The sequence below is a fragment of the Paenibacillus sp. FSL H8-0048 genome (assembly GCF_038002825.1).
In the GTDB taxonomy this organism is placed as follows: domain Bacteria; phylum Bacillota; class Bacilli; order Paenibacillales; family Paenibacillaceae; genus Paenibacillus_AQ.
This window is the reverse complement of record NZ_JBBODF010000001.1, coordinates 2,362,803-2,593,488: the sequence shown is the minus strand read 5'-3', so window position 1 is coordinate 2,593,488 and position 230,686 is coordinate 2,362,803. Positions and strand designations below refer to the sequence as shown.

The following is a 230,686-nucleotide window of genomic DNA, read 5'->3' as shown; positions in this document are numbered from 1 at the left end:
TATCTGGTTACCCTCTCCGGTAAGCTGGAGAATGCTTCCTCCAGACTCCGGGAACGATTATCGAAGTTCAACGTGTGAGCCTAACTTAGTTATACCGCCTTTCTATAATGGAGGGCGGTTTTTTTGTATGCGAAAAACCGATCACATTGGGCGGGTCGGGAGTGTGCGGGCTGAATGTAATCGGAAAACCGACTACATTGCGCCGGATGGTGGCGTACGGGCCCAATGTAATCGGAAAACCGACTACATTGCGCCGGATGGTGGCGTATGGGCCGAATGTAATCGAAAAACCGATCACATTGGGCTGGGTGGTGGCGTGCGGGCCAGATGTAATCGAAAAACCGATTACATTGGGCAGTTGCGGGGCGTGTGATATCCACGTTCCGCTGGTTAACGCTGACGCCCGCCAGGATGAAAGCAGACGAAGGAACGCGAAGCGCTGCCAGTACGTGGCATGAGGCATCAGCATCGTTCACCCGTTAAGGTTATTTTGCTGCCTGAGGTGGGTATAATATTAGCCAAGGTTTTTCAGCCCACTTGATGGAGGAATAGCAATTGCACAAGCTGATTCATAAACGTATATTCTGGGGATGCCTGATCCTGTGTATGCTGCTGGCAGGCTTGATAATCAGGCTCGCCTGGGTACAATTGCTGCTCAAGGATAGTGTAGTAAGCGGCACCCGTTACACGGTAGCTCAGATGGCCGAGCTGCAAAGTGAGCGGGAGACCGTGCTGGATAGCGGAAGAGGGCGGCTGTATGCGAAGAACGGGGAGGCGCTGGCCGGAGAGACGGTCTGGACCGCTGCGCTGTTCCCGCCGGAGGAGGAGCTTCACCGGCATCATGGTGCCGGTGAATATAACGATGACCAGCAGCTTCACCGGCTGGCGGAGATTCTTGGCGTCAGCTACAGTCAGCTGCAAGAAAGACGGCTGGGGCTGAAGGAGCCGCTGCTCTGGCCTTCCGGCCAAGGCACCGGTCCGCTGGCTCTGACGCTACCGCAGGCTAGAGAGGTAGAGGCGCTTGCCATCGAAGGCGTCAGGGCGCTGCCTTTTGCCCGCAGATATAACGGGTCTGCCTCCGGCCGCCAGTGGCTCGGTTATCTGTCTGAAGCTTCGGGTGCAGCTATCGCCCAATCCCCCACAGGGCTGAGAATTCCAAGAACCGGCACAGACGGGCTGGAGAAGACGCTGGAGCCGCTCTTGCAGGGTGTGGGGCATACGGAAGCCGTCGCCCAGGTTGATGCACGCGGCAACCGGGTTCCGGGCAGCCCGATCACCATCAAAGCGCCGGGCAACCCCTATTACCCGCTGTCTCTATATACCACCATTAATTTGAAGCTTCAGGAGAGCCTTGAGCAGTTGGCGGCGGAAGCGGGGGTGAAGGAAGGGGCGATTGTGGTTATGGACAGCCGGAGCGGTGATATTGCAGCGATGGTCTCTTTGCCGTTCTACAATCCGGAGCAGGTCTCACCGCAAGGGGGAGAATGGAATAACCGTGCACTGCAAGCGGCAGCTCCAGGCTCTATCTTCAAAATTGTTACAGCTGCTGCCGCACTTGAAGCCGGGCTGACCGCACCGGAGGAGCCCTTCTTTTGTGCAGGAGCGTATGGGAAATACGGATTGTCCTGTCCGCACGGCAAAGAACACGGCGCCCTTTCGCTGAAGCAAGGGTTCGCCGTGTCCTGTAATACTGTATTTGCTACGCTGGCCGAGCGGCTGAGCGGTGTGAAGCTCCAGGCTACCGCGCTTGCCCTGGGACTGGGCCGCAGTATCGGGTGGCAGGCGGAGAATACGCTCGGCCTGCCACTTCTCCGGCCGCTGGCCGGGGAGCAGCCGGGAACCATCTTCAGCACGCTCCTGCCGGATGACGGCGGGGCGAGAGTCCAGACGGCAATCGGCCAGCGCGATGTGCGGATCACTCCGCTGCAGGCGGCGAATCTGGTCGTCACGCTGCTGCATGGCGGCGAGGTGAGAGCGCCGCGTATTCTGGAGCGGGTTGCTTTTGCCAATGGGCAGACGCTTAAGGAGCTTCCGGGACATCTGGCGCCAGCGCCGGAGGGCCGGATCTCTCCGGCTACTGCCCGGGTGCTGCTGGGCATGCTGCGCAGCGTAGTCACAGAGGGCACAGGCCGTATGTTGAATTCTTCTGCTTGGCCGCTCGCCGGCAAATCAGGCACGGCCCAGACGCTGGTTCACGGCACGCCGCGCAATAACCAATGGTTCATCGGCTATGGTCCGGTGGACCAGCCGAAATATGCGGTGTCTGTAGCAATAGAGAATGTGGCTCCAGACAGTCCGCAGGCCGCCACCCGCCTGTTCGGTCAGGTGTTCGAGCTGTTGTCGGGTCTGGAAGGCGGATCAACCGGAGCCTGAGGATTTGGACCGGCAGGCTGCGTATCAGGCTCTGCATTCCCGGCCGGACCATTTCCGCTGTTTACGGGAGCACCTGCCGTAGATGTCCCCGAGGCCGCGAAGGGCGAGACGACGAATTCCTCCTGCGGCAGATAGATCCACTGCTGGAGATATCCCTGCTGGAGCAGCTCCTTAAGCAAAATCAGCAGAATCGGCGAGAGAATGAGGCCTGCAATCCCAAACAGGGAAGAGGACAGAATCACGAAGGAGAGCATCAGGAAGGCAGAGGAGACACCGATTGAATTCCCTGTGATTTTGGGCTCCAGCAGCTGTCTTACCACCATTACCACTGCCAGCAAAACGATGAGTCCGATAGCAAGCGACGTATTGCCGACAATGAACAGATAGATGATCCAAGGGATCAGCACCGCAGGTACGCCGAGCAGCGGCAGCAGATCGACCAGTGCGCAGACCAGTGCTATGGTCAGGACATTGCCCGTGCGGAGAATCAGCAGACCGGCAAGAATGATGACGAAGGTGATGCTGATCAGGATCATCTGTGCTTTGATATAAGAACCGATCGCCTTGAACACATTCCCCTGCAGGAAGGCGTAGGCCGTCTTGAACGTCTTCGGCAGCTTCTCGTGGGCAATCCGGCGCCAGTCCTTAATCTCCATACTGAGGAAAAAGGCGAGAATGATCGCAATCCCGAAGTTAGCCATAAAGGAGGAGAAAGAGCCAAGCACCCCGACCATATACTTGAAGAAGGCGACCATCCACTTCGAGAGAATATTGGTGGCATCTGTGAAATAGCCATTTAGCTTATCCGTCACATCGGATGGAAGCGAATCGATTTTGTGCTGAAGATAGGTCGTAGTCTCTGTGAAATGCTGCTGGACCACGTATGTATATTTGGGCAGATTATTCTGGAGGTGAATCGCCTGGGTCGTAATCAGTAGCCCGGCACCGAACAAGACGCCCAGCAGGATGACCAGGAAGAGCACCACTGAGATCGCGGAGGCGAAGGGCTTGGCCATTCCTTTGCGGTTCAGGAAGCGGGCCAGCGGCTCAATCAGCAGAAAGACAAAAAAGGACAGGAACACCGGCGCAGCCAGCTGGTACAATTTGCTGAAGCCGAGCATCACTAAATATACGGTTAGAACAACCAGCCCAATGTCGAAAAAGGTGCGCCAATATTTTTTGTACAGCGGCAGCATAGATTTAAACGACCCCTTTGTGAAGATAATTTTATAACCGGCACTTCAACTCATTGTACACGATTTTAATAAAAAACGTCTATTTCTTTGGCAGCTGTGTTAAACTAGGAGGTGATGTTTTTTAAAGCTGTCGCTTCTACTTACTCTACTTGGCCGTATGAAATCTATCTTCTATACAGACGTAAGGCGAGCCAAAGTCAACTCTGGAAAAGCGGTGATTGTACATGCAGACTTTGCTGCTCTGGCTATTTTACATCTCGACCTTTTATGCCTTTATACCCGGTATGATCAGCCGTTTATTTGGTTATCGTGTGTTCCGCAGAGGGATTGGGCGTACGGATTACGGCCTGACCTTCGATGACGGGCCTGACCCGCATTATACACCGCTGCTGCTGGATCTGCTTAAACGCTACAATGCGAAGGCGACATTTTTTGTCGTTGGCTCACACGCGGAGCAGCATCCCGAGATCATCAAGCGTATGCACGATGAAGGGCATTTGATCGGTATTCATAATTATGTGCACAAGACGAACTGGCTGATGCGTCCCGCTACGGTGAGGAAGCAGATTGACAAGACGGACGAGATCATCTTCTCCATTACCGGCGAGCGCAGCACTTATTACCGTCCTCCCTGGGGAATCGTGAACCTGTTCGACTTCTCCAAGCGCCGTCAGGTGCAGATTGTACTGTGGTCGGCGATGTTCGGCGACTGGAAGGAGAAGCTTGGAGCGGAAAAGCTGACCGAGAAGCTCATTGCGAAGCTCGGTCCGGGTGAGGTGCTGCTGCTGCATGACTGCGGGACGACGATCGGCGCCGATCCGAATGCGCCGGAGCATATGCTGATTGCGCTGGAACGGATGCTCGCCGAAGCTGAGCGGCGCGGACTGCGCAGCGTCCGGATTGACGAGATGATCAAGGCGGTGCAGCGCTCCCCGATCACGCATTTATCCTTCGGCAAACGGCTGCTTGTCGGATTGTGGCTGGCGTGGGAGAAGCTGTTCCAGCTAATGTTCCAGCTTAAGACGATCACTCCGGCAGATCCGTTCCTGCATTACCGCCTGCGCAAGTATCAGGGCAATACGGTGCTGATGGACAACGGCGAGACCTTGAGCAAAGGCGACAAGGTCATTGAACTCCACATCGACAACAGGCAGCTGTTCGAGCTGGGGGTTCATTCCCGTTCTCCGGCTCAGCTGGCGATCCGCATGATCCGCCGGATGGAGAAGGATCTGCCGCTGCTCGCCGTGCATATTGCCGGTGATCTCGAGCTGGCCGAAGCGAAGGCGCTCTACGGCGTGAGTATGATCAACCGCGGGCCGGAGAAATTCGGTTTCATGGTGGTGGACCTGCCCAGCGGTCTGTTCGCCCGCTCGACCAAATTCTATCTAAGTGTTCTGCTTAGGGTCATCCATCCCTCAGGCGGGGCAAGGCTCAAGGTACGCAGTGAGGTACTGGTGCCCAAGATGATGCTGATGCCGGTATCGCAGCTGCTCAACCAGATGAACCAGCGGCGTCCGCAGAAGCCGGTGGAGCGGGTACACGAAGAGGAACTGACGCTTGAAGCTGAGCTGCCCGGAGCAACGGTGGTTCATTGAAGACGAAGCAGTGTTCACAGCACTTATATTATTGATCCTCCGCTGGCCTATCAGGCCGGCGTTTTTTTGTTCCTGCACAATATGCAACAAAAAAGAGCAGCCCCGGCCGCATATGCGGTTGGAACTGCTCTTATCCTCATTACATTTGCTCAGGCTCAGGCTGTCGCTGACGATTAGATCTTCAGCACGCCGCCCTTGCTTGCATTGGTAACCAGCTTGGAGTAACGGGCCAGATAACCCGTCTTCACCTTCGGCTCGAATTCTTTCCAGCCCTGACGGCGGACCGCCAGCACTTCCTCGTCAACCAGCAGCTCGATCTTGCGGTTATTGAGGTCCAGCTCGATGATATCGCCATTCTCTACAAAAGCGATCGGGCCGCCCTCTGCCGCTTCCGGCGAGATGTGGCCGATGCTGATCCCGCGGGACGCACCGGAGAAGCGTCCGTCCGTGATCAGGCCGACCTTGGCACCCAGACCCATGCCGACGATCTGCGAAGTCGGAGCCAGCATTTCCGGCATGCCCGGTCCGCCCTTCGGACCTTCATAACGGATAACGACTACATGGCCTTCTTTGACCTTGCCGTTAGCGATACCTTCCAGTGCTTCCTCCTGGGAGTCGAAGCAGATGGCAGGTCCTTTGTGATAGCCGCCAACGGAAGCATCCACGGCACCCACCTTGATGATGGAGCCTTCAGGCGCCAGGTTGCCGTAGAGTACGGCCAGTCCGCCAACTTGGGAATAGGGGTTATCGATGGTATGAATAACGGAAGTATCCTGGATCTCATGCCCGGTTACATTCTCGGCCAGTGTCTTGCCGGTAACCGTCATGCAATCACCGAAGATGGCGCCCGGCTTCTTCAGCAATTCGTTCAGCACGGCGCTGACGCCGCCCGCCCGGTCCACATCTTCGATGAAGATATCGGAGGCCGGAGCCAGCTTGGCCAGGTAAGGAACCCGGTTAGCTACTTCGTTGATGCGTTCCAGCGGATAGTCGATTTCGGCTTCTTGAGCCAGTGCCAGCGTATGCAGTACAGTATTGGTCGATCCGCCCATCGCCATATCCAGCGCGAAGGCATTGTCCAGCGATTCCTGGGTTACGATATCACGCGGCTTCAGGTCCAGCTTGATCAGCTCCATAAGCTGGGTTGCCGACTTGCGGACGAAGTCTCTGCGTTCTTCGGCTACGGCCAGGATCGTACCGTTGCCTGGAAGCGCAAGGCCCATAGCTTCGGCCAGACAGTTCATGGAGTTCGCGGTAAACATACCGGAGCATGATCCGCAGGTAGGACAGCCGTATTGTTCGAGTTCGAGCAGCTCAGCATCGTTGATCTTGCCGACCTGATGCGCACCGACGCCTTCGAATACAGAGGTCAGTGAGAGCTTCTTGCCTTTGCTGTCAACGCCGGCCTTCATCGGCCCGCCGCTGACGAAGATTGTCGGAATGTTGACGCGCAGCGCGCCCATCATCATGCCCGGGGTAATTTTATCACAGTTGGGAATGCACACCATACCGTCGAACCAGTGCGCGGATACTACCGTTTCCAGAGAGTCGGCAATGATCTCGCGGCTTGGCAGCGAATAACGCATACCGATATGACCCATGGCAATACCGTCATCTACGCCGATTGTATTGAATTCAAACGGAACCCCGCCGGCTTCACGGATGGCTTCCTTCACGATCTTGCCGAATTCCTGCAGATGTACATGACCCGGAACAATATCGATATAGGAATTGCAGACCGCGATGAACGGTTTGCCGAAATCCTCTTCTTTAACGCCTGCTGCCCGCAAAAGGCTGCGGTGAGGAGCGCGGTCGAAGCCTTTTTTGATCATATCTGATCGCATTTTCTTGTTTGCCATGATGACTTTTTCCCCCTAACAGTATTGGTGAAGCGAATATAGTGCCGCATTAACGCATTGCAATCCCGAAATATACGTACCCTGCGGTGATTGGTTACGAACGTTAATAGTGAGTCTATCACAAAAAGCCTGTTTTTTCTACCGGACAATGTGAAGTTTGTCGGCGGGTCACGCATGTAAAGTCTGGGCTAATATACAGAAAGAAGCCTATTCCGTAAAGGATAGACTTCAGCAAATTGATATAACGTGGCAGCTTCATTCTAAAGAGAGCGCCGGATGGCGGCACGCTGCAGGGAGATCATCCAGTCTACGGACGGCTCCACGAGCGGGTTCAGCAGACGTCTGACCGCAGGCTGGCCGAGCAGCACCGTACATCCCATTGCACCGGCGAGCAGAAGAGCTGCTCCGGCAGGATTGCCGATATGGGCATACAGGCCGGAAATCACCGCCGTGCGGACCACAAAGCCATGCAGCAGAAAAACATAGAGGGTCCGGCGTCCCAGACCGGTCATGCGGCTTAACCCGTAAGGCACGAGGCCCAGAAATGACAGGGAGGCGATGAATTGCAGGCCATAGACCGCCAGCCGGAACAGACCCGCATACCATTCATGAGCACCAAGCTGCATATAAGTCATACTGCCGTATAGCCAGCCCATGGGGAGATCACCTCCGAGCAGGCCGATAGCAAGGAGCAGCAGGAGCGAAGCGGCGGCGGCAATGCTTTTGACATAGCGCTGATACAGCTTCACGAAAGCTCCGAAGGAGAAATGGTACCCGATCACAAAAAAGGGCAAATAGACAAAGGTGCGGCTGAGGCTAAACCAGATCCCGTCCAGTTGCAGATAACCTACGGCCACTCCTGCCGTAACAGCGAAGGCCAGTTGGGCGCTGCGGGTCCAGCGGCTCATGCCCAGCATCAGCAGGCGCCAGCAGATGTGGCTGGCCAGGAACCAGAGCAGCAGATAAGGAGCGAAGAACGAATGCTGTATATTATTGACGTGAAACAGGGAGGCGTCAAGTAGGGAGTAGAGGCTCTGAAAAATCACATATTGCAAAGCAATCTGCAGCAGCACCTTGCGTCCAGGCGCTCCAAGTAAGCTTGAACGGGCAAAGTATCCGGTCACCAGCACAAACAGCGGCATATGAAAACTGAAGATCCACTGGTAAAGCGTGTGAAGTCCGCTCATTTCTTGAATCAGGGGTTCAATCGCATTGGCCACAAAGACAGTTACAATAAGCATGAAGCGCAGATTAAGAAAAAAGGTCTCTCCGCGCGCGTCAAGCGGGCTTTCCCGGGTCATGATGTAACCTCCAATGAAATTAGGGTTTGCGTAGGGGGCGATACTTTAATTTTAAAATACATGATTTCCTGACAATAAATTGTGAAATACATCACAATAGTAAGCGCTATCATTGGAAATGGCTGGGGCCAGATGTGGCGAAGTCTTGAAGGTTGTTTGAATTCACCGATTCCCTTATAATTTTCAGTATGCAGTAACCGGGAGTGAACACTAATGAAAAAGAATATAATCAGACGCCGTGTGCTTATAGGAGTGGTGTTGGTTCTACTGACGGCTGGGGTGTTTATATGGAGGTATCTGACCCCGTATAAGCCGGAGGCACAGGCTGAAACTGCTCTGATCTCTGCCGGAGGAGTCACTGTTGAACAGAATGACAATTGGATCTCGTTCGACCCCTCAGTGGTGCTCGGCACCGCCGTAATCTTCTATCCGGGCGCACTGGTCAAGGCGGAAGCATATGCGCCGCTGGCCCGTAAAGTCGCTGCTGCCGGTCACCCGTTCTACATTGCCAGAATGCCGCTTAATCTGGCTGTAATCAAAGGCGATGCCGCCGAAGAGATTATTCGCGTGCATCCGAAGCAGTCCTTCGTCCTGGGCGGACATTCACTCGGCGGCGTAATGGCTTCACGCTTTGCTGCCGGTCATGCCGGCCAGCTGGAAGGCGTTTTTTTTCTGGCCTCGTATCCCGATGAGAAAGGCAGTCTGAAGGACACCACGTTGTCCGTCTTGTCTGTGCTTGGCACGCAGGATGAAGTCGTAGACCAGAAGAGCTATAACAAAGGGCGTTCCTATCTGCCGGGCAATACCGTATATGTGTCGGTTGACGGTGGCAACCATGCCCAATTCGGCAGCTATGGCGTGCAAAAGGGTGACGGAACCGCTACGATTACCGAAGAAGAACAGCAGTCACGGACCGTCCGGGCGATGCTGGATTGGCTGGGGAATCTGCGCCAGAGCAAATGAACAACAAATACCTGAATGAATATATCGTATGCAGAGGAGCGCTGGAATGCCTGTATTGCACATCAATGAACTCTCCGTTCCCGTAAGCGGCATCCTCTTCGATAAGGACGGAACGCTGCTTGATCTTCTGGCCACCTGGGGCAGCTGGGCCGAACTGGTGCTTGAGGGGCTGGGCAGCCAGCTGACTCTGATTGGCAGCAGACCTGTAACGGGAGCCGATCTGGCCCCGGTGCTGGGGACGACGCATGATGCTTCCGGACGAATTACCGGTTATGATCCCGCAGGTCCGCTGTCCATGGCAACGGCTGAGGAATCCACCGGGATTCTAGCCTGGCAGCTCTATACGGCGGGTGTCCCCTGGAATGAAGCGGTGACGAGCGTGAATGCCATCTCCAAGGAGGCCATGAATGAGCTTCGCCGCCGCCGTACGGTTGTGCCCATGCCGGGATTATTGCCATTTCTGGAGCAGTGTGCCGCCGCTTCCCTGAAGCTTGGCGTTGTAACCTCAGACAATCTGTCCGCTACCCGTGAGCATCTGGAATGGCTTGGCATCTCAGAATACTTCGGGGCAGTGGTTACCCGCGACCGGGTAAAATACGGCAAGCCTGCACCGGAGATGGCCGAGAAGGCCTGCCGGGAGCTCGGGCTGCTGCCCGAAGAGGCGGTTATTATCGGTGACAGCAATGCGGATATGCAGCTGGGCCGGGGGGCGGGACTGCGGCTTGCGGTTGGAATCTCACCGGACAGAAGGGCAGACCATCTGCTGGATGCGGATATTGTGGTATCCGGTTATCCCGCGCTACGCTTAACGATCTGAATGCATGACGAATAGGTACAGAGAGGACAGGTGTAGATCATGGAACAATTACAGCTACTGGCTTCCTGGATTCAAAAAAGCAAAAATATCGTCTTTTTCGGCGGTGCCGGAACATCGACGGAGAGCGGTATCCCGGACTTCCGTTCGGCAGCAGGTCTGTACCAGACCCAGCACAACTCTCCTTACCCGCCTGAGGTGATGCTTAGCCGCAGCTTTTTTATGTCCTCGCCGGACATTTTTTTTGATTTCTACCGCAGCAAGATGATTCATCCCGAAGCGAAGCCGAACGGGGCCCACCGGCTGCTTGCGGAGCTGGAGGAGAGCGGCAGGCTGAAGGCGGTCATTACACAAAATATAGACGGCCTTCATCAGATTGCCGGCAGCCGCAGGGTTCTGGAGCTGCACGGCTCTATCCACCGTAATTACTGCATGGGCTGCCAGCGCTATTACGGCCTGGAGGAATGGCTGGAGCAGGAAGGCTCTGTGCCGCGCTGTGAGGACTGCGGGGGCATCATCAAGCCGGATGTGGTGCTCTATGAGGAAGCGCTCGATCAAGAAGTGCTGATTGAAGCCGTGGATGCCATTGCAGCGGCGGATCTGCTGCTCATCGGCGGTACCTCGCTTACCGTTCAGCCTGCTGCAAGCCTGGTCACTTACTTCAGGGGGCAGCATACTGTATTGCTTAACGGTGAGCCTACACCATATGACGATCAGGCAGATCTGATTATTACAGAGCGGATCGGAGAGGTGCTGGGCAGAGTGCAGAGACTGCTGGGCTAACGCCCAGTCTTTTTTTGCAGAACAAGATTACTTACGAAGCCGTGTGTTTAAAGAAGAATATTCACACAAGAGTTATGAGAGGCAGGGATATAACATGGTATATGTGGCTAGTGATGAACGGTATGAAGGCATGCGTTACAACCGCACCGGCAGGTCCGGCCTCAAGCTTCCGGCCATCTCACTGGGCTTGTGGCATAATTTCGGCGGCATCGATGCCTATGAGAACGGCCGTGCAATGATTACCCGCGCTTTTGATCTCGGCGTGACCCATTTCGACCTGGCGAATAACTACGGGCCTCCGGCCGGATCGGCGGAAGAGCTGTTCGGCAAGGTGCTTGCCCGGGATCTCGCGCCGTACCGTGACGAGCTGGTAATCTCGACCAAGGCGGGATATACGATGTGGCCCGGCCCATACGGCGACTGGGGTTCACGTAAATATATCCTGTCAAGTCTGGACCAGAGCCTGAAGCGGCTGGGGCTGGACTATGTGGATATCTTCTATTCCCACCGCCCGGACCCGGACACACCTATGGAAGAAACGATGGGAGCGCTGGATCATGCGGTACGTTCAGGTAAGGCACTGTATATCGGCTTGTCCAACTACTCGGCGGAGCAGACCCGGCAGGCGATTGCCATTCTGAAGGAGCTGGGCACCCCGCTGCTGATTCACCAGCCGAGGTATTCCATGCTGGACCGCTGGATTGAAGGCGGGCTTCAGGAGGTGCTGGAGGAGCATGGGGTGGGCAGTATTGCCTTCACTCCGCTGGCACAGGGTCTGCTGACGAATAAATATCTGAACGGCATCCCTGAAGACTCGCGGGCAGCCGGGCCTTCAGCTGCGCTGAATGAGAGCCGGATTACGCCGGAGGTGCTGCGCAGAATCCATGCGCTGAACCAGATGGCGGTAGCGCGCGGCCAGAGTCTGGCCCAGTTTGCCCTGCTCTGGACGCTGCGCGGCGGCCGGGTCACCTCGGCGCTGATCGGCGCCAGCCGGGTCAGCCAGATCGAGGAGAATATCGCCGCGCTGTCCCATAGCGACTTCACGCAGGAAGAGCTGGACCGGATCGAAACGATCCTTAAGACAGAGGAGTGAAGCGTAAGACGTTCAGCCATAACTAACAACGCAAGCAGCCCGCTTCCTGTTCTGGAGACGGGCTGTTGGTTTAGTAGAGCATCAGCTTTATATTAGTGAAAATCGCTTTGGTCAATCGCTTACGGTGGGTTTGCAGTGCCCCGATTACCGTGCCTGCTCGTCGGCGATAGGTTTAAATGTATTTTGTACAACTAAAACGTCTGTTTTACTTCTTCTTCTCACCCTAGTTGTATTTCGTACAATTAAAATCCCTGCTTTCCCTGGTTTCCGCCCTTTGGGGCAGATTTAGTTGTACAGACTACAATTAGAAGAAGAAGGACTTCCGTTTCACTATTTCTAGTTGCACAGAATACACTTATCTCTGTTTTTTCGCTACGAACGCAGCTTCATCCCTTACCGATATTGGGCTGATCCTTGATCCAGCACCCGTTACCGATTTCTGCTCTTACATTCAAGTAGTGGATTGTATTTCCTGCAATAGAAAACGCGTAGATGACCATAAAATGAGATTCTATTGTATTTCATACAGTAGAATGTTGTGTTTTGGGTGATAAAATGGCTTTTGTCAACATTCCATTGTACGGAATACAATAGATACTATTTCGAAGCCTTTTTTTCAGCATTCCATTGTACAAAATGCAGTTACTATCGTTCCAGCTTCTCGTTAAGGTCCGGTAATGGTCATATTCACCATATTAAATCTGATGTGCTGTACTAGTCAGTAGGGCTATTTCTCCCCAGGATTCGCTGTAGCCTGGCGGTAAGCGGTGGGAGATTGGCGGTAGAAGCGCTTAAACTGCCGGGAGAAATACAGGGCATCGGTCAGTCCGACTGATGCTGCTACCTGCTCCACGGACAGCTCGGGGCGTTCACGCAGCAGCTGGCGCGACTTCTCCACCCGCAGCTTGAGCAGGTAGGTGACCGGAGAGAGCCCCGTCTCCTGCTTGAAGATGCGGGAGAGATAAGCGCGGTTATACCCCAGACTGCCGCACATCTGTTCAATCGAGACCGGATGGGCATACTGAGAAGCCATGTAGTGAATCATCTGCTTCACCGTCCGCTTGATCTGTGATTCCGCACCCGGCAGCCGGGTGGAGGAGACCAGCAGCTCCGCTGCCTCCCCTGCGATGAGGTATAGATATCCCAGAGAGGTCAGGGCGGCGCTCTCCTTATTGGCATAGAAGGCGGACATCATCCCGGCAAGCGCTCCGGGAATTACGCTGCCGCCAGCGGTAGACAGCACCGGGGCGAGCGGCGTGAAGCCCGCCTGCTGCGCAAGCTGTCCGGCATCCCCGCCGGTGAAGGCAGCCCAGCGGTAGCGCCAGGGCTCCTGCTGATCCGAGATGTAGCTGACCAGCTGGCCCGGGTGGATCAGGAAGCAGTCTCCGGCTCCCAGCTCATACGTGTGCTGCTCTGTCCGGAAGACCCCGGAGCCTGATTCAATATAATGGAGCAGATAGTAATCGTAGATCTTGGGGCCCGCCTGATGCAGCGGGAGGGTCTGGCTCTCTCCCGCAAAGAGTACATGCAGCAGCTGCTCATCGTAATATACAGGATTTGATCCTACTGAATAGGTATGTTGCACGGCAAGCCGCCTTTCTGGAGCAGAACGCTTCCATAGCTAAGTGTATAGGGAGCGCCCGTTCACTTTTCTTCTTACCGAGTATAGTCTCTTCAGAGACGAAAGTCACATTTGTCCATATATTGCACACATGATTGCATTATCAGGGCAAGTCTGATTTTATTATAATGTAAGCATGAAGGACGCAAGCTATAATCCACAGTCCCAGCACAAGCAGCGAAAGGATGGAGTGTCAATAATGAGCATACAGGAACTGAACAGCACATTTATCAAAAAGTACGGGGAGAGCGGGGAAGCCGCGCGGGTATTCTACGCACCGGGCCGCGTGAATCTGATTGGAGAGCATCTGGATTACAACGGAGGTTATGTTTTCCCGGCAGCCCTGGACTTCGGAACCACCCTGATCGTGCGCCCGCGTACAGACGGCAAGGTTCAATTCGCATCCACGAATTTCCCTTATGAAGCTTCCATCGACTTCAGCGACATCGGCGCAGCCAAGACCGGCGAATGGGTGGACTATCCGGTCGGCGTAATGGTGGAGCTGGCTAAGAAGGGTCACCCGGTATCCGGGGGCTACGATCTTTTGTTCCATGGTGAGATTCCTAACGGCTCGGGCTTGTCCTCTTCCGCTTCGATCGAGGTAGTGACCGGCTTCGCCTTCCTGACGCTGCTTGGCGGTGACACCGATACGGTGGAGATCGCCCTGCTGTCCCAGCGCGCGGAGAACCAGTATGTCGGCGTGAACTCCGGGATCATGGACCAGTTCGCTGTGGCCAACGGCAAGCGCGACCAGGCCATCCTGCTCATGTGCGATACGCTGGAATACAGCCTCGTACCTTTCGTGACGGGCAGCTATAAGCTGGTCATCGGCAACACGAACAAGAAGCGCGGTCTGGTGGACTCGAAGTATAATGAGCGCCGCAGCCAATGTGAGGAGGCGCTCGCTATTCTGAAGCAGGAGGTTCCCTCCCTGTCCTATCTGGCTGAGGTGAAGCCTGAGCAGTTCGAGCTTCTGCAGGACAAAATTACGGATGAAACTGTAAAGCGCCGGGCCCGCCATGTAGTGGAGGAGAATCAGCGTGTGCTTGACTCGGTGGAGGTGCTGAAGAACAATGATCTGAAGCAGTTCGGCCTGTACATGAATGACTCCCATGTCTCCCTCCGCGACCTCTATGAAGTCAGCTGCGAGGAGCTGGACGTGATGGTGGAAGAAGCGCAGCGCATTCCGGGCACACTGGGCTCACGGATGACCGGCGCAGGATTCGGGGGATGTACAGTATCGCTGGTACATGAGGATGATGTGCAGCGGTTCATCACGGAAGTTGGAGAAGCCTACAAGAACAGAACCGGCCTGACCGGCGAATTCTATGTATGCGGTATCGGCAACGGCGTGGAAGAATTGAAAGGAGTGAAATAAGATGGCGATTCTGGTAACGGGCGGCGCAGGATACATCGGTTCACACACAGTAGCAGAGCTGCTGGACCGCGGGGAAGAGGTTGTGGTGATTGACAATCTGCTGACAGGGCACCGCGAGGCGCTGCTGGGCGGCAAGCTGTATGAGGGCGACCTGCGCGACAAGGCGCTGCTGGCGAAGCTGTTCTCCGAGAATGAGATCGAAGCGGTAATTCACTTCGCAGCCAGCTCCCTGGTGGGCGAGAGCATGAAGGACCCGGTTAAATACTACGACAACAATGTTTATGGAACGCAGTGTCTTCTCGAAGCCATGCAGCAGGCCGGTGTGGATAAAATCGTCTTCTCCTCCACAGCCGCCACCTACGGCGAACCGGAAAAGGTGCCTATCGAAGAGACCGACCGCACGGAGCCTGCGAATGTCTACGGCGAGACCAAGCTGACCATGGAACGCATGATGGCCTGGTTCGACAAAGTGCTCGGCATCAAATACGTAGCGCTACGCTACTTCAATGCAGCAGGCGCACACGCCAGCGGCAAAATCGGTGAAGACCACCGTCCGGAGAGCCACCTGATTCCGCTGGTGCTCCAGGCTGCACTGAAGCAGCGCGAGAATATCGCAGTGTTCGGGGAAGACTACCCGACAGAGGACGGAACCTGCGTACGCGACTACATCCATGTCAGCGATCTGGCGGATGCGCATGTCCGTGCAGTCACTTATCTGCGCAGCGGCAGTGCGAGCAACATCTTCAACCTTGGCAACGGCCTGGGCTTCTCTGTGAAGCAGGTGATTGAGACCGCGAAGAAGGTGACTGGCCTGGACATTCCAGTTGTGGTTCAGGAGCGCCGCGCGGGAGATCCGGCAGTGCTCGTCGCTTCTTCTGACAAAGCCCGGAAGGTTCTGGGCTGGGACCCGCAGCATGCTGACCTTGAAGACATCATTCAGAGCGCCTGGAGCTGGCACTCCGCTAATCCGCAAGGGTATGGGGAGTAAGCAGCGGAGCTGATTATTGCCGAAGCTGAAATACACAGAATGCCAGAGCGCCGCATAAGGCACCATAGAAGGAGAAATGAAATGCAGAACGATAATAGTATGGCTGCTGCCGCTGAAAAGGCGCTGTATGCCATTGAACAGCTGGTTCTGTTTGCCGGACACACGGGACTGATCCAGCCCGCAGATGTGGATTACAGCCGCAATGAACTCCTGGACCAGTTCGGCTTCAGTGAGCCGTATCCCGGTGAGTTCACTGAAGCTCCGCTGGACAGCCCGCAGAGTCCGCTGGACCAGCTGATTGATTACGGGTTCAGTCTCGGGCTGATCCCGGAGAATACGGATACGTACCGCGACCTGCTGGATGCGAAGATTATGGGCCTGCTCATGGCCCGTCCGTCCGAGGTGAATGCGGAGTTCGCCGCGCTCCGGGCGGAGCAGGGCATTCAGGCGGCAACGGACCGCTTTTATAAGCTGAGCATTGATTCCAACTATATCCGTATGGACCGGGTAGCGAAGAATGTGTATTGGCTCCAGGAGTCACCGTACGGGGATATTGAGATGACGATCAACCTCTCCAAGCCGGAGAAAAGTCCGAAGGAAATCGCCATGGCCCGGCTGCTTCCGCCTCCGGTCTATCCGAAGTGCCAGCTCTGCCGCGAGAATGTCGGCTATGCCGGCCGGGTCAATCACCCGCCGCGTCAGAACCTGCGCGTGATCCCGCTCTCGATGAACAGCGAGAAGTGGTTCTTCCAGTACTCGCCTTATGTCTACTATAACGAGCACTGCATCGTGTTCCACCACGATCATGTGCCGATGAAGCTGACGAAGGATACGCTGAAGCGTCTGCTTAGCTTCACGGAAGCCTTCCCGCATTATTTCATCGGCTCGAATGCCGACCTGCCGATTGTCGGCGGCTCCATTCTGACGCATGACCACTTCCAAGGCGGACGGCATACGTTCCCTATCCAGAAGGCACCCAAAGAGGATACCTTCACACATGCCTCATATCCCGGTGTCAGCTTAAGCACCGTGAAGTGGCCGATGTCCGTGCTGCGGATGCATGCAGAAGATCCGGCGGTGCTGCTGGAGGCAGGCAACCATATCTACGAGTCTTGGAAGACGTATAGCGATCCGGCTGCCGACGTGCTGGCGTTCAGTGAAGAGGAGGGCGAGAGTGTTCCGCATAACACTGTTACCCCTATCGTGCGCCGCGCAGAGGACGGCGGCTATGAGATGGATCTGGTGCTGCGCAACAACCGGACCAGCGAGGAATATCCCGAAGGGATTTTCCACCCGCACCGGGAGATGCACCATATCAAGAAGGAGAACATCGGCCTGATTGAGGTGATGGGCCTGGCGATTCTGCCGGGACGGCTCAAGGAAGAGCTTGACGCCATCGCCGGCATACTGGCGGGCGACACGGCGCTTCTCGGAGATGTCCAGAGCCAGGGCCAGGAGCATCCGCTGGCGCTGCACACTGCCTGGATTACCGAACTGGTAAGCCGCTTCGGCACCTCCCTCAGCCGCGAAGCAGCGGTGAAGACCATCCAGAATGAGGTGGGTACGAAGTTCACTCACATTCTGGAGCATGCCGGAGTCTACAAACGCACGCCGGAAGGGCAGGCGGCCTTCCGCCGGTTCCTGAACAGCAGCGGCTTTAACTGAGACCGAACTTAAGTAATGTTTGCAAAATGTACTGTCCCTGCCGGATCCGGCGGGGGCATTTTTCATTGGGAAATGATGATATGCGCCTCGATTTGAATGCGCCAGGCAGGAGGACTATAATAGACAGGTGCTTCACATTCACATACTCATGGAGGTTTACCCATATGCGCAAGTTTGAATTTTATAACCCTACCAAGCTTATTTTCGGACAGGGGACATTGCAGGCACTCCGTACCGAGGTGCCGAAATACGGTAAGAACGTACTGCTGATGTACGGCGGCGGAAGTATTAAACGCAGCGGCCTGTACGATAACGTCATTGCCGAGCTGGCTGCGGTTGGTGCCGTAGTAACCGAGCTTGCGGGAGTGGAGCCGAATCCGCGTCTCTCAACGGTACATAAGGGTGTAGCGTTGTGCCGTGAGCATCACATTGACCTGATTCTTGCCGTCGGCGGCGGCAGCGTGCTGGATTGTGCCAAGGCTGTGGCGGTCGGAGCGAAATATGAAGGGGATATGTGGGACTTCGTAGAACGCAAGGCAGCTCCTCAAGGAGCGCTTCCGCTGGGAACCGTGCTGACGATGGCAGCTACCGGCTCGGAAATGAACAACGGCTCGGTGATCACCAACGAAGTGACCCAGGAGAAAATGGGCTGGGGCAGCATCCATGCCTATCCGGCCTTCTCGATCCTTGACCCGGAGAACACCTTCACCCTGCCGCGCGACCAGACGGTGTACGGTATGGTGGACATCATGTCCCATACGCTGGAGCATTATTTCCATACAGACAGCAATACGCCTTTGCAGGACGGCTTCCTGGAGAGTCTGCTTCGCACCGTGATTGAGACGGCTCCTAAGCTGATTGAGGATCTGAACAATTACGAGCTGCGCGAGACCATTATGTACTGCGGGACGATGGCGCTGAACGGAATGGTCAGCATGGGCTTTGCCGGTGACTGGGCTACGCACAACATTGAGCATGCCGTATCCGCTGTGTACGATATTCCCCACGGCGGTGGCCTGGCGATTCTCTTCCCGCAGTGGATGAGATATAACCTCAGCACGAATCCTGCCCGCTTCCGCCAGCTGGCAGTGAACGTGTTCGGTATCGACCCTTCAGGCAAGACCGATGAGCAGACCGGCCTCGAAGGCATTGAAGCGCTCCGCAGCTTCTGGGATTCCATTGGTGCTCCGAAGACGCTCGGTGATTACGATATCGACGACAGCGAAATTGGCAGTATGGCCGACAAGGCGGTCCGCTTCGGCCCGTTCGGCAACTTCCGCAAGCTGGAGCGTCAGGATGTTGTTGAAATTTATAAGATGGCTTTGTAAGTTAGCCTTCGATAGTACAGCCGCCTTCCATTTATGGGGGCGGCTTCTTTTATCTGTTAATTTTTCCGCTCCCGGCATACATTAATGAGAGCAATCTCCAACTTTGTGAAACCAAGGGCAGGTTTGTTGCGTTTAACCTAGTATGACAGTCCGGAAGTAATGACGGGAGGAGACTAACATGCAAACGCTGTATTTGGGCTGTTTGGTGCTGGGCATTCTTTTTGCTGTAGTCAGTGTAGTGGTAGGCGACCTGATTGGGAGTGCACTGGACGGGATTTTTGACATCGTATCCTTTGATTTCCTGAATCCTACCCTGTTGGCAGGAGGAATCACTGTATTTGGCGGAGCAGGCATGCTGCTTAATCGCTACAGCGGACTGGAAGATGGTGTGATTCTTGCCTTGTCCCTGCTGGTTGCGGCATTCATGGGCGTTGTTATGCATTTGGTTGTCGTGAAGCCCATGAGGAACAGCGAGATGTCGAACGGCTTCTCCATGAGTGAACTGCCGGGGAGAATCGGTGAGGTTACCGTCCCGGTCCCCGGCGTAGGCTACGGTGAGATTATGGTGAAGTTCGGTGCAGGCAACAGCCTGCATACGGCGGCCAGCTTCGAGCAGCGTGCACTGCCGGCTGGAATCAAGGTTGTTGTAGTTGAGGTACGTGAAGGTGTAGCGCTTGTGTCTGAATTCGAAGAGAGAAAAGGAGTGGACTTATGATGCTAGAAAATATTCCAGAATCCCTATTTATACCTGCGATAGTAATCGCTGTACTGCTTGTCCTCGGACTCGCCTTCTGGGCCCGTTACAAGACGGTTGGCCCGGATGAAGGCATGATCGTCACCGGTTCCTTCTTAGGCAACAATCATATATCGGATGACGGCTCCGGCCGCAAAATCAAAATCGTCCGCGGCGGCGGTGCGTTCATTCTCCCCGTCTTCCAGAAGGCGGAGTTCATGTCCCTGCTCTCCCATAAGCTCGATGTGACCACCCCGGAGGTCTATACGGAGCAAGGCGTGCCGGTCATTGCCGACGGGGTCGCCATCATCAAGGTAGGCAGCTCTACGGAAGATGTGGCAACGGCCGCCGAGCAGTTCATGGGCAAGCCGATTGAATCCCTGAAGAGTGAAGCGCAGGAAGTGCTGGAAGGACATCTGCGGGCGATCCTCGGTACGATGACCGTAGAAGAGGTCTACCGTAACCGCGACCGTTTCGCCCAGGAGGTTCAGGGCGTGGCTGCCCGTGACCTTAAGAAGATGGGACTCCAGATTGTCTCGTTCACCATCAAGGATGTACGCGATAAGCACGGATACCTGGAAGCGCTGGGTAAACCGCGGATTGCCGCAGTGAAGCGGGATGCGGAGATTGCCGAAGCGGAAGCTGTCCGCGATGCGCGGATTCAGAAGGCCAACGCCGAAGAACAGGGGCAGAAGGCAGAGCTGCTGCGTGATACCAACATTGCCGAAGCTTCGAAGGAGAACCAGCTCAAGGTCGCCGCGTTCAAGCGTGACCAGGATACTGCCAAGGCGGAAGCCGACCAGGCGTACCACATTCAGGAGGCGCGTGCCAAGCAGACTGTGGTGGAAGAGCAGATGAAGGTTGAGCTGGTCCGCAAGGAACGCGAAATCGATATCCAGGCTAAGGAAATTCAGGTACGAGAGAAGCAGTATGACGCCGAAGTGAAGAAGAAAGCGGAAGCAGACCGTTATGCAGTGGAGCAGGCGGCGGAAGCCGACAAGGCCAAGCGCATGCGTGAAGCAGACGCCCTGCAGTATAGCATCGAGAAGCAGGCACAGGCAACTTCCGAGCAGAAAAGGTTGGAAGGTCAGGCGGTTGCCGATGCTGAGCTGGCTAAGGGTAAAGCGGAAGCAGAGGTTATCCGCCTGCGGGGTCTTGCCGAAGCGGAAGCCAAACAGAAGCTGGCAGAAGCCTTCGAGAAATTCGGCGAAGCTGCCGTACTCGATATTATTGTCAAAATGCTGCCGGATCTGGCAGGACGGATCGCCGAGCCGCTGGCATCTATCGATAAGCTTACCGTTGTAGATACCGGTAACGGCGAAGGCGCCGCCCGGGTCAGCAATTATGTTACCCAACTGATGGCGACAGCCCCTGAGATGCTGAAGAGCGTCTCCGGCATTGACGTCGAGTCCCTGATCAAAGGATTGACTTCGGGCAAGTCGGGACAGAAGGATGCTGTCAGACACACAGCAGCACCCCTCTCCACTGTGGTAACCAGACCGGCCCCGTCTGCGCCGGTTACTCCCGCGCAACCGGCGGAACCTTCAGAACACCCTGAAGGATAAGAGCAAGTCACCAAGGTATGGCAGGCAGCAGTAACCGCCGGCCATACCTTTTTTATAATGAGCTGCGCAGCAGAGATTCCTTATCTTTGGCGCTGAAACGGAGGCACAGGCATGGAGCTTATACTGGATAATATACGCAAGAGCTTTGACGGCAGGGAGGTGCTGAAGGGGATCGACTTTACCTTTGAGCAGGGCAAAATATACGGCTTGCTAGGCCGCAACGGCGCGGGAAAGACCTCGTTGTTCAACTGCCTGAGCGGGGAGATCCAAATGGATAGCGGAGGGGCTTTTCTGCGCAGAAATGAGGTGAGTCTTCCGCTGCTTGAGGAGGAGATCGGCTACGTATTCTCCTTGCCGATTCTGCCTGACTTCCTGACCGGTTATGAGTTTGTGAAGTTCTACATGGACATCAATAAGGGGAAGATACAAGCGGAGCGGACCATCGAGGAGTATTTCGATATCATCCGTTTCGAGGAGGCGGACAGGCACCGTCTGATCAAGGGCTACTCCCACGGGATGAAGAACAAAATTCAGATGCTGTGCTTTATCATTTCCCGCCCCCCGCTGATCCTGCTCGATGAGCCTTTAACCTCGTTCGACGTGGTAGTGGCGCTGGAGATTAAGAAGCTGCTGCGGGAGATGAAGCGGGATCATATCATTATTTTCTCCACGCATATTCTGCAGCTGGCGGCCGATCTCTGCGATGAGCTGGTGATTCTGAATAACGGCACGCTGCGCGAGATTCCGGCGGAGACCCTGCACAGTCCGGAATTTGAAGAGCAGATTATTGCGCTGTTGAAGGATGAGGATCATGATTAGGACGCTGAAGGCGATTCTGGAAGTGCGTGGGATGTCGGGCGCCAACCGGCTGATGTTCTATATCCGTAAGCTCCCGGTGCTGGGCAAGCTGATCCCGGCCACGGTCTATTCGGAGACCACGCTGAAGCGGACCCTATCTGTTATCGTGCATATTTTGAAGGTCCTTATGGCCTTTGTGACGAAGTTCGCTTATCTGGGCATAATGATCTTTCTTCCGGTGAAGCTGATAGGACAAGATATATCCTTAACCCTGCCAGTGCAATACCAGCTCTATTTGCAGATGCTGTTGTGTATTAGCTTCTTCACCGCCGGGGTTTCCAGCGCGGTTATTCTGGAGCCGAAGCGGGATAAATACATATTCGTGAAGCTGATGAGGCTGCCGGCTGAGCGATATATGCGGACCACACTTACGCTGCGCGGGATCAGCTTTCTGGTTACTTATATTCCGGCGATGCTGGTCTTCGGGAGTCTTCTCGGTGCTCCGCTGTGGCATGGGGCGGTTCTTACACTGCTGCTGACGTTCTGGCGTACGGCTTGCGAGGCGCTGCATCTGCGGGTGTTTGACCGCTACGGCATTGTGATTGTCAAAAAAACAAGCTGGATCTGGACTGCCATCGGCGCTGGCTATCTGCTGGCCTATCTTCCGCTGCTCCCGGGGTTTGCGGTAGTAGAGAGCCGAATGCTGTTCAATCTGCCTGTGGTACTAAGCGTATTGGTGCTGGGGACCTTAAGCGCGGTCTATATCGCCCGTTATAAGGACTATACGAATGCCGTCGATGCCGTCACCAAAATCGATGATCCGCTGCTCGACATGGGCCGGATGATGAAAGAAGCAAGGGTGAAGGATGTGGCTACCCAAGATCAACACTACTCGGCAGAACAACTGAATCATGGCCAGTTCGAGGGGAAAAGCGGGTACGCCTACCTGAATGCAATCTTTTTCTCGCGTCACCGGCGGCTGATCACCAGTCCGATAGTGCGCAGGCTGGTGATCATTGGCTCGCTCTTTGTAGCAGCGTTGCTGACGATGCTGTTGTCCCAGAACGCTTTTACCAAGCTGACTCATTATCTGATCACCGCATTGCCGACCTTCCTGATCATCATGAACTATACCTCCATTGGCGAACGCCTCTGCAAGGCGATGTTCTACAACTGTGATCTCAGCCTGCTGCGCTACGGATTCTACCGTGAACAATCGGCGATTCTAAGCAACTTCCGCATCCGGCTGCTGCGTATCAGTATGCTTAATCTGATCCCGGCTGCCGCGATCTGCCTGGCGGTGAACCTGCTGCTGCTGCTGTCAACGGAGAGCTGGGGCGCGGGGGATGCTGTACTCTTTTGCGTGACGATTGTGGCGCTGTCCCTGTTCTTCTCGGTGCATCATCTGTTCATGTACTATATCTTTCAGCCCTATAGCACAGAGCTCAATGTGAAAAATCCGTTCTTCACGATTGTGAATAGTGTGGTGCTCGGGGTAGGATTCATCGCGATGCAGTTCAAGAGTGAGCCTGGTATGTTTGCCGTGATCGTAGCGCTCTCCGCTGTGGTGTATATGCTGGCTGCGCTGATTATGGTATACAGGTTCTCAGGCCGGACGTTTCGGGTCAAATGAAGAGAGACTGCGGGCGGCTTGCGGCACACTTCTAATTTGAGATTCTTGATGTTATGATAGGAGCTTAAGGCAACGAATCACACACGAGTGAACCATGTATCGTGCTGCTGGAATAGATCAGGATTCAGAAGTAAAAGAGGTGTCGCAAGTGAGCAGCATTACCGTGGGCAAGGTGCTTAATAATAACGTGATCATTGCCGAGCATCCCCAGTATGCCGAGGTTGTGGTGATCGGCAAGGGGATCGGCTTCAACCGCAAAACGCGGGACCGGATCAACCTGTCCTCCGTAGAGAAAATGTTTATCCTGCGAAGCCAGGAGGAGCAGGAGCAATACAAGCAGCTGGTACCGCAGGTAGACGAGAAGCTGATTGAGGTGGTCCAGGAGATTGTGCTGCATATTATGCAGAGCAGCCGCCAGACGCTGAATGAGCATATCCATATTGCTCTTACCGACCATATTTCCTTCGCGATCCGCAGAAGCGAGCAGCATATGGCTATTCATAATCCGTTTCTGTACGAGACCCGGGAGATTTATCCGGACGAATACAGTCTGGCGGAATATGCGGTGGAGCGGATCAATGAGGCGATGAAGGTGACGCTGCCGCCGGATGAGATCGGCTTCGTGGCTCTGCATATTGTCAGTGCGCTTAGCAACCGCCATATCTCCGAGGTGAAGCAGCATTCCCAGCTGATCGGGGATATGGTGGGGCTGGTGGAGGATAACCTGGAATACCGCATTCCGCGGGATTCGCTGGATTATTCAAGGCTGGTGACCCATTTGCGGTTCGTTCTGGAACGTCTGCGCCGGGGAGAGACTGTGCGCGAGACCTCGTCCCTGGATGGACTCATGAAGCGGGAGTACCCCGAGATGTACATGCTTGCCTGGAAGCTCACGAAGGTGATTGAGCAGCGGGTGCGCATTCCGGTATATCCGGCCGAGGTCAGCTATCTGACGATTCATCTGCAGCGTATCGCCCAGAAGAAGGAAGATGAGGCTGAGCTGGAGCCGCCGGAGATCCTTTAGCGATTTTAGGGGTTGCAACTTCAAATCAATGATGCTACAATGATCCCTGTTATGAAACAGAAGCAGAATACAAACGTGTAACTGATACGATCAGGCATGAGTGATTTACAGTATTATGGTTGTCCAGCCCCATCTCGGGGTACTCTAACGTTAGCGTTAGCCGGGCAATCTGCGTACTGTATTGCTCATGCCTTTTTTGGCTTCTGTTGACAGAAACTAAGGATTAGGAAGTGACCCGAATGTTTAAAAAATTATTTGGCGTTCTGCAGAGAGTCGGTAAGGCGCTTATGCTGCCGGTTGCCATTCTGCCTGCGGCGGGCCTGCTGCTTGGAATCGGGAATATGCTGGTTAACCCGGACTTCCTGCAATATGTCCCTGCATTGGAGAACCATACTGTTCAGGCGATAGCCACCGTACTTATGAACTCCGGGCAAATCGTATTTGATAACCTCTCTCTGCTCTTTGCAGTCGGCGTAGCCATCGGGCTGGCCGGAGGAGAAGGTGTAGCCGGGCTTGCAGCGATTATCGGCTTCCTGGTAATGAACGTAACCATGGGTACGGTAGTAGGTGTTAATGCTTATGTGCTGACCTGGAAGGATTTCTCGTATTCCAGCGTGCTGGGGATACCTACCTTGCAGACTGGGGTGTTCGGTGGTATCCTGGTCGGGATACTGGCTGCGTCGATGTACAAAAGGTTCTTCCGTATAGAATTGCCGTCGTACTTAGGCTTCTTCGCGGGTAAACGGTTCGTACCGATTATGACGGCAGTGACCTCTCTGATCCTTGGTCTTGCGCTCACGATTGTGTGGCCGCCGATCCAGCACGGTCTGAACTATGTGTCACAGAGTATGATTAATACCAACCTGACGCTGTCGGCCTTTATCTTCGGGGTCATCGAGCGTTCTCTGATTCCGTTCGGCCTGCACCATATCTTCTATTCACCGTTCTGGTATGAATTCGGAAGCTATATTGACAAGGCAGGCGATCTGGTCCGCGGTGACCAGCGGATCTTCATGCAGCAGCTTCGTGACGGCGTAGAGTTCACAGCGGGTACATTTACAACCGGTAAATATCCGTTCATGATGTTCGGCCTTCCGGCAGCGGCTCTTGCAATCTACCATGAGTCGAAGCCTGAGAACAGACGGATTGTCGGAAGCTTGATGATCTCAGCTGCGCTGACCTCGTTCCTGACGGGGATCACCGAGCCGCTGGAATTCTCCTTCCTGTTCGTGGCTCCGCTGCTGTTCGCCGTCCATGCTGTATTCGCAGGACTCTCCTTCATGACCATGCATCTCTTGAATGTCAAAATCGGTATGACCTTCTCCGGCGGGTTCATCGACTATGTGCTGTTCGGCGTCATTCCGAACCGTACCGCCTGGTGGCTGGTTATCCCGGTAGGTCTGGTATTGGCCGTAATTTATTACTTCGGGTTCCGCTTCGTCATCCGTAAGTTCAACCTGAAGACGCCTGGCCGTGAGGATGCCTCCGAGGATGAGGATGAAGCAAGCCTGGAGAGTGTGTCCAAGACTGGCGACGATCTTCCGCGCAATATTCTGTCCGCCCTGGGCGGCAAAGAGAACATCACCCATCTGGATGCTTGCATCACGCGTCTGCGGGTTGAAGTGAAGGACAAAGCAGGCGTAGACAAGAACCGTCTGAAGAAGCTTGGTGCTTCTGGTGTTCTTGAAGTGGGTAACAACGTACAAGCGATCTTCGGCACACGTTCGGACACGATCAAGTCACAGATTCAGGATGTCATGAACGGAAGAACACCGGCTGCAGCCCCTGCGGCTCCGAAGCCGGAGCTTGAACAACAGGCCGGCGAGCAGGGTGATGCTATTATCCCTGAGGATATCGTATCCCCGGTAAACGGCGAGCTGATGGATATTACAGAGGTTCCCGATGCGGTCTTCTCCCAGAAAATGACCGGTGACGGCTTCGCCTTCCTCTCAGAGGACGGTAAGATTGCTTCGCCGGTATACGGCAAGGTATTCAACGTGTTCCCAAGTAAGCATGCCATTGGCATCATGTCAGACGGCGGCAAGGAAGTCCTTGTGCATATCGGGGTCAACACCGTTAAGCTTAAGGGCCAGGGCTTCACGGTTCTGGTGGAGGAAGGCGATCTGGTAGCTGCCGGACAGCCGATTATGGAAGTGGATCTGGAGTATGTGAAGGCGAATGCACCTTCTGTCATCTCTCCAGTTATTTTCTCCAACCTGCCGGAAGGCTCCTCCGTGACCTTGAAAAAGCCGGGCAGAGTTGTCATCGGCGACAAGGATATCATCACCATTCAGTAAAATGTGCAATGGCGAAGCGCTTCCATTATAATGAAGGGGAGCGCAAGCCTTCACTATAATTCACCATCCCAAATTAACAGAAAGCGAGTTGGATTATATTATGCAAACAACTTTCAGAATTATTGACGAAGACGGAATTCACGCACGCCCGGCAACAGCGCTGGTAAATACAGCTACAAAATTCAAAGGCACTGAAGCTTTTGCAGAAGCTAAAGGCAAAAAAGTTACCCTTAAATCCATCCTGGGCGTTCTGTCCCTGGGCCTTGAAGCAGGAGATACCCTGACCCTTATTACTGAAGGCAGTGAAGAAGCAGAAGCACTGAACGCGCTGCAGGAGGTTATGGTTAAAGAAGGGCTGGGAGAAGTTCATGAATAAGATTTCAGGAATCGCGGCTTCCGCAGGTATTGCAGTAGCCCGTGCCTTTATCCTGGAACACCCGGACTATACCATTACCAAAACAGCGGTCACAGATGTGGACGCTGAGCTTGCGAAGCTGCAGGATGCCCTGGACAAATCCAGAGGCGAACTTCAGACCATCAAAGAGCGTACCTTGGCTGAGCTTGGCGAGAAGAAGGCGGAGATTTTCGAATCCCATCTGCTGATCCTTGATGACCCTGAGCTCATTACCCCTGTAATGGACAAAATCCGTGAGGAATCGGTAAATGCGGACTACGCGCTGAATGAAGTAGCTAATCAATTCGTGGAAATGTTCCAGAACATGAAGAGCGCATACCTGCAGGAACGTGCAGCGGATATGCGTGACGTAACCAAACGTGTGCTGAACCACCTGCTTGGCATTCACTATGTGAGCCCGGCTGAGATTAGTGAAGAGGTTATCGTTATTGCCCTGGATCTGACCCCATCGGATACAGCACAGCTGAACCGCAACTTCGTCAAAGGCTTCACCACCAACATTGGCGGACGGACTTCCCATTCGGCCATTATGGCCCGTTCTCTGGAGATTCCGGCGGTTGTGGGAACGAAGAATGTGATGTCGCTGGTTAAAGCAGGCGATCTGGTCATCGTGGATGGTCTGAGCGGCGATGTGCTGATCAACCCTTCGGAAGCTGAGGTTGCCGAGTATAGAGCGAAGCAGGAAGCTTACGATCTTCAGATTGCTGAATGGAAAAAGCTCCGCGACGAGCCGACGGTATCTGCCGACGGCAAGCATGTAGAGCTGGCAGCCAACATCGGGACTCCGAATGATGTGACTGGCGTTATTGAGAACGGCGGCGAAGGTGTAGGTCTGTACCGCACTGAGTTCCTCTATATGGGCCGCGATAAGCTGCCTTCCGAAGAGATCCAGTATAATGCTTACAAGACCGTGCTTGAGAATATGCAAGGCAAGCCGGTTGTAGTGCGTACGCTGGATATCGGCGGAGATAAGGAGCTGCCTTATCTGGAGCTGCCGAAGGAAATGAACCCGTTCCTCGGCTACCGTGCGATCCGCCTCTGTCTCGACCGTCAGGATATCTTCCGCACCCAGCTGCGTGCCTTGCTCAGAGCAAGTGCCCACGGCGACCTGCGTATTATGTTCCCGATGATCGCTACACTTGGTGAATTCCGTGCAGCCCGTGATTTGTTGCTGGAAGAGAAGGCCAAGCTGCGTGAAGAAGGCAAAGAAGTATCGGACAGCATCCAGCTGGGCATCATGGTAGAGATTCCTTCAACGGCAGTTCTGGCGGATCAGTTCGCCAAGGAAGTGGATTTCTTCAGTATCGGAACCAACGACCTTATCCAATATACAATGGCTGCGGACCGTATGAATGAACAGGTATCCTACCTGTATCAGCCATACAACCCGGCGATTCTGCGGCTGGTCAAAATCGTCATCGATGCTGCACACGCCGAAGGCAAATGGACCGGGATGTGCGGAGAAATGGCGGGGGATGCCACGGCTATTCCTCTCCTGCTCGGTCTTGGGCTCGATGAATTCAGCATGAGTGCCACCTCCATTCTGCCGGCACGCAGCCAGATCTCGAAGCTGTCTGCGGCCGACATGAAGGAAATGGCTGCCCAGGCCCTGCAGCTCGGCACAGCCGAGGAAGTAGCAGCACTGGTGCAATCGCGCGTGAATTAATTCTTTACTCAAGCATTGGTTATAACTCCAACTACTTTCCGGCCCCCTTTACAGGGGGCCTTTTTTTCGTGATGTGATTTGAATTTCAGCAAATCTGGAACCGCCCGCCCGGGCGTTATTTTATATAATGAGTCCATTACTTTCGGAGGGTGGAACCATTTTGCAGAGATTCGGTGCTTCACAGATTTATTTGTTCCATGTGTTTATGTTGTCGCTTGCGGCCAGTACGATATTTACAACCTACAGTATTTATTATGTAGTTGACCTTAAGCTGAATCCGCTTCAGCTGGTGCTGATTGGAACGGTGCTGGAGATAACGGTGCTTGTGTTCGAGGGGATTACCGGAGTGGTCGCTGATACCTATAGCCGCAAGCTGTCCGTCATCATTGCTGTGTTCGTTGTGGGGAGTGCTTTTGTCCTGGAAGGGAGCATTGTCTGGATCATGCACCCGGCTTCTCTGTTGCCTGCCTTCGGCTGGCTGCTGATCTCCCAGATGCTGTACGGGATCGGCTGGACCTTCCTGAGCGGAGCGGATACCGCATGGATCGTGGACGAGCTTGGTGAAGAGCAGACGGGAAGAATCTTCATGCGCTCCAAAATATTCGGCTTAAGCGCTTCCCTGCTGGGCATTGCGGTCAGCGTAGGATTATCCCATGTTGCGTCTAATCTTCCTTTTCTGGCGGGTGGAGTCATCTATTTCGTCCTGGGGTTCATCTTGATCCGGTACATGAAGGAGACGGGGTTCGTACGCCGGAAGCGTGAGCCGCACTCCTCCGCTATCCGTGAGATGGGCAAGACCTGGGTCAGCGGCGCCTCTATCCTGAGGCATCATCCGCTGCTCCTGCTGCTGACGGTTGTAACTTTATTTAGCGGTGCTGCGTCTGAAGGATATGACCGTCTGTGGCCAGTCTTTCTTATGAACGAGGTCGGGTTCCCGGAGACTGGTATCTCAATGGCGGCTTGCTTTGGGCTGATCAGTGCGGCGACTACTCTGCTGGGTGTGCTGGCTGTGTACATAGCCGGGAAAGTCATTGATTTGCAAAAGGAACGTCAAGTAGCGGCCGCGTTGTTCCTTCTGACATCCGTCCGTGCCGGCTGCATTATCATGGTGGCACTTGCGCCTAATTTCTACTGGGCTATCGGGGCAGTACTGCTCCTGGGGGTGGTCGGTTCGGTCAGCGACCCGATCTATACCACCTGGCTGAACACGAAGCTGCCATCCCGGAACCGGGCTACGCTCTTGTCGATGATCAGCCAGTCCGATGCCCTGGGCCAGAGCGCAGGCGGTCCGGTTGTAGGGTATATCGGCAGCCGGATCTCTATCAGAGCTTCGCTGCTGTCGGCGGGCTTCCTGCTGGTACCTGTCATTGCGTTATACGGCAGGGTGCTGCGGAAGCGGTCCTGATGTTTTGGATTATTTTACAATTGTCAAGGAGCCGCTGGACAAGTATACTTTCGGTTAACTAGCACCTATAATTTAAATAGCTTAAATCCCCGGCTATCCATGCCGATATAGGATATATCCGGTGACACAATTCACCCTTAACCCAGACCTGTGAACATACTGTTACATATTATATAAAGAACCCTATGTAGCAATTCCGGCGTCATCCGCTTGCAGAGCTGTGCAAGTACAAAGTATTAGTTAAGGAGAATGTGGACATAGCTTGATAGTAATAGAATGATAGTTATCCGGAAGTATTACGGATGAGCGTAGGGATGGTGAATAACAATGAGCAGCAAATATATACAAGCAGAACAAGAAATCGATACCTATCAAGGCAATGACCTCGGGTTGACCTACACAGCGGAATATTGTGTATTCAAAGTCTGGGCGCCAACAGCCTTCACAGTGTCGCTCGTATTATATGCAACAGGCGGAAACGGGCTGACTCCGCAGACCGCTGATTTCAAGGACAGCGGCAAAATTCTCAGTATGGAGCGCGCTGAGGGCGGGGTGTGGACGATCCAGGTTCCCGGTAACCTCAAGGGAAAATATTATATGTACCGCGCCGTATTTGCCGACGGGTCGATTAATGAAGCGGCCGATCCTTATGCAGTAGCTGTGTCGGCCAATGGAACGCGGACAGCCATCGTGGATTTATCCGAGACAAACCCGGACAGCTGGGAGAACGATGCTTCTCCGGTGCTGCCGCATCCGGCAGATGCTGTAATTTATGAGCTGCATGTCCGTGATTTCTCATCAGACCCTGGCTCCTGTCTGACGTATAAGGGGAAATTCAAGGCCTTCACCGAGACCGGCCTGCGGGATGAGGCAGGTCATCTGCTGGGCATTGATCATCTGGCTGAGCTGGGCATCACGCATGTTCATCTGCTGCCGGTGTTCGACTACCAGACGGTAGATGAGCTGGGCAAGCCAGGGGAAGAGCCTGCGTCCTCCATCTTCACAGACTATAACTGGGGCTACGATCCCCAGCACTATAATGTGCCGGAAGGCTCCTATAGCACAGACCCGGCTAACCCCCTTAGCCGTATCCGGGAATTCAAGGAGCTAGTCCAGGCACTGCACAGCCGCGGTATCTCGGTGATTATGGATGTAGTCTACAATCATACCTATGGCTTCCAGAAGGGACCCTTCCAGCCGCTGGTGCCGGACTACTACTACCGTCATGATCAGAGCGGCCGGCTCTCTAACGGCTCAGGCGTCGGCAATGAGCTGGCTACAGAACGGCCGATGGTCCGCAAGTATATCAAGGATTCCCTGTCCTACTGGGCTAAGGAGTACCATATTGACGGGTTCCGTTTCGATCTGATGGGGCTGATGGACAGTGTGACCATGCGCGAGATTACCGAGGAGCTGCGGCTGGAGATTAATCCGGCGCTGCTGATCTATGGTGAGCCGTGGACAGGCGGCGACTCGCCGCTTGCCGCCAAGACGCTGAAGGGCGTGCAGCGCGGCAAAGGCTACGCTGTCTTCAACGACAACTTCCGCGCGGCCATCAAGGGAGACAGTGACGGCTGGGGCAAAGGCTTCGTGACCGGGGAATACGGCAAAGAAGGCGCGATCGCGTCCGGGGTGAGCGGGGCGATTCATGAATTCACCGATGCGCCCACAGAGACCGTGAACTATGTAACCGCACATGATAATCTCAACCTGTGGGACAAAATTCTGGCTACCCGGGGACTGCGCGGGGAAGCCGGACTGCCGGAGCTTGAAGGCGGCAAGCTGCGGGGCGGCGGGGATCTCAAGGCCGCAGTAGAGCAGGCGAATCCGTATGTGGGAGTAGATCCCGAGAATGTGCTGGATAATGAGACGGTACGCCGTTCGTTGCTGGCTAACGGAATCATTCTGACCTCGCAGGGAATTCCGTTCCTCCATGCCGGGGATGAGCTGCTCCGCAGCAAATACGGAGATCATAACAGCTACCGCAGCCCGGACTGCATCAATGCGATCCGCTGGGAGAACAAGAGCAAATTCATTGCAGTCTTTCAATATTACAAAGGTCTGATTGAGCTGCGCCGGACACATCCGGCCTTCCGCCTGCACGGGCGTCAGGAGATTGAACGCAGTCTGGAGTTCCTGCGCTGTGACAGCGGAGTCGTTGCTTACAGACTGAAGGATCACGCCGGCGGAGATACATGGAATAATATCGTGGTGATCTATAATGCCAATATGGAACCGGTCACCCAGTGCCTCCCGGAGACCTCCGGCTGCTGGAACATCGTAGTTGATCATACCCATGCCGGACCGGAGGCCTTCCGGCAGACGGATAACGGCAGTATAGAGGTCGCAGGACTGTCGATGATGGTACTCTATGATAAATACGGGGAGCCTGAGCCGAGATCGAAGATTGTAGAAGTTCATTATGACCGCCCGGACGGCGATTACCGGGGCTGGAATCTCTGGGTGTGGGGTACAGGCATTCAGGATGGGCAACGGGACTTCCAGCACATGGAGGAGGGGCATGCCGTAGCACGGATTGAAGTGCTGCCGGGGACCTCAAGGGTGGGCTACATCCTCCGGCTGAATGACTGGGAGGAGAAGGACGGCACCGCTGACCGCTTCATCGACTGCTCGGGCAGCGGGGAGCAGGTCATCAAGGTGACCGTCCGGGAGCGTAGTCCAGAGCATAGGACAGAGCTGGCTGATCCGCTGCACCAGACCAGCTGAAGTAGTATAAGAGCTGATTAGCTCCATCCCCTGGGGGAGGGGGCTAATCAGCTCTTTTTGGCTGTTTAAGAAATTATGATTTTCTTCTATTTATAGAGAAATCCTGCAAGAAATGCAACAAATTCTCTATACAAGCGGCTGGTGAGAGAAGGCATCAGCATCCTTCACCCGTAGGGGATGATTTTGTACATTAAAGTAGCCCTGCTATAGGGATTTAACATCTGCTGGTGCTAGTTCCGTTGATCACTGTACTTCTTATCCACATGCTCACTGTACAGGTTAGCCTCATTGCCGCCATGGTTCTTGGAGCGGTACATCGCAAGATCGGCGGCACGGAGCAGCTCATTGATGCTGCTGCCGTGCTGCGGGTACAGAGCCACGCCAATGCTGGCAGAGGTGTGGAAGCTGGAGCCCTGGTTGACGGACCAGGATTTGTTGAACAGCTGGAGCAGACGGTTCAGCAGCTCGTCCAGCATTTGCGGGCTGCTGAACCGGTGCAGCACCACGGCGAATTCATCCCCGCCGATCCGGAAGGCCTGGCCGGAGCCCTTCACAGTCTGCTGCAGCTCCCGGGAGAGCAGCTGCAGGAATTCATCTCCGGCCAGATGGCCGAGCGTATCATTCAACTGCTTGAACCGGTCGCAGTCCAGCAGCGCCACAGCGATTTCCTGCCGGCGGTCCTCGGGCTGGTTGATCAGGTTCTCCATGTACATTTTGAAATGGGCACGGTTGGGAATCGCCGTCAGATGATCATAGAAGGCCAGCTTGTGCAGCCGCTCCTCATATTGCTTGCGCTGGGTAATCTCACGCGAGACCAGCATGAACTGTGCCGGGAAATTACGGCTGCCCGCAATCGGGGTAACCTTGGTCTCCAGCCATACCCAATGACCTTCGGCCGAACGCATGCGCAGCTCGGATATTCTCGGTGAAGACTGCACCACGCTCTTGAGCTTGGCCCAGGAGATCTCGGCTTCACGGATATAGTTGGAGAGCGGTGCTCCTTTGCTTGGCACATAGCCCAGTGCAGCTGCATGGGAAGGCGAGGCATACAGGATCAGACCGTTCGGATCTGTCAGCACAATGAAGTCGGACATCGTCTCACCAATCAGCTGGTAGAGCGATTGCTCGTCCTGCATTTCGTTCTGCAGGGAGATCAGCCTGCGGCTGAGATAGATGATAACCAGAACAAGCAGGAACAGGAATACGGAGTAGACGGCGAACAGGGAGCTTTTGAGATTATTGAACTCTGTCATTACCTGGCTTGCATAGGTATCAATCTTGTCCTCTGCCTGATTCAGACCTTCACGTACTTCATTCAGCTCCGTATGTATGGCGAGGGAAGAATAGGAAGCAGGATTCCAGCTGCTCTGAACCCGCTGCGAGATCAGCTCACGGCCGTTATCTCTCCATGCGGTAAGCGTAGTTCCGAAGTGATCCAGCTCATTCCTCAGCTCGTCCAGCAGCAGCTCGCTCTGCTTCATTCCATTGAACGGGCTCTTCACCGCATCCAGATTGTAGCGGGCGGTATTGACACGCTGCAGCGCCTGGGCATTATTGTCCTCGAATTCCTGCGACAGTGTACTGCGCTGCGCACTGGTCAGCGTCCCGCCGACTGTGGTCTGAAGCGCTAGGGCTGCCTGATACAAATCGCGGTCGGCATTCAGAATGAGCTCGGAATTCTGGTAGACATCACTGTATAAGGAATCGGATAATTTGTTCATCGTATGATTCAGAATCAGCAGGGAGGCCACACTGATCCCAACCAGAAGAACGGTGATGGACGTGAATAATATAATCAGTCTGCGTGTACTTGTGTTTTCCGAAAAAACGGCCACTGTCATCCTCTCCCCGCACAGAACTTTTGCAAATCTCATGGGTGTAGCTTTGGTGCATGCGAAACTTATCCTTATGCGGAATATGGCTTCATGCAGGCATGTAAGAGAGTATACGTTAGCGAGTCCTAGAGAGCAGGGGAAGAAAGAGGCAATAGACAGAATAACTTCCGGTTAGATCGCGGTTTCTTTTCACCAGTATATAGGACATCCCTTAAGCAGAGCAATCGCTGAAAAAATAATAAGCCCCGTCAGCCTCCACTGCGGATGCACAGGCCGTAAAGCAGACCCTGGAGCCGGAGTGGAAACAGTGGAGACATATCCGTTACAGCCGATACCAAGAACTAGTATGTATACTTAACTACTATGTAAAGATATTCTGACCTTTGAGTCCTATTACCCACTTTTACTGCAAACGATACCCCTGTGGTATCAATTGTGCATTAAAAATATAACAGAAAAATCCGCCAGCCCAGGGATCTGAGACTGGCGGATGGAACAGCAGATTATAAACTGCAGGGTATAGGAGGATGCTACTCGTTGCGCAATGCATAGATAGGGCGCATTCTTGCAGCCTTGCTTGCAGGAATCATTCCGAAGACGACACCGATAATCAAGGAGAAGGAAAAGGAGATCAGCACCATATTCCAGGAGTGTGCCACATTCAAGGCGGTATAATGACCGACAGCCCAGCTGGCACCAAGTCCCAGTGCGACTCCGATCAGCCCCCCGGTTCCGCTTAAGACTACGGATTCGATCATGAACTGCATCATAATGTTCTTTTTTTTGGCACCGATGGCCTTGCGGATGCCGATCTCTCTGGTTCGCTCATTGACCGAGACGATCATAATGTTCATAATCCCTATCCCGCCTACAAATAACGAAATACCGGCGATACCGCCAAGGGCCATGGACAGAGTGGAGCTGGTCTCATTCACCGTTTCCAGCATCTGCCGCGAATCAAAGACAGAGTAAGCATTCTCGGCTGCACTGAATTTGGCAGTAAGGCTGGCCTCCAGCTTGGCTTTGACCTCATCCACATTGTCATTGGAAGTGGTGGTGAGCGTAATGGAGCGGACTCCCTTGCTCTGCAGGAACCGTTCGGCTGTAGAGATGGGGATCAGCAGCTTCTCGTCGCTTGAACCGATGCTGGTGGAGCCTTTACTCTCCAGCAGCCCGACGATTTTGAAGCTGCTTCCGTTGATCTGTACCTTTTGGCCTACAGGATTATCTGTACCGAATAGATCCTCCGCTGTATCTGATCCGATTAACGCAACCTTCTGCCGGTATTCTGTATCCATCTCAAGCAGGAATCTTCCGGATTGCACATGGAAATCCTGGACCTCTTCGTACGCAGGTGTAATGCCTTCTACGGATACGGAAACGTTCTCGGTACTGTGCTTGGCGGTTACGTTCCCGGAGATGATCGGGGATACATTATCCACCCCCTCAATCTCACCCAGCGCCAAGGCCTCCTCGTAGGTTAGCGAAGTGGTGGCACCGCGGCCCATAATGTTGACGGTCAGCTGGTTGGTTCCCAGGGAGCTTAGGGATTCTGTAATCTGTGAGGTAGTGCCCTGACCCACAGCGACAAGTGCAATGACGGAGGAGACCCCGATAATGATGCCCAGCATGGTAAGAAAGGCTCTTATTTTGCTGCTGAGGATACTCTTGAAGGCCATTTTCATACTCTGGTACAGCATCATGAGTGCATCACCTTCCGATCCTCTACAAGATCCCCGTCCTGAATCCGGATCACCCGTTTGGCCTGCTCGGCAATCTCCAGGTCATGCGTGATCAGAATAATGGTATGCCCCTGCCCGTTAAGCTCCTTAATCATCTGCAGAACCTCCTTGCCTGTCTTGGAGTCCAGTGCTCCAGTCGGTTCGTCGGCAAGAAGAATAGGAGGGGTTCCGGCAAGCGCGCGGGCAATGGCCACACGCTGCTGCTGGCCTCCGGACAGCTCGGAGGGACGGTGATTCATTCTGCTCTCCAGGCCTACCCGGACCAGGGCATTGCAGGCAATTTCTCTGCGCTCCCTATGGGACATTCCACGGTAGATCAAGGGCAGCTCCACATTCTCTACCGCTGATAATTTCGGCAGCAGATTGAAGTTCTGAAAGATGAAGCCGATCTTCTCGTTGCGGATCTGGGCCAGCTTGTTGTCAGACAGCCTGCGGATCTCCTGGCCGTCCAGGAAATAATCGCCTTCATTGGCGACATCCAGGCAGCCCAGCATGTTCATCAGGGTGGACTTGCCAGACCCTGACGGGCCGATGATCGCCACGAATTCACCGTGATGAATGGTGAAGCTCAGGCTCTTCAGAACTGTCATCGATTCTCCGGCCATCGTGAAGCTGTGCTGCATATTCTCAACCCGGATCAGCGGTTCTGGTGAGGTCATCGTCCGCCACCGCCCCCGGAGAAACCGCCCCTGCTGCCCCCGCTCCCGCCGGGAAAGCCTCCGCTCCCTCCGGTCATTCCTCCGCCGCCGAAGCCGCCCATACCACCCATACCACCCATGCCGCCTTGCTGCGGGGAGGTGGTATTGCCTGAGGAAATCACGGTGGGGAGGATCACTTCATCCCCTTCGCTTAAGCCGCTGACGATTTCGATGCTGCTCTCATTGTGGATACCAGTCTCCACAGCCACCCGCTGCGTGCCGGTGGCATTGCCCGAAGCACTCCGGCTTCCGGCCTCCCTGCCGGAGAAACCGGCGCCAGCCGGAAATTCACCGCCGGGAAACGCTCCGCCCCCGGCTTCTCCGCCGCCCTGAGGGTATCCGCCGCCTTGACCGCTTCCGCGGGCAGCTCTGCCGCCGGTCTGGCCTGCTTCTCCTTCCGGCCGGCTTTCGCCTTGGCCGCCGGGAGCCTGTCCGTCTGCCGCGCCACTCTCAGCAGACTTGGAGCCAGCCGCCCCGTTACCAGAAGTTTTAGTGCCTGATTCATTTCCTTCGGTCACCGGTACACTGACGAAGGATTTCCCGTTTATCTTCGTTACAGCTTCGATGGGAACGGTCAGAATATCCTTCTTCTCTTCAATCGTAACCGCTACCTCCGCAGACATGCCGATAAGCACACCCTCCGGGTTATTTAATCCTACAGTGACGTTGAACAGGGAGACACCATTAGAAGAGGTTCCTTCTTTGGCGATATCTATAACTTTACCGGTAAAAGACTTATCCTCAATAGCATCCAGTGTAATGGTGGAGGCTTGATTGAGCTTGATTTTGGGGATATCCAGCTCGTCTACCTGAACGGTTACGCTTAGGTTCACGTAGTCGGTCATGGTGAACAGCTCTGTACCATTCTGGGCCTGTTCACCGGCCGTAATATTCACGGCAGTGATCGTTCCATCGATCGGAGCGGTCAGCGGATCAGGCGGAGCCATATCTTCATGGATGTCAGCGATGGATTCCTGCTGGTCTGCGATATCGCTTTTGGCCTTATCGATGGCCTTTTTTGCCGATTCCAGCTCTTCCTCTGTCGCATTATTCATAGCCAGCGTCTTGTAGCTCTCCTGTTTATTCTCAAGCTCTGTCTTGAGATTCTCCAGTGACTTCGTGGCTTCCTTCAGCTTATCATCCAGATCGGCTGCGGCAAATGTGATCAGCACATCGCCTTTTTTAACGACATCGCCTTTCTTAACCCTGACCGTATCGACCTTCCCGGCTTCTTTGGTGCGGATGCTCTCGCTGTTGATCGCCGATACTGCACCTGAACCCGAGACATCCACCAGGATATCTCCCTTACTGGCAACTGCCGTATTCAGCGGAGCGGCATTGATCTGCTGATTCTGATCGGGCCAGAGCCGATAGCCCGCAATCCCTGCAATAGCAACGAGGACTAGGGCTGAAGCGATAATGATGATCTTCTTTTTGTTCATTTTACGGCTCCTTCAGTGGAAGATGTAGCTGCTTTGGCGGTAACCTCAAGGGAATAGGCCTGGCTGGCGAGCTCCGTCCGCATTCCCTGGAATTCATCATAGAATTTAAGGGCGTAGGTGCCGGAGGTGAGATTTTTGAACAGGGCGCTGGTAAGTGTTGTGGAATAAGAGTTGTTTGTTCCCAGGGGCAAGTCGGTTCCGAGCGTCAGAGTTTTCTCATGAGACTGTCCATAAGGATCGATAACCTGAAGGATGAGCTTATGCTGGAAAGCGCCTGTCTGGAAGGTAGTATCCTGATTGAGATTATAATTGAACGCCACAGCAATGCTGCTTTCGCCTTTGGTGAGTTCGCCGGTAGAGCTGGTAACTGCCAGTGTATAAGGGAAGATAGGGACGGAAGTCAGATTGGTCAAAGGCGTAACCTCTGCCGGAGCCAGGGTCAGCGCTGCAGTATTCACATACCCCGTTGCAGCCGTTCCTGCGGCAGTCAGCTTGCCGTCCGCAATCGACTGGCTGATATACAGCTGAAGACCTGCCGTGTCCAGAGCGGCCGGAACTTTTGCCCAGAAGGTGACGAGTGTGTTGCCCTCAGGGCTGGTTGGAAGCTCGGACTGGCTTACGGTTGCTTCAAAATATTGCCCGTCAGCGGTCCTGAACTGTGCGTACAGACGGGCCAGATTGGCCTGCCGGACTTCGTCGCTGTTCATTTCCACTTCGCTGTACACCAGGTTCGAGCCGGTTCCTGTATACAGGAGGGTGGAACGTTCCTTCACGGTGGCTTGTTTGCCGGTGGCCGTAATCTTGAAGGCTTCCCCTGCAGCCAGCGGAGCTACACTCTTAACGGCACTGTCGCTTGTGCTGAGAGAGAGGAACTGCGACACTTCTGTACCCTTGGTCTCCTGGAGGATGAGCTTGACTTGTCTGAAATCCAGGGTGTATGGAATATGGCCTTGAACAGATATCTGTGTGCTGGCACCAGGGGCAAGGACTGAAGAGCTGTTGCCTGTATAAGTCTGTGAAGAGGAAGTGAGATCCATCTGATCCACCAGGAGTATTCCGGTAAAAGCAGGCAAAGTAATGGTCTTGGACGTTGCATTGCGTATCGTTAGTACAGCCTGCACCAGATCCTCGCTGCCCCAAGGCAGACGCAGCAGGGAGTCCAGAGAGACAGCGAACGTGCCGTAGGTATTGGTTACGCTGGTCTCGGCGGCGAGATGAATCTGGCTCTCCGGCGTATAAGGGATGCGGAAATAGGCCACAGGCAGTGTTACCTTATCCGCGCTGGCTGCAGGAGCAATCATGCGCAGCTCCAGCGAATTCTGAGCCAGCTCCAGCGGAACACTGGCGCTCAGCTCAATCAGCTTGTCTTCCAGCGGCTTCAGGGTCAGGCTGCTCAAGGCTGTGGACGTCACCGGGAAGCTATAGCCTTCCGCCGACTGGACGTTAAGCTCATAAGCAGGCAAAGTAACCGCTGTGCTGCCGGTATTCTTCACCCGGAGCTGATAGCTCCACACACCGTTCCCGTTATCCGCATGCACAGCTGCCTTCAGCAGCTGCATGTCCACGATATTGCTGTCGATGGAGACCTTTTTGGTATAGCCCGCCGCTACAGTGAAATCTGCGGTTACCGCAGCCGGGAGTGCGTAGGAAGAGACAGGCAGGTACAGCTTGAGTCCTTCATCCAGCTTGGCGATCTGCAGCGTCATCTTGCTGAGATTCATGTAGGAGGGGATCTCGGTCATATAATAGAGCGTCTTCTTCTCCTGAGGCTGCAGCTTGAATTCGGAGCTGCTGTCATCCAGTGTAAGTGTGAAGACAGAGCCGCCTGAGGATTTCAGGTACAAGGTATAGCCCGGATCTGTAAGCACTTTGGTACCCAGATTGGTTAGGCTAAGCCCGACCTTGGCATAGACTTTGCCGTTATATTTGTAGATTTGCACGGATTCGGCTTTGGTGGCGGCTGTAATGCCGCCAAGTTCCACCTTCCGGGTCTCCCCTGTAAGCGAGGACAGAGAATAATTGGCTGGGACCGTGAACGTGCCTATACGCTGTTCATAATTAGCGGCGCTGAAATTCCAGCCGTATATGTTGATTTTAAGTCCTTTCACGGAGGCGGCAGTTCCAATATTCGCATAGTATGTAAGGCTGGTGCTTTGCTTTGCGGGGATTTTCTTGACTGTACTGTCTGCGCTGACCGGTATTCCCTTGATGACGCTGCCGCCCGCAGTTACAATTTTGGAGAAATAGTCCGCCAGATTGACGCTGCTGCCGGCAGTATTGGTGTAGGTAAGCGTGTAGGTGAGAATATTACCGCCGGTTTGGCTCTGAATTCCTACATGGCTCAGCTTCACCTGAAGCGCGGTGCCGAGCTTGAGCGCACTTAGACCGGTGAGTGTGGAGACTTCCGTGACCGTACTTGCTGCTGAGGCAGCCGTTGAACCGGAAGAAGCAGCATAGGCCGTGGTTCCCGGGCTTCCTGCGGTTTGAATTGCGGCAAATGTGCTGAGCAGCAGCAGAACAAATGCTTTTTTTCGTGTAAGCATGTAATTTCCTCCTTGAATGATCTCATAAGGCAAAATATCAACATTGACTGAATGCCCGCTGAAAAAAGAGCCTTCAAACCGCGCTGAAGCTTAAAGGAAGCTTAAAAGAAGATAAAAAATAAGCGGAATTTGCGCGGCTTGTCAAACGGGCTGTTTTTGCATATAATAGATGGGCATATAATCCGCATACATGCAATGATGGAGAAGAGTACGCAGTGCCTGGCTTACAGGGAGGAAGCGCCGCAGATTGAGAGCGTTTCTAAGAGAGCAGAGCTGCCGAAGTTCACTCCGGAGCAGTTCCCTGAATGTGCCTCAAGGCTTCCTTGGAGAGCGCTAGTAGGGGGGACCGGCCGCAGACCGTTATTTCTGTATAAAGTGAGACAGGTCTTTGCCGCACCGAAAGAGGGAATATTGCTCTTAAGGGAAGCGTACGGCCGTCTAACAAGGGTGGTACCACGGTCTTTTCGTCCCTTTACCGGGAGGAAAGGCCTTTTTTTGTTGAACAATACGAGATTTGAGGGGGCAGTACAAGCCATGAAAGACAAATTGGAAGCACTGAAGGCCGAGGCACTGACGAAGCTGCAGGCGGTATCCGATCCGCAGATTCTGAATGACCTGCGCGTCAAATACCTTGGCAAAAAAGGCGAGCTGACAGAGGTTCTGCGCGGTATGGGCGGACTAAGCGCGGAGGAGCGTCCGGTGATCGGTCAGGTGGCCAATCTGGTGCGCAGCGCCATTGAAGAGGTGATCGGCGCCAAGCAGGAGCTGTTCCAGCAGCAGGAGACGCAGAACCGTCTCAATGCAGAGAAGGTCGATGTAACTCTGCCGGGCCGCGGCATGCCGCAGGGCGGGATTCATCCGCTTAGCCGGGTGATTCAGGAGATCGAGGATATTTTCATCGGCATGGGCTACAAGGTGGCGGAAGGACCGGAAGTGGAGACCGATTATTACAACTTCGAGGCGCTTAACCTTCCGAAGAACCATCCGGCCCGCGATATGCAGGATTCCTTCTATATTACGGAAGATATTCTGATGCGCACACAGACCTCGCCGGTTCAGATCCGTACCATGCAGGCGATGAACGGGGAGACTCCGGTTAAGGTCATCTGTCCCGGCAAGGTGTTCCGCCGTGACGACGACGATGCGACTCACTCCTTCCAGTTCCATCAGATTGAAGGTCTGGTGATCGGACGCAATATCCGCATGAGCGACCTGAAGGGTACCCTGCAGCAGTTCATGAAGGAGATGTTCGGTCCTAGCGCGGGCATCCGGCTGCGCCCAAGCTTCTTCCCGTTCACCGAGCCTAGCGTTGAGGTGGATGTAAGCTGCTTCAAATGCGGCGGCGAAGGCTGCCGGCTCTGCAAGCAGAGCGGCTGGCTGGAGATTCTCGGCGCGGGTATGGTACACCCGAATGTGCTGCGGATGGGCGGCTACGACCCTGAGGTCTACAGCGGCTTCGCGTTCGGCATGGGCGCTGAACGGATTGCGATGCTGAAGTACGGCATCGATGACATCCGTTATTTCTACACGAATGATATGGGCTTTGTGAAGCAGTTCAAGGGTATTTAGGGATTTGGCGGGTGTGCGCTGGGGCGTGTTGGACGGATATTGTTAAGCCGGAGGGATGACGGCAGTGCTACTTAAATGACTGCGATTGAAGGACCGGAGGGGAATTTTGGAACTGGAGGAGCGATAGCGACCGCCTTTGTCTGCGGATTTCAACCGTATTAACGGGATGAATTCAAGAAATCTGCAGACAACAGCGGCCGGAAGTCCAAAACTTCTCTGGAGGAACACTGCAATGCAGAATTTTTTTGCGCGAAGTTGACGTGGGCTTGTTTATATCCGCTTCCGCACCCCGGAACAACCGGCATGGAGATCAATACATCTGAAACAAAAAGGAAGTGTGCGATTATGAAAGTATCAACCGCCTGGCTGGCCGATTATATATCGCTGGAAGGGGTGACCGCAGTTAGCTTGGCGGACAAAATCACTACCGCCGGCATCGAGATTGACGGAGTAGAACGCCGCAACAAAGGGATTTCCGGGATTGTGACCGGCTACGTGAAATCCAAAGAAAAGCACCCCGACGCCGATAAGCTGAATATCTGCATCGTCGATGCCGGGCAGGGCGAGGATCTGCAGATCGTCTGCGGAGCGAAGAACGTCGCAGCGGGCCAGAAGGTTCCGGTCGCGCTGGTGGGCGCCAAGCTGCCGGGCCTGGAGATCAAAAAAGCCAAGCTGCGCGGCGTGCTGTCGCAGGGGATGATCTGCTCGGCCAAAGAGCTGGGCCTGAACGACAAGCTGCTGCCCAAAGAGCTGCAGGAGGGCATTCTGGTGCTGCCGGAGCAGACCGAGGTGGGCCAGGATATTCTCAACGTGCTCGGACTGAATGACGAAATCCTTGATTTCGATCTGACACCGAACCGTTCTGACTGTCTGAGCATGATTGGTGCCGCTTATGAGGTAAGCGCGGTGCTGGGCCGTGAGCTGAAGCTGGCTGATCCGGCGGCAGAGCTCGTGGAAACGGGCGGCAAGGCTGCGGACTCCATTACGGTTACGATTGAGGATGAGGCGTTCTGCAGCCATTATGCCGTGCGTTATATTGCCGGAGTGAAAACCGCGCCGTCCCCGCTGTGGATTCAGAACCGCCTGATGGCGGCCGGGGTACGTCCGATTAACAATATCGTGGACATCACCAACTACGTGATGCTGGAATACGGACAGCCGCTGCATGCATTTGACGGCGGGCAGGTCCAGGGCGGAACCATCGGTGTACGGTTTGCCCGTGAAGGGGAACGACTGGTAACCCTTGACGGCCAAGAGCGCAAGCTTGAGCCGCAGATGCTGGTCATTGCCGACGGTTCAGGCGCAATTGGCCTGGCTGGAGTGATGGGCGGACTGTCTACAGAGGTTACGGCAGACACCGTTAATATCGTACTGGAATCAGCCAAATTCGATGGCGGAACGGTACGCAAGACCTCGCGTCAGCTCGGTCTGCGCTCAGAAGCGTCCCAACGGTTCGAGAAGGAAGTCGACCCGAATGCGGTAATCCCTGCGCTTAACCGCGCGGCTGCACTGATTGCCCGGTATGCCGGAGGAACGGTGCATGAAGGGATTGTCCAGGCCGGAAGTGTCGCTGGTCAGGAGAAAGTGCTGCAATTATCGCTGGAGAAGCTGAACCGCTATCTCGGGACAGATCTGTCATTGCTGGAAGTAAAAACCCTGTTCGGACATCTGCATTTCAAGTGCGGTGATGCGGCTCAGGGAATCGTCGAGGTCGAGGTGCCGACACGGCGCGGAGACATTACGCAGGATGTGGATCTGATTGAAGAGATCGCCCGCTTATACGGCTATGACAACATTCCGACCACCCTGATCGAAGGCACAACAACACCGGGTGCGCTTACCAGACAGCAGTCTCTGCGCCGCGAGCTGCGCCGCCTGCTCTCACTGGGCGGATATCAGGAGGTTATGGGCTATTCCTTCATCCAGCCGGAGCAGAGCAAGCTCTTCCCTATGCTGGCGGAAGGCAAGCAGTCAGTGAAGCTGGCGATGCCGATGAGCGAGGAGCGCAGCGTGCTGCGTACCAGCCTGCTGCCGCAGCTGCTGGACATTGCCCTCTACAACACGAACCGCCGCCAAGGCGATCTGGCGTTGTTCGAAATAGGCAATGTGTTCTTCACGGAAGAAGAAGTCCTTACCCGCCAGCCGAGCGAGCTGCCGGTGCTGGGGCTGCTGCTGAGCGGTACGCGTGCAGCCAAGCAGTGGAACGTGGCTGCTGAGCCAGTGGATTTCTTCGACCTCAAGGGGGTGCTGGAGACTGTATTTGCGCATCTGGGCCTTACGGATCGCGTAGTCTACGAAGGGGACGCGCCTGAAGGCTATCATCCGGGACGCTCTGCTTCCATCTATCTGCTTCAGGCAGAGGGCCGGGTGAAGATCGGTTCGATGGGGCAGCTTCATCCCGAGCTGCAGCGCCGGATGGATCTGGAGGATACCTACGTATCCGAAGTCCTGCTCCAGCCGCTCTATGATGCGGCGCGCGCCCAATTGCAGTATAGCGAGCTTCACCGCTTCCCGGGCATGGAACGGGATATTGCGGTGGTAGTGAATGAGGCAGTACCGGCAGGCGACCTGATCGCGGCGATCCGTGAGCACGGAGGTACTCTGCTGCAAAATGTGCAGGTATTTGATATCTACACAGGAGGCAAGATGGAGGCGGGTAAGAAGAGCGTTGCCCTGTCGCTCTTGTACCGCCACACCGAGCATACGCTGACTGACGAAGAGGTTGTGGAAGTGCATGATAAAGTGGTCTCTGCGCTTGAACAAACTTTTGGTGCAGAATTAAGAAAATAGCAGGAATTGTGCAAAGCCGCAGCGAATCCATTTAGAAACAGAGATTCGCTGCGGCTTTTCTGTACCCATCTGAAGTGCGGAGGAACATGCAAATAAATGCAATGGACGCGTGCTTTTGCCAAAGGTCAGGAAATCACGCTACAATAGGAGTAAGAGCAAAGAAACCAACTTAGAATCCGCACACATACAAAGGAGGGCACAACTGTGGCTATGGACCGGACCCGTGTCGCCGTGGAGATATACGGAACTTCCTACAAGCTTGTCGGAAGCAGCACAGAATATATGAAACAGGTCGCCCGTCATGTCGATGAGCATATGCGTGCAATATCGAAATCACATTCCAGACTGGATACGCCGCGGATTGCGGTGCTTACAGCTGTACATATGGCAGAGCAGGCAATCCAGGTTCAGGATTTCAAGAATGAGCTGAATATGCTGACCGGTGAACGCACTGAGCTTCGCGTGGAGGTGTCACGCCTTCAGGAAGCGCAGCGTGAACAGCAGGAAGAATATGAGAAGCTGGAAGCCGCTGCGAAGGAAGAGGCTGCGCGGCTGGTTGCCGCCGCCGAAGAAGAACGCTCCAGGCATCTGGAGCAGCAGGAGCAGGAGAGGCAGCTGCATGCCCAGTTGCTGGAGGAAGAGAAGCAGGCTGCGGCCGCTGCCCGCGAGCAGCTGGTGCAGGAGCTGAAGGCGCGCGAGGATGAGCTGAAGGCGCTGCGTGAGGGTCATGAAGAGGAGCAGGCTGCAAGCCGCGAGGCAGCGCGTCAGGAGCTGCAAGCCGCAGAAGCCATCCGGCTGCAGCAGCTGGAAGAGCTGAAGTCTGCCCATCTGCAGGAACTGGAGCAGCTGCGCGAGACGCTGACCCTCGAGAAGACAGAGACGTTGTCTGCCTTGGAGCAGGAGCTGCACGAGACGCGGGAGACGATGGGCAGCGAGATCGTGGAGATCCGCTCCGCGCTTAGCAAGGAGCTGGCTGATACCAAGGCTGCGCTCACAAGTGAGCTTACCGGGGAACGGGAAGCGCTTGAGAAGGAGCTGGCCAAGAACAAGGAGCTGCGGCAGTCCCAGGGGACGCAGGAGCACCGGCACAAGCAGCAGCTTCAGGAGCTGGAGAAGCAGCTTGGTGAGCTGCGCGGCGGAACCGGGCAGCTCCAGTCCCGGCTGCGGGCGGCGGAGGCCGGGCTGAAGGGCGAACGCGATGCACGGCTGACGCTGCTGGCGCAGTACGAAGCTGTGCTGAAGCGGGAGGAGCAGCTTGGCGAGGAGCTTAAGCTTGCCGCTGAGCAAGGAGAGCAGCAGAGCGCGGCGCTGGAGGAAGTGCGCAAGCAGGCTGCGGCTTCGCAGAGCAAGGCGGAAGCGCTCCGCAGTGAGCTGCGGGACGCAGAGGACAAGCTAAGCGTTGCATTGAAAGAGCTGCACACGGCGAACGAGCTTGGCACCCTGCTGAACGAAGAGGTGGAAGGGCTGCGCCAGCAGGTTGTAACTGCGCAGAGCGAGGCGGAAACGCTCCGCAGCGAGCTGCGGGACACAGAAGGCAAGCTAAGCGCTGCGTTGGAGGAACTGCACACGGCGAGCGAGCTCGGCACCCTGTTGAACGAAGAGCTGGATGAGCTGCATAAGCAAGTTGCGGCATCGCAGAGCGAGGCAGTGGAGATTCGCAGCGAATTGCGGGACGCAGAGGGCAAACTAAGCGAAGCGCAGGAGGAGCTGCACACCGCTAAGGAGCTGGGCAATCAGCTGAACGATGAGCTGGAAGGGCTGCGCCAGCGTTATGAGCTGACACAGGAAGAAGCGGCAGCACTGCGCACATCGCTGCAGGAGACGGCAGATCAGCTCAGCCGGACGCAGGTGGAATTCGACCGTACGGCAGAGGAAGCGGCGTCCTGGCAGGAGCGTGCGAACAAGCACATGGAGGATATCAGCGAGCTGGAGATGAACCTTCTGGAAGAAGGGGAGAAGTCGGCAGCATTGCAGCGCGAAGTGGAGACTCTTCGCGGACAGGCAGACGGCATGGTTCAGCAGCTTGATCAGGAAGCGCGGCTGCGTGCCGAAGCGGAACAGGAGCTTGCCGCTCAGCAGAGGGCGGCTGAAGCAGCCCTTAAGGAACTGGCTGCGCTTCGCGGCCGTTACGAGGAGCTGATCGCCCAGTACGATGAGATTCTGCAGGACGGGGAGCAGCTGAAGGAACGCTGCGAGCTGCTGGAAGCCGAAGGCGAGGAAGCTGCGCGGCGTCTGGAAGAGCTGTATGAGGCAGGCCGTGAAGCTGCGGCTACGGCGGCGGAGCAGCAGGAAGCCCTCCGCGAGACCCGGGAGTATGAAGCTACCTGGAAGCAGAGATATGAGGAGCTTCAGCAGCGCGAGCAGCAGTGGAACGAGCAGGAAGCACAGCTGCGGGAGGAGATAGAGATCTGGCAGCAGGAAGCCGGGGAAGCCGAGGCCCAGGCGGAATCAGTCAGCCGCTCGCGCACCGAGGCGGCGCAGCGGCTGGATGAGATCGGCGAGAGCTATGAGCTGGTCCAAGGCCAGCTGCGGCTGGTTCAGGCGCAGTTCGAGCTGCAGCAGGGGGAGCTGGAGAAGCTATCTCAGGAGCATCGTAGCCTGCAGGCGGAATATGCCAAGCTACAGAGTGAATATAATGAATGGATTCAACTGATCGAACAGGACAGTTGAATGGCGGATGCATCACAGGAAGAGCTGTTATAAGCAGGAATGCTTAGAACGGCTTTTTCTGCTGTGCAGGGACGGGAGACGGCTTCCTCCTTAAGGGGACTGCACGGGAGGGCTGCTGCTCTAAAGTTGGCTGAAGTGAAGTAATGGATAGAAGTAATTTCAAATGGAAGGAAAGTTGGCGATGGGAAGGGTTGAGTGGAGAAGATAGCTAGGCTACCATCTTGCACTAAATACAACATTCGTACCTCTGAAGCAGCAAATTGAGGGAAATCCTGCCTAGAATGCAACATCTCAATGCCAATGACCCGCTCCACCAGTAACATTCCTGCATAATGTGCAACATTTGGCGTTCTCAAGCTGCAATCCGTTAGAAATCCTGCAAAAGGTGCAACTTCGGCGTTCTCAGGTCACATTGAAGAGCACAAGTGCTTTTGACATAATAAGTATTGCAACCGGTTACAACCCGGGGTAGGATGTTGGGTGAGGTGAACGGGATGGATAAGAAATGGGTCAGCGGCGCTGGGGTTGTTGTGCTGTTTATACTGCTGTCATATTTGTTTATAGGCTTCGCACATCATTCTGCCCGGATGGGAAATATCGTTAAGGAATTAAGCGGCCAGCCGGTTCAGGACAAGCCCGGATATCATATTGTGCTGATCGAGCAGGAACGGTACCACCCGTACTGGGAGATGGTCGAGAAGGGGGCGGCGGAGGCTGCAGCAAAGTACGGGATAGAGATCGAATTCACGGGACCGGTGCGCAATAACATGGAGGAGCAGATCAGTCTGCTGGAAAAAGCGATTGCCGCCCAGGCGGATGCGATCATCGTGCAGGGGCTCAACGACGAGAAGTTCACGCCGGTGATTGATAAGGCCGTGAACCGTGGGATTCCTGTGATCACGATTGACACGGATGCTCCGGCCAGCCGGAGACTGGCCTATGTGGGGACTGACAATGTAGCTGCCGGAGAGGCACTGGGGCGCATGGTTGTGAAGACGACCGGCGGAAAAGGCAAAATAGGCGTCATCATCGGCAGCGAGCTGGCCAAGAACCAGCTTCAGCGTCTGGACGGGCTGAAGAACATCGTAAAGGACTACAGCGGCATGGAGATTGTCGATGTGCGCAGCTCCAATATCTCGCATATGGAAGCCATCCAGCAGGCGGCGGATATGCTGCGGTATCATCCGGAGATCGATGTGATGGTCGGCACCAGTTCAACGGATGCGCTCGGGGTTCTGCAGGCATCGAGGAGCCTGAAGCGCGGGCCGCTGACCATCATCGGCTTCGATAACCAGGCGGAGACGCTGGATGCCATCAGCCGGGGAGCGATCACAGCGACTGTCGCACAACAACCCTACCTGATGGGGAATATGGCGGTAAGGCTGCTCCATGAGCATTTTAATGGTGCTGAGTTACAGCCCCGGTACTATACCGGTGTGAAGGTGCTGGATAAGACCAATGTGCAGGAGGGAGAGAGCCTATGAGTATCCGCCTGAAGCTGCTGATCTGCATTCCGCTGCTGGTGCTGCTGATGAGCTCGGTCTCCTTCGTATTGTTTCAGAGCGGGAAGAATGTGCAGGAGAGCTACCACCTGATGATGAACCGGATCATGCTGTATAAGGAGGTATCCTATGAGGTCGGCGAGAATATGCGCTCCTTGAACCGCTTCATTATGCAGGTGGATACAGAGAGCTTCCCGGAGGTGGAGAAGCATCTCAGTGCAGTACTGGAGCTGCGCAGCAGGCTCGACGGAATGGCAACCATCGGGGGCAGCGGCCTTCCGCTGATGAATTACAGCCACCTTATTGATACGTTTGTGGAGCAGGCGGGCCAGATGATCACGGAGATTGACGGCCAGGATGCCAATTCGCTGGCAGGGGCCTATATCGAGGCGGAGCAGACCCAGCGGTTCATCCGCGAGGAGGCCCAGGAGCTGGTCGATCTGGAGCTGGACCAATATAAGCCGATCTACGCGGAGATTATGTCCACGACAGCGAAGCTGAACCGGATGGGCAGCCTGCTGGTGATTGCTGCGGCGCTGCTTAGCATCTGTATGGCGGTCTGGCTGTCCAGCAGCATTACCGGACCGATCCGCCGCCTGGTGGCAACGGCCAAGCAAATCTCGAAGGGACGGATGGATACCAAGGCGCCGGAGAGCGTGAACAACGATGAGATCAGCATCCTGTGCCGTGCTTTTAACGGGATGATCGATAATATCCAGGAGCTGATGAAGGAGAGCATCAAGAGTGCAGAGAAGGACCGGCTGGTCAAGGAGCTGGAGCTGAAAATGCTGCAGAGTCAGATCAATCCGCATTTCCTGTTCAATACACTGAATTCTATCGCCAAGCTTGCGTATCTGGAAGGGGCGGCGAGAACCAGCGATCTGACCGTGTCTGTCTCGCGTCTGCTCCGCTATAATCTGCAAAAGCTGGACCAGGCCGTTCCGCTGCGCGAGGAGGTCGAGCATGTGAACGAGTATATCAACATTCAGCGGGCCCGCTTCCGGGACCGGATTGCTTTTGAGATGGAGATTGATGAGGCGGCGATGGACGGGATGGTGCCGTGTCTGACGCTGCAACCGATCTTCGAGAATGCCTTCGTTCACGGTCTGGAGCAGATGGAGGAGGGGGCTATACTTACGCTATCGATCCGCTACCGCAGCGGGCAGGTGGAGATTGTGATCAGCGATAACGGAGCGGGCATGAGCCGCGAGACGGTAGCCCGGCTGATGGGCTCGACTCAGCAGGAGGCGCCGCATTCCAGCGGCAAGGGCCAGTCTACCGGGCTTGGGACACATAATGTTTTTAAAAGACTGCATTTATTCTTCGACGGCCAGCAGCTCATCGAGATCAACAGCAGTGAAGGGCAGGGAACGGCTGTGCTGTTCCGGCTGCCCTTCCGGACCTCGGCCTAGAGGCATTCACCTGAAGTGAAGGGGGAAAAGATAACGATGTACAAGCTGCTGATCGCAGATGATGAAGCGCTGGAGCGGGAGGGGCTGGAGCTGATGATCCGGCATCTGATCCCGGACACGTTAGAATTCCTGCATGCCGGGAACGGACGGAAGGCGATTCAGCTGGCGGAGGAGCACCGGCCGGATATGATTTTTATGGATATTAAGATGCCTGGTATCCAGGGGCTGGAGGCGGTGCGGCAGATCCGGGAGAAGCTTCCGGCGGCGCAGATTGTGATGATTACGGCCCATGACTACTTCGCGTATGCCAAGGAGGGGCTGCTGCTGGGCGTGCGCGACTATCTGCTGAAGCCGGCCCGGCGGGAAGAGGTGGCGGAGGTGCTGAGGAAGCTGATGGCGGTCATTGAGGAGGAGCGGAGGCGCAGGAATGAACAGCTGGAGCTGCAGGAGAAGCTGGCCCACCTGCTGCCGCTGGCCGAGAATGAGCTGACCCTGATACTGATGCTGGAGCATGTGCAGGATCTGGAGCCGGAGCAGCTGGCCGGGCTGCTGGAGCTGCACTTCAGCAAGGGCTACGCGATGGTCCTGTCCTTCCCCCGGCACGGGGAGACCGGCTGGGAGTCGTTCCGGCAGTCCAAGAGGGAGATCTATGAGGCGCTCAAGCACTTTGCCAAAACAGGACTAGGCTGCCTCGCCGGACCGCTGGCCGGGCATCAGCTGGCGCTGTTCATTCCCTTGCCGCCGGGGAGGACCGGATATTCCCAGCGGGTCAGCTCGCTGGACTGGGGGGAGCGGCTCCGCACCTATGCCGGGGAGCGCTTCGGCCTGCCGCTTGGCATCGGTATCGGCTCGATCCGCGAAGGCTGGGACGGGCTTAGCCGCTCTTACCGCGAAGCCGTCCGGGTATGTGCGGATCACCTGCATTCATCCGGTGTGCATCATTACGATGATATGATTCAGAGCTCAGGGCAGACGGCGGTCTCACTGGATGAAGAGAAGAAGCTGCTTACCGCCTTGCTCCAGCGCAGCAAGCAGGAGGCTGCCCAGCGCTTCAGCCTGCTGTATGACTCCTTCGAGCAGGGAGGGGAGCAGCCGCTGTCCGCTGTGCGGGGGGAGGTAACCGGCCTGCTGCTGTTCCTGGCCAGAGGCGTGCACTCCACGGCCGGCGCGGAGCTGCTGGCTTCGCTGAACGCAGCGGAAGATCCGCGCGCTCTGCGGTTAAGCGCGGAGTCCTGGCTGGAGCGGCTGATCGATGGCCTCGAAGAGGAGCAGGAGCATCACCGGTCCCATGTGCATCAGCGGGCGCTTCTCTATATCAGCCAGAAGTATAAAGAGGATATCTCCATGGAGCAGACGGCTGAATACGTGAACCTGAGCCCGCATTACTTCAGCAAATTGTTCCGGCAGCATGAGGGGGAGACCTTCATCGACTACATCACTCGGCTGCGGATCAATGAAGCGAAACGACTGATCGCTGAGGATCAGCTGAACTTGAAGGAAATCTGCTATGAAGTAGGCTATAAAGACCCGAATTATTTCAGCAGGGTCTTCAAAAAGGCTGCGGGGATGACGCCAAGCGAATTCCGCCAGCAGCAGTAGAAATCCGGTCCTTGCTGAGTGAGCAAGGACTTTTTTGTGCTGTTGCCCCCGATTATCCTATGAAAGCCGGGGCGGAGAATTACATTACAGCAGGCAAGACCAAGAATGCGGGTGGAAGGCAAATAAGTGCAGGGAATCGCTGCTCCCGGGGCTATTTTTCCATGCTACACTTTTTTTGTAAGCGTAATCAAATATAGGGCTGACGAAAAGGGGCGTAGCAATCGTGAGAAAATACGGAAGAGCCATTTCCCTCGGGCTGGCGGCAATGGTGCTGGCTGCATCGATGGCGGGCTGCGGTGTGGTCTCAAGCGGTGACAATGAGAAGAAGGAGTCTGCAGGAGCGGCCAAGGACGGGGACAAAATTGTCATCGGCATGTCCATGGATACCTTGAAGGAGGAGCGCTGGCAGAAGGACCGGGATATTTTCACAGCAAAGGTACAGGAGCTTGGCGGTGAAGTGAAGGTACTGGCCGCGAACGGGGATGATGCTACCCAGCTAAGTCAGGCGGAGCAGCTGATCTCCCAGGGTGTGGATGTGCTCGTGGTCATTGCCCATAATGCGGAGGCTACGGCTCCCATCGTGGATAAGGCCCATAAGGAAGGCATCAAGGTCATTGCCTATGACCGGCTGATTAACAATTCCGAGGTGGATTATTACATCTCCTTCGATAATGTGCGTGTCGGTGAATTCCAGGCTCAGGCGGTCATCGACAAGGCTCCCAAGGGCAATATCGTCTACATCGGCGGCGCGGATACCGATAACAATGCCCACATGTTCAAGGAAGGCGCGATGAATATTCTGAAGCCGCTGGCAGAAAAGGGTGATATCAAAATCGTCTACGACCAGTTCTCCAAGGACTGGAAGCCCGAGGAAGCTCTGAAGAACATGGAGAATGCGCTGACCGCGAACAATAACGATGTACAGGGCGTGGTAGCGGCGAACGACGGGACAGCGGGCGGCTCGATCCAGGCGCTTACGGCGCAGGGCATGGCGGGCAAAATTCCGGTATCCGGCCAGGATGCGGACCTCGCCGCTGTACAGCGCATCGCCGAAGGCACGCAGCTGATGACGGTCTACAAGCCGATCAACGCGATTGCCACGAAGGCGGCGGAAATGGCGGTGGCGGCTGCCAAGGGCGAGGCTATTTCGACAGATAAGACTGTTAACAACGGTAAAATTGATGTTCCATCCGTGCTGCTTGATCCGATTGCCGTCAATAAGGATAACCTGGATGTGCTGATCAAGGACGGATTCCACAAGCTGGAGGATGTGTACAAGAACGTTCCTAAGGACCAGTGGCCGAAACAATAAGGGCAGCCTGTACGGCAAGCAGATGCGGCGCCAGTGGCGAACCCGCATCTGCTTGCTGCTTGAGGGCGGGAAGGAGGAACGGCAGGCATGGATGTACTTGAAATGGTAGAGATCAGCAAGAGCTTCCCCGGCGTGAAGGCGCTGGACCATGTGAACTTCAAGGTGAAGCAAGGGGAGATTCACGCTTTATGCGGGGAGAACGGCGCAGGCAAATCCACGCTGATGAAGGTGCTGAGCGGACTGTATCCTGCGGGGACCTATGAAGGCGAGATCCGTATCGGCGGGGAGAAGAAGGCATTCCACCAAATTACTGATGCCGAGCAGGCCGGGATTGCGATTATTCATCAGGAGCTGGCGCTCGTGAAGGAGATGACGGTCGGCGAGAATATTTTCCTTGGGGCAGAGCCGGTGAAGCGCGGGGCGATTCAGTGGAATGAGCTGTATCATCAGGCTTCGCAGTGGCTGAAGAAGGTCGGGCTGAACCTGTCGCCGGATACGAAGATCGGCAATCTGGGCATCGGCCAGCAGCAGCTCGTGGAGATCGCCAAGGCGCTCTCCAAGCATACCCGGATTCTCATTCTGGATGAACCGACAGCGGCGCTGACGGAGAGCGAGGTGTCCATCCTGATGGGCATCCTGAATCAGCTGCGGCGCGAAGGAGTGACCTGTGTCTATATCTCCCACAAAATGCCCGAGGTGTTCGCGCTGGCCGATTCCATCACTGTGCTGCGGGACGGGAAGACGGTGGCAACCCTGAACCGCCAGGAGACGAACGACGATCAGGTGGTGTCGCTGATGGTCGGCCGTGAGCTGACGGAGCGCTATCCGCGCGTCCCGCATTCACCCGGGGACAAGGTGCTAGAGGTCGCAGACTACAATGTCTGGCACCCGGAGAAGCGTCAGCAGAAGGTGCTCCGGGATATTGGCTTCACGCTCCGTCAAGGAGAGATTCTGGGCATTGCCGGGCTGATGGGGGCCGGACGGACAGAGCTGGTCAGCAGCCTGTTCGGCGCGTATGGCGGAAGAAGGGAAGGCACAGTGCTGATCGAAGGCAAGGCGGTCAAGATCCGTTCGGTTGCCGGAGCGATCAAGGCCGGGATTGCTCTGGTCACCGAAGACCGCAAGCGCCAGGGGCTGGTGATGGGGATGGACGTCAAGCGCAATACGACGCTGGCCACACTCGGCAAGGTCTCAAGGCTCGGAGTGATCAATGAGAATGAGGAGATCAAATGGTCCGAGCAATACGTGAAGGATCTGAAGACGAAGACAGCTTCGCTGGAGACACTCGTCGGTACTCTCTCCGGGGGCAATCAGCAAAAGGTGGTTATCGGCAAATGGCTGATGACGGGTCCCAAGATTCTGATTATGGACGAACCCACCCGGGGCATCGATGTCGGGGCAAAGTACGAAATTTATAACCTGATGAACAAGCTGGTAGAACAGGGAGTAGCCATTATTATGATCTCCTCCGAGCTTCCCGAGGTACTGGGGATGAGTGACCGGATTCTGGTGATGTGCGAAGGACAACTGGTACGGGAATATGACTGGCGCGAAGCAACGCAGGAGAAGATTATGCTGGCCGCCACAGGAGGCAAATAGAGATGCAGCTGCAAAAAGAGCTTAAGGAACCTGAAGCGGTTCCGGCCGCCGGAGGATCGCGCTTGCGTACCCTGTTCGGCAAAATGGATATGCGTGCCTATACGATGATTGGCGCATTAATTCTGATCTGGGTGTTGTTCGGTGTGCTGAATCCGACCTTCCTGACCTCGCGGAACCTGTCCAATCTGTTCACGCAGATGTCGGTGACTTCTATTCTGGCCATCGGCATGGTGCTGGTTATCGTGGCGGGCCATATCGATCTGTCCGTCGGCTCCATCGTCGGCTTGACCGGCGGGATGGCGGCGATTCTCAGCAATTGGCTGGAGCTGCCCGCAATTGTGGTCATTCTCGGTACCGTGACCGCCGGTGCGGTGCTGGGTCTGCTTCAGGGCTGGTTGGTCGCCTATAAAATGATCCCCGCCTTCATCGTCACCCTGGGCGGGATGATGGTGTTCCGGGGGGTGCTGATGGGCGTGACAGAATCGATGACCATTCCGGTGTCCGATCCGGTGCTGGCGCTGCTCGGCAATGCCTATTTTGCCTCAGGCTTCGGCATTATTCTGGGCGTACTCGCGGTGGTCCTGCTGCTCTGGAGCGCATTCACGAAGCGCCGCTCGCGCAAAAAATACGGGTTCGCCGTGGCCCCGCTGGGCATGGACATCTTCAAGGTAGCAGGGCTGTCGCTACTAGTGGTTGTCTTCGTAGCCTTGATGAACAATTACAAAGGAATTCCGTTCCCGATCATCTTCGTCATTGTGCTGGCGGCCATCTTCTACTTCCTGTCCACCAAGACGACCTTCGGCCGCCATATCTACGCCATAGGTGGCAATATCGAGGCTGCGCGGCTCTCGGGCATCAACATCAAACGAAAGACGATGCTGGTCTTCATCCTCAGCGGCCTGCTCGGCTCCATCGCCGCCATCGTGCTGACCTCCCGCCTGGCCTCGGCGACCATTACCGCAGGCAATATGGCCGAGATGGACGCCATTGCCGCCTGTGTGATCGGCGGTACCTCGCTGATGGGCGGAGCCGGAACGGTCATTGGCGCGCTCATCGGGGCGCTGGTTATGACCTCGCTCGATAACGGCATGTCGCTGATGGGACTGGAATCGTTCTGGCAGTATGTAGTCAAAGGCTCAATCCTGGTCATCGCCGTCTGGCTGGACATTTCAGGCCGCAGCAAGGGTGTGAAGTAAGAGTAATTAACAGGAATAAACCGGCCGGGACATCGTCCTTGCCGGTTTATTTGTTGTAGTAGAAAACTATAGTATGTGACTGCGAAAAACCGAACACAATGTGCCAGTGCGGAGGTGAGTGGGCCGGATGTATGCGAAAAACCGAACACAATGTTCACGTTCGAGGGTGAGTGGGCCGGATGTATGCGAAAAACCGAACACAATGTTCACGTTCGAGGGTGAGTAGGCCAGATGTATGCGGAAAACCGAATATAATATACCAGTGCACCTGAATTCCTCGGATGAGCGCCAAATGAGTCAATGAGGAGCACAAGTGCACCTGAATTCCTCAGATGAGGGCCAAACAAGCCCAACGAGGAGCACAAGTGCACCTGAATTCCTCGGATGAGGGCCAAACGAGCCAATGAGGTGTACTAGTGCACCTGAATTCCTTGGATGAGGGCCAAACGAGCCAATGAGCTGCACTAGTGCTGCACAATTGCCCCTGAGTCACTGGAAAGTTGACCAACTGAGCAAATGAAGGAAATGAAAGGGATAAATCCCTCTGATTCCGCCGAAAGTGGACGGACGGATCAAATGAAAGGGATAAATCCCTCTGATTCCGCCGAAAGTGGACGGACGGATCAAATGAAAGGGATAAATCCCTCTGATTCCGCCGAATGCGGGCGGACGGATCAAATGAAAGGGATAAATCCCTCTGATTCCGCCGAATGCGGGCGGACGGATCAAATGAAAGGGATAAATCCCTCTGATTCCGCCGAATGCGGGCGGACGGATCAAATGAAAGGGATAAATCCCTCTGATTCCGCCGAATGCGGGCGGACGGATCAAATGAAAGGGATAAATCCCTCTGATTCCGCCGAATGCGGGCGGACGGATCAAATGAAAGGGATAAATCCCTCTGATTCCGCCGGACGCCGCTTACTCCACAATAATCTTGGCAGTCATTCCACTATGGCCGGAGCCACACATGATGGCACAGGTCATCTCGTAGGTTCCGGCTTCCTCGGGAAGGACCACCTCAGAGGAATTCTTGGCGTCCAGGCGCAGCTTCATCTCCGGGATCAGTATGCCGTGATTGCCGCTCTCATTTTCGAAAATGATTTTGACAGGGACGCCCTTTTTCAAATGGTATTCCGGCTGGTCAAAGCTATAGTTGGTCGCCGTGATGACGAGTTCTTCCTCCGCCGTCAGATTGCTCCCGGCAGCAGCATTGTTAGCGCTGTCAGAATTGCTCGTGTTACCTCCGCAGGCCGTTAGCAGAAGCGCAAATATAATAGAACACAGAATAGCCGACTTCCTGATCATATCCATCCTCCTCATCTACTTGGGCACTTGACCTTAGCATAGCCTAAATTGGTCAAGTTGTCTTGATCAATCTATGGATAAGACTTCAACCGCCGCCGTCACCGCCGCTGCAAACTTTGTCGAATTTTGCAAAAATATGATGCAAAAGAGTTTAAAATTAATTATAATTAAGCTTAATATAATTAAAGCTTCATATTATTCGGCTAGAAGCAGGGGAGTCAGATCATTATAGATTACGCGTTGCAAAGTGTAGAGAGATGGCACCGGAGAATACTATATGGCTACTGGATCATCGTACTCTGTCTGCTGCTCCCCCAGTTCCTGTATATGCTGTACTCCCGTTCTGATAAGATGCAGACGATATTCAGTCCCGGCAACGGGCATCTATTCATAGTCTGCAATGTGATGATTATCCTGACTATGGCTTCTGCCGAGGTCTGGCTGCGCCGCTCGCTCCGTTATCATAAGCAGTCGGTTGTGGTCTGCAGCTTCATGGTTTCCTATCTGATGTATTTTGTGCTGGAGCCTTATGTAGACGGTGCGCAGATGACGCTGATGATGCCGATTATGCTGGCCCTCATCTATTTCGACCAGCGGCTGCTGTATTCGCTTGGGGCATTCAGTATTGCATTCTACGCAGGGGTCTATTTTGGGCTTGAGCGGCCGCTGCTTGGCAAACCGCTGCTGGAGTTTGTGCTGGTGGAGTGTGTGTATGTTGTCTTTGCCCTGACGGCGCAGGCCGTGATCCTCCGTGGCCGCGAGACGCGCGATTATCTGGAGCAGCTGACCAAGTCGGAGCAGGAGCTGATGGTGGAGCGGGCGATCTCGGACAAGCTGCTGAAGATAGATGCGCTTACCGGCCTGTACAACCACAAGACGTTCCATGAATACCTGGATTCGCTGCTGGAGCAGTGTGAGAGCAACGGACTGAGGCTGCAGCTGGCGTTAATGGACATCGATAATTTCAAGCAGGTCAATGACAGATATGGACACTGGGTGGGCGATCTTGTGCTCAAAGAGGTGGCGGCCAAGATGGGCAGCCTGATCGGGTTGAATGACTTCGCGGCAAGGTATGGCGGGGAAGAATTCGCAGTGATTTTTACGGATAAAAGCTTGCAGGAAGCCTATGCTGCCGTCGAGCAAATGCGTATCAGCATTGCTGCCATGTGCCATCCGTATGCCGGGAACAAACCCATTACGGTCAGCATCGGACTGTGTCACTACCAGCTTGGAGACGGCAAGGAGCTGCTGTTCCGCAAGACAGACGATTCGCTGTATACGGCCAAGCGCAGCGGGAAAAATGCAGTAGTGACCTCTGTGGTCTCTTCCGTTAAAGAGCATAAACTTACAGAAAACCCCCAAATTCCGATATAGACCGGGACTGGGGGTTTCACTTTCTGCACGTGCCTTGGGCCGTTATTTGCCTGCTTCAAACGGAGTGGAGACCGGCAGGAAGAGGTCGATGATCCCGATGACCAGTGCGGCAAGCAGGGCACCAAGCACCGAGACACTGACTCCGCTGACGACGAACTGGGCAATCCAGATGACCAGGGCGCTGACCAGGAAGCCGACGATACCGCGTCCGAAGGGCGTTGTTTTTTTGCCGAAAATACCTTCAACGACCCAGCCGAGCAGAGCGATCACCAGAGCAAGCATGAATGCGCTCCAGAATCCCCCGACCGTGAACTGCGGAACAATCCAGCCGACCACCATCAGCACGATTGCTGCGACTATGAACCGTACTACATGACCTAAGAATCTCAATGAACTAACCTCCTTTGGCGTTCGCTTAAGGATATGTGCGTTGTTATTGTGGCCCGAAGCCGGTTTTCTATGCCCAGAAATCATACCCAAATAGCGAAAATGGGCTAAATTAGGTATAATGGTTCCATCTATGAAGGGAGCTGTGACAGTAATTGGACGACAAAATTTTGCATACGCTTGAATATCGCAAGATTTTAAATAAATTGATGCAGTATACGCAGACGCCGATGGGACGGCTGACCGCCGAGCTCCTGAAGCCTTCCGGTGATTTCGAAGGGGTGAAGAAGCTCCTGCAGGCTACGGATGAGGCGGTAAATGTTGACCGGTTGAAGGGAATTCCTTCATTCGGCGGCGTGACCGATATCCGGCCTGCGCTGAAGCGTGCATCAATTGGCGGAATGCTGGGTACGGCAGAGCTGCTTGCGGTAGGTAACACGATTGGCGGGGCCCGCAGGGTGAAGCGGTTCATTCATGCCATGCATGACGATGAGAGCGTTCCTACCCTCTTTGCACAGAGTGATCTGCTGTCGGAGCAGAAGCCTGTTGAAGATGCCATCCGCATGTGTATTGACGAGAACGCCGATGTAATGGATTCGGCGAGCACGGAGCTTGCCGCCCTCCGCCGCGAGCTGCGCGGGGGAGAGACACGTATCCGTGAGAAGCTGGATTCGATGATCCGCTCGTCTTCGGTCTCGAAGATGCTCCAGGATCAGCTTGTGACGATCCGTGGTGACCGGTTCGTCATTCCGGTCAAGGCTGAGTACCGGGCCCACTTCGGCGGTATTGTGCACGACCAGTCGGGCTCAGGGGCAACACTGTTCATTGAGCCGGAATCCATTGTGGCGATGAATAACAAGCTGCGGGAGACGCGGCTGCGCGAAGAACGCGAGATCGAGATCATCCTGCACCGGCTCACTGCGCTGGTCGGTGATATTGCCGAGGAGATGGCGTATGATATCGACATTCTCGGCGGGCTGGACTTCATCTTCGCCAAAGCGCGTCTGGCACGCGACCTGAAGGCTACCCAGCCGCGGATGAATGACCGCGGATACCTGCGCCTGCGCAAGGGCCGCCATCCGCTCATTCCGGCGGAGCAGGTTGTGCCGCTGGATGTGGAGCTGGGTAATGATTACCGCTCCATCATCGTGACCGGACCGAATACGGGCGGGAAGACCGTGACCCTGAAGACGATTGGCCTGCTCAGCCTGATGGCGATGTCGGGTCTCTTCATACCGGCCGAGGAAGGCAGCCAGCTGTGTGTCTTCGATGCGATCTACGCCGATATTGGCGATGAGCAGAGCATTGAGCAGAGCCTCAGTACCTTCTCCAGCCATATGACGAATATTATATCCATTCTCAAGCGGATGACACCGAAGAGCCTGATACTGCTCGATGAGGTCGGTGCAGGAACAGATCCGGCCGAAGGCTCCGCACTGGCGATAGCAATTCTGGAGAATATTCACCGGACGGAATCCCGGATGGTTGCCACTACACATTATAGTGAACTCAAGGCATACGCTTATGAACGGGCAGGCGTTATTAATGCCAGCATGGAATTCGATGTGCAGAGCCTGAGTCCTACTTACCGGCTGCTGGTCGGTGTTCCTGGACGAAGCAATGCGTTCGCCATTGCTGAACGCCTCGGGATGCCAAGTGCGATCCTTGAGCATGCGCGCGGTGAAGTGAAGGAAGAAGATATGCGTGTTGAGCATATGATTGCCTCCCTTGAGGAGAACCGGCTTACCGCAGAGAACGAACGCATACGGGCGGAAGAGATCCGCCGCGAAGCGGAGGAATTCCGCAAGCGGCAGCAGCAGGAGCTGGAGAAGCTGGAGGGCTCACGCGACAAGCGTCTCGAGAAGGCAGAGAAGGATGCCAGCGAACTTCTGGCCAAGGCACGGAAGGAAGCCGAGGAGATTATCGTTGGCCTCCGCCGCCTGGCGCTGGAGGAAGGCGCATCCGTCAAGGAGCATAAGCTGATTGAAGCCCGCCGCCGGCTGGATGAAGCTGAGCCTGCACCGCGCAAGAAGGCTGTGCCGCGCAGCACGGTCAAGGCGCCGCGCAAGATTCAGCCGGGGGATGAAGTTAAGGTAGCGAATGTGAATCAGAAGGGCCTTGTGGTTGAGCTGAGCGGTACCAAGGAGGCTGTTGTTCAGTTCGGCATCATGAAGATGAAGGTCAATCTGAGTGATCTGGAATTCCTGGCCTCCGCACCGGATGCTCCTCCGCCGGCTCTGCGCAGGGCGACAACGGTCAAGCGTACACGCGATGAGAATATCCGTAATGAGCTTGATTTGCGCGGTGCGAACCTGGAGGAAGCCATCATGGAGACCGACCGCTTCATCGACGAAGCTTTTCTCGGCAATCTGGGGCAGATCTCCATTATCCACGGCAAGGGGACGGGAGTCCTGCGGACAGGAATTCAGGAATATCTCCGCAAGCATAAGCATGTCAAAAGCTATCGGCTCGGGAACTATAATGAAGGCGGCGCGGGTGTGACGGTAGCTGAACTGGAGTAGCGCCCATAGTCCGGCAGGGAAGAGGGAAAAGTGTGCAGGATAATATTGATCTTTTGCTGGAACATCCGCTGGGGGCGCTGCTAGGCTACTTCACTGTCGCCATATTGGGGCTGGTCGTCTTTCTGTCCTTCTTTGAAATGGTGACGAAATACAACTGCTGGGAAGAAATTCGCAAGGGGAATGTAGCCGTAGCTATGGCAACCGGAGGCAAAATCTTCGGAATCTGCAACATCTTACGCTTCAGCATTGAAGCAGGGGCATCGATCTATGAGACGATGAAATGGTCTCTTGTAGGCTTTTTGCTGCTGCTTCTGGCTTACTTCCTGTTCGAGTTTTTTACTCCGGTCTTTTCAATTGATGAAGAGATTGCTGCGGATAACCGGGCCGTAGGACTGACAGCCATGCTGCTCTCCATATCCTTGTCCTATGTTATCGGCGCGGCCATATTCTGAATTAGGGGGCAGGGAGATGAAGCTGCTGATTCGGATTCTGTTTTTTTCAGCCCTGGCTTTTGTAGCGGCCGGCATTATATATTTAACGGTGAATTGAACCGAATGTGAGTAAGCGAAGGAGATTATACAGATGGAGACAACAGTTTGCCCATGGTGCCACACCGAGATTGTATGGGATGAGGAGTTTGGACCCGAGGATACCTGTCCTCATTGCAATAACGAGCTTAGCGGTTACCGCACAGTAACGATAGGTGCAGAGGATCTTGAGGATGACGAGCCGGTTGCGGAAGAAGCTTCCGGGGAGGAAGAGATTAGCGATGATAATTTGTGGGATGACGACGACAAGGATAGCGTGGTGCCTGTATGGGGTACGCTGGGCCAGTTCGGCGATGACTATGATCTGAAGCGTTATGAGGACAAGGTCTCCGCAATTCTGGCTGCCCAGCTGGAAGCGCCGGAATGTCCGCAATGCCATGAGCTGATGCTTCACTTCGGTACGCAGCAGGTGGACGGGTTCACCCCGGCAACGCCGGAAGCGCTTAGCGGCGCAGCCGTGCTGAAGCCTCCTTTCGCGCTGAATCTGTACGTCTGCCCTTCCTGCTTCCATGTACAGCATAGTCTGGCACAGGAAGACCGCATCCAGCTTGTCCGCAATCTCAGCACCGCAGGCGAATAAAGATCGGATTCATGCTTTCCCTGCCATCTGGACATGTTATGGATAGATGAAGTGTCCAAGGATGAGCAGGGAGGCTAAGCATGAGAGATTCAGAACGGGGACAGGCGGCGCTGCTGCTAGCTGTAGGCGGGCTATACCTTCTGGCTACAGTGCTTGCAGGGACGTTCCTCAACGTATATCTGTGGAAAAGCCGGCAGAACTTCGCCATGATCGGCTGGTTCACCGTGGCCCAGCAGCTTGCCGTAGGTCTCAGCTTTTGGCTGGGCGGCAAGTGGGTGAAAGAGCATAACAAAATGAATGCCCTGCGGCTGGGAATTGCCGTATCGGGCTTTTTTTATTTGCTGGTGCTGTGGCTGCAAGGAGAAGCAGTGCATTTCATTTGGCCGCTGGGCGGGGTCCTCGGGCTATCCATCGGGCTGTATTGGCTGGCGTTCAATATTGTGTTCTTCGAGATTACGGACGCTGCAAACCGCGATTTCTATAACGGGTGGATGGGTCTGCTGGGTTCCCTGACGGGAATAGCCGGCCCCTGGGTGTCCGGCTGGATGATCTCCCGCTGGCAAGGCGGACAAGGCTACCGCATGGTATTCATACTGTCGCTCTCTATCTATGGGGTGGCTGCTGTGCTCAGCTTCGGGCTGCGCAAACGGCCGCGCGGCGAAGCCTATCTCTGGCTGGAGTCCTGGCGCGAGCTTGCGTGCAGGCGCAGTCCTTGGCGGCCAGTTGCGGCGGCGCTAGTGTTCCAGGGCATCCGGGAAGGCGTATTCTCCTTCCTGATCGGTCTGCTCGTCTACATTGCAGCACAGGAGGAGAGCAAGCTGGGGCAGTTCGCCCTGCTGACCTCGGCCGTCTCTCTGATCAGTTATTATGCGGCCGGCAGATGGTTTAAGCCCCGTGCCCGCCTCGGCGGTATGCTGGCAGGCAGTCTGCTGCTCATCGCCTTCCTTCTTCCGCTGCTGTGGAAGGTGAACTTTACCACCCTCCTAATCATGGGAATCGGGACCTCACTCTGCCTGCCGCTCTACATGCTGCCGATGCTGTCCACCAGCTTCGACCTTATGGGAGTGTCCGAGGAGAGCGCCGGCAAACGCGTGGAATGGGTAGTGCTGAGGGAGCTTAGCCTGATGAGCGGCCGCCTCCTCGGCCTGCTGATCTTCATCGCCGTACTGTCACTGGACCAGTCCCCGCAGACCCTAACTCTGCTCATGCTGCTGTTGGGTGCCGCGCCGCTGGGAAGTTGGGTGGTGGTGCGGAGGGTGCTGGGTTAAAACGTTCACAGAAATAACAATATTATATGATTCAAATATAGGGTATTATTGCCAAGGTAAGTACAGATTGGATTTGAAGTGAATTCAAAATGATTTCGCATGAATTTAACCATTAGAACTAAAAAGGCAAACCTGTACGAAAGTCAGGGACGCAAAGCCACGGGCCTTACCACAGGGCGGGAGATACCCACCCTGTGAATGGCAGCCGGGCCGCTCTTTCCGGTGGTTTTTTTGCGCCCTTTTTTTGATTGAAGTGTTAAATGAGCGGAGGTCTTTTATGACAAATAGGAAAAGCTTTATATGTAAGGTACTGTGTTTTATCATTCTGGCTCAATTTCTTGCACCTTTTGTAGAATTCTCAGGGATGAAGATTTCCGCACAGGACAGTATTCTCAGGATCCGGTTTCAGCCCGAAGATGCTCCTGTACAGGACGGAGAGCTTGCAGATTCCGGAGCCGTTTTTAGCGTCAAAAACCAATACTCCTACGGCTGGAATATGGATCATACCGATGCAACAGTCGTAAGAGATACATACGATGACTCCGGCATAAGCAGCCTGACACGAATCCATCCGGATGGAAAGTGGGAAATTGCACTAGACAATGGGACTTATGAAGTCTCAGTAACCGTAGGTGACTCTGTATATAGCAGCAACAACTCGCTTTCAGTTGAGAATATCAAAGTGATGGAGGGACTCACTCTTGAAGCAGGGCAGCATAGAACGGTTAAGAAGAAGGTTGCTGTCGAAGATGGAAGACTGACGTTAAGTCAAATCCATGCTGCCGGAATTGAGACGGCTCTCAATAGCATAGAACTTTCATTGGTTAATACATACACTCCCGCCTTGATCCCGCCTCAAATCCGCCAGCCTTTTGAACCAAATAAGGTTGCTGGTGACAAAGTTCTTCTATCGGGAAGCATGACCAACATACACAACGCTCCGCCTTTTATCAGGGTGAACGGCCTGCTGGCAGAAATCTCCCGCCATATCCGCGAACAAATAGAATCTATTGAACAACAAATACAGCAGTTTAGCCAACATGCAGTGGCAATAGGAAATTCGGATATTGAAGCTATACAAAGCTCTATCCGCTCCAGCGGCAAGAAGCCTGCAATTATTGCAGTCGGACAATTGAATTTAGAATCAAGCGTGACGTTCGGAAGCGCAGAACAGCCTGTCATTGTAATCGTCGACGGTATGAATACGAACCGGAATCTGAATGTAACGGTGTACGGGTCGTTAATTCTCCGTGGAGGATTAAATGCCAATACAGCGTTGGATGTTAATGTTATCAACCCTGCACCAGATGAGAATCTAGGTAACCTATGGGTACAGGGGACGGTGCATTTAAATAATAATTCCAATGTACATGTAGATAATGAATTGTTTGCAGGTTCTCTGGTTTATAACAATGGTTCGCTCGATCTATCCGCGAAACGGATAGTAGTACAAGGCAATATGAATATCAATACTTTGGTAACTATGAATGTAGACGAAGAAATGTCTATTGGAGAAGTGGTGTCCAATAATTCAAAAGCAGAACTGAATGTAACCAAGGGTGATCTGTTCGTCCGGGACAATGTCAGTGTGAATAATCATCTGAATATCACCACGGGCGGATTATTTGCAGTAGGCGGTAATGTCATCTCGAACCAAAGACCTATAATACATACGGGAAATGAGCATGCTGGACGTACATTGTTGAAGTATGTTCTATCGGGCCTTAAGGCCGAGTATTACAGCGGCAATGATTTTACGGGCAAGAAGGCCGTGAAGGTGGATGAATCTATTTCTTTGGCTGGCCAACCTGTTCTGGGTGTGCCGGGAATAGCAGACCAGCATTTCTCAGTAAGATGGACAGGGCAAATTCAACCTAACTATACAGATCAATATACCTTTTCCGCCAGAACGTCAGGTGGAGTCAGACTCTGGGTGAATGATCAGCTTCTGGTGGATGCCTGGACAACGAAGCAGCATGTGGAGCAAGGCACCATACAGCTTGAAGCCGGTAAAAAATATGACCTGAAGATGGAATACGCTAATGATATGGGCAACCCTCAGGCCAGCTTATTGTGGGAGAGCGAGCAACAGACTCGTGAAGTGGTTCCCTCTGTATCTTTAAGACCTTTTTCTATACCTGCAGTAAATGCGAGTGCAACAGACACATCGATTACCCTCAGCTGGCCTTCTTTGTTTAATGCGGACGGCTATGAGATCGAATTTGATAAGGAAGTTACCGTCCTTGGCAGTGAACCTGGGTTTACCAAGGGGGGGCTTAGTCCGGGAACTGAGCATTTCTACCGTATCCGGGCAATCAGCGGAGACATCAAAGGGGAGTGGTCGATAGCTTCATCTTATTGGACCTTACCAGCTGCACCGCTGAATATTCAAATGAAGGCAACAAGCCATACCATTACTCTCGAATGGGAGCCGGTGATTGGAGCCACAAGTTATGAAATAGAGGTTAATAACAGCACGAAGAATATAGGAGCCGTGCTAACTTACCAGGAGACTGATCTGAATCCGAACATGCCCAAAGTATTCCGTATCCGGGCGGTGAACAGCAGCGGAGCAGGAGCATGGAGCGAAGTAGTTACGAAGACCACTCTGGTTGGAGTGCCTTCCAAGCTGCAGGGGACGGCAGATGAGCAGTCTGTTCATCTGCACTGGGATGCTGTATCAGGAGCCGCCTCCTATGATTTGGAGGTAGACGGAGTTGTTAGTAATAACATCATGGATAATTCGTATATACATGACAACCTGCAATCTAACAGCAAGCACAGCTATCGTGTACGAGCTAAGAACAATGATGGAATCAGTGAATGGAGCAATACCATCACCGTGCATACTCTGCCTGGAGTTCCGCAGAATCTTACAGCACAAGTGGAAGGAAGCTCTGTACATGTGGCTTGGGACCCGGTTACCGGAGCAACGGGGTATGACATCGAGGTAGATGGAGACGTTCTTGATAATGAATTGAAGTTAGAATTCACACATTCACAGCTAGCATTGAATTCAGAGCATACCTACAGAGTGCGGGCGAGGAATGAAGAGAGAGTCGGAAGCTGGACCCAAACGATGGTTTACTCCACTCATGCAGGTGTTCCTGCTAATATTCAGACTTCGGCGAAAAGCAACGAAATTACAATAACTTGGGACATAGTTGCAGGTGCGTTAAGTTACGATATTGAATTGGATGGGGCAACGATACGTAATATTTCGGATAACCTCTACATCCACAAGAAGCTGGAACCCTTCTCCACCCATAAATATAGGGTAAGAGCTGTAAATGCGGCGGGAGCTGCCGAGTGGAGCAAATACGTATCTGCAACCACTACCTTCGGCAAACCCTCTAATCTGAAGGCCTTAGCCAAGAATACAAGTATTGAACTTACGTGGGATAAGGTAGAGAGTGCGACTGGCTATGATCTCCTGGTAGATGGCGAAGTTCTGAATAATGAAGAATCGTTATCCTATAAGCATACTGGATTAGAACCCTATTCCTGGCATAATTATCGGGTCAGAGCGAAGCAGGGAAGCTTCCTTGGAGAATGGAGCGAACCGCTGACGATTTCAACCGTGCTCGGGATTCCGGGAAACGTAAAGACAGAGACCAAGAGCAATCAAATCCGATTATCCTGGGATTCTGTTAAGGGAGCCACCGGTTATGAAATTGAAGCTGACGGTACAATGATTGACAATGGCAGCAAGATTGCTTTCACACATACCGGTTTGTTGCCTAACACCAAGCACAATTACCGGATACGTGCCAAGAACACTCAGGTCGTCAGTGATTGGAGTGAATGGACTACGATTATCACTGGGGTCACAGCACCGGAGGTACCTAAGAACCTTAGAGGCGATGTTACTGTGAATTCAGTCCAGCTTGTCTGGGATTCAGTGAATGGTGCATCCGGCTATGATTTGGAAGTAGATGGGCAAATAATTTCGAATTTCAATCTGCTGGAATATACACACAGTGGCCTTGAACCCAATACAATGCACGCTTATCGTGTCCGGGCTAAGAATGCAGGAGCCACCAGCGACTGGTCAGAGCTTTTGAAGAAAACAACCACTCCTGCAGTAACGATCAAGCCGGAAAAGGACTCTCCGCTTAATTTTGTAATGATCATCCCTTATAAAAGTGACAAATCCGAGCGCAGAGTTACAGTCACCTATAATGCCAAGGATCTTGAGGTCATGGATCTGCGTGCAGAGACTCCGGAAATGGAGCTTGGGACTGGCAATATTGCAGGGACACCAATCCATGTAATCCAGTTTGAACCGGGAAAAATAGTCTTCAACGTACAAATGAGCAATAAGGCGGCGATGAACACTATTATCTTCACTGCCCTGACTAATCAATTTACTAAAGTAACCTATACCATAGAGTAGATTTAATAGCGGTAGGAGAGGAACTATGAAGGATATGCTGAAAAGATGGATATCTATTTTATGTGTTTTTGTAATGGTTACGTTGATTCTATTCCCAGGGGGATCACAGGTTAAAGCAGCAGGAGAGTCTAATATTATCAGCTTTGCCGATCTTCACTTTGATGGTTTCACAAAAACGGCTGAATGGGTTCCTGCCATGGGTGATATTGCCGAAATTACATTGGACATGCCGGGAATTACGGTCAAAAACATACGCTTTGATTTATCTTCAAGAAAAATGAGTTACGATATTGCTTTGGATAAGGCGGCCATTATGACCTCAGGTTCCAGAACCTATTGGTTTCGTGAGAATCAACGTACTAGATATCTGGACATAGCTGTTTATATGAGTAACTCGAGCAGCAGTTCAAGAGCAGGGTCCTATACGCATAAACGCGTAGAAAACTTGACTACGGGTGAGTCAAATAACAAATTCATAACTAATCAAGATGATTTAGTTGCCTATCCTAGCTATCCTTGGGAGGAGCCGCTGACTGGTGAAATTCCATCAGAGGTGAGTGTTTTGGTAAGTGCAGGAGATAATCATCACATAGTGAATGACCCCCCTAATGGCTGGAGAAACTCACTATCTGAATATCTCCCAGCGCAGAATTTAACCTCCAATGCAGCCCCTACAATTACCATACCCACACCCAACGGTCAGCAAATTGGCCCAAGCTCCCTGTTCATTCCTGTAATAGGGGTATCAGATTCGAACGGTGATGCGCTGGAGCTGAAATATTATATAGATTCAGAGGCAGCTGCAAGGGAAAGTAAGACGATAACCAATACAGCTACAACCCAAAATGTATCTTTTAGTCCATTGAACATAGCAGCTTTATCTGAAGGCAGCCATACCATCCGCTTTACAGCCAATGACGGAAAAGTCACCACCCAGAATTCGGTAACCATCTTTATAGATAAATCCCCTCCGGTAATTGGAAATATCAATATTATTTCTTCCGACTCACAGGTTCAGATATCGGGAACAGCCACAGATTCCATATCAGGATTGGATAACGTTCCATATCATTACACAGTCGGAAGCCAGTCGAGCGGCTGGACTACACAGCCAAGCTTTACTGCAACAGGATTAATGCCAAATACTGCATTTTATACCAGGATTGAAGCCAGAGATAAAGTAGGGAATAGTGCGGTCCATGAGCAGAATATTTATACGAAAGCACAAGCTCCGGCCATATCTGTTCAGCAAAATGGTGAAACATCCTTAATCATGCAGCTTCATGATCAGAATGCAGCTTCAACCCAATATTTGATTCAATTGGGTACTGCATATGTTACTCCTGCCGGCACTCTCAGTTCTTCGCCTGTATGGTTTACCCCGTCTAATAAGACAGTAGTAATTAACGGTTTAACAGCGAATACCTCTTACTCCGTCCAGGTAAAAGCAAGAAATAACGAAGGGATAGAGACAGGGTTCGGAGGGCCGGCAAGCGGAACAACACTAGCCGCTGCACCGGGCGGAATTACTGCAGAAGCTTCACAGCAATGGATTAAGCTTGCATGGCCTTCATCAGCAGGTGCCTTAGGTTATGAGGTAGAGGCAGGTGGAGCGATTATCAATAATGGAACTTCTACTTCCTATACGCATAATGGATTATTACCCAATACTCAACACACCTATAGAGTTAGGATTATCAATCCGGGAGGTACGAGTAGCTGGAGTCAGGCTTTTACTCAAATGACACTGCCTGAACCGCCGGTTTCTCCTGTCAATTTATTGACAGTCCCATCGCAGAAGTTCGTTTCATTAACCTGGGATTTGGTTCCTCATGCTACGCGGTATGAAGTGGAAGCCGATGGAGTTGTGACGGATAACGGCACCCTTAACTCCTTCACACACAAAGATCTGGAAGCTTCAACGGATCATACCTATCGTGTAAGAGCCGGTAATACAGGAGGGGTGAGTGAATGGAGCGCGCCCGCCATACAACAGACCTGGCCTAATCCGCCAGAGACCCCCACGAAGATATCTGCAGTGCAGGATATTCATACGGTAACTGTGAAGTGGGAGGAGATGGAACGGGCCAGCGGCTACGAGATTGAAGTGGACGGGCTAATTATTGACAACAAGCAATTGACCAGCTATACACATGAAGGATTAGGTGCACTTAGCGGTCATACCTATAGAATTCGCGCAGTTAATATAGGAGGCAAAAGTAAGTGGAGCTCTCCTCTGGATGTAACCACTCATCCGGAAATACCGGATGTACCCGCGAACATCATGACAACAGCGGATGAAGGACAGATTACAGCATCCTGGCACAATGTTCCTCATACAGATACTTACGACATTGAAGTGGATGGCGGGACTATAACCACTGTGAAGGAGAACCTGTTCGTGCATGACCAGCTCGCTGCAGATTCCAAACATACCTATAGAATCAGAGCCGCTAATATTAGCGGAACAAGTGAATGGTCCAAACCGATAGCCATGACTACCATGCCTGTTGGAATGAATACAGATTCCTTAACTAATGTGGTAGCGGTAGTGACGAATAAGTCTATTACCCTGTCCTGGGATACGGTTGCCGCGAATGCAAGATATGAAATAGAAGTAGACGGCAAATTATTGGATAACGCTGCGGATACGATTTACAATCATACCGGACTGCAAGCAGAAGAATACCATCTCTATAAAATTAGAGTGAAGCAAGGAAATGAACGTGGAGACTGGGTGGCAGTATTAGCACTCTCTACACTTCCCAACCTGCCTGACTCCCCTTCCAAAATAGATGGATTTGCCCAAAACAACTCGATTGAATTGCGCTGGGAGAAGATGGACGGGGCGAATGGCTACCAGCTTGAAGTAGATGGAAAGACGATTGATGTCGGTAACAATATAACCTATCAGCATAACGAGCTTACTTCGGGAACCACTCATACGTACCGTGTAAGAGCAAAAAATACATCAGGAGTGACGGCCTGGAGCCCTTCTCTACAGAAGAGTACTACCAGTCCGGATTACGTGCTTAAAGTCAAGAAGGATAAGGAAGCAAGTCTGACTCTGCTGGCTCAGAATGTACAGGATTTCAGTGAACTGGAATTTGTGGTGACCTATAATCCGGATGAGCTTGAATTAATCGACTTATATGATTTCACTCCAGCCAGAGATCTTTCTGGCGGAAGGATTGCCGGTTCTAATTTAACTGCTTCATATACCCCTGGGAAAATTACTTATTCTGTCGATCAGAATATTGTCCCCGGAACCTCTTGGTCTGGAGAGATTGCTACGCTCACCTTCAAGTCGAAAATAACGGGCGATAGCAGCGTAAAAGTTACGGTAGATTGAATGATATTGAAGGAGAATGTTCATGATCCGCAAGCGAAAATACAGATATATATCCATAGCAATCATAGTGGCGTTGCTGGCTGAAGCAGCCATTGTGACCTTTCCAAGACTTAACCGGGATTCAGCCGTACAAGAGTCCTCCCGGCAACAAGATGAACAGACAGCGGCTGAGCTCTCTAACCTGAGCGGAGTTGCGGCAGTAAAGATTATGGAAATGAAAAAATCAGGTTCGTCATGGAATGAAATTACGGAGACTCTGAAGCAGCAGCTTCCGGCGAACAATGCGGAAGACAAGCAGGGGCGTTCAAATCTGCTTCATGAGGCTGGTCTGGGTGAGGAATTACTTAAGGAACTTCATCAGAAGGGCTTCCAGGATGACGAGATCATGGAAGCTAAAATGCTCACGGAGAGAACGATGCAGCAGTTAAAAGAAGTTGTCAGCAGTGCAGCATCGATTGTGGAAAAGCCGGAAGCATCTTTAGAACGATCCGGCTCGGCTGAAGAGGATTTAGAGTCTGCGTACGTAACAATTAACGAGCAATTTAATGAGGGTGAGGCGGTTACTCTCCTGCTTACCTTGCAACAGGAGTTCGGTTCCATGGAGACCGTAATGAATGAATACTTACTGTCGCTTCAGATTGGGCTGAATCTCAAGGACTACATTACTGATCCCAAAACGTATCAGGAAACTAAAGAACAACAAACCATCACACTCAAAGAGAGCGAGATGGTAACATTGGACGCTCTGGAGAAGCGGATGCTGGAGCAATTACAGCAGGGGAAGGCAGCACCCGATCTTGAAGCTGCAGAGAGGAACTCTGACCCCAATAATATTGTAACCGAAGATAAGGAGTCACTGATTCCGGATATTAACCCGCCTACGGTGCAGGACGTGAGGCCGGAAAATCCGGGTGAAGTGCTCAGACAAGAAATTCAGGCAATGAATCCTAATTACAAATAGAGGAGCTAAGAGGAATGAACAAACGCAAGGTACTTCGGATTTCCGCTTTTATAATCATTCTGGTATTGGTGTTCCAGGCAGGGGTATTGGCCTATGCCAAAGTGGCTGTTACTCCTAAAGCGGAGACCGGGGACAATCATGGAATGAACGCTGGACCTGTGCAGTCTGAAGTGGTTCAAAGTTCATATGATCAGTTCCTGAAAGAATTCAGTGTTCAAGAGACATACCGTAAGCAGATTGAAGAGTTGGTTGCTGATGGTTATAGCCGTGCTGCGGTATTAACCGCTTATGATTTCTTATACCACAATTTCGGTAATGTGAATGATTGGAACGCAATGCTTGCGGCCAGAAGCGCAGGCAAGTCCTGGGAGACGCTTTTCACAGAATATCGTGAGACTCATAAAGAGTTTATTCCCAGATCCTTCGAATCAGAAGAACTAGAGCTGCTAATGCAGGTGCAAGGAGCAACCTCTGACGATATTATGATCGCGGACAGGCTATCTTTCGTAACCGGCAAGCTGTTTGGAGATTTATTGAATGAGAAGCTGAAAAGTGGTAAATGGAGTAGCGTTTTTGAACGGGAAAAGGTATTGTACAGCGGAAATCCATTTCCAAGGGTTCAGATAACAGCGGAAGAAGTTCGTGAATATACTGGGGATGATAAGCTTTCCGAGCAGCAGGTTACACATGCTTTTGTACTGGCACAGAAGCTTGGAGAGTCTGCCAAAGTTGTAGTTACTAGAGTTGCGCAAGGTTTTTCAGATGAAATGATCATGGCCCAGACCTATACGGAAAAGTACGGGCAATAACTAACAGGCAGACGGGGGTAGCTTTGTGAAGAAAGCATGTATCCGAATATCATTGGCTTCTTTTATCTTGATGATGTTTTTCTTACCGGCAGCAAGTGCCGAGACCTTACAGGATCAATTGAACAATCTGGTTGGTCCCAAACAAAAGTACAATACTATGCTCTCACCGGCATATTTAAGAACCAATGAAACGATTGACGAAATTAGCCCTCAGAGTGGTTCACTAACCATCACTCAGACAGATTATGTCCTGCCTGGCAAGAACGGATTAGATCTTGAATTCAAACGAATCTATAAGAATGAAACAGCGAATGTGCAAGAGATGGAAGTGAATTATGTAGACGGAGCCTGGGTAGACAGGGCCTTCTCTTATGCCAAAACCTCCTCCTTCTATGAAGACAGATATAACCTCGGCATGGGTATGCGCTTCTCCTTCCCGAGTATTGAAGTGAAGGTGAATTCGGACGGCTCCAGCCATAGGTTTTTGCATACGGACAGCGGGGATGTATACCGTCTTAAGCCTGCGAATCTGGACGGAGCCTATGTATTTTTGCCAGAGGGCCAGACTGTGAAAGATGTAGTAGTCCGTGAGACTGCCGCTTATCAGAATGGACAAGCAGACGGAACCTCCAAGTATGTAATGACAGGCAAGGATGGGAAGAATACCTATTTTGCCGAAGACGGCCGGATCTTGGGAATCGTGGACCGGTATGGCAACACTATTAATTTTCAGTATGAGTCATTGAATTACTATATGGATGGTCATTCCATAAACAAAAAGCTGATCTCCAAAATTACGGATTCGGTGGGCCGCGATACAACGATTGAATACAAAGAGGACATCAATTACACAGTAGGCCCGATCAGCATTGATTCTCCTGTAAATGCGAACAACTATTATAACGCATCGCAAAGCCCCAATAATACGGATTCCGGAGATCTAAAGGGTAAGTTCCAAGTGATTGTCCATCTTCCGGGCGATAAAAGTATTGTGTACGACAAGTCAGCGGCGCTCGTTAATGATTCCAAGCATGTTATACGGACCCGGCTGCAAAGAGTATATGACACGGATGCGAAACCGAAATTCATGTTCTGGTATGAGCAGCCTGATCTGGGCTTCACCTACTTCAATAAAGATAAATATTCTGCGTATTCACGTTACGAGAATCTTGTACTGGTAGATGAAGTGAAGAGCAACAAGGCGAAGAGCTATGTATATAACACCTACACCAAACGGCTGAACGAAGGCAGTATGCAGTACAGAAAGATTTTTGAGAGTAAGGATCTGATCAAGAAAGGCTTCGATCCTGCCAAACCCAACTTTCTGGATAAACTCTTAACCGATACCTATAACAAGCAGACCTACACCTATACCAATGAAGCTGACGGGTACGGCACGGCAGACTATAAGCAGGATGATAAGGCCTACCTAAAAGATACATACCGTTATTACACAACCATCACAGATGTTAACGGCAGCACGGTCAAATATACATACAACGGTAATCAGGAAATGATTCTCACTGAGAAGCTGGGCAAAAATCACAAGGAGATCGTTACCAGTGAGCATGATGAACTGAAGCTGGTCAAGAAACAGGAGACGCTTATCTATCAAGTGACTGGCGGGCAGGCTACAGGTGAGCCGGTTCATAGCATTGAGAACTACCGTTATGATGAGTACGGCAATATGACCAGTCATACCGGACCCATTGCTGAACGTGACAGCAAGGGTTATCCGGTGAACAATGAACACACCGAACTATTTACCTATGATATTAATAAATATCATATTCTGACCCAGAAGACCTGGAAGCTGGATCAGAATACATCTGCTCAGACCAACTATGAGCTTGACAGTAAAGGCAATGTAATTAAAGAGAGCAAAGCAACGAATGATCCGGCGAATCCCTGGCTAGTCACAGAGTACGCCTATGATTCCTATGGCAATCTGATCCGTAAAACGGCACATGACCGTTCCCAGGATTTCACCACTCACTATGAATATGGTATCGACGCCAATGGTACAAATACCAAAGGGGCTTACCTGACCAAGCAATATCAGCAGGCGGATGGCAAGACTTCTGCCAAAACCTATGCCTATGATATGCAGACCGGCAATATCCTTAGTGAAATCGATGCGAATGGCAACAAGACATCGTATCAATACGATGCAGTGGGCCGTGTACTCAAGAACATCAGACCAGATAATAAGGCACTCCAGTACGATTATCAGGAGAGTCCGTATGCTAACTTCAAGATTCAGTATACGGATGCGGGGAATTACAAGTATCTGAATGAGTATGATATTCAGGGGAATTTGTTGAGCCATAGCATCAATAGCCAAGGTACATGGAAGAGGTTATCCTCCCTGCAATATGATGCTTTTGGCAATCTGACTAAAGAAATTGATAGTAATGGACATAGCACACGCTATGCCTACGACAGTAATCAGCAGATTGTAGAGAAATCCTTCTATGACAATGATAAGGCGCTTAAGGCAGCAGTGAAAATTGATTATCAGATCAACTCTTCTCCCCAGTTTCCTATGCGTATGACGATTACGAATGAAGAAGGTTATGGTAAAAGGTACTACTATGACCTGGAGAGCCAATTGATTAAGCAAGAGGTTACGCCGGATCGTCAGACGTATTACGCCTCAACCTTCACTTATGACTATGTCGGCAACCTCATAACAGACACTGACGAAGGCAAGCATACTACCCGTTACACTTACGACGCCTTGGGAAGAAAGATTAGCGCCACTGATGCGCTGGGTAACACGACAGAATATGGCTATAACGCGATGGAACAACCTGTCTCCGAGAAGGCTCCCGGCGGGAAAACCACAGAGTGGATCTACGATGGATTGGGTAGAAACACCATTCAAAAAATCTATCAGGCGGGAAGTTCGGATTATTTCTATACAAATAGCCAATATGATGCGGTGAATAACAGGATTAAACTTACGCAAGGGCTGTATTCAGCAGGAGCTAACAAGGATTCTTCAGTAACCTCCTTTTCATATGATTCGCTCAACCAAGTGACAGATCAATATGTCAGCCTGGACGCTGCTACCCGTTCTCACACATCTAACGAATATGATGCAAACGGGAACAAAACTAAAACTGTAGAATACGCAGATTCAACTGGGACAAAACAGATTGTACAGAATTATCAATATGATTTTGCCGGAAACATAACGTCAGAGACAGGATCATCCAAAGAAAAAGGGGAGGACGGATCACTTGTAGAAAGAGGGGCCTATGAGACATTAAATGAATATGACCTCGAAGGAAACCTTCTGAAGATGAGGCGATTCAATGGTACGGGTTATGATACTGAGGAGAATACGTACAACTATAGAAATCTTAAGGTATCTACCTCCAAGCCTTTTAATGACAAGGGGCCTAGAATCAGCCGTTATCAATACGACAAGTCCGGCAATCTGATTGCTGAGACGTCAGTAATTGATGGAACAGAGCGGACAACCTCTTATACTTACGATGGATTAGGTTTTGCAATAGGGACAACTGATCCTTTGGGGAATTCAAGCCGTTATCAGTATGATACGATGGGCAATTTGTTAAAAACTGTGGATTCAAGATATTCTGCTCTTGCTATGGAACAGGCTCCTGGCATTGAGAATATGTATGATGCAGAGAACCGGTTAATAAAGACTATTGCCTTTGACGGAACCAATCGTGAGGTCATTGCTTACAAGGAATATGATGGTAGGGACAACCTTGTTAAGGATGTCGATGGAGAAGGGTATAATGCTACTCATCCAGAGCAGTCTATAGGTCTGTTATATCAATATAATGTTATTGATAAGCCTGTTGAGATTATCTCAGCCCAGGCTGCGTATGATAACAAACAACAGGGCATCCGAAAAATCAGCAAACAGCTTATCTATGATGGTTCTGGTAATGTAGTGAGCGAGACTGACGGGCTTGTTCATACTACTTCATATCTCTATGATCTTGGAGGCCGTTTGAAGCAAACAACCTATGCTGACGGCTCACGTACGACAGTTGACTATGATCTTACAGGTAAATGGGTCACTATAAACACAGATAAGTCAGGCCAACAGACCAAAAGCTACAATACTATTTTTGGCTCTCCTTATCTAATAGAATATCCAGACGGCACTTCTGAGTCCTTCCGTTATTCATCGCAAGGCGAATTGCTGGAAAGCACAGACCAGAATGGGAAGTCTATTTACTACGGTTACGATTTAGCGGGTAATCAAATATCCAAAAAAGAATATATTCGTGCGGATCAAACCAATACGTATTACCGGTTTACCCTAATGAAGTATGATGAAGCTGCTAAATTACTCTCGACAGAAACCTTTCAACTCATTGTCTCTAATAAAAATGGAGCCGTAACTCAGACCAGCATGGGGGATCTTACTCAGCAGATCTATGATAAGGGCGGAAGAGTTATTCAGATTACAGGACCGTTTGGCAGAGAGAGTAAACAGGATTACGACCGTGCCGGGAATGTGATTACGACTTATCAAAAGAGTAGCGATAATAACTATGATATTACACGGAACAGCTATGACTCCAGATCACGGCTTACCAAAAGTGCTTTACTGGTTAAGACTGCAGATATCAGTGCAGGTTTTTTACCGGGGGCTGTTTTTGACAATGAATATGTGGATCGTCTGGAGGCAGCAACAACCTATACCTATTCTAAGAATGATCAATTGTTAAGCCAGAGCGATGCCAAGGGGAACACAACTTCATTCGAATATAATTATGATAAGCAGCTGCTGAAGAAGACGGATGCTATGAAAGGTTCAACACTATATCAATATGATGCTGCGGGCAATGTACTAACCGAGACCAATTCCATTGGAATGCAAACCCGCTATGAATATGATGCACTTGATCGTGTGCTGCGTAAAAGTCTGCCCGCTGCAGACGGCGGATTGGCTGTAACACGATACATCTATGACTTAAGTGGTAATCTGATTCGGGAAATCTCACCTAATCAATACAAGAAAGAGCTGGATAGTACCAATCAGGTCTTGAGTATGAAGGGGATGTCGTATACGTACGACAAGATGAACCGCAGACTATCCACAGTATCTCCTGAAGGGACGGTCGTGGAATACCTCGAATATGATGCTAAGGGACAGATGTCCAAAAAAGTGGATGGTCTCAGGTACTCAGGCAATATTGGCTCTTCCAAAGGTACAACCTATTTATATGATGGGCTTGGCCGGCTGATTAAAGAAACCAATGTTCTGGGCGACAGTAAACGGTATGAATATGATGTGCTTGATCATTTGCTGGCTCGAACGGATGAACGGGGCAACACGACTTCATATGAAGTCAATCCTGACGGAACACCTGCTAAAATTATTTATGCAGATGGCGGGTTTTTCGAGTATACCTTTGATAAGCAGGGCAGAAAGACTTCCGAGACCAATCCGCTTGGAGCAGTAACTACTACCAGCTACACTTCATTTGGCAAAGAAAAAGTTGTAAAAGACCCCTATGGGTATACAGTTGAAAACAAATATGATCTTAACGGGAATCTGGTGTCGGTAAAAGATCAAGCAGACAGCATAACCCTGTTCAACTATGATGCCGGAAACAGGCTCATCGAAAAGAAATCACCTCTTGCACTCGATGAGAGCAGAAACGTGATTTACGCTGTAGAGAGCTTCCATTATGATGCAGCAGGAAATATGACTAAGAAGATTGTATCGGGATCCAAAGAAGATTCTGCTAACCGGGAAACTACTTATATCTATTTCGATAACAATCTGCTTAAAGGCGTCATTGACAACAGCGGTGCCAGCTCATCCATGGAGTATGACAAGAATGGTAATCTCATCAAATCAGAAAAGTTGAGAGATTCCGATCTCAAGGATGTGGAGCAGTATGAGTATGATTCCCAGAACCGCATGGTGAAACGGATCGGGTGGCTGGATAAGGCCAGTGTTGAAGGTTATTCAACTCTGCCTAATCTAGCTAATCTAATGGATTCAACCTATCCGGATAGAATCATGCAGATTACAACTTACAGCTATGATGTGCTAGGCAACAAAATTCAAGAAGCAGATCCTAGAGCGAACGGATTTTTGTCCACTGATTCAGCTAACCGCAAGGCATACACTGTAAATTATACCTATGATGCTATGAACCGTGTGGAAAAGGTGATTCGTGCTCAAGGTTCAACAGAGCTCGTAAGACAGTTCGCCTATGATACAGCAGGGAATAGAGTTTCGGATAAGAATGAGAGGGGATTCGTAACACAGTATGCGTATGATCCTGTTAACCGGGTTACTGTAGTTACTGACCCGGAAGGCAACAAATTTACAACAGCTTATGATCTGGCAGGGAATAAAATCGCGGATACCAATGCCAAGGGCTACAGTATGTCATACACCTATGACAAATTAAATAGAGTATCTCTTACCATTGACCCATATGGTACAGTAGTCGGCAAGAAGATTTATGATGCGAAGGGCAATATGGTCAAGAGCATTGATGCTAAAGGCTATGCGGCAGGAGAGACCGATGGCTCCCGGTATGGAATTATTTATCATTATGATTTAGGCAATCGTGTGACTGCTGTTATTGATCCGGTATTAGCAAGTAAAAATGGCACAAGTAACTTCACTACTGTTTATCAGTACAATATTTACGGTAACCTTATTCAAAAAACGGATGCTCTTGGCAACTCTATTCGTTATGAATATGATAATGCTGGACGTTTAACTCAGGTTACTGATGCGCTGGATGTGGAGATCAGCTATAGCTATGACCGTATGGGCAACAAGCAGTCCATGAAAGACGGAAGAGGTAAAGTTACCCAGTACCGCTATGGATCTTTTGGGGTACTGCAATCCGTCACGGATGCTGGCAATGCAACCATCAGTTACACCTATGATCTGGCACTGAACAAGCAGCGTATGATCGACCGTCAGGGAAATAGTACACTATATTTATATAGTAATCAGAATCTGTTAACTGAGATGAGAGTAGCAGAGACTGGGGATAAAATTAACTATAGCTATGACGAAGCTGGAAATCGGACGGGCATGAATGATGAGAGCGGAACGTATAGCTACACTTATAATTCCCAGAATCAGCTGCTCCAGATTAGTAAAGACAGTAAGGTTCAGATCAAATACACTTACGATGTAATTGGAAATGTAGAATCGGTGACAGACACCTTGGGCTACACCACAACTTACCAGTATGACAAGTCCAGCCGGATGGCCTTTGTAGACTATGATGGTAAAGAGACTGCCTATTCCTATGATAAGAATGGCAACCGTACGATGGTACAGTATGAAGATGGTCTCAAGGAGGTCTATACATACGATCTGAACAATCGTCTGCTAACCTTAACAAACAAACGGAACAATGGTTCTGAGATCTCCAGTTACCGTTATACCTATGATGATGCTGGCCGGCAGATTACCAAGACAGATAGTTTTGGATCAACGGCATACAGCTACGATGATGCTGGCCGTATTAAGCAGGTAGAAGCACCGGGAAAGACGACTGTCTATGCCTATGACAGGGCAGGAAACCGGCAGTCTATGCTGGAGACCTATACCTCGCTGCAGCCTAGCAGCTATATCTTCCCGGATACCAAGCAAGCACTTCAGTATAAATTGAAGAAGAGTGACTACCTGTATTCTTCAAGTAATCAGTTGATGAAGCTTGAAGAGCGGATGAGCGATACATCAGGGAAGGAGTTGCTGCTCAAAACTGTAGATTATCTTTTTGATAAGAACGGGAATGAGCTTAGCCAACGGACAGCCTATACCCAGCCCCATACAACAGCAATGCACCAGTCTACCGGGGGAGACACTTACGAGGCACAGACTAAAGAAATTAATAGTCTTATCGAAAAAGTAACTCAAGTCTATGACGGGTTCAACCGTTTAACGAAAGCTGTCAAGGTGAAGGCGGGAGATCGCACAACTGTAGATTATGTTTATAATGGAGACGGCTTACGGGTAAAGAAAACGGTAAGCAGTGCTAAAGCAGGGAATATAGCAAAGGAAACGAATTATGTATATGACCGTCAGCATGTGATTCTGGAGATGGACGGAAGCAGTAAACTCAATGTCCGTTACATCCGGGGCATTAACTACATTGCCAGAATGAATCAGGCTAAGGCATATACCTACTATTTGTTCAATGGACACGGAGATGTTGTGCAAACTGTATCATCTGCAGGAGAAGTACAGAACCAATATGACTACGACGTCTTTGGTAATCCTGTGCTAAGCATCGAGTCCTATTCGGAATCCATCCGTTATGCAGGAGAGTATTATGATGGGGAGACAGGGCTGTACTACCTTCGGGCACGTTATTACGATCCGTACATCGGGCGTTTCCTGTCAGAAGACAGCTACTGGGGGGAAGACAATAACCCGCTCAGTCTCAATCTCTACACTTATGCCAATAATGATCCGATTCAGTATATCGATCCGACTGGCCACAAAGCAACGGCAAGCTCCATTCAAAGCCAGATCAACCGAAACGACGCTGCTGCGGACCGCCAAGAGCATCTGTTTCTGGCTAAGCAGAAGGCGTCCACACCGCCTCCAAAACAAGAGCCGCCAGCACCAACGAAGCCTGCACAGAATTTGAAGAAGTCTGCTTCGTCAGCGCCAGCAAATAATAATAAAGCAACTCCACCAGCCACGGTAACAAAGCCGCCGGCAACATCAAACAGTGGCTCAACTAGTAGCTCACGTCCATCAGCAGCAGGAAGTGCAGCCGCCGCTGCAATATCAAAGTTGCAGCAGCAAAATACAGTTTTGGCAGCAGATCTAAAAAAAGCAAAGAAAGAAGAACAAGTTGTCCAGGCAGCTAAAACATCTGTTAAGAAAGATCCTGTACCTGTTAAGTCTGCTGCAAAGAGCTCGGGCAGCGGCTCTGTATTTAATTCGATTAAAAATGGAGCGAAGAACTTAGTTGTTAATACGTTTAACCTAATGATAGGCGACGATGCTAAGCTTGCTTTCGGGAAGGACAAAACGTTCCTGCAAAGAAGTGCAGGTTCTGCCAACTTGCTCCTTAACGTTGCTACGTTTGGTGAAGCCGCATTTGTTAAGTCTAGCGTTAAAGGTGCTATCCAAGTAACCGAAAAAATAACAGCAAAAATTGCAGGGAAAGCTGCCACAGCAGCTGTAGTAAAGGATGCAGTTGAAATAGCCGGAAGTAAAGCGATCCAAAAAACAGCACAGCAAACTAGTGCAGCAGTAGGGAATCAGACTGTTCAGGAGATGTTGTCGAATAGCCCGAGTGGGCTGTATAGTAAACTGAGACAACAAGGTATTCCGACCACTCTGACGAATGATGAGGTTAAGGCGGCTAACTCGGTTAATCTTAGGATGCAGGCTGAGGGGACGGGTAGTTCTTCATCGAGAAATCCAATTTTTGCTGATAATAATTTCTTGATTGCCGCAGCTGAAAAAAGTGATACAAAAGCCTTGGATATTATCCGTGACGGGAAGACTTATATTACACCTAATCAACAAAATGAATTCCTTAATGTTAGTACTACCGCCCAAAGGAATTCACGTAAAGCATTTTTACAACAAGAAGGTGTTGAAGTCTTTGGAGGGTCACAAGCAAAAGCGATTTCAGAAACCCATGAGTTTCAGCAAGTCTTTAGTCTAGTTAAATCATCTCATGGACGTGGTGATGCTGCCCTAGGGGCATTTGCAAAGACGACAGGTTATGAGGCATTTACTTATGAAAGAAGGTTATTCAACCTTTATAAAGAAACTCTATCTAAGTTAGAAGTGCCAATACGTAATCCTTTAAGAGAATAGGGGAGTGAACATGTATAACTTACTATTAATTAAAGAAAAATGCCCTAGATGTGGAGAAATCGTTAATACAGAAGCCGAATTTAAAATGGGCATGATGAATCTTGATACCTACAAATTGGGGGATACATTAACATGGGCGACAGGGCAGAGTAAGCCTCCGCATCAGAAAAGACCACTGGATGGAAGTTCAAAAGGTGAAGGATATGTCTGTTGTACTAATTGTGATAAAGATTTTTGGGTAGTCATACGTGTTGAACATGATATTATTGTCGATGTAAAAGTGGATAATACTAAGACAGGTTATATAAAATAATTTTCAAAAGTTTCTACCTTGATTGGCTCCGTGCCTTTCAAGGTTTCTTTTTTTGTGAGGCTACCCAGTGAGTCGGCAGAAGTTGAAGTCGCCTGGTAATGGCATGGCAAATTCAGCTCTCAAGTTTTTTAAGATACAATTCAACAACTGAGAGAATACAGGGAAATGTGGAGACAGTATGAAGGTGGCCTTAAAGAAGCGTACACGTATGATCTGAACAATCGCTTGCTAACCTTAATTATCTTTTTGATAAGAATGGGAATGAGCTTAGCCAACGGACAGCCTATACCCAGCCGCATACAACAGGAATGCACCAGTCTACCGGGGGAGATACTTACGATGCACAGACTAAAGAAATTAATAGTCTTATCGAAAAAGTAACTCAAGCCTATGACGGGTTCAACCGTTTAACGAAAGCTGTCAAGGTGAAGGCGGGAGACCGGACAACTGTAGATTATGTTTATAATGGAGACGGCTTACGGGTAAAGAAAACGGTAAGCAGTGCTAAAGCAGGGAATATAGCAAAGGAAACGAATTATGTATATGACCGTCAGCATGTGATTCTGGAGATGGACGGAAGCAGTAAACTCAATGTCCGTTACATCCGGGGCATTAACTACATTGCCAGAATGAATCAGGCTAAGGCATATACCTACTATTTGTTCAATGGACACGGAGATGTTGTGCAAACTGTATCATCTGCAGGAGAAGTACAGAACCAATATGACTACGATGTCTTTGGTAATCCTACTTTAAGCATCGAGTCCTATTCGGAATCTATCCGTTATGCAGGAGAGTATTATGATGGGGAGACAGGGCTGTACTACCTTCGGGCACGTTATTACGATTTGTACATCGGACGTTTCCTGTCAGAAGACAGCTACTGGGGTGAAGACAATAACCCGCTCAGTCTCAATCGCTACACTTATGCCAATAATGATCCGATTCAGTATATCGATCCGACTGGCCACAAAGCAACGGCAAGCTCCATTCAAAGCCAGATCAACCGAAACGACGCTGCTGCGGACCGCCAAGAGCATCTGTTTCTGGCTAAGCAGAAGGCGTCCACACCGCCTCCAAAACAAGAGCCGCCAGCACCAACGAAGCCTGCACAGAATTCGAAGAAGTCTGCTTCGTCAGCGCCAGCAAATAATAATAAAGCAACTCCACCAGCCACGGTAACAAAGCCGCCGGCAACATCAAACAGTGGCTCAACTAGTAGCTCACGTCCGTCAGCAGCAGGAAGTGCAGCGGTGGCTGCAATATCAAAGTTGCAGCAAAAAAATACAGTTTTGGCAGTGGATCTGAAAAAAGCAAAGAAAGAAGAACAAGTTGTCCAGGCAACTAAAGCAGCCGTGAAGAAAGATCCTGTACCTGTTAAGTCTGCTGCAAAGAGCTCGGGCAGCGGCTCTGTGTTTAATTCGATTAAAAATGGAACGAAGAACCTAATAGTTAATACCGCAAACCTAATAATTCTCGATGATGCTAAGATGGCTTTCGGTAAGGACAAATCTTTCCTGCAAAGAAGTGCAGGTTCTGCTAACTTGCTCTTCAATGTTGCTACTTTTGGTGAAGCCGCAGTAATAAAATCTGGCGTTAAAAGTACTATCCGATTAGCCGATAAAATAACGGAAAAAATAACAGCAAAATTTTTTGCTTCAGCTACGATAAAGGATGCAGCTGAAATAGCTGGAACCAAGGCAATCCAGAAAGCAGCGCAGCAAACTAGTGCAGCAGTAGGGAATCAGACTGTTCAGGAGATGTTGTCGAACAGCCCGAGTGGGCTGTATAGTAAACTGAGAAAACAAGGTATTCCGACCACTCTGACGGATGATGAGGTTAAAGCGGCTAATTCGGTTAATCTTAGGATGCAGGCTGAGGGAGCTGGTAAAGCAGGTCGCTACTCAGGGGATTTGGTGGTTGTAAATAAACCTGATGCAGCGGCAGATGCATTAGCTGAAAGAATTGGTGGTCAATCCCGAGTTAAGTTCTCCAACGATCCCGCTAGTAGAGAGTTTGATGCTATTAATGACCAATATGTTGCTCAATCTAAACCTGCACTCCATACCGTAAATAAAAGTGTTCGGGACCAAATGAAAGCGACATTCGAGGCTGCTCAGGAAACTGGTAGAAGGGTTTATTACCATTTTGAAGGGCAACCTGCTCAATCGGTAATTGATAAACTGAATGAGTACAGCAGTAGATATGGAATAAAAGTTTTAATTGATACAAAACCTTTGAAGTAGGTGAGAATAATGTATGAATTTCACGGTTGGGCAACAATCCATGAGACAACTACAGAAGCTGATGCAGGCAATTTAGAAATGATTGTAAAAAAAATACAAAAATTTATTTTAGAGTTAAATTGGAGTGCTGGGCTTCTGGAGGTTTACCCTTCTAATGGTAATTATTATCTTTCTGTGGGCGGCTTCTTGAATCGTAAAACTACAGAGGCAGAGGAAATAATTAAGCTATATCAATTCATCGCAGACCATTCATCAGGTTCTTACGGAGTACTATATACAAGGGACGATGAAGATATTGAAGGGTACGATAATAACTTTAGAATACTCGTTTTAGCCCGTGGTAATATTCAACTAAAAGAAGATTTATTTTTATCTCCTTTTGTTCCAGTAGTTGAAGATAACGAATAATGTTCCTCTTCATACCTTGATCGGCTTCGTGCCTTTCAAGGTTTTTTCATAGTGAAGTGTGGTTGAAGAACGAAATAATTATTAAATCGACAGCAGATTTAATCCATGTAATAGCTGTAAAAAGATGAATTCCTTTGATTCACCGTGATACCAAAATGGACTGCATCAACTAGTGGTTTCAGGAATATCAGCAGCAGGAAGTGCAGCCGCCGCTGCAATATCAAAGTTGCAGCAGAAAAATACAGTTTTGGCAGCAGATCTGAAAAAAGCAAAGAAAGAAGAACAAGTTGTCTAGGCAACTAAAGCAGCCGTGAAGAAAGATCCTGTACCTGTTAAGTCTGCTGCAAAGAGCTCGGGCAGCGGCTCTGTGTTTAATTCGATTAAAATGGAACGAAGAACCTAGTTGTAAATACCTATAACTTAATGATTGGTGACGACGCTAAACTGGCTTTCGGGAAGGATAAGTCGTTCCTGGAAAGAAGCGTAGGTTCTGCTAACTTGCTGCTTAGTGCCGCTACTTTTGGTGGGTCTGCAATTGTTAAATCTAGCGTTAAAGGTACTATCCAGTTAACGGAAAAAGTAACAGAAAAAATAGCAGCAAAGATATCAGGAAAAGCGGTCACATCAGCTGTGGTAAAGGATGCAGCAGAAATAGCTGGAAGTAAAGCGATCCAGAAAGCAGCACAGCAAACTAGTGCAGCAGTAGGGAATCAGACTGTTCAGGAGATGTTGTCGAACAGCTCGAGTGGGCTGTATAGTAAACTGAGAAAACAAGGTATTCCGACCACTCTGACGAATGATGAGGTTAAGGCGGCTAATTCAGCTGGCCTGAAGATGCAGGCTGAGGGGACGGGGGGAACTGGGACTGTCTGGGATAATATCAAAAGAACACAACCTAATAACCCAGGTACAAGCATTCCTAAATCATTTGAAGTAACAGTGAATGAGGAAAAGTATTGGGTGAATCCAAATGCTACTAAACATATGGTAGAGTATTCAACCAGAACTCTATCACATGGTCAAAAGTTAAATGAACAACAATTATTAAGCAGTTTTCAATCAGCTGTAAAAGAAGCTACGGAAAAGGGGTATAAGTTTAATGAACCGAAAGTAGTTAGCAATTGGGAATTAATATTTAGTCCATCTAGGGAAGCTGGGCAATTACCAGTCATTAAACATGCCCTTTATATTCCTTAAACAGGGAGGAAGACGATGCTAAAATTACAAAGGATATCACAAGATGAGATAAAATCTTATTTGGAGACAGACTTTTATGTACCTATAACCGTTGAGTTTCCTTTAAATGATATTCCATCAAAGGAGTTTTTTTATTACAGGATATTTAATAACAAATCATCTTTCATTGAAGTCAAAGTAAACAGTGAGTCAAAGAAAATATTTAGTATTACAATAGTATCTATCAACGACATTGCATATTCTTCAAAAGAACTAACAAATTTTAGTAATATACCTAAATGTATAGGGAATCCAATAGTTGATATTGATGTATGGAACGGTAAAAAGATCATAGATTCAAAAGATGATTTTACAGTCATGTATAGTGATAATAAACTATTCTTTCTGCTAGAACGCGTCGAAAAAATTACACAAATACTAATTTTACCAAATATTGAGTTGTTACTAAATAAGAGCGATGAAATTGTGGGATATATATTCTATGATATTCCGGTTGATAAAAGGAGGGACTTAGAAGAAGGGATTGTTGCTTCAACAAATACAGCCATTTTCACTACATTGAGCAGGTCAGAGTGACTATCCAATGCCGAATGAATTTATCATTCAATCAACAACACCTTTAACCTATTTAATACTCGTATAAAGATTTCTCCATATCGGTTGTACGCACATCAAATGCTTTAGTTTTATTACTTAAATAACGCTATTCCATTGCATTTAACAGGTTGATTATGGTCAGATACTTCCGTAATCGATCTGTTTTATGATATCTTCGTTTCCTTGCGGTTTTTCCGAATTTACTCGCAACTTTACAATATGCCGCTCAGATAGGAAGGCTATCTAAACCATTGCATCTACTTTAATCAATGAGGAGAACGCTGTTAAATATTTTAAAAGTAAATGTATGGTGAATAATATTTAACTAGTTGAGTTATATGCCCAAAATGATGTGTAGTTGTGGAAACATTCTGAATCTACAAGAAATCCAAAATTAAATACAATATAACTTTATTTCGGACGTGGATTACGACAATTATCACGGAAGCATTGATGCAGAAGATTTATATCAAGAAATGAACATGTTTTTTAAATGTTCTGATTGTGGAGGGATATGGGTATTTTGGGGCGGTTTTGGTGAAAACCAAGTGAGTATATCCCAGTGGTAGATTGAAGTAAGATACAATCTTCAAAGAAACCTTGATTAGCTACATGCTAATCAAGGTTCTTTTTCAATATAGAACCATCTCTAATATCATCCAAACAGAATTGGAAACACGAAGAAATCACCCACAGCCACTTCCCTTACATAAGCAAAGAAATCAGCCCTGCCTTCCGTTAGCGAAAATCCTTTTCTACTGCTTGTTGCAACAGCTTAAATTCGTTTCTATAAAACTCAATCAAGCCGTCCTGCTTCATCCATGCCAGCTCTCCGGATAGGGCACTGCGGTCTACAACCAGTTATTCGGCCATCGCTTCCCGGTCAAAAGGGATCGTAAAAGTTTCCGTTCCAGCTTCACGTCTAACTCTTGTTAAATAAGTTAAAACCTTATCTCGAATAGTCTAAATAATCAGACAATCGTTCCGGTCATGCAGTTCTAACGCCCGTTTGGCGACACTATCGAAAAAATTGTTCGTGTGTCTTACCGAACTTTGTGCAAGGGCTCAATATGTTTTGAATAGGAATAAACAGCACCTCAAGCGGTTCTATGGCCTGTACTTTCACAGGGAATTTATGTTATTCATGAGAGGCTTCACGTTGCGTGTGCAACATCATTTTGCTTTTTACTATACTATATTAATGAATCAACTTTTTTCGCTTGGGACATTTCAAGAAATAAACTCATCAGGCATGAAAGTCCGTAGAATAGCATTTCACCACCCCTATAGCCAGAGAGAACTTGAACCATTTGTATCCTGAAATTATTAGGAGAGTGACAAGTATGAATAAGGATAAACTTTTTCAAATATTAGTAGACCCATCGGCATCAGATGCGGAAAAAGATGATGCAGTGATTGAATTAGGAGAAAACTTTCAAGATGATGAGACTGTGGAGTTTTTAATCAATGTGTCAAACGAAAGTGACTGTAATGAAATGATTGCAGGAAGTTGCGGCGAGTCAATCGGTCAAATTTGGCTTACGATACAAAGGATAAATTATGACATGTTGTCTCAGTTAAAAGGTATTGCCTTAAAAGAGGTGCTATCCTTAATTAAAGCACAGCGCCCGGAGTGGTACAGAATATATTTGGAATTGTTTCCTCAATAAATTATAGCTAAAGCACTTTGGGGGGCCACAGCCATTTCATGGTTTATGGGACACCCTCTATTTTTTATAAATAGAAAGTCATTCCCAATATCATCCAATCAAAGTTAAAAACGCTGAAATCCCCCATAACGACTAGCCCACATAAGCGAAGACATCAGCCCTGCTTTCCGTTAGCGAAATTCCTTTTCTATTGCTTTTCACAACAGCCTAAATTCATTCCTATAAAACTCAATCAACCCGTCCCGCTTCATCCATGCCAGCTCTCGGGATAGGGCGCTGCGGTCTACGTCCAGATATTCGGCCATGGCTTCCCGGTCAAAGGGAATCGTAAAGGTCTCAGTTCCCGTTTCGCGCATTACTCTTGTTAAATAAGTCAGGACCTTATCCCGGATCGTCGGCATAATCAGACAATCGTTCCGGTCATGCAGTTCTAACGCACGTTCTGCAATACTATCGAAAAGATTACCAAGTATTTGTTCGTGTGCCCTACCTAACTTTGTGCAAGGGCTCAATATGTTTTGGATAGGAATAAGCAGCACTTCAAGCGGTTCTATTGCCTTTACTGACATTGGGCATCTTCGTCCACGGCTGGCTGCTGTGAGAACAGCGGTATATCCGCCCGGGTAATGGAGGGATACAATAATTTGTTTTCCTGTGGGGCTTAATTTCGTACTTTGAGCAGTACCTTGCAATATGATGCCGATGTCATCAACGAAATCGCCCTCCCGGACTACCATCTCATCTTTTGTATATTCTTTCTGTGTGGCTGACAGACAATTAAGCATTTGGGGAATATCATCTGGAGCAATCCCTGAAAATAAACGTGATTGACATAGGGAATCTAAGTTATTCATGATAAGCTTCGCGTTGCATGTGCAACATCCTTTTTCTTTTTACTATACTATATTAATCATACATACACACGAAGTTAGCCACCTTGCCTAACGTCAGAACGGAGGAAGACCCATGCAAGCGAAAGAAGATTCAATCAAAGCGAGAAACCGGTTGTTAGCCACCAAGGTCATTAAAAATCTGCAAAGCAGAAAATTTGAAGCTTATTATTGTGACAACGCCATTGAAGCTGCAGAAAAGGCACTATCCTTAATTCCGGAACAGTCTTCGGTATCTTGGGGCGGGTCCGTCACGCTTGAGGAAATCGGGCTGCTTGATCGGGTACGTCAAGTCAGTTATACAGTCACTGACCGTGATACAGCGCAGACGATGGAGGAACGTTATGACCTCATGCGCCAATCTCTTTTGTGCGACACTTATTTAACCAGCTTCAACGCCGTTAGTGAAGATGGGATACTGGTCAATATCGACAGTGTGGGCAACCGGGCGGCAGCGATTACTTTTGGACCGAGAAGTGTGGTTGCTGTCGTTGGGATGAATAAGGTGTGCAAGACCGCTGCAGACGCAGTGATCAGAGCCAGAACCTATGCCGCCCCCATTAACGCAAGCCGTTGTTCGAGTTCGTCCAGCCCCTTCTTGCATTCACCGCAAAAAACGCCCTGCCTGATCAATGGTGCTTGCGCAGATTGTAAATCAGAGGATTGTATCTGTTCTTACATCGTCGAAACCAGAATGTGTAAGACAGCGGGGAGAATTAAGGTTATCCTTGTGGGCGAATCATTGGGATTTTGAATAATTATATTAAAGAGACAATTTCATAATTCAAAACCCTTGCTATACCTGGTTTTTTTGAGCATAGAAAAAGGAGTACCTCCCCAAATTCTCGAAGTTATAGGTGACGAAACCAACACCCGAGAAGAAAAGAGGTAATCCCTATCTATTCTATTCGACAAGAAGAACTGTTTTCCTTTGAGGAATTGCTCCAGATGGCTCCGGAAGATAAATATAGCCAAATCTTTGAACACTTACATTTAGCTCCAGTTCTGTTCGCACTGCGGAAAAAGAGCCACCGTGGACGGCCTGAAAAACTAAACGTACCTGCCATGATCTACTCGCTGCTGATTGCCAAAATGGAGAACATCGAGTTTGTCTCTGCCTTGGTCCGGCGATTGAATCATAGCCACGAATTTCGAGTCCAGTGCCGGTTTACGGGCTCGGACAATATTCCCAGTCAGGCCTCCTATTCTCGTTTGATTCATGCCCTAGCGCAAACGGGAATGCTGGAACAACTTCAGGATCGCCTAGTCACCTCTGCCCTAGAAGAAGGTTTTGTGAGCGGCACCCATCTGGCTGTGGATTCCTCGATGGTTGAGGCATGGGATTGCCAATTTAGCGAATCAGCCTCCAAGCGTCGTGCGGCTCGCCGGGAGCAAAAGAAAGGCGAAGCTCCGGGGGCCGAACAACTTCAGCTCGAACATCAAGAGCCTGAGCCGAAGGCGGTGAACGCGCCGCTGAAGAAACCCAGGTACAGCAAGCCAGGTCGTCCATCCCAGGCCGAAAAGGAACGTCGGCGCGAGGAAATGGAAGCCTATGAACAAAGTCTCGGACCGTTCCAGAAAACCATTGAAGCGATGTTGCCGTACACGTACGATGAACTGCTGACCGAGTTGCCCCGGCATGCTGCGCGTTGTGACAAGAAAAATACGAAGGGCCGAATGACCAGCTATTACGGGTTCAAGGCGAATCTGCTGGTCGACACGGACAGCCAGTATATCCTCAGTGGGCTCTTTAGTTCGGCCAATCCGAATGACCAGCGTATGGCGGTCGTCCTTCTCAAAGGCCTGCTCCTAAAGTTTCCGATGCTAAAGGTCAAGCATATCTTGGGCGACAAAGGCTACGACTGCGCGGCAATCTACCAGTTGATTCATACGCTCGGCGCCTATCCTGCGATTTCCCTGATTCACCATAAAGACCCGCCTGCAGGAATGAATCTGGATTACACGCCGGTGTGCGCTCAAGGACATACGTACCGTTACGACAGTTTTGATGCCAAGTATGAGACCCTGAAGTACACCCGGCCTAGCGAATGCAAAGGCTGTGAGCTTTCCGGTTCCGATTGCCAAAAAGTGTTTAAAATTCGCATGCAAACGGATTTGCGGTTGCACACTTATCCCGCCAGAGGTAGCGAAAGTTTTACCACCCTGTACAACAAGCGGACGGCCGTGGAGCGTGTGTTTGCCTATCTCAAAGAGTATTTCGGGATGAAACGCACACGTCACCGGGGTGTCCGGGCAAGTGTCGATTTCCAGCTCAGTACGCTCGCGTACAATTTGAGTAAGTTTGCATTAGACAAATTGAACCAGCAGTTGAGAGACTCCCAGCAAGTGGCCTGATTTTTTAAAAAAATATGACCTTAGATTTTGGACCAATCTTGCTTTTCAGTAAACTGAATTATGAAATTGACTCTTAAATGCAAATGAATACCCTTCAAATGTCATAATTTCAATAGACGGTTGTTAGTTGGGGGCGTTTGGCTAAGCGTAGCGGACACAGGGGCTCCTATCCGGGCAGAAAGTCGTCACTTGGGCGATTAGCGGACCGCAAGGACCTTATCCCCTGCAATTCAGCCCCAAAACATCCCGCAGAAAGACGATAAGGTCCACTGAGTCCGTTACACTGCAAAAGGTGGCATTCTCGTGGGGATAAGATCTCTTCGGTCCGTTAGATTTTTTGGATGATAGGGTTTCATTACACGAACCCCTGAGTTTCACAAGCTTATCCACCCTTTTAAATCTGACACTGGACTAGGGTCATTTTTCTAACGCACCGTTCGAATGATTTCTCGAATTGGTGTTTTTTTGTTTTCTTTTTTCACGGATAACGTTTGGGGTAAGCCTTATCACTTCGTTCCGCCTTCTATTTTCGAATGTTTAGGCTTACAATATTAACCGACAGATAAAAAGAGCAGGAGGAGCTTGATGGCAAGATTCCAATGTAAGTGTGATGGGACGATATTATTAATTTCCGAAGCAACCATCTAAATGAGAACTGCCAAGCAGACAAAATAATCATGGCCCATTACAACAAGCAAACAGTCCGCGTGTATCAAGCATATAATCATAAAATTGCAGATGAGGTGCTAGAGCTTGGGCAATTCGGGCCATCTTTTAAAATAGATAGAATGACCTGGATCAAGCCTTCTTTCTTGTGGATGATGTACCGGTCAGGGTGGGGGACCAAAACAGACCAGGAGCGGATGTTGGCGATTGATATCACGAGAGAGGGCTTCAATCATATTTTGTCATAGGTAGTCCTGTCCTCATATGACCCTGACTTGTATGCTTCCCAAGAGGAGTGGCAGACGAAGTTACAAGCTTCCCAAGTGAGATGCCAATGGGACCCGGATAGAGATATCCATGGGAACAAATTGCCGCGAAGAGCCATTCAGTTAGGTCTCAGGGGCGATATGGTGCATAAATACATCCACGAATGGATAGTAGAAATCAATGATATTACTGAGTTTGTAATCGATACCAGAGAGGCGATACAATCCGGGAAGTTCAGCGCGGATCTGCTGCCGAAGGAGACTCCGTACTATGTGGAGGATGCTATTCAAAGAACTTTAAGGATACGTATGTAAAATTCTTATAGTTTTCATTTTAGGGGCTAGAAAAGTGAAAGTTATTAATGTTTGGGCAAGTTTAGAAATTTAAGTTAAGGGGAAGTGGCGGAGGGGAATTTTGGAACTGGAGGAGCGGTAGCGACCGCCTAAAAGCTTTCCGCAGGAAAGCTCACTTCGTAAGCAACAGCAGTCACCGGATTTCTACCTCTAAGAGCGTATAAAATCAAGAAATCTGGGGACAACAGCGGCCAGAAGTCCAAAACTTCTCTGGAGTCACGGCCAATCCCTAAACCTAAAATCATTAGTTCAATCAATATACTGTAATTGCACAAAAGACAAGGAGAACCCATGAACATTAGAGTGTTGATCGTAGAGGATGACCCGATGGTGGCGAAGTTTAACCGGCATTATCTGGAGCAGGTTGCGGGCTTTGAGTATGCGGGCTGGGCGGCGACAGGAGATGAGGCGATGACTATGCTGGAGAAGGAGCAGGTAGATCTGGTGCTGCTGGATATATATATGCCGCGGGTCAGCGGACTGCAGCTGCTCTCTGCTCTGCGGGAGCAGGGGAGCAAGGTGGATATCATTGTGATCTCCGCCGCCAGTGACAATGCCAGCATCCGCAAGGCGCTGCAGAACGGGGCTGTGGATTATTTGATCAAGCCGTTCGAGTTTGCCCGGTTTCAGGCGGCCTTGTCGGCGTATCGTGAAGATTATAAGCTGATGCACAAGGAGCATCTCAGCCAGGAGCAGCTGGATAAGCTGCTGCGGCATTCGCTCGGGACGGAAGAGGAGAAGAGCGCTGCCCTGCCGCTGCCCAAGGGACTTGCCGAAGGCACACTGGAGAGCATCTGGAGCACGATTAACCGGCTGGAGAGCCCTGTGTTCTCCACGGAGGATATCAGCAGCCATGCGCCCATCTCGCGGATCTCGGTCCGCAAATATCTGGCTTTTCTGACGGAGGCAGGTATTCTGGAAATGGAGCTAAGCTACGGGGCGGTAGGCAGGCCGGTGTATATGTATAAGGTGAAACCTGAAGGGCATGAACTTATCCGTAAATATCTATAAGCTTTCTCTATAAAATAAAACGGAGTCACGGTGTCCCGAGGCTGCCTCAGGCGTTCCATGACTCCATATAGCCGTCACATTAGCTGTGAAGGTTATTAAGCTATGCCTTACATAAGCGTGCGCAGAATCAATCGAAGGCCTGCTGCAGAGCCAGCGGACTGAACTCGTTAATTATTTTATAGGCTACCAGGTGCGGGTTGTTCATGTCATTGTCATAGATAATCATGTGATGCTTGCCCTTCAAAATAATGTCGAACCGCTGCTTCCGGTCGGCCTGGACGATGGTAAGGTAATAGCTGTACTTGTTGTCTGTGCTCACATTGCGGGCGGATTTCATCAGGCGGACACCGGAGAAATCATCGTAGATCCGCTTAATCGCTTCCGGCTCGGTGATCACAATATCCTTCTGTTCACCGGGAACAGAAGACAGGCGGGTAATTTCCAGTGCAGCGATATCTTCCAGACGGATGGTTCGGGCAACTACTCTTTTAAATGAAGTATAGCGGCTTGCAGTGTAGCTCATCAGGGAGACACCGGCTACAGCCAGAACAGCACCGGCCAGCCAATATTTTTCGCTTTTTTCCATAGTTTCTGCTCCTCCTAGTGATACGGTTGTATAAGCTCCAATTATAAATCTATAACCACATTCAAGCAAATTCACTACCTTTATTTACTTTATCATTTCTTTAATTACTAAATATTCTAGTCGGGGCTCCTTCAGGTTATGATGATTGTGAAAATATGCACAATGACAATTGGAGGAGAACAGAATGAACAGAAAGAGATGGGGAAGTCTGCTGGGCAAAGGGTTGCTGCTGGCAAGTCTGGTGGTATTGCCTGCCTGTAACAGCACCAAAGGGGAGTCTACGGACATCGTAATTATCGGCGGCGGCGGAGCGGGGATGACTGCAGCGCTTGAAGCACATAGCCAGGGAGCCAAGGTCATTCTGATTGAGAAAATGCCAATGCTTGGCGGCAACACCGTCCGTGCGGAAGGCGGGCTGAATGCGGCAGGAACACCTTATCAGGCAGCGGCTGGTATCACAGACAGTCCGGAGCTGCATTTCGAGGATACTATGAAGGGCGGCAAGAATCTCAATAACCCGGATCTGGTCAGAACGCTTACGAACGGTGCGGCGGCTTCCGTGGAGTGGCTGAAGGAGAATGGAGCCGAGCTGTCTGAAGTGGGACGCGCAGGCGGGGCAAGCGTGAACCGGATTCACCGTCCGAAGGGCGGCGAGGCGGCCGGGAACTTCATCGTCGTTGCGCTGAAGAAGAAGCTGCAGGATGAGAAGATTGATGTAAGAATGCAAACGACAGCCAAAGAGATCGTCAAGAATGATGAAGGTGTAGTTACCGGAGTGAAGGTGACCGACAAGGAAGGCAAGGAGTACACGATCAATGCCAAATCCGTGATTCTGGCCGCCGGAGGCTTCGGAGCCAATATGGAGATGATCAAGGGCTACCAGCCGAAGCTGGAAGGGTTCTCCACCACTAACCATCCGGGCGCAACCGGCGATGGTACAACGATGGCAGAGAAGATCGGCGCCAAGCTGGTAGACATGAAGGAGATTCAGATTCATCCGACCACTATCCCGGGTCAAGGCGTGCTGATCACCGAAGGCGTGCGCGGAGACGGGGCAATTCTGGTCAACACCGACGGCAAACGGTTCACGAATGAGCTGCTGACCCGCGATGTCGTGTCCCAGAATATTCTGGCCCAGCCGGGCAAGGTGGCTTATCTGATCTTCAATGATGAGCTGCGTGCGAACCTGAAAGCGACCGAAGTCTACTTTGGAATGGATCTGGTCAAAGAAGCGGCGACTCCTGAAGAATTGGCGGCCCAGATTGGGGTAGACGGCAAAGCACTGGCGGATACACTGAATACGTATAATGGCTTTGTTGCTTCCGGCAAGGATACAGAGTTTGAACGGCCGGATCTGGAGCTTTCTTTTGAACAAGGCAAGTACTATGCAATTCAGATAACACCAGGAATTCACCATACAATGGGCGGCGTAGCGATTAATCCGCAGGCTCAGGTGCTGGATACCAAGGATCAGGTCATTGCCGGACTGTATGCAGCAGGCGAAGTTACAGGCGGGGTTCATGGTGCGAACCGTCTGGGCGGTAATGCATTGGCAGACATCATCACCTTCGGGCGGATTGCTGCAGATGAAGCTGTGAAGGCACTGAAGAAATAGGAACTTTCAGAAGGAGGAATTACTCATGCAGAAGTGGACAAAAACCTTGCTGTTCTCTGCCCTTGCGGCTGCTACAGTACTTACGGCGGGATGCTCTTCATCTTCCGGCAAGTATGTGGACGGGACATATGATGGAACAGGCAAAGGAGTCAAGAGTGATATTAAAGTGGCGGTAGAAATCAAGGATGAGAAGATCGACGCCATTACCGTAGAAGAGCACAAGGAGACGCAGGCGATGATCGATGCGGCTGTGGAGAATACAATTCCTGAAATTATTGAAAAGCAAACCACAGAAGGCGTAGACGCCCTCTCCGGGGCTTCCGGCTCCAGCGGCGGGATTATTGAAGCGGTGACCCAGGCGCTGGAACAGGCCAAGAAGCAGTAGCTATCATCCAATCAGCAAGCCCAGCCCTCCTGTCTCCGGCAGAACGGCTGGGCTTGCTTCATTCGTCTATCCCCTACGAAGCGATCCTGAGGAGTAGCTTTACAAACTCAGGCTCAACTAATATAGTTCGAAGGGAATAGGATACGAAGGGAGGTCATCACGCAAGTGGCCAGGAAAAAAAGCTACAGTCTGCGCACAATGATCGCCGTCATGGTTTCTGCCGTTGTGCTGCTGGTATTGCTGATTTTATATTTTATTTTCCGCAATCAGATTATTCCGCAGACCCGGCAGGCGCTGGAGGATAAGGCGATTACGATTGCCCGTACCATCGCCTTGATTCCGCTGGTCTCTGAGGGACTCAGTGAGGGCAACAGCAAGGAGATTCAGGACTACACCTCAAGAATCGCCCGCCGCAATGATATTATGTTCGTGGTCGTGACAGATATGAAGGGAATCCGCTATTCCCATCCGGATGCTTCGCTGGTCGGTCTGCCCTTTGCGGGAGGCGGTCAGGAGATATCGCTGCGCGGAGGGGAGAGCATCTCCGAAGGGGCCGGTCCGCTGGGCAGATCCCTGCGCGGCTTCGTGCCGGTCTATAACAACCGGGGGCATCAGGTGGGTGTGGTCATTGCCGGTCTGTCCCTGGAGCGGGTCGAGCGGCTGGTCCTGCTGAATGAGTGGACGATCATTGCGATTCTGGTCTCGGGAGCCTTGCTTGGAGCGGGAGGAGCATTCATTCTGGCGGCCCAGATCAAGCGGATGGTGTTCGGGATGGAGCCGGAGGATATCTCCAAGCTGCTCCAGGAACGCAGTGCGATGCTGGAATCCACGCGGGAGGGAATTATTGCCGTAGACCAGCAGGCGCGGATTACCATCCTTAATATGGAGGCGCAGCGGCTTTTGCGGGCAGCGGGGATTGGCGGGAGCGCCATGAACCGGCAGATTGCCGAGTTTTGGCCGGAGCTGGGGCTGGAGCGGGTATTGGCTGAGGGAGAGGGGATACAGGACCAGGAGCTGGAGCTGGGAGACAGCTCTCTATTGGTGAACAGCCTGCCAGTCCGGGTGAACGGGAACATCGTTGGCGCAATTGCCACCTTCCGGGATGAGACCGAGCTGGCTGTGCTGGCGGAGAAGCTGTCGGGAGTCTCGGTCTATGCAGAAGCGCTGCGCTCCGGCGCCCATGAGTTCATGAACAAGCTGCATGTCATTATGGGCATGACGCATATGGGCCTGTATGATGAGCTGCAGCAATATATTCTGGGGACGGTAAGCAATTACCAGAAGGAGATTGGGGCGATCACGAGACAGATCAAGGACCCGGTGCTGGCCGGATTTCTGCTGGGGAAGCTGAGCCGGGCGCGCGAAGCAGGGATGGAGCTGGTGCTGACTGGAGACAGTTTTTTGCCGGAGCCGGCCGATCCGCAGGTGATTCATGAGCTGATTACGATTGCCGGCAATCTGCTGGATAATGCATTGGAGGCACTGGAGGAGCTCTGCGGGCAACCCGTGAAGCGGGTGGAGCTTGCTTTTCAATATGAAGAGGGGCGGCTGCTATGCGAGGTAAGCGACAACGGTCCGGGAATTCCGGCAGGCCTGGGGGAGAAAATCTTCGCTCAGGGCTACTCCTCCAAGGGGGAACAGCGGGGAATCGGCCTATATCTGGTGAAGAAAAGTGTAGACAAACTTGGCGGTCATCTTGAGCTTGCCGCCGGCTGCGGGCCGGGAGCGCATTTTATCGTGGATGTGCCTTATGAGGTGAAGGAGGAGGAGGGGGTGTGAACATTTAAGGTCCGCATGCCCGCTTACTTTAGTTACAAAACTCTTTAATAACTTACGGAAGGTTCCATAAACTGCTTCTTTGGCGCTATGATAATTGTGAAAATATGCACAAGGGGGCACAACTCACATGAATAAGAGATTAACAGCGGCGCTGATCCTCATTCTCTCCGTGATGCTGGTCATTGCAGGCTGCGGAAACAACAATGCAGGCGGCAGCAAGAATGAGAGCAAGGAAGCGGGCAGCGCGGCCACAGAGCCGGCAGCAACCGCTGTACCTACAGAGAAGGCAGAGGCCGTGTCGGGAGCATCCGAAGCGAGCTATACTCCGTACGATCAGTTAAAAGATAAATATGATATCGTCATCGTCGGCGCAGGCGGTGCAGGAATGTCTGCTGCCCTGGAAGCCAAAGCGGCCGGCATGAACCCGGTTATCTTAGAGAAAATGCCGGTAGCCGGCGGCAATACAACCAAATCCTCCTCAGGGATGAATGCCTCGCAGACCAAGTTCCAGAAGGAGCAGGGCATCGAAGACAGCAACGAACTGTTCTATGAAGAGACCCTTAAGGGCGGACATGATACGAACAATAAGGAGCTGCTGCACTTCTTCGTGGATCAATCCGCAGGTGCCATTGACTGGCTCGATTCCATCGGAATCCGCCTGAACAATATTACAATTACCGGCGGTATGAAGGAGAAGCGTACCCATCGTCCGGAGGACGGCTCGGCCGTGGGACAATATCTTGTAGCCGGACTTGTCCGCAATGTTCAGGAGCAGGGCATTCCGCTGTTCGTCAATGCGGATGTGAAGGAGCTTACGGTACAGGACGGGAAGGTGAACGGCGTGAAGGTGCTGTTCAACCAGGCCGATGACAAAACGATCAGCGCAGCAGCGGTTATCGTAACCACCGGCGGCTTCGGGGCCAACAAAGAGCTGATTGCCAAGGTTCGCCCGGATCTGCAAGGGCTGGTAACGACCAATCAGATTGGCAGCACCGGCGACGGCATTACCATGATTGAGAAGGTTGGCGGAACTACCGTAGACCTGGACCAGATTCAGGTTCACCCGACTGTACAGCAGGAGAAATCCTACCTGATCGGTGAAGCGGTCCGGGGCGAAGGAGCCATTCTTGTATCTGCTGAGGGCAAGCGCTTCGGCAATGAGATGGATACCCGTGACAAGGTGACGGCTTCCATTAATACACTTCCTGAGAAATCCGCTTATCTCGTGTTCGACGCCGGAGTGAAATCCCGTGTCAAGGCGGTAGATCAATACATCAAGATGGGTGTGGTCAAGACCGCAGATACCATCGAAGCACTGGCGGATCAGATGAAGGTTCCGGCCGCTGCACTTAAGACCACCGTGGATACATGGAACAGTGCGGTGAAGAGTAAGTCGGATGCCGAGTTCGGCAGAGCTACCGGTATGGATAATGATCTGTCCGGTGCTCCATATTATGCGATTCAGATCGGCCCTGGAATTCACTATACGATGGGCGGAGTGGTGATCAACACCAACACTGAGGTCTTGAACAAAGACGGCAAAGCGATTACCGGCCTGTTCGCGGCAGGAGAAGTGGTCGGTGGGCTGCACGGCGAGAACCGCATCGGCGGTAACTCGGTAGCCGAGATTATTATCTTCGGACGTCAGGCAGGGATCAAGTCGGCTGAATTTGTAAAAGCGCAATAAGCTATTATTCCATATTGTTCTTATGTAAAAGGGGATGCTCCGCAGCCATCAGGCTATGCGGGCATCCCTTTCTGTGTTGCAGCTCTCTCTGATTCAGCTGCCTTCCTGAACAAGTTGTCCTTAAGACTGTATCGCCGGGGAGGGCGCAGGCTTCGGCGACCGGGTCAGCGAGAACAGCTCCAGCTCCGGGCGGCTCTTGCCGGCCAGGGTATCTGCAAGCAGCCCGGCGGCAATCATGCTGTAGACCGTGCCGTTACCGCCATAGCCTTCAATGAAGTAGCAGTGCGGGAACTCCGGGTGCGGTCCCATATAAGGCAGTCCGTCATGGGTGGAGCCGAAGACCGCTCCCCATGAATATTCAGCCTTGATTCCCTGCAGTTCCGGGAACAGGGCTGTAACCTCCTCGACCAGACGTTCACACTGGGAGAGGACTCTTACCTCACGCCGCTCCACGCTGGTAAGCTGCTCATCCTTGCCGCCGGCGATGATGCGTCCGTCCGGAGTGGTCCGGAAGTACAGATAAGGCCGTGCCGTTTCCCAGAGCAGGCTCTGCTCATGCCATTTTGGAAGATGAGGCAGAGGCTCGGTCATAATAGCATAGGTGTTGATCAGCTCTGCTCCCCGGTCCTTCTTCATCTCCTGGGTCTCGTATCCCATGGCGAAGACCACATTCTTCGCGAAGATCCGGCCGTTCGCGGTATGACAGATTACGCCGTCTTCATTGTACTCATAATGAAGGGCTTCGGTATGCTCATAGACCCTTACCCCGCCGGAGTGCGCCTTATGAATCAGGCTGTGTACCGTCCGCAGCGGATTCGTCTCTGCATCTCCCCTTGAATACAGTGCACCTGGCTTGGAGAAGGCGTAATGGGCGCGGATCGTCTCTTCCTCCCAGAATTCCGAATCGAAGCCGTGCTTCACCAGATTCTCATTCTCCAGCTTCAGCATAGCAACATCTTCCGGCGTACTGGCATACAGCAGACTGCTGCGCTCAATAATCTGCGGATCGATGTCCAGCTTGCCGGGCAACTCCAGAATCGCGCGCATGGCCTGCTGGCAAAGTCTGTAGAACAGCACGCCGTTCTCTTCCCCGAAGGTATTCATGCAGGCAGTCAGTGATTTGTCATTGGCGATTTGCAGCAGTCCCGTATTGGCATGGGAGCTCCCGGTGCCGACTGTTCTTTTATCGATAAGAACAGTATCTGCTCCACTGAGGGACATGCGGTAGGACATCATCGCTCCGCCCATCCCGCCGCCTATAATCAGGCAGTCACAGGTAATGTCTTCCGCAAGTACCGGATATACCGGAGGTTCAGGCAATGTGTATTCCCAGGGCAGTTGCCCGCTGACGAGTTTCATAGATCTGTTCGCTCCTTTATGTCATTCAGAGTGGTATTATTTGCGCTATTGCAGAGTCTCATGCGTCAAGACCCTAAGGATTATTCATTAATTGTGAGCTTGCTGAATGTACCTTCCGGCACATAAACAGCCTCCCCCGGAAGCATACTAAGGAACGCTTGAACAACCAGAAGGAGGGACTACCGAACATGCAATCTAACCAGATGCAGGCACTTAGCGGAAAAGAATTGGAATACATTGCCGATTCCATTTCCAATGAGGATTTGCTGATTAAGCAGCTAGCGGCTACAGCCGGAACCACTCAGAATTCAACCGTACAGGGGATCTGCATCCAGCAGATTCAGAGTCATACCCATCACATGGATATGCTGGTCCAGCTGCTCCATCAGCATCAGCAGTACGCACCATCGCAGCCGCAATAACAGCCAGAACCCACAAACTTTAAAGGAGGTTTTACTGTGTACGCACAGAATGGAACGCCGTTTATGGCGGATGAAGATTTACTCTACACGATTTTGGCCGATTTGAAGCGGACAGTCCGCGAGTACACCACAGCAGCTACAGAATCGAATTGTCCGGCCGTTAGACGGGTATTCAATGATTTGACTATGGATACCCTCAGAATTCAGGGAGAACTGTACATGCAGATGTCGCAAATGAACATGTACACCCCTCCGGGCAAAGCGTTGCGCCAGGATCTGGACAAGCAGATTCAGAGTGCCCAGCAGACCCAGCAGAAGCTGCAGCAGTTCGTGCGTGAGAAGACAGGCGGGGCAGGAGCCTATAACCAGCATTCGAATGTTTCACAGCATCAGCCGAATGTACAGCAGCATCATAACGGTTCCTATTATATGTAACCCTGGCGACGGCCCTGTGAAGCATTAGAGCGCTTACCCGGCCATGCAGGAGAAAATACAAAAGGAATGCAGCCAGATAGCCCCGCCCCGGCGGGGTTATTTTGTTTGCAGAACGGTACTTTTCATGTCATATTAATACTAAACTCTTTTTTGCAGGAGGCTCTGAGAATGAATGAATTGAAAAGGAAAGTGCTGGAACTGCTCAAGGAGGACGCGCGTAGCTCCACGGCATTAATGGCGACCCTGCTTGGTGCGGAGGAAGAAGATGTCAAGACCGTGATCGCCGAAATGGAGCAGGACCATGTCATTGTGAAATACGCGACGGTTGTCAATTGGGACAAAGTCGATGATGAACGGGTGACGGCACTGATCGAGGTACAGATTACACCGGAACGGGGCCGCGGCTTCGAGGGGATTGCCGAACGGATCTATCTGTATCCGCAGGTTAAATCCGTCTATCTGATGTCCGGTGCTTACGATCTGCTGGTGGAAGTGGAAGGCCGCAATCTGCGCGAAGTCGCTAACTTTGTGTCTGAGAAGCTGTCGCCGATTGATGCAGTGCTCTCTACGAAGACTAATTTTACGCTCAAAAAATACAAACAGGACGGTATCATCTTTGAAGAGCATGAGGAAGACAACCGTCTGATGATATCTCCGTGAAGGATGTAATGTCATGATCATTAATAACGCACAGCACACAGGAGATAAAGGCAAGTCGATGAACTCTTATTTGGCCCCGCTGGTCCAGCAGATTCAGCCTTCGGGCATCCGCAAGTTTTTTGATCTGGCGGCAGGCAGCAAGGATATTATCTCGCTGGGTGTCGGCGAGCCGGATTTCAAGACACCCTGGCATGTCAGAGAGGCCTGCGTCTATTCACTCGAACGCGGCTTCACCGGCTACACCTCCAATGCCGGAATGCCTGAGCTGCGCGAGGGGATTGCCGAGTACCTGGAGACCCGCTTCGCCGTGAAGTATGATCCGGCGAATCAGATTATCGCCACGGTTGGCGGCAGCGAGGCCATCGATTTGGCTCTGCGTGCCCTGATCTCTCCGGGAGACGAGATTCTGATTCCCGAGCCATGCTACATCTCTTATTCTCCGATTACGGCTATCGGAGGCGGGATTCCCGTAGGCATTGAGACCTTCGGGAAGAACAACTTCAAGCTGACTGCCGAAGATCTGGAGGCCAAGATCACTCCGCGCTCGAAGATTCTGATTCTTTGCTATCCAAGCAATCCGACAGGCGCGATCATGAGCCGTGAAGATTGGGAGCCGATTGCCAAGGTGGTCGAGAAGCATGATCTTATCGTCATCTCCGATGAGATTTATGCCGAGCTTACGTATGGAAGCAATCATGTCAGCTTCGCTTCACTGCCGGGAATGCTGGACCGGACGATCCTGGTCAGCGGGTTCTCCAAGGCCTTCGCCATGACCGGCTGGCGGATGGGCTATGCCTGCGGCCACCCGGATCTGATCTCTGCCATGCTGAAGATTCACCAGTATACCGTCATGTGCGCGCCTTCGATGGGCCAGGTGGCTGCGCTGGAGGCACTTACCAACGGAATGGAAGAGAAGGACCGCATGACAGACTCGTATAACCAGCGCCGCCGGCTGATTGTCAAGGGGCTGCGGGAGGCGGGACTGGAGTGTCATGAGCCGCAGGGTGCCTTCTATGCATTTCCGAGCATCCAGGCCACCGGTCTGACCTCCGACCAGTTCGCCCAGCGTCTGCTGCTTGAATATAAGGTCGCTGCTGTTCCGGGAAGTGTCTTCGGTCTGGGCGGGGAAGGCTATCTGCGCTGCTCCTATGCCACCTCGGTGTCCCAGCTGAATGAAGCGGTTGAGCGAATTGGGGCATTTGTCTCACAGCTGTCCCGGGAAGGGGCCTGACCAGGCCCGACAAAGAAGTAAATCGAACTATAGCCGATCACCTTCTGATATGGTATTATTTTACTCTAAGGACAAGAAACACCTGTAATACACTTACATGGACCTCTTATTCCGGAATAAAGGCGCTTCATATCTGGTCGCATAGAACTGTGCAGTTCTAATCCGGTTGACGCGCAATACTACATCAGGAAGGGTGATTGTGCTGAGCGCAGATTATTACTTATCCTCCTATGGCGGGAAGTGTGGTTCCGGAAGCGGGCTGCCTCGCGCCTCAGGAGATGCGAATGCACGCAGGCTCTCGCTGGAAGATGAAATTCAGATGCTCCGCAGCAGAATGGAACAGCTCTTTATGCAGGAGAAGTCCTTTACCTCGGATAATGTAATAGCAATCAGCAGCTTGCTGGATCTCAAGATTAATGAGTATATGAGAAGCCGTCACCGCAAGAGCAATTAATACAGCAGAATTATACGAAGCGGATGCCTTCCTTTGGGGAGATGTCCGTTTTTTTGTTAATCAGGAAATTATGAATTTCTTTTGTTATGGATAAGTTGTCTATGAAAACCGGACCCAAGGTGCCAAATGTATGTGGAAACCGAACAATTGGTGCTGCTGCGATGAGAGATGGGCCCCATACTCCTAAGCCCGTAACACTGTATAGAAATCCTGCAAAATGTGCAACAATACCGCCTTATAGAAGCGCCCGATGCTGAAATTCTGCATGAAATGCAACAAAGCCAGCGCTAAACAGCACTAAACACCGGAATTCCTGCAAATGATGCAACAATACACCGCAGCTCTTAACACTTTTAGAGAAATACTGCAAAATGTGCAACAATGAGTCTAGCTAATTCTAAAATGATCCTGTGCTTCATGAAGTAAGATTAATAAAAATTCGCCAAGGCGGAAAGGCAGGGGTTTTCTTTGATCAAGGTATTCAAAAGCGAGGCCGGCAAAGAACAGGTTCTAAGGTCCTATAACCAGCTTCTTGACGCGTGGGGGACGGAATTTCAGGAGCTTGATGTGGAGACCCCTTATGGGACAACCCATTGTATAACAGCGGGAGAGCCGGAGTTACCGCCTTTGCTTCTGTTCCATGGGGTAGGCGATAATTCGGCCGTGATGTGGCTGCTGAATATGAAGGAGCTGTCCCGTCATTTCCGCTGCATTGCGGTAGATACGCTGGGAGGACCGGGGAAGAGTGTTCCAGGTGAGCTGTTCCATAAACGGACCTTTGACCAGGTGGATTGGATCAACAAGGTCGCAGACGGGCTGAAGCTTGACCAGTTCTATGTGGCAGGTGTGTCGAATGGAGCGTATATGGCCTTCAATTACACGGTGAACGGGCCGGGAAGATTGCTCAGGGCTGTCTGTATGGAGGGAGGAATGGTTACGGCTCCAATTAAAAGCATGATACATACGCTGATGATGATGTTCCCGGAGATTCTTATCCCTACACGCAGCAATCTGCTCAGGGCGGCCCGCAAGCTCAGCTCGCCGGCCTCAGGCCTGTTCGACAAGCACCCTGAAGTCGGGGAGCATCTGGTGTTGTTAATGCAGAATCATAACCAGCAGGCGATGTTCGCCCATAAGCTTCAGCCTTACGAACAAGAGAAAGCGGTTACGTTCCGGGATCAGATATACTTCCTGCTGGGAGATTATAAGCTGAAGCAGAAGCGGGAGCTTACTAGTACACTGGACGCTGGCGGGTTCCGCTATACGGTCATCCCGGACGCCGGTCACGGCGTGAATCACGAGCAGCCGGAGCGGGTGAACCGGGAGCTGATGGCTTTTTTGAAGGGGAGTGAGGGGAGAATGATTATATAAAATAACCCCCTGTGTCCAAAGGGACTTATCAGGGGGTTATACATGCATGTTAGTTTACCTTGAACGCGGCCACGGCCTGCTGCAGCCCATCGGCCATCTTCGCCAGCTCGGTAGAGGCTGCGGCTACCTCTTCCATAGAGGCGAGCTGCTCCTCGGAGGCTGCGGCAGCGCTCTGGGAACGCTCTGCGGCCTGCCTGGCCACTTCTGCCATCTCTGCCACCGAAGAGGTCAGCTCCTCGGTTCCGGCCAGTAGCTGCTCGGAGGAGGCAGACATCTCATGAACCTGGGTGTTAATCTCACCGATACCGCCGAGAATATCCGTGAACAGACGCCCGGCCTCGCCAACCATCCGTGAGCCTTCCTGTACAGCACCGGCATTCGCCAGCACCGCGTCTGATGCTGCCCGGTTGCCTTGCTGGATCTCAAGAATCAGGGTGCTGATAGACCCTGCGGCTTCGGCTGTCTGCTCGGACAGCTTCTTGACCTCACCGGCCACCACGGAGAAGCCCCGTCCGTATTCGCCCGCTCTGGCAGCCTCAATCGCCGCGTTTAAGGCCAGCATACCGGTCTGATCGCTGATGCCTTTGATCAGACCGATAATGTTGCCGATCTGCTGGGACTGTGCGCTAAGAGAGGTAATCATGCTTGAAGCATCTGCGGCGGTCCGCTCCATCTCTTCCATCCGGTCCACGGCCTCCGTAATGATGGAATGTCCGTTCTGAGCCTGGCCTGCCGCCCGCCCGGCCGCTGCGGCGGTGTCCATCGAGGCCTCTGCGATCCGCTGCACACCGGCGGCCATCTCCTCCATCGCTCTTGCAGACTCGCGGGTGGACTGAAGCTGCTGATCCGCTCCGGCTGACAGATCCTGAATATTCTCTACAATAGCCTCTGTTGTGTGATTGGTCTGGTTGGCACTCGACATTAATTCCTCCGAGGTCGAGGCCACCTGAAGCGAGTGATCGGCAATGGTCCCCAGGAGTCTGCTCAGATTGGTAATCATCTGGTTCAAATGCCCGGCCATATTGCCGAATTCATCCTCGCTGTCTACCTCCAGCTTCCCGGTGAAGTCACCGGCAGCCATCTGCTGGGACATCTCATTGACCCGGGTCAGCTTACGGGTAATATAGCGGCTATACAGATATACGGCTGCTACCGTCAGGATAAGACCCGCACAGCTAACCAGCAGAATAGACCTTAGCAGCCCTTTAAGCGGCGCATACAGTTCCTGTTCCGGCATGGCGAGACCCACGGTCCAGCCGGTATCCGGCAGCTTTTCATAATACATCTGGATGGTCCCGCCGGAATCGGCATAGGTTACCATCCCCTGATTCTGCTGAAGCATTTCTGCTCCCGCTGCGGACAGACTTGCGTTTTTTTCATCTGTTATTTTCAGCTGCATGTTCTTCCCAGCATCCGGCCCTGCAATGTAATTCCCCTGCTTGTCCAGCAGGAAGGCCCAGCCTGTATTCCCGACCTTGGTCTGCTCGATCCTGCTCTGCAGCGTCTTCAGATCGATATCGCCGGCCATCACTCCCAGCAAGGTATTCGCGGTATCCCGGAAAGGAACAGCAAACGTAGCCATCGTTGTCCCTGTAATGGTGTCGTAGAATGGATCTGTAAACGCTGCATGGTCTCTGCCGATGGTGTACCAGTTCTGCCCGTGATAATTATATTCGGGGTCATTGTACTGCTCGGTTGTCACAATTTTGCCGCCGTCCCGGTGGGCATAGGTGGAGAAGTACTTCAGCTTGCTGTCATACCGTCCGGGTTCAAAATAAATACCCACACCATATGTATCAGGATTAGCCTTCAGCGCACTTGACAGCATCGTACGGTATTGATCCAGTGTGAATTCCGCAGCATGACTTTCCAGCGTACGCGCCAGAACCTCGGGAACCTTGCTGTGCACACTTAAGTTCGCATTAATCTCGTTAGAAATATCCGATATTTGCACATTCATTTTTTGTTTAACCTCGCGCTGGATAATGCTTTTGGAATACATGTACGACAACAGAGCGACCAGCACCAGCGTGATCAGAAAGATGGGCAGGATGAATGCAAATGTTCTCATACGTATGCTTTTGAACCGGAGCCTGGAAATCCCCTTGTGAGCAATATTAGCCATGTTAATCCTCCCCCATTAGATAAGAAGCTATTTTTACTTATATTCAATATCATCGGCTGAAGAGCTGATTTTGTTGTTACTTTTTGTCGAAAAAAATATAAAAATGTCGTAATTTCTAAGTCTCCAGGTTAAGACTAAAGGCGGAGACGGCGGCAGACCCTGGCCTGATGCCCGCTTTCAGCTGTAGGCATATAATGAATATTCACGAACATCACAGCGTACGGGCTGGAACTGTACGATGTCAGGAAAGAGGGAATATACATGCTGCAAGCACAGCTGCTAAGGGACCCGAATACATATGAAGAGCTTAAGCTGGAGGGCACGGGGGCGGTCAATCCGGCGAATGGACGGCAATATCCGTGGAAGCACGGGTATTTGGCTTTTATGGAGGAAGCGGATGCCGCAGGCAGTAACCGGAAGTACCTGGAGCTGTACAACCGGATTGCCCGCTTCTACCGGCTGTCGAACAAGCTGTATTTCGCGCTGAAGTTCGGCGGAGAACGCCGCTATAGAGAGCAGTTCCTGTCATCGCTTGAGCTGCGCGGCGGTCAGCGTGTACTGGAGACCTCGGTGGGCAGCGGCGATAATTTCCCGTACCTTACCATGAAGAAGACCGGGAAAGTGAAGGCCGAGCTGTACGGGCTGGATATTTCCAGCGGAATGCTGAGGCAGGCGGTGCGTAATCTGCGGAGGTGGAGGATTGAGGCCTATTTGTTCCAGGGGACCGCAGAGAGGCTGCCTTTTCAGGACAACAGCTTTGACAGTGTGTACCATGTAGGCGGAATTAATGTTTTCAGTGATCCGCATGCTGCGGTACTGGAGATGATCCGGGTGGCGAAGCCGGGTACCCGGCTGATGATTGCCGATGAGACGCATAAGCTGGTGAAGGGGACGTACGGGAAGGTGCCGGTGGTTAAGGGATATTTTACAGAGGGAGCGGACCTGCCGGAGATGCTTGGGCTGATTCCGCCGGAGATGCTGGAGGTAACGTACAAGGAAGTGTGCAAGGGCCTGATGTATTGCATTACTTTTCGTAAGCCATGAGTCGGGTGGAGCAAGTGACAATTAAGGCTTCCTCCTAAGGGAGTTATTTACATGGCGCAAACTGTGATCTTTGTTTGCCACCCTACCTAAGAACGATTACACTATGAATATGTGATTTTGCAACTTAGGAGGGAAGTATCATGGCGATCTATACGCGTACGGGGGATAAGGGCGAGACCTCGGTGATCGGCGGCCGGGTAGGCAAGGACGATGTCCGCGTCGAGGCTTATGGCACTATTGACGAGCTGAACTGCTTCGTTGGCCAGGCACGGAGCCTGATGGAAGACGAGCGGTTTCTAGATATCCGCGAGCAGCTGCTGGAGATTCAGCATGAGCTGTTTGACTGTGGATCGGATCTGGCATTCGTGAAGCTGAGTGAGAACCGCTATAAGGTGAAAAGCGAGATGGCCACCCGCCTGGAAGGCTGGATCGATGCGCTTCAGGCCGAGAATCCGGAGCTGGAGCGCTTCATTCTGCCCGGCGGAAGCCAGCTGTCCTCGGTGCTGCATGTCTGCCGGACGGTCTGCCGCCGGGCCGAGCGCCGGGCAGTGACGCTGGGCCGCAGTGCGGAGATTAACCCTGAGGCGGTAATCTATCTGAACCGGCTGTCTGACTATTTCTTCGCTCTGGCCCGTGCTGCCAACACCCGGCTGGAGATTGCTGAAGTAGAATATCTGCGCAGCAAAAAGGTGTTCCGGAACAAATGACCAGCTATTATCCGCCCATCTCCTATATAGTGCCGCCGCTTGAAGACGGCTGGCTGCTCAAAACCATCCTGCAAAAGCGGATGGATGTCTCCCGCAAGCTGCTCTCCCGGCTCAAAATGACAGACCTCGGAATTACCCTGAACGGAGAGCGGGTCTATATCAGCGTCAAGGTGAGCAGTGGCGATCAGGTCCAGATCCGGATGGAGGAGGAAACGTCCGAGGATATTTTGCCGCAGCCGATTCCCTTCGAGATTCTGTATGAGGACGGGCATCTGCTTGTGGTAAGCAAGGCCGCAGGAATGATTGTCCATCCGACCCACGGCCATTATACCGAGACCCTGGCGAACGGAGTGGTTCATTACTGGGCAGAGAAAGGCGAGCGGGTCCGCTTCCGCCCTGTACACCGGCTGGATCAGGAGACCTCCGGGGTACTGGTGATTGCCAAGAACCCTTACAGCCACCAGCACATCTCCGAGCAGATGATTGCCGGCACGGTGGACAAGCGGTATACCGCGTTCGTGCACGGGGTTCCGCCTCTGCCAAGCGGCGATATCGACGGTCCGATCGACCGCGACCCGCTGGAGCCGCACCGGCGGATTGTGACGCCGGACGGTTATCCCTCCTTGACCCGGTATGAGGTCAAGGAGGTCTATGGCAGCGCCGCTTCACGCGTCGAGCTGAAGCTGGAGAGCGGGCGCACCCACCAGATCCGGGTGCATATGGGGTCTATCGGCTGCCCGCTGATCGGTGACGGGATGTACCGTCACCCGCTGTTTGGGCAGGCGGCTGGCGGCCGGTCGGAGTCGGCAGCGCCAGGCGAGGAGCGGCGTGCGGGAGAGCAGGTGGTGACCGCAATCGGCGAGAAGCAGCAGGCGCGAGAGCAGGCGCTGTCGCCGGGCGAAGCCGCCCGGCTCGCGCAGATCGCGGAGCTGGACGCGGCCATTCCGCGCCAGGCGCTGCATGCGGTGCGGCTGGCCTTCCGGCATCCGGTGACGCATGCCGAGCTGGTCTTCGAAGCTCCGCTGCCGCCGGATATGGCGCTGCTGCAGGAGAAGCTCCGGCAGTCGGCACGGTAAGGAAGTGCCGGACCTATCCGGGACTCAGCTTCCCGTTGCTACAGCATGCAGCTTGCCTGGCTGCAATCGGAGGAAGATGCTAAGCAGCATACTGCTTTTACCTGCTCCGACCGCTCACAGAGTAACCTTTCTGCCGCCACTGGAGTACGCCAGCAGGCAAATAAGTGCCAGGCTGCACTTATTTCCAGCTATATGAAGGCTCTGCGGCAAGCAAGTGGAAAAAGTACAACTAAACTTTCCCACACTCCGCAAAGTAACGATTTTTCCGAATTTAAATGCCGGAAATCCAACTATTTCCTCCCGCGATGCGGATTTGGAAGGAAGAGTTGTACAATTTCCACCTATTGATGCCGGGCGTGATGCCGATCGTAAGGCCGGCCGGGCAAAAGCCGCCGCTATGCAGACGACCCCAACAAAATAAGCAGCAGTGACGATCTGTAAGACTAGCATCACTTCTGCACTTTATAATAGAAGGAGAAGCCGATGAGTAACTTGAAGGTGTATCAATATCCGAAATGCAGCACCTGCCGCAGCGCAGTGAAATGGCTGAAGGAAGCGGGGCACGAGCTGGAGCTGCAGCATATCGCAGAGCAGCCGCCAACCGTGGAGGAGCTGCGTGTGCTGGTGAAGCACAGCGGCCTGCCGCTGAAGAAGTTTTTTAATACGAGTGGTGAGGTCTACCGGGAGCTTGGCCTGAAGGATACCCTTGCAGATTTAAGCGAAGACGAGCAGCTTGCGCTGCTGTCCGCACATGGGATGCTGATTAAGCGTCCGGTAGTCACTGACGGCAAGAAGGTTACCGTAGGCTACAAGGAAGACCAGTACGCCGAAGCTTGGAGCAACGCCTAAATGAAGGAATACAAGGAGAGGTTACACATGAGCACAGCAACAGAAATCAAGGGCCGGGTCATGATTGTCGATGGAATGGCTCTGCTGTTCCGCGCTTTTTATGCTACCTCTTATGGTGGATATATCCGCAAGACCCGCGCCGGGCTGCCGACGAATGCGGTGTATGGATTTTTGCAGTATTTTTTCGACGCGGTGAGTACGTTTGAGCCTTCGCATGTGGTCTGCTGCTGGGATATGGGCAAGGGCACGTTCCGCTCGGAGAAGTACGAAGGCTACAAATCGAACCGGATTGACGCTCCGCTGGAGCTGATCCCGCAGTTCGACCTCGTGAAGGAGGTTGTGGCGGAGCTGGGCGTGCCAAATATCGGGCTGGCCGGGTATGAGGCAGATGACTGCATCGGTACACTGGCTTCGTGCTACAGCGGGGAGTCGGAGGTCTATATTCTGACCGGGGATCATGACATGCTCCAACTGGTGAATGACAGCGTCAAGGTCGTGATTATGAAAAAAGGCCGTTCCAACTATAAAGTGTATGATCCGGCTGAGCTTTTGGCAGAACGTGGCCTCACTCCTGCGCAGGTGATTGACCTGAAGGGCTTCATGGGCGACACCAGCGATAATTATCCCGGGGTGAAGGGCATAGGCGAGAAGACGGCCACCAAGCTGCTGACGGAATACGGCACGGTGGAAGGGGTCATCGAGAACCTGCATCTGCTGCCCAAGGGCGTACGCGCCAAGATTGAAGCGGATCTCGACATGCTGCATCTCTCACGGGAACTGGCAGAGATCCGCTGTGATGTGCCGGTGGTATGCGAGCTGGCCGAATGTCTCTGGGAGCTGCAGCGGGATAACGCCGCACGCAAGTTCAATGAGCTGGAGTTCGGCAGCCTGATGCATCTGATCGGCGGAATCGCCGAGGAGCGGGATGACCGGGGAATCGTGCAGATTGAGCTGGGGGATCTGGGCTGAGGCCGGAATAGACAGCAAAACAAACAAGACAGTAGATGCTCACCTATCGTGAGTGTGTACTGTCTTGTTTGCGTGTGAAGAGATAGACCGCATTGTCCTCAGAGGGCGGCACAAGCAGGCGGGATAATTCCTCATTCAGCTCCATGCTGAAATGCTTAGCCTTATCATACGCATCGAAATCACCGGTGATCGCCGGGTCTCTTGTGCCGATTACAATATACAACTCTACAGAATCTGTATTAAAAACATGCTTCTCATAAGGGTTGCCGGGCACCGGCCAGGAACAAAGTACCACCTTTGGAGCGTATTTGCTCAGGGCAGCTTTGGCATCGGCTTTTTCCACAAAATCGGGGTAGGTGATATAATGCGCCCAGCTATAATCATCGGTTGCCCGGCAGGCTGTGCCGTTATCGTTAAGGAATCTCGTCAAGGTACCGTCACCTGCTCCAATCTCCAGGCACGCCTTATCTCCGATTAGAGCGGACAAGCGCTTGATTAACGAACGGGAATAGAAGCAGTAGATCCCTTGTTTATTGACCAGCGGCATCAGCACTTTGGGGCGGATAATCAGCTTCCAGCATACCCGGAACAGAGGGAGCGATACGGGCTTGCGGACAAGCTTGTCCTTGAACAGGAGCTTCTGCAGAATATAACCGTCCCAGAGATTGAACCGGACAGGCCCGGAGGCTGATTCGGCGGATACCGCGAGTTGCAGCTGTTCGATCAGATAAATGGCGAAGCGGGCTTTAATTATATTAGGAAGAAAAGCGTTAATGGTCGTTTGATTAAAGCCGCTTTTGACAATTTTGCTCTTCGCTATTTTGGCGCTGCTTGTATAGCTGGCGAGCAAATGTTGGATCAGATTGGCGCGTTGACGGCCCGATAGGGCATTGATCTCAAGCAGCACCTCTTCTTTGTACTCCGGATATTCTGACAAAAGCGTGCGGGTATCGGTCTCATTCCTCAGAATTTGCTCAGCGGCCGTCCTGCTGAAGGTTAGCGCTCTCAGGTCCCGGCTCAAATGACAATACCCTCGCAGTGATCCACCTCATGCTGGATAACCTGCGCCGTAAATCCGGTAAAGCTATCCCGGTGCTTTTTAAAATTATAATCGAGGTATTCTACCTCAATGTAGTCGTATCGTTTCGCCGGGCGTACGCCTTCAAGCGACAGGCAGCCTTCCTCCGTGTCATAAGGACGGGCACGCTTAACGATCACCGGATTGATCATCGAAATGGTCAATTGCTGCTCCACGCGGATGGCAATGATACGTTTGTTGACGCCAATCATGTCCGCAGCCATGCCGACGCACCGGTCGGAGTTGGCGTTCAGGGTCTCCACAAGATCCATTAACACGGGCAGATCCTTCTCCGTGGCCGGAGCAGATTTCTGGCTAAGCAGCGATATATCTTTACTGATAGGTCTAATCATCATACTCTCCAATTGTGCTGTATTTGTGTGTCCATAATATCATTTTTGACGGGGAAGTGGAATGCGGGAATGCTAGAGGGGGTGCTTAAGATAAAGATTGACGAACCGGAGGAAGCTTGATTATAATGTTAATATAAGTGTTAAATGATTAACAAATATATTAACTTAAAGAGGAGCGTTAACTTCCCATGGCAGAACGCATTGTACTGAACACCGACATCCGCAAAGGTAAGATTGACCGCAACATCTACGGACATTTCGCTGAGCATCTTGGACGCTGTATCTATGAAGGCATCTGGGTGGGCGAAGATTCCCCTATTCCGAACACCAAGGGTATCCGCAACGACGTAGTGGAAGCGCTTAAGGAAATGAAAATTCCGGTATTGCGCTGGCCGGGCGGCTGCTTCGCCGATGAATACCACTGGAAGGACGGCATCGGCCCGAGCGAAGAGCGCAAACGGATGATCAACACACACTGGGGCGGCGCGGTAGAGAACAACCATTTCGGTACGCATGAATTCATGCTGCTCTGCGAGATGCTGGGCTGCGAGCCTTACATCAACGGTAACGTAGGCAGCGGAACGGTTCAAGAGATGTCCGAGTGGGTGGAATATCTGACCTTCAACGGAGTCTCGCCAATGGCTGAGCTGCGTCAGAAGAACGGCCAGGAAGATGCCTGGAGCGTCAAGTATTTCGGCGTGGGCAACGAGAACTGGGGCTGCGGCGGTAACATGCGTCCTGAATTCTATGCTGACCTGTACCGCCAATATCAGACGTATGTACGTAACTATGGAGACAACAAGATCCACCGGATCGCCTGCGGGGCGAATGCGGATGACTATAACTGGACAGAAGTACTGATGCGTGAAGCTACCCGCTTCATGGATTCGATTACCCTGCATTACTACACCCTGCCTACTTCGGACTGGAATCATAAGGGCGCGGCTACAGGCTTTGAGACTAACGAATACTTTACGACTTTGAAGAAGGCCCTGTTCATGGATGAGCTGGTTACCCGCCATATTGCTATCATGGACAAGTACGATCCTGAGAAAAGAGTCGGCCTGATCGTTGACGAATGGGGCACCTGGTATGATGTTGAGCCGGGTACGAACCCGGGCTTCCTCTACCAGCAGAACACGATCCGCGATGCGCTGGTGGCCGGCTTGACGCTGAATATTTTCCACAAGCACAGTGACCGTGTACGGATGGCGAACATTGCCCAGACCGTGAACGTGCTGCAGGCAGTTATTCTGACCGAAGGCGAGAAAATGCTCCTGACCCCAACCTACCATGTATTCAACATGTACAAGGTGCATCAGGATGCAGAATTGCTGGAGCTGACTGTGGACAGCCCGGTATACAGCTACGAGGGAGTGGACATTCCTGAAGTATCGGCTTCTGCTTCTGTAACCGCAGAAGGCGTAATCCATGTCAGCCTGTGTAACCTGAATCATGCGGCATCGGCAACCCTGCCGCTGGAGCTGCGCGGATTGGCTGGGCAAGCATCCGTAAGCGGAACGACGCTGGCCGGAGCTTCCATCGATGCCCACAATAGCTTTGAGCAGCCGGAAGCTGTAACACCGCAGGCATTCAGCGCCTTCAAGCTTGAAGGGGATACGCTGACTGTAGAACTGCCGCCAATGTCGGTAACCGTTCTGGAAATTACGCCGAAGGCGTAAGGAACGCAGGATGACGACCACTTCAACCTGCAAGGGATGCCGGGAGGAGTACAAGGTCACGGAAGCGCAGATTGCCCGCATTCTGGCGTCCTCCATGTTCAATCCCGGCAATTCGGCTTCCGACGAGGTCTATGCCGAGCGGCTGGCGATCTGCGGGACCTGCCCGAAGCTGCAGGATGGCGTGACCTGTACCGCCTGCGGCTGCATCATTCCGGTCGTGGCCCGGCTGAAGGCCCGCAGCTGTCCGCTGCCGGGCGGCGGAAAGTGGCAGCCGGTCGCGGAATGACGGCTCACGCCTGACGCTTAACGGCAAGGGGACCGGCTAAATAGATAGGCTAGAAGCCGCTCTTGCCATATGAGGCGGATCGATCAACGAAAGCTCCTCGAACCTGCACAATGTGCGGTTGGAGGGGCTTTTTTGCGTTGTGGAGGTGAGGGGAAAGGGGGGGAGAAGGAAATGTGAGAGGGATAAATCCCTCTAATGCGGCGGGAAATGGACTGGGTGAGGAAATGAGAGGGATAAATCCCTCTAATGCGGCGGGAAGTGGACTGGGTGAGGAAATGAGAGGGATAAATCCCATAGGTGGGGGGAGAAGTTAGCTGGTTGGCTAATGGGTGGTACACTAATGCACCTGAATCAGCCGAAAGTGGGCGATGAGCGGAAATGAGGAGTATTGGCTCCAAAAGTAGCTGAAACAAAAACCAACCTAATTAGTCTAACTAATCAATCTCCCCTACCTACCTACCTACCTACCTACCTACCTACCTACCTACCTACCTACCTACCTACCTACCTACCTACCTACCTACCTACCTACCTACCTACCTACCTAACACCCTAAGCAAGCCTTTATATAGAACCCGGCAAATCTGCCACACCATCCGTATAAAACAGCTCAAACACCAGGTCCTCATTGTAATTACCGAAGCCTTTTCCGAACAGGGTGAGACCGCCGATGTGCTCGGCATCCTCCTCGACAGAGAGCCGGAAGGTCCATTGTTTGTTGCGGATGCCTACCTGATCGAGGGTGACCTCCGACAGCTTTTGCCCGTCCATGTAGGTACCCGTCTGCGTAATCCGCAGCTGCTTGAGCAGGCCGTATTGATTGGTGAGTGCGGGCCACCATGCCGGAGTGTATTTTCCCGGATTATCTCCGTAATCACCGGGGCTGGTCCAGAAGCCGAGCGATTGTCCGTTCAGCGTGAAGGTAATATCCGACGGCCAGTTGTTGTTGATCGACGGGGCTTCCGAGGCAATCTCCATCGTGATGGCAAGCTCCTCCGGCTGCTGGCTGGACAGCAGGAAATTCGGGATTTTATACTCAACGAACCCCTTGCCGAACCAGAGAATCCCGGCATTCACCCGCTCCTGGTCCCAGAAATAACGGGGATCGTCAAAGTGCCCGATGACCCTCTCCGTCGTAGACAGTCCGCAGGTAGGCTCAATCTGGAAGTCGGAATAATGCCCCACCGGGATATCCTTGCGGTATCCCCTGCGCGGAGTCCGGGCCTGCCTTGGAAAAATAATCTCTGCCCCGTCGGCAGCCAGTGTACAGATCTTCTGCAGTCCGCTTTTGCCTGGAGCCATGTGGCTGCGGATCAGCCCGGCAGCTTCGAGCTTGCGCACATGCATGGTCATAATTGCACTGCTGAGCTTGAGGGCTGCAGCCAGCTCCTTCACGTTCATGGGCTTATCGGACAGCAGCCGCAGCATATGCAGGCGCACGGTACTGGACAAGGCCTCGTACACGGGCAGGGATTGTTCGGTTAGATCGAGTTTCATCGGATGCCTCCACGTTCAGATTGTATAGTTAATAATTATATTACTCAAATAAAATTTCTACAAGCCAAGTTTGTCCGCAGTACAGCTTTTCCAATTTATATCACAGACACGCTGAGCCGGGTCCGTTATGATGTGAGATGAATTAGCGGTGAAACAAGGTGCTCTTGCCGGATGCGGCAAGGGATAACAGGGAATCGGGTGCAAATCCCGAGCGGTCCCGCCACTGTATGGAAGAGCTGCACTTCATGAGGTCACTCGGGAAGCCCCGGGGAAGACGAAGCCTGCGGCGTTTGCATTCCAAGCCAGGAGACCTACCTTGTCTACGCACACCACGACTCTACGCGGATAGGAGCGGTGTACGGATAGGTTAATGAGAAGAGGCGTTCTGCCCTGATGGACCGGAGGAATCTTGAGTGTAGAGAGGATCACCGGTTTATAGCTGCTGGATACAAGGATTCGTCCCATAGTGATGGTACGATGAGAAGCGCCTTGTATCGTTTGGCAGCGGCTGCGCGTTCTATCGAACTTGCCTGCGTACATACACTCCCACCCTTTAGGGTGGGTTTTTTAGTTTTATTATTTTTAACGGAAATCAACAAACATGGAGGGTGACAAATGAAAAAACACAGAGGGTGGAGCTTTGCGGCTCTGGTTGCCGGATTTACGGTGTATTTTATGCTGAATGAACCGGGTACGGCCCGCGCGATGCACATTATGGAAGGGTTCCTGCCGGTTGGCTGGGCGGTGTTCTGGTGGGCGGCGTTTATCCCGTTCTTTGTGCTGGGAATCTTCAAGCTGAGAGCCATGACCCGGGAGAATCCGGAGCTGAAGCTGCTGCTGGGTCTGGCCGGTGCGTTTACCTTCGTTCTGTCTGCGCTCAAAATGCCTTCCGTGACCGGAAGCAGCTCCCACCCTACCGGAACCGGACTTGGTGCGGTAATGCTGGGACCGATGCCCATGAGCGTGATCGGCTCGATTGTGCTGCTGTTTCAGGCGCTGCTGCTGGCGCACGGCGGGATCACTACGCTTGGAGCCAATGCGTTCTCGATGGCGGTGGCGGGTCCTTTTGCCGGATATGCAGTGTATAAGCTGATGATGAAAATGCCGGACCGCGAAAAGCTGGCCCTATTCTGTGCGGCTGCGGCGGCTGATCTGAGTACGTATGTAGTGACTTCCGTTCAACTGGCGGTGGCTTTTCCGGCGGCGGATGGCGGTGTAATGGCTTCTTTTCTTAAATTCGGGGGAATCTTTGCCGTGACGCAAATCCCGCTGGCCATCAGTGAAGGGCTGTTGACGGTACTGCTGTGGAACTGGCTGAAATCGTATAGCCCGAATGAATTGTCGCTGCTGAAACGCAAGGTGAACGGAGGAAGAGCCTAATGAGCAATAAATGGAAAAATGGATTGATGCTGCTGGTCGTTATTCTGCTTGTCATTCTGCCGCTGCTGCTGGTTAACGGGGAATTCGGCGGAGCCGATGATGCGGCTGAAGGTGCGATTACTGAGATTAATCCTGACTATGAGCCGTGGTTCAAGCCGCTGACTGAGCTCCCGGGGGAGACGGAGAGTATGCTGTTTGCATTGCAGGCAGCGATTGGTGCCGGTGTGATCGGCTATACCCTGGGGCTGCTCAAGGGCAAGCAGGCGGGACGAAGCAGCATAGCAGCAAGTGATCCGGCGGATTGATGTTCTCTCTTACAATAATGCTCTGCGCCAGTTATCCCCGATGTGGAAAAGCTCGTTCGCAGCCCTGATGTTCCTGCTCTCTTACACCGTACATCCGGTACTGCAGGCTGCAATCACCCTATGGATGATGTCCTGGTGTGTATTACAGGCCCGTATTCCCTTCCGTGCTTATGGCATGCTGTTCGGCACAGCGCTGCTGTTCTACGCGCTTAGCGTACCGGCGCTGCTCGTGGAATTCGGGCATCCGGCAGCGGGAGAGGCAGGAATATTCCCGCTTCCTGGACTGAACCTGCCGGTATATGTTACAGTGGCCGGGCTTCAGCGGGCCGGAGAGCTGCTGGCCAGAATCTCTGCCTGCATGAGCTGTTTCTTTTTCCTGATGTTCACTACTCCGTTCAGTGAGCTGCTGCAGGTGCTGCGCAGGCTGCGGATGCCGCAGATTGTTCTGGAGCTGATGCTGATTATGTACCGCTTCTTATTCCTGCTGAGTGATGCAGCGCATGGCCTGCTGCTGGCCCGCAGGCTGCGCGGAGGCCGGCGGGGCTACATGGCCAGACTTCGGGAGACTGCGGCTATGGCAGGAGCGCTGTTCGGCAACACGATGCACCGTTATTACGGATTGTCGCAGGGGCTGCTGGCCCGCGGATTCACAGACGAGATTATTCTCCCGCCTTATACGGCGCGTCCTGTGCCGCGGCGGTATACAATCCAGGCTTATACCGGTATTGCTGTGCTGCTGCTGACTGAAGCGTACTTTATCACTAACACATGAAAGGAGCCGGCCATGGATCAGGAATATAGCTTGGCTTGTGACGGAGTGGTGTTCCATTACCCGGATACGAAGGAGCCTGCGCTGCATGAACTTACGTTCTCCATCCCCGCAGGCAGCAAGACGGCGGTACTCGGTCATAACGGTTCGGGCAAATCGACGCTGTTCCTGCATGCCGTCGGCATCCTGCGCCCGCAGCAGGGTACGGTTCTGCAAGGAGGGAAGGCATTATCCTACTCCAAAAAAGAGCTGGCCGCTCTGCGGCGGAGAGTGGGCCTGGTTTTCCAGGACCCTGAGCAGCAGCTGATCCTCAGCACACCGCTGGAGGATGTATCGTTCGGGCTGCGCGGCAGCGGCATGGCTGAACCGGCTATTGCCGCGCGCTGCCGGGAGGTAATGGAGCTGCTGAATCTGACCGGTCTGGGCGATAAACCGATTCACCAGCTAAGCCTGGGCCAAAAAAAACGCACGGCACTCGCCGGTGTGCTGGCTATGGAGCCGGAGCTGATTCTGCTGGATGAGCCGACCTCGTATCTGGACCCGTTATCGGAAACGCAGATGCTGAAGGGTCTTGAAGCTATACATGATAAAGGAACAACCGTAGTTATGGCTACGCATGATATGGACCTGGCCTACCGCTGGGCGGACTGGATTATTGTGCTGGAGCATGGAAGATGCCGGGCGGCGGGGACGCCGGAGGAGATTTTTGCGGGACGGGAGGAGCTATTGTCCATTGGTCTGGGATTGCCGCTGCTGGCTGATTTATGGTTCAGCCTGCCAGCCGGCCTGACCGCAGGGCAGAGTGCTCCCCGCACCGCCGGCGAATTCAAAGTGAAGCTGCATAAGCTGCTTGCGCTGGAAATATAAAAATCTATATGTTTCACATGATGAACGGGGGAAGAGGAATGAACAAACAAGGGAAACTGCTGATTATCGGCTTCGGCCCCGGAGCGCTGGAGCATATTACCGGCCGCGCACTGGCTGCGCTGGATGAGAGCGAGGCGGTCATCGGCTATACCACTTATGTAGATCTGATCCGGCCGCTGCTGCGGCATCAGGAGATTGTCGGCACGGGGATGACCGAGGAGGTCAGCCGGGCCCAGGAGGCCGTCCGCAGAGCAGAAGCGGGTCAGACCATTGCGGTAATCTCCAGCGGCGATGCCGGTGTCTACGGAATGGCCGGTCTGGTCTACGAGGTGCTGATCGAACGCGGCTGGAGCCGCTCAGAGGGGGTGCAGGTGGAGGTGATCCCGGGAATCTCGGCGATCCAGTCCTGTTCCTCACTGCTTGGGGCGCCGATTATGCATGACTCCTGCACGATCAGTCTGAGCGATCATCTTACGCCCTGGGAGAGCATTGCTGCGCGTGTGGAAGCGGCGGGGGCGGCGGATTTCGTCATTGCGTTCTATAATCCGCGCAGCGGCAGACGGACGCGCCAGATTGAAGAAGCGCGCACCATTCTGCTGCGTTACCGTGATCCGGCTACACCGGTAGGCATTGTCAAAAGCGCCTACCGTGACCGCCAGCAGACAGTCGTAACCACACTGCAGGATATGCTGGAGCATGAGATCGGCATGCTCTCAACCGTGGTGGTCGGCAACTCTGCTACCGTTGTCTATGAGGACCTGATGATTACGCCGCGGGGATATGAGCGCAAATACAGTCTCGGGGCACAGACGCAGACGCTGAAGCCGCACGAGCGGCTGCGTACAGCCGCAGAGCCGTGGTCGCTGGCTGCGGCGGAGTCCGGGCAGGCAGAGGGGGCCGCTTGCGCCGGAGCGGCAAAAACTGTCGATGCAGGGAGAGAAGCTGCTGTTGCGGGAAGCGAGGCAGAGCCTGGACAGCGGGAAGCAGCAGATTCTGTCCGGATAGAACGGGCGGTAGCCTGTAGTGAAGCAGGATCAGGGCGGGCGGAAGAGGCGGCTGAGCAGAGCCTGGCTGCTGCTCCGCAGATGGAGCGTCTGCGGAGCTTGTCCGATCTGACAGCATCCACCGATTCATCCTTCGAGCTGGAGATTGCTCCCGCAGCCGGCAGCCGCAGCTTCAGCGGCGATCAGATGAAGCTGTTGGCTGAGCTGGCAGGCAGCGAGGGGCAACTGGTCTATACGAAGGACGGGTATTTCCTGCTGCGCGGCAGCCGGAGCGAAGGAACAGAGGCAGGAGCAAGGCTGCTGGAGGCCGGACTGAATGTAAGCACGCCTGGAGATTACGTGAAGGTGAAAACCTGCGGATTCTGTGAACTGCGCAGAAGCGGAGCGTTAAGTGCTGCTGTTCATCTCCACACCCTGCTGCATGGGGTGGCTGTGCCCAGAGAGCTGCATATCAGCGTAGCCGGCTGCGGGATGGCTTGCAGCTCCGCTGTGCTGGATGACATCGGGCTGGTAATGTCGCGCGGCAGCTATGAGCTGTATCTCGGCGGCAAGAAGTCCGGGCGGGGCGCCCATGCAGGGATTTTGGTGCGTGAAGGGATGGACGAAGAGCAAGCGGTAGCCGCTGTAGCTGCGGCAGTTGAGGAATATAGGATTAATGGCCGGGAGCAGGAGCGGTATCATGCGTTCCGGGAACGGATGGACAGTGTATCAGGAAGCGCAGCCCATACATCCGACAACAATAACAGCATAGAAGGAGTGCAGACGATGAGAACGGTATTGCTGGTGGGACACGGGAGCCGGGTTCAAGCGGGAAATGAGGAGCTGCTGGAATTCACCCGCCTGCTCGCGGCCCGTAAGCCGGAGCTGAAGGTCGAGACCTGCTTCATCGAGCTGGCGTCGCCTTCCATCGCTGGCGGCATTGCCAGATGTATTGAGGGCGGTGCAGCAGAGATATACGTTGTGCCGATTATTTTGTTCGCGGCGGGACATTCCAAGCTCGATATTCCCATGGCCATTGACGAGGCCAAGCAGAGATATCCCGGGGTGAAGTTTATCTACGGACGCCCGCTGGGGGTGCAGGACCGTGCCGTCGATATTCTGCTGGAGCGGATTCAGGAAGCAGAACGCCTTCCGGTGGCGCAGGAGAAGGCGGCTGGCGGAATGGACCTGGAGCTGCGCGGGAACGCTGCATCTACGATAGAGGATAAGGACACCATCGTGCTGCTGATGGGACGCGGGGGCAGTGACCCGGATGCTAACAGCGATCTGTACAAGATAAGCCGGCTGCTCTGGGAGAAAACAGGCTACCGCAGCGTGGAAAGCTGCTTCATTGCCATCGCCAAGCCGTCGCTGCCGGACGGGCTTGAGCGCTGCCTGGCGCTGGGTGCGCGCAGAATTATCGTTCTCCCGTACCTGCTGTTCACCGGAGTGCTCATGCAGCAGTTTGCCGAGAGGGTCGCGCAATTCGCAGCTGAGCATCCCGAACTTGAAGTGCAGATCGGCGGCACACTGGGCGCACATCCGCTGCTGGCGGATATGCTGACAGAGCGGATTGAAGAGACGCTGGAAGGCCGTGCCTTCAGCAACTGCGATAACTGTAAATACCGCGATGCAGCTTCTTTGCATCACCACCATCACCATCATGGTGAAGAGGGGCATGGGGGGCATGGGGAGCATGGACACGGGCATCACGGGCATGGGCATCACAGTCATGAGGGGCATGGACACGGGCACCACGGGCATGGGGAACAGGGGCACATGCATGAGAACTGCCATGGTCACCATGAGCATGGTCACTATGAGTGTGCGCATCACGGACGCGAGGAACATGGGCACACGCATGAGCACTGCCATGGGGACCATGAGCATGCACATCATGAGCATCAGCATCACTGCCAAGGGCAGCATGTTCACCACGAGTGCGCGCATCACGGGCATGAGGAACATACGCATGGGAGGCATGGGCAGCATGGGCAGCATGATGTAACGGAGGCGGCGAATCCGGCAGACGGCTTGGCGCTTCGGCAGCCGCGATGATCTTCATGCTATGCGGCACCAGCGACGCCCGCGAGCTGGCACAGAGTCTTACGCGCCAAGGCCTGCCGCTGCAGGCCAGCGTTGTGACGCCCAGTGGGGCTGAACGCCTGGAAGAAGCAGGCATCCCCACTCGTGTCGGCAGACTGGAACGTGCGGCGATGATCTCTTTGCTGCAAGCGGGCGGGTACCGTGCCGTGGTGGACGGCAGCCATCCTTTTGCGCTGGAGGCTCATGCCAATGCGATGGAAGCTGCTGCTGCGCTGGGATTGCCTTACTTCCGCTATGAGCGGCAGAGTCTTATCTATAACAGCCATCCCCGGCTGTTGCTTGTGCATTCCTATGAGGAGGCTGCGCGCAAGGCTAAGGAGCTGAAGGGCTCTGTGATGCTGACTACCGGAGGCAAAACGCTAGAGATTTTTGCGGAGAAGCTGCTGGGAGATCCGGACATCCGTCTGACCGTAAGGCTGCTGCCTTGTCTGGAGAATCTGGAGAAGTGCCAAGCCCTTGGGATTGAGCAGCGGAACATTATTGCGCTTCAGGGCCCTTTTAGCAGAGAACTGAATGAGGCCTTATACAGGCAGTATGGCACCCGGGTGATGATTACCAAGGAGAGCGGAGCCGAAGGCTCGGTGGATGAGAAACTGCATGCTGCGCTGGACATGGGGTTATATGTGATTCTGATTATGCGGCCCGGGCTGTCGTTCGGGGATGGCGCAACGGTGTTTGATTCTTTTGACGAGATTACAGCTGCTGTGAAGAATGCGCTGCTGATGACGAGGGAAGAGGGATGAATGTGGATTTCGGGACAGAGTTCAAGCCGGTGACCGTACAGCCGCAGGAGATAGAGGGTTTAAGCTTTCAGATGATTACGGAGGAGCTGGGTGAGCATTCGTTCAGTAGCCTGGAGTACCCGATTGTGCAGCGGATTATTCATGCTTCGGCTGATTTTGAGCTGGGACGCAGTCTTGTGTTCCATCCCGGGGCGATTGAGGCGGGGATTCACGCTATTCTGCAGGGCAAGCCGATTATAGCGGATGTGCGGATGGTGGAGGCAGGCATTGCCAAGGAACGGATTCAGCGGTACGGCGGCGAGGTCCGGGTACATATTTCAGATCCTGATGTGGTGGATGAGGCGAAGGCGCTGGGAACCACAAGGGCAATCATCGCAACGCGCAAGGCCTGCGCCCAGGCACCGGGAGGAATCTATGTCATCGGCAACGCGCCGACTGCCCTGCTGGAGCTCATCCGTCTGGTAAAAGCAGGCGAAGCCCAGCCCGGCCTTGTTATCGGCATGCCCGTTGGCTTCGTCTCGGCGGCGGAATCCAAGGATGAGCTGCGCAAGCTGGATATTCCCTACATCACCAATATCGGCCGCAAAGGCGGCAGTACGATCGTGGTCGCCGCAGTGAATGCCCTAAGTCTTCTGGCCGTCCGCCGGGCGGCGGGTGAGCTGGGTTAGCGGATTAGAGAATCACGTAGCTGAAGTGCAGGACTGGTGAGTTGTCTTACTCAGATAAGGTGTAAGCGGTAAGTAAGGGTATGCTTAATCGCACTCTGTACAACTAAAAGCTCTGATTTAGGATCAGATATTTCTTTAGTTGTAAAACGTGCAATTAAACTATTTTATAATCAGTGTTCTGCCTTATTTGGGCAGATATAGTTGTACAGATTGCAGTTAGATGAGGAAAACCTCCCTTTTTACGGATTTTAGATGTACGGAATACAACTATCTCAAATTATTAATTCTTTAGTTCTAATTGTATTCTGTGCAACAGAATTCGTGATTTTATAGTTGAAATCCGGTTCTGTTGTAGTTCATACACTTGATTTCTGGATAAAGTCTCCACAACCTCTCCCTTACCAAATTCTAATGTACAAAATGCAGCAGACTCACGGTTTTGGCGGATATGGGGTTCAACTGATGTACAAAGTGCAATGGAGCCAGAAAGACTAGAAAAATTTGTATATAAATCTCCTGATTTGCTTAGAAGCAGCAGTATAATCAGGTTATATAGAGAGTAAGACAGGTTACCTGCCCAGGGCGAACGCTCAGAGGATAGGCTTCAGTTATGTGCAGATTGTTCAGTTTGGGAGGATGTATTCTTAGACCATCAGCAAAGAGGGATTGCCATGACCAAGGAAATACCCGGTCAAGCCGTCAGGCAGAACCGGCGCCAAGAAAGCAGAGCAGGGGCGGGGAAAGCAGAGCAGGTAGAGGACGCAGCCGATACTGAATACGATCAGGCTGCTGAGCGGTTGGAGCCAGTAGGCGGCCCCGAATCCACTGAGGCAGCTGAGCGGCTGGAGCAAGCAAGCAGACCTGAGATCGGGCAGATGGCTGTGCAGATACAGCAGGCTACCGAACCCGGATTGCCCGGATTCGCACAGGCAACTGAAGTGTTCGCACATGCGCCGGGCCCCGGATTGCCCATTCCCAAATCGGCAGAGGCAACGCCAACTCCCCCGCTGCGCAGAGGCTACACGACAGGGGCTTGTGCCGCAGCGGCAGCCGCAGGTGCGGCAACCCTGCTCCTTACAGGGGAGCGACTGCCTGCGGTAGAGATCGATCTGCCAGCCGGATTCCGGCATACCTTTGAGCTGACCGGCTGGCAGCGTACAGGATCACACTCGGCAAGCTGTGCCACGGTCAAGGATGCCGGAGACGACCCGGATGCGACACATCTGGCGCGGATCGAAGCGGCGGTGAGCTGGCGGGATCAGCCGGGCGTGGAGATTGACGGGGGCCACGGTGTCGGCCGGGTAACAAAGCCGGGCCTGCCAGTTGGCGTGGGAGAGGCGGCAATTAATCCTGTGCCCCGGAGGATGATTCAGGAGGCGGTAACCGCCGTGCTGGACGAGCATGGTACAGCGCGGGGGGTGAGGGTAGTCATCAGCGTGCCGGAAGGCGAGAGCATTGCGCTTAAGACGCTGAATCCCCGGCTGGGTATTCTGGGCGGCATTTCGATCCTGGGCACGCGTGGGGTGGTGACGCCGTTCTCCACCGAAGCCTATAAAGCGAGCGTGGTTCAGGCCATCTCGGTGGCGGCTGCGGCGGGGAACCAGCAGGTTGTTCTCACCACGGGCGGCAGCAGCGAGAAATACGCCATGGCGATGTTCGCGGAGCTTGCGGAGGAAGCTTTTATTCAGATGGGGGAATATGTAGGCTTCTCGCTGGAGCATGCGAAGGCTTACGGGATTCGGAAGGTTACCTTCGTCGGAATGGCCGGCAAATTCTCTAAGGTGGCTCAGGGGGCCATGCTGATTCACTCCAAGAACGCGCCCGTTGATTTCGGATTCCTGGCCTCCGTTGCAGGCCGTGCGGGAGCGTCCCCGGAGCAGGTTCAGGAGATTGCTGGTGCCAACACAGCCTCACAGGTCGTGAATCTGATGACTGAGGCGGGGAATCACATTTTTTTCGAGCAGCTGTGCAGGCATGCCTGTGAACAGAGTCTGGCGTATATGAACGGAGGCATGATTGTAGAAATGGTGCTTATTACAATGAAGGGCCGGGTGCTGGGAAGGGCGGAGATTCATGGATAACCTGATTTATGTAATCGGGATCGGTGAGGATGGCGCCGGCGGCCTGACACCGGATAGCTTAAGCATAGTGAACAACAGCGAGGTGCTGCTGGGCGGTGAGCGGCAATTGAATTTCTTCGGCCGGTATAGAGGGGAGAAAATCGCGCTGCAAGGCGGGCTGAAGCCTTTTACAGACAAGCTGGAGGAGGTGTGGCGTGAGCGGCGGACGGTGGTGCTGGCCTCGGGGGACCCGTTCTTTTTTGGGATTGCCGGGTATCTCGTCCGCAGGTTCGGGCCGGAGCATGTGGAGGTAATCCCCCATTACAGCAGCGTGCAGCTTGCGTTTGCGAGGCTGGGAGACAGCTGGCAGGATGCGGAGCTGATCAGTCTGCACGGGCGTCCCATTCAGGGACTGGCCCAGCGGATCGACGGCAAGCACAAAATCGCCCTGCTGACAGACGGGAACAACACCCCTGCGGTCATTGCTGCTTATTTGCAGGAGTTTGGGATGACGGAATATGAGGCGTTTATCTGTGAGCGGCTTGGCGGGGCGGAGGAAGTCTGCCGGTTCTGGACGCTGGAGGAGATGGTGAAGAGGGAGTTCGCACCGCTTAATGTCGTGATTCTGCGCCATAAGCAGGAGGTTTCTGCTCCTGTACGGCGCGGATTCGCTTACCCGGACGAGGCGTTCCGGCAGCGTAAGCCGGAGAAAGGCCTGATTACGAAGCGCGAGGTCCGCGCTCTGGTGCTGTCAGAGCTGAACCTGTCCGAGGATGCAGTCGTGTGGGATATCGGCTCCGGCTCGGGTGCGGTGGCTGCGGAATGTGCGCGGATTGCCAGACTCGGGAGGGTCTACGCACTGGAGAAAAGTGCCGAGAACCTGCCGAACATGGCAGCGAACCGTCTCAAGTTTCGGGCGGATTTCCAGATCATACAGGAGAAGGCACCGCTTGGCTTAGCGGCTCTGCCTGACCCGGATGCCGTCTTCATCGGCGGCAGCGGCGGGGAATTAGCGGACATTATTGCGCACAGCGCCGCCAGACTGCGGCCGGAGGGGCGGATTGTGGTTGGGGCGATTACGGTGGAGACGCTGCATGGCAGCATGGAGGCGCTTAAGGCCGCCGGACTGGCCTGTGAGGTCACGATGCTTCAGGCATCGCGCGGCAAGCCGATTCTCGGCATGACCCGGTTCGAAGGAATGAATCCCGTCTATGTGGTCAGCGGCCGGAGGCTTCATTAATCATCAGACAATAACGAAGGAGGAACCCGCAATGAAGACCGATGTAACTGAGCCGCGTGGGCAGGCTGCGGACGGACAGGAAATATCCTTAGGAGAAGCGGCCGGGACGCTGTGGACCGAAGCAGCGATGCAGGCGGCCAGTGCGTTATTTGACCCGCTGGATAGTGAAGAGCTGGAGCTGGAGGAAAGACTGACTCCCCGGGCGATTGGGACGTTATACGGCGTAGGCGTCGGCCCCGGCGACCCGGAGCTGATCACGCTTAAGGCTTGCCGTCTGCTGCGGGAATGTCCGGTGATTGCTTATCCGGCTACCAAGAAGGGCGGCAAATCCTACGCCTGCGAAATCATCGAGCTGCATGTAGACCCGCAGGACAAAATCATGCTCGGACTGGTCTTTCCGATGACCAAGGACCCGGAGCTGCTGGCTGGCGGCTGGACCCGCACGGTAGAGCTGTGCTGGGCAGAGCTGAGACAGGGGCGGGATGTGGCTTTTGTGACCGAAGGCGATCCTAATCTCTTCAGCACGTTCATCCATCTGTCCCGGCTGATGCAGGAGCTGCATCCCGGTGTGCCGGTCGTCTCGGTTCCGGGAATTTCCTCCGTGCTGGGCGCGGCGGCGGCGCTGGAGCAGCCCCTGGCAGACGGCAATCAGCGGGTGGGGATCATCCCGGCAACGGACGACAGGGAGGCGCTTCGGGAAGCGCTGCTGCATCATGATACGGTGGTGTTCCTTAAGGTGGCCAAGGTGCTGGATCTGGTGCTGGAGGTGGTGGATGAGCTGGGCTTGTCCGGCCGCGCCTCGGTAGTAACTAAGGTCACCTCCCCCTATGAGACCGTCTGGCGTGATGCACGGGACCTGCGGGGCAAGGAAGTCGAGTACCTGAGTCTGATGGTGGTGAGCAAATGACGAAGCTTGTGCCAAAGGTATACATTGTAGGTGCCGGACCTGGCGACCCTGAGCTTATTACGGTAAAAGGCAGCCGGATTCTGCGCTCGGCAGATCTGGTGCTGTATGCAGATTCGCTGGTCAGCGAGGAGCTGATCCGCAGCGCTAAGCCCGGTGCTCAGGTGCTTCAGAGCTCGGGCATGGATCTGGAGCAGCAGGTGGAGCTGATGACGCTTGCCGTGCAGTCCGGTAAAAGCGTAGCCCGCGTCCACACCGGCGACCCCGCCATGTACGGTGCGATTCTGGAGCAAATGTCGCTGCTGAAGCTCTGCGGCGTCGCTTGCGAGATTGTGCCGGGCGTCAGCTCGGTTTTTGCCTCTGCGGCGGCGGTTGGCGCAGAGCTGACCGTGCCGGATCTGACGCAGACGGTCATTCTGACCCGTGCGGAAGGGCGCACGCCCGTACCGGAACGCGAGCAGCTGCGCAAGCTGGCGGAGCATCACTGCACGGTGGCGCTGTTTCTAAGTGCGTCACTGGCCGGTCATGTGAGCCGTGAATTCCTGGCCGCAGGCTGGAGCCCGGAGACCCCGGTGGCGGTCGTGAAGCGGGCCACCTGGCCGGATCAGCAGATTTTGCGGACAACGGTTGAGAAGCTGGAAGGAGACCTGCGTGATGCAGGCATCACTATGCATGCCATGATCCTGGCCGGCTGGGCGCTGGACCCCGGGCTGACGGACCGAGATCAGCACCGCTCCAAGCTGTACGACAAGAATTTTACCCATGGCTGCCGGGAAGGGATTGGCTCCGGTGAGTAAGCAGTATGCGGCTGTTGCGATTACACGCAGCGGGATAGAGCTGGCTGTGAAGCTTGGTGCGCAGCTTGGCGGGACTGAGGTCTTTGTCTATGGTAAGTATAGCGGCGGGCTGGAGACGCGGAGCGGAGAGATCACTGTTTTTGACGGACCGGTCAGAGAGTTGCTTCCTGAGCTCTTCGGGAGCTATGAGGCGGTCATTCTGTTCTTCTCGCTGGGGGCGGCTATCCGGCTGAGCGCTCCGCTGCTGCGGGATAAAAGAACCGATCCTGCTGTCATCGTCATCGATGAGCGCGGGGAGCATGTCATCAGCATGCTCTCCGGCCATCTCGGCGGAGCGAACAGGCTGACACTGGAGATTGCGGGGCTGCTGGGCAGCCATCCGGTGATCACCACAGCTTCGGATGTGCAGGGCACCTTCGCTGTCGATCTGCTGGGCCGGGAGTATGGCTGGCACGCGGACAGCTTCACCTCCATGAAGGGGGCTAGTGCTGCACTCGTTAACGGGGAGCCGGTGGCTTTTGTACAGGAGAGCGGGGAACGTGACTGGCTGCCGCCGGGTGCTGAGGTGCCGGAGCATGTCTCTATGTTCGTAAGCAGGGCGGAGCTTCGGCATAGCGGACGCAGCTTCAGCGCAGCGATTGTGGTAAGCGACCGGCTTGAGGAGGAACCGGGGGAGGGCGTACCGGCAAGTCCTGCTCTGGCCGAATACACTGTAGTGTATCGCCCGCGCAGTCTGGTGCTTGGACTCGGCTGCAACCGCGGGACGTCTGCGGAAGAGCTGGAAGCCGTGATCCTGCACATGCTGAATGAGCTTCATCTGTCGCTCCATAGTGTGCGGAATGTGGCGACAGCCGGAATCAAGGGGGATGAAGCCGGGCTGCTGGCCTTGTGCGCCAAATACAGCTGGGAGCTGGTTCTGTACACCCCGGAGCAGCTAAATACAGTTAAGCTGGACCATCCTTCTGAGGTGGTATTCAGGGCAACGGGGGCTTACGGTGTCTGTGAACCTGCTGCGCTGCTGTCTTCAGGTGCGCATTCGCTCCTGCTGCCTAAGCACAAGAGCGGCAATGTGACCATCGCTATAGCCCGGGTTGTCTATCCCGGAGAGAAGGAGGGGAGCGGCGGTGAATGAGCCGATGATTACAGCCGGATATGAACAAGAGCCTGTCCCCAGGGAGACGCAGGCGCGTCCACGCCTTGTCATCGCAGGCACAGGCAGCGGCTCGGGCAAAACCACAGTCACGCTGGGGCTGATGCGCGCTTTTGCCCGGCGGGGCCTCAAGGTCCAGGGCTTCAAATGCGGCCCTGACTACATCGATCCCGCGTATCACACTGCGGTCACAGGCCGTCCCTCACGCAATTTGGACTCCTGGATGACTTCAAGCGATTATCTGCAGGAGTACTTCCTGCAGGCTTCGGCAGAGGCCGACTTGTCCGTCATTGAGGGCGTCATGGGCCTGTATGACGGCAAGGAGGATACGGCACTGACCGGATCAACGGCGGAGATCGCCATCCTGACCGCCAGCCCTGTGCTGCTGGTGGTCGATGTCCGCAGCATGGGCCGCAGTGCTGCGGCGATTGTGCTGGGCTTCCGTCAGCTGGAGCCGCAGGTGCGGATTGCCGCCGTTCTGGTGAACCGCTGCGGCAGCGAGGCTCACTACCGGTTAGTTAAGGCTGCTATTGAAGCGGCCTGCGGGATTCCCGTGATCGGCTGGCTCTCCCGCGACAGCGGGCTGGACATCCCGGAGCGGCATCTGGGCTTGCTGCCCGCTGTGGAGCGCGGGGAGCTTGCGCCCTTGTTCGAGCGTGCCGCCGACATGCTGGAGCAAGGCACGGATCTGGAGCGGCTGCTGGAGCTTGCTGCGGCCGCTCCGGCTCTGAGGGCGCTGCCTGCGGCGGCGGAGCCAGAAGCTTTGCCTGCCTGCGATCAGAAGCCGGAACAGCAAGTTCGCCCGCTTACATATGACGCTGAACTTTGTAAATCAGCTGCGCCGGCGATACATAAGACACAGATTGGCCGGGCGGAGCCAGGTCCGGTTATTGCCGTAGCCCGGGACGCAGCGTTCAACTTCTACTACGCAGATAATCTGGAGCTGCTCGCACGTGAAGGTGCTGAGCTGGTTTACTTCAGCCCGCTCAGCGGTGAAGGCATCCCGCCGGAAGCGGGCGGCATCTATATCGGCGGCGGCTTCCCGGAGGAATTCGCCGCGGTGATTGCCGCGAATCAGCCGTTCCTCGGCGGACTGAGGTCTGCCGCAGCCGCCGGAATGCCGCTGTATGCGGAGTGCGGCGGCTACATGGTACTGGCCCGCAGTCTGACCGACCGTAACGGCACGGTGCATAAGATGGCCGGAATCGTTCCGGCACACACCGTGATGCAGGAGCGCCGGGCGGCGCTCGGCTACCGTGAAGTTACGGCACTGCGCGATTGTCTGCTGCTGAAGCAGGGCGAGCACCTGCGCGGCCATGAATTTCATTACTCCATCATGAGCTATCCTGAGGGGGAAGCCCGGACCTATGCCTATGAGAGTAAGGGCAGAGGGGGCAGCCAACCGGAAGGCTACATCAGCGGCAGCATTATGGCTGCTTATGCGCATATCCATCTGGCTTCCCATCTCCCGGCAGCAGCCCGGCTTGTAGCGGCCTGCCGTGCTTATCGTGACCGCAAACAAGTTGTGAAGCAGCATGATTCCGATTCCTGCAACCAATAAGTGGAATAACGTACCTTGTTTTCCCGATTATCAAGCGATGTCCGGCAACAAGTGGAAAAACAACATCAATTCATGTTACTTTTAGCTGCTTGGGCTAAAATGGGCAACATTAAGTGTTGTTTTTCCAACTGCTGTTATCGCATCGGCCATTTGTTCATTAGCAAGTGTAGAAAATCCAACTATCTTCGTTCCCGTTCAAGTCCAGCCTAAGTCTCATCCGCAAATCACTTCTGACTACTATATGTCAACCGCTTGTCATACGTATAAGGGCCACGTATAATAGGACAAGAGAACGCTTTAATCACCGCGCCGGGCCGGTTATTGAAGCAACAGCATATGGATGCATCAGGAGAAGGGGGAACACTGCAGTGAAATTGTTGGGAGCGATTGAAGCAGGAGGAACTAAGTTTGTATGCGGTATCGGGAATGAGGACGGGACGATTATCGACCGGGTGAGCTTTCCGACTGCCACTCCTCAGGAGACTATGAGCCAGGTAATGGAATATTTTAGCGGAAAAGCTGTGGAGGCTATCGGCATCGGTTCATTCGGACCGATTGATCCCGTTATCGGCAGCCCCACCTATGGATATATTACAACCACACCCAAGCCCCATTGGGGCGGGTATAATCTGGTGGGAGCCGTGGAGGAGCAATTCCACGTTCCGATCGGCTTTGATACAGATGTAAACGGCGCGGCGCTGGGCGAATACAGCTGGGGGGCGGCGCAAGGTTTGGATAGCTGCCTCTACATCACTGTGGGCACCGGGATCGGTGCCGGTGCCGTGGTAGGCGGGAAGCTCGTTCACGGGCTGTCCCATCCTGAGATGGGCCATATTCTGGTCCGTCGTCATCCTGAGGACCACTACGAAGGCTTCTGCCCTTATCACGGCGATTGCCTGGAGGGTCTGGCAGCAGGTCCGGCTATCGGCAAGCGCTGGGGTAAGCCTGCGGGCGAGCTGCCGGCGGATCATCCGGCATGGGCGATGGAGGCTCACTATCTGGCTCATGCACTGATGAACTATGTGCTGATCCTCTCGCCGCAGAAGATCGTAATGGGCGGCGGTGTGATGAAGCAGAGCCAGCTCTTCCCGCTGATCCATGCCAAGCTGCAGGAGCTGCTCGGCGGATATGTGCAGCATCCCGCGCTCAATCAAGAGATTGGCAGCTATATTGTGCCTCCGCAGCTTGGAGATAATGCCGGTTTGTCGGGTGCACTGGGTCTGGCCAAGCTGGCTTTGGACCGCAATTAGGATCTGCTGACAAAAAGGCATTGACTGTTACGTAATATATGGTATTCTAGGTTTTAACAGTATAGCATTTAAGAGGAAGCACCTCTTTCACGAATTTCGTGGGAGAGGTGCTTTTTTGCGTTCAAAGATAAGAATTTATATGCTTCGCGCTAAAATTATCCTTATCTTTCTCGCTGAAACGGTACCGCCCTTTTAAAGGACGGCAATGCCGTTTCCACTTGAAATATGTCATGCGTACTGTAAAACGACGAAAGTAGGGATTGATATGCAGATCGTATTTATGAACCGTTTGTGCAGAAGATCAGGTATGGACGGGGAGGTGTTTGCCCAGCTGTGGATTGGAGAGGAAGATGGGCAGTGGCGTCTGGGCTGGCGTGATTTCTCCGGCGAACAGGAGACGGGCGACAGCCTGTGGTATGAAGGCGGATCATGGAATGAGATGCTGTGTGTATACCGTCACGAGCTTGCCGTGAAGATGGGGGATGGCTACCGCCCGCTGATTGACGGGGTATTTCATGACGAGGATAACCTCAGCAGCCGCAGCCAGGAGCAGCTTAAGCTGCAGTATTACAGTGAACAATACGGCAATGAAGCCATCTTCGAGGAGCTGTGCTCCTGGCGTAGAGGGAAGGCCTCAGGCGAACGGAAGGCGCCTTACATCCTGGCCAGTAACCGTCTGCTGCGCATGATCAGCACATTTCTTCCCCGCACGGAGGAGGAACTGCTGCAGCTTCCGGGTGTAGGTGAAGGCAAAGCCTCACAGTATGGAGCAGACTGGCTCAGTATCACCGCAGCGGCTGAGCGTGAGCATGATTTTCCCCTAGGCTGGGTGAATCATGCCATAGACGAAGAGAGCTTCGTATCCTGGCAATATAAGCAGAAGGAGCTTAAGTACAAGAAGCAGCTGGAGCGGCTGAGACTGCGGCGTGTTCTGTTACAGGGGATCGAAGAGGGGCAGGGGATGGAGCAGCTCAGAGTGCTTAGCGGCGTTTCACGCCGGGAAGTGCTTGAAGTTGTAGAGGAGCTGGAGAAGGATGGCTACTCGGCCGAGAAGCTCATTACCCTGGAGCTGAGCGGGGTGAGCCCCGAAGAACAGAACAGTATTTGGACAGCCTTTGAACTGATCGGCGACAACTTCCTGAAGCCTGTCCTTTACAAAGCTTACGGTGAATCTTTCGTTCCTGCTGAAGGACTCGATCTGTATTACGAACGCCTGCGGCTGATCCGCATCCGTTTCCGGCGTGAACATCCGGCGGCGTTAAGGATGGTCACCCCTCAATAATTATGGAGACTGACGGCCTGCAGCGGCCCCAATCTGCGGTTCTGAAGAGCGGAATTCCTGATCGCCGCAGACGCATTACATACGGGTGACATACCAAAAAGACGAAGGCTCCCCGGGTCCCGGGATAACCGGGTATACGGTGCCTTCGTCCTTCGTATTCGTCCGCCCTGCTTCATAACCATTCCTTCTTACGGAAGATAATGAGCATTCCGCAGCCTAGCGTCACCATCACGGCAATGACGCCATAGTAGCCGTACTCGGTGTGGATCTCCGGGATATTGTCAAAGTTCATGCCGTAGATTCCGGTAATCACGGTTAGCGGCATGAATATGGTAGTAATTGCCGTAAATACACGCATGATTTCATTGGCGCGGTTTGCAATACTTGATTGATAAGCTTCGCGCAAGTTGCCCATGAGATCGCGGTATGTTTCGAAGGTTTCAGAGATCTTGACCGCATTCTCATAGATATCGCTGAAATACTTCTGCAGCTGATCGTCGATCAGGCGGAGATCCTTTTTGTTAAGCGTGTTGATAACTTCCTTCTGCGGGCCGAGCATCTTCTTCAGCCAGAGAATCTCACTGCGTAGCCCTATGATCTCGCTCAGATGCGATTTCTTGGTATGCATAAGGATATCTTCCTCCAGCTTCTCAATCCGCGCTTCAATCCGGTCACCGACCGAGAAGAAGTTGTCGACAACGAGGTCGATCAGCAGATACAGGAAGCGGTCAGGCGTACTGACCTCCTGCTCCCACAGAACGGGCTTCAGGACACGCAGCTCATGGATCTTCTGCTTCGTAACGGTAATAATATAATGTCTGCCAAGGAATACGTTGAGCGCACGGAGGAAAATCTCCTCATCATCGAACCGGATGCTGTTCACCACGATGAAATAATGACTCTCATAAATCTCCAGCTTCGGACGCTGATCCTCTTCACTCAGACAGTCTTCCACAGCCAGATCATGCAGGCCGTATACAGGCTGAAGCTCAACAAGGTCCTCCACATCCGCATCAATCCAGTAGAACCCCTCGGCAGGGGCGGTTAAAGTTTCTTCAATATTGTCAATAGGCGTAAAAACCCCTGCATTCACCAGCCGGATTTTCATCTGATTCACTCCTTATGTCCCTGGTCTTCTCCAGGGGTATGCTAATTTCAGCACACGGAAAAAATCAGCTTGGCCGGTGGTACAATCATGGATGAAGGCCAAAAGACGGTCCGAGAGCATGAAGAAAAAGGGCTCCCGCCGCCGGCAAGCTGATGTTAATCCTGTGTGGTTGTTCATTCTGCACGCATATTCGCGAGCCCGGGTCGCCTTCCATTGTTCTCTCACCTCTTCTTTTCGCCGTTTATTTTGAAATATAAAAATTTATAGGTTTCACACCATAACTAATTTTTATATTTCTCGCTGAAACGGTGCCGTCCTTTAAAAGGAGAGCAAAGCCGTTTCCACTTGGTTAAAACACTTGTCTAGTATAACGCCGGGATATGGGTCTTACAAGAGAAATTGTTTTCTGTCATAAGGCCCCTTCAGCATTGTATGGACTTGACGAAAAGGAGGTTCATGATTTAAAGTGAAATTTAAGAAAAAGCATCTTTCGGATGCTTAAGGCTATTCAACTGAATACAGCTAAATCTTATCAAGAGCAGGTGGAGGGACTAGCCCGATGAAACCCGGCAACCGGCGTGTGAGCGCACGGTGCTAATTCTTGCGGAAGCTTTGCAGGGCGTTATTCGTCCGGCCGAAGTTCTCTGGCAGATGAGAGAGGCGCATATGACTGCATGATATGACCTTTCTCGCCCGGGAAAGGTCTTTTTTCGCTACCCTGCCTCAGGTTTAACCACCGAGTGGAACCCTATTTCAGTTAAGGAGTGAACAGCAATGCCTATCAAAATTCCCGACAGTCTGCCGGCCAAAGAAGTGTTATCCGGTGAGAATATTTTTGTAATGGATGAAAGCCAGGCCTTCCATCAGGATATCCGTCCCCTGCGGATCGCCATCCTGAATCTGATGCCTACCAAAGAAACTACTGAGACCCAGCTGCTGCGCCTTATCGGGAATTCCCCGCTTCAGGTGGATGTTGTTCTGCTTCATCCCAGCTCCCACACGTCGAAGAATACTTCGGCTGAGCATTTGAAGAGCTTTTACGTAACCTTTGATGAGATCAGCCACCGCCGGTTCGATGGCCTGATCGTAACGGGCGCTCCCGTAGAACAACTGGAATTTGAGGATGTCAACTACTGGGAAGAGCTGAAAGTGATTTTTGAGTGGAGCAAGCAGAATGTTACCTCGACCATGCACATCTGTTGGGCGGCGCAGGCAGGGCTGTATCATCACTTCGGCGTGCGCAAGGTGAGTCTGCCGGACAAATGCTTTGGAGTGTTTCCGCATACGTTGAGCCATAATAATGTCAAGCTGCTGCGCGGCTTCGATGAAGTGTTCCATGTTCCGCATTCCCGCCATACCGACGTCTCCCGCGAAGATATTGAGCAGAATCCGGAGCTGCAGATTCTGGCAGAATCCGAGGAAGCCGGGGTGTACCTGGTGGCTACGCATGACGGGAAGCAGATTTTTGTCACCGGACATTCGGAATATGATCCCTTCTCGCTGAAATGGGAGTACGACCGGGATATCGCCAAGGGGATGGAGGTTGCCCTGCCGAAGCACTATTATCCCAAGGATGATCCGACGCGTACACCTCCGGCAGTCTGGCGTGCCCATGCCAACTTATTATTCGCTAATTGGCTCAATTACTATGTATACCAGGAGACTCCTTACGATATTGGGGCGTTTATCTAAGAGGTTGACTTATTCTTAATAGAAGTAATTAATTTAGGAGGCAATGGAGATGGATGAGAAACTGAGAATTGAGAGCAGACTGGCACAGATTGGTTCAATGGAGGACCCCGCCACCGGGGCCATTAATTACCCGATTTATCATGCGACGGCTTTCCGTCACCCTAGACTTGGGCAAAGCACGGGCTTTGATTACATCCGCACCAAAAATCCTACCCGCTCTGTCCTCGAAGAAGCGGCAGCGGCCCTGGAATCCGGGGATGCCGGCTTCGCCTGCGCCTCCGGTATGGCTGCACTGACTACGGTGTTCACCTTGTTTGGACAAGGGGACCATCTCATTGTGTCGCTCGACCTGTACGGCGGAACCTATCGGCTGCTGGAACGCATTCTCTCCAAATACGGCATCAGTGCCTCCTATGTAGATACGAACGATCTGGATGGACTGGAGGCGGCCCGCCAGCCGGGCACGAAAGCCGTATTCATTGAGACGCCGACCAATCCGCTGATGATGATTACGGATGTCGAAGCCGTATGTACCTGGGCCCGCCATCACGGGCTGCTTACGATTGTGGATAATACGCTGCTGACTCCATTCTTCCAGCGTCCGCTGGAGCTTGGAGCAGATATCGTGGTTCACAGTGCGACTAAGTATCTGGGCGGGCATAACGATGTGCTGGCTGGGCTGATTGTGACCAAGGGCGCAGAATTGTCGGCTGAAATGGCCGTCCTGCATAACTCGCTGGGAGCGGTTCTCGCACCGAATGACAGCTACCAGCTAATGAAGGGCATGAAGACCCTCGCCCTGCGCATGGAGCGGCATGAGAGCAACGCCCTGGCCATCGCCCGTTATCTGCAGGAGCATCCGGCTATTGCCGAGGTCTTCCACCCGGGCCTGCCGGACCATCCGGGGTATGCCATTCAGAACCGCCAGTCCTCCGGCAACACCGGGATCTTCTCCTTCAAGGTAAAAGAGGCGGGCTATGTGGAGCCGCTGCTCCGCCATATCAAGCTGATCGCCTTCGCCGAGAGTCTGGGCGGTGTTGAATCGCTGATGACCTATCCGGCGATACAGACCCACGCCGATATTCCAGCTGAAATCCGCGATGCTGTAGGCGTGGATGACCGGCTGCTGCGTTTCTCAGTCGGCATAGAGCATGTAGATGATCTGATCGCGGATCTAAGGCAGGCTCTTGAGGCCGCACGGAGCGAGCTGGAATAAGGCGATGTGCCGGACCTGACCAGGCATGCGGGATTCGCAAAACGTACAAGCAGTAGTGCCTTCGGGCGCTGCTGTTTAATTTTGCCTGGGACAAGGTCAAATACCGGTCCTGCGCAGCGAAACATTTTTCAAGAACAGCCGATTGTGATACGATGGGAGAACGAGTATATTTACTTCAAATTAAATTTATCTATACTACTTCATAGATTTAGAGGAGGCCGTCAACAGTGAGTGCAGTCGATCTTATACTGGATAAGGCACTGAAGGGTGAGCGTCTTCAACTGGAAGACACGATCACGTTGTTCGAGAGCAATGAAATTGAGAAGATGGGCGCTGCCGCAGATATTATTATGAAGCGCTGGCACCCGGAGCCAGTGACAACATTCGTCATCGGCCGCAACATTAATTACACCAATGTATGTGATGTATATTGCCGCTTCTGCGCCTTTTACCGCAGACCCGGTTCGGAGGAAGGCTATGTGCTTCCCGATGAAACAATCTATCAGAAGATTGCTGAGACCATGAGCGTGAACGGAACCGAAATTCTGATGCAGGGCGGTACGAATCCCAATTTGCCGTTCAGCTATTATACGGATATTCTGCGCGGCATCAAGCAGCGGTTCCCGGAGATTACAATGCATTCCTTCTCACCTGCTGAGATTATGAAAATGGTAGAGGTCTCCGGCCTGCCGCTGGAACAGGTCATGCGTGAGATTCATGCTGCGGGCCTCGATTCCCTGCCCGGCGGTGGCGCAGAGATTCTCGATGACCGTACCCGCCGCAAGATCAGCCGGCTCAAGGGCTCCTGGCGCGAGTGGATGGATGTCATGCAGACCGCACACCGGATCGGCATGAATACAACAGCCACGATGGTAATTGGTCTGGGCGAGAGCATGGAAGAACGGGCGCTGCATCTGCTGCGTGTACGTGAAGCGCAGGACGAATGTATTGCGAACAAATATGATTCTGAAGGCTTCCTGGCGTTCATCTCCTGGACCTTCCAGCCGGATAATACGAACCTGAAGCTGGACCGCCAGACCCCGGAGGAGTACCTGAAGACCGTAGCCATCAGCCGTCTGGTGCTGGACAATATCAAGAACTTCCAGTCCTCCTGGGTAACGATGGGTCCTGAAGTAGGTAAGCTCTCCCTGCAATACGGCTGCAATGACTTCGGCAGCACGATGATCGAGGAGAACGTAGTCTCCTCCGCTGGCGCGACCTACAAGGTCAACATCGAGTCTATCACCCAGCTCATCCGCGAAGCGGGCAAGATTCCGGCGCAGCGCAACACGCGTTATGACATCCTGCGCACCTTCGAGGATGCCAGCGCGAAGATCGATAATGATTTTATTATGCAGAACTAGAATATAGCCTATACACCAACAGATCCATAACGGGGCTGTGCTACATATATGTAGCACAGCCCCGTTATGCTTTTTGGAAACTATTGTTTCCTCCAGTTCGGAACAAGAAGTATATCAATGCTAAAACTACACGTAAGCCGAATAGCAATCGGTACAGCGTCATGTAGCAAATGTATACGAAAAACAGCATACATTGTGTTCACTCGCAGGCACATGGCCGAATGTATGTGAAAAACAGCATACACTGTGCTCACTCAAAGGCATATGGCCCGAATGTATACGAAAAATAACACACATTGTGCTTGCACGCAGGCGCATGGCCCGAATGTATGTGAAAAACAGCATATATTGAGCTGGTGTTCCAGGTAATCCCATTGCAATGGGATGTCGTTGTTTTTGTCATAGGATTGTAAAATGATATCGTTATTTTTTACAAAAAACGATGAAATAATGTGAGATTTTACACAACAATTTATATGAGTTAATGGAATTTGATAGATTCATAGGGGAGGCTATGATACAATTTTTCGGACAGTGGTAGAATAATATAGCAATCACAGGGAGGAAATTAGATTTATGGGAGAGAGAAGATGGAACAAGCCGATAGCTTCTTTATTGGCTACCACAGTTCTGGCAGCACAGATGCTGGGCGGAGTATTCAATGTTCCTGTGCTGGCGGCAGGAAAGGCTGAGGCTTCTCCGGTGATTAATCCGGGAACCATTAATTTACGTTTGATGAGCACCACTGATGTTCATACGAACGTATATGGTTGGGACTATTTCAAGGGTGCCGCCTCCACGACTGTAGGTCTGGACCGTACTTCAACCTTAGTAAAAGCTGCACGCAATGATCCAGAGGGGAAATACAACCTTTTGCTGGATAATGGCGATTTAATTCAAGGAACACCACTGGGAACGTATATGGCCCAAGTGTCTGATTTCAAGACTAGCGAAGACCAGATTCATCCGATCATCGCAGCGATGAACCTCATGGGTTATGATGCAGCAACCTTCGGCAATCATGAATTCAATTATGGATTGGATTATCTGGACCGGACCGTTAAAGGCAATGTGAGCAGTGTAACTTATAAAGAGTCCACGGGTGCGAAATTCCCTTATATCAATGCAAATATTTATAATGTGTCCAATGGTGAAAATACATTCACTCCTTATCAAATCATCGATAAAGTGGTAAAGGACAGCGAAGGAAACACCGTTACCATTAAAGTCGGCCTCCTGGGTCTGGTTACTCCGCAGATAATGGAGTGGGACAAGGTAAACCTGGAGGGCAAGGTAACGGCTAAGGATATTGTGGAAACGGCGAAGAAGTTTGTGCCTGAAATGAGGGACAAGGGCGCTGATGTTATCGTCGCTATGACGCATTCCGGGTTCGATGCGGCTGCCTCCGGTGAAAATGCAGAGAATGTCATTAACCTGCTGAGCAAGGTTGAGGGCATTGATGCGATTACTTTCTCGCATACCCACAAGGTATTCCCTACAAACGGGGATGACAGCAAGCTGGATGCTTCCTTCAAAGATCCGTCCACCAATAAACCTTATGATAATGATGTAGCCAAGGTAGATAATGCCAACGGACACATTAATGGAACTCCGGCAGTTCAAGCTGGTTATGGCGGGGGTTACCTAGGTCTTATCGATTTGAAAATCGTACCCGATGGTACCAATGGCTGGAAAGTAGACAAAACAGCTTCCAAGGCTTCTACGCGCTCTATTGCTGGCGCAGCCATTGACACCGCTATTGAAGATCTTGCAGGAACGGCACATCAAGCTACGATTGATTACGTGAATCAGCCGTTAGGCAAAACAACTGCTCCGATGAACAGTTATTTTGCAATGGTGCAGGATGATCCGACAGTCCAGATCGTAACCTATGCCCAGCAGCAGTATGTATCTAACCTGATTCATACGAATGAGAATCTGGCCGCCTACAGAGATCTTCCGATCCTGAGCGTCGGCGCACCGTTCAAGGCTGGACGTAACGGCCCGGATGAATATACAGACATTAAGAAAGGCAACCTTACGATTGCCAGTGCAAGCGATTTGTACTTGTATGACAACACACTCAAGGCGATTGTTGTTAACGGTGAAACCGTCAAGAATTGGGTAGAGATGAGTGCAGGAGCGTTCAACCGCATCAAGCCATCCATCTCGACACCCCAGCCGCTTTTAAATTCAGCATTCGCTGTGTTCAATTTCGATGTGATTGACGGCATCAAATATACAATCGATGTTACCCGTCCCGCTAAATATAAGCCTGATGGAACGCTTGTCGATAAGTCCTACAGCCGGGTAACATCCATTACTTATAACGACCAGCCGTTGAACCTAGAGGATAAGTTCGTGGTCGTTACCAACAATTACCGTGCAAGTGGCGGCGGAAACTTCCCGGGTGTCAAAGGCGCTAACATGATCATTGATTCCCAGATGGAGAACCGCCAGGTGCTGATGGATTACATCAAGGAAGCGGGAACCGTTGATCCTACCGCAGACAACAACTGGTCGATTGCACCAATCGAAAGCAACGTCACTGTAACATTCCCGTCTTCACCTAGAGCAGCAGCGGTCGCTCCTGCAAATATTACAACCACGGATACTACAGATGTAAGAGGTTTTGAGATCTACAACCTTGACTTGAAAAAGGCTGCTCCAACCCCAACGGGAGATGTTGAAGTCCATCTGCTGGGCATTAATGACTTCCACGGCCAACTGGACACTACCTCGGTGGTGAATGGTGAAGCAGTAGGCACAGCGGCAACACTTGCTGCTTATTTGAAGGAAGCCCGTGCCAAATATGAGAATTCACTGCTGTTCCACAACGGCGACTCTGTGGGCGCATCCGCTCCGGTATCTTCACTGGAACGCGACAAGCCTACGATGGAATGGATGAATCTCATGAAGTTCGATGTCGGCACCCTGGGGAACCATGAGTTTGACCAAGGTGTTGAGGCTATGAAGGCTCAAATCTATGGCGGTAAGGACCCTAAGAACGAGAAAGTTGTTCATAGTGGCGCAGATTTCGATTATATCAATGCTAATGCAGTAGACAGCACCACCGGCAAACCTATTATCACCCCTTATGTTGTAAAAGACGTTGGCGGCGTGAAGATCGGCTTCATCGGAGTGGTGACCAAAGCAACGCCAAGCAAAGTATCGCCAGCCGGTACAGCAGGTGTGAAGTTCCTGAGTGCCGAGGAAGAGGTCGCGGCGATTGAGAAATATGCGGCCGAGCTGAAGAGCAAGGGCGTCAATACGATCATCGTGCTGGCCCATGATCCGGCTACTACCAAGGTGGATCCAGTCACCAAAAAGAATGTATCCACCGGTGAAGCTGTGGATCTGGCCAATGCGCTGCCAGCGGATTCCCCGGTTGATGTTATCGTAGCCGGAGACAATCATGGCTATGCCAATGATACAGTGAACGGTAAGCTGATCGTTCAGGCTTACTCTTACGGAACGGCTTTTGAAGACATCAAGCTGGTGATTGACGGAGTTACAGGTACAGTGAAGAGTAAAACGGCTACTGTAACGAATACGGTTCAGAGTAAAATCGCACCGGATGCAGAAACCAAAGCTCTGGTAGACTATTATCTCGGACGTCACCCGGAGCTGACTCAGCCCGTAGGAACTACTGACGGTACCATTACCCGTACAGATGCCTACACTAAGGAATCAGCATTGGGTAACCTGATTGCAGATGCAATGCGTCATGCTATTTTCAAAGAGGGCGAGAAAGATCCTGCTGATTTCGCCTTCATGAACCCGGGCGGTATCCGTGCGGATCTTCCGAAGGGCAATGTAGCCTTCGGGGATCTGGCGAAGATCCAGCCGTTCGGCAACACGCTGGTGAAGCTGACGCTGACTGGACAGCAGATCAAGACTCTGCTTCAGCAGCAATGGGCAGTTAAGCCTGACGGCACCGTAGACACGAAGACCCTGCAAATCTCAGGTCTGAAATATACAGCCAACATGTATCTGCCGGTTGCAGAGCGTGTGGCTAACCTGACTAAGGCTGACGGAACTCCTATTGAAATGTCGAAGAGCTATACGGCTGTAGTCAATAACTTCATGGCTGCGGGCGGCGACAATTATAAGGTGTTAACCGAGGCAAGCTCCTCGCTGGCCGGACCGATTGATCTGGATGTATTCTATAAATATATCGTCGACACATTCAAAGGCGGCGCGATCACTGCTGCCATTGAAGGCCGGATCACCAATGTGGAGAAAGACCCTGGAACGGTTACTCCGAGCCCTAGCCCTAGCTCTAATCCGAACCCTGGTAACCCTGGACCGGTTACAACTGCAACACCTAAGCCAACTGCTTCGCCTTCGGCCACTCCAAGTCCGGCTCCTTCGGCAACACCAGCCGCAACGGCAGCTCCAACGCCAAGCCCGGCTGTACCTGCTGTAGCCTTCAAGGATCTGGGCAAGGTAGCCTGGGCCGCAGATGCCATTAATGCATTGGCAGCCAAAGGCATTATCAAAGGGATGGACGGCACGAACTTTGCACCAACGAAGAGTGTAACCCGCGCAGAATTCGTAACCATGCTGGTTCGTTCACTTGAATTGAGCAATACGGCTTCACCTGCGAAATTCAGCGATGTGAAGCAGGGAGTCTGGTACTCCGATACGATTGCTGCGGCGGTGAATGCAGGTCTTGTAAAAGGCTCCGGCAACGGTAAATTCGAACCGGGCCGTGAGATTACCCGCGAGGAAATGGCAATTATGATCGCGAATGCCCTCAAAGGTCAGCTGCAGCCGGTAGACACTGCAACGTTGAACAAATTCACAGATAAGGCCAAGATTGCCCCTTACGCCCAGCAGGCAGTGGCACAGCTGACTCAGATGGGTATCGTCAACGGAGTGGATGCCAAGCAGTTCGCACCGAAGAGTATGGCTAACCGTGCTCAGGCTGCGGTCATCATCTTCCGTATGCTGGAGAACAAAGCTTCATAAGTTGAAGTTTACTCATGCAATCATGAAATGATAATCAACAAGATGGAAGGCCCTTGCTGAAATAGCAAGGGCCTTCTTGTGGTTTACATTTGTATCCAAAAATGATATCATAATAATATCAAATACATATCTAATGGAGGCGGCATTATGAAAGAGAAAATTTTGCATCCGGTCAGCGGTTTTTGGGTCATCGCTCTGATTGCCATTTGTATAGGCGGCGGAATTTATGGTGCGGTTCAGGAAAATGTGGCTTTGCCTGTTATTCTGTTCGTAGCGGCGTTCATTTTGAGCACAAGTATATCCGTGGTTCAGCCTAACAAATCGGTGGTAGTGACTTTTTTTGGCCAATATGTGGGTACGATTGCCTCCAGCGGGTTGTTCGCGGTCATTCCGTTCAGCATCCGTAAGACGGTATCCCTGCGGGTCCGCAACTTCAACAGCGTGAAGCTGAAGGTCAATGATGTCGAAGGTAATCCGATTGAGATTGCTGCAGTGATTGTGTTCAAGGTCATTAATTCCGCCAAAGCGCTGTTCGATGTAGATAAATATATGGCGTTTGTGGAAATTCAGAGTGAGACAGCACTGCGTCATGTGGCGAGTAAGTACCCTTACGATAACTTCAATGAGACCGGCATGTCCCTGCGGGCCAATGCTGATGAAATTGCCAAAGAGCTTGCCGTAGAGCTGCAGGAACGCTTGTCCCTATCGGGTGTAGAGGTCATTGAAGCCCGGCTGACCCATCTGGCTTACTCCACTGAGATTGCCAGCACGATGCTGCAGCGCCAGCAGGCTTCGGCCATTCTGTCCGCCCGCCAGATCATTGTGGAGGGGGCTGTCAGCATGGTCGATATGGCGATCCGTCAGCTTAAGGAGAGCGGTGTGGTTGAACTGGACGAAGAGCGTAAGGCAGCTATGATCAATAATCTGATGGTCGCGATTGTGTCCGAGCGCGGCGCGAGTCCGGTAATCAACGCCGGCTCGTTGTACTAAAGGCGGTAATATTATGGCGGCCAAAAAAAGCTTTCCGCTGCGGATCGATCCCGAGCTGCACGAAGCGCTGGAACGCTGGGCGGGAGAAGAGTTTCGCAGCGTGAACGGACATATTGAATATTTGCTGCGTGAGTCTTTGAAGCGTGCAGGCCGCTTGCCGGTTAAAAAACGCAGGGAAGAAGAATAATCTGCCCCGGACGGCGGCCCTTCTGGCCTGAAGGGGGACAGCCGTTTTGCGCTTGACGGAAGATAAGCTGAGATTTATAATTGCCTTAATTCATGTTATCAGCGTTGACGAAGATATGGACCACTTGCTTTGGACCGTTTCAGAGAGAGGGAGCTTCAGGCTGCAACTTCCTCCGGTACCGGCTGCTGGTTTACCCCTTTGTAGCTGCGGTTATGAACTCCGGACGGCTTCCATACTAAGGAACCTTGACGGATAGTAAGAACCGCCGGTTCATGGCCGTTATCCCCATGCTAACGAAGGATTATATTCTGCAGTGAAGCCGAAGTATAAGCGGCAGCTGCCAGGATGGATCGAATTTGGGTGGAATCACGGGTGCAATCACTCGTCCCTTTGCGGGACGGGTGTTTTTTGTGTGCAGAAGCTATGGGTGGTAGCCGCTTGTAAGCTTAGGCTTGCGAAGTGAGTGTGTGAAGAGTTCAAGGAAGTATAGCCCAACAAACCTTAGGAGGAAGTAATCATGTCAGTAAATATTAAGCTTCCGGACGGATCAGTCCGGGAATACGCAGACGGCAGCAGCATTGATGATGTAGCCGCCTCTATCAGCAGCGGACTGCGCAAGAACGCCGCAGCAGGCAAGCTCAACGGGATTGTCGTAGACCTCTCAACACCGCTGCAGGAAGGCGATCTGGTAGAGATCGTAACGCTTGATTCGCCGGAAGGTCTCGAAGTGATGCGTCACAGTACAGCTCACTTGATGGCGCAGGCAGTAAGACGTCTGTTCGGTACCAAGGAAGTGAAGCTTGGAGTCGGTCCTGTGATCGAAGACGGCTTCTATTATGATATGGATCTGGAGCATCCGCTCAATCCCGAGGATCTGCTGAAGATCGAGAAGGAAATGGACCGTATTGTCTCGGAGAATCTGCCGATTGTCCGCCATGAGGTCAGCCGGGGGGAAGCGCTGGAGCGCTTCGGCGAACTGGGTGATCCTTACAAGCTGGAGCTGATTGAAGCTCTGCCGGAAGACAGCGTAATTACCATCTATGAGCAGGGCGAATTCTTCGACCTTTGCCGTGGCCCGCACTTGCCGTCTACAGCCAAGATCAAGGTATTCAAGCTGATGAATGTGGCCGGGGCTTACTGGCGCGGAGACAGCAAGAATAAGATGCTGCAGCGTGTGTACGGCACAGCCTGGATCAAGAAGGCACAGCTGGATGAGCATCTGCGCCTGCTGGAGGAAGCGAAGAAGCGCGACCACCGGAAGCTGGGCAAGGAGCTGGAGATTTTCACCTTCAACCAGTTAGTTGGACAAGGCCTGCCGATCTGGCTGCCTAAGGGCGCGAAGCTGCGCAGTATTCTGGAGCGTTATATTGTCGATCTGGAAGCAAGTCTCGGATACCAGCATGTCTACACTCCGGTACTGGGGAACGTAGAGCTGTACAAGACTTCAGGGCACTGGGAGCATTATCAGGAAGATATGTTCCCTAAGATGACTATCGATAATGAAGAGTTCGTGCTGCGCCCGATGAACTGCCCGCACCACATGATGATCTACAAGAGCTCGATGCACAGCTACCGCGATCTGCCGATCCGTATTGCTGAGCTTGGGATTCAGCACCGTTATGAAATGTCTGGAGCCTTGACCGGTCTGCACCGCGTGCGTTCCATGACGCTGAATGACTCACATATCTTCTGCCGTCTGGACCAGATTAAGAGCGAGTTCATCCGCGTGCTGGAATTGATTAAGCAGGTATACAGCGACTTCGGGATTGAAGATTACCGGTTCCGCCTATCCTATCGTGATCCTAAGGATACTGAGAAATATTATGCCAACGACGAGATGTGGGAGACTGCACAGCGTATGCTGCGTGAGGTAGTCGAAGAAGCCGGCCTTCCGTTCTACGAAGCCGAAGGCGAAGCAGCCTTCTATGGTCCGAAGCTCGATGTGCAGATTAAGACTGTACTCGGCAAAGAAGAGACACTCTCGACCGTACAGATTGACTTCCTGCTGCCGGAGCGCTTTGAGCTGGAATATGTCGGCGACGACGGCCAAAAGCACCGTCCAGTTGTCCTGCACCGCGGGATTCTGGGAACCATGGAACGGTTCGTAGCCTTCCTGCTGGAGAACTTTGCCGGTTCACTGCCGCTCTGGTTGTCCCCGCAGCAGGTGAAGATTATTCCCGTATCGTCAGCCTTCGACGAATATGCGAAGGAAGTGGAAGCGAAGCTGCTGAAGAGCGGCATCCGTGCGGAAGTGGATTTACGCAATGAGAAGATGGGCTATAAGATCCGTGAAGCCCAGCTCGAGAAGCTGCCGTACATGTTCGTAGTCGGCGAGAACGAGATGAATGCGGGCAGCGTGTCGATCCGCAAACGCGGTGAAGGGGATATTGGTGCCCGGGCGCTGCAGGAAGCCATTGATTCGCTTGCCCAGGAAATTGCCGGACGTGTAATCTAATTCAGTCTGCTTACTGAACCTCTGTTATAAGCCTCGTGAGACCGCTATGGCGCGGTGTCATGTATAAAGTTTTGTGAATCGGGAAACCCTCGTACTATGGGGAGGGTTTAACTAATGAACAAAATGGGCTTATACCAGAGGTTTTGGTGTCTTTTCGTCACGATCGTCCTTATGCTGACCGCTGCCGGGATCTTCCCGGATTACGTGCGCAAATCGGCTCAGGCGAGAGGGATGGAAGACACTGCAGGACAGCATGGAAGCAGTATACAGAAGCAGTTACCCGTTGATCGCCAGCAGGCAGGCTCAGCATCCCGTCTTGGAGGCTCCTCTAGAGCCGTACAGCCGGATGCCGCAGACAAGGCTGCTAAGCCAGAGGTACAGGCAGCTAAACCTAAGAAGAATGCTGTTAAGGCCCCCGGCTCGGTTCCGGTAGCCGCTCCGGCTCCAGAGCAGATTATCACCTCGCTGAAAGTAATGGCGACCGGCTATACAGCCGGATACGAATCCACAGGCAAGACAGCGAAGCATCCTGAATATGGGATTACGTATTCAGGTGTTAAGGTACGGCGGGATAAGAATGCGGTATCCACAATTGCAGCGGACCCGAAGGTGCTGCCGCTGGGAAGTATTTTATATATACCGGGTTACGGATATGGAATTGTGGCCGATACCGGATCGGCAATCAAAGGACGCAAGATCGATCTCTACTTCAGCACCACCAAGCAGGTCTACAAGGAATGGGGCAAAAAGTCGGTCGTAGTTCAAGTGATCAAGCGCGGCGACGGAAAATGCACGGAAAGTATGCTGAAGAGCCTTGGCCATGCTATCCAGACTTATAATGCGGTTCCGCAATATTTGCTGGAAGAAGCTATTTAAGGGATATTTCAGCCGGATAACCGGGAGTTTGAATTTATTTTCACGAGCGCATGCATAATACTGCGGCCTGCTTCCCATAATATCGACTGGGGCAAATACTTGCTTCTTCCGATACAATAGGGAGGTGATTCTCGTGGCTAATTCCAAGAAACCAAAGGTACAGGAAAATTTCAAAACACCAAATGAAAAATACAATGCAGAATTCGCTGTTGAAAATGACGGTGCGACTAAGCAAAGCAGCAGTTCTCTGACCAAACCGGCTCAGAAACCGCAGCAGTAATACTTGGTTCCCGGTAAGCTCCTGAAGCAACAAGCTGTCCTGCCATGTCCGGATTACGGGCTGGAGGGCAGCTTTTTTAATAGAATTTTTTAGATGTTTTGGGGTTATTTTAATTGGTTATAGTTTAACTTATTATTCCAGCTGTCTCGGTCTGGAGACTGAGATATGGTTCCTTCTTACGCCGCTGTTCTCTACGGCATTCTTCCTGTAGACTAAGGCTATAAGTGTTCAAGAGGAAGAGTTGTATTTACGACAAGGAGGATGACATTATGAAACGAAGGTTCACCAGCCGGGTACTCGGCGGCCTGCTCCTCATCGGTCTGGGAGGAATGTTCCTGCTACGGCAGATGGGCTACACGGATTTCAGTCTGAGTTCGCTGATCTCCACCTATTGGCCCGTTATTCTGATCGTGATGGGCGTACAACGGTTTTTGGCTCCGGATGAGGATCGTTCAAGATTCTCGGCAACACTCGGCGGATTCATCTATCTGGCCATCGGGGTATTTTTCCTGGGACGGAATTTAGACTGGTTCTACTATTCGGCAAGCGATTTCTTCAAAATGCTGATTCCGGTTATGCTGATCGGCGGCGGATTATCTGTCATCTTCAGACCGCGGCGTAACACTCCGCCTGTACCTCCGGCACCGCCTTCACAGCCCGGCTACTACCCGCCTGGACCCGGCAAGAGTCCGCTGGATACAGCGCCGCCCGCTCCGCTGGAGTCCACGCTCGATCAGCAGTTCGAGCAGAAATTCGGCAAGCCGGCTGGCAGCGGAGAGCGGAACTGGAACGATTATCTGCATAAGAATGAGGAGGACGATGGCGGTAATCCGCTGCATGCCTCGGCAGATACACGCTGGCAGGAGAAGCAGGAGCGCCAGGAGCGCAGACGCCAGGAGCGTCAGGAACGGCAAGCCCGCCGTCACGGCGAATGGCATGAGGAGTTCCAGGATTCCGGGAATGATAAGGATACAACGAACCGCTCGGCTTTTATCGGCGACGTGCATATGGGCAAGGAGCATTTTCAACTGAAGCGGACCAACATTTCGCAGTTCATCGGGGATACAGTGCTGGATCTGACCAATGCGCAGATTCCTTACGGCGAGACCAGGATTAATATCTCTGCTTTTGTCGGCGACATCAAGGTATACATTCCAGATGATATGGATCTGGGCGTGGCTGTGACCGGCAGCTCGTTCATCGGTGATATGCAGGTGCTTGAGCAGTCGCGCAGCGGGTTCATGAGTAATGTGCAGTGCAAAACGCCGTATTATAAGGAATCGGGCAAGAAGGTCCGTATCAACGTCAGCTGCTTCATCGGTGACGTTAAAGTTAAAACGGTGGGTTAAATGGGGATGATCTTCAGTAATACCAAGTGGATGCTGCTGGTCTATTTCCTGCTTAGCGGCGGGGTGACAGCAGGGCTGATGTATGCCGGGACATGCCTGGGCTACATTCAGGTGGTGGATACCCGGATGTGGATCTACCTGTGTATGGGCATTGTACTGTTCACAGTGATCATCGGCTACATCGCCGGTCAGCGGATTCAGCGGCGGATCGATCATCTGGATCTGAATATGCTGCAGGTGGCTAAGGGGAATATGTCGGTGCGGATGCCGGAGAGCGAGGACCAGTCCTTCGCACGTGTCTACCATGAGTTCAACATCATGATGGATACGGTCGAGAAGAAGATGAAGCGGCTCCAGCAGCTGGGGGAACAGGAAGTTATTGAGAAGGAAAAGGCAGCGGAGAGCGCGGTACTGGAAGAGCGCAGGCGTATGGCCCGGGATCTGCATGATACGGTGAGCCAGCAGCTGTTCGCTATTCACATGTCCGCCTCCTCGCTGCCTAAAGTGCTTGAACGCAGCGCCGAGCACGGCAGGACGGTGATGGATCAGCTGATCAGCATGTCCCAGATGGCGCAGAAGCAGATGAGGGCGCTGATCGCACAGCTGCGTCCGGTAGAGCTTGAGGGGCGTAATCTGTTCGAAGCACTGGAGAAGTGGTTCCCGGATTACTGCCGCCAGAACGGGCTCAAAGGGGTGAAGGAGCTCGAGCTGCAGGGTGAGCTGTCCGAAGCGATTGAGCATCAGCTGTTCCTGATTATTCAGGAGTCGATGGCGAATATCGTGAAGCATGCCGGCGCACGGGTGGTCAGTCTGTCCCTGCGGGAGGTGCCGCGCCAGGTCGTGCTGAGCATCAGCGATGACGGGCAGGGCTTCGAGCATGTGCAGCACAAGCAAGGCTCCTACGGGCTCACAACTATGCGTGAGCGTGCCGAGAAGCTCGGCGGCCAGGTCGAGATTATCAGCCGCAGGGGAGCGGGAACGACGATCCGCGTACATATACCAAAGTTTGTCCAAGGCCGCGCGGAGTCGGCTGCTGACGGGACTGAGGCCGATTCTGAAGAGGCTTGATATGCTCTTGCTGTGAGGAAGCTGTGGCTGTATCATGCTTATATATTATTAGGGGGAGTGCGGAATGAGTCTCGTAAAAGTACTGCTTGTAGATGATCACGATATGGTGAGGATGGGCCTCAAAACCTATCTGATGCTGGACCCGATGTTTGAAGTAATCGGAGAAGCAGCCAATGGTCATGAAGCGCTGGCGATGCTGCGCGAGCTGGGACAGGAGTCGCTGCCGGACTTGGTGCTGATGGACCTGATGATGCCGGTAATGAACGGGGCTGAGACCACCCGGGCGGTCCTGGCTGAATTCCCCGGGCTCAAGATTGTCATCCTTACCAGCTTCCTGGAGGATGATCTGGTGGTCGATGCGATTGAAGCCGGAGCTGTCAGCTACGTGCTTAAGACCGTCTCGGCAGAAGAGCTGATCTATGCGCTGCAAGGCGCGTATCGCGGCATGCCCGTGATGACGGGGGATGTGTCGCAGGCACTGACCCGCGGTATCCGCCAGCGCACGGTCCAGGGCGACTCCTCCGGCTTGACTGAACGGGAGAAGGAAGTGCTGCTGCTGATCGCCGAGGGCAAGACGAATAAGGATATCGGCGAGGAGCTGCATATCAGCATCAAGACTGTGAAGACCCATGTCAGCAACCTGCTGATGAAATGCGAGCTGGATGACCGCACCCAGCTGGCGATCTATGCCCACCGCAAGGGCTGGGCACAGGGATAGCAGCTCCAAAACATGAAAACATTAGTTCAATTTATATAGTGAACCGATAAGGAGGCTATCCGAATAGCAAACGCCAATCTGTTGAAAGAAATTAACCTGAATAATGTGCGTCAGGTGATGAAGCGTATGGAGACGGCTACAAAACCCCAGCTAGCTGCACTGACCAAGCTAAGCGTAGTAACTGTGAACTCGTTAGTTAAGGAACTGTCCGGGTTAGGGGAGTTGTTTGAAGACTTGGTAGTGCCTTCCAACGGGGGCAGACCCGCACAGACCTATCGCTATAATTACGATTTTAGCCTCGCGCTGGTGATGTACGTGACAGAAAAAGCGGGAAAGGTCCTGGTTTCCGCCGCAGTAATCAATTTGAAGGACGATATTATGATGAAGGATGAGCATATCATCCCGGTTTTCGAAAGAGATTTTTTCTATACAATCATAGTACAGGCACTAAGCCAGTATCCTTCCATCAAGGTGATTGGCTTAGGTATTCCGGGACAAGCGGTAAATGGTGAAATTAAGGTCAGCAGTCTCCGGGAACTGACAGGCTCACGGTTAATTGAAGAGATAGAGACCCGGTTTGGGCTGCCTGTTCTGGTGGAGAATGATGTGAATGCAGCGATCAGCGGATATTGTATGAAGCATAGTGAAGGCGAAGAGCAATATTTACTGGGTCTCTACTTTCCGAACGGTTACCCGCCGGGTATGGGGATCTACTTGAACGGCAGTATTCTAAAAGGAAATCAGGGGATGTCAGGAGAGGTAAAGTTTCTTCCCGATATGCCAGAGTGGAGCGTGGAGATGACCCTGGATACATTCATAGCTGCAACCTGCAGGATATTGCAGACGGTGAATGCTGTTCTGGCCCCGGATAGAATTGTCATCTATCAGGACAGAGTGGAAGAGGAAGTCTGGGGAGCGGCCTGGACAGCCTATCAGCTTCAGCATCCCATGCCTGTTTATCCAGAGGTCGTCTTACAGTATACCTTCCAGGAAGATTTCGAGCACGGTCTGCGCAGGCTGACCCTGAAGGAGTTAGAGCCGGAACCCGCCTAGACCGGGCTTCTTAAGAACCCTTGTTAACTACAGGGGTTTTTTGTTGTTTTCTGGATAAGTAAAACAGCTCCTTGACAAAAAATCAGAGAGAGAACATACTTAATATATATACTTTATAAAGTTTATTTATTAAGTGATTTTAGGAGGAGAATCTTTGTCTACCTATTTTTTGATTATTATTTATCTGGCTTTTATCAGTCTGGGACTTCCCGATTCTTTACTTGGCGCTGCGTGGCCCGTGATCTGGCCGGAGATGGGTTCATCGCTGGGATCAGCGGGAATCATCTCGATGATTATTGCCGGAGGGACCATCGTGTCCAGTCTGTTCAGCAATACAATCGTGAAGCGCCTGGGGACAGGACGAATTACCTTTATCAGCTGCCTCTTAACCGCTGCTTCATTGTTCGGATTCTCCGTGTCGCCATCTGTGTTGTGGTTCATCGTAATGGCCGTTCCGCTAGGACTTGGGGCAGGAGCCGTGGACGCGGCGCTGAATCATTATGTGGCTGAACATTACAAGGCTCATCATATGAGCTGGCTGCACTGCTTTTGGGGCGTAGGCGCGACTCTGGGACCCATGATTATGTCAGTCAATCTCGTACATGCCCAGTCCTGGAGAGGAGGATATGCGGTAGTTGCCGGCATACAGTTCGGATTCGCGATGATTCTATTAGTAACGCTTCCGCTATGGAAAAGAGTTGCTGCCACGCGTGAGCCTCAGCTTCCCGCAGCGCTTAGCGGCAATTTTCCAGATGAGTCAGCAGTGAACCTTAAGCCGCAGGAGAGTACTATCCGCTTAAGGGGTGTTAAGCCTACGCTGTTAACGTTCTTGTTGTACTGTGGGATAGAAGCGATGGTTGGACTGTGGGGCGCCAGTTATCTGGTGGGTGCAAGGGGGGTTGCGCCAGATACGGCAGCGGCTTGGATCTCCGTATACTATGCGGGCATAACAGTTGGCAGGCTGATCACCGGCTTCATCACGTTAAAGGTCCATAACCGCCTCCTTATCCGTTACGGTCAATTGGTGACCCTTATAGGTGGAGCTATTCTTGTAATCCCGCTCGATCCGGCCCTCTCACTTTCAGGACTGATATTGATTGGTCTGGGCCTCGCACCGATTTATCCGGGTCTCCTGCATGAGACGCCGACCCGGTTCGGCAAGGAAAATGCAGCCCGCTTAATCGGATATCAGATGGCGGTAGCCTATACGGGGACAACGTTAATTCCGCCGTTGTTCGGGCTTTTATCCGTGCGCACCAGCATTGCCGTGTTCCCCTTTGCTGTACTTGCGCTCCTGATCTTCATGTTCTGCAGTGCAGAGCGGGTGAACCGGCTGCTGGGCCGGGCTACTTTGGGGAGGGAATAAACGGATGGCTTATATTCTTATGTGTGCAATCATCTGGCTGGCAGCCTACTTTCATATGGCAGCATTCCAAGAACCAATGGAAGTGAAGCCTATCCGTACTGTAGAAGATCTGTTTGATTAATCAACTATTTATCATCGTCCGGGTATCTTTTATCTCCGCTTAAATTGTTTTTAATGTGACCTTAAGGTTTACAGTACAAAATAAGGACATCAAAACAAATAACACTTTGCCTGACACGGCAAGGCGCGGGAGGAAAGTAAACATGGACGATAACAAAAACAACTACAATCGTGAGAACAACTACAATCGTGATCATGAACCGGGACCGGATCGTGAATGGGACAATAATCATAATGATACTGATAACAGCACTAATTCATCCGCAGAAGGCGGCTCCTACTACTACTCTTACGGACCTTTCAAATCGATGAACAACGATGAGATGAATGGTAATGACCCGCAGCATTATAACCGCCGCGAACCGGAGCGGGTAGAGGTTACTCCGCCGCAGCCGGTGAAGTCCTTACCGTATAACACATCGCTCCGTACCACCGGGTATGACGGAAATGGCGGACGAGGCGGCAATCCTCCGGAGGGAGGCAACGGCTGGCAGTACAACCGTAAGCCGAAGAAGCCGGTGAAGGCAGTACTGGTATCTTTTCTCGCCGGAATGGTGGTCTTATCAGGCTCCATGTTCATGGCAGACCGCGGGAACTGGTTCACCGGAGGCCAGGAGGCAACCACGGTTGTAACGAATCCGGCAGGCAAGACGGCAGGCGGCAACGCCAATATTACACCTTCCACTTCCGCAGCGGCGCTGGTCACCGGCTCAGGAGATGTATCCGGCGTAGTTGAAGGCGTAGGGCCGGCAGTCGTCAAGATCGAGACGCTGGTGAAATCGAATAACTCGCGGAACAGAAGCAGCAGCCCGAATATGAGCGATCCGTTCTCACAGTTCTTCTTCGGTGATCAATTCGGCGGAGGAGGTTCCGGCTCGAATAATTCGGAATCCCAGTCAGGCTCGAATAATTCTTCTCCGCAGCTTACACCTTACGGTATTGGAACAGGCTTCATCTATGATTCGAACGGTTATATACTGACCAACCAGCACGTGGTAGATGGTGCCGATGTCATCCAGGTTACCGTAGACGGTACCTCCAAGCCTTACGAAGCGAAGCTGCTGGGTTCCAGCAAGGATCTTGATCTCGCCGTACTGAAGATTGAAGGCTCGGACTTCCCGTCTGTGGCGCTTGGTGATTCCGACAGCATCAAGGTAGGCTCTGAGGTCGTGGCGATCGGTAACCCGCAGGGCTTCGACCATACAGTGACAACCGGAGTGCTCAGTGCCAGAGGCCGCAGTATTGATATTGCCGAAGAAGACGGCAGTGGTACAAAAACCTACAAAAATCTTCTGCAAACCGACGCCTCGATCAACCCGGGGAACTCCGGCGGACCGCTGCTCAACATGAATGGCCAGGTCATCGGTATGAACGTTGCAGTAAGCAGAGACGCTCAGGGTATCGGCTTTGCGATTCCGGTAAATACCATCAAAGGCGTAGTAGATAAGCTTGAAGCCAACCAGGAAATTCCTAAAGAACCGGTACCTTTCATTGGTGCTACTCTGATGACGATTACCGATGAAGTTGCCAAGCAAATGGGGACAACGATTAAAGAAGGCTCAGTAGTGGCTGAAATTGTCTTCAAATCTCCTGCTTATACAGCGGATCTGCGTCCTTACGATATCATTACAGGAATTGACGGAAAGAGCTACGCTACCAGCCAGGATCTGATCACTTACATCCAGACGCTTAAGGTAGGCGATAAGGCGACTCTGAATGTCGTGCGTGACGGCAAGAAGCTGGATCTGCCGGTAACAATCGGCAACAAGAATGATTTCGAGACTGCGCAGACTCAGAAGCAATAAGCACATCATGCGGTTAGCGCTGAGCGGAAGGGGTAACCCTTCCGCTCTGTGCTGTTCGTGTACGGATGCGGAGAGACGGGTGCATCTGCTACAATAGAGATATATGAATGAGACAATGGGGGCTGCCGGATGCGACCGAATATACTGATAATTGATGATGATGAGAAAATAACCTCCATGCTCCGACGCGGGCTGGCTTTTGAAGGCTATGATGTCAAGACCGCATCCAACGGGGCAGACGGGCTGCGTGCCGTTCTGAACAGTGATCCCGATGTGGTCATTCTGGACGTTATGATGCCCCAGGTGGACGGGTTCGAGGTCTGCCGCCGTCTGCGGGAGGGCGGAAGCAGTGTTCCTGTGCTGATGCTGACCGCCAAGGATGAAATCGAGCACCGGGTGAAGGGGCTGGACCTTGGGGCAGATGACTATCTGGTGAAGCCGTTTGCCCTGGAGGAGCTGCTGGCCAGAGTCCGGGCGCTGCTCCGGCGCAAAAGCGAGCAGGGCGGAAGCCCGGATCAGGCGGTCACCTATGAGGATATAACGCTGGATGTGGATTCCCGGGAAGTGACCCGCGCCGGCCGGCGCCTGGAGCTGACGGCGAAGGAATTCGAGCTGCTGCATCTGTTCATGCAGAATCCGAAGCGGGTGCTCTCCCGCGATCTCATTATGGATAAGATCTGGGGCTATGATTACAGCGGGGAATCGAATGTCCTGGAGGTATATATTGCAATGCTGCGCCAGAAGACAGAGGAGCATGGCGGCAAGCGGCTGATTCAGACGATCCGGGGAGCCGGTTACATCCTAAGAGGTGACTAATATGTCCATACGACTACGGCTCACTGCCTGGTATTCAGGGATTCTTGCCGTTATGCTGCTGGTCTTGTCGGCCGTAATTTACGGCTTTGTCTATATTAATACGTATGGCGATTTGAAAAGCCGGCTCCAGAATCTGTCGCTTCAGGTAGAGCTGAAGGCGGGCCTGACTCAGGATGGAACCCTTCAGCCGATGCTTGGGGGACCGGCGGGTCAGAGTCTGTTTGCCCAAATGTACATCTACGATCTGGACCGGCTGATTTCAAGCCAGAATATGACCGAAATCAAACTGAAATTCCAGGTTCCCTCTAAGGAGGTCCTGCACAGCCAGGAGGGATTTCTGCACGCCAGCTATGGCGGCAACCCCTTCCTGATTTATCTGCGGGCGGTTGATGTAACGCTCAACAACAGTCTGCCTGCGTCTGCTGTCCTTCAGGTTGCCGTATATACGGGGGAGCAGGTCACCCTGCTGAACCGGCTGAAGAATATTCTGCTGGCCGGCTCCTTTGCTACCCTGCTCGCCGCTTTCACCTTCGGCCTCTTCCTGGCCCGCAAGGCGATGAGTCCGATTGGCAAGGTCATTGAAGCTGCGAACGGGATACAGACGGGAACGGACCTCAGCTCGCGGATCGTATATGACGGTCCGCAGGATGAGATCGGGCGGCTGATCGAGACGGTGAACAGTATGCTTGGGCGGATGGAGGGCTTTTATACGGGGCTTGAGGAGGCTTATGCAACACAGCGCCGCTTCGTCTCGGATGCTTCGCATGAGCTGCGGACACCGCTTACAACCATCCGCGGGAATATCGATCTGCTGCAAAAGGTCTGGGAGATGAAGCCGGATGACAGCCGGATGTCCGAGGCGGATGTCCGCCAGCTCTCGATTGAATCGGTGAAGGATATCGCTGATGAAGCGGCACGAATGAGCCGTCTGGTAGCGGATATGCTCTCCCTGGCCCGTGCGGATACCGGCCGGACCTTCGAGATCGAGCCGGTGGCGCTGGAGCCGATGATGACTGAGGTGGCCCGCCGGGCGTCGTTCCTGACGCGTGAAGCGGAGTGGTCTGTGGGTGAGATGGGCCATCTGAACGGTAAGTATATCCTGGGCAACAAAGATTATCTGCAGCAGATGATGTTTATTTTCATTGATAATGCTTTCAAATACACCCCGGCCGGTGAGGTTACGCTGGATGCATTGCTGTATCAGAATCAGGTGGGAATCCGCATTGCCGATACGGGAATCGGGATGGACAAAGATGAGGTGCCGCATATCTTCGACCGCTTCTACCGCGCAGATGAATCCAGAGGAATCACGGAAGGCATCGGGCTTGGACTGTCCATTGCCAAATGGATTATCGAGGAGCATGGAGGCTCTGTTGAGGTGGTTACCCGTCAGGGGGAAGGGACTACCTTTGTGATCTGGCTGCCGCTTCTCTTTGCCCCGCCGCTGGAATAGGGTATAATTGAGTAGCTCCTATTACAGCAGTCATTGACAGCAGAAAGCGGTGAATTCATGGAAGTCATCAAAATCTCTCCCCGGGGGTATTGCTATGGCGTCGTCGATGCTATGGTGATGGCACGGCAGGCTGCGCAGAATCTTGATTTGCCCCGGCCGATTTATATACTGGGCATGATTGTACACAACAGCCATGTCACGAACTCCTTCGAGGATGACGGAATCATTACGCTGGACGGGCATAACCGTCTGGATATTCTAGATAAAGTAGATAAGGGAACAGTCATCTTCACAGCGCACGGCGTATCGCCCGAGGTCCGCAAGATGGCGCGCGCCAAAGGGCTGACTACGGTTGATGCCACCTGCCCGGATGTGACCAAGACGCATGACCTCATCAAGGAAAAGGTAGACGAAGGCTGTGAGATTATCTATATCGGCAAGAAGGGCCACCCGGAGCCCGAAGGTGCGGTGGGAATTGCGCCGGAGCATGTCCATCTGATCGAGAAGGAAGAGGAAATTGCCGGCCTCTCTATCCCTTCCTCGCGGATTGTTATCACGAACCAGACCACAATGAGCCAGTGGGATATCAAGCATATTATGCGCAAGCTGCTGGAGACTTTCCCTGGCGCTGAGGTCCATAATGAGATCTGCATGGCTACGCAGGTACGGCAGGAAGCTGTCGCTGAGCAGGCGGGCCAGTGCGAGCTGGTTATTGTGGTCGGTGATCCGCGCAGCAATAACTCAAACCGTTTGGCGCAGGTATCAGAGGAGATCGCCGGAGTTCCGGCTCACCGGATTGCTGACGTCTCCGAGCTGAATACGGAGTGGCTGAAGGGAATTACCAAGGTAGGCGTGACCTCCGGCGCTTCAACGCCGACACCGATCACCAAGGAAGTTATTAATTATCTGGAGCAGTATGACGAAGCGAAGCCGGAGACCTGGGAGATCAAGCGCACAGTCAATATGGCGAAGCTTCTGCCGCCAGTGAAGAATAAGACAGCGAGCACCAGCTGACAGCTCTGAACAGCAATAACACCCTAACCATATACTCATAGCGATTAACCGGCAGTGCGGCCTGAGAGGGTTGTGCTGCTTTTTTTTGTGAAAAAAGAAGGTCGCCGTTCTGCCACATAGAATTCACGCGGAGCCAGGGGAATAATGGTTGACTGAGAGGGGAATATGCGCTAAAATTACTTTAGTGCTTAAAAGCGTATACGCGTCGTAGCGGAAAAGTAATTTTGAAGATCGGCAGTCGGCCGCTCTATCCAACAACACTAATACGAGTCCAAAAGGGGAGCTATAATATGATCGTTATTACATCCAACCAAACACCTCAGGAACAGGTGAATGAGATTATTGCCGTGATTGAGAAGGAAGGCTTGCAGGTCCACCTCTCTGTAGGGGCTGACCATACCGTAATCGGACTGGTCGGGGGCGTCACTCCGAAGCTTGCTGAGCATCTGCGCCAGATGAAGGGCGTGGAGAATGTGGTGAAGATTACTAAATCCTACAAGCTGGCAAGCCGCGACTTCCATCCGGAGGATACGGTTATCGATATCCGCGGAGTGAAGATCGGCGGGGAGAACCTGGTTATTATGGGGGGGCCGTGTGCCGTAGAATCTCCGGAGCAAATCGATGAGATTGCCCGGCTGGTCAAGGCTTCCGGCGGCCAGGTGCTGCGCGGAGGCGCCTTCAAGCCGCGTACCGGACCTTATAGCTTCCAGGGGGTTGGCGTGGAAGGGCTGACGATGATGGCGGAAGCCGGCAAACGTCACGGCCTGTTGACCATTACTGAGGTCATGACGCCGGAATATGTGGACATCTGTGCCGAGCATGCGGATATTCTGCAGGTAGGCACACGCAACATGCAGAACTTTGACCTGCTGCGCAAGCTGGGCACCTGCGGCCGTCCTGTGCTCCTGAAGCGCGGGTTCAGTGCAACTTATGATGAGCTGCTGAATGCGGCGGAGTACATTCTTGCCGGCGGCAACCGGGATGTCATGCTCTGCGAGCGCGGCATCCGTACCTTCGAGACTTACACGCGCAACACGCTGGATCTGTCGGCCATCCCGGTATTGCAGAACCTCAGCCACCTGCCGGTCATCTCTGACCCGAGCCACGGCACCGGACGCCGTGAGCTGGTAGCCCCTATGGCCAAGGCTTCGGTTGCTGCCGGCGCCAATGGTCTGATTATCGAGATGCATACCGACCCTGATAACTCCATGACCGGTGACGGCGTGCAGTCCCTGTTCCCTGAGCAATTCGACAGTCTGCTGCGGGATCTGGAGAAGCTGGCCCCGCTGGTGGGCCGCAAGTTCTCTCCGTCTCTGGAGGCTGCACCTGTAGTATAATTTTCAACATGTAAATGACTATTGAACAGCTCTCTTCTCCCGCTTCAGGCTGGAGGATGAGAGCTGTTTGTGCTGCAGGGGGGACAAAGGTGACATGGAATCCGGATGAAATTGGTATTTTCACCAAAGCGTCAGAATATCTTACATTGTCGCAAGAAATACCTGACATAAGCATTGACGATGTTAGGTATGCGATTTATAATGACGACAGCAAAAAAATAAAAACAAGAACATTTGATACGATGAGCGGCCTAATGTTCGGAATCTGGGGAGGAATTAAGCATGTCGGTTGAAAAAGTATTGCAGACGATCAAGGAAAACAATATCGAGTGGGTGGATTTCCGGTTTGTAGATTTGGGTGGACGTGCTCACCACATCTCTTTGCCAGCATCCGCAGTTGAAGAAGAAACCTTTGTAAATGGAGTAGCATTCGATGGTTCTTCCATTACAGGCTTCCGGGGGATTGAAGAGTCGGATATGGTAATGATGCCTGATCCAAGCACCACTTACATTGACCCGTTCACTGCTCACCCTACGCTGAACATTATGTGCGACATCTTCACACCTGATGGCGAACGTTATGAGCGCGACCCGCGCGGTATCGCAGTGAAGGCTGAAGAATTCCTGCAGTCCAGCGGAGTAGGTACAGCGGCATTCTTCGCACCTGAATCCGAATTCTTCATCTTCGACGATGTACGTTACGAGAGCGGAATGAATACTTCCTCCTTCTACGTAGATTCCGAGGAAGCAGCTTGGAACACTGGCCGCAAGGAAGAAGGCGGCAACATGGCGTTCAAGGTTGGCGTGAAGGGCGGATACGTGCCTGTAGCTCCAGTGGATTCCCAGCAGGATATCCGCAGTGAAATGTGCCGTTTGCTGGGTGAAGCCGGCCTCGAAATCGAGCGTCATCACCATGAAGTAGCAACAGCAGGCCAGGCGGAAATCAACTTCCGTTTCGACACCCTGAAGAAAACAGCTGATAATCTCCTCACTTACAAATACATTGTGCAGAACACTGCACGCCAATACGGCAAGGTAGCAACCTTCATGCCAAAACCGCTGTTCGGCGATAACGGTAGCGGAATGCACGTTCACCAATCGATTTTCAACGGCGATGCTCCATTGTTCTACGAAAAAGGCGCCTATGCCAACCTGAGTGAAATGGCATTGCACTACATCGGCGGTATCCTGTATCATGCTCCTGCATTGATCGCGCTGACGAACCCAAGCACCAACTCATTCAAACGTCTGGTTCCTGGCTATGAAGCACCGGTCAACCTGGTCTACTCCAAGGGTAACCGTTCCGCGGCTGTCCGTATCCCGGTTGCTGCTGTGACACCTAAGGGCTGTCGTATCGAATTCCGTACACCGGACTCCACTGCTAACCCTTACCTGGCCTTCTCCGCTATGCTGATGGCTGGTCTGGATGGAATCAAGAAGAAGATCAACCCTGAAGAAATGGGCTACGGTCCGCTGGACAAGAACATCTACGAATTGTCTGACGCAGACAAAGAGAAGATCCGCAGCGTTCCGGGTTCCCTGGACGAAGCGCTGGATGCACTGGAGGCTGACTTCGAATTCCTGACTGAGGGCGGCGTATTCACCAAGGACTTCATCGATAACTATATCGCCCTGAAGCGTTCCGAAGCTCAAGCTGTTGCCATCCGCGTTCATCCGCATGAATACTCCCTGTACTTCGACGTATAAGATAAGATAGTCTATTGTAATATAGCAGGATAGAAAGGCCCCTGGAATCATTGATTCCGGGGGCTTTTTGCGGTACGCCCAACATGGGCATCATCTCTAGGGTGAAAGTCCCGAGCGGGGGCTGGCAAGCGCCTACCGTTAGCCAAGGGCAAGGGTGTCTACCGTGAGGTGGGATCTGAAGGAAGCCGGAGGCAAAAGCACGGCCTGAGGTACACGAATCCAATTAGAGGCGGCTGCAGCCGGATGAGTCACCCGCACATGACAAAATCCAAAGCTGCCAAGTGCTGTAGCCGTAGACTTGGGCAGGCGCGGGCGGAAAGATGATGTTCTTATCTGGGGAGGCCTGCCGGATATGCAAGAAAAAAACTTGTAACCGTAGCCGAGAGGCTGCGCTGAACCGGCAGGAGTCAGCAGAGGCCATAGTACATAAGCTGTTGCAACAGTTTACGGAAGGGCTGAACCGAAAGAAGAGAGGAAACCGATGCGTTCGCATGAAGAGCAACGACAGCAGAATATCTCGCAAGAGAGCTTGCGGCAAAGAGAAGCGGTGAAGCCGTCAGGGTATGCTGGAGCGCCGAGTTCTTCATCGGCACAAGTCGGCCCTTCCTCTCGCAAAGCAGAGAGGCACCTGCTGGAGCGAATGCTCGAAGGAGATAACCTTCGGCTCGCATACAAACGAGTGGTCCAGAACGGAGGAGCACTCGGTGTGGATAATGTAACGGTAGCGAATCTACAGGCTTATTTGAAAACACATTGGGAACCGGTGAAAGCCGAACTTCTTGCGGGTACCTATAAACCGGCACCCGTCAAACGGGTGGAAATCCCCAAACCCGGAGGCGGCGTACGGCTGCTAGGCATCCCGACGGTAATGGACCGCTTTCTCCAGCAGGCTCTTCTACAAGTCATGAATCCGGTCTTTGACGCAGGATTCTCGTGGTACAGCTACGGATTTCGGCCGGGAAAGAGCGCCCATGACGCCGTGAAACAAGCACAAAGATATATCCAAAGTGGTTTGAGATGGGTCGTAGACCTCGATCTCGAGAAATTCTTTGACCGGGTAAATCACGATATGCTCATGGCGAGGGTTGCGCGGAAAGTAGCAGACAAGAAAGTACTAACACGGATTCGTGCGTATCTTAGCGCCGGAGTGATAGTAAATGGAAAGCTGGAGCATAGCCGGGAAGGAACGCCACAAGGCGGTCCGCTCAGTCCGCTTCTGGCAAACATTCTATTGGATGACCTGGATAAAGAATTGACCGGACACGGGTTGCGCTTCGTACGCTACGCAGACGACTGTAATATCTTTGTGGCGAGCAAACGAGATGGCGAACGGGTCATGGAATCGGTCAGCCGATTTGTAGAAGGAAAGCTAAAACTGAACCGGGAGAAAAGTGCGGTAGCCAGACCCTGGCACCGGAAGTTCCTAGGATTCAGTTTCCTGAGCCAGAAACAGGCGAGTATACGAATAGCACGAAGAGTCTCAAGGCATGCAAAGAGCGAATTCGAGAGCTAACGAACCGGACCTGGTCCATCTCAATGGAAGAACGAAATACGCCGATTGAATCAATATCTGATGGGCTGGCTTGGCTATTTCTATCTGGCGTCGGCAAAGAAACACCTCCAAACATTGGACCAATGGATTCGGAGAAGGCTGCGAATGTGCCTGTGGAAACAATGGAAGCGAGTGCGCACACGAATCCGCGAACTTCGGGCACTTGGGGTACCCGAGTGGGTCTGTTTCACAATGGCAAACTCACGGCGAGGCGCATGGGAAATGTCCCGGAACACGAATAATGCCCTTCCGACTTCCTACTGGGAAGCGAAAGGGCTGAAAAGTTTGCTTTCACGTTATCTGGAACGTTGTTAACCTTTTGGAACCGCCGTATGCGGACCCGCATGTACGGTGGTGTGAGAGGACGGGGGCTTGCCGCCCCCTCCTACTCGATTGGCACTTCGTGCTGGAGGGTGAGGTGGAAGGCGGGAGTATAGGGAAAAGGTGAAAAGGTAAAAGGTGAAGGGGATAAATCCCTCTGATTTTAGTGGGGAGTTGGCTAGAAGGTGTGATAAAGGGGATAAATCCCTCTGGATTAGCTGGAAGTTGGAAAATGGTTGAAATGAAAGGGATAAATCCCTCAGATTCAGCGAAAAGTGGGCTCGGAGGTAAAATGAGAGGGATAAATCCCTCAGATTCAGCGAAAAGTTGGCTCGGAGGTAAAATGAAAGGGATAAATCCCTCAGATTCAGCGAAAAGTGGGCTCGGAAGTAAAATGAGAGGGATAAATCCCTCTGTTGGTGCTGCTGCTGATTAAACTGATTGACAGTAATGATGAAGAGCATTAGTGCACTTGAATTTTGCGAATGTGGGCAAATGGGCTAAATGAAGAGCATTAGTGCACCTGAATTCGGCGAATGTGTGCTAATTGAGTGAATGTGGAAGCTCCTCCGCACTTGTCGCGACTAGCTTAATATTGTGTTTTCGTAAATTTTCGTAACTAAAATAGTATTATTGTAATATAATCACAATTTTATATGGTGATTTGAGCTTTGAAGTATTAATTTTGCACATCAATCTCTGCTCATAAGTCATAAATAACGCTTTACAAAGGGAAATAACGGTGTGATAATGAAACCGAAACCGATTTCGGTAAGCGGATTCGAATCAATTTTATCAGCATTATTCAGCATTATCAGTATCGGTATCGGTATCAGTATCAGCACCAGAATCAACAATCTCAACGTAAACAAGAAGAGATCTGCTGTTAGGGAACAGGGAGGATGAATGTAGTGAAGGATCAATCAAAAGTATCAAGAACAGGCTGGAGCTTCACCGGGAATAACGGGGATTTTCGGCTGGAGCAGCCGGACCGGAGCAGCTTTTTATATTTTCCGCTAGTGAATGAAGGGGGCATGATGTCCTCGGTCAGTCCTAAGCTGCATGGCCAGGCGACTTCGGGCCATAACACCTTTCTGACGCCGCCCATCTCGGTGGAGGATCTGCATAATTCCCGCGCCTCGCGCAATTTCTGGGTATACATCGAAGGCAAGGGCGCCTGGTCGGCTGCGGGCAATTCTGCACGGCAGAATGCGGCGTTCTATGGCGAAGCAGCAGATGAATCCTTGCTGGAGGCAGGACTTCTGTGGCATCGGGTGACGCGGGAGAGTAAGGAGCTGGGACTGAGAGCGGAGATCACAAGCTTCGTACCCTGCGGCAACGACAAGGTTGAACTGATGAAGGTGGTACTTACGAATAGCGGTACAGAGTTGCTTACGTTGACACCTACTGCGGCTATTCCGTTATATGCGCGTTCTGCGGATGATCTGCGCGATCACCGGCATGTCACCTCACTGCTGAACCGGGTCTATACTTCGGCTTATGGTGTTGAGGTGCAGCCTGCCCTGTCCTTCGACGAACGCGGACACCGGGTGAATCATACTTCGTACGGGGTATTCGGGGCTGGTGAGGGCGGAGCGCTGCCAACCGGATTATTCCCGGTGCAGGAGGAATTCATCGGCGAGGGCGGAAGCCTGGACTGGCCGGAAGCGGTTGTGAACAATCTGGCTCCGCCGGTTGGGGAAGATGGCGGAGTGCCATGGGAAGGCTATGAGGCACTGGGGGGACTGCGGTTCGCCGCGATCACTCTGGAGCCGGGTCAGAGCCAGTCTTATGTCGTAGTCATGGCGATTGACAATAAAAGAATTGATGTGCAGGCGCTGATGGCCAAATATGGCTCGGCTGCGGCTTTTGACGCGTTGCTTGAAGAGAATAAGCGCTTCTGGGCGGAGAAAGTTAATACGGTTGAATTCCATACCGGAGATCATGCCGCTGACGAATGGATGAAATGGGTGACGCTCCAGCCGGTGCTGCGCAGACTGTACGGCAACTCGTTCCTCCCTTACCACGATTATGGCAGAGGGGGACGCGGCTGGCGCGATCTCTGGCAGGATTGCCTGGCTCTATTGATTATGGAGCCTGCGGATGTGCGCAGCCTGCTGCTGAATAACTATGCCGGAGTCCGGATTGACGGCAGCAATGCGACGATCATCGGGCAGCAGCCGGGCGAATTCATTGCTGACCGCAACAATATTCCCCGGGTCTGGATGGACCATGGGGCATGGCCGTTCCTGACTACCATGCTGTATCTGGATCAGAGCGGGGATCTGGACTTCCTGCTACAGGAGCAGACGTATTTCCGCGATACCTTCATGAACCGGTGTAAGGACCGCGATGCCTCCTGGGCGCCGGGGGCAGGAAGCAGTCTGTGTACAACTGCGGGCGAAGAATATACAGGTACGATTCTGGAGCATATCCTGCTGCAGAATCTGGTTCCTTTCTTCAATGTGGGTGAGCATAACAACATCCTGCTGGAAGGTGCGGACTGGAACGATGGCCTTGATATGGCTGCACAGCGGGGCGAAAGTGTTACTTTCACAGCCTTCTATGCCAGTAACCTGCTCGATCTGTCCAAGCTGCTGATTACTCTGAAGGAACGGACGGGCGGAGATACGCTGGAGCTGGCCGAAGAGATGGTGCTGCTGCTTGACTCACTGGGCCAAGCTGTTGATTATGAATCGGTGACGGCCAAGCAAGAGCTGCTCAGCCGCTTCTATGCTGCCGCACCGAATAAGGTGAGCGGGGTAAGAGCCGTGCTGAAGCTTGAAGAGGTTGCAGCAGATCTTGCCCGTAAAGCGGAATGGATCTTCGATCATCTGCGCCGCAATGAATGGGTAGAGAGCGGACACGGCGACGGCTGGTTCAACGGCTATTATAATAATGACGGCGAACGCGTAGAAGGGGAATGGGCTGAGAGCACACGGATGACGCTTACCGGACAGGTCTTCCCGCTCCTCGGCCACGCGGCTGCTCCAGAGCAGATTCCTGCGATCATCTCTGCGGTAGAGCGCAATCTGTACGATGAGAAAATCGGCTACCGTCTGAACAGCAACTTCGGCGGCATTCAGCAGAATCTGGGCCGGGCGTTCGGCTTCGCCTTCGGACACAAGGAGAACGGGGCGATGTTCAGCCACATGACGGTTATGTACGGGAATGCGCTGTATAAGCGCGGATACGTCAAAGAAGGCCGCAAGGTGCTGGATTCACTGTATAACCTGAGTGCGAATTTCGAGGTGAGCCGGATGTATCCGGGAATTCCGGAGTATATCAACGAGCTGGGCAGAGGAATGTACACGTATCTGACTGGGTCGGCAAGCTGGCTGCTCCTGACGATGGTGACTGAAGTATTTGGCGTCAAAGGCAAGCTCGGCGACCTGCTGCTGCAGCCGAAGCTGGTGAAGGAACAGTTTGACGGCAATAAGAGCGCCTCGATCAAGACTATTTTTGCCGGACGTGAGCTGAAAGTCGTCTATACGGCTTCTGGAAGCACGGAATACGGAGAGTATCAAATACACGCAGTCCGCTTGAACGGGGCTGAGGTAACGCTTCAGCGCGTCTCAGAAGGCGCTGTGATCACACGCAGCCTGCTGACAGGCCTGCCTGAAGGAGAAATTCATCTGCTGGAGGTAGAACTGGCCTAAGCCGGAGCTGCTGAACTTAATCGCCTGCTTTGCCGGTCCGCGCAGAGCAGGCTTTTCAACATCCGAATATATCGTATAGAATGGACCTGGAAATGCTATGATAGGATGTGCTGCGTCCAACCAGGACAGAAAGGAAAGAGATCAATGACACATATATTATCCAATGGAGTACTGACCGTAGAGATTGCTGATGTGGGAGCCTATGGCGGCACTCGTTTTGACTGGACAGGATTTATTACAGGCGTGAAGCTGGAGCAGGGCGGGCATACCTTTTGCGTTCCGGAAAGTCTGGTGCCCGGGCAGGGTACGGGAGGGATAGGCCTTTGTAATGAGTTCGGCATTTCCCGGGCAATTGGCTACGAAGATGCTGCTCCTGGGGAATGGTTCCCCAAATTCGGTATCGGGCTGCTGCAGAAGCAGAGCGACGAGCCTTATTCCTTCATAGGGGAGTATCCGCTACAGCCGTTCCCGGTCACTGAAGAGTGGAGCGGAGACTCGGTTACATACACTGTGCAGCCGCTGGAATGCCGGGGCTACAGCATGCGGCTGGTCAAGACGCTGAAGCTGGAAGGAAACCGGCTGGACATATTCTATAAGGTGGAGAATACAGGGACCGAAGCACTGCGGATTGAAGAGTATATTCATAATTTTGTCGGTATTGATGGGGCACTCGTAGGGACAGATTATGAGCTTAGGCTGCCGGGAACGCCTAAGATCGTAGCCCCGGAATCTGCATATACGGAGAATTTGCTCAGCATAGACGGGAATAGCCTGACCTGGGCGGGGGAAACGGACCGCCAATTCTATTGCAGACTTGAAGGCTGGGAGCAGGCGGAGGAGGATTATTACTGGGAGCTGACCCATAAACCTTCAGGAGCCTGCATCAGAGAGAGCGGAGATTTTGCTGCTGAGCGGATTGCGCTATGGGGAGACAAGCATGTAATTTCACCCGAGGTTTTTGCTGACATCACTATTTTACCGCGTCACAGCAAGGGGTGGAGCCGCAGCTACCTGTTTTCGGCCTCCTGAATGCAGTCTAGCTTACCTCTTATGTGAATAATTATACTTGCTGGTGTTTATCGTTATCTGCTATCATAGCGATATCCATATTCATAGGAGAGAAAGGGTGGGAGTTATTTTGAGCAAGAGAGCATACAATTTTAATGCCGGTCCGGCAGCATTGCCGCTGGCAGTATTGGAACGTGCGCAGGCGGAGTTCGTTGAATTCCGGGAGAGCGGAATGTCCATTATGGAAATGTCGCACCGTGGGGCGATATACGAATCCGTGCATAATGAAGCTCAGGAACGCCTGCTTTCGCTCCTCGGCAATCCGCAAGGCTACAAGGTATTGTTCATCCAGGGCGGAGCAAGCACACAGTTCGCCATGGTTCCGATGAACCTTATCGGTGAAGGCCAGGTCGGCAGCTATGTCATGACAGGAAGCTGGGCGGACAAAGCCCTGAAGGAAGCCAAGCTGACTGGCGGCGGCCATGTAGCCGCATCCTCGGCAGACAAAAAATTCCTGGCTATTCCCGAGCTTAGCAGTATCAAGGCTGCGGATAATGCAGCTTACCTGCATATCACCTCGAATGAGACGATTGAAGGCACGCAGTATGCACAGTATCCTGATGCCGGTAACATTCCGCTGGTTGCCGATATGTCCAGTGATATTCTGAGCCGCGACTTCGATGTGAACCAATTCGGCCTGATCTATGCCGGTGCGCAGAAGAATCTCGGACCGTCGGGCGTCACCGTAGTGATAGCCAAGGAAGAGCTGATTTCCAGTTCTCCGGCGAATATTCCGACGATTCTGCGGTATGATACTCATTACAAGAATAACTCTCTCTACAATACGCCGCCATCCTTCTCTGTATATATGGTTAACGAAGTGTTAAAATGGATTGAGGAACAGGGCGGGCTTGCTGGCACTGAAGCCAAGAACCGTGACAAAGCAGGTCTCCTGTATGATTATATCGACGGCAGCGGCGGCTTCTACCGCGGAGTTGCGGAAGAAGGCAGCCGTTCCATCATGAATGTAACATTCCGGATGCAATCGGAGGAGCTGGAGAAGCAGTTCATCAAAGCTTCCGAAGCCGAAGGCTTTGTCGGCCTCAAGGGACACCGCAGCGTAGGCGGCTTACGGGCTTCGATCTACAACGCCGTCCCGCATGAGAGCGTGAAGGCACTGGCGGATTTCATGAAGCATTTCCAGCAAACCCAAGGGTAATCTAAGAACGTTCCCGACCTTCCGCCTTGCAGCGGAAGGTTTATATGTTTTGGGGTCCCCGCAAAGTACCTGAGTCATCACCCTACGCTAAAGCCCCACTTTGTGGGGTTATTTTGCCCATAGCCAGGATCACCTGAGCCCGGCCTGTACCTGCAAGCAGCAAGAATACATCACAGGGACAAGGAAGGCAATGCGGGTATCTACTCCGCCGCAATTCTTAAGACCCTACAGAGAGGAAGCATCCGACTTATGGCATTACACATTGTGCTGGTGGAACCGGAAATTCCGGCGAATACCGGCAATATCGCCCGTACCTGTGCGGCGACAGGAACCCATCTCCACCTCGTACACCCGCTGGGCTTTCGCACAGATGATGCTACGCTGAAGCGTGCCGGACTCGATTATTGGCATGCGGTGAATATTGAATATCATAATTCCTTCAGTGAAGTATTGGAGAAGTATCAGGAAGGGCGGTTCTTCTACGCAACCACCAAGGCCAAGAAGCGCTATAGTGATTTCGCCTTCCGGGATGGAGACTTCTTCGTGTTCGGGAAAGAAACCAAGGGCTTGCCGGCAGAGATCCTGGAGGCTGGTCAGGAAACGGCGATGCGGATGCCGATGAGTGAGGCGGTCAGATCGCTTAATTTGTCCAATTCAGCAGCGATTGTGGTCTATGAAGCGCTCCGGCAACTGGATTTCCCACAACTTTTCTAAAAGTTGACATCATTTTTTATTTTTTTCAGCAGGATTCGACATTTTAGTAACGAAATAGTTGATTAGTGCCGAAGAAAGTAATAGGGTACGTGAACTTGGAAGTCAGAATGGCACTACTAATCATAAGTTGAACAGGAGAGTGTAAGTTAGATATGAAACCTGCTGGCGTTGTACGTAAAGTAGATCAGCTGGGTAGAATTGTTCTGCCTAAGTCTCTGCGTAAAAGGTATCAAATGAATGAAGGTGATCCTGTAGAAATTCTCGTTCAGGGCGACCACATTATTCTGGAGCGTTACCGTCCGAAGTGTGTCTTCTGCGGATCTATGGAAGGCGTAAGCGAATATAAAGACCGTTACATTTGTGCAAGCTGCCTTACCGAGATGACCCAACTGCCAAAACACGCGTAAGCGTAGATCGCATCAATTATCTACATAGGGTAAAACACATACGCGGCGTCTTATAACATGGATGCTGGTTGGACTCGGCTTCAGTGAATAGTGAAGAACACAAAAAGAGCGCCGCACATCAGTGCGGTGCTCCTTTTTGTGACATACGATGAAACGGGTGCCGTCCCTAAAAGGACGGCAAAGCCGTTTCCACTTGGGCGGATTGTTCGCGGAGGCGGATTACAGCCCCTTAGTCTTGTCGTCGTTGTAGGAAGAAGTAAGAATACCGGCCAGAAACAGTACGAATACCAGGGTCACGATCCAAAAAGTCAGGGAGAACGACATGCAGGCACCTCCATTATTGACGATCTTTGTTACCCTGAGTATACCCTTTTAATGTGTAAAAATAAATGAAAATGTGATATTTAGCATTGACGGTTATACTTGGGGTTACTTGAAGAACAGGAAGTTCGTCGGGACACGGCGCAGATTGCCGTCTGATGGCTTGTTGATGACCTTGCCGCGGAAAATCATGGACGATGAGCCGCCGCCGTCCAGGTTATAAGCATCAATGACGCCGAGATTGTACAGCTTATCCTGCAGCTCAGCGAGTGTAGCTCCCGAGTTGCCGTTCTCGTCATATCCGTCAGCGACCAGAATTAGCAGCTGATTATCCTTATAGTTGCCTATGACAGTGCGCGGTGCACGCTTCGGAGCCAGCTGCCACTTCAGCGGAATGGCGGTCTTGCTCTGATTCTTCAGCAGCACGGGTACGAAGGTTGCCCCGAATACCGGCTCCAGCTGATCGAGCTGGTCACGGCTGGTGAACTTGCCGCCGATCAGCTGGCCGGACTTGTTCAGGCCGACGAAGCTGAGATCCTTGTAGCTGGGCTCGAAGCCGTACAGATATTGTCCGCCGACGATGGTGGTCGAGAGCGGATAACGCTTGCCGTTCTGATCAGCGAACCCCCCGGCATTAATACCGGCCGAAGCGCCGTAGCGGTTCACGGCCTGCATGGTGGTCTCCGAAGCGCCCGTGCCGTCACCGGCCAGACTCATCTTCATAGCTGTGGAATCCTTCAGCTTAATCTTCATTGCGTATGCTGTATAGTTGCCGGGGTTCAGCCGGTATAATTCGATGGTAATCCGGTCGCTGCTGATCACATCGGCGGGAATGCCGAGCCGGGAACTAATCCGGCTGTTGTAGATCCGCTCGGGACGGGAGGTCTGGGCTGCTGCTGTGCTGACCAATGCATTCATAGCATTCGTGGTCTGCTTGTAGAGCTGTGCGCTGGTGCCGATAGAGTCAATGGTGTACGCGGCATAGCTCTTGGCCACAGCCAGGTCCTGCTTCAATTGGGCGGTTTCATTCACGGGTCCGGGGTCAGCTGCGAAGGGGGCGGTATTCAGCTTAAGCTCAAGCGTGGGCTGGTACAGCCACAGGCAGAGCAGCAGTCCGAACAATGGAGCGGTCAGGAGCATGAAGAACCGGTTCACTCTTTTGACAGGCGTCATCATTTCAGCAAATCCATCTCTTTCTTGAGCGTATCAAGCTGTTTCTTGACCTCGCTTAATTGCGTGTACAGCTTGTTGCTGTTGTCCGTCTTGTTGCTGGCATTATCCTTGGTGAAGGTCAGCAGCTCGTTGAATGTCTGTACGGTGCTCTGAAGCTCCTTCACTTGTTCTGACAGAACGGCAATCTTCGACTCGTAGTCGGTCTTCAAAACGGTAAGCTGCTGCTGGCTTTGAGATCCAAGCTGGCTCAGCACCTGATCCTTCAGATGATTGGTGTAGCTGTACACGGCATATGCGCCGGCTGCGATCATCAGAATCCAGAACAGTAGAAACCATTTTACGGACGAGCCGCTTCTCTCTGCACTCCGGCGAGAGTGTACCCGGGTCGATTCCGCTAGCGGTTGCATTTCATCACCTCAAGCCATATTTTTTCATGATAAAGAATTTACATGTTTCGGGGTCCCCGCAAAGTATCTGAGTAAACATCGAAGCCAAAGCCTCACTTTGTGGGGTGATTTTTCAAGTCCTCATTCTATCAGACTTTCAGGTTTTTCGCAAAAGTGAAAGAGCCGCGCAGAAACGACAAAAAGTAATTGCATCCTGTTAAACTACTGCGATACAATTTCTATAGATTGGAATATCTGATGGACGTATTCAAGGTAAAAGAAGGAAGATTAGACTTAGGACAGCATAGATCCTTGCTTGCGTGTTGACAGGAAACGCTTACAGCGCTTTCCATTCTGGAAAATTATATAGATAGCAGGAGGTCTGGGCATTAATGACGAAGGTCTGGCAGGTGGTCATCGTGGGATGTCATCCCACAAGTATGCTGGGAACAAAATTAATACTGGAAGATGAGGAGGGATTGACGGTAGACGGAATGTACGCTACCTGGGAAGAATGTCTTGCGGGCATGGAGGAATCCCGGCCTGATCTGGTGCTGAGTGATTATCAGATGCAAGGTGGAACCGTAGAGCAGGTGCTGCCGGACATGAAAAAAAGCTCACCGTTCTCCCACATTATTATCATGACGGAGGAGAACGATAAGGAAATATTCCTGCCCCTGGTTGAACTGGGAGCGAGCGGGGTATTGTCGAAGGGAGCCACTCCGGGTCAGCTTCTGCAGATGATCCGCGGTATCCGCGAAGGGTTCCTCTCGATTCCGCTGGAGTGGATTGAAAAGGGCTTCCGTCCGGTAGCCTCCTCCAGAGGACTGGAAGGCGTCTTGCAGCTGACACAGACTGAGATGTTCATCATGGAACGCATTGTGCAAGGAATTACATACGACAAAATCGCACTTGAAATTGAAGTCAGCCGCCGTTCAATCGATAACTACCTGCGCAAGATTTATGTGAAGCTGGAAGTATCGACAAGAGCGCAGGCGATTGAAAAGTTCGCGCTTTTCTCAAGACAGAACAAGCAAATCTACGCATAATCCCTGTATTACGACATAATGGCGTCAGGACTGGAATATTCTTAAACCAGATAAAGGGGGGAAGCGTATGAAGTATGAGTTTTCTTCGCGCGCACATACATTGTTATCTTCACCGCTGCTGAGTATCCGTAAGGAGACACGCCGGGGTACGCTAATCTCGTTGGCAGAAGAGCTCCCGGCAGAAGAATTATTTCCGCTGTCACTGCTGTCTGAGGCAGCATCTACCGTGATCTCCACAGATGCAAGCGCGCTGCAATACGGGGAGCCTGAGGGGTATGGCCCGCTCCGTGAATGGCTGACCGGAGATTGGCTCCGCAGCAAAGGAGTGGCGGTAGCCGAAGGCGGAGTGCTGCTGACAACGGGCAGTCAGCAGGCTATCGATCTGCTGTCCAGGGTGTACATTGATCCCGGGGATCATGTGCTGGTTGAGAATCCGACGTCTCCCGGTATTCTGCAGGCGCTGCGGATGCAGGGAGCCGTCATTATTCCGGTCCAGGGGGATGGGGACGGCCTGCTGCCGGATCATCTGCGCCGAATGATCCGCAGCTATAGGCCCAAGATGCTGTTCGCTGCGCCAAGCTTCACCAATCCCAGCGGAGTGCTCTGGAGCCTTGCCCGGCGGCAAGAGATTCTGGAGCTGTGTATCTCACATAATGTGCTGATCGTGGAGGATGATTCCTACGGCGATTTGCACTTCCAGCGGAGTGAGGGCCATCCCTCCAAGAAATATCCTACTCTATACGCGCTGGAGAATGTCAGCGAAGGCGGGCATGTGCTGTATATCGGCTCGTTCAGCAAGACTGTTGCGCCGGCGCTGCGGACGGGCTGGGCGGCGGGAAGCCGCGAGCTGATTGGCATGATGGCTGCCGCCAAGCAGATGGCGGACTGGCAGTCCAGCTCGCTGAACCAGCGGCTGCTGCATCATCTGCTCAGCGTGTCGGCCTTTGATCTGCGGGATCATATCGCGCTGCTGAACCGCGAATACAATACCCGCCTGAAGCTGATGGCGGAGCTGCTGAAGCGTCCGGCCTGGAAGAACAGTGTCTACGACATGCCAACCGGCGGCATGTTCCTCTGGGTATCGCTGCCCGAAGGGCTGGACGCTATCGCTCTGCTGCGTGCTTCGTTATCCAAAGGGGTAGCCTTCCTGCCTGGTCCGCTCTGCAGTGTAAGCGGAGGCTCAGACCGCATCCGGCTCAATTTCAGCCATCCCGGCCGCGACGAGCTGCTGCTGGGGATGAATCTGATGAGTGAGGCGGTGACTGAGTTCACCGCCCGGAGCTAGGATACCATCAAGTGAACGATTGATAGGACGTCTTGTAAGAAGAGTGACCGCTTGGCCTTGACGGCAGGCGGTTACTTGGCGTTTTGGGGCCCCCGTAAAGTACCTGAATCATCATCGGAGCTAATGCCCCGCCTTGTGCAGTGTTTTCGGGGTCCCCGCAAAGTATTTGAATTAACACCGAAGCATTACTTCACTTTGTGGGGGAGAGTTTGTGGGGTTACTTGGCGTGCAGGGATATAAGAAGAACATGCGTCTAATCATTGTGAAAAGATACACAATTGAGACCGATGTTTATCAAAGGGGATGCATGCGGAAATGCAAGCGATGGAGAATGTACTGGAGTGCAGGAATGTAACGAAACGCTATGGGAAGAAGACTGCGCTAGACCAACTCAGTCTGACGATTCCCGCAGGTAGAATCGTAGGGCTGCTCGGGCCTAACGGGGCGGGGAAGACGACGCTGATGAAGCTGATTGTCTCTCTGCTGCGGGATTATAAAGGCAGCCTTACGGTCAACGGCATTCGTCCCGGTCTGGATACCAAAAAAATCGTGTCTTATCTGCCGGATCGTGAATTCCTGTATCCGTGGATGACAATTGAAGAGAGCATTGCTTTTTTTGACCACTCGTTTGCCGACTTTCAGCGGGAGAAGGCGTACAGCATGATTGCAGCGCTGGGTCTGAATCTGCAGGATAAAGTGAAGTCTCTGTCCAAAGGGATGCAGGAGCGGGTGAGTATCTCGCTGGTGTTCGCGCGCAAGGCCCGGCTGTTCGTCCTGGACGAGCCGCTGGCGGCGGTGGACCCTTCCACACGGGATAAGATTATAAGGATTATTCTGGATAACTTCGACCCGGATAGCTCGATTCTGATCAGTACGCATCTGATCCACGATGTCGAGAGCCTTTTCACGGATGTGGTGTTCGTGAATGACGGTAAGGTGCTGCTGCAGGGGAGCGTGGAGGAGCTGCGGCGGGAATACGGTGTACCGATTGAGGAGTTGTTCAAACGTCTGATTTAATCTGCTAAAAACAACAAAAGGGGAGAACATCATGGTTCAATGGCATCAATTCAAGCTGGAATGCCGGAAGCATTTCGCTGTATTTGCTATCTTCACCGCCTTAAGCGGTCTGGCTAATCTGTATTTTCTGTTTGACCGGGGACAGGATATGGCCTTTGTCTTTCTGCTGGTAAATATGGTGATTGGCATCCTGCTGCCGGTCTATATTTACATGGATTATTACAGGGAATTCTTCACAGGGACGATGCCGGTTAACCATATGCTGCCGCTGCGAACCTCCTCGCTCTTCGGTGTGAAGTCTGCTGTCTTCATGCTGGGTCTTACCGCAGTCTGGTCTACCACTTTGCTGGATGTATTCCTGAATCCCGAAGGACTGTATCAGCTGCGGATCGCACACTCCACAAGTCCCGCGCTGGGCGTCACCTACTTCATACTCTCCAAGCAGTGCAGTCTTCCGGCAGGCCTGGCGCTGATGGGTCTGGCCCTTGCGGCTGCCAAAAGATTCCGTAAGCCTGTGCTGAGCCACATCTGTATTGCTGCCCTCATCGTCCTCATCACCGGTATCCAGTTTGCTCTGGTAATCCGGGGAAGCGAGCATTTCAGCATCGGCTCCTCTGCGGCGGACAGCTTCAAGCAATATGCGAATCCGCTTACCGTGAGCCCGGCAGGGAGGGAGCAGCCATCCAACATTAACGAGACTATTAACTGGCTGTCTGTCGGCATAAATCTGCTGGTAGCGCTGCTGGCCGGAGCTGCGGGCAGTGCGCTCTTGAACGGGCGTAAATATGAGCTTCACGGAAAATGAGCGGATTTTCATTTGAATTTTACCGGAGGCTATGTTAGGCTGGAGTCAATTAAATCTTCCATAAACACATCGTTTACTGGATTGTTACTGGCCGTGCCAGGCAAAACCTAAACTGATGGTGACTGATTTGAACCCGCTCGCCGGGCTCGATGATCTTGCCAGAGGTTTAGGTTTTTCTGTTATATGGGCCATGCAGAAACATTATAATGAAAAGGGGTAAGGACTATGGCTACAGTACTTAACGGATTTCCTGAGCATTTCTTATGGGGCGGCGCAACCGCTGCCAATCAGCTGGAGGGCGCTTTTGATCAGGGAGGCAAAGGGCTGTCTACGGCAGATATGATCGCTTTCGTGCCTAAGGATAAGCGCAAAGGGGATCATTCCATGGAGATCTCTTCGGAGCGGATCGCCCGGATTCTTGCCGGTGAGACGGATGACTGGTTCCCGAAACGCGAAGGCGTTGACTTCTATCACCGCTACAAGGAGGACATTGCTCTATTCGCAGAAATGGGCTTCAAGGTATTCCGGCTGTCCATTAACTGGGCCCGGATCTTCCCGAACGGCGATGACGCCGAGCCTAACGAGCAGGGTCTTCAATTCTACGACGATGTATTCGATGAACTGCTGAAATACGGCATTGAGCCGCTGGTTACCCTCTCGCACTATGAGACACCGCTCGGTCTTACACAGAAATATAACGGCTGGGCCAGCCGTGAAGTGATCGGCTTCTATGTAAAGTATGCGGAGACTGTATTTACCCGTTACCGGAATAAAGTGAAGTACTGGCTGACCTTTAACGAGATCAATGTCATGCTGTTCAGTCCATATACCGGAGGCGGGATTCTCACAGACCGTGTAGAGAACAAGCTGCAAGCGGTCTTTCAGGGGCTGCACCATCAGTTTGTAGCAAGTGCCCTGGTGACCAGACTGGGACATGAGATTATTCCGGGCTCGCAGATCGGCTGTATGCTGGCCCGTATGGAGAGCTACGCGCATACCTGCAATCCGGCGGATGTGCGTAAGAGACAGCAGGAGGACCAGCTGAATCTGTTCTTCACGGATGTGCATGCGCGCGGCAAGTACCCGCGTTATATGAACCGTTATTTTGCCTAGAATCAGATTGAGATTGTCCGTGAGCCGGGGGATGACGAGCTGCTTGCCGCGAATACAGTAGATTTCATCTCGTTCAGCTATTATATGACACTCACTGTGTCCGCAGGCCCGGAGGGTGAGGCTACAGAAGGGAATCTGCTGGGCGGTATCAAGAACCCGTATTTGAAAGCCTCCGACTGGGGCTGGCAGATTGATCCTGTAGGGCTGCGCATTACCCTCAACAACCTGTACGACCGTTACCAGAAGCCGCTGTTCATTGTGGAGAACGGACTAGGCGCCTATGACAAGGTGGAGGAAGACGGGTCTATCCATGACCACTACCGGATTGATTATTTGCGGGAACACATCAAGGAGATGAAGGAAGCGGTACTGGATGGCGTGGAGCTGCTGGGCTATACGGCCTGGGGCCCGATTGACCTGGTGAGCATGTCGACTTCGGAGATGTCCAAGCGCTACGGCTTCATCTATGTCGACCTGGATGACACGGGAAGCGGCACGCTGAACCGCAGCAAGAAGGATTCGTTTGAGTGGTACAAGCAGGTCATTTTGTCGAACGGTGAAATATTGTAGGTGAAATGGGGCAAGCTTAAGAAGCACGGGCCTTAATAAACCGTTTTCATAAAAGTGTTGTCATATTTACAATGATATGCTAAGATGCTGCTACAGGTAAAATAACTGGATTGTTACTGTTCATTCAGGCAAAACCAGAAACGGGCACTCTTTTGATGCCGTTTTGGTTTTGCCTTTTTTAACACAATAATGTTGTATCCCGCGCCTGCGGGGGGAATTTATTACTCTGACGGTGTAAGGTGATGGAATGAAAATTGCTAAGGTGCTCAACAACAATGTGGTCACCGTAATCGATGCCAGCGGGAAGGAACGGGTCGTAATGGGCCGCGGAATCGCCTTCAAGAAGCAGCCCGGGGATGACGTTGAGGATGCCCAGGTTGAGAAAGTATTCGCCCTGGAGAATAAAGAAGGTTCACAGAAGCTGATGTCGCTTCTCTCGGAGATCCCGCTGGAATATGTGGAGTGCACCGATGAAGTGATCCGTTATGCCGAGACGGTGCTCGGGGAGAAGCTGCATGACAGCATCTATATCTCACTGACAGACCATATCCATTTCGCCATCGACCGCCACCGTCAGGGGCTTCAAATCAAGAATGCGCTGCTGTGGGAAATCAAACGGATGTACCGCAAGGAATTCTCCATTGGACTCAAGGCGCTGCAAATTATCGAGGAACGGCTGGGTGTTCTCCTTCCGGAGGACGAGTGCGCTTTTATCGCAATGCATCTGGTGAATGCGCAGATGAACGGTGAGATGCGGGAGACGGTGAGCATCACGAATATCGTGAAGGACATCCTGAATATTGTCCGGCGGAGCTTCCTCATCGAGCTGGATGAAGAATCACTCGGGTATTACCGCTTCCTGACCCATCTGAAGTTCTTCGCGCAGCGGGTGGTTCAGGGCACTCCGATGGAAGAGCGGGACCAGGATCATGCGCTGCATGATCTGGTAATGAAGCAGTACCCGGCCGCCCATGCGGTTGCGGTGAAGATCGCGGATTATACCCGCAAGATATACAAGCGGGTCTTGTCCAAGGAAGAAATATTGTATCTGACCATTCATATTGAACGGATTATCCGTAGTGGGGATATAACAGAATAATGTGGTGCAGGATTGCTACTCGGTACAGAGGCAAAACCTAAACCCGGACAGTGCTGGAGGCAGAAGACTGCCTTTCTCCGCTGATCGGCGTTTAGGTTTTTTTTGCGTAAAACATACTATAGCTAAGGAGCAACATCTTATGAATACAAAAGAGCTGTCAAAAGAAATATTGAAGCTTGTCGGCGGAGAAGAGAATATCGATCAGGTTACCCATTGTATGACCCGCCTGCGCTTCAACCTGAATGACAACAACCGTGCGGACAAAGCTGCCCTGCAGAAGACGGACGGGGTTATGGGCGTGATGATTAACGGCGGGCAATTCCAGGTCATTATCGGCAACGATGTGCCGGTGGTCTACAATGACCTGATTGGCAATATGTCCGTTTCTCCTGAGAAGAAGGCTTCCAGTGACAATGTGGAGAAAAAGAAGCAGAATCCGCTGAGCAAGCTGTTTGACTTCATCTCGGGGATCTTCACACCGATCCTGCCGGCCATTACCGGTGCGGGGATGATCAAGGGGATTGTCGCCCTGCTGGTAGCGGTGGGCTGGATGGGGACGGAGAACTCCACGTATATCATACTCTCGGCGATCGGGGACGGCGCCTTCTACTTCCTGCCGATTGTTCTGGCTATCAGCGCTGCGCGTAAGCTGGGAAGCAATATGTACATCGCTGCTGCAATCGGAGCGGCCATTCTGCATCCGACCGTCACCACGCTGCTGGGGTCAGGAGAGCCTGTTACCTTCGCTTCACTTCCGGTGGTAGCTGCAACCTATTCTTCATCCGTCATTCCGATTGTGATTGCAGTATGGCTGGCCTCCTATGTGGAAAAAGCCGTTGATAAAGTAACCCATGCTTCGCTGAAGCTGATTATCGTTCCAACGGTAACGCTGCTGGTCATTGTGCCGCTTACCCTGATTGCCGTAGGCCCGCTGGGTGTTATCATCGGGGATGGCCTGACCGGAGGCATCAGCTGGCTGTTCGAGAATACGGGACTGTTCGCGGGCCTGCTGCTGGGCGGAACCATGTCCCTGCTGATCATTACCGGGATGCACTATGCCCTGATTCCAATCATGATCGCATCCATTGCGCAGCTTGGCTATGACTATATGATTCCGATTATGATGGTAGCGAACTTCGCCCAGGCGGGCAGTGCGCTTGGTGTCTCTCTGAGAACGAAGAACAGCAAGCTGAAGTCCCTCTCCCTGTCTACAAGTATTACGGCCTTCATGGGGATTACAGAGCCGGCTATGTACGGTGTGAATATGCGGCTTAAGAAACCGTTCATCGCTGCCCTGATCGGCGGAGCCGCCGGTGGTGCGTTCCTCAGCTTGTTCAAGGTAAAAGCGTATGTCATCGGCGGACTCGCCGGACTCTCCGGCATTCCGATGGTTCTCGGTGCAACCTTTGTCTATTCGGTCATCGGCTTCGCCATCGGGGCGGTCGTTGCTGCCATTGTCACTTATATTATTGGCTTCGAGGATGAGCCGGAAGCTGCTGCTGCGCCTGCGGTGACTCCTGCCGAGTCTGTACACACATCTGCTGCTGCCACTACTGTAATCGGCGCTGCTGCTGAGTCTAAGATGGTGAATCAAGAGGTATTCAGCCCGATTGCCGGAGCGGTGAAGCCGCTGAGCGAAGTAAGCGACCCGGCCTTCTCGGAAGAGATTATGGGAAAGGGATATGCGATTCAGCCATCCGAAGGCCGCGTAGTCTCGCCGGTTCAGGGAACGGTGTTCTCCCTCTCGAAGAGCGGGCACGCGATTGGTCTGGTCAGCGACAGCGGGGCAGAGATGCTGATCCATATCGGCATCGACACAGTGAAGCTGAAGGGCCTGCATTTCTCGCCCAAGGTAACCGCCGGAACCCGGGTGGCCGTCGGCGATCTGCTGATGGAATTCAATCTGGTGGAGATTGAGAAGGCTGGCTACAGCACAATTACGCCGGTTATTATTACCAACATCCAGCAGTATCAGTCCATCCAGTCTGCTGGCGCTACCTTCGTTAAGGAGAAGGAGCTATTGTATACGGTCCTTGCTTAGGCTGAGCTGGGGGCCTGGAGTGGATGAGTGAATGGCTGGGGCTTGGTGAATGAGTGAAGAGCTGGAGCTTGGAGTGAAGGAGTGAAGAGCTGGGGCTTGGAGTGAGTGAGTGAAGAGCTGGAGTATAAGGAAGTAGGATGTTTTAGAGTATAGGACAGGTAAGTGGGTAGAAAAGGTATAAAGGAGTTGTCGCTCGCAGCAGGTCTGCGTGGGGACAACTCCTTTTTTGGCCGAATGTATGCTAAAAAGCGAACACAATGTGTTGGGCGAAGGCAAGCGGGCCGAAGGTGTGTGGAAAACCGAATACAATGTGCCGGGGCGAGGCTGAGAGGTTCGAATGTGTGTGGAAAACCGAATATAATCTGTTGGCGTCCGTCCAGTAACTTTGTTCTGTGGAGGTAGGTGGAAAAAGTACAACTAATTTGACTGGAGTGCTGAAAGTTGGGATGTTAGTTGGAAAAAGTACATCTATTCGGCTGAAATATGCTAGTTGAGACCAAAAGGTGGGGAATAAGTGTTGTTTATCCAACTAATCTTTTGCGGCGGGAAAAACTCAGCAAATTAAGTGTTGATTATCCAACTATTGGCCGGGTGGTGGTGGCGTGAACGGATCATGATGGTGTGAATGAGCATGTAAAGTAAGGTGCGGCGGCTTGGGTGAGATTGGTGGAGCAGCGAGTGGACAGATAAGCAGCCGTGACCGCCCGGGCCCGGCAGGTGAAGTGGCAGATGGATAGCAGGATGCGTGGCCAGGGTCCTGCAGATGGAGCAGTGAGCGGACAGGTGTGTAGGCACGGCGATCCGCGTCCGGCTGGTGAGCAGCGAGCGGCCTGGCAGACACGGGTGATCTGCGTATGCCTGAAGCAGCGGACAGATGGGTAGGCAGACGTATGGCCCCGGGCCCGATAGGTGGAGCGGCTCGCCGAGGGCGGACGAACCCGGTGAGCTCCGCTGCCGCCCCGGCGCGGGCCTACAGCTTGCCCGCGCTGATCTCCGCGACTCTTGCATACTCGATCAGCGCCGCTTGTCCGGCGGCCGTGAGCGTGTAGCGGCCGCGCTGCACCCGGAAGAACCACGCATAGTAGTTCTTCTGCAGGATCGCAGCGGCGCCGGGCACGCCGCTGCGCTTCCGCAGCGCGGCGGGCGTGACGCCGCGCGCGCCCTCCACCCGGCTGTGCGCAGCCGCCGGGCCCGCACCCGCAGCGGCATCATCCGCCGCTGCAGCCTCACCCGCGGCCGCCGTCTCCCCGGCGGCCAGGGCCGTGTCCGGCGCGCCGCCGAGCGCCGCGCGCCCCCGCAGAGGCCGGCCGCTCCGGCGGCTTCGGCCTCCAGGGCCTGCAGCGCGAGTGCCACGCGCAGCGCCTTCTCGCGGTAGGCCGTCACGAGCTTGACGCGCGTGCTGCCGCCGGTGTTGTAGTCTCCGCTGCGTTCGCGGAACTCGTAGAGCAGCCGCTCGCGGCGGCGGACGGCGCTGCGGGCCTGCGGCGGCGTCTCGCCCGGCTCCGCGAGCACCTCGACGAGCGGCGCCTTCGTCTTGTAGAAGACGACGGTCACGAGCCCGAGGCCGAGCCGGCGGCACAGCCCGGTGAGCTCGCCCCAGCGCTGGTTGACCGCGCCCTTCTTCTCCCTGACGCGTTCTACCGCTAGGTAGACGTTAGGGCTGAGCCGCAGCCGTTCAATCCCCTGCAGCAGCAGGGCGAGATTGAATGATTTTTTCATCTCCACAATGAGCGGCTGCGCCTCGTCCTCCCGGATGCCGACCAGATCGCAGGTACGCACCTCGCCCTTGATCTCGTAGCCCTGCCGTTCAAAAAACCCCTTCAAAGGAGCATACAGCTCCGTTTCCTGTTTGATTGCCAATGGTTGTCACTCCTGCCCTGAATTTCAGCTTAATTATTCTAGAGAAATCATGATTCTCTATTATAGCACAGCAAAAAAGAGGTCAACTATTCCGGGCTCGCCGCATAGGTATGTAATACACTTTCTAAGCTTGGTGGAGCAAGTAGGAGCGCAAGAGGAGGCAGCGAGCCAATGGATATTTTTGAGCGTATAGCAACGCATCGGGCTGAGAACGACCGTTTGGCGTGGAGCGGCACTTTCAAGGACTATATAGAACTGCTGAAACTGGACCCCGCTCCCGCAAAAACGGCTCATGCCCGCGTCTACGACATGATCAAGTCACACGGCGTCGAGGACATCAACGGGCGGAAGAGGTATAAGTTTTTTGAACAGGAGATCTTTGGGCTGGACCGTGCGGTGGAGAAGCTGGTAGAGGAGTATTTCCATTCAGCCGCCCGGCGGCTGGATGTGCGCAAACGGATCTTGCTGCTGATGGGGCCGGTCAGTGGAGGGAAGTCGACCCTGGTTACGCTGCTAAAGCGCGGGCTGGAGCAATATTCACGTACGGATGCGGGTGCGGTATATGCCATTGAGGGCTGCCCGATGCATGAGGACCCGCTGCATCTGATTCCGCTGGAGCTGCGTCCGGAGATTGAGCGGGAGCTGGGAGTAAGGATTGAAGGCAATCTCTGCCCGTCCTGCCAGATGCGGCTGAAGAATGAGTATCACGGGAATATTGAACAGGTGGCGGTCACCCGTGTGCTGTTGTCGGAAGAGGAACGGGTGGGGATTGGCACATTCAGTCCTTCCGATCCGAAATCGCAGGATATTGCCGATCTGACCGGCAGTATCGACTTCTCCACCATCACTGAATTCGGCTCGGAATCCGATCCGCGGGCCTACCGCTTCGACGGGGAGCTGAACAAGGCTAACCGCGGGATTATGGAATTCCAGGAAATGCTGAAATGCGATGAGAAGTTCCTGTGGAATCTGCTGTCGCTGACCCAGGAAGGCAATTTCAAGGCCGGGCGATTCGCGTTAATCTCTGCGGATGAAATGATCATTGCCCACACGAACGAGACCGAATATAAATCCTTTATCTCCAATAAAAAGAACGAAGCGCTCCAGTCCCGCATGATCGTCATGCCGGTTCCCTATAATCTGCGCGTCTCTGAAGAGGAAAAGATCTACGCCAAGCTGATCGGCCAGAGCGATATGAAGCATGTGCATATTGCCCCTCACGCGCTGCGCGCGGCGGCGATCTTCTCTATCCTGACCCGGCTTAAGGAGAGCAAGAAGCAGGGCATGGATCTGATCAAGAAGCTGCGCATGTATGACGGCGAAGAGGTTGAGGGCTACAAGGAAGCAGATCTGAAGGAGATGCAGACCGAATACTTAGATGAAGGCATGTCCGGCATCGACCCGCGTTATGTCATTAACCGCATCTCCAGCGCCCTGATCAAAGGCGATCTGCAGTGCATGAACGCGCTGGATGTGCTGCGGGCGATCAAGGACGGTCTGGATCAGCATCCTTCGATTACGAAGGAGGAGCGCGAGCGTTATCTGAACTTTATTTCCATTGCCCGCAAGGAATACGATATTCTCGCCAAAAGCGAAGTGCAAAAGGCCTTCGTCTACTCTTTTGAAGAATCAGCCAAAACGCTGTTCGAGAACTATCTCGACAATATCGAAGCCTTCTGCAACTGGTCCAAAATCCGCGACCCGCTTACCGATGAGGAGATGGAGCCGGATGAGCGGCTGATGCGCTCCATTGAAGAGCAGATCGGCATCTCGGAGAATGCGAAGAAGGCCTTCCGCGAGGAGATTCTGATCCGTATCTCGTCCTATTCCCGCAAGGGCAAGAAGTTCGAATATAACAATCACGACCGGCTGCGTGAAGCCATTGAGAAGAAGCTGTTCACGGATCTCAAGGATATCGTCAAAATCACCACTTCCTCCAAGACACCGGATGAAAGCCAGCTCAAACGGATCAACGAGGTCAGCCGCCGCCTGATTGACGAGCATGGCTACTGCCCGATCTGCGCCAATGAGCTGCTGAAATATGTCGGAAGCCTGCTGAACCGCTGACGGAGGCGGCTTCACGGATACTGGGGACCTGGGACTGCCATTAGGCAGTCCTCATGTCTGCCCCGGCGTCAATCAAGACTTGCAGGTTCAGCAAAAAGGGAATATCCCAGGCCATTGTGATGGCTTAAGGATATTCCCTTTATGTTATCTAGGCGGCTAGACCCTTATCCGCATGGCTAACCTCTACGTCTCCTAATCCTCCTGAGAGTCCTTAGGCTCCTGGTGCTTCCCGCCAATTTTGAAGCTGAATTGGCCTTTATATTTTCCGAGCTGCCCGCCCAGGCCGATGCCTGCGCCTTCACCGCCGCCGAACTGGGCCTTGGCCTCAGCCCCGATGCCCTTGTTGCCGCCTAGCTGAACATGGGAGTCAAAGCCGGCGCCTTGACTAAGCCCCAGATGAGCACCTGCATCTGCATCCAGCCCGTGGTCGCCGCCGGCCTGCGCGCCAATCTGGACATCTGCGCCCTGCCCGCCGCCTAGCTGGGCCTTGGCCTCAGCCCCGATGCCCTTGTTGCCGCCTAGCTGAACATGGGAGTCAAGACCGGCGCCTTGGCTAAGGCCCAGATGACCGCCAGCGTCTGCACTTAGTCCGTACTTGCCGCCTGCCTGCGCACTGAGCCCGGCATCTGCACCCTGGCCACCGCCGAGCTGGGCCTTGCCCTGTGCGGTCACCCCGTATTTGCCGAAGGCCTGGGCTTCGGCGTTCACTCCGAGACCTTGCCCGTTGCCTACATGAGAATCACCTTGCGCTGCAATGCCATAGGAGGGGCTGCCGATATGGCCGTCTGCCTGTATAATTGCGCCGCTGTACGCCAATTTTCCTCCGGCATTCAAGCCAATGCCGTGTTTTCCCCCTAACTCACCTCCTGCATCGACATGAATTCCCTTGCCGCCGGTTTGACTTGCCCCGGGATGGCCGTCCGCCGGCTTGTTCGCGGCGGCCGGAGGTTCGGAGGCCCGGATAGTCTGTGTAATCCCGGCAGCTACAGATTGCTTATCAATCCCCGGAGCGGTCTCCTCAGCGGTCTCCGAACGTAACAGGTGGTAATAATGCGAAAAGGGGTAGGGCTGCGGCAGATGCCGATAGCCTGAAGGATGAACTGAACTAGCCGAATCTTCGTTCCTGTAATTCATGCGGGATACCTCCATTCTTAATTCATTACAATAGCCTATTCGCCGAAATGGGAAGTGATACGTGTCAGCTGAAGATAAAAGTGCATTGTAATGCCTGTAAGGCTATGCTACATTGTGTGAATGAATTGAAGAATATTCACTCAGAGGGTTGGAGGGCTTACAGATGGAAGATAAGAAGGCAGAGATTTTCAGACGCGGTACAGAGCTGTTCAGCTCCAAAGGCTTCAAGGACACCAATGTGTCCGACATTACCAAGCTCTGCGGATATGCCGTAGGCACGTTCTATAATTATTATGCCTCCAAAGAGAAGCTGTTCATAGAGATTTATCTGCGGGAGAATGAGGAGCTGAAGCGGAGCATGATGTCTCAGATCGATGCGGAGGATGAGCCGGCCAAGGTGCTCAAGCAGATGATGGAGCTTAATTACAGCGGGATGAATGAGAACCCCATCCTGAAGGAATGGTACAACAAAGCACTGTTCAGCAAGCTGGAGAAGGAATTCTATGCGCATGGCGGGATAGAGGGAATTCATGAGATGATGAACAGCGGCATGCTGGAGTTAATCCGGAACTGGAAGTCCAAGGGGAAAATCAGAACGGATCTTGCGGACGGGATGATTCTCGCCTTGTTCAACTCTATTCCGTATATCGACATTCACAAGGAAGAGATCGGGGCAAGCTATTTTCCGCAGCTTCTGGATCATATGGTGGAATTCATTATGCAGGGCTTAACGGATACACAGCGCTGATAAAGAGCAAGACCGGATCAGTCCCGCAAGCCACCGTCTGATATAATGAACTTATCTATGTCTATTGAAAGGCCGGTGGAGTCACTGAATTACAGCAGAGAGATCGGACAGACGATTGATTATATTGAGGAGCATCTCATGGACCCGCTGACAGCGGAGCAGATTGCGGCGTATGCAGGATATTCGCTGTATCATTTTTGCCGGATGTTCAGCCAGTCTCAGGACATGCCGGTCATGGAATATGTGCGCACCCGAAGATTGTCGCGGGCTGCCGTTGAATTGTTCAACGGGCGGAGAATTACGGAGATTGCGCTGGAATATGGCTTCGAGACCCCTGGAGGCTTCGCCAAAGCCTTCCGCAAAACCTACGGCTACAGCCCCTCCCAGTACGCGGCGCGGATGAGCGGATATCTCCGGGACCGGCTGGAGTATGAGATCAAGGCCTATATGGCAGAGCCGGTATTGGTGACGAAGCCTACTTTTAACGTAGCGGGTTACGGGATTGAGACCAATGTAGAGGCCGGAAATGCTACGCAGGACGTCGCCTCCTTCTGGTATTACTATGAGGGCGACAATCTGGAGGACCAGATGTACGCGAAGCTGAATCCGCCGAAGCACGGGGAGGTCGGCTTGTGCATTCCGGCAGGCACTGGCGGCAACGCTGTCTATCTGCTGGGGGTTATAGTGGAGGACTTCAGTAAGGTTACTCCTGACATGCTTACGGCGGTTGTGCCTGCGGCGCAGTATGCGGTATTTACGACACCCCCGGTGGACGCTACCGATGAGGCGAGACCGGAGACTTTTGCCGAGGTGGTCAAGAGTACCTGGAGATATATCTTCGAGGACTGGTTCCCGGGCAGCGGCTATATGCACGATGAAGATAAGCTGAACTTTGAATTCTACGACGAACGCTGTCACGCCCGCGTGGATTCGGTGATGGAGATTTATGTTCCGGTGCGTGAGCGAAGGTTTCATGAAACCCTAAAGTAGGTAATGGTAATAAGTGGAAAAAAGAGCGTATTAAAAATATGGGATGTCGGGTATAAAAAGATGCAGTACAGCTGGCAATGAGTACTTAATCTTCTGCTCAGAGAGGATGGGTGACGGTAATGAGAATGGCATTTGTGCTGTTTGACGGCATGACCAGCAATGAAGAAGAATAGACAGATTTGACTGAAGAGCCCTTTCTCGTGTCTTGGATGAAGGGGCTCTTTGTGTTAAGCATTCAGCAAGGCCGGAACAGCCCGACAAATCAGCATCTGTTAAGATGAGATTAGGCCTGGGTGAATGAGGTGAAGCGTCAGCCGTGGACAAGCCGCGTAAGATGATAATAACTATAACCATCGTATGTGCAATGTTAATTCTCTATTTTTGTATGGACTTCACCGGAGTCTATGATGCAGTGGCTGTCTGGCGATTCTTGCAGATGAAAGAGATCTTATGTTAAGAGGAATGAAGATCGACGGCGGCAACTTAGAACTAAAGAAAGGCAAGCCCCAATTGCGGGGCTTGCCTTTTCTGCCGTTATTATTGCTGGGCTGCGGCATCCAATTGAACCGCCACGTAGCTTCCAAACTCCACCATGCCTGCACTATCCAGCTTAGCGGCATCGTATTGCTTGATGACCTCGGCAGTTTTCTGCATTAGCTCCGAGCTGTCGGTATTGCCCAGAACGCGCAGGACTACCAGAGTCTCGCCTTTTTTCAGCTGTTCGGCCAGCTTGGTCTTGTAGGCGTCGAGGGAATCTACCTCAAGTCCTTGTGTCACGTAATAATCGTAAGCATTGCTGGTGGCCTTGAACAGAGGCAGCTCGTGGTCCAGCCAGTAGGCCTTATCCATCACATACTCTACATCGGTGGCTGTAGCATCATTGGAGTTATAGAGCAGATAAGGAAGTCCGGTATTGGTAGCGTTATTGGTCGGGTCAACATTGACCCATTCGTCGCCGAGCTTCACCTTGTTCCAGGCGTGATTCACGCCGCTCATGGTTCCTGTGACGACCATCGAAGGGACCTGGGCGAGATCCGAGAGCAACTGGAAGGTATGTGCATAGCTCATGCATACGCCGACTTTTTTAACCAGAATGCCATAGGTATTGAAAGAATCATTATACTTCGCATCAACGGTCTTGAACTCCTGCTCCTTGGCATTCTCCAGTGCAGCATCATCATAGACGGTGTTATCATTCAGATAATCGTAGATCGCCATCTGCTTCTCATCTGCGCTCATGCCTTCCTTGATCGTAGCCGCGATTACTTTATCCGCTTCGGCAAGGATTTCCTTCTGCTTGGAGCGGATGGACTCGGCAGAATCATCGTAACTCACATTCAGCGTCAGCTTCTCATAATCGTAGCCATAGCCGCGGAAGCCGAGAATGAGCGGGTTCTGGTAGACCACCTTCTCAATTACATCCACCAGGGTGCGGGCATTCTGCGCCTCCGGGAAGGCTTGCAGCGAGATTTCAGTCTCGCCGTTGATCAGTGTTAATGCAAGATACTCCTCCAGCGCAGAGTCAGCATGAATCAGGTCTGCCCGTATCGTGGTGCCCGGAACCGCCTGCTTGTTGCCTTCCTCTACCTTGCTCTTGGTATTTTCTTTTTGCTGGTCGATGACATTATCCCCAGGTTCGCTGGCGTTCCCGCTATCGCTGTTGTCGATGATCGTCGGGACATCCGGTGCAGGCACATAATCTGTGTTATTCTGCGGCTCCACATATCCCGGATTCGCCTTGTTGCTCTGGGCAGCGGCAAGACTGGCAATATCGGCTTCCGTCAATTGCGCAACCTGGACATATCCCTTGAGCGCAGTACCTTGAAGTGTATACGGGACATCGGTTGGACCGGAAGACTTAAGGGTGATTGCTGCGGTGTCGTACAGCACTGTTACTGAGGCTTTGGAGCCGTCGATGAACTGGACCGGAACGGTTTTGGGCAGCTCTTTGGCATTCTTGTACAATTTCAGGTTGATGTTATCCTCAGCTGCCACGGTGCGCGGCAGCCGTTTGGATAGAGCCACGGTATCCGCCGAGCGGCTGAACCGGGATTCTTTGTCCCCCTGAACGGCAGTGACGTAATATTCCCCTTGCACATTGTTATTCTGTACGCTGGTGATCGTCTCATCTACTACACCGAGCGCACCGCGTCCATCCTTCATGAAGTCGTTATACGAAGTATTCTTCACTGTTGCAATCAGCAGCGGGCGCTGATCCGCATAGCCCTGCTCCGCACCGCTGAGCGGCTCATTCGTGTTCTCCATCGTAATGTGGGAAGCGCTATAAATGTTATAGCTCTCTGCACCCGGCACCTCATCCCACACCAGGGTCAACCGTCCATCCAGACTGATGTCGGCTTGCAGGTTCGGCACAGGCAGATCCGATTTCACCGTAAACGGAATGATCACCGGCTGCTTCAGCAGAGTTGGCGACTTGGCATCCAGGTCATAGTTGAGCCGGATGTAGTAGACAGGCGCGTTCCCCCAGGAGCTGGCTCCGGTAGCGCGCAGGGAATCGGAGGGAAGAACGCCGAAGCCGAGCGGCTTGATGGAGTATACGCTTTTGCCGTCAATGAGCTGTGAATCCTCAAGGGTTCCGACCTTGCTCTCCGGCAGTGCCTTGATATCGGTATGTACGGACAACGTCTTGCCAATGGCTTCGGAGCCAAGATCCGTATTGAATCTGAAGATGAATTCCATATCCTGCTCCACATTATACATAGGCATGATGCCCGGATTATGCTCTGCTTCATCTGAATCATACTTTTGCTTCAGATCATACACGGTCTGGGAAGCCTCCGGCGGAGGGTTCCCCGAAGTGTTCTTCGTCTCGGCAGTTGCCGTAGCAGCCGGGCTGGATGACGGCGCTGGACTTCCTTCCTTGCTGCCCCCCATGCAGCCTGTCAGAATCACACACATGATGAGCAGCAGTATTGCCATTTGTTTCACTTTCACTAACGTCCTCTCCCGTCTGGTTTCTGTATGAGAGTAATCATGGATCATCCAGAATTACCCATTATAAATCACAGGAGATATATAACCCATTGGGATACTATTAAAACAAAATTGGGATAATTTATATTTAAGTATTTTTTGCAGCAGGGTATATGGGGGAGGCGATGGGAAGGATTGAAAGAATGATAAGCGCTTTGCGGTCACAGGCTGTTTTAACAAGAGTGTATTTGTTTAAGCCGTTTACGCTTTCCTGACCAGCTCTTGGAGCTGGTCATTAATGTTATCCCTGCATAATCCTCCGTGATAACAAATAACCGATTTAATGTCGAAGTCTAAAAATTTTTCTAGGGAACGGAAGGCTGTGTTCATATCCGGTGTGGAATGCGGGTGCGGTCCCCCCAAGATGCCCTCCACACTGAACATTGCATCACCAACAACAAGGGCTTTGCTTTGTTTCAAATAGAGACTAATATGTCCAGGCGTATGCCCAGGTGTGAAGATAACTTGAATTCCCCCGCAATACGGAAGCTCTTGTCTATCAGCCAAGGTGCTGTCAACTTTGGCCTTTGGAGAGTTCTCTAATAAGTAGGCCACTATTTTCAAACGTTCGTCTTCCGGTAGGGATTTTAATTGCCAGGCCATACTATCGAGATTTGCCTTCATAAGGGGCAATTGGCCTTCGATATATGGTTGTTCCATCGCATGCGCGTATACTTTAATATCTCCATCAGATTTCTGCAGGATTTCAGGAAGACTGCCGATGTGGTCAATATCTTGATGAGTTAAAACGATTGCTTTCAACTTGTCCATGGAGACTCCACACTCGTTCATGGCTGCACGTATTTGCTCGAATTGACCGGGTGTGCCAGTATCAATTAAGACAGCAGCTTCATCGTCCCAAATCAGGGTAGGATTCAATTCTTGACGACTGCCGAATACTTCAACCTGCAATTCCAGCATTTCTACTCCACTCGAAATTTTCATCATTTCTTCTCTCCTATTATATGAATTAGTACTCTTTACTATATAAACGAAATGGAGTCATCTAAAGATACGGGGGCGCTGAGTATTCGCAGCCATTCATGTTATAATTCACTTACACGTAATCCGTTAGGAAGCGAAGGAGGCAGAACCAAGTGTCGAATCCGGATGAGCAAAAGCAGCATTCGTATCAGGATTGGTTGTCATGGGACGGGGGATGGGAATTAATTAACGGCAAAGCCTATAATATGTCGCCAGCGCCTACAGCCTTTCACCAGTATGTTGTAGGGGAGCTATATTTCGCACTGCGTACACACCTGGAGAATAAGAGCTGTCATGTGTTTGTCGCTCCATTCGATGTGTTCTTCAGCGAGGATGATTCTGCTTCAATGCCCGATCATGTAACACAACCCGATCTGTCTGTGGTCTGCTCCAAGAATCAGATTTCCAAGAACGGCTGCCACGGCGCACCAACCCTTATAATCGAAGTGTTATCGCCGTCAACAGCCCTCAAGGACTTCAATGAGAAGTTCAATCTGTACCAGAAGTATGGCGTCCAGGAATACTGGATTGTCGATCCCGGCAACCGCACGGTTCATGTGTATGCGCTGCAGGATGGCCTATATCAGGTGAGGGACTTATATTCAGAGCAGGATAGCGTGCGGTCGAATGTGTTTAAGGATTTTCAGCTGCCGCTGGGCAAACTGTTTGACCTCCAAATCTAATACCACAAGTAGAAACGGCTTCGCCGTCCTCTTAAAGGATGGTACCGTTTCAGCGAGAAATAGAAGGATAAGTTATCATGTGCAACGCATAAATTCTTATATTTTCAAACAAGCCGCAGTGTAATTGCCTATAGCAACTACACTGCGGCTTATTGTACGAACCCGTATATTCCTTTACATAAACCGCCGCTGCACCTTTTTACCGTCATAGGTGAACAGGGCGTTTTTGTCTTCCACGACAGTCTGCAGATGCACGGTACGGCCCCAGAGGGCGTAGATATGCGGGAGCGTGCGCTCCAGGTATTTCAGATCCAGCTCGACGCTCTCATAGCGGTGGGCAATCAAGAGTTCGCCGTTCCGCTCATAATCGGCATCCTGGATGACGAGGTACGGGGAGCCACCGTTCACCCGGGCCAGCACCAGCTGGTCGCGTACATTTTCCCACGTTTTATCGGTAATTTTCCACTCCGGGCCTTTTTTCTCGAACACATAGAGGTCCAGGTCGTTCACCAGCTCCTTCGACAGATAACTGCGGATGAAGGAGATGTCGGAATCCAGCTCGCGTACCTCGAACATCCGGTCCCGGTCCCAGCGGCGCTCGATATCCTCGAAAATCTTCAGCCCCAGGTAGTACGGATTCAGGCTTTGGCGGGAGGGCTGGACCACCGATGAATTCAGCTTGGCGTATTCGACAGTCTCTTCGGCAGTCAGGTCCAGCTCGCGCATAATCCGCTGATGCCAGTAGGAGGCCCAGCCTTCGTTCATGATCTTCGTCTCCATCTGCGGCCAGAAATAGAGCATCTCGTCACGGAGCATCGTCATGATGTCGCGCTGCCAGTCCTCTAGAGCGGTGGAGTATTGCTGGATGAACCAGACGATATCTTTCTCCGGCTCCGGGGGAAAAGCACGCTTACCAGCAGTCTCCGGCTCCTGCGGCACAGCATCGGTCTTTTCCAAATCCCACAGCTCGCTGTAGGCACTAGGCGGTGCTGAATTGTCGGTTGCGGCGTCCTTGCGCTCTTTCATCTTGGCTTCGAGCAGATGGGTCTTGCCCAGCTTGCGCGGCTGAATCAGGCTGGGATCGATATGCTCCTGGATCGCCAGCACGGAATCGATGAAGCTCTCTACGGTGTCTGTACCATAAGTGACGGAATAATCATTGATGCGGTCGGCGGTGGCGGACATGCTCTCGACCATATCCCGGTTGGACATGGAGAAGCGCATATTGTTCTTGAAGAAGTCGCAGTGCGCCAGCACATGCGCAACAATCAGCTTGTTCTGCACCAGAGAGTTGCCGTCCAGCAGGAAGGCGTAGCACGGATTAGAGTTGATGACCAGCTCATAAATTTTGCTCAGGCCGAAATCGTATTGAGCCTTCATTTTATGAAAAGTCTTGCCAAAGCTCCAGTGCCCGAACCGGGTAGGCATCCCGTACGCACCGAAGGTATAAATAATATCCGCCGGACATATCTCATAACGCATCGGATAAAAATCGAGCCCAAACCCGGAAGCAATCTCCGTGATCTCGGCAATCGACCGCTCCAGCGCTTTAATCTCATCATCACCGGGCATGCATCCATCTCTCCTTCCAGCTTGTGAACCGTTCTTCCTATGTATATGGGGGGAGGGGAGGGAGTATGATGAGCATACGCGTTGCATGAGGGGATAGAAGTGTTATTGTACAAAAAATAGCCTAACCTCTTAGCGTATTCGCTGTGGGTTAGGCTATTCACTCGTTATTCTTAGGAAACTACTTCTTAAATGTATGCCAAAAACAGCATAAATTATGTTGTGCGCAGTCGTGTGGACCGAATGTATGCCAAAAACAGCATACATTGTGCTGGCGCGCAGGTAATCTCATTCCGCCGTCCTCCACTTGGCTTTGTCCCTTTATTGTATCAGAATATCAGCCATTAAAAAGCTCTCCAAAACGATCCTGCATCGTTCATGGAGAGCTTTTTTGCATAAGCATCTTGGTGATGCTAGCCCAGCTTAAATATCCCTCATTCCGCTTCCGTATAAAACAGTTTTAGCAGAATATTCTGCGGATAGTTTCCGAAGTGCTCCCCGAAGATGGTAAGTCCGCCTTTGTTCTTAGAATTTCCGTCAATCCCAATCCTCAGCTTGATGAAGGGGGACTCTTCGATCTTTAGCTGGGCGAGGGTGACCGATGATATTTTTTGACCGTCTATTCCAGTATCCTTTTTGGTGACTCTTAAATGCTTCAACAGGCCGTACTGGCTGAGCTCGTTATTCCACCAGGCCGGTGTTATTTTCCCGCGCACATCTGAGAAATTCCCCGGAGCGGTCCAGGTGCCTAAAAAAACATCGTTGATATAAAAAGCGATATCACTTGGCCAATTGTTGTTGGATTCAGGAAATTCTGAAGAGAGCTCTAAGGATAACTCTAATAATTCTGCAGTGAAATTGTGGTTGAACTCATTCGGAATGATATATTCAACGAAGCCCTCCGCGAACCAAAGTAAGGAAGCCTCGATCCGGTCATTGGAGACGAAGGTCCGTTGATCATCCAGCTTGCCGATAATTTTAGCCGGGCTGGCTAATCCGCAGGTAGGGGTGACGGAGAAATTAGAATAGTAGCCCAGCTTAATTTCATTCGTAATGACTTTAAAAGGAAGATGGAGCTTTTGCGGGAAGTTGAGGGCAATATGATCTACCGCAACAATGAAATTCTTCTTTCGGCTGTCGGTAGCCTCTAGATTGTCCTGGAGCTTGATGATCTTGGCGTCCTCCAGTAGCCGGATATGGCGTGAGACGATCGCTTTGCTTAAGTTTAGTTTGGCGGCGAGCTCACTGACCGTAAGCGGTGTATGTAACAATAGTCTGAGAATCGAAGCTCTTGTGTCCGATGCCAGTGCTTTCAGAACAGAAATACCATGATCGTCGAGTTCTAAGAACATATGGACCTCCGGTTGTTAACTTTTTGGTTTACAATAAACAGTCTGGTTAAGCGTTAATTTTATTTAGTATACCACAAAGTTGAAAATCAGGAATAACGCTGATATATGCTTGAAAGAACGCTTTCATCATGATAGTATTTGCTTGCCCGCGAGGAAGATTTACTAACTAAATCACAAAAAGTTAACTTTTATTGTTGTGGACTACTAAGATGGGAGCTGAAGCTGGATGACACACAGGATGGAATATCCGCGTCCGCAGTTCGTCAGAGACGCATGGCTTAACTTAAATGGAACCTGGCAATTTGAATTTGATGACAGGAATGAGGGAGCCGCGCAGCGGTGGTTTGATCCAGGCGAGAATTTCAGCCAGACCATTCAGGTTCCCTTTGCTTTTCAGACCCCTGCCAGTGGAATACATGATACCACGTTTCATGACTATGTCTGGTATAAGCGCAACTTCACGCTTGATCCGGACTGGTACCAGAAGCGGGTGATACTACATTTTGGAGCGGTAGATTACAGAGCTTGGGTGTATGTGAATGGTCAATATATCGGGATGCATGAGGGTGGGCACACTTCATTTTCTTTTGACATTACCCATGCCTTGACCGGTCAGGAGGAACAGGTAACGGTTCATGTGGAGGACCCTTCAACGGATGAGACGATACCGCGTGGCAAACAGTTCTGGATAGAGCAGCCGGAAAGCATCTGGTATACCCGCACGAGCGGGATTTGGCAGACCGTGTGGCTGGAGGCGGTAAACCCAGTGCATATTCAGCAGGTGAAATTTACGCCGGATTTGGATCAAGGGAGTATTGGCATAGAAGTGAAGTCTGAGGGACACGGATCAGAAGAATTAGATTTGGATATCCGTATTTCTTTTGGCGGAGTACCTGTTATTCAGGATCGTATACGATTGTTACAGCCTATAACAAGCAGAATAGTAGATCTGTTTGGTCTGAAAATATTCCGTACAAACTTTCATCGGGCCGGCTGGACTTGGAGTCCAGAAACGCCTAATTTGTTTGATGTGGAAATGAAGCTGTACGATCACGGGGTTGAGGCGGACTCTATAGAGTCGTATTTCGGCATGCGGAAGGTTCATACAGAGAATGGTATGGTCTATCTGAATAACAAACCGTATTACCAGAAGCTTGTACTGGACCAAGGGTATTGGCAGGAAGGTTTACTTACGGCGCCGACGGATGACCATCTGAAGAAGGATATCGAATTAGCCAAAGAATTAGGGTTCAACGGTTGCCGGAAGCATCAGAAGGTCGAGGACCCGCGGTTTTTGTACTGGGCTGACCGGATGGGGTTCCTGGTATGGGGAGAATGTGCGGCGAACGCCTGTTACAATAATGATGCTGTAGCCCGGTTAACCAAAGAATGGATTGAGATTATTGACCGTGACTTCAATCATCCCTCGATTGTGGCCTGGGTTCCGCTGAACGAAAGCTGGGGCATTCCGCTGGTGAAATCGGATAAGCAGCAGCAGTATCACAGCATAGCGATGTATAGTCTGATTCATTCCTTGGATCATACCCGGTTAGTCATATCGAATGACGGATGGGAAATGACACTGACGGACATTTGTGCGGTACACAATTATCAGCACGGCAGGGCAGATGAGCCCGATAAGTATGAAGAGTTCAAGCGCATTCTTTCCACAAAAGATACGATGCTTGCTTCCAAGCCATCGGCCCGCAGTGTATATGCAGACGGATATGACCATCAGGGAGAGCCGATCTTGTTAACTGAATTCGGTGGCATCAGCTATAAGGCTGGCGCTGACGATGGCTGGGGATATACCAGTGCACAATCTGCAGACGATCTTGTTCAGGAATACGGAAGAATCATGAAGGCTGTATACGCGTCCAAAATTATTTATGGCTATTGTTATACACAGTTAACGGATGTGGAGCAGGAGATTAACGGCCTGGTAGCCTATGACCGGACACCCAAATGCGATCTGGCGTTAATTAAAGAAATTAACGAACAATGGCATCTGCGGACCATTTAATCGGAACTTATGAAATGATAAGGAGCTGATGAATTTATGACAAATGAAATATTGCTTGACAAAATCGGGCTGGTCGTAGACAGGCTTATGAACCTGGGCGGCAGCGACTATGAAAAGGATAAAACCGTGGTACAGGCCGAGACCAGAGTAGGGATTGTGCAACGGGATTTCGGCATTGAAGAATGGGATTGGCCGCAGGGCGTAGGTCTTTATGGTCTTTACAAGCTGCAAAAGCATTATGGCGATACGCGTTATCTGGAATTTTTCCGGAATTGGGTTTCCCGTAACCTGGAGGCGGGCCTGCCTTCCAAAAACATTAATACAACCGCTCCTTATCTGCCTCTGGTGCTGCTCCTGGAGCAGCTTGAGCCTTCCGGCGAACTGGAGGAGCTATGCCGGGAGCATGCGGATTGGCTCATCCATGAGCTGCCCAAGACCAAAGAAGGCGGCTTCCAGCATACGGTCACTGCGATTGGCAACCGGGATGGCATTCACCTGCACAATGGACAGCTATGGATTGATACACTCTTTATGGCGGTGCTGTTTCTGAACCAGGCGGGGCGCAAGTTTAACCGGCCGGAGTGGGGGCAAGAAGCTGAACACCAGATTCTGCTGCATATCAAGTATTTGTTCGACAAGCATACCGGCCTGTTCTTCCACGGCTGGAGCTTCGAACGCAATGATAATTTCGGCAGTATCTTCTGGTGCCGCGGCAATTCCTGGTTCACATATGGGATCGCCGATTATCTGGAAGCCTGCCAGGATTCGATTAGCCCGGGGGTCCGGCGGTTTCTGATAGATACGTATACTGCTCAGGTTAATGCCCTGGTATCCCTCCAGGCAGCTTCCGGTCTGTGGCATACCGTCCTGCAGGACCCAACCAGCTATGAAGAGGTATCCGGGTCGGCCGCAATTGCCGCAGGGATTATAAAAGGCATCAAAACCGGTATTCTTGATTCCTCCTATCAGGCTGCGGCAGACAAGGCCATTCAGGCGGTATGTCAAAATATTAGCGCAGATGGAACGGTGCTGAATGTGTCGGCCGGAACCGGAATGGGGATGGATAAGGAGCATTACAAGAACATTGCCCTTAGACCTATGGCGTACGGACAGTCTTTGGCTCTTATTGCATTGTATGAAGCTTTAAAATAAACGGCAAAAAGCCTAATCCTTGAGCGTTTACGCCAGAGGATCAGGCTTTTTTTCACAATAAATATGTTAAGATTACATTAATTAATACTTGGATATCGACGAACGGGAGGGATAAGTAATGACCGATTTTACAGCGATTCGGGACCTGTTCCATATTACAGAACCGTGCGGATTTGATAATGAATCATTAACACCGTGGGTGGAACGTTACGGGCATATTCCGCAGGTGCTGCGGGCGTATTATACGGAGCTTGGGGCCCACTCTGCACTCAACGCGACTCAGGATTTTCTGGTTCAGCCTCAGAATTTTCCGCGTTATATGGAAGAAGACTACTGCATCTTTTATACCGAAAATCAGGAAGCCTGCGTGTGGGGAATCCGTGCAGCGGATATGAAGCTCGATAATCCTCCCGTCTATGTGCGCAGCGGAGAGGAATGGGAGCGCCTGCGTTCGTCTGTTAAGGAATTTTTGCTGGCTATGGCCCATTTGCAGGCAGTGCTGGCGATGGAGTACAGCAGCGAAGAATATTGGGACATCGATGAGGCTGCTGCGGAGCGGATTGAGCAGAACTTTCCATCCCGCCAAGCGGATTCGGATTTGTACACGGGCGTACGCTTTTTTGGCCGGCCGGGTGAATTGATTGTGATTATGAACAACAACGGGAGCCATCTGCTAATGTTCGCGGCCGAAGACGAGGAACGCCTTGATGAGTTATACAATCTCTTTGAGCAGTGGACGGACGAATAATCCCCCTTCCCCCCAGCAAAAGCCCCGTATACGCCAAACAAGGGCCTGACCGCAGTCAGGCCCCGCTCAACACTCCATCTTATTGCATTTTGAAGTCTACTTAACCATACACCCGCACCTCAATAATCTCCGCATACTCACTGCCGTTGGTCTCCGGGATCACGACCCGCAGGCGGTCGGCTGTTACAGCCTCGTTCAGCGTGTGTACCCGCTTGCGCTTGTGGTTGTCATGTTCCCCGGCAACTGCGGTCCATTTGCCGCCCGTGTAAGCTTCAATTCGATACTCCTTAACGAGCGTTGGCAGGATTTCGTAAGGTGTAACATGATGATGCAGGTTGATCAGATCCTCATTCACGTCGTCGTTGAAGGTAATGTGAACCTCGCGCAGAGTTACCGGCTCGCTCCAGGCCAGCTCCAGCCACTCCGGCTCGCCGGAGGCCATCCGGTCCGAGGACCACAGGTGCGGCCCGCCGTAAGGACGGAGGTAGCCGTCGATGACTTTATCCGCAGCGAAGGCGCTTGTTGTCCCGGACAGACGAAGGCATGGGGCCTTATGGTCGAATTTCTTTTTGTCCCATTGCACTACAGGCTGTGCGGGCGGATTCTCGCCGAAGTCCCGCGAGGCTGCGGGGATCTCGTTATGCCCATAGGCGAGCATTCCTGAAGCTGGCTCATCTGCCATATGCAAGGACAGCGCAGCATTGGCCTTGACGACCAGGAACGCGTTGCGCGGCGTCTCCGGCTGCCACTGAACCGGGAGTTCCACCCACTGGGCGACTCCAGCCTGAACGGGAGCGGATACAGACTGGATTAACGTATGGGGTATATAATTCTCGGGCCGTCCGGTCTCCCATAGCTCGACCGTCAGCTCTGCGGCTTCGGCTGCATCAATCAGCAGCTCGATTCCGTCCAGTTCAGGATCGGCCGGAACGGTGATGCCGATGTTAGCGGTGAGCGGTACGCTGAACGCAGATTGCTCCACAGCGAACCGGCTCCGCTCGCTGGAGGCGCTGAGCGCAGCCTTCAGTGCCAGATCGGCTTCATCCTCGTTGCGCAGCCCGAGGATGGAAGCATCCTGGCGCAGCATCGTCTGCTGCAGCTCGTTCAGGTGGGCCGCATGCAGTTCGCGCGGCGATATTCCCTTGGCGGCGCAGAGTGCCGCGCCGATACCGGCGGCTTCGCCGATGACCGCGCAGGTAGCCATGACGCGGGTTGTGCCGAACGCGACATGCGAGGCGCTGATGTCGCGGCCGGCCATCAGCAGATTGCTGACGTTCACCGAATACAGAGAACGGAACGGGATGTGATAGCTGCCGTCCGAATACATATGCTTCGAGCCTGACTCTGTAGCGTACACACCCTGCGGCGGATGCAAATCAATGGACCAGCCTCCGAACGCTACGCGGTCCGGGAATTCGCGCTGGGCCAGGATATCATTCTGATTCAGGACATAATCGCCAATGAACCGGCGGTACTCCCGCTTGCCCGGAGTCGAACCGACCCATTCCAGCGTCATGTTGTCAGCGTCGAATTTGCCGGAATTCTTAATATAGTCCCAGATCCCGTAGATCACAGACCACAGCTCGTCGCGGATGGCCTCATTGTCATGAACGGTGTCCTGCTCGCCGCCGAATTCGATCCACCAGTAGGCGCAGCCGTTGTCGCCGCTGCGGATGATCCGGCGCTCGGCAATAGCGGTTTGTGTAATATCCTTTGCCATGGCCGGAGCGATATATTTGACCGGATGGCCTGCGTCCTTGGTATAGAAGAGCAGTGTGCTGCCGAGCGTAATATCATCTGCGACCAGTGGTGCCCATTCCTCATTATATTCTTCGCGTGCTTCACGGCCCAGCCGGTACTCTGCACCTGCGAGGAAGCCTACCAGGCCATCCCCTGTACAGTCCAGAAAAACCGCGCTTTCAAAAGTAATTCTCCGTTCCGACCCCATCATCCAGCCCGTCACGGACCGGATGCTCCGCTGGCCGCTGCCATCCTCGGAAGCATCGACCTCATGTACATCCGTATTCAGGAATAACTGAATGTTCGGTTCGGCCTTAACTGCTTCAAGCACAACCATATCCCACAGATACGGATTGCCGTCTTTGTTGCGGTACTGATTCTCCACAAACAGCTCGCCCATGATCCCCGTTTCACGGGCATACCGGTGGATACCGTGTGAAGTTGCGCCGCAGACCCATACCCGCACCTCGCTGCTGGAGTTGCCGCCGAGCACCGGACGGTTATTAATCAGCGCCACACGCCGGCCCAGCCGGGCTGCCGCAATCGCTGCGCATACCCCTGCCAGTCCGCCGCCTACCACCGTTACATCCGTGTTGACCGTTTCACTACGCATTGTTGAACCTCTCCTTTGGTATATGTTAATATATCCGTAGTTTCATGATAGGATAATCATTAATCAAATGACATGCATATAATTTCTTGATCTATATACTTAATTTCAATGAATGATGCAACCTAAGGAGAGTCAGACATGCGCATGAATTGGTCGGTTCGTCCGGCAGCCTATATCTATTGGGAGCAGAAAAAACAGTTCCTGCTGGAGCACGACACCTATCCCGTGTGGACGTTATTTGCGGTTGAGCAGGGACACTTCGCTTACCGCTTCGGAGACTATGAAGGGGAGGGAGGGTTCGGGGACATCATTGTATGTCCGCCGGGGACAACCTTTTACCGGAGAACGCTTAGTCCGTTGACCTTTCATTTCATACAATTCGAATGGGCAGAAGAGGGGGGACCGGAGGACGCCGCCACGCTTGGAGGCAGTTGGACGGTCAGGGATGTGGAGCGCCTAAGATCTACCTACCGCTATATGCGGAGTATCGGAAGAGGGATTCAGGAGGAGCCGGGGTATAGCAGGATGAAGCATATGCTGGAGGATCTCTGGAGGCTGCTTGAAATCGAGCGCAGCAGCGCATCATCCGTAGAGCTGAGCTCTGGAGAGGCAAGCCCTGGCCCGCTGATGCATCAGGCTAAGCAATGGCTGCTGGAGCACGCTTGTACACCTATGACCCTGCAGGAGCTGGCCGCTACCCTTGATATTACTCCGGTACAATTAACGCGGCGTTTCCGTGCAGCCTATGGGACGGCCCCTTCGGACTTCGTGACCGGACTCCGGCTCAGACGGGCTTGCCAGCTCTTGGAGGATTCCAGACTGCCCATTGAAGGGATCGCCCAGCAGTGCGGTTACGAGAACGGCTTCTACCTAAGCCGGGTGTTCACGGCCAAGCTGGGATTAACACCATCCCGGTACCGTAAGCTGCACCGCGTATAATTTTTTCCGCCCGGATGCAATTTGTAATTCCGCAATAACAATTGTTAAACATAACTAATTATATTAATATATAATTAGATTGTAATCTAATTATAGAGAGCAGTATTGTTTTCTGGGGAAAGGAATGATGTGAGATGATTGAGAACCATGCTTCTGTCACCGCCGCAAGCAATATTATGGATGCTAACCAAGGTAAGAGTTATCCCACATTTGCGTATTCGGTATTAGACCGTTATATTGCCGGGGACATTACTATCGATAAGTCTTCGGCGCTGATCGGTACTTCTTCAGGCATTTATACAGTGGTGGGGGATGAGACGAATGATGACTTTGCCTCCCGGCTTATGCGCGAATTCAAGCGTAGAGAGAAGCTTAATCAGAGATTTACGTTGTTTTCATCCTCTGAGGGGTGGGATCGCAGAATCAATGAGCTGTTTGGGGCGCAGCTAAGGCAAATGCAGCGGTATTCTTTTACATTCAATGAGCACCTTTTCATGCAAGCTGGAAGAGCGGGGATACCGGATGGGTTCCGGCTGAACAGGACAACTGAGGAATCGCTTGAGGGGCATAGAGAGTTCGATGCAGCGTACATCCGGAAATACTGGGGATCGATTGAACGTTTTCTGGAAAAAGGCATCGGCTTCTATGTTACGGAACACGATGTATTTGCAGGCGAATGTGTCTCCATCTTCTCGTCTGATCAATATGCGGAAATTGATATCGTAACGAATCCTCTGTTTAGGGGAAGGGGCGTGGCGGGGTGTGTTGCCGAAGCTTTTATCCTGGAGTGCTTAGAACGTCAGATCACGCCAAGATGGGACTGTGACCTTCACAATACGGCCTCCATCCGGTTGGCGCAGAAGTTGAATTTTACCGCTCCACAGAGCTATTCGCTCTATGTGACGAAGTAAGGCTGAATCGTTATAGTAATATACGGGTATGTAGATGGAATAGAGAGGGGGAATTACATGTTTAAGCACAAGTTTGGATTATTCTTGCTGGTCTCTGTATTCTTGTTGTTTGTTACAGGCTGCGGTCCTTCAAGAGCAGAGGTCGTTGATCAGCTGGTGTCCAAGGAAGTGAATGTACTCCACATGCATATGTTTTCCAATTCACGGGATTGGGATATTGAAATAAATGAGGTACATAATTCTGAGCCTGCGCTCGTGGAGCATATCCCTCATGTGACTGTGCATACAGAGGAGAAGAAGCTGAAATGGCTGGAGGTACTGGGACTGGAAGCAAAACGGCCCGTAGTTGTGATTTTTGATCATGAACAAATGGTGTATCACACAAGTGATCCTGAACAGTTAAGAGAATATGCTAAGACGTTTGATTGAAATAACGAAAGTGAATTCTACTCCATAGTACAGCGACAGCAAGAGACGTTATCCGTCCCCTGCTGTCGCTGTTTCTGTTTGCAGGACAAGAAAGTATAAAAAACAGGAAAAAGAACATAGAAAGCGCAAGAAAATTAAACTTATACGAACTATAATTGGTTATGCTTACATATCGTTGATTGAGTATTCGTACCTATCGTCCGCGTAAAGGAGGACTTCGAATTTGAGAACATTCCGTAATCCGGTGCTCCCGGGCTTCTACCCTGATCCTTCGGCCATCCGTGTCGGGGAGGATTATTATCTGGTCACTTCAAGCTTTGAATTCTATCCCGGAGTTCCGGTTTTTCACAGCAGGGACCTTGTCCACTGGCGCCAGCTGGGCCATGTGCTGGACCGTCCGTCCCAGCTCAATCTGGACGGGATTCTTCCGTCGAGGGGGATTTGGGCGCCGACCCTCCGGTACCATCAGGGTCTCTTTTATATGATCACGACGTTTGTTGATAATCACAAGGAATCGCATAATTTCTACGTAACCTCCGCTGATCCGGCGGGAGAGTGGTCAGATCCTGTCTGGCTGGAGGACGCGCCCGGCATTGATCCCTCCCTGTTCTTCGATGAAGACGGGAAGGTATATTACACCGGTAACCGTGTGCCTCCCGAAGGCCAGGATTATCCGAAGCATATGGATATCTGGCTGCAGGAAATTGATCTGGCGCAGGGCAGACTCACCGGTCCGAAGCACAGCCTCTGGCAAGGTGCACTGAAGACTGCACATGCCCAGGAAGGGCCGCATCTGTATTTCATCGGAGGCTGGTATTATCTGCTGACCGCTGAGGGCGGCACCGGCCATACCCATGCGGTGACGGTTGCCAGAAGCCGGAACGTGACGGGGCCCTATGAGGGATATCGGGCCAACCCGATTCTGACCCACCGCCATCTCGGCAGGGAGTATCCCATCGTGAATACGGGCCACGGGGAGCTTGTGGAGACGCAGCACGGGGAGTGGTGGATGCTCTGTCTGGCCTCCCGGACCTGCGGGGGATATTACCGCAACCTGGGCCGGGAGACCTTTCTGACTCCGGTCAAGTGGGAGGACGAATGGCCGGTAGTGAATCCCGGCAAGGGCGTCCTTGAGCTTGAGGGGCCGGCGCCGGATCTGCCGGTGACGAAGTGGCCGCTGCTGCCGGTGCGGGATGATTTTACTGCCGGGGAGCTTAGCCCGGTCTGGAACTTCCTGCGCACGCCGCGCGGCGAATTCTGGAGCCTCAGCGAGCATCCGGGACATCTGCGGCTGCGGCTGAAGCCGGAGGTGCTGGCGGAGACCGGCAATCCGGCTTATATCGGAAGACGGCAGCAGCATCTCAGCTTCAAAGCCGCAGCGGAGATGCGCTTCCAGCCGGAGGCCGCAGGCGAGAGCGCCGGACTGGCCCTGCTCCAGAATGCGGACAACCACTTCCGCTATGAACGGGTGGCAGAGGATGGAGGGCAGCTGCTGAAGCTGACCGTCCGCAGCAGAGGAGCTGAGCAATTGCTGGCCTCTGCGCCGTATGCGCTGGATACGGTACAGCTTAAGGTAGAAGCCCGGGGGCAGGATTACAGCTTTTATTATAGAGCCGCAGATTCTGACACCTGGACCGCACTGCATGAACGGGCTGACGGCCGGGTGCTGAGCACGGATTGGGCCGGAGGTTTTACAGGGGCCTATATCGGAATGTACGCCAGTGCGGGTGGAGCGCAGAGCAGCAATGTTGCGGATTACGGCTGGTTCAGCTATGAAGAGCTTGAATAGACACTGAAGGAGGAATACGATGACAACAATACATGATTCCGCAGCTTATCCAATCCCGGAGCTGCCGCAGATTCCGCAGCACATTTTCTGTATTACAGACTATGGAGCAGAAGCTGAAGGACTGCTGTGTACGTCTGCTATACAGGATACCCTGGATGCCTGCGCTGCCGCAGGAGGAGGAACGGTGATCATCCCGCCGGGAGTCTGGCGCACCGGGCCGCTGACGCTGCACAGCCGGATCAATCTGTGTGCCGAGCGGGGGGCGCTTGTATGCTTTGAACCCGACTACAATCTATATCCGCTGCTGTTCTCCCATTACGAAGGGACTGCCGGCTGGCGCTGCCAGGCTCCGCTGGATGGGGAGGATCTGAGCGATGTAGCCATTACCGGTGAAGGTATCTTCGATGGCAGCGGTGAGGCCTGGCGTCCGGTGAAACGCTTCAAGCGGACGGAACTGGAGTGGAATAGCCTGCTTGCCTCCGGGGGAGCCTTGGATGAACAGGGTGAGATATGGTGGCCTTCCAAGGAAGCGCTTGCGGGAGAAGCTGATGTTCTGCAGCTGAAGGATAACGGTGAGACTGCAATGGAGGCCTATCTCCCTGCCCGTGCGTATCTGCGTCCTGCGCTGCTGAGCCTGCGGAATTGCCGGAGAGTGCTGCTGGAGGGGCCGACCTTTCAGAATTCTCCTGCCTGGTGTCTGCATCCCATGGGCTGTGAGCAGGTTACAATCAGACATATTCAGGTCCGTAATCCGTGGTTCTCCCAGAACGGGGACGGGCTGGATCTGGAGTCATGTACACATGCGCTGGTGGAGCATTGCAGGTTCGATGTAGGCGACGATGCCATCTGCCTGAAATCGGGCAAGGATGAGGAAGGCCGCCGGGCAGGAAGAGCCTGCAGGTACATTACGATCCGCCATTGTACGGTCTATCACGGACATGGCGGGGTAGTGATCGGCAGTGAAATGTCGGGCGGTGTGCATGCGGTCCGGGTGAACGACTGCGTATTCATGGGTACGGACATCGGGCTGCGCTTCAAGAGTACCCGGGGAAGAGGCGGCGTAGTAGAGGATATCCTGGTGGAAAATATTCAGATGTCAGGCATCGTCCATGAAGCGGTATCCTTCCACCTGTTCTATGCCGGGGTGGAGGGGTCTGAGGGCTATGACGAGCAAGAGGTTCCGGTCACGGAGGAGACTCCGCAGTTCCGTAACATCACGCTGCGGAATATGGCCTGCCACGGGGCGGCAACCGCGCTGCTCGTGAACGGGTTACCGGAAATGCCGCTTGCTGCGCTTACGGTGGAGAACTTCAGCGCCATAAGCAGGCGGGGCATCATCCTGCGCCATGCAGCAGGGCTGAAGCTGGACCGGATCAGGCTGCAGACGCAGGAGGAGCCGCAGGTACAGATGCATAAGTGCAGTGATGTGGAGCTTGTCCGTTCAGGAGAGCTGGCCATCACAGAGCTTTAACCTTAGGACTCCGGCGCAGGCTGCGCTCCCGCTTCCTTGCGGTACTGGAGCGGGGTCAGGCCGGTTGATTTTTTGAAAGTTTTATTGAAATGGGACAGATGCTCGAAGCCGACTGCCCCTGCGATCTCCTGGATTCTGGCGGGGGTTCCGGCCAGCAGGCGCTGGGCCTCGCGGACCCTGATATGGACGATATATTCCCGGAAATGAAAGCCGGTCAGGCGATGAAATACCCGGCTCAAATAAGAGGGACTGATGAAAAAGTCCTTGGCGGTCTCTTCCAGCGTAAGCGCTTCCCGGTAATGGGCGCGGATATAAGTGGCGACATCGGTTACCAGATGGTGCAGCGGATGACGGGTGCCGCCAGCCTGGGCCGTACTCTCCGAACGCTGGAGCAGAATCATCAGCTCGGTCAATAGAGCAGTGACACTGACTTCGTACAAGGGCCGCCGGATACGGGATTCCTCCAGCATGCGGTTTAGCAGGGACTCCGCTTCATTCTGCTCGCGCAGGGTCAGCCGGAACAAGCGGTAGCGGTGGCTCTGGAACCACTGCTGCTCGTTCCTCAGTACCGGGGGCAGCAGCAGCGGGTCATAGTTGATCAGAATCCGCTCGAACTCCGCCTTCTCTGAGCTTGCCGTGGAATGAAGCTCGCGGCCGGGAATCAGAATCAGCTCGCCTTTGTGAACCGTAACCACCCGGTCGTCTACGAAATATACACGCTCCCCGTCCGTCAGGTAATACAGCTCAGTCCATTCATGGCTGTGGGGGCGCGGCATCGCAGTGATGCCTTTACGTTTCATATGCTGGATGCTGAAGCGTCCGTCTTCAAGATGATATTTGGGATTAGGGCCAGATACGCTGTTCATACATCTCCTCTTCTCCTGGAAGCTGTTAGAGTTATTATAGAATACATTCAGGTTGCTGTGAAAGGAGCCGTCCATGTTAATTATAGTCTCGAAGAATGCCGGAGAAGGATACAGCAGTCTGCAGGAGGCGCTGGATTCCATTCCTCAGGGGGAGATGCAGGCCGTAACCATACGGATTAAGCCCGGGATCTATGAGGAAAAGGTTACGATCGCCCGTGAAGCCCCGCCCATCCTGCTGCTGGGAGAGGATCAGCATTCCACGATAGTTTCATGGAATGATAATGCCCATACGCTCGGCGCGGACGGTGAACCGCTGCGCACCTTCCGCACCGGCACACTGAACGTGTTCGCAGAAGACTTTACTGCCGAGAATCTGACCATCCGCAACACCTCCGGCCCGGGTACCGGACAGGCGGTCGCGGCGTTCGTGGATGCCGGGCAGGCTGTGTTCCGGCGTGTACGTCTGTTAGGTGACCAGGATACCCTATATACCGGGCCGGGGCGGCAATATTATGATGATTGCTACATTGAAGGGGATGTGGATTATATTTTTGGTCCGGCAACTGCGTTGTTTGACCGCTGTCATCTCCACAACAAGCGTTCCAGAGGGTATATCACAGCGGCTTCAACGCCGGAGGGAGCGGCCTTCGGTTATGTGTTCCTGGACTGCCGGATAACCGGCGGCGAAGGGGTAAGTGAGTGCTATCTCGGACGCCCTTGGCGACCTTACGCACATGTCGCCTTCATCCGCACGGTGATGGACGGCTCGGTAACCGGCGAAGGCTGGCATAACTGGGGGCAGCCGGACCGGGAGCAGACCAGCCGCTATGAAGAGTATGGCAGCAGCGGCCTTGGTGCTTGCCCCGAAGGCCGGGTGGCGTGGTCACGCCAGTTAACTGCGGAGGAAGCCGCACAGTACCGGATTCTGTCTGTGCTGGACGGCTGGCATCCCGAGGGCTATTAATCGCTTGGACTACAGTACACCCAGACCCAGGAATTCAGGATTGGAGGATTTCCCCGATGGAATCACTTGAACAATATATCAATCAACTGACGGCTGCTGCACCGCGCACCTCTGCCTTTCGCAAGGATATCCCCTTTGCGGAGTGGCAGGCATCCCTTACAGCGAGGTTCATAGAGCGGCTGGGCGGATTTCCCGCTCAGAGGGCGGCGCTTGACCCGGTACAGCTGGAGCGGACAGTCTGCAGCGGATACATCCGCGAACGTATCGAGATCACCACCTATGAAGGACTTAGAATGGCCCTGTATCTCCTGATCCCGGAGCAGCCGGCAGGCTCTCCCTGCCCGGCTGTGCTGGCTATTCACGGGCATGGCTACGGCAGCCGCGAGATTACCGGCTTGAACCCGGACGGGTCGGAGCGGACGGGGGACCCGGGTCTGCATAAGGATTTTGCCGTCTCCCTGGTGAAGCAAGGCTTCGTCGTTGCCGCTCCAGAGGTACTCGGATTCGGAGACAGGCGTCTGGCTGAGGATCTCACCAGCGGCGAGCCTGGTCGTAATTCCTGCTTCCGCCTGTCCTCGGCGCTGCTGATGGCAGGGCAGACGATGGCAGGCTGCCGTATCTACGAGACGATGCGGGCGCTGGATTATCTGCAGGAGCGGGAAGAGGTTGACGGGGAACGGATCGGCATTATGGGCATCTCCGGCGGCGGGCTGGTGGCGGGCTTCACGGCTGCACTGGATGAACGGATCAGCAATGCGGTGGTCAGCGGCTATGCCAATACGTTCGAAGCCAGCATTCTCACCCGGCATCATTGTCTGGACAATTATATTCCGGGCATTCTGCTGGAGGCGGAGATGCCGGATCTGCTGGGCCTGATTGCTCCGCGCGGGCTGTTCCTGGAGGCGGGGGACGCTGATCCGCTGTTTGGTCCAGCCGGTGCGAGGCAGGCTCTGGACCGGTTAGAGCAAATCTATGCCGCAGAGGGCCATGTCGGGCAGCTTGCGGCGGATTTTTTCACAGGGGGTCATGAGATTCATGGGGAACCGGCGTATGCCTGGCTGCTTAAGCAGCTTGCCGGTCCGCAGGAGTAGGCGAACAGGTAGCGCAAATGACAGGAGGAATAAAGATGTCTATATCAGAAGCAGTAAGCACAGGCTTATCCCGCAGAATTGCGGATACCTTCATCGGACAATGCAATGAACAAGGGGAGCACGAGTATGTAATGGAGCGCTGGGCATATGTCCCCGGCATGCTGCTGATGTCAGTGGCCCGGGCGGGAATGCAGCATAACGAGCCTGAGTACCTCTCGTTCATGCAGCGGCATATGGACAGCTTCATCGGGGAGGATGGAAGCATCCGCTCCTATTCGCTGGAGGAATATAACCTGGATCAGATTAATCAGGGCAAGAATCTGTTCTGGCTGTACGCTCAGACGGGTGAGCAGCGCTATGCAGAAGCCGCCCATCTGCTGGCAGCGCAGCTAATCGGACAGCCCCGGACCTCTGAAGGCGGCTTCTGGCATAAAAAAATCTATCCCTTCCAGATGTGGCTGGACGGATTATACATGGCTTCGCCGTTCCTGGCCGAATATGGGGCAGTCTTCGGGCGTCCGGAGCTGATCGATGAAGCTGCCCGTCAGCTGCTGCTGATTGAGCGCAGAACCCGTGATCCGCGTACCGGCCTGTTCTATCACGGCTGGGATGAATCCCGGGAGCAGGAGTGGGCGGATTCCTCCACCGGATTGTCGGCCCATTTCTGGAGCCGGGCGATGGGCTGGTATGCGATGGCCGCCGTGGACTGCCTGGAGCACTTCCCGCTGACCCATCCGCAGCGCGGAACGGTGATGGGGATTTTTCAGCGGATGTGCGGTGCGCTGGTTGAGGTGCAGGATCAGGAGAGCGGCCTCTGGTATCAGGTGCTGGATCAGGCGGGACGCAAGGGCAACTACCTCGAAGCGACAGGCTCCTGCATGTTCGTCTATGCGATGGCCAAAGCCCTGCGGCTGCGTTATCTGGAGCCTTCCTTCAAGGTGGCGATGCTAAACAGCTATGAGGGAATCCTTAAGCATCTGGTGACCGAAGATGAACAAGGCGTTCATCTGCACAAGATCTGCCATGGGGCCGGGCTCAGTAAGGACCGCAACGGCTCCTACGACTACTACATTTCCGAAGCGGTTGTATCAGATGTACCTATGGGTGTAGCGCCGCTGCTGCTGGCTGCTCTTGAAGTGGAAAGGTACGTTGCCGGGCAATAACAGTCAGCGGAATAAGCATCGTTTATATCCAAAAGAATAATTAAAAGCTGCGGCTCCATCTATCCAGATTTCAGTGGACAGACGGAGCCGCAGTTTTATGCTTTTGTGACCGCAACTGATGCTGCATACTTGTCTATCTGCTTCTTGTGATGCTTGTCGTGGGAGATGAAATCTCGCAGATACCTGCGGATACTGAATTTCTTGCCGTCACCACCCGGATGATTCTGTTCAAGGGCCGTATCGTTGAAGGAGGCTGCAAGCCCGGTAATCTTGGTCCGGTACAGGACGAATTGCTGGATGGCTTCCTGCCGGGTTACTGTCCTTGCGTATAGAACCGCATTGGCATTGAATGCATTGAAGTCCAGATGTGCGGCTGTCAGCGGCAGGCCTTCTTGGATTTTGACCAGAGCCTCCTCATAAAAGTATTTGTCCCACAGCATGATGTGGCAAAGGAGATCCTGCAGGGACCATTTTCCCGCCTCCAGCGGAGCCTCCCAGTCTGCATCTTCCATGCTGTCCAGCGATTGAATATAGGGGATGAAGGATTCGAATTCAAGAATGAGCTGCTTGTTGGTTTTGGCTGCCATGATCATACCACCTTGTCTGTCAGATTGAATAAGAGTTTATACTACTCATTATAATAGGGGGAACTGGACCACCGCCTGTCAGGTTCAGAGAATTCATCTACTGGATGATATGACTAGAACCCGGCACGGACAGAGGGTATAATTTCAAATAGATGGTAGACAGAGTTAATTACGGGAGGTTCATTATGCAACAGAGGGTGCTGCTGATCGAGGATGATGAAGCGATCAGCGAAATGGTCTATTCTTATCTGACCAAAGAGGGCTATGAGGTGGAGATCGCATATGACGGGGATATGGCGGTGAGCAAGTTCCTGGGCGGGCTTACATACGATCTGGTGCTGCTGGATCTGATGCTGCCGAAGCGTAGCGGTACAGATGTGCTGCAGATTATCCGGAGCGGCAGCCTTGTGCCGGTGCTGATTATGTCGGCGAAGGACAGCGATGTGGACAAGGCGCTGGGGCTGGGCTTCGGTGCGGATGATTATATTACGAAGCCGTTCTCGATGATTGAGCTGGCAGCCCGGGTGAAGGCGGCAATCCGCCGGGCAGGCTATGCTGCAACTGGCAGCCAGGCTGCTGCCGGGAGCGGGGTGCAGGATGGCGGAGAGATACAGCCGGAGAAGGCGAAGGGTACCCGGCTGCGCGGACTGACCGTGGATCTGGATAATTTCTCCGTACGGAAGAACGGGCAAGAGCTGAAGCTGACCGCCAAGGAGTTCCACATCCTGAAGCTGTTCGTGAGCAGTCCGGGCCGGGTATTCACCAAGGCTCAGATCTACAGCCAAGTCTGGGAAGAGGATTATTATGGCGATGAGAATGTAATTAATGTACATATGCGCAGATTGCGCGAGAAAATCGAGGATGATCCCTCCCATCCAGAGTATATCAAGACGCTGTGGGGGATCGGCTACAAGCTGGGGGATGTGCTGCTGTGATCATTCTTTTGCTGGTTCTGGTTGTACTGTTGCTTGTGGTCACCACGCTGCAGTTCCTGAATTCACGGCAGCATGCCCGCCAGTTGGACTATATTCATCATAAGCTGGAGAGTATCATAGAAGGCGGATCGCATGAGCGGCTGCTCTTGATGAGCAGCAGTCCGCAGGTGCAGCAGCTGCTGACCGATCTGAACCGGCTGTTGGATGTTAATCATCAGGGAGCGGCTAAGCGAAGCAAGCTGGAGCAATCCATGCGCGGAATGCTGGCGAATGTATCGCATGATCTGAAGACGCCGCTGACGGTGGTGTTGGGTTATATTGAGACGCTGCTGCATGATGAGGCGATATCCAAGGAAGAGCAGGAACGTATGCTGAGGACGATTCATACCAAGGCCGGGGAGGTCATTGCGCTGATGAACCGGTTCTTCGATCTGGCCAAGCTGGAGTCGGGGGACCGGGATATCCCGCTCTCGCGGGTGGAGCTGGGCGAGATCTGCCGCCGGAATATTCTGGCCTTCTATGATCTGCTTAGTGAGAGCGGCACGGATGTGCAGATCGAGATCCCGGAAGAGCCGCTTCATATCATGGGCAACGATGAGGCGCTGGACCGGATTCTGACGAACCTGCTCTCCAATGCGATTACCTATGGTAATGCAGGGGGAGTGCTGGGGCTGAAGCTGTACCCGGCGGATGCAGGACGGGTCTGTATAGAAGTGTGGGACCGGGGCAAAGGCATCGCCGAAGGCCACGAGGATAAGGTGTTCGAGCGGCTGTACACCCTGGAGGATTCGCGCAACCGCGACTATCAGGGCAGCGGCCTGGGGCTGACGATTACGAAGCGGCTGACGGAGCAGATGAACGGCACCATTTCCCTGAGCAGCCAGCCGAATGTGCGTACGGCATTTACGCTCTCTTTTCCCAGACAGTCCTTCTGAAGCTTCTTAAGAATTAAGTAAGATTTCAGTAAGAAAAAAGCAAATTCCGCCCTGTAGAATAAATACCAGGAAGAACAAGACGAGGCTAAAGGGGATAACGGAAAATGACAATGATACTCCGGACATGGGATCTGACCAAGGTCTATGAGGATAAGGAAATTGTGAGCAGTGTGAATATGGAGATTAAGCAGGGTGAAATTTACGGGTTCTTAGGACCGAACGGCGCGGGCAAAACAACGGTGATGAAAATGATTACGAATCTGGTGAAGCCAACAGCGGGCGAGATTGAATTTGCCGGGGAGAAGATGACCCACCGCTCTTACGATATGCTGAAGCGCATGGGCAGCATTATTGAATACCCGGTGTTTTACGACAAGCTGAGTGCCCGCGAGAATCTGGCGCTGCATGGAGAGTATATGGGCTTTTATGATGCCAACGCGATAGAGGAAGCGCTCGAATTAGTGAAGCTGAGAGCGGTGGACAGCAAACCGGTGAAGAATTTCTCCCTCGGGATGAAGCAACGATTAGGAATTGCCAGAGCGGTCATGACCAAGCCGGAGCTGCTGATCCTCGATGAACCGATCAACGGGCTGGACCCGCTTGGAATCAAGGAGCTGCGCGAGGTGTTCCGTATGCTGAGCCGTGATTATGGCATGACGCTGCTGATCTCCAGCCACATTCTGGGCGAAATCGAGCAGATTGCCGACACGATCGGCGTAATCCGTGAAGGGGTGCTGGTAGAGCAGGTGGCAATGGATACGATTCGGAGTCAGCAAACCCAGTACATCGAGCTGGTGACAAGCGAGTGCACGAAGGCCGTCTTCGTCCTGGAGGGGAAGCTGGGCCTCCGCAATTACAAGGTGCTTGACCCGCGGACCATCCGTGTCTACGAGGATATCCCGCAGCTTGAGCTGAGCCGGGCCCTGTCCGCAGCAGAGGTGGAGCTGGAGAGTATGAGCAAGAAGCATCATTCGCTGGAGGATCATTTTGTGGAACTGATGGGGGGCGTCAACCATGCTTAAGTTAATCCGGCTGGAGCTGCGCAAGAGTAAATTCACTTTTCTTAAGGGCGTGCTGATTGCGGACCTGGCTATTCTGGGATTCATGCTTCTAATCGCATTTACGGGCATGAATGAAGGGGACTTTGCGACGTATAACGATTTATTTCAAGGGGTGTCTGTGTTTGTAAAAGCGACCTACATCATCTTCGCCTCCGTTCTGATCAGCAAGCTGGTCATCGACGAGTATAAGAATAATACAATCACAGTGCTGTTCATGTACCCCGTACCGCGTAAAATGCTCATGGCAGCCAAGCTGATTATTGTCTTTCTATTCACCTTCTTAAGTATTTGGCTGTCTAATATAGTGATCAGCAGTATTCTTGCAGGTGTCGGTTATTTCCTGCCCGATGTCATTCAAGGAGTGCTGACACAGAAGCTGTTGCTTACCCACCTGGTGACAACTGGAACAGATGCGCTCTATGCGGCCGGCATCGGACTGATTCCGTTATTCTTCGGGATGCGCCGTAAATCCGTATCGGCCACGATTGTCTCCGCTGTGCTGATTGTAATGCTGATCTCCTCGGGCTTCGGGAACTTCCGAATGGGCAACCTGCTCGGAATATCGATCACGCTTGCCCTGGCCGGTGCGTTCATTGCCTATCTCTCGATCCGCAAAATCGAGCATCAGGATGTAAGCTGAGGCTGCCGGAATCGAAGCCGTTTCTCTCCTGGAAATGAAGTGAACAGTGCGGTCCTCCAGCAGGACTTGCACTGTTTTTGTCGTTGCACAGTCTGCCCCAGTGCGATGTTTTTCTGGCGACCGCTTACGTTTTTTTTGCTATAATAGGAACTAATTCAGAGAGTTCTACATAATCAGAGCGTTTCTGCAGTCTTCGGACGCTAGCTATAGCATAGTTGAAGCAACAGCGGAGGAGGTGGGCTATGCTTAAAGACTGGGCTTCTATTCTGGACAACGCACTGTCAGGCGAAAGTACGTATAGAGCGTTGTTCGATCATCATCCAGACTTCATCATTGTGCTGGACAGGCAGGGGCGGTACAGGGACAGCAACCGGATGTTAAGTGCCGAGGAGGCAGACAGACTGAACGAATGCCGGATGCATCCGCCCGGAGAGGCTCATTTCGCATCTGCTCTGGCCGGGATTACATCGAGCTTCGAGCTGGCTGTGGAAGTCGCGGAAGGAAACGAAGGGACGGGCAGAGGGGCCGGCGGTACTGGAAGTGTGGTAAGTGCTGGTGCTGGAAGTGCGGGAAGTGCTAGTGCTGGAAGTACTGGTATGGGAGGTGCCGAGCGTGCAGTTATTACGGTAAGCTATGTGCCGCTTCACACAGACGAAGGCATTGCCGGTGTATTCGCTATCCTCCATGATCCCGGGAACCGGCCTCTTTCGAGTCTGCTGTGTAGCTGGGTGAGCATGAGCAGCAGACTTGCGGCAGGCGCTGAGCAGACTGTGCAGGCAGGAGACGGGGATTTTGTGTATGCAGATGAAATGGCTGCCACGAAGGATGACGATGAGCAGCCGCAGGCTGAATTCATCTTCGAGATGGCTGAGGACAAACGGCTCAGTCTCATTCTGAACTCTGTCTCTGCCGGAATTTTCGGCCTGGACAACCTGGGCAGGACCATCTTCATTAACCGTGAAGGGGCAGAGATGCTGGGCTACAAGCCGTCAGAGTTGACCGGGCTGCCGATGATGGAGATGATCCATTCCCTGCATGGAGGCGCGCCCCGCCATTCTCTGCTGGAGTGCCCCATTATGCGTACCCTGCAAGACGGAGTTACCCGCAGCATGGCGGATGAAGTCTTCTGGCGCAAGGATGGAACCAGCTTCTTCGTGAATTACCGGATCGCTCCGCTGCTGGACCGGGGGATGATTTGCGGTGTGGTTATTTCCTTCAGCGATATTACGAACGAGCGGGAAATTCTCCGCGCCAAGGAATCGGCAGAGCGGGCTGCACAGGCCAAGTCGGATTTCCTGGCGATGATGAGTCATGAGATCCGCACGCCGATGAACGGAATGATCGGCATGGCCGACCTGCTGCTGGAGACCGAGCTTGGGGAGGAACAGCGCAGCTACGCCGAGATTCTGCGCAGCAGCAGCTACAGTCTGCTGCAGATCCTCAATGACATCCTCGATTTCAGCAAAATGGAGGCCGGCAAGATGCCGCTGCAATCCGAACGCTTCGATCTGCGGGAGATGCTGGAGGGCATCATTGATCTGTTCACTCCCAAGGCAGAGGAGAAGAAGCTCTCCCTGCGCTGGTGGGCAGATACCACTGTGCCGGACATTGTCATGACCGATCCGAGCCGGCTGCGCCAGATTATCGTCAATCTGGTTGGCAACGCGCTGAAATTCACCGATCGGGGCAGTGTCACCTTGTCAGTCAAGAACATCCCGCTGCCCGCCTCACCGGAATATCTGCTGGAGTTCTCGGTCCGCGATACCGGAGTAGGCATTGCCGACAGCAAGCTGAATCTGCTCTTCCAGTCCTTCTCCCAGCTGCATCCGTCCATTAACCGCAAATACGGCGGAACCGGACTGGGGCTTGCTATCTGCAAGCAGCTCGTGGAGCTGATGGGCGGAACGATTTTCGTGGAGAGCGAGGAGGAGCGGGGATCGATCTTCCGGTTTATGCTGCCTTTTATGAAGGAAGAGCCGGAGCCTGAGATACCCTCCTGAGGCTTAGCCGGGGGCTGACGCTCACTTCTATTCTTGTGTTCACATATATCCAGTCAAGCAACTGTATTCTCAACGATCAAGCCAGACAACCCGTTCTCCAAGATACAGTGGGAGCGGGTTATTTCTGTTCGTTGTATCCACTCTGAGACATGGGTAGCGCAAAGCATTGGATTTCTGCTTGTTGCATTATAAACAGATTATAGTAAAATCAGAAAGTGCCATTTCCAAATTCTTCTTACAAGGGGGAGTAACATGCAAGAGCAGATGTCACGTACGAATAAGGCGGCTTGGGAGACAAAAGCCTATCAGGCTTGGACTCAGTACCATGGTTCACCTGAGGAGCTTGCAGTGCAGCTGCAGCAGGACCCCGTACATACGCTGCGGTATTGGCTTAAGTACACGGGCGATCCGTCAGGCTTGAAGGTGTTGAATCTGCTTGGCTCTCACGGCAGGAAGGCTATTTGCTTCGCTCTTCTGGGAGCTGAAGCCACGGTTGTAGACATTTCGGAAGAGAACCGTATATACGCCTGTGAAGTAGCGGAGTCGGCAGGGGTGAAGCTGAATTACATCTGTGCAGACGCCATGAATATCCCCGAAGAAGAAGCCTTAGGAACGTTCGATGTAGTGCTGATGGAGTTTGGGATTTTGCATTTTTTCACTGATTTAAATGCGGTGTTTGCCTTGGTCCGCAGAAGACTGAAGCCAGGAGGCCGGCTTCTGCTGACCGATTTCCATCCGTTCGCCAGGGCATGGCTGAATACTAAGACGCTTCAGCATCCCACAGGCAATTATTTTGACGATACGCTTAGAACAGGGGAGGTTGCTTTTGCGAAGCTGCTTCCTGAAGAGGAACGTGCCGGGCTGCCACAGGTGGTGACACGTAGCTGGACGCTGGGGGATATCTTAACCTCCATAGCTTCCCAAGGGTTATCGATCCGCGCCTTCGAAGAAATCCCAAGCGCCGAAGATCCGAGATTCCCCGAATTTTACACGCTGGTTGCTGATGCGGCCGAGGGGCCGGTGAGAACGTTATATCTTGATAGGACAACTTAATAGTATCCAGCAAAAAAACAGCAGGTCTCCATTTGGGGACCTGCTGCTGTCACCGTGGCACATGAGCCAAATGTAATCGAAAAACCGATCACATTGTGAGATCGTGAGGCAAGTGAGCCAAATGTAATCGAAAAACCGATTACATTGCGCAATTGTGAGGCAAGTGAGCCAAATGTAATCGAAAAACCGATTACATTGCGCAATTGTGAGGCAAGTGAGCCAAATGTAATCGAAAAACCGATTACATTGTGAGATCGCGAGGCAAGTGAGCCAAATGTAATCGAAAAACCGATTACATTGCGCAATCGTGAGGCAAGTGGACTAAATGTAATCGAAAAACCGATTACATTGCGCAATCGTGAGGCAAGTGGGGCCACATGCGATCTGTGAGCGTACAGCTTTAGCGCATATACATCAGACCCACCGTAGCAGGTCCACAGTGGCTCCCGATGACACAGCCGGCATGAATGACGGCGATTTCCGCAACACCGGTCTGCGCGCGCAGCGCAGTCTCCAGCATCTTGGCATCCTCTTCTGCCAGCGTATGGGCAATAATGAGCAGCTCCTTGTCCATATCGGCGGCATTCACAAGCGCATGCTGGAGCATCTGCTCCACCGCTTTCTCCTTCTTGCCGCGGATGCGGGCAACAGGAACAATGGCTCCGTCCACCAGCCGCAGAACCGGACGGATCTTCAGCAGGCTGCCGATGAAGTTCTGCATCCCTGAGCAGCGTCCGCCCATGTATAAGTAGTCCAGCGTGTCGACCACGAATTCCGATTCCACCCGGCTGCGGGCTTCGGTAATCATCGCTGCGATGTTGGCAGCGCTCTCGCCCGTGGCTGCGGCACGGGCAGCCTTCATGACCAGCAGCGCGATTCCGCCGCATAAGGTCTCAGAATCGACGACATGCACCCGGCCCTCCGGGAATTCACCCGCTGCCAGCAGTGCATTCTGATATGTAGAGGATAGAGCAGACGACAGACTGATGTATACGATATCATGGCCGCTGTCGATCACCGGCTGAAAAGCAGTGATGAAGTCACCGGGGGAAGGGGCGGCTGTCTTGGGCAGAGCGCCTCTTGCGGCCACCCTGCGGTACACTTCCTCAGGGGTAATCTCTACCCCATCCTTGAATGTGCCATCCTCAAAGACGACATATAACGGAACAATGCCGATATCATACGTGTCCTTCCAGCCTTGCGGCAAATCGGAAGTGCTGTCTGAAAAGATTTTTACGATAGACATGAATATCTCCTTCACCGATCTCGGATGAGAATACACTAGATTAAGAAAACTATAATCTATTTATTATACCAAGCTTGGGAAGAATCTCAAAACAAAAAAATGTAACCTGCCAGCCACACAGCACCCCCGCCCATGCCAAAACGGCCTCACCGTCCATGTTAGACAGCGAAGCCGTTCCCGGATACCACATTCAGCCTTGCAGTGCTTATTTCTTCATCACCGGAATCCATACTTCACACACAAAATCCTCAGAGTTCGTATCGCCGGGCGGGTATACCTCAATCTCAGGCCCGCCGGTATGCTCGTAGCCGGTTCCCGGGAACCATTCCTGGTAGATCCGCTGCCAAACCCCTTGGATCGCATGCGGCAAAGCACCCTCGGACCGGAAGACCGCCCAGCTGGCGGCCGGAACAACAGCTGTCTCATACCCCTGTGCATCCGTCTCCGGCGTTCCTTCCACTCCGATCCAGTAAGTAAGCATTTCCTTCTCCATATCCATGTTCATACAGATGCCAAGCCACTCGCGGGAGGAACTAAGCTCAATCAGCTTGTCGGAAGTGCCGTCCTCATTGCATTCGTCCCAGAACTGCGGGATTCTGCGGAAATTCTCCCCCTCACGGGTAGTGACCTCCATTGATTTGCCGATAACGGTAAAAGCTGGTTTATCCACGATTTTATAGTCCATGTCCTGATCTCCCTTCAATGATAGGTGGAACGAGATGCGGGGGAAGGCTTTGAGCTGGACGCCCGGTTTACGCGCTTCCGAAGGAGTAATCCCATGCGCCTTGCGGAACGCCTTGGCGAAGGACTCCGGCGATTCATATCCGTATTTCAGTGCCACATCCAGCACACGAACCTTGGATACGGCCAGCTCCTGGGCGGCCAGCGTCAATCTGCGCTTGCGGATATAGTCGGCCACGGTGAAGCCGGTCAGCATACTGAACATGCGCTGGAAGTGGAACGGTGAGACATAAGCTACCTCAGCCACATCCTCGATACGCAGCGTTTCAGTCATTTTGAGCTCCATATAGTCCAGTGCGTTCTTCATTCGGATCAGCCATTCCAAAGCTCCCCATCTCCTTCTGAAATCATCCTATCATACTACCGCACGTATGTTCCTGTTATTCTCTGCTCATTAGTGACAGGCTTCGTCCGGCGTTCTATCCACCTATGATGTCATATTTGAAGGAGTTTGTCAGTATTCGTAATGCTAACCGATCCGGCAGACTCTGGCCTCGTAAGGGCGGAGGGTGCTGCGGTCCATGACTGCGGGCTCCTCTGCATAATTGCCGATGATCGTTGCGGTGACGGCATTCAGCTCCTCAGTTAGTCCGATAGTCTGCGGGGTATCACTGAAGTTAAGCAGAATCAGCCACTTTTCACCTTCCAGGGTGCGGGTATAGGCATAGATATATTCATGCTCCGGCAGCAGCAGCTCATAATCGCCATAGACCATAATCAGATGCTGCTTGCGCAGCCGAATCAACTGCTGATAATAGTAAAATACCGAGTCCGCATCAGCCAGCGCCTGCTCCACATTGATCTCCGTATAGCGCGGATTGAGCTTCAGCCACGGAGTTCCGGCGGTGAATCCGGCATTGGCTGAAGCGTCCCACTGCATCGGCGTGCGGGCATTATCGCGGCCTTTGGTATGAATCGCCTGGAGAATGGTGTCATGGTCTGCGCCGCCTTCGGTCACCTTTTCCCGGTACATATTGAGAATCTCGATATCCTTATAGTCTTCAAGCACGGGGAACTTCACATTGGTCATGCCGATTTCCTCGCCCTGATAGATGTAAGGCGTGCCTTTGAGCGTGTGCAGCAGGGTGGCCAGCATTTTGGCCGATTGGACCCGGTATTTGCCGTCATCTCCGAACCGGGAGACCATCCGCGGCTGATCATGGTTGTTGAGATAGAGGCTGTTCCAGCCCTTGTCTGCAAGCCCCACCTGCCATTTATGCAAAATATCGCGCAGACCCTTCAGCGTCCACGGCACGACATTCCATTTGCCGCCCGGGCCGGAATCGACGTCCATATGCTCGAACTGGAATACCATCTGCAGCTCATGACGGTCTTCGTCCGTGTAGAGAATGGCGTCCTCGACAGTGGCTCCCGGGGTCTCGCCAACGGTCATTACCTCATATTTGGAGAGGACCTCACGGTTCATCTCCTGCAGATATTCATGGACCCGGGGGCCGTTCATGTAGTACTCTCCGCCGCCCGCCAGCTCGCCCGGGGCCAGATCCTCATGCTGCACCGAAGGCAGACCCTCCACCTTGGAGATCAGGTTAATGACATCCATCCGTAGCCCGTCGACACCCTTGTCGAGCCAGAAGGCAATCATTTTGTAAAGCGCCTCACGCAGCCGCGGATTCTCCCAGTTCAGATCCGGCTGCTTGCGCGAGAAAAGGTGGAGATAATATTCGCCGGTCGCCTCATCCCGCTCCCAGGCGGGTCCGCTGAAGATGGAGCTCCAGTTGTTCGGCAACGCGCCGTCCGGTCCGCCGGGACGCCAGATGTAATAATCCCGGTAGGGATTATCCTTCGAAGAGCGGGATTCCGCGAACCAGGCGTGCTCGTCCGAGGAATGGTTGATGACAAGATCCATCATCAGCTTCATGCCGCGTTCATGCAGTCCGGCGAGCAGCTCCTCCCAGTCCCGCAGCGTACCGAACTCATCCATAATATCCTCGTAATCGCTAATATCGTAACCATTGTCGTCATTCGGCGATTTGTAGACCGGCGACAGCCAGACGACAGTAACGCCCAGCTTCTGCAGATAATCCAGCCGGGAGATGATACCCTGCAGATCGCCGATGCCGTCTCCATTGCTGTCCTGGAAGCTGCGCGGGTAGATCTGGTAGACTACGGCTTCTTTCCAAAAGGCTCTTTTCATTGGGGGACGCTCCTTCTAGTGGTATTTAAAATTTAGTTACAAAATGGTATCAGCGGCAGTGTTGGCTCCAAGGAAGATTTGGAGTTCCGGCCGCTGTTGTCCCCAGATTTCCTGATTTAACCGCTATTCGCGGTAGAAATCCGGTGACAAAGGCGGACGCTATCGCTCCTACACTTCCAAATTTCCTTTCCGCCTTTCCTGCTGAATTAATTTTCAATAACAAATTTCAAAAAAGCCCCGAAGAAGCTAATATCTTCGGGGCTGATACAATTACACCGTGACGGAAGCGCCCCCGGCACTGACGCTGCCCAGTCCGTTCACCGTATACTCCTTGCCGTGAATGGTGAGCGAGGCTGGAACCTCGGTTTCGTTGCTGACGGTAACCAGTGCATCGGTCACGGTCACTTTTAGCCGTGAGCCGCGGAACATGATTTTGAACGAATAAGAGGTCCAGTGTCCCGGGTTAGACGGGTTCAGCACGAGCCGGTCATTCAGCACACGAAGTCCGCCGAAGCCATGGACAACCGACATCCACGTGCCCGCCATGCTGGTGGTATGGCAGCCATCCTCCGTATCGTTATTGTAATTGTCGAGATCCAGCCGCGAGGTCCGCAGGTACATCTCATATGCCTTCTCCTTGTAGCCCAGCTCACAGGCCAGAATGGCATGGATGCAAGGGGAGAGGGAGGACTCATGCACGGTAATCGGCTCGTAGAAGTCGAAGTTACGCTTCTTGGTCTCCAGATCATATCGGTCGCCGAGGAAGTAGAGTCCCTGAAGCACATCCGCCTGCTTGATGAAGCAAGAGCGCAGAATCCGGTCCCATGACCATTTCTGGTTCAGCGGCAGGTTCTCCGGCAGCACATCCTTGACCTGGATGATCTCCTTGTCGAGGAAGCCGTCCTGCTGGAGGAAGATGCCGCGTTCCTCGTCAGCCGGATAGTACATTTTGGCGATAATCTCATTCCACTTGGCCGTTTCGCTCTCCAGCAGCTCCAGCTTATCAGCCAGTTCGGCGTAACGCGTACCCTCATTCTCCTGCAAATAGGCAAGTGCCTCCAATGTGTATTCCATCGTCCAGGCGGCCATCCGGTTCGTGTACCAGTTGTTATTGACGTTATTCTCGTATTCATTCGGGCCGGTGACGCCCAGCATGACGTATTTGTCCTTATGCGCCACATAATTCACACGCTCCTCCCAGAAGCGCGCAATCTCGACCAGCACCTCCAGGCCGTATTGGCCCAGATAAGCCTTGTCGCCGGTATAATTCACATAGTTATAGATGGCATAAGCAATCGCGCCGTTGCGGTGAATCTCCTCGAACGTAATCTCCCACTCGTTGTGGCACTCCTCACCGTTCATCGTGACCATCGGGTAGAGCGCGCCTTTGCGGTAGCCGAGCTTGCGGGCGTTCTCCTTGGCCTTCTCCAGATGCTTGTAGCGGTAAATCAGCAGATTGCGGGCAATCGAGGAGTCGGCGGTACTGAGATAGAACGGCACACAATAAGCTTCCGTATCCCAGTAGGTGCTGCCGCCGTATTTTTCCCCGGTGAAGCCCTTCGGTCCGATGTTGAGCCGGTCGTCCTCGCCCGTATAGGTCTGATTCAGCTGGAAAATATTGAACCGGATCGCCTGCTGCGCCGACACATCACCTTCAATAATAATGTCGCTTTCCTTCCACTTGTCGCCCCAAGCCGCAGCCTGTTCCGTGAGTAGTGCCACAAACCCCGCCTCCCGCGCACTCTGAAGTGCAGCCGATGCGGCATCCGTGAGCTGTCCCAGTCCGTAATTGCGGGAGGTAACATTCGCAGCATACTTATAAATAACCAGTTGGTCACCGGATTGTACTTGAACGTTCGCTGTACTGCCCACATATTTGTCTTGCTCCAGCACTTCAGCTTCGGCAGCAACCGGCTCCCCATTCAGCAGAATATCGAAGGCGAAGGCGGAGGTGACGTGGAAATCGAGCTTTTTGGTCTTTAGGGTCAAATGCCCGCCTTCTGGTCCGGCCTTCTTCTCCACCTCGTTCCAGAATTTCTCGTCATAGTTGGCATCCTTGTTCTTGATATCGCCGTCCAGGTATGGGGTTACGGTGATTTCGCCGGAGAAGTTCAGCGGGCTGATGGAATAGCGGATCGCCCCGATCTCATGGCGGACCATGCTGACAATCCGGATGCTCTCTACCTTGACTTCTTTGCCGTCCTGGGTGGTTGCGGTGAAGCTG

General features: G+C 52.7%; 174 protein-coding genes, 4 pseudogenes, 3 riboswitches and 1 other annotated feature (2 of these 182 only partly in view). Of the genes and pseudogenes, 143 read left to right on the top strand and 35 right to left on the bottom strand.

From position 1 onward, the window contains the following. The 3 genes from NSU18_RS11125 to NSU18_RS11115 all read left to right on the top strand — a co-directional run. Positions 1 to 78, top strand: partial view of a methyl-accepting chemotaxis protein gene (locus NSU18_RS11125; protein ID WP_341149021.1) — the final stretch only. It extends 1,992 nt beyond the left edge of the window; the window shows 78 of its 2,070 coding nt (coding positions 1,993–2,070); its start codon lies beyond the left edge, outside the window; its stop codon occupies positions 76 to 78. A gap of 83 nt (positions 79 to 161) precedes the next feature. Next, positions 162 to 458, top strand: a complete 297-nt coding sequence (locus NSU18_RS11120; RefSeq protein ID WP_341149020.1) for a hypothetical protein — start codon at positions 162 to 164, stop codon at positions 456 to 458. Positions 459 to 555: 97 nt separating this feature from the next. Then, positions 556 to 2,373 (top strand): peptidoglycan D,D-transpeptidase FtsI family protein, encoded by a 1,818-nt coding sequence (locus NSU18_RS11115; RefSeq protein ID WP_341149019.1) that lies wholly within the window; start codon positions 556 to 558, stop codon positions 2,371 to 2,373. Here the strand turns inward: NSU18_RS11115 and NSU18_RS11110 are convergent. Beyond that, positions 2,322 to 3,569: an AI-2E family transporter gene (locus tag NSU18_RS11110; protein WP_341149018.1), complete on the bottom strand. Its 1,248-nt coding sequence runs from the start codon at positions 3,567 to 3,569 to the stop codon at positions 2,322 to 2,324. The genes NSU18_RS11115 and NSU18_RS11110 overlap by 52 nt on opposite strands. 224 nt (positions 3,570 to 3,793) lie before the next feature. Between NSU18_RS11110 and NSU18_RS11105 the strand changes: the two genes are divergently transcribed. Beyond that, positions 3,794 to 5,164: a polysaccharide deacetylase family protein gene (locus tag NSU18_RS11105; protein ID WP_341019767.1), complete on the top strand. Its 1,371-nt coding sequence runs from the start codon at positions 3,794 to 3,796 to the stop codon at positions 5,162 to 5,164. A 173-nt stretch (positions 5,165 to 5,337) separates the two neighbouring features. Here NSU18_RS11105 and ilvD read toward each other — a convergent pair whose 3' ends face one another. Then, positions 5,338 to 7,023: a dihydroxy-acid dehydratase gene (ilvD, locus tag NSU18_RS11100; protein ID WP_341149017.1), complete on the bottom strand. Its 1,686-nt coding sequence runs from the start codon at positions 7,021 to 7,023 to the stop codon at positions 5,338 to 5,340. A 260-nt stretch (positions 7,024 to 7,283) separates the two neighbouring features. Next, positions 7,284 to 8,324, bottom strand: a complete 1,041-nt coding sequence (locus NSU18_RS11095) for an acyltransferase family protein (protein WP_341149016.1) — start codon at positions 8,322 to 8,324, stop codon at positions 7,284 to 7,286. Positions 8,325 to 8,537: 213 nt separating this feature from the next. On the opposite strand from NSU18_RS11095, the gene NSU18_RS11090 reads away from it, so the two are divergent. The 4 genes from NSU18_RS11090 to mgrA all read left to right on the top strand — a co-directional run bounded on the left by NSU18_RS11090 (position 8,538) and on the right by mgrA (position 11,977). Further along, positions 8,538 to 9,287 carry an alpha/beta hydrolase gene (locus NSU18_RS11090; RefSeq protein WP_341019770.1) on the top strand — a complete coding sequence of 250 codons (750 nt, stop codon included), beginning with the start codon at positions 8,538 to 8,540 and terminating at the stop codon, positions 9,285 to 9,287. 46 nt (positions 9,288 to 9,333) lie between these two features. Then, positions 9,334 to 10,104 carry an HAD family hydrolase gene (locus tag NSU18_RS11085; RefSeq protein ID WP_341149015.1) on the top strand — a complete coding sequence of 257 codons (771 nt, stop codon included), beginning with the start codon at positions 9,334 to 9,336 and terminating at the stop codon, positions 10,102 to 10,104. 39 nt (positions 10,105 to 10,143) lie between these two features. Beyond that, positions 10,144 to 10,884, top strand: a complete 741-nt coding sequence (locus NSU18_RS11080) for an NAD-dependent protein deacylase (RefSeq protein ID WP_341149014.1) — start codon at positions 10,144 to 10,146, stop codon at positions 10,882 to 10,884. 94 nt (positions 10,885 to 10,978) lie between these two features. Next, entirely contained in the window at positions 10,979 to 11,977 is a 999-nt protein-coding gene (gene mgrA / locus NSU18_RS11075) for an L-glyceraldehyde 3-phosphate reductase (RefSeq protein ID WP_341019776.1), read from the top strand. Positions 11,978 to 12,704: 727 nt separating this feature from the next. On the opposite strand, the gene NSU18_RS11070 is transcribed toward mgrA, so the two are convergent. Then, positions 12,705 to 13,562, bottom strand: a complete 858-nt coding sequence (locus tag NSU18_RS11070) for an AraC family transcriptional regulator (RefSeq protein ID WP_341149013.1) — start codon at positions 13,560 to 13,562, stop codon at positions 12,705 to 12,707. 235 nt (positions 13,563 to 13,797) lie between these two features. On the opposite strand from NSU18_RS11070, the gene NSU18_RS11065 reads away from it, so the two are divergent. The 14 genes from NSU18_RS11065 (at position 13,798) to pulA (ending at position 33,220) form a co-directional block, all read left to right on the top strand. After that, a complete protein-coding gene (locus NSU18_RS11065; protein WP_036696660.1) occupies positions 13,798 to 14,976 on the top strand; it encodes a galactokinase in 1,179 nt (392 codons plus the stop codon). Position 14,977: 1 nt separating this feature from the next. Further along, positions 14,978 to 15,964, top strand: coding sequence for a UDP-glucose 4-epimerase GalE (gene galE, locus NSU18_RS11060; RefSeq protein ID WP_341019779.1), 987 nt, complete (start codon positions 14,978 to 14,980; stop codon positions 15,962 to 15,964). Positions 15,965 to 16,045: 81 nt separating this feature from the next. Then, the gene (locus NSU18_RS11055) at positions 16,046 to 17,629 is read left to right on the top strand and encodes a UDP-glucose--hexose-1-phosphate uridylyltransferase (protein WP_341019781.1); all 1,584 of its coding nucleotides are present in this window, start codon (positions 16,046 to 16,048) and stop codon (positions 17,627 to 17,629) included. 164 nt (positions 17,630 to 17,793) lie between these two features. After that, positions 17,794 to 18,957, top strand: a complete 1,164-nt coding sequence (locus NSU18_RS11050) for an iron-containing alcohol dehydrogenase (RefSeq protein ID WP_341019782.1) — start codon at positions 17,794 to 17,796, stop codon at positions 18,955 to 18,957. 178 nt (positions 18,958 to 19,135) lie between these two features. Then, complete coding sequence (locus NSU18_RS11045) at positions 19,136 to 19,672, top strand: protease (RefSeq protein ID WP_341019783.1); 537 nt, start codon at positions 19,136 to 19,138, stop codon at positions 19,670 to 19,672. After that, positions 19,672 to 21,255: a flotillin family protein gene (locus NSU18_RS11040; RefSeq protein ID WP_341023169.1), complete on the top strand. Its 1,584-nt coding sequence runs from the start codon at positions 19,672 to 19,674 to the stop codon at positions 21,253 to 21,255. Before NSU18_RS11045 ends, NSU18_RS11040 begins: the two co-directional genes overlap by 1 nt. A gap of 111 nt (positions 21,256 to 21,366) precedes the next feature. After that, positions 21,367 to 22,074 (top strand): ABC transporter ATP-binding protein, encoded by a 708-nt coding sequence (locus NSU18_RS11035; protein ID WP_341019784.1) that lies wholly within the window; start codon positions 21,367 to 21,369, stop codon positions 22,072 to 22,074. Next, on the top strand, positions 22,067 to 23,686 hold the full coding sequence (locus tag NSU18_RS11030) for a hypothetical protein (RefSeq protein ID WP_341019785.1): 1,620 nt from the start codon (positions 22,067 to 22,069) through the stop codon (positions 23,684 to 23,686). The genes NSU18_RS11035 and NSU18_RS11030 overlap by 8 nt, the downstream gene beginning before the upstream one ends. Before the next feature lie 148 nt (positions 23,687 to 23,834). Then, positions 23,835 to 24,710, top strand: a complete 876-nt coding sequence (glcT, locus tag NSU18_RS11025; RefSeq protein WP_341019788.1) for a glucose PTS transporter transcription antiterminator GlcT — start codon at positions 23,835 to 23,837, stop codon at positions 24,708 to 24,710. Between the two features lie 239 nt (positions 24,711 to 24,949). Further along, positions 24,950 to 27,007, top strand: a complete 2,058-nt coding sequence (gene ptsG, locus NSU18_RS11020; RefSeq protein WP_341019789.1) for a glucose-specific PTS transporter subunit IIBC — start codon at positions 24,950 to 24,952, stop codon at positions 27,005 to 27,007. A gap of 100 nt (positions 27,008 to 27,107) precedes the next feature. Continuing rightward, positions 27,108 to 27,383, top strand: a complete 276-nt coding sequence (locus NSU18_RS11015) for an HPr family phosphocarrier protein (protein WP_036696683.1) — start codon at positions 27,108 to 27,110, stop codon at positions 27,381 to 27,383. Then, a complete protein-coding gene (gene ptsP, locus NSU18_RS11010; RefSeq protein ID WP_341019790.1) occupies positions 27,376 to 29,088 on the top strand; it encodes a phosphoenolpyruvate--protein phosphotransferase in 1,713 nt (570 codons plus the stop codon). Before NSU18_RS11015 ends, ptsP begins: the two co-directional genes overlap by 8 nt. A 160-nt stretch (positions 29,089 to 29,248) precedes the next feature. Then, entirely contained in the window at positions 29,249 to 30,493 is a 1,245-nt protein-coding gene (locus NSU18_RS11005) for an MFS transporter (RefSeq protein WP_341149012.1), read from the top strand. A 327-nt stretch (positions 30,494 to 30,820) separates the two neighbouring features. Continuing rightward, positions 30,821 to 33,220, top strand: a complete 2,400-nt coding sequence (gene pulA / locus NSU18_RS11000) for a type I pullulanase (protein ID WP_341149011.1) — start codon at positions 30,821 to 30,823, stop codon at positions 33,218 to 33,220. A gap of 230 nt (positions 33,221 to 33,450) precedes the next feature. Here pulA and NSU18_RS10995 read toward each other — a convergent pair whose 3' ends face one another. The 5 genes from NSU18_RS10995 to NSU18_RS10975 all read right to left on the bottom strand — a co-directional run bounded on the left by NSU18_RS10995 (position 33,451) and on the right by NSU18_RS10975 (position 41,480). Continuing rightward, complete coding sequence (locus tag NSU18_RS10995) at positions 33,451 to 35,094, bottom strand: sensor domain-containing diguanylate cyclase (protein WP_341149010.1); 1,644 nt, start codon at positions 35,092 to 35,094, stop codon at positions 33,451 to 33,453. 491 nt (positions 35,095 to 35,585) lie between these two features. Next, positions 35,586 to 36,758 carry an ABC transporter permease gene (locus NSU18_RS10990; RefSeq protein ID WP_341019797.1) on the bottom strand — a complete coding sequence of 391 codons (1,173 nt, stop codon included), beginning with the start codon at positions 36,756 to 36,758 and terminating at the stop codon, positions 35,586 to 35,588. Further along, complete coding sequence (locus NSU18_RS10985; protein WP_341149009.1) at positions 36,755 to 37,456, bottom strand: ABC transporter ATP-binding protein; 702 nt, start codon at positions 37,454 to 37,456, stop codon at positions 36,755 to 36,757. Before NSU18_RS10985 ends, NSU18_RS10990 begins: the two co-directional genes overlap by 4 nt. Then, on the bottom strand, positions 37,453 to 38,937 hold the full coding sequence (locus tag NSU18_RS10980; protein WP_341149008.1) for an efflux RND transporter periplasmic adaptor subunit: 1,485 nt from the start codon (positions 38,935 to 38,937) through the stop codon (positions 37,453 to 37,455). The genes NSU18_RS10985 and NSU18_RS10980 overlap by 4 nt, the downstream gene beginning before the upstream one ends. Continuing rightward, entirely contained in the window at positions 38,934 to 41,480 is a 2,547-nt protein-coding gene (locus NSU18_RS10975) for a hypothetical protein (RefSeq protein ID WP_341149007.1), read from the bottom strand. The genes NSU18_RS10980 and NSU18_RS10975 overlap by 4 nt, the downstream gene beginning before the upstream one ends. A gap of 186 nt (positions 41,481 to 41,666) precedes the next feature. Further along, positions 41,667 to 41,955 (top strand) — a binding site (T-box leader). Between the two features lie 59 nt (positions 41,956 to 42,014). On the opposite strand from NSU18_RS10975, the gene pheS reads away from it, so the two are divergent. From pheS to NSU18_RS10930, 9 genes are all read left to right on the top strand, one after another. Beyond that, the gene (pheS, locus tag NSU18_RS10970) at positions 42,015 to 43,049 is read left to right on the top strand and encodes a phenylalanine--tRNA ligase subunit alpha (RefSeq protein ID WP_076158794.1); all 1,035 of its coding nucleotides are present in this window, start codon (positions 42,015 to 42,017) and stop codon (positions 43,047 to 43,049) included. A gap of 345 nt (positions 43,050 to 43,394) precedes the next feature. Continuing rightward, on the top strand, positions 43,395 to 45,839 hold the full coding sequence (gene pheT, locus NSU18_RS10965) for a phenylalanine--tRNA ligase subunit beta (RefSeq protein WP_341149006.1): 2,445 nt from the start codon (positions 43,395 to 43,397) through the stop codon (positions 45,837 to 45,839). Between the two features lie 204 nt (positions 45,840 to 46,043). Continuing rightward, positions 46,044 to 48,509: a hypothetical protein gene (locus tag NSU18_RS10960; RefSeq protein WP_341149005.1), complete on the top strand. Its 2,466-nt coding sequence runs from the start codon at positions 46,044 to 46,046 to the stop codon at positions 48,507 to 48,509. A 494-nt stretch (positions 48,510 to 49,003) separates the two neighbouring features. Further along, the gene (locus NSU18_RS10955) at positions 49,004 to 49,993 is read left to right on the top strand and encodes a sugar-binding protein (protein WP_341019808.1); all 990 of its coding nucleotides are present in this window, start codon (positions 49,004 to 49,006) and stop codon (positions 49,991 to 49,993) included. Next, positions 49,990 to 51,423, top strand: a complete 1,434-nt coding sequence (locus tag NSU18_RS10950; RefSeq protein WP_341019809.1) for a sensor histidine kinase — start codon at positions 49,990 to 49,992, stop codon at positions 51,421 to 51,423. Before NSU18_RS10955 ends, NSU18_RS10950 begins: the two co-directional genes overlap by 4 nt. A gap of 36 nt (positions 51,424 to 51,459) precedes the next feature. After that, the gene (locus tag NSU18_RS10945) at positions 51,460 to 53,022 is read left to right on the top strand and encodes a helix-turn-helix domain-containing protein (protein ID WP_341149004.1); all 1,563 of its coding nucleotides are present in this window, start codon (positions 51,460 to 51,462) and stop codon (positions 53,020 to 53,022) included. Positions 53,023 to 53,287: 265 nt separating this feature from the next. Next, positions 53,288 to 54,334, top strand: a complete 1,047-nt coding sequence (gene xylF / locus NSU18_RS10940; protein WP_445321854.1) for a D-xylose ABC transporter substrate-binding protein — start codon at positions 53,288 to 53,290, stop codon at positions 54,332 to 54,334. An 87-nt stretch (positions 54,335 to 54,421) separates the two neighbouring features. After that, entirely contained in the window at positions 54,422 to 55,933 is a 1,512-nt protein-coding gene (locus tag NSU18_RS10935; protein ID WP_341019811.1) for a xylose ABC transporter ATP-binding protein, read from the top strand. Positions 55,934 to 55,935: 2 nt separating this feature from the next. Continuing rightward, positions 55,936 to 57,129, top strand: coding sequence for a sugar ABC transporter permease (locus tag NSU18_RS10930; protein ID WP_341019812.1), 1,194 nt, complete (start codon positions 55,936 to 55,938; stop codon positions 57,127 to 57,129). 921 nt (positions 57,130 to 58,050) lie between these two features. Here the strand turns inward: NSU18_RS10930 and NSU18_RS10925 are convergent. After that, the gene (locus tag NSU18_RS10925; RefSeq protein WP_341149003.1) at positions 58,051 to 58,437 is read right to left on the bottom strand and encodes a cupredoxin domain-containing protein; all 387 of its coding nucleotides are present in this window, start codon (positions 58,435 to 58,437) and stop codon (positions 58,051 to 58,053) included. 240 nt (positions 58,438 to 58,677) lie between these two features. On the opposite strand from NSU18_RS10925, the gene NSU18_RS10920 reads away from it, so the two are divergent. After that, positions 58,678 to 59,811, top strand: coding sequence for a GGDEF domain-containing protein (locus tag NSU18_RS10920; protein WP_341149002.1), 1,134 nt, complete (start codon positions 58,678 to 58,680; stop codon positions 59,809 to 59,811). 42 nt (positions 59,812 to 59,853) lie between these two features. Here NSU18_RS10920 and NSU18_RS10915 read toward each other — a convergent pair whose 3' ends face one another. Continuing rightward, positions 59,854 to 60,201 (bottom strand): phage holin family protein, encoded by a 348-nt coding sequence (locus NSU18_RS10915; RefSeq protein WP_341019817.1) that lies wholly within the window; start codon positions 60,199 to 60,201, stop codon positions 59,854 to 59,856. Between the two features lie 152 nt (positions 60,202 to 60,353). On the opposite strand from NSU18_RS10915, the gene NSU18_RS10910 reads away from it, so the two are divergent. The 15 genes from NSU18_RS10910 (at position 60,354) to NSU18_RS10840 (ending at position 90,885) form a co-directional block, all read left to right on the top strand. Next, positions 60,354 to 62,720: an endonuclease MutS2 gene (locus tag NSU18_RS10910; protein ID WP_341149001.1), complete on the top strand. Its 2,367-nt coding sequence runs from the start codon at positions 60,354 to 60,356 to the stop codon at positions 62,718 to 62,720. Between the two features lie 32 nt (positions 62,721 to 62,752). After that, positions 62,753 to 63,172, top strand: a complete 420-nt coding sequence (locus tag NSU18_RS10905; RefSeq protein ID WP_340755540.1) for a DUF350 domain-containing protein — start codon at positions 62,753 to 62,755, stop codon at positions 63,170 to 63,172. Positions 63,173 to 63,302: 130 nt separating this feature from the next. After that, positions 63,303 to 63,848: a hypothetical protein gene (locus NSU18_RS10900; protein WP_341149000.1), complete on the top strand. Its 546-nt coding sequence runs from the start codon at positions 63,303 to 63,305 to the stop codon at positions 63,846 to 63,848. A gap of 80 nt (positions 63,849 to 63,928) precedes the next feature. Beyond that, entirely contained in the window at positions 63,929 to 65,116 is a 1,188-nt protein-coding gene (locus tag NSU18_RS10895) for an MFS transporter (RefSeq protein WP_341148999.1), read from the top strand. Between the two features lie 115 nt (positions 65,117 to 65,231). After that, positions 65,232 to 65,334, top strand: a riboswitch (cyclic di-GMP riboswitch). Positions 65,335 to 66,035: 701 nt separating this feature from the next. Continuing rightward, the gene (locus NSU18_RS10890; protein ID WP_341148998.1) at positions 66,036 to 69,512 is read left to right on the top strand and encodes a fibronectin type III domain-containing protein; all 3,477 of its coding nucleotides are present in this window, start codon (positions 66,036 to 66,038) and stop codon (positions 69,510 to 69,512) included. 25 nt (positions 69,513 to 69,537) lie between these two features. Continuing rightward, positions 69,538 to 72,864: a fibronectin type III domain-containing protein gene (locus NSU18_RS10885; protein WP_341148997.1), complete on the top strand. Its 3,327-nt coding sequence runs from the start codon at positions 69,538 to 69,540 to the stop codon at positions 72,862 to 72,864. A gap of 22 nt (positions 72,865 to 72,886) precedes the next feature. After that, complete coding sequence (locus tag NSU18_RS10880; RefSeq protein ID WP_341148996.1) at positions 72,887 to 73,825, top strand: hypothetical protein; 939 nt, start codon at positions 72,887 to 72,889, stop codon at positions 73,823 to 73,825. Positions 73,826 to 73,839: 14 nt separating this feature from the next. Then, on the top strand, positions 73,840 to 74,634 hold the full coding sequence (locus NSU18_RS10875; protein ID WP_341148995.1) for a hypothetical protein: 795 nt from the start codon (positions 73,840 to 73,842) through the stop codon (positions 74,632 to 74,634). Between the two features lie 25 nt (positions 74,635 to 74,659). Continuing rightward, a complete protein-coding gene (locus NSU18_RS10870) occupies positions 74,660 to 84,454 on the top strand; it encodes an RHS repeat-associated core domain-containing protein (RefSeq protein ID WP_341148994.1) in 9,795 nt (3,264 codons plus the stop codon). A 10-nt stretch (positions 84,455 to 84,464) separates the two neighbouring features. Beyond that, a complete protein-coding gene (locus tag NSU18_RS10865; protein ID WP_341148993.1) occupies positions 84,465 to 84,767 on the top strand; it encodes a hypothetical protein in 303 nt (100 codons plus the stop codon). A gap of 308 nt (positions 84,768 to 85,075) precedes the next feature. Then, positions 85,076 to 87,013 carry an RHS repeat-associated core domain-containing protein gene (locus NSU18_RS10860; protein WP_341148992.1) on the top strand — a complete coding sequence of 646 codons (1,938 nt, stop codon included), beginning with the start codon at positions 85,076 to 85,078 and terminating at the stop codon, positions 87,011 to 87,013. Positions 87,014 to 87,022: 9 nt separating this feature from the next. Then, positions 87,023 to 87,421: an Imm7 family immunity protein gene (locus NSU18_RS10855; protein WP_341148991.1), complete on the top strand. Its 399-nt coding sequence runs from the start codon at positions 87,023 to 87,025 to the stop codon at positions 87,419 to 87,421. Between the two features lie 423 nt (positions 87,422 to 87,844). Next, complete coding sequence (locus tag NSU18_RS10850; RefSeq protein ID WP_341148990.1) at positions 87,845 to 88,618, top strand: hypothetical protein; 774 nt, start codon at positions 87,845 to 87,847, stop codon at positions 88,616 to 88,618. A gap of 15 nt (positions 88,619 to 88,633) precedes the next feature. Continuing rightward, entirely contained in the window at positions 88,634 to 89,194 is a 561-nt protein-coding gene (locus NSU18_RS10845; RefSeq protein ID WP_341148989.1) for a hypothetical protein, read from the top strand. Between the two features lie 1,364 nt (positions 89,195 to 90,558). Beyond that, positions 90,559 to 90,885: a hypothetical protein gene (locus NSU18_RS10840; RefSeq protein WP_341148988.1), complete on the top strand. Its 327-nt coding sequence runs from the start codon at positions 90,559 to 90,561 to the stop codon at positions 90,883 to 90,885. Positions 90,886 to 91,082: 197 nt separating this feature from the next. Here the strand turns inward: NSU18_RS10840 and NSU18_RS10835 are convergent, their stop codons facing one another. Continuing rightward, a complete protein-coding gene (locus NSU18_RS10835; RefSeq protein ID WP_341148987.1) occupies positions 91,083 to 91,739 on the bottom strand; it encodes a Crp/Fnr family transcriptional regulator in 657 nt (218 codons plus the stop codon). 112 nt (positions 91,740 to 91,851) lie between these two features. On the opposite strand from NSU18_RS10835, the gene NSU18_RS10830 reads away from it, so the two are divergent. The 4 genes and pseudogenes from NSU18_RS10830 to NSU18_RS10815 all read left to right on the top strand — a co-directional run bounded on the left by NSU18_RS10830 (position 91,852) and on the right by NSU18_RS10815 (position 96,427). Then, the gene (locus NSU18_RS10830) at positions 91,852 to 92,529 is read left to right on the top strand and encodes a lactate utilization protein (protein WP_341148986.1); all 678 of its coding nucleotides are present in this window, start codon (positions 91,852 to 91,854) and stop codon (positions 92,527 to 92,529) included. Positions 92,530 to 92,723: 194 nt separating this feature from the next. Next, positions 92,724 to 94,130: a transposase gene (locus NSU18_RS10825; protein ID WP_341014692.1), complete on the top strand. Its 1,407-nt coding sequence runs from the start codon at positions 92,724 to 92,726 to the stop codon at positions 94,128 to 94,130. 677 nt (positions 94,131 to 94,807) lie between these two features. Then, a pseudogene (locus tag NSU18_RS10820) lies at positions 94,808 to 95,377 on the top strand (DUF4291 domain-containing protein). 330 nt (positions 95,378 to 95,707) lie between these two features. Next, on the top strand, positions 95,708 to 96,427 hold the full coding sequence (locus NSU18_RS10815; protein ID WP_341148985.1) for a response regulator: 720 nt from the start codon (positions 95,708 to 95,710) through the stop codon (positions 96,425 to 96,427). 127 nt (positions 96,428 to 96,554) lie between these two features. Here NSU18_RS10815 and NSU18_RS10810 read toward each other — a convergent pair whose 3' ends face one another. Continuing rightward, positions 96,555 to 97,013 carry a hypothetical protein gene (locus tag NSU18_RS10810; protein WP_341019836.1) on the bottom strand — a complete coding sequence of 153 codons (459 nt, stop codon included), beginning with the start codon at positions 97,011 to 97,013 and terminating at the stop codon, positions 96,555 to 96,557. Between the two features lie 184 nt (positions 97,014 to 97,197). Between NSU18_RS10810 and NSU18_RS10805 the strand changes: the two genes are divergently transcribed. The 4 genes from NSU18_RS10805 (at position 97,198) to NSU18_RS10790 (ending at position 102,479) form a co-directional block, all read left to right on the top strand. Further along, positions 97,198 to 98,628: a flavocytochrome c gene (locus NSU18_RS10805; protein WP_341148984.1), complete on the top strand. Its 1,431-nt coding sequence runs from the start codon at positions 97,198 to 97,200 to the stop codon at positions 98,626 to 98,628. A gap of 25 nt (positions 98,629 to 98,653) precedes the next feature. Further along, on the top strand, positions 98,654 to 99,013 hold the full coding sequence (locus tag NSU18_RS10800; RefSeq protein WP_341019839.1) for an FMN-binding protein: 360 nt from the start codon (positions 98,654 to 98,656) through the stop codon (positions 99,011 to 99,013). Positions 99,014 to 99,178: 165 nt separating this feature from the next. After that, a complete protein-coding gene (dcuS, locus tag NSU18_RS10795; protein WP_341148983.1) occupies positions 99,179 to 100,792 on the top strand; it encodes a DcuS/MalK family sensor histidine kinase in 1,614 nt (537 codons plus the stop codon). A 127-nt stretch (positions 100,793 to 100,919) separates the two neighbouring features. After that, entirely contained in the window at positions 100,920 to 102,479 is a 1,560-nt protein-coding gene (locus NSU18_RS10790) for a flavocytochrome c (protein ID WP_341019842.1), read from the top strand. Positions 102,480 to 102,599: 120 nt separating this feature from the next. Here the strand turns inward: NSU18_RS10790 and NSU18_RS10785 are convergent, their stop codons facing one another. Then, the gene (locus NSU18_RS10785; protein WP_341148982.1) at positions 102,600 to 103,838 is read right to left on the bottom strand and encodes an NAD(P)/FAD-dependent oxidoreductase; all 1,239 of its coding nucleotides are present in this window, start codon (positions 103,836 to 103,838) and stop codon (positions 102,600 to 102,602) included. A gap of 188 nt (positions 103,839 to 104,026) precedes the next feature. Between NSU18_RS10785 and NSU18_RS10780 the strand changes: the two genes are divergently transcribed. The 6 genes from NSU18_RS10780 to NSU18_RS10755 all read left to right on the top strand — a co-directional run bounded on the left by NSU18_RS10780 (position 104,027) and on the right by NSU18_RS10755 (position 108,411). Next, a complete protein-coding gene (locus NSU18_RS10780) occupies positions 104,027 to 104,260 on the top strand; it encodes a hypothetical protein (RefSeq protein ID WP_076158855.1) in 234 nt (77 codons plus the stop codon). A gap of 36 nt (positions 104,261 to 104,296) precedes the next feature. After that, positions 104,297 to 104,695 carry a spore coat protein gene (locus NSU18_RS10775; protein ID WP_341019844.1) on the top strand — a complete coding sequence of 133 codons (399 nt, stop codon included), beginning with the start codon at positions 104,297 to 104,299 and terminating at the stop codon, positions 104,693 to 104,695. Between the two features lie 168 nt (positions 104,696 to 104,863). Next, entirely contained in the window at positions 104,864 to 105,355 is a 492-nt protein-coding gene (locus NSU18_RS10770; protein ID WP_036696743.1) for an Lrp/AsnC family transcriptional regulator, read from the top strand. Between the two features lie 13 nt (positions 105,356 to 105,368). Next, complete coding sequence (locus tag NSU18_RS10765; RefSeq protein WP_341019845.1) at positions 105,369 to 106,586, top strand: aminotransferase class I/II-fold pyridoxal phosphate-dependent enzyme; 1,218 nt, start codon at positions 105,369 to 105,371, stop codon at positions 106,584 to 106,586. Positions 106,587 to 106,845: 259 nt separating this feature from the next. Further along, on the top strand, positions 106,846 to 107,040 hold the full coding sequence (locus NSU18_RS10760; protein WP_341023172.1) for an aspartyl-phosphate phosphatase Spo0E family protein: 195 nt from the start codon (positions 106,846 to 106,848) through the stop codon (positions 107,038 to 107,040). A 468-nt stretch (positions 107,041 to 107,508) separates the two neighbouring features. Continuing rightward, a complete protein-coding gene (locus tag NSU18_RS10755; RefSeq protein ID WP_341148981.1) occupies positions 107,509 to 108,411 on the top strand; it encodes an alpha/beta fold hydrolase in 903 nt (300 codons plus the stop codon). Positions 108,412 to 108,460: 49 nt separating this feature from the next. On the opposite strand, the gene NSU18_RS10750 is transcribed toward NSU18_RS10755, so the two are convergent. Continuing rightward, entirely contained in the window at positions 108,461 to 110,482 is a 2,022-nt protein-coding gene (locus NSU18_RS10750; RefSeq protein ID WP_341148980.1) for a methyl-accepting chemotaxis protein, read from the bottom strand. A 315-nt stretch (positions 110,483 to 110,797) separates the two neighbouring features. Here NSU18_RS10750 and NSU18_RS10745 point away from each other — a divergent pair, with 315 nt between their 5' ends. The 6 genes from NSU18_RS10745 to NSU18_RS10720 all read left to right on the top strand — a co-directional run bounded on the left by NSU18_RS10745 (position 110,798) and on the right by NSU18_RS10720 (position 115,181). Then, positions 110,798 to 111,580: a class I SAM-dependent methyltransferase gene (locus NSU18_RS10745; RefSeq protein ID WP_341148979.1), complete on the top strand. Its 783-nt coding sequence runs from the start codon at positions 110,798 to 110,800 to the stop codon at positions 111,578 to 111,580. A 140-nt stretch (positions 111,581 to 111,720) separates the two neighbouring features. Then, on the top strand, positions 111,721 to 112,287 hold the full coding sequence (locus tag NSU18_RS10740; protein WP_341148978.1) for a cob(I)yrinic acid a,c-diamide adenosyltransferase: 567 nt from the start codon (positions 111,721 to 111,723) through the stop codon (positions 112,285 to 112,287). After that, positions 112,284 to 113,363 (top strand): RluA family pseudouridine synthase, encoded by a 1,080-nt coding sequence (locus tag NSU18_RS10735; protein WP_341148977.1) that lies wholly within the window; start codon positions 112,284 to 112,286, stop codon positions 113,361 to 113,363. Before NSU18_RS10740 ends, NSU18_RS10735 begins: the two co-directional genes overlap by 4 nt. 214 nt (positions 113,364 to 113,577) lie before the next feature. Beyond that, positions 113,578 to 113,784, top strand: coding sequence for a hypothetical protein (locus NSU18_RS10730; protein ID WP_341148976.1), 207 nt, complete (start codon positions 113,578 to 113,580; stop codon positions 113,782 to 113,784). A 62-nt stretch (positions 113,785 to 113,846) separates the two neighbouring features. After that, on the top strand, positions 113,847 to 114,212 hold the full coding sequence (locus NSU18_RS10725; RefSeq protein ID WP_340755482.1) for an arsenate reductase family protein: 366 nt from the start codon (positions 113,847 to 113,849) through the stop codon (positions 114,210 to 114,212). Positions 114,213 to 114,239: 27 nt separating this feature from the next. Further along, positions 114,240 to 115,181: a 5'-3' exonuclease gene (locus NSU18_RS10720; RefSeq protein WP_341019854.1), complete on the top strand. Its 942-nt coding sequence runs from the start codon at positions 114,240 to 114,242 to the stop codon at positions 115,179 to 115,181. Positions 115,182 to 115,224: 43 nt separating this feature from the next. On the opposite strand, the gene NSU18_RS10715 is transcribed toward NSU18_RS10720, so the two are convergent. After that, positions 115,225 to 116,202 carry a hypothetical protein gene (locus tag NSU18_RS10715; protein WP_341148975.1) on the bottom strand — a complete coding sequence of 326 codons (978 nt, stop codon included), beginning with the start codon at positions 116,200 to 116,202 and terminating at the stop codon, positions 115,225 to 115,227. Beyond that, complete coding sequence (locus NSU18_RS10710) at positions 116,199 to 116,612, bottom strand: peptide deformylase (RefSeq protein WP_341019859.1); 414 nt, start codon at positions 116,610 to 116,612, stop codon at positions 116,199 to 116,201. Before NSU18_RS10710 ends, NSU18_RS10715 begins: the two co-directional genes overlap by 4 nt. Positions 116,613 to 116,800: 188 nt before the next feature. On the opposite strand from NSU18_RS10710, the gene NSU18_RS10705 reads away from it, so the two are divergent. Both NSU18_RS10705 and NSU18_RS10700 read left to right on the top strand, forming a co-directional pair. Further along, a complete protein-coding gene (locus NSU18_RS10705; RefSeq protein ID WP_341148974.1) occupies positions 116,801 to 118,294 on the top strand; it encodes an alpha-N-arabinofuranosidase in 1,494 nt (497 codons plus the stop codon). Between the two features lie 10 nt (positions 118,295 to 118,304). Continuing rightward, positions 118,305 to 118,580 carry a DUF6171 family protein gene (locus NSU18_RS10700; RefSeq protein ID WP_340022260.1) on the top strand — a complete coding sequence of 92 codons (276 nt, stop codon included), beginning with the start codon at positions 118,305 to 118,307 and terminating at the stop codon, positions 118,578 to 118,580. Between the two features lie 564 nt (positions 118,581 to 119,144). Here the strand turns inward: NSU18_RS10700 and NSU18_RS10695 are convergent. Next, positions 119,145 to 120,077 carry an ArsR/SmtB family transcription factor gene (locus tag NSU18_RS10695; protein WP_341019867.1) on the bottom strand — a complete coding sequence of 311 codons (933 nt, stop codon included), beginning with the start codon at positions 120,075 to 120,077 and terminating at the stop codon, positions 119,145 to 119,147. 139 nt (positions 120,078 to 120,216) lie between these two features. Beyond that, positions 120,217 to 120,410, top strand: a riboswitch (cobalamin riboswitch). Positions 120,411 to 120,692: 282 nt separating this feature from the next. Between NSU18_RS10695 and NSU18_RS10690 the strand changes: the two genes are divergently transcribed. From NSU18_RS10690 to NSU18_RS10620, 16 genes and pseudogenes are all read left to right on the top strand, one after another. After that, on the top strand, positions 120,693 to 121,457 hold the full coding sequence (locus tag NSU18_RS10690) for an energy-coupling factor ABC transporter permease (protein WP_341148973.1): 765 nt from the start codon (positions 120,693 to 120,695) through the stop codon (positions 121,455 to 121,457). After that, positions 121,457 to 121,762, top strand: a complete 306-nt coding sequence (locus NSU18_RS10685) for an energy-coupling factor ABC transporter substrate-binding protein (RefSeq protein WP_341148972.1) — start codon at positions 121,457 to 121,459, stop codon at positions 121,760 to 121,762. The genes NSU18_RS10690 and NSU18_RS10685 overlap by 1 nt, the downstream gene beginning before the upstream one ends. After that, positions 121,746 to 122,534 (top strand): cobalt ECF transporter T component CbiQ, encoded by a 789-nt coding sequence (gene cbiQ / locus NSU18_RS10680; protein ID WP_341148971.1) that lies wholly within the window; start codon positions 121,746 to 121,748, stop codon positions 122,532 to 122,534. Before NSU18_RS10685 ends, cbiQ begins: the two co-directional genes overlap by 17 nt. A gap of 12 nt (positions 122,535 to 122,546) precedes the next feature. Continuing rightward, complete coding sequence (locus NSU18_RS10675) at positions 122,547 to 123,398, top strand: energy-coupling factor ABC transporter ATP-binding protein (protein WP_341019873.1); 852 nt, start codon at positions 122,547 to 122,549, stop codon at positions 123,396 to 123,398. A 38-nt stretch (positions 123,399 to 123,436) separates the two neighbouring features. Further along, positions 123,437 to 125,116: pseudogene (gene cobJ / locus NSU18_RS32380) on the top strand (precorrin-3B C(17)-methyltransferase); the annotation flags it as partial. After that, entirely contained in the window at positions 125,099 to 126,439 is a 1,341-nt protein-coding gene (locus NSU18_RS32375; RefSeq protein ID WP_445321853.1) for a sirohydrochlorin chelatase, read from the top strand. The pseudogene cobJ and the gene NSU18_RS32375, both read left to right, overlap by 18 nt. Beyond that, on the top strand, positions 126,436 to 127,230 hold the full coding sequence (cobK, locus tag NSU18_RS10665; RefSeq protein ID WP_341148969.1) for a precorrin-6A reductase: 795 nt from the start codon (positions 126,436 to 126,438) through the stop codon (positions 127,228 to 127,230). The genes NSU18_RS32375 and cobK overlap by 4 nt, the downstream gene beginning before the upstream one ends. Positions 127,231 to 127,232: 2 nt before the next feature. Next, complete coding sequence (locus NSU18_RS10660; RefSeq protein ID WP_341019878.1) at positions 127,233 to 127,898, top strand: precorrin-8X methylmutase; 666 nt, start codon at positions 127,233 to 127,235, stop codon at positions 127,896 to 127,898. Between the two features lie 875 nt (positions 127,899 to 128,773). Beyond that, positions 128,774 to 129,979 (top strand): cobalt-precorrin-5B (C(1))-methyltransferase, encoded by a 1,206-nt coding sequence (locus NSU18_RS10655; protein WP_445321852.1) that lies wholly within the window; start codon positions 128,774 to 128,776, stop codon positions 129,977 to 129,979. Next, complete coding sequence (gene cbiE / locus NSU18_RS10650; protein ID WP_341148968.1) at positions 129,972 to 131,198, top strand: precorrin-6y C5,15-methyltransferase (decarboxylating) subunit CbiE; 1,227 nt, start codon at positions 129,972 to 129,974, stop codon at positions 131,196 to 131,198. The genes NSU18_RS10655 and cbiE overlap by 8 nt, the downstream gene beginning before the upstream one ends. Positions 131,199 to 131,229: 31 nt before the next feature. Next, complete coding sequence (gene cobI, locus NSU18_RS10645; RefSeq protein ID WP_341148967.1) at positions 131,230 to 132,105, top strand: precorrin-2 C(20)-methyltransferase; 876 nt, start codon at positions 131,230 to 131,232, stop codon at positions 132,103 to 132,105. Beyond that, entirely contained in the window at positions 132,102 to 132,899 is a 798-nt protein-coding gene (cobM, locus tag NSU18_RS10640; protein ID WP_341019882.1) for a precorrin-4 C(11)-methyltransferase, read from the top strand. The genes cobI and cobM overlap by 4 nt, the downstream gene beginning before the upstream one ends. Beyond that, positions 132,892 to 134,031, top strand: a complete 1,140-nt coding sequence (locus NSU18_RS10635; RefSeq protein WP_341148966.1) for a cobalt-precorrin 5A hydrolase — start codon at positions 132,892 to 132,894, stop codon at positions 134,029 to 134,031. The genes cobM and NSU18_RS10635 overlap by 8 nt, the downstream gene beginning before the upstream one ends. Positions 134,032 to 134,035: 4 nt before the next feature. Continuing rightward, positions 134,036 to 135,610, top strand: a complete 1,575-nt coding sequence (locus tag NSU18_RS10630; RefSeq protein WP_341151022.1) for a cobyrinate a,c-diamide synthase — start codon at positions 134,036 to 134,038, stop codon at positions 135,608 to 135,610. 368 nt (positions 135,611 to 135,978) lie between these two features. After that, positions 135,979 to 136,860, top strand: coding sequence for an ROK family protein (locus NSU18_RS10625; protein WP_341019884.1), 882 nt, complete (start codon positions 135,979 to 135,981; stop codon positions 136,858 to 136,860). 265 nt (positions 136,861 to 137,125) lie between these two features. Continuing rightward, the gene (locus NSU18_RS10620; protein ID WP_341148965.1) at positions 137,126 to 138,142 is read left to right on the top strand and encodes an HRDC domain-containing protein; all 1,017 of its coding nucleotides are present in this window, start codon (positions 137,126 to 137,128) and stop codon (positions 138,140 to 138,142) included. Positions 138,143 to 138,314: 172 nt separating this feature from the next. Here NSU18_RS10620 and corA read toward each other — a convergent pair whose 3' ends face one another. Beyond that, on the bottom strand, positions 138,315 to 139,250 hold the full coding sequence (gene corA / locus NSU18_RS10615) for a magnesium/cobalt transporter CorA (protein ID WP_341023178.1): 936 nt from the start codon (positions 139,248 to 139,250) through the stop codon (positions 138,315 to 138,317). Positions 139,251 to 139,776: 526 nt separating this feature from the next. Beyond that, positions 139,777 to 139,908: riboswitch (SAM riboswitch) on the top strand. Between the two features lie 116 nt (positions 139,909 to 140,024). Here corA and metA point away from each other — a divergent pair. From metA to NSU18_RS10470, 29 genes are all read left to right on the top strand, one after another. Next, positions 140,025 to 140,942, top strand: coding sequence for a homoserine O-acetyltransferase MetA (gene metA, locus NSU18_RS10610; protein ID WP_341019890.1), 918 nt, complete (start codon positions 140,025 to 140,027; stop codon positions 140,940 to 140,942). A gap of 49 nt (positions 140,943 to 140,991) precedes the next feature. After that, entirely contained in the window at positions 140,992 to 142,158 is a 1,167-nt protein-coding gene (locus NSU18_RS10605) for an aminotransferase class I/II-fold pyridoxal phosphate-dependent enzyme (RefSeq protein WP_341148964.1), read from the top strand. 227 nt (positions 142,159 to 142,385) lie between these two features. Next, positions 142,386 to 143,522 carry a cyclic dehypoxanthinyl futalosine synthase gene (gene mqnC, locus NSU18_RS10600; RefSeq protein WP_341148963.1) on the top strand — a complete coding sequence of 379 codons (1,137 nt, stop codon included), beginning with the start codon at positions 142,386 to 142,388 and terminating at the stop codon, positions 143,520 to 143,522. 576 nt (positions 143,523 to 144,098) lie between these two features. Then, the gene (locus tag NSU18_RS10595) at positions 144,099 to 148,496 is read left to right on the top strand and encodes a bifunctional 2',3'-cyclic-nucleotide 2'-phosphodiesterase/3'-nucleotidase (protein ID WP_341148962.1); all 4,398 of its coding nucleotides are present in this window, start codon (positions 144,099 to 144,101) and stop codon (positions 148,494 to 148,496) included. Positions 148,497 to 148,643: 147 nt separating this feature from the next. Beyond that, positions 148,644 to 149,486 (top strand): SPFH domain-containing protein, encoded by an 843-nt coding sequence (locus NSU18_RS10590; protein ID WP_341019898.1) that lies wholly within the window; start codon positions 148,644 to 148,646, stop codon positions 149,484 to 149,486. Between the two features lie 13 nt (positions 149,487 to 149,499). Continuing rightward, complete coding sequence (locus tag NSU18_RS10585) at positions 149,500 to 149,673, top strand: toxin-antitoxin system HicB family antitoxin (RefSeq protein ID WP_036722388.1); 174 nt, start codon at positions 149,500 to 149,502, stop codon at positions 149,671 to 149,673. A gap of 517 nt (positions 149,674 to 150,190) precedes the next feature. Then, positions 150,191 to 152,128, top strand: coding sequence for a threonine--tRNA ligase (gene thrS / locus NSU18_RS10580; RefSeq protein WP_341019899.1), 1,938 nt, complete (start codon positions 150,191 to 150,193; stop codon positions 152,126 to 152,128). Between the two features lie 171 nt (positions 152,129 to 152,299). Continuing rightward, positions 152,300 to 153,004 (top strand): 3D domain-containing protein, encoded by a 705-nt coding sequence (locus NSU18_RS10575; protein WP_445321851.1) that lies wholly within the window; start codon positions 152,300 to 152,302, stop codon positions 153,002 to 153,004. Positions 153,005 to 153,137: 133 nt separating this feature from the next. Further along, positions 153,138 to 153,284 carry a hypothetical protein gene (locus tag NSU18_RS10570; RefSeq protein ID WP_341019901.1) on the top strand — a complete coding sequence of 49 codons (147 nt, stop codon included), beginning with the start codon at positions 153,138 to 153,140 and terminating at the stop codon, positions 153,282 to 153,284. Between the two features lie 269 nt (positions 153,285 to 153,553). Then, the gene (gene liaF / locus NSU18_RS10565; RefSeq protein ID WP_341019902.1) at positions 153,554 to 154,633 is read left to right on the top strand and encodes a cell wall-active antibiotics response protein LiaF; all 1,080 of its coding nucleotides are present in this window, start codon (positions 153,554 to 153,556) and stop codon (positions 154,631 to 154,633) included. After that, positions 154,634 to 155,701: a sensor histidine kinase gene (locus tag NSU18_RS10560; protein WP_341148961.1), complete on the top strand. Its 1,068-nt coding sequence runs from the start codon at positions 154,634 to 154,636 to the stop codon at positions 155,699 to 155,701. A 64-nt stretch (positions 155,702 to 155,765) separates the two neighbouring features. Further along, a complete protein-coding gene (locus NSU18_RS10555) occupies positions 155,766 to 156,419 on the top strand; it encodes a response regulator transcription factor (protein WP_341019905.1) in 654 nt (217 codons plus the stop codon). A 57-nt stretch (positions 156,420 to 156,476) separates the two neighbouring features. After that, positions 156,477 to 157,472 (top strand): ROK family protein, encoded by a 996-nt coding sequence (locus NSU18_RS10550; protein ID WP_341023179.1) that lies wholly within the window; start codon positions 156,477 to 156,479, stop codon positions 157,470 to 157,472. 154 nt (positions 157,473 to 157,626) lie between these two features. After that, a complete protein-coding gene (locus NSU18_RS10545; protein WP_341019906.1) occupies positions 157,627 to 158,838 on the top strand; it encodes an MFS transporter in 1,212 nt (403 codons plus the stop codon). Positions 158,839 to 159,101: 263 nt separating this feature from the next. After that, the gene (locus NSU18_RS10540) at positions 159,102 to 160,763 is read left to right on the top strand and encodes a S1C family serine protease (RefSeq protein ID WP_341019908.1); all 1,662 of its coding nucleotides are present in this window, start codon (positions 159,102 to 159,104) and stop codon (positions 160,761 to 160,763) included. Positions 160,764 to 160,892: 129 nt separating this feature from the next. Then, positions 160,893 to 161,579, top strand: coding sequence for a response regulator transcription factor (locus NSU18_RS10535; RefSeq protein ID WP_036722376.1), 687 nt, complete (start codon positions 160,893 to 160,895; stop codon positions 161,577 to 161,579). Position 161,580: 1 nt separating this feature from the next. Beyond that, the gene (locus NSU18_RS10530; RefSeq protein ID WP_341148960.1) at positions 161,581 to 163,032 is read left to right on the top strand and encodes a sensor histidine kinase; all 1,452 of its coding nucleotides are present in this window, start codon (positions 161,581 to 161,583) and stop codon (positions 163,030 to 163,032) included. Positions 163,033 to 163,089: 57 nt separating this feature from the next. Continuing rightward, entirely contained in the window at positions 163,090 to 164,046 is a 957-nt protein-coding gene (locus NSU18_RS10525) for a 4-hydroxy-3-methylbut-2-enyl diphosphate reductase (RefSeq protein WP_341023180.1), read from the top strand. A gap of 290 nt (positions 164,047 to 164,336) precedes the next feature. Beyond that, the gene (aroF, locus tag NSU18_RS10520) at positions 164,337 to 165,383 is read left to right on the top strand and encodes a 3-deoxy-7-phosphoheptulonate synthase (protein ID WP_209872939.1); all 1,047 of its coding nucleotides are present in this window, start codon (positions 164,337 to 164,339) and stop codon (positions 165,381 to 165,383) included. 14 nt (positions 165,384 to 165,397) lie between these two features. Continuing rightward, the gene (locus NSU18_RS10515) at positions 165,398 to 165,676 is read left to right on the top strand and encodes a hypothetical protein (RefSeq protein WP_341148959.1); all 279 of its coding nucleotides are present in this window, start codon (positions 165,398 to 165,400) and stop codon (positions 165,674 to 165,676) included. Then, entirely contained in the window at positions 165,666 to 167,090 is a 1,425-nt protein-coding gene (glnA, locus tag NSU18_RS10510; RefSeq protein WP_036697759.1) for a type I glutamate--ammonia ligase, read from the top strand. The genes NSU18_RS10515 and glnA overlap by 11 nt, the downstream gene beginning before the upstream one ends. Positions 167,091 to 167,571: 481 nt before the next feature. Continuing rightward, positions 167,572 to 168,603, top strand: coding sequence for a group II intron reverse transcriptase/maturase (gene ltrA / locus NSU18_RS10505; RefSeq protein WP_341148958.1), 1,032 nt, complete (start codon positions 167,572 to 167,574; stop codon positions 168,601 to 168,603). A gap of 36 nt (positions 168,604 to 168,639) precedes the next feature. After that, positions 168,640 to 168,957 carry a group II intron maturase-specific domain-containing protein gene (locus NSU18_RS10500; RefSeq protein WP_341151021.1) on the top strand — a complete coding sequence of 106 codons (318 nt, stop codon included), beginning with the start codon at positions 168,640 to 168,642 and terminating at the stop codon, positions 168,955 to 168,957. A 172-nt stretch (positions 168,958 to 169,129) separates the two neighbouring features. Then, positions 169,130 to 169,399, top strand: a complete 270-nt coding sequence (locus NSU18_RS10495) for a hypothetical protein (protein ID WP_341148957.1) — start codon at positions 169,130 to 169,132, stop codon at positions 169,397 to 169,399. 475 nt (positions 169,400 to 169,874) lie between these two features. Beyond that, positions 169,875 to 172,622 carry a GH36-type glycosyl hydrolase domain-containing protein gene (locus NSU18_RS10490; RefSeq protein ID WP_341148956.1) on the top strand — a complete coding sequence of 916 codons (2,748 nt, stop codon included), beginning with the start codon at positions 169,875 to 169,877 and terminating at the stop codon, positions 172,620 to 172,622. Positions 172,623 to 172,766: 144 nt separating this feature from the next. Next, positions 172,767 to 173,651: a hypothetical protein gene (locus NSU18_RS10485; RefSeq protein WP_341148955.1), complete on the top strand. Its 885-nt coding sequence runs from the start codon at positions 172,767 to 172,769 to the stop codon at positions 173,649 to 173,651. Between the two features lie 106 nt (positions 173,652 to 173,757). After that, positions 173,758 to 174,849 (top strand): 3-phosphoserine/phosphohydroxythreonine transaminase, encoded by a 1,092-nt coding sequence (gene serC, locus NSU18_RS10480; protein WP_341151020.1) that lies wholly within the window; start codon positions 173,758 to 173,760, stop codon positions 174,847 to 174,849. A gap of 249 nt (positions 174,850 to 175,098) precedes the next feature. Next, complete coding sequence (gene trmL, locus NSU18_RS10475; RefSeq protein ID WP_036697752.1) at positions 175,099 to 175,563, top strand: tRNA (uridine(34)/cytosine(34)/5-carboxymethylaminomethyluridine(34)-2'-O)-methyltransferase TrmL; 465 nt, start codon at positions 175,099 to 175,101, stop codon at positions 175,561 to 175,563. A gap of 152 nt (positions 175,564 to 175,715) precedes the next feature. Continuing rightward, on the top strand, positions 175,716 to 175,970 hold the full coding sequence (locus NSU18_RS10470) for an AbrB/MazE/SpoVT family DNA-binding domain-containing protein (protein ID WP_341019920.1): 255 nt from the start codon (positions 175,716 to 175,718) through the stop codon (positions 175,968 to 175,970). Between the two features lie 429 nt (positions 175,971 to 176,399). Here the strand turns inward: NSU18_RS10470 and NSU18_RS10465 are convergent, their stop codons facing one another. Both NSU18_RS10465 and NSU18_RS10460 read right to left on the bottom strand, forming a co-directional pair. Next, positions 176,400 to 177,467: a phosphodiester glycosidase family protein gene (locus NSU18_RS10465; RefSeq protein ID WP_341019922.1), complete on the bottom strand. Its 1,068-nt coding sequence runs from the start codon at positions 177,465 to 177,467 to the stop codon at positions 176,400 to 176,402. Next, complete coding sequence (locus NSU18_RS10460) at positions 177,464 to 177,871, bottom strand: hypothetical protein (RefSeq protein WP_341019923.1); 408 nt, start codon at positions 177,869 to 177,871, stop codon at positions 177,464 to 177,466. Before NSU18_RS10460 ends, NSU18_RS10465 begins: the two co-directional genes overlap by 4 nt. Positions 177,872 to 178,242: 371 nt before the next feature. On the opposite strand from NSU18_RS10460, the gene NSU18_RS10455 reads away from it, so the two are divergent. From NSU18_RS10455 to NSU18_RS10420, 8 genes and pseudogenes are all read left to right on the top strand, one after another. Then, on the top strand, positions 178,243 to 178,899 hold the full coding sequence (locus tag NSU18_RS10455; protein ID WP_341019925.1) for a DNA-binding response regulator: 657 nt from the start codon (positions 178,243 to 178,245) through the stop codon (positions 178,897 to 178,899). A 67-nt stretch (positions 178,900 to 178,966) separates the two neighbouring features. Continuing rightward, a complete protein-coding gene (locus NSU18_RS10450; protein WP_341148954.1) occupies positions 178,967 to 180,184 on the top strand; it encodes an aminotransferase-like domain-containing protein in 1,218 nt (405 codons plus the stop codon). A gap of 315 nt (positions 180,185 to 180,499) precedes the next feature. Next, a complete protein-coding gene (locus NSU18_RS10445) occupies positions 180,500 to 181,201 on the top strand; it encodes an ABC transporter ATP-binding protein (protein ID WP_341148953.1) in 702 nt (233 codons plus the stop codon). A 31-nt stretch (positions 181,202 to 181,232) separates the two neighbouring features. Next, positions 181,233 to 182,006: a hypothetical protein gene (locus NSU18_RS10440; RefSeq protein ID WP_341148952.1), complete on the top strand. Its 774-nt coding sequence runs from the start codon at positions 181,233 to 181,235 to the stop codon at positions 182,004 to 182,006. A 225-nt stretch (positions 182,007 to 182,231) separates the two neighbouring features. Next, positions 182,232 to 183,689, top strand: a pseudogene (locus NSU18_RS10435) (glycoside hydrolase family 1 protein). Positions 183,690 to 183,936: 247 nt separating this feature from the next. Next, positions 183,937 to 184,788, top strand: coding sequence for a BglG family transcription antiterminator LicT (gene licT / locus NSU18_RS10430; RefSeq protein WP_341019932.1), 852 nt, complete (start codon positions 183,937 to 183,939; stop codon positions 184,786 to 184,788). 139 nt (positions 184,789 to 184,927) lie between these two features. Beyond that, positions 184,928 to 186,829: a beta-glucoside-specific PTS transporter subunit IIABC gene (locus NSU18_RS10425; protein ID WP_341148951.1), complete on the top strand. Its 1,902-nt coding sequence runs from the start codon at positions 184,928 to 184,930 to the stop codon at positions 186,827 to 186,829. A 696-nt stretch (positions 186,830 to 187,525) separates the two neighbouring features. Beyond that, complete coding sequence (locus NSU18_RS10420) at positions 187,526 to 187,711, top strand: hypothetical protein (protein ID WP_341148950.1); 186 nt, start codon at positions 187,526 to 187,528, stop codon at positions 187,709 to 187,711. 88 nt (positions 187,712 to 187,799) lie between these two features. Here the strand turns inward: NSU18_RS10420 and NSU18_RS10415 are convergent, their stop codons facing one another. Continuing rightward, positions 187,800 to 187,946: a DUF2161 family putative PD-(D/E)XK-type phosphodiesterase gene (locus NSU18_RS10415; protein ID WP_341148949.1), complete on the bottom strand. Its 147-nt coding sequence runs from the start codon at positions 187,944 to 187,946 to the stop codon at positions 187,800 to 187,802. Between the two features lie 266 nt (positions 187,947 to 188,212). Next, a pseudogene (locus tag NSU18_RS32370) lies at positions 188,213 to 188,548 on the bottom strand (DUF2161 family putative PD-(D/E)XK-type phosphodiesterase); the annotation flags it as partial. A gap of 312 nt (positions 188,549 to 188,860) precedes the next feature. Here NSU18_RS32370 and NSU18_RS10405 point away from each other — a divergent pair. Then, complete coding sequence (locus tag NSU18_RS10405; protein ID WP_341019939.1) at positions 188,861 to 190,756, top strand: PrkA family serine protein kinase; 1,896 nt, start codon at positions 188,861 to 188,863, stop codon at positions 190,754 to 190,756. 192 nt (positions 190,757 to 190,948) lie between these two features. Here NSU18_RS10405 and NSU18_RS10400 read toward each other — a convergent pair whose 3' ends face one another. Next, positions 190,949 to 191,890 carry a hypothetical protein gene (locus NSU18_RS10400; RefSeq protein WP_341019941.1) on the bottom strand — a complete coding sequence of 314 codons (942 nt, stop codon included), beginning with the start codon at positions 191,888 to 191,890 and terminating at the stop codon, positions 190,949 to 190,951. Positions 191,891 to 192,053: 163 nt separating this feature from the next. Here NSU18_RS10400 and NSU18_RS10395 point away from each other — a divergent pair, with 163 nt between their 5' ends. After that, positions 192,054 to 192,638 (top strand): TetR/AcrR family transcriptional regulator, encoded by a 585-nt coding sequence (locus NSU18_RS10395; protein ID WP_341019942.1) that lies wholly within the window; start codon positions 192,054 to 192,056, stop codon positions 192,636 to 192,638. A gap of 57 nt (positions 192,639 to 192,695) precedes the next feature. Continuing rightward, positions 192,696 to 193,628, top strand: coding sequence for an AraC family transcriptional regulator (locus tag NSU18_RS10390; RefSeq protein WP_341019943.1), 933 nt, complete (start codon positions 192,696 to 192,698; stop codon positions 193,626 to 193,628). A 537-nt stretch (positions 193,629 to 194,165) separates the two neighbouring features. Here the strand turns inward: NSU18_RS10390 and NSU18_RS10385 are convergent. Beyond that, positions 194,166 to 196,583 carry a transglutaminase domain-containing protein gene (locus tag NSU18_RS10385; protein WP_341148948.1) on the bottom strand — a complete coding sequence of 806 codons (2,418 nt, stop codon included), beginning with the start codon at positions 196,581 to 196,583 and terminating at the stop codon, positions 194,166 to 194,168. 240 nt (positions 196,584 to 196,823) lie between these two features. Then, positions 196,824 to 197,567 (bottom strand): MBL fold metallo-hydrolase, encoded by a 744-nt coding sequence (locus NSU18_RS10380; protein ID WP_341151019.1) that lies wholly within the window; start codon positions 197,565 to 197,567, stop codon positions 196,824 to 196,826. Positions 197,568 to 197,719: 152 nt separating this feature from the next. Here NSU18_RS10380 and NSU18_RS10375 point away from each other — a divergent pair, with 152 nt between their 5' ends. After that, positions 197,720 to 198,289, top strand: a complete 570-nt coding sequence (locus NSU18_RS10375) for a Uma2 family endonuclease (protein WP_341019946.1) — start codon at positions 197,720 to 197,722, stop codon at positions 198,287 to 198,289. 174 nt (positions 198,290 to 198,463) lie between these two features. On the opposite strand, the gene NSU18_RS10370 is transcribed toward NSU18_RS10375, so the two are convergent. After that, positions 198,464 to 199,861 carry a SpoVR family protein gene (locus tag NSU18_RS10370; RefSeq protein WP_341019948.1) on the bottom strand — a complete coding sequence of 466 codons (1,398 nt, stop codon included), beginning with the start codon at positions 199,859 to 199,861 and terminating at the stop codon, positions 198,464 to 198,466. A 431-nt stretch (positions 199,862 to 200,292) separates the two neighbouring features. Further along, positions 200,293 to 201,210: an ArsR/SmtB family transcription factor gene (locus NSU18_RS10365; protein ID WP_341148947.1), complete on the bottom strand. Its 918-nt coding sequence runs from the start codon at positions 201,208 to 201,210 to the stop codon at positions 200,293 to 200,295. A 226-nt stretch (positions 201,211 to 201,436) separates the two neighbouring features. On the opposite strand from NSU18_RS10365, the gene NSU18_RS10360 reads away from it, so the two are divergent. The 3 genes from NSU18_RS10360 to NSU18_RS10350 all read left to right on the top strand — a co-directional run bounded on the left by NSU18_RS10360 (position 201,437) and on the right by NSU18_RS10350 (position 205,133). Beyond that, positions 201,437 to 203,233 carry a glycoside hydrolase family 2 protein gene (locus NSU18_RS10360; RefSeq protein ID WP_341148946.1) on the top strand — a complete coding sequence of 599 codons (1,797 nt, stop codon included), beginning with the start codon at positions 201,437 to 201,439 and terminating at the stop codon, positions 203,231 to 203,233. A gap of 36 nt (positions 203,234 to 203,269) precedes the next feature. Next, entirely contained in the window at positions 203,270 to 204,385 is a 1,116-nt protein-coding gene (locus tag NSU18_RS10355) for a glycoside hydrolase family 88/105 protein (protein WP_341148945.1), read from the top strand. A gap of 118 nt (positions 204,386 to 204,503) precedes the next feature. Then, positions 204,504 to 205,133 carry a hypothetical protein gene (locus tag NSU18_RS10350; RefSeq protein ID WP_341148944.1) on the top strand — a complete coding sequence of 210 codons (630 nt, stop codon included), beginning with the start codon at positions 204,504 to 204,506 and terminating at the stop codon, positions 205,131 to 205,133. 100 nt (positions 205,134 to 205,233) lie between these two features. Here the strand turns inward: NSU18_RS10350 and NSU18_RS10345 are convergent, their stop codons facing one another. After that, positions 205,234 to 207,486 (bottom strand): FAD-dependent oxidoreductase, encoded by a 2,253-nt coding sequence (locus tag NSU18_RS10345; protein ID WP_341019967.1) that lies wholly within the window; start codon positions 207,484 to 207,486, stop codon positions 205,234 to 205,236. Positions 207,487 to 207,624: 138 nt separating this feature from the next. Here NSU18_RS10345 and NSU18_RS10340 point away from each other — a divergent pair, with 138 nt between their 5' ends. From NSU18_RS10340 to NSU18_RS10320, 5 genes are all read left to right on the top strand, one after another. Beyond that, entirely contained in the window at positions 207,625 to 208,425 is an 801-nt protein-coding gene (locus NSU18_RS10340) for an AraC family transcriptional regulator (protein WP_341019969.1), read from the top strand. Between the two features lie 134 nt (positions 208,426 to 208,559). Further along, positions 208,560 to 209,336 (top strand): GNAT family N-acetyltransferase, encoded by a 777-nt coding sequence (locus NSU18_RS10335; RefSeq protein ID WP_341019971.1) that lies wholly within the window; start codon positions 208,560 to 208,562, stop codon positions 209,334 to 209,336. Between the two features lie 57 nt (positions 209,337 to 209,393). Then, positions 209,394 to 209,765 (top strand): hypothetical protein, encoded by a 372-nt coding sequence (locus tag NSU18_RS10330; RefSeq protein ID WP_341019972.1) that lies wholly within the window; start codon positions 209,394 to 209,396, stop codon positions 209,763 to 209,765. A gap of 223 nt (positions 209,766 to 209,988) precedes the next feature. Next, positions 209,989 to 211,554: a glycoside hydrolase family 43 protein gene (locus NSU18_RS10325; protein ID WP_341148943.1), complete on the top strand. Its 1,566-nt coding sequence runs from the start codon at positions 209,989 to 209,991 to the stop codon at positions 211,552 to 211,554. A gap of 19 nt (positions 211,555 to 211,573) precedes the next feature. Continuing rightward, positions 211,574 to 213,025: a glycoside hydrolase family 28 protein gene (locus NSU18_RS10320; protein WP_341148942.1), complete on the top strand. Its 1,452-nt coding sequence runs from the start codon at positions 211,574 to 211,576 to the stop codon at positions 213,023 to 213,025. A gap of 2 nt (positions 213,026 to 213,027) precedes the next feature. Here NSU18_RS10320 and NSU18_RS10315 read toward each other — a convergent pair whose 3' ends face one another. Continuing rightward, positions 213,028 to 213,891, bottom strand: coding sequence for an AraC family transcriptional regulator (locus tag NSU18_RS10315; RefSeq protein ID WP_341019977.1), 864 nt, complete (start codon positions 213,889 to 213,891; stop codon positions 213,028 to 213,030). Between the two features lie 73 nt (positions 213,892 to 213,964). On the opposite strand from NSU18_RS10315, the gene NSU18_RS10310 reads away from it, so the two are divergent. The 3 genes from NSU18_RS10310 to NSU18_RS10300 are packed head-to-tail and all read left to right on the top strand — an operon-like array spanning position 213,965 to position 217,109. Then, a complete protein-coding gene (locus NSU18_RS10310) occupies positions 213,965 to 214,855 on the top strand; it encodes a pectinesterase family protein (protein ID WP_341019978.1) in 891 nt (296 codons plus the stop codon). 56 nt (positions 214,856 to 214,911) lie between these two features. Further along, positions 214,912 to 215,946 carry a dienelactone hydrolase family protein gene (locus NSU18_RS10305; protein WP_341019980.1) on the top strand — a complete coding sequence of 345 codons (1,035 nt, stop codon included), beginning with the start codon at positions 214,912 to 214,914 and terminating at the stop codon, positions 215,944 to 215,946. A 35-nt stretch (positions 215,947 to 215,981) separates the two neighbouring features. After that, positions 215,982 to 217,109, top strand: coding sequence for a glycoside hydrolase family 88/105 protein (locus NSU18_RS10300; protein WP_341148941.1), 1,128 nt, complete (start codon positions 215,982 to 215,984; stop codon positions 217,107 to 217,109). A gap of 95 nt (positions 217,110 to 217,204) precedes the next feature. On the opposite strand, the gene NSU18_RS10295 is transcribed toward NSU18_RS10300, so the two are convergent. Next, the gene (locus tag NSU18_RS10295; protein WP_341148940.1) at positions 217,205 to 217,696 is read right to left on the bottom strand and encodes a DinB family protein; all 492 of its coding nucleotides are present in this window, start codon (positions 217,694 to 217,696) and stop codon (positions 217,205 to 217,207) included. A 185-nt stretch (positions 217,697 to 217,881) separates the two neighbouring features. On the opposite strand from NSU18_RS10295, the gene NSU18_RS10290 reads away from it, so the two are divergent. The 6 genes from NSU18_RS10290 to NSU18_RS10265 all read left to right on the top strand — a co-directional run bounded on the left by NSU18_RS10290 (position 217,882) and on the right by NSU18_RS10265 (position 224,320). Continuing rightward, the gene (locus NSU18_RS10290) at positions 217,882 to 218,631 is read left to right on the top strand and encodes a response regulator transcription factor (protein WP_341148939.1); all 750 of its coding nucleotides are present in this window, start codon (positions 217,882 to 217,884) and stop codon (positions 218,629 to 218,631) included. Beyond that, positions 218,628 to 219,566 (top strand): sensor histidine kinase, encoded by a 939-nt coding sequence (locus tag NSU18_RS10285; protein WP_341019985.1) that lies wholly within the window; start codon positions 218,628 to 218,630, stop codon positions 219,564 to 219,566. Before NSU18_RS10290 ends, NSU18_RS10285 begins: the two co-directional genes overlap by 4 nt. A gap of 104 nt (positions 219,567 to 219,670) precedes the next feature. Continuing rightward, positions 219,671 to 220,588: an ABC transporter ATP-binding protein gene (locus tag NSU18_RS10280; protein WP_341019986.1), complete on the top strand. Its 918-nt coding sequence runs from the start codon at positions 219,671 to 219,673 to the stop codon at positions 220,586 to 220,588. Then, positions 220,581 to 221,267 carry an ABC transporter permease gene (locus NSU18_RS10275; RefSeq protein WP_341148938.1) on the top strand — a complete coding sequence of 229 codons (687 nt, stop codon included), beginning with the start codon at positions 220,581 to 220,583 and terminating at the stop codon, positions 221,265 to 221,267. Before NSU18_RS10280 ends, NSU18_RS10275 begins: the two co-directional genes overlap by 8 nt. Before the next feature lie 242 nt (positions 221,268 to 221,509). After that, entirely contained in the window at positions 221,510 to 223,267 is a 1,758-nt protein-coding gene (locus NSU18_RS10270) for a PAS domain-containing sensor histidine kinase (RefSeq protein ID WP_341148937.1), read from the top strand. A gap of 252 nt (positions 223,268 to 223,519) precedes the next feature. Further along, the gene (locus NSU18_RS10265) at positions 223,520 to 224,320 is read left to right on the top strand and encodes a class I SAM-dependent methyltransferase (RefSeq protein ID WP_341019990.1); all 801 of its coding nucleotides are present in this window, start codon (positions 223,520 to 223,522) and stop codon (positions 224,318 to 224,320) included. A gap of 400 nt (positions 224,321 to 224,720) precedes the next feature. Here NSU18_RS10265 and NSU18_RS10260 read toward each other — a convergent pair whose 3' ends face one another. From NSU18_RS10260 to NSU18_RS10245, 4 genes are all read right to left on the bottom strand, one after another. Further along, the gene (locus tag NSU18_RS10260; RefSeq protein WP_341148936.1) at positions 224,721 to 225,566 is read right to left on the bottom strand and encodes a DegV family protein; all 846 of its coding nucleotides are present in this window, start codon (positions 225,564 to 225,566) and stop codon (positions 224,721 to 224,723) included. Positions 225,567 to 225,771: 205 nt separating this feature from the next. After that, positions 225,772 to 226,632: an AraC family transcriptional regulator gene (locus NSU18_RS10255; RefSeq protein ID WP_341019992.1), complete on the bottom strand. Its 861-nt coding sequence runs from the start codon at positions 226,630 to 226,632 to the stop codon at positions 225,772 to 225,774. A 144-nt stretch (positions 226,633 to 226,776) separates the two neighbouring features. Then, positions 226,777 to 228,462, bottom strand: a complete 1,686-nt coding sequence (locus NSU18_RS10250) for a glycoside hydrolase family 13 protein (protein WP_341148935.1) — start codon at positions 228,460 to 228,462, stop codon at positions 226,777 to 226,779. Between the two features lie 270 nt (positions 228,463 to 228,732). Continuing rightward, positions 228,733 to 230,686: the 3' portion of a glycoside hydrolase family 65 protein gene (locus tag NSU18_RS10245; protein WP_341148934.1), read on the bottom strand. The gene runs 365 nt beyond the window's last position; only the last 1,954 of its 2,319 coding nucleotides appear in the window; its start codon lies off the right edge, out of view — the gene reads right to left on this strand; it ends in the stop codon at positions 228,733 to 228,735.

What these genes read in the sequence shown, in the direction of transcription:
- NSU18_RS11110 (WP_341149018.1), bottom strand. Translation starts at nt 3,569, where the DNA reads ATGCTGCCGCTGTACAAAAAATATTGGCGCACCTTTTTCGACATTGGG.
- NSU18_RS11105 (WP_341019767.1), top strand. Translation starts at nt 3,794, where the DNA reads ATGCAGACTTTGCTGCTCTGGCTATTTTACATCTCGACCTTTTATGCC.
- ilvD (WP_341149017.1), bottom strand. Translation starts at nt 7,023, where the DNA reads ATGGCAAACAAGAAAATGCGATCAGATATGATCAAAAAAGGCTTCGAC.
- NSU18_RS11095 (WP_341149016.1), bottom strand. Translation starts at nt 8,324, where the DNA reads ATGACCCGGGAAAGCCCGCTTGACGCGCGCGGAGAGACCTTTTTTCTT.
- NSU18_RS11090 (WP_341019770.1), top strand. Translation starts at nt 8,538, where the DNA reads ATGAAAAAGAATATAATCAGACGCCGTGTGCTTATAGGAGTGGTGTTG.
- NSU18_RS11085 (WP_341149015.1), top strand. Translation starts at nt 9,334, where the DNA reads ATGCCTGTATTGCACATCAATGAACTCTCCGTTCCCGTAAGCGGCATC.
- NSU18_RS11080 (WP_341149014.1), top strand. Translation starts at nt 10,144, where the DNA reads ATGGAACAATTACAGCTACTGGCTTCCTGGATTCAAAAAAGCAAAAAT.
- mgrA (WP_341019776.1), top strand. Translation starts at nt 10,979, where the DNA reads ATGGTATATGTGGCTAGTGATGAACGGTATGAAGGCATGCGTTACAAC.
- NSU18_RS11065 (WP_036696660.1), top strand. Translation starts at nt 13,798, where the DNA reads ATGAGCATACAGGAACTGAACAGCACATTTATCAAAAAGTACGGGGAG.
- galE (WP_341019779.1), top strand. Translation starts at nt 14,978, where the DNA reads ATGGCGATTCTGGTAACGGGCGGCGCAGGATACATCGGTTCACACACA.
- NSU18_RS11055 (WP_341019781.1), top strand. Translation starts at nt 16,046, where the DNA reads ATGCAGAACGATAATAGTATGGCTGCTGCCGCTGAAAAGGCGCTGTAT.
- NSU18_RS11050 (WP_341019782.1), top strand. Translation starts at nt 17,794, where the DNA reads ATGCGCAAGTTTGAATTTTATAACCCTACCAAGCTTATTTTCGGACAG.
- NSU18_RS11045 (WP_341019783.1), top strand. Translation starts at nt 19,136, where the DNA reads ATGCAAACGCTGTATTTGGGCTGTTTGGTGCTGGGCATTCTTTTTGCT.
- NSU18_RS11040 (WP_341023169.1), top strand. Translation starts at nt 19,672, where the DNA reads ATGCTAGAAAATATTCCAGAATCCCTATTTATACCTGCGATAGTAATC.
- NSU18_RS11035 (WP_341019784.1), top strand. Translation starts at nt 21,367, where the DNA reads ATGGAGCTTATACTGGATAATATACGCAAGAGCTTTGACGGCAGGGAG.
- NSU18_RS11030 (WP_341019785.1), top strand. Translation starts at nt 22,067, where the DNA reads ATGATTAGGACGCTGAAGGCGATTCTGGAAGTGCGTGGGATGTCGGGC.
- ptsG (WP_341019789.1), top strand. Translation starts at nt 24,950, where the DNA reads ATGTTTAAAAAATTATTTGGCGTTCTGCAGAGAGTCGGTAAGGCGCTT.
- NSU18_RS11015 (WP_036696683.1), top strand. Translation starts at nt 27,108, where the DNA reads ATGCAAACAACTTTCAGAATTATTGACGAAGACGGAATTCACGCACGC.
- ptsP (WP_341019790.1), top strand. Translation starts at nt 27,376, where the DNA reads ATGAATAAGATTTCAGGAATCGCGGCTTCCGCAGGTATTGCAGTAGCC.
- pulA (WP_341149011.1), top strand. Translation starts at nt 30,821, where the DNA reads ATGAGCAGCAAATATATACAAGCAGAACAAGAAATCGATACCTATCAA.
- NSU18_RS10995 (WP_341149010.1), bottom strand. Translation starts at nt 35,094, where the DNA reads ATGAGATTTGCAAAAGTTCTGTGCGGGGAGAGGATGACAGTGGCCGTT.
- NSU18_RS10990 (WP_341019797.1), bottom strand. Translation starts at nt 36,758, where the DNA reads ATGATGCTGTACCAGAGTATGAAAATGGCCTTCAAGAGTATCCTCAGC.
- NSU18_RS10985 (WP_341149009.1), bottom strand. Translation starts at nt 37,456, where the DNA reads ATGACCTCACCAGAACCGCTGATCCGGGTTGAGAATATGCAGCACAGC.
- NSU18_RS10980 (WP_341149008.1), bottom strand. Translation starts at nt 38,937, where the DNA reads ATGAACAAAAAGAAGATCATCATTATCGCTTCAGCCCTAGTCCTCGTT.
- NSU18_RS10975 (WP_341149007.1), bottom strand. Translation starts at nt 41,480, where the DNA reads ATGCTTACACGAAAAAAAGCATTTGTTCTGCTGCTGCTCAGCACATTT.
- pheS (WP_076158794.1), top strand. Translation starts at nt 42,015, where the DNA reads ATGAAAGACAAATTGGAAGCACTGAAGGCCGAGGCACTGACGAAGCTG.
- pheT (WP_341149006.1), top strand. Translation starts at nt 43,395, where the DNA reads ATGAAAGTATCAACCGCCTGGCTGGCCGATTATATATCGCTGGAAGGG.
- NSU18_RS10955 (WP_341019808.1), top strand. Translation starts at nt 49,004, where the DNA reads ATGGATAAGAAATGGGTCAGCGGCGCTGGGGTTGTTGTGCTGTTTATA.
- NSU18_RS10950 (WP_341019809.1), top strand. Translation starts at nt 49,990, where the DNA reads ATGAGTATCCGCCTGAAGCTGCTGATCTGCATTCCGCTGCTGGTGCTG.
- NSU18_RS10945 (WP_341149004.1), top strand. Translation starts at nt 51,460, where the DNA reads ATGTACAAGCTGCTGATCGCAGATGATGAAGCGCTGGAGCGGGAGGGG.
- xylF (WP_445321854.1), top strand. Translation starts at nt 53,288, where the DNA reads ATGGTGCTGGCTGCATCGATGGCGGGCTGCGGTGTGGTCTCAAGCGGT.
- NSU18_RS10935 (WP_341019811.1), top strand. Translation starts at nt 54,422, where the DNA reads ATGGATGTACTTGAAATGGTAGAGATCAGCAAGAGCTTCCCCGGCGTG.
- NSU18_RS10930 (WP_341019812.1), top strand. Translation starts at nt 55,936, where the DNA reads ATGCAGCTGCAAAAAGAGCTTAAGGAACCTGAAGCGGTTCCGGCCGCC.
- NSU18_RS10925 (WP_341149003.1), bottom strand. Translation starts at nt 58,437, where the DNA reads ATGATCAGGAAGTCGGCTATTCTGTGTTCTATTATATTTGCGCTTCTG.
- NSU18_RS10900 (WP_341149000.1), top strand. Translation starts at nt 63,303, where the DNA reads ATGGAGACAACAGTTTGCCCATGGTGCCACACCGAGATTGTATGGGAT.
- NSU18_RS10895 (WP_341148999.1), top strand. Translation starts at nt 63,929, where the DNA reads ATGAGAGATTCAGAACGGGGACAGGCGGCGCTGCTGCTAGCTGTAGGC.
- NSU18_RS10890 (WP_341148998.1), top strand. Translation starts at nt 66,036, where the DNA reads ATGACCAACATACACAACGCTCCGCCTTTTATCAGGGTGAACGGCCTG.
- NSU18_RS10885 (WP_341148997.1), top strand. Translation starts at nt 69,538, where the DNA reads ATGAAGGATATGCTGAAAAGATGGATATCTATTTTATGTGTTTTTGTA.
- NSU18_RS10880 (WP_341148996.1), top strand. Translation starts at nt 72,887, where the DNA reads ATGATCCGCAAGCGAAAATACAGATATATATCCATAGCAATCATAGTG.
- NSU18_RS10875 (WP_341148995.1), top strand. Translation starts at nt 73,840, where the DNA reads ATGAACAAACGCAAGGTACTTCGGATTTCCGCTTTTATAATCATTCTG.
- NSU18_RS10865 (WP_341148993.1), top strand. Translation starts at nt 84,465, where the DNA reads ATGTATAACTTACTATTAATTAAAGAAAAATGCCCTAGATGTGGAGAA.
- NSU18_RS10860 (WP_341148992.1), top strand. Translation starts at nt 85,076, where the DNA reads ATGCACCAGTCTACCGGGGGAGATACTTACGATGCACAGACTAAAGAA.
- NSU18_RS10855 (WP_341148991.1), top strand. Translation starts at nt 87,023, where the DNA reads ATGTATGAATTTCACGGTTGGGCAACAATCCATGAGACAACTACAGAA.
- NSU18_RS10850 (WP_341148990.1), top strand. Translation starts at nt 87,845, where the DNA reads ATGATTGGTGACGACGCTAAACTGGCTTTCGGGAAGGATAAGTCGTTC.
- NSU18_RS10845 (WP_341148989.1), top strand. Translation starts at nt 88,634, where the DNA reads ATGCTAAAATTACAAAGGATATCACAAGATGAGATAAAATCTTATTTG.
- NSU18_RS10840 (WP_341148988.1), top strand. Translation starts at nt 90,559, where the DNA reads ATGAATAAGGATAAACTTTTTCAAATATTAGTAGACCCATCGGCATCA.
- NSU18_RS10835 (WP_341148987.1), bottom strand. Translation starts at nt 91,739, where the DNA reads ATGAATAACTTAGATTCCCTATGTCAATCACGTTTATTTTCAGGGATT.
- NSU18_RS10830 (WP_341148986.1), top strand. Translation starts at nt 91,852, where the DNA reads ATGCAAGCGAAAGAAGATTCAATCAAAGCGAGAAACCGGTTGTTAGCC.
- NSU18_RS10825 (WP_341014692.1), top strand. Translation starts at nt 92,724, where the DNA reads ATGGCTCCGGAAGATAAATATAGCCAAATCTTTGAACACTTACATTTA.
- NSU18_RS10815 (WP_341148985.1), top strand. Translation starts at nt 95,708, where the DNA reads ATGAACATTAGAGTGTTGATCGTAGAGGATGACCCGATGGTGGCGAAG.
- NSU18_RS10810 (WP_341019836.1), bottom strand. Translation starts at nt 97,013, where the DNA reads ATGGAAAAAAGCGAAAAATATTGGCTGGCCGGTGCTGTTCTGGCTGTA.
- NSU18_RS10805 (WP_341148984.1), top strand. Translation starts at nt 97,198, where the DNA reads ATGAACAGAAAGAGATGGGGAAGTCTGCTGGGCAAAGGGTTGCTGCTG.
- NSU18_RS10800 (WP_341019839.1), top strand. Translation starts at nt 98,654, where the DNA reads ATGCAGAAGTGGACAAAAACCTTGCTGTTCTCTGCCCTTGCGGCTGCT.
- NSU18_RS10790 (WP_341019842.1), top strand. Translation starts at nt 100,920, where the DNA reads ATGAATAAGAGATTAACAGCGGCGCTGATCCTCATTCTCTCCGTGATG.
- NSU18_RS10785 (WP_341148982.1), bottom strand. Translation starts at nt 103,838, where the DNA reads ATGAAACTCGTCAGCGGGCAACTGCCCTGGGAATACACATTGCCTGAA.
- NSU18_RS10780 (WP_076158855.1), top strand. Translation starts at nt 104,027, where the DNA reads ATGCAATCTAACCAGATGCAGGCACTTAGCGGAAAAGAATTGGAATAC.
- NSU18_RS10770 (WP_036696743.1), top strand. Translation starts at nt 104,864, where the DNA reads ATGAATGAATTGAAAAGGAAAGTGCTGGAACTGCTCAAGGAGGACGCG.
- NSU18_RS10765 (WP_341019845.1), top strand. Translation starts at nt 105,369, where the DNA reads ATGATCATTAATAACGCACAGCACACAGGAGATAAAGGCAAGTCGATG.
- NSU18_RS10750 (WP_341148980.1), bottom strand. Translation starts at nt 110,482, where the DNA reads ATGAGAACATTTGCATTCATCCTGCCCATCTTTCTGATCACGCTGGTG.
- NSU18_RS10745 (WP_341148979.1), top strand. Translation starts at nt 110,798, where the DNA reads ATGCTGCAAGCACAGCTGCTAAGGGACCCGAATACATATGAAGAGCTT.
- NSU18_RS10740 (WP_341148978.1), top strand. Translation starts at nt 111,721, where the DNA reads ATGGCGATCTATACGCGTACGGGGGATAAGGGCGAGACCTCGGTGATC.
- NSU18_RS10735 (WP_341148977.1), top strand. Translation starts at nt 112,284, where the DNA reads ATGACCAGCTATTATCCGCCCATCTCCTATATAGTGCCGCCGCTTGAA.
- NSU18_RS10725 (WP_340755482.1), top strand. Translation starts at nt 113,847, where the DNA reads ATGAGTAACTTGAAGGTGTATCAATATCCGAAATGCAGCACCTGCCGC.
- NSU18_RS10720 (WP_341019854.1), top strand. Translation starts at nt 114,240, where the DNA reads ATGAGCACAGCAACAGAAATCAAGGGCCGGGTCATGATTGTCGATGGA.
- NSU18_RS10710 (WP_341019859.1), bottom strand. Translation starts at nt 116,612, where the DNA reads ATGATTAGACCTATCAGTAAAGATATATCGCTGCTTAGCCAGAAATCT.
- NSU18_RS10705 (WP_341148974.1), top strand. Translation starts at nt 116,801, where the DNA reads ATGGCAGAACGCATTGTACTGAACACCGACATCCGCAAAGGTAAGATT.
- NSU18_RS10700 (WP_340022260.1), top strand. Translation starts at nt 118,305, where the DNA reads ATGACGACCACTTCAACCTGCAAGGGATGCCGGGAGGAGTACAAGGTC.
- NSU18_RS10695 (WP_341019867.1), bottom strand. Translation starts at nt 120,077, where the DNA reads ATGAAACTCGATCTAACCGAACAATCCCTGCCCGTGTACGAGGCCTTG.
- NSU18_RS10690 (WP_341148973.1), top strand. Translation starts at nt 120,693, where the DNA reads ATGAAAAAACACAGAGGGTGGAGCTTTGCGGCTCTGGTTGCCGGATTT.
- NSU18_RS10685 (WP_341148972.1), top strand. Translation starts at nt 121,457, where the DNA reads ATGAGCAATAAATGGAAAAATGGATTGATGCTGCTGGTCGTTATTCTG.
- NSU18_RS10675 (WP_341019873.1), top strand. Translation starts at nt 122,547, where the DNA reads ATGGATCAGGAATATAGCTTGGCTTGTGACGGAGTGGTGTTCCATTAC.
- NSU18_RS32375 (WP_445321853.1), top strand. Translation starts at nt 125,099, where the DNA reads ATGGACAGTGTATCAGGAAGCGCAGCCCATACATCCGACAACAATAAC.
- cobK (WP_341148969.1), top strand. Translation starts at nt 126,436, where the DNA reads ATGATCTTCATGCTATGCGGCACCAGCGACGCCCGCGAGCTGGCACAG.
- NSU18_RS10655 (WP_445321852.1), top strand. Translation starts at nt 128,774, where the DNA reads ATGGCTGTGCAGATACAGCAGGCTACCGAACCCGGATTGCCCGGATTC.
- cbiE (WP_341148968.1), top strand. Translation starts at nt 129,972, where the DNA reads ATGGATAACCTGATTTATGTAATCGGGATCGGTGAGGATGGCGCCGGC.
- cobI (WP_341148967.1), top strand. Translation starts at nt 131,230, where the DNA reads ATGAAGACCGATGTAACTGAGCCGCGTGGGCAGGCTGCGGACGGACAG.
- cobM (WP_341019882.1), top strand. Translation starts at nt 132,102, where the DNA reads ATGACGAAGCTTGTGCCAAAGGTATACATTGTAGGTGCCGGACCTGGC.
- NSU18_RS10630 (WP_341151022.1), top strand. Translation starts at nt 134,036, where the DNA reads ATGATTACAGCCGGATATGAACAAGAGCCTGTCCCCAGGGAGACGCAG.
- NSU18_RS10620 (WP_341148965.1), top strand. Translation starts at nt 137,126, where the DNA reads ATGCAGATCGTATTTATGAACCGTTTGTGCAGAAGATCAGGTATGGAC.
- corA (WP_341023178.1), bottom strand. Translation starts at nt 139,250, where the DNA reads ATGAAAATCCGGCTGGTGAATGCAGGGGTTTTTACGCCTATTGACAAT.
- metA (WP_341019890.1), top strand. Translation starts at nt 140,025, where the DNA reads ATGCCTATCAAAATTCCCGACAGTCTGCCGGCCAAAGAAGTGTTATCC.
- NSU18_RS10605 (WP_341148964.1), top strand. Translation starts at nt 140,992, where the DNA reads ATGGATGAGAAACTGAGAATTGAGAGCAGACTGGCACAGATTGGTTCA.
- NSU18_RS10595 (WP_341148962.1), top strand. Translation starts at nt 144,099, where the DNA reads ATGGGAGAGAGAAGATGGAACAAGCCGATAGCTTCTTTATTGGCTACC.
- NSU18_RS10590 (WP_341019898.1), top strand. Translation starts at nt 148,644, where the DNA reads ATGAAAGAGAAAATTTTGCATCCGGTCAGCGGTTTTTGGGTCATCGCT.
- NSU18_RS10585 (WP_036722388.1), top strand. Translation starts at nt 149,500, where the DNA reads ATGGCGGCCAAAAAAAGCTTTCCGCTGCGGATCGATCCCGAGCTGCAC.
- thrS (WP_341019899.1), top strand. Translation starts at nt 150,191, where the DNA reads ATGTCAGTAAATATTAAGCTTCCGGACGGATCAGTCCGGGAATACGCA.
- NSU18_RS10575 (WP_445321851.1), top strand. Translation starts at nt 152,300, where the DNA reads ATGCTGACCGCTGCCGGGATCTTCCCGGATTACGTGCGCAAATCGGCT.
- liaF (WP_341019902.1), top strand. Translation starts at nt 153,554, where the DNA reads ATGAAACGAAGGTTCACCAGCCGGGTACTCGGCGGCCTGCTCCTCATC.
- NSU18_RS10560 (WP_341148961.1), top strand. Translation starts at nt 154,634, where the DNA reads ATGGGGATGATCTTCAGTAATACCAAGTGGATGCTGCTGGTCTATTTC.
- NSU18_RS10555 (WP_341019905.1), top strand. Translation starts at nt 155,766, where the DNA reads ATGAGTCTCGTAAAAGTACTGCTTGTAGATGATCACGATATGGTGAGG.
- NSU18_RS10540 (WP_341019908.1), top strand. Translation starts at nt 159,102, where the DNA reads ATGGACGATAACAAAAACAACTACAATCGTGAGAACAACTACAATCGT.
- NSU18_RS10535 (WP_036722376.1), top strand. Translation starts at nt 160,893, where the DNA reads ATGCGACCGAATATACTGATAATTGATGATGATGAGAAAATAACCTCC.
- NSU18_RS10530 (WP_341148960.1), top strand. Translation starts at nt 161,581, where the DNA reads ATGTCCATACGACTACGGCTCACTGCCTGGTATTCAGGGATTCTTGCC.
- NSU18_RS10525 (WP_341023180.1), top strand. Translation starts at nt 163,090, where the DNA reads ATGGAAGTCATCAAAATCTCTCCCCGGGGGTATTGCTATGGCGTCGTC.
- aroF (WP_209872939.1), top strand. Translation starts at nt 164,337, where the DNA reads ATGATCGTTATTACATCCAACCAAACACCTCAGGAACAGGTGAATGAG.
- NSU18_RS10515 (WP_341148959.1), top strand. Translation starts at nt 165,398, where the DNA reads ATGACTATTGAACAGCTCTCTTCTCCCGCTTCAGGCTGGAGGATGAGA.
- glnA (WP_036697759.1), top strand. Translation starts at nt 165,666, where the DNA reads ATGTCGGTTGAAAAAGTATTGCAGACGATCAAGGAAAACAATATCGAG.
- ltrA (WP_341148958.1), top strand. Translation starts at nt 167,572, where the DNA reads ATGCGTTCGCATGAAGAGCAACGACAGCAGAATATCTCGCAAGAGAGC.
- NSU18_RS10485 (WP_341148955.1), top strand. Translation starts at nt 172,767, where the DNA reads ATGACACATATATTATCCAATGGAGTACTGACCGTAGAGATTGCTGAT.
- trmL (WP_036697752.1), top strand. Translation starts at nt 175,099, where the DNA reads ATGGCATTACACATTGTGCTGGTGGAACCGGAAATTCCGGCGAATACC.
- NSU18_RS10470 (WP_341019920.1), top strand. Translation starts at nt 175,716, where the DNA reads ATGAAACCTGCTGGCGTTGTACGTAAAGTAGATCAGCTGGGTAGAATT.
- NSU18_RS10465 (WP_341019922.1), bottom strand. Translation starts at nt 177,467, where the DNA reads ATGATGACGCCTGTCAAAAGAGTGAACCGGTTCTTCATGCTCCTGACC.
- NSU18_RS10460 (WP_341019923.1), bottom strand. Translation starts at nt 177,871, where the DNA reads ATGCAACCGCTAGCGGAATCGACCCGGGTACACTCTCGCCGGAGTGCA.
- NSU18_RS10455 (WP_341019925.1), top strand. Translation starts at nt 178,243, where the DNA reads ATGACGAAGGTCTGGCAGGTGGTCATCGTGGGATGTCATCCCACAAGT.
- NSU18_RS10450 (WP_341148954.1), top strand. Translation starts at nt 178,967, where the DNA reads ATGAAGTATGAGTTTTCTTCGCGCGCACATACATTGTTATCTTCACCG.
- NSU18_RS10445 (WP_341148953.1), top strand. Translation starts at nt 180,500, where the DNA reads ATGCAAGCGATGGAGAATGTACTGGAGTGCAGGAATGTAACGAAACGC.
- NSU18_RS10440 (WP_341148952.1), top strand. Translation starts at nt 181,233, where the DNA reads ATGGTTCAATGGCATCAATTCAAGCTGGAATGCCGGAAGCATTTCGCT.
- licT (WP_341019932.1), top strand. Translation starts at nt 183,937, where the DNA reads ATGAAAATTGCTAAGGTGCTCAACAACAATGTGGTCACCGTAATCGAT.
- NSU18_RS10425 (WP_341148951.1), top strand. Translation starts at nt 184,928, where the DNA reads ATGAATACAAAAGAGCTGTCAAAAGAAATATTGAAGCTTGTCGGCGGA.
- NSU18_RS10405 (WP_341019939.1), top strand. Translation starts at nt 188,861, where the DNA reads ATGGATATTTTTGAGCGTATAGCAACGCATCGGGCTGAGAACGACCGT.
- NSU18_RS10400 (WP_341019941.1), bottom strand. Translation starts at nt 191,890, where the DNA reads ATGAATTACAGGAACGAAGATTCGGCTAGTTCAGTTCATCCTTCAGGC.
- NSU18_RS10395 (WP_341019942.1), top strand. Translation starts at nt 192,054, where the DNA reads ATGGAAGATAAGAAGGCAGAGATTTTCAGACGCGGTACAGAGCTGTTC.
- NSU18_RS10390 (WP_341019943.1), top strand. Translation starts at nt 192,696, where the DNA reads ATGTCTATTGAAAGGCCGGTGGAGTCACTGAATTACAGCAGAGAGATC.
- NSU18_RS10380 (WP_341151019.1), bottom strand. Translation starts at nt 197,567, where the DNA reads ATGAAAATTTCGAGTGGAGTAGAAATGCTGGAATTGCAGGTTGAAGTA.
- NSU18_RS10370 (WP_341019948.1), bottom strand. Translation starts at nt 199,861, where the DNA reads ATGCCCGGTGATGATGAGATTAAAGCGCTGGAGCGGTCGATTGCCGAG.
- NSU18_RS10365 (WP_341148947.1), bottom strand. Translation starts at nt 201,210, where the DNA reads ATGTTCTTAGAACTCGACGATCATGGTATTTCTGTTCTGAAAGCACTG.
- NSU18_RS10360 (WP_341148946.1), top strand. Translation starts at nt 201,437, where the DNA reads ATGACACACAGGATGGAATATCCGCGTCCGCAGTTCGTCAGAGACGCA.
- NSU18_RS10355 (WP_341148945.1), top strand. Translation starts at nt 203,270, where the DNA reads ATGACAAATGAAATATTGCTTGACAAAATCGGGCTGGTCGTAGACAGG.
- NSU18_RS10350 (WP_341148944.1), top strand. Translation starts at nt 204,504, where the DNA reads ATGACCGATTTTACAGCGATTCGGGACCTGTTCCATATTACAGAACCG.
- NSU18_RS10345 (WP_341019967.1), bottom strand. Translation starts at nt 207,486, where the DNA reads ATGCGTAGTGAAACGGTCAACACGGATGTAACGGTGGTAGGCGGCGGA.
- NSU18_RS10340 (WP_341019969.1), top strand. Translation starts at nt 207,625, where the DNA reads ATGCGCATGAATTGGTCGGTTCGTCCGGCAGCCTATATCTATTGGGAG.
- NSU18_RS10335 (WP_341019971.1), top strand. Translation starts at nt 208,560, where the DNA reads ATGATTGAGAACCATGCTTCTGTCACCGCCGCAAGCAATATTATGGAT.
- NSU18_RS10330 (WP_341019972.1), top strand. Translation starts at nt 209,394, where the DNA reads ATGTTTAAGCACAAGTTTGGATTATTCTTGCTGGTCTCTGTATTCTTG.
- NSU18_RS10320 (WP_341148942.1), top strand. Translation starts at nt 211,574, where the DNA reads ATGACAACAATACATGATTCCGCAGCTTATCCAATCCCGGAGCTGCCG.
- NSU18_RS10315 (WP_341019977.1), bottom strand. Translation starts at nt 213,891, where the DNA reads ATGAACAGCGTATCTGGCCCTAATCCCAAATATCATCTTGAAGACGGA.
- NSU18_RS10310 (WP_341019978.1), top strand. Translation starts at nt 213,965, where the DNA reads ATGTTAATTATAGTCTCGAAGAATGCCGGAGAAGGATACAGCAGTCTG.
- NSU18_RS10305 (WP_341019980.1), top strand. Translation starts at nt 214,912, where the DNA reads ATGGAATCACTTGAACAATATATCAATCAACTGACGGCTGCTGCACCG.
- NSU18_RS10300 (WP_341148941.1), top strand. Translation starts at nt 215,982, where the DNA reads ATGTCTATATCAGAAGCAGTAAGCACAGGCTTATCCCGCAGAATTGCG.
- NSU18_RS10295 (WP_341148940.1), bottom strand. Translation starts at nt 217,696, where the DNA reads ATGGCAGCCAAAACCAACAAGCAGCTCATTCTTGAATTCGAATCCTTC.
- NSU18_RS10290 (WP_341148939.1), top strand. Translation starts at nt 217,882, where the DNA reads ATGCAACAGAGGGTGCTGCTGATCGAGGATGATGAAGCGATCAGCGAA.
- NSU18_RS10280 (WP_341019986.1), top strand. Translation starts at nt 219,671, where the DNA reads ATGACAATGATACTCCGGACATGGGATCTGACCAAGGTCTATGAGGAT.
- NSU18_RS10275 (WP_341148938.1), top strand. Translation starts at nt 220,581, where the DNA reads ATGCTTAAGTTAATCCGGCTGGAGCTGCGCAAGAGTAAATTCACTTTT.
- NSU18_RS10270 (WP_341148937.1), top strand. Translation starts at nt 221,510, where the DNA reads ATGCTTAAAGACTGGGCTTCTATTCTGGACAACGCACTGTCAGGCGAA.
- NSU18_RS10265 (WP_341019990.1), top strand. Translation starts at nt 223,520, where the DNA reads ATGCAAGAGCAGATGTCACGTACGAATAAGGCGGCTTGGGAGACAAAA.
- NSU18_RS10260 (WP_341148936.1), bottom strand. Translation starts at nt 225,566, where the DNA reads ATGTCTATCGTAAAAATCTTTTCAGACAGCACTTCCGATTTGCCGCAA.
- NSU18_RS10250 (WP_341148935.1), bottom strand. Translation starts at nt 228,462, where the DNA reads ATGAAAAGAGCCTTTTGGAAAGAAGCCGTAGTCTACCAGATCTACCCG.